The organism is Halobacillus litoralis (assembly GCF_020524085.2).
Taxonomy (GTDB): domain Bacteria; phylum Bacillota; class Bacilli; order Bacillales; family Halobacillaceae; genus Halobacillus; species Halobacillus litoralis_E.
On the sequence record NZ_CP129016.1, the window covers coordinates 1,123,832 to 1,354,517 of the forward strand.

Annotated in this window: 204 protein-coding genes, 13 pseudogenes and 2 riboswitches (2 of these 219 cut by a window edge); of the genes and pseudogenes, 141 read left to right on the top strand and 76 right to left on the bottom strand. The window is 44.1% G+C overall.

Annotated features, from left to right (window positions below; all coding sequences use genetic code 11):
- Window positions 1-717, bottom strand: partial view of a threonine synthase gene (locus LC065_RS05855; RefSeq protein WP_306163805.1) — the 5' portion only. Its footprint begins 504 nt before the window's first position; only the first 717 of its 1,221 coding nucleotides appear in the window; it begins with the start codon at window positions 715-717; its stop codon lies beyond the left edge, outside the window.
- A gap of 188 nt (window positions 718-905) precedes the next feature.
- On the opposite strand from LC065_RS05855, the gene LC065_RS05860 reads away from it, so the two are divergent.
- The 10 genes from LC065_RS05860 (at window position 906) to LC065_RS05905 (ending at window position 11,563) form a co-directional block, all read left to right on the top strand.
- The gene (locus tag LC065_RS05860; RefSeq protein WP_226593154.1) at window positions 906-2,108 is read left to right on the top strand and encodes a M24 family metallopeptidase; all 1,203 of its coding nucleotides are present in this window, start codon (window positions 906-908) and stop codon (window positions 2,106-2,108) included.
- A 14-nt stretch (window positions 2,109-2,122) separates the two neighbouring features.
- Window positions 2,123-3,097, top strand: coding sequence for a cyclodeaminase (locus LC065_RS05865; RefSeq protein WP_371933445.1), 975 nt, complete (start codon window positions 2,123-2,125; stop codon window positions 3,095-3,097).
- Complete coding sequence (locus tag LC065_RS05870; RefSeq protein ID WP_226593151.1) at window positions 3,078-4,271, top strand: cystathionine gamma-synthase family protein; 1,194 nt, start codon at window positions 3,078-3,080, stop codon at window positions 4,269-4,271. Before LC065_RS05865 ends, LC065_RS05870 begins: the two co-directional genes overlap by 20 nt.
- An 11-nt stretch (window positions 4,272-4,282) precedes the next feature.
- Window positions 4,283-5,479 (top strand): M20 metallopeptidase family protein, encoded by a 1,197-nt coding sequence (locus LC065_RS05875; RefSeq protein ID WP_306163806.1) that lies wholly within the window; start codon window positions 4,283-4,285, stop codon window positions 5,477-5,479.
- Window positions 5,476-6,540: a homoserine dehydrogenase gene (locus LC065_RS05880; RefSeq protein ID WP_226593147.1), complete on the top strand. Its 1,065-nt coding sequence runs from the start codon at window positions 5,476-5,478 to the stop codon at window positions 6,538-6,540. The genes LC065_RS05875 and LC065_RS05880 overlap by 4 nt, the downstream gene beginning before the upstream one ends.
- A complete protein-coding gene (locus LC065_RS05885) occupies window positions 6,537-7,976 on the top strand; it encodes an aldehyde dehydrogenase family protein (RefSeq protein WP_226593145.1) in 1,440 nt (479 codons plus the stop codon). Before LC065_RS05880 ends, LC065_RS05885 begins: the two co-directional genes overlap by 4 nt.
- Before the next feature lie 76 nt (window positions 7,977-8,052).
- Window positions 8,053-8,259, top strand: coding sequence for a hypothetical protein (locus LC065_RS05890; protein WP_089654706.1), 207 nt, complete (start codon window positions 8,053-8,055; stop codon window positions 8,257-8,259).
- 713 nt (window positions 8,260-8,972) lie between these two features.
- Window positions 8,973-9,740, top strand: a complete 768-nt coding sequence (locus LC065_RS05895; RefSeq protein WP_226593143.1) for a CAP domain-containing protein — start codon at window positions 8,973-8,975, stop codon at window positions 9,738-9,740.
- A gap of 66 nt (window positions 9,741-9,806) precedes the next feature.
- On the top strand, window positions 9,807-10,502 hold the full coding sequence (locus tag LC065_RS05900) for an SGNH/GDSL hydrolase family protein (protein WP_226593141.1): 696 nt from the start codon (window positions 9,807-9,809) through the stop codon (window positions 10,500-10,502).
- Between the two features lie 74 nt (window positions 10,503-10,576).
- Window positions 10,577-11,563 carry a Gfo/Idh/MocA family protein gene (locus LC065_RS05905; protein WP_226593139.1) on the top strand — a complete coding sequence of 329 codons (987 nt, stop codon included), beginning with the start codon at window positions 10,577-10,579 and terminating at the stop codon, window positions 11,561-11,563.
- Between the two features lie 45 nt (window positions 11,564-11,608).
- Here the strand turns inward: LC065_RS05905 and LC065_RS05910 are convergent, their stop codons facing one another.
- Together LC065_RS05910 and LC065_RS05915 are read right to left on the bottom strand one after the other, a co-directional pair.
- Window positions 11,609-11,974 carry a winged helix-turn-helix transcriptional regulator gene (locus tag LC065_RS05910; RefSeq protein ID WP_226593137.1) on the bottom strand — a complete coding sequence of 122 codons (366 nt, stop codon included), beginning with the start codon at window positions 11,972-11,974 and terminating at the stop codon, window positions 11,609-11,611.
- A 16-nt stretch (window positions 11,975-11,990) separates the two neighbouring features.
- Window positions 11,991-12,188, bottom strand: coding sequence for a hypothetical protein (locus tag LC065_RS05915; RefSeq protein ID WP_146814906.1), 198 nt, complete (start codon window positions 12,186-12,188; stop codon window positions 11,991-11,993).
- 350 nt (window positions 12,189-12,538) lie between these two features.
- Between LC065_RS05915 and LC065_RS20385 the strand changes: the two genes are divergently transcribed.
- The 6 genes from LC065_RS20385 to LC065_RS05940 all read left to right on the top strand — a co-directional run bounded on the left by LC065_RS20385 (window position 12,539) and on the right by LC065_RS05940 (window position 18,570).
- Window positions 12,539-13,552, top strand: a complete 1,014-nt coding sequence (locus tag LC065_RS20385; RefSeq protein ID WP_371933404.1) for an ABC transporter permease — start codon at window positions 12,539-12,541, stop codon at window positions 13,550-13,552.
- 13 nt (window positions 13,553-13,565) lie between these two features.
- Window positions 13,566-14,243 (top strand): ABC transporter ATP-binding protein, encoded by a 678-nt coding sequence (locus tag LC065_RS20390; protein WP_371933405.1) that lies wholly within the window; start codon window positions 13,566-13,568, stop codon window positions 14,241-14,243.
- The gene (locus LC065_RS05925) at window positions 14,240-16,057 is read left to right on the top strand and encodes an ABC transporter ATP-binding protein (protein WP_226593133.1); all 1,818 of its coding nucleotides are present in this window, start codon (window positions 14,240-14,242) and stop codon (window positions 16,055-16,057) included. Before LC065_RS20390 ends, LC065_RS05925 begins: the two co-directional genes overlap by 4 nt.
- Before the next feature lie 55 nt (window positions 16,058-16,112).
- A complete protein-coding gene (locus LC065_RS05930; protein WP_226593131.1) occupies window positions 16,113-17,015 on the top strand; it encodes a vanadium-dependent haloperoxidase in 903 nt (300 codons plus the stop codon).
- Between the two features lie 380 nt (window positions 17,016-17,395).
- Window positions 17,396-17,851, top strand: a complete 456-nt coding sequence (locus LC065_RS05935; protein ID WP_226593129.1) for a cupredoxin domain-containing protein — start codon at window positions 17,396-17,398, stop codon at window positions 17,849-17,851.
- A gap of 65 nt (window positions 17,852-17,916) precedes the next feature.
- Window positions 17,917-18,570, top strand: coding sequence for a LysE family translocator (locus LC065_RS05940; RefSeq protein WP_226593127.1), 654 nt, complete (start codon window positions 17,917-17,919; stop codon window positions 18,568-18,570).
- Between the two features lie 534 nt (window positions 18,571-19,104).
- Here the strand turns inward: LC065_RS05940 and LC065_RS05945 are convergent.
- Together LC065_RS05945 and LC065_RS05950 are read right to left on the bottom strand one after the other, a co-directional pair.
- The gene (locus tag LC065_RS05945; RefSeq protein WP_226593125.1) at window positions 19,105-20,661 is read right to left on the bottom strand and encodes a PTS transporter subunit EIIC; all 1,557 of its coding nucleotides are present in this window, start codon (window positions 20,659-20,661) and stop codon (window positions 19,105-19,107) included.
- A gap of 78 nt (window positions 20,662-20,739) precedes the next feature.
- Window positions 20,740-22,091: pseudogene (locus LC065_RS05950) on the bottom strand (6-phospho-alpha-glucosidase).
- 215 nt (window positions 22,092-22,306) lie between these two features.
- Between LC065_RS05950 and LC065_RS05955 the strand changes: the two are divergent.
- The gene (locus LC065_RS05955) at window positions 22,307-23,017 is read left to right on the top strand and encodes a GntR family transcriptional regulator (protein WP_306163807.1); all 711 of its coding nucleotides are present in this window, start codon (window positions 22,307-22,309) and stop codon (window positions 23,015-23,017) included.
- Window positions 23,018-23,154: 137 nt separating this feature from the next.
- Here LC065_RS05955 and LC065_RS05960 read toward each other — a convergent pair whose 3' ends face one another.
- From LC065_RS05960 to LC065_RS05980, 5 genes are all read right to left on the bottom strand, one after another.
- The gene (locus LC065_RS05960) at window positions 23,155-24,276 is read right to left on the bottom strand and encodes a GerAB/ArcD/ProY family transporter (protein WP_226593119.1); all 1,122 of its coding nucleotides are present in this window, start codon (window positions 24,274-24,276) and stop codon (window positions 23,155-23,157) included.
- Window positions 24,277-24,294: 18 nt separating this feature from the next.
- Window positions 24,295-24,507: a hypothetical protein gene (locus LC065_RS05965; RefSeq protein ID WP_226593118.1), complete on the bottom strand. Its 213-nt coding sequence runs from the start codon at window positions 24,505-24,507 to the stop codon at window positions 24,295-24,297.
- A gap of 11 nt (window positions 24,508-24,518) precedes the next feature.
- Window positions 24,519-25,709, bottom strand: coding sequence for a Ger(x)C family spore germination protein (locus LC065_RS05970; protein WP_226593116.1), 1,191 nt, complete (start codon window positions 25,707-25,709; stop codon window positions 24,519-24,521).
- Window positions 25,710-25,717: 8 nt separating this feature from the next.
- Complete coding sequence (locus LC065_RS05975) at window positions 25,718-27,235, bottom strand: spore germination protein (RefSeq protein ID WP_306163808.1); 1,518 nt, start codon at window positions 27,233-27,235, stop codon at window positions 25,718-25,720.
- 506 nt (window positions 27,236-27,741) lie between these two features.
- The gene (locus LC065_RS05980; RefSeq protein ID WP_226593113.1) at window positions 27,742-28,059 is read right to left on the bottom strand and encodes a GNAT family N-acetyltransferase; all 318 of its coding nucleotides are present in this window, start codon (window positions 28,057-28,059) and stop codon (window positions 27,742-27,744) included.
- Window positions 28,060-28,257: 198 nt separating this feature from the next.
- Here LC065_RS05980 and LC065_RS05985 point away from each other — a divergent pair, with 198 nt between their 5' ends.
- The 9 genes from LC065_RS05985 (at window position 28,258) to LC065_RS06025 (ending at window position 40,162) form a co-directional block, all read left to right on the top strand.
- Entirely contained in the window at window positions 28,258-29,568 is a 1,311-nt protein-coding gene (locus LC065_RS05985; protein WP_371933406.1) for a lysine N(6)-hydroxylase/L-ornithine N(5)-oxygenase family protein, read from the top strand.
- Window positions 29,569-30,151: 583 nt separating this feature from the next.
- The gene (argC, locus tag LC065_RS05990; protein ID WP_226593109.1) at window positions 30,152-31,189 is read left to right on the top strand and encodes an N-acetyl-gamma-glutamyl-phosphate reductase; all 1,038 of its coding nucleotides are present in this window, start codon (window positions 30,152-30,154) and stop codon (window positions 31,187-31,189) included.
- Window positions 31,190-31,209: 20 nt separating this feature from the next.
- A complete protein-coding gene (argJ, locus tag LC065_RS05995; protein ID WP_226593107.1) occupies window positions 31,210-32,436 on the top strand; it encodes a bifunctional ornithine acetyltransferase/N-acetylglutamate synthase in 1,227 nt (408 codons plus the stop codon).
- On the top strand, window positions 32,399-33,208 hold the full coding sequence (gene argB, locus LC065_RS06000; protein ID WP_226593105.1) for an acetylglutamate kinase: 810 nt from the start codon (window positions 32,399-32,401) through the stop codon (window positions 33,206-33,208). The genes argJ and argB overlap by 38 nt, the downstream gene beginning before the upstream one ends.
- The gene (locus LC065_RS06005; protein WP_226593103.1) at window positions 33,205-34,365 is read left to right on the top strand and encodes an acetylornithine transaminase; all 1,161 of its coding nucleotides are present in this window, start codon (window positions 33,205-33,207) and stop codon (window positions 34,363-34,365) included. The genes argB and LC065_RS06005 overlap by 4 nt, the downstream gene beginning before the upstream one ends.
- 111 nt (window positions 34,366-34,476) lie before the next feature.
- Window positions 34,477-35,541, top strand: a complete 1,065-nt coding sequence (locus LC065_RS06010; RefSeq protein WP_226593101.1) for a carbamoyl phosphate synthase small subunit — start codon at window positions 34,477-34,479, stop codon at window positions 35,539-35,541.
- The gene (locus LC065_RS06015) at window positions 35,531-38,533 is read left to right on the top strand and encodes a carbamoyl-phosphate synthase (glutamine-hydrolyzing) large subunit (RefSeq protein ID WP_226593099.1); all 3,003 of its coding nucleotides are present in this window, start codon (window positions 35,531-35,533) and stop codon (window positions 38,531-38,533) included. The genes LC065_RS06010 and LC065_RS06015 overlap by 11 nt, the downstream gene beginning before the upstream one ends.
- On the top strand, window positions 38,533-39,489 hold the full coding sequence (gene argF, locus LC065_RS06020; protein ID WP_226593097.1) for an ornithine carbamoyltransferase: 957 nt from the start codon (window positions 38,533-38,535) through the stop codon (window positions 39,487-39,489). Before LC065_RS06015 ends, argF begins: the two co-directional genes overlap by 1 nt.
- 187 nt (window positions 39,490-39,676) lie before the next feature.
- Window positions 39,677-40,162 carry a GyrI-like domain-containing protein gene (locus tag LC065_RS06025; protein WP_226593094.1) on the top strand — a complete coding sequence of 162 codons (486 nt, stop codon included), beginning with the start codon at window positions 39,677-39,679 and terminating at the stop codon, window positions 40,160-40,162.
- A 148-nt stretch (window positions 40,163-40,310) separates the two neighbouring features.
- On the opposite strand, the gene LC065_RS06030 is transcribed toward LC065_RS06025, so the two are convergent.
- From LC065_RS06030 to LC065_RS06050, 5 genes and pseudogenes are all read right to left on the bottom strand, one after another.
- Entirely contained in the window at window positions 40,311-40,481 is a 171-nt protein-coding gene (locus tag LC065_RS06030; protein ID WP_226593092.1) for a hypothetical protein, read from the bottom strand.
- Between the two features lie 101 nt (window positions 40,482-40,582).
- The gene (locus LC065_RS06035; RefSeq protein WP_306163810.1) at window positions 40,583-41,950 is read right to left on the bottom strand and encodes a PTS ascorbate transporter subunit IIC; all 1,368 of its coding nucleotides are present in this window, start codon (window positions 41,948-41,950) and stop codon (window positions 40,583-40,585) included.
- A gap of 39 nt (window positions 41,951-41,989) precedes the next feature.
- Window positions 41,990-42,259, bottom strand: a complete 270-nt coding sequence (locus LC065_RS06040) for a PTS sugar transporter subunit IIB (RefSeq protein WP_226593088.1) — start codon at window positions 42,257-42,259, stop codon at window positions 41,990-41,992.
- Window positions 42,260-42,281: 22 nt separating this feature from the next.
- Window positions 42,282-44,393, bottom strand: a pseudogene (locus LC065_RS06045) (BglG family transcription antiterminator).
- A gap of 275 nt (window positions 44,394-44,668) precedes the next feature.
- Window positions 44,669-46,078 carry a Na+/H+ antiporter NhaC family protein gene (locus LC065_RS06050; RefSeq protein ID WP_371933407.1) on the bottom strand — a complete coding sequence of 470 codons (1,410 nt, stop codon included), beginning with the start codon at window positions 46,076-46,078 and terminating at the stop codon, window positions 44,669-44,671.
- 137 nt (window positions 46,079-46,215) lie between these two features.
- Here LC065_RS06050 and LC065_RS06055 point away from each other — a divergent pair, with 137 nt between their 5' ends.
- From LC065_RS06055 to LC065_RS06065, 4 genes are all read left to right on the top strand, one after another.
- Complete coding sequence (locus tag LC065_RS06055; protein WP_306163811.1) at window positions 46,216-46,527, top strand: SRPBCC family protein; 312 nt, start codon at window positions 46,216-46,218, stop codon at window positions 46,525-46,527.
- On the top strand, window positions 46,413-46,763 hold the full coding sequence (locus tag LC065_RS20395; RefSeq protein ID WP_371933446.1) for an SRPBCC family protein: 351 nt from the start codon (window positions 46,413-46,415) through the stop codon (window positions 46,761-46,763). Before LC065_RS06055 ends, LC065_RS20395 begins: the two co-directional genes overlap by 115 nt.
- A 621-nt stretch (window positions 46,764-47,384) precedes the next feature.
- Entirely contained in the window at window positions 47,385-48,536 is a 1,152-nt protein-coding gene (locus LC065_RS06060) for a DEAD/DEAH box helicase (protein WP_226593080.1), read from the top strand.
- An 80-nt stretch (window positions 48,537-48,616) separates the two neighbouring features.
- Window positions 48,617-49,285, top strand: coding sequence for a CAP domain-containing protein (locus LC065_RS06065; RefSeq protein ID WP_306163812.1), 669 nt, complete (start codon window positions 48,617-48,619; stop codon window positions 49,283-49,285).
- Window positions 49,286-49,400: 115 nt separating this feature from the next.
- On the opposite strand, the gene LC065_RS06070 is transcribed toward LC065_RS06065, so the two are convergent.
- Complete coding sequence (locus tag LC065_RS06070; RefSeq protein WP_226593076.1) at window positions 49,401-50,042, bottom strand: hypothetical protein; 642 nt, start codon at window positions 50,040-50,042, stop codon at window positions 49,401-49,403.
- Window positions 50,043-50,280: 238 nt separating this feature from the next.
- On the opposite strand from LC065_RS06070, the gene LC065_RS06075 reads away from it, so the two are divergent.
- Window positions 50,281-51,558 (top strand): sensor domain-containing diguanylate cyclase, encoded by a 1,278-nt coding sequence (locus tag LC065_RS06075; RefSeq protein ID WP_226593074.1) that lies wholly within the window; start codon window positions 50,281-50,283, stop codon window positions 51,556-51,558.
- A 14-nt stretch (window positions 51,559-51,572) separates the two neighbouring features.
- The gene (locus LC065_RS06080) at window positions 51,573-52,964 is read left to right on the top strand and encodes an amidase (RefSeq protein ID WP_226593072.1); all 1,392 of its coding nucleotides are present in this window, start codon (window positions 51,573-51,575) and stop codon (window positions 52,962-52,964) included.
- Between the two features lie 615 nt (window positions 52,965-53,579).
- Here the strand turns inward: LC065_RS06080 and LC065_RS06085 are convergent.
- Window positions 53,580-54,332, bottom strand: a complete 753-nt coding sequence (locus LC065_RS06085; protein ID WP_226593070.1) for an alpha/beta hydrolase — start codon at window positions 54,330-54,332, stop codon at window positions 53,580-53,582.
- Between the two features lie 152 nt (window positions 54,333-54,484).
- Between LC065_RS06085 and LC065_RS06090 the strand changes: the two genes are divergently transcribed.
- The 3 genes from LC065_RS06090 (at window position 54,485) to LC065_RS06100 (ending at window position 58,290) form a co-directional block, all read left to right on the top strand.
- Window positions 54,485-55,525: an ATP synthase beta subunit C-terminal domain-containing protein gene (locus LC065_RS06090; protein WP_226593068.1), complete on the top strand. Its 1,041-nt coding sequence runs from the start codon at window positions 54,485-54,487 to the stop codon at window positions 55,523-55,525.
- Window positions 55,526-55,691: 166 nt separating this feature from the next.
- Window positions 55,692-56,864 (top strand): MFS transporter, encoded by a 1,173-nt coding sequence (locus tag LC065_RS06095; RefSeq protein WP_226593066.1) that lies wholly within the window; start codon window positions 55,692-55,694, stop codon window positions 56,862-56,864.
- Between the two features lie 136 nt (window positions 56,865-57,000).
- Complete coding sequence (locus tag LC065_RS06100) at window positions 57,001-58,290, top strand: alpha/beta hydrolase family protein (RefSeq protein WP_226593064.1); 1,290 nt, start codon at window positions 57,001-57,003, stop codon at window positions 58,288-58,290.
- A gap of 99 nt (window positions 58,291-58,389) precedes the next feature.
- On the opposite strand, the gene LC065_RS06105 is transcribed toward LC065_RS06100, so the two are convergent.
- The 3 genes from LC065_RS06105 to LC065_RS06115 form a co-directional block, all read right to left on the bottom strand.
- Window positions 58,390-59,112 (bottom strand): Bax inhibitor-1/YccA family protein, encoded by a 723-nt coding sequence (locus tag LC065_RS06105; RefSeq protein WP_226593062.1) that lies wholly within the window; start codon window positions 59,110-59,112, stop codon window positions 58,390-58,392.
- A 61-nt stretch (window positions 59,113-59,173) separates the two neighbouring features.
- Entirely contained in the window at window positions 59,174-59,794 is a 621-nt protein-coding gene (locus LC065_RS06110; protein ID WP_306163813.1) for a response regulator transcription factor, read from the bottom strand.
- Window positions 59,772-61,127, bottom strand: coding sequence for a sensor histidine kinase (locus tag LC065_RS06115; protein WP_226593058.1), 1,356 nt, complete (start codon window positions 61,125-61,127; stop codon window positions 59,772-59,774). The genes LC065_RS06110 and LC065_RS06115 overlap by 23 nt, the downstream gene beginning before the upstream one ends.
- 181 nt (window positions 61,128-61,308) lie before the next feature.
- On the opposite strand from LC065_RS06115, the gene LC065_RS06120 reads away from it, so the two are divergent.
- Genes LC065_RS06120 through LC065_RS06130 form a run of 4 tightly spaced genes read left to right on the top strand, consistent with a single transcriptional unit; the run spans window position 61,309 to window position 64,050 of the window.
- The gene (locus LC065_RS06120; RefSeq protein ID WP_226593057.1) at window positions 61,309-61,914 is read left to right on the top strand and encodes an anthranilate synthase component II; all 606 of its coding nucleotides are present in this window, start codon (window positions 61,309-61,311) and stop codon (window positions 61,912-61,914) included.
- On the top strand, window positions 61,911-62,573 hold the full coding sequence (locus tag LC065_RS20400; protein WP_371933408.1) for a chorismate-binding protein: 663 nt from the start codon (window positions 61,911-61,913) through the stop codon (window positions 62,571-62,573). Before LC065_RS06120 ends, LC065_RS20400 begins: the two co-directional genes overlap by 4 nt.
- Window positions 62,574-62,592: 19 nt before the next feature.
- Entirely contained in the window at window positions 62,593-63,657 is a 1,065-nt protein-coding gene (locus tag LC065_RS20405) for a chorismate-binding protein (protein WP_371933409.1), read from the top strand.
- A gap of 21 nt (window positions 63,658-63,678) precedes the next feature.
- Complete coding sequence (locus LC065_RS06130; protein WP_226593054.1) at window positions 63,679-64,050, top strand: thiol-disulfide oxidoreductase DCC family protein; 372 nt, start codon at window positions 63,679-63,681, stop codon at window positions 64,048-64,050.
- Window positions 64,051-64,765: 715 nt separating this feature from the next.
- Here the strand turns inward: LC065_RS06130 and LC065_RS06135 are convergent.
- Window positions 64,766-64,927: a hypothetical protein gene (locus LC065_RS06135; RefSeq protein ID WP_167506204.1), complete on the bottom strand. Its 162-nt coding sequence runs from the start codon at window positions 64,925-64,927 to the stop codon at window positions 64,766-64,768.
- 111 nt (window positions 64,928-65,038) lie between these two features.
- Between LC065_RS06135 and LC065_RS06140 the strand changes: the two genes are divergently transcribed.
- Window positions 65,039-65,863 carry an STAS domain-containing protein gene (locus tag LC065_RS06140; protein ID WP_226593052.1) on the top strand — a complete coding sequence of 275 codons (825 nt, stop codon included), beginning with the start codon at window positions 65,039-65,041 and terminating at the stop codon, window positions 65,861-65,863.
- A gap of 68 nt (window positions 65,864-65,931) precedes the next feature.
- Here the strand turns inward: LC065_RS06140 and LC065_RS06145 are convergent, their stop codons facing one another.
- Entirely contained in the window at window positions 65,932-66,939 is a 1,008-nt protein-coding gene (locus LC065_RS06145) for an NADP-dependent oxidoreductase (RefSeq protein ID WP_226593050.1), read from the bottom strand.
- 101 nt (window positions 66,940-67,040) lie between these two features.
- On the opposite strand from LC065_RS06145, the gene LC065_RS06150 reads away from it, so the two are divergent.
- Window positions 67,041-67,388 carry a hypothetical protein gene (locus tag LC065_RS06150; RefSeq protein ID WP_226593048.1) on the top strand — a complete coding sequence of 116 codons (348 nt, stop codon included), beginning with the start codon at window positions 67,041-67,043 and terminating at the stop codon, window positions 67,386-67,388.
- A gap of 51 nt (window positions 67,389-67,439) precedes the next feature.
- On the top strand, window positions 67,440-67,775 hold the full coding sequence (locus LC065_RS06155) for a GNAT family N-acetyltransferase (RefSeq protein WP_226593047.1): 336 nt from the start codon (window positions 67,440-67,442) through the stop codon (window positions 67,773-67,775).
- Between the two features lie 109 nt (window positions 67,776-67,884).
- On the opposite strand, the gene LC065_RS06160 is transcribed toward LC065_RS06155, so the two are convergent.
- Together LC065_RS06160 and adh are read right to left on the bottom strand one after the other, a co-directional pair.
- Entirely contained in the window at window positions 67,885-68,253 is a 369-nt protein-coding gene (locus LC065_RS06160) for a DUF779 domain-containing protein (protein WP_226593045.1), read from the bottom strand.
- Window positions 68,254-68,303: 50 nt separating this feature from the next.
- Complete coding sequence (gene adh, locus LC065_RS06165; protein ID WP_306163814.1) at window positions 68,304-69,824, bottom strand: aldehyde dehydrogenase; 1,521 nt, start codon at window positions 69,822-69,824, stop codon at window positions 68,304-68,306.
- 195 nt (window positions 69,825-70,019) lie between these two features.
- Between adh and LC065_RS06170 the strand changes: the two genes are divergently transcribed.
- Window positions 70,020-70,895 carry a 5'-3' exonuclease gene (locus LC065_RS06170; protein WP_226593041.1) on the top strand — a complete coding sequence of 292 codons (876 nt, stop codon included), beginning with the start codon at window positions 70,020-70,022 and terminating at the stop codon, window positions 70,893-70,895.
- Window positions 70,896-70,926: 31 nt separating this feature from the next.
- Here LC065_RS06170 and LC065_RS06175 read toward each other — a convergent pair whose 3' ends face one another.
- From LC065_RS06175 to LC065_RS06190, 4 genes are all read right to left on the bottom strand, one after another.
- Entirely contained in the window at window positions 70,927-72,201 is a 1,275-nt protein-coding gene (locus tag LC065_RS06175; RefSeq protein WP_226593039.1) for a tetratricopeptide repeat protein, read from the bottom strand.
- A 151-nt stretch (window positions 72,202-72,352) separates the two neighbouring features.
- Window positions 72,353-72,988, bottom strand: coding sequence for an SDR family oxidoreductase (locus LC065_RS06180; RefSeq protein ID WP_226593038.1), 636 nt, complete (start codon window positions 72,986-72,988; stop codon window positions 72,353-72,355).
- Between the two features lie 84 nt (window positions 72,989-73,072).
- The gene (locus LC065_RS06185; protein ID WP_226593036.1) at window positions 73,073-74,011 is read right to left on the bottom strand and encodes a PD-(D/E)XK nuclease family protein; all 939 of its coding nucleotides are present in this window, start codon (window positions 74,009-74,011) and stop codon (window positions 73,073-73,075) included.
- A gap of 43 nt (window positions 74,012-74,054) precedes the next feature.
- Window positions 74,055-74,366 carry an MGMT family protein gene (locus LC065_RS06190; RefSeq protein ID WP_226593034.1) on the bottom strand — a complete coding sequence of 104 codons (312 nt, stop codon included), beginning with the start codon at window positions 74,364-74,366 and terminating at the stop codon, window positions 74,055-74,057.
- Window positions 74,367-74,575: 209 nt separating this feature from the next.
- Here LC065_RS06190 and thiD point away from each other — a divergent pair, with 209 nt between their 5' ends.
- On the top strand, window positions 74,576-75,277 hold the full coding sequence (gene thiD, locus LC065_RS06195; protein WP_371933410.1) for a bifunctional hydroxymethylpyrimidine kinase/phosphomethylpyrimidine kinase: 702 nt from the start codon (window positions 74,576-74,578) through the stop codon (window positions 75,275-75,277).
- Window positions 75,278-75,541: 264 nt separating this feature from the next.
- Here thiD and trhO read toward each other — a convergent pair whose 3' ends face one another.
- From trhO to LC065_RS06225, 6 genes are all read right to left on the bottom strand, one after another.
- Window positions 75,542-76,483 (bottom strand): oxygen-dependent tRNA uridine(34) hydroxylase TrhO, encoded by a 942-nt coding sequence (gene trhO / locus LC065_RS06200; protein WP_226593031.1) that lies wholly within the window; start codon window positions 76,481-76,483, stop codon window positions 75,542-75,544.
- A gap of 85 nt (window positions 76,484-76,568) precedes the next feature.
- Window positions 76,569-77,030: an MFS transporter gene (locus LC065_RS06205; RefSeq protein WP_306163815.1), complete on the bottom strand. Its 462-nt coding sequence runs from the start codon at window positions 77,028-77,030 to the stop codon at window positions 76,569-76,571.
- Complete coding sequence (locus tag LC065_RS06210; protein ID WP_306163816.1) at window positions 76,987-77,220, bottom strand: hypothetical protein; 234 nt, start codon at window positions 77,218-77,220, stop codon at window positions 76,987-76,989. The genes LC065_RS06205 and LC065_RS06210 overlap by 44 nt, the downstream gene beginning before the upstream one ends.
- Entirely contained in the window at window positions 77,186-77,932 is a 747-nt protein-coding gene (locus LC065_RS06215) for an MFS transporter (protein WP_306163817.1), read from the bottom strand. Before LC065_RS06215 ends, LC065_RS06210 begins: the two co-directional genes overlap by 35 nt.
- Before the next feature lie 188 nt (window positions 77,933-78,120).
- Complete coding sequence (locus tag LC065_RS06220; protein ID WP_226593027.1) at window positions 78,121-78,669, bottom strand: cysteine hydrolase family protein; 549 nt, start codon at window positions 78,667-78,669, stop codon at window positions 78,121-78,123.
- A 59-nt stretch (window positions 78,670-78,728) separates the two neighbouring features.
- Window positions 78,729-79,916 carry an MFS transporter gene (locus LC065_RS06225; RefSeq protein WP_226593023.1) on the bottom strand — a complete coding sequence of 396 codons (1,188 nt, stop codon included), beginning with the start codon at window positions 79,914-79,916 and terminating at the stop codon, window positions 78,729-78,731.
- 294 nt (window positions 79,917-80,210) lie between these two features.
- Here LC065_RS06225 and LC065_RS06230 point away from each other — a divergent pair, with 294 nt between their 5' ends.
- The 6 genes from LC065_RS06230 (at window position 80,211) to LC065_RS06255 (ending at window position 86,752) form a co-directional block, all read left to right on the top strand.
- Entirely contained in the window at window positions 80,211-80,699 is a 489-nt protein-coding gene (locus tag LC065_RS06230; RefSeq protein ID WP_226593021.1) for a PTS sugar transporter subunit IIA, read from the top strand.
- A 23-nt stretch (window positions 80,700-80,722) separates the two neighbouring features.
- Complete coding sequence (gene treP, locus LC065_RS06235) at window positions 80,723-82,132, top strand: PTS system trehalose-specific EIIBC component (protein ID WP_306163818.1); 1,410 nt, start codon at window positions 80,723-80,725, stop codon at window positions 82,130-82,132.
- 25 nt (window positions 82,133-82,157) lie between these two features.
- Window positions 82,158-83,843 carry an alpha,alpha-phosphotrehalase gene (treC, locus tag LC065_RS06240; RefSeq protein ID WP_264187882.1) on the top strand — a complete coding sequence of 562 codons (1,686 nt, stop codon included), beginning with the start codon at window positions 82,158-82,160 and terminating at the stop codon, window positions 83,841-83,843.
- A 15-nt stretch (window positions 83,844-83,858) separates the two neighbouring features.
- Window positions 83,859-84,572 carry a trehalose operon repressor gene (gene treR / locus LC065_RS06245; RefSeq protein ID WP_226593017.1) on the top strand — a complete coding sequence of 238 codons (714 nt, stop codon included), beginning with the start codon at window positions 83,859-83,861 and terminating at the stop codon, window positions 84,570-84,572.
- 82 nt (window positions 84,573-84,654) lie between these two features.
- Window positions 84,655-85,173 (top strand): DUF6933 domain-containing protein, encoded by a 519-nt coding sequence (locus tag LC065_RS06250; protein ID WP_306163819.1) that lies wholly within the window; start codon window positions 84,655-84,657, stop codon window positions 85,171-85,173.
- A 172-nt stretch (window positions 85,174-85,345) separates the two neighbouring features.
- Window positions 85,346-86,752, top strand: a complete 1,407-nt coding sequence (locus LC065_RS06255) for an MBL fold metallo-hydrolase (RefSeq protein ID WP_306163820.1) — start codon at window positions 85,346-85,348, stop codon at window positions 86,750-86,752.
- A gap of 166 nt (window positions 86,753-86,918) precedes the next feature.
- On the opposite strand, the gene LC065_RS06260 is transcribed toward LC065_RS06255, so the two are convergent.
- The 3 genes from LC065_RS06260 to LC065_RS06270 form a co-directional block, all read right to left on the bottom strand.
- A complete protein-coding gene (locus LC065_RS06260; RefSeq protein ID WP_264187881.1) occupies window positions 86,919-87,041 on the bottom strand; it encodes a hypothetical protein in 123 nt (40 codons plus the stop codon).
- A gap of 364 nt (window positions 87,042-87,405) precedes the next feature.
- Window positions 87,406-88,089: a tetratricopeptide repeat protein gene (locus tag LC065_RS06265; protein WP_306163821.1), complete on the bottom strand. Its 684-nt coding sequence runs from the start codon at window positions 88,087-88,089 to the stop codon at window positions 87,406-87,408.
- Window positions 88,016-88,318 (bottom strand): helix-turn-helix domain-containing protein, encoded by a 303-nt coding sequence (locus tag LC065_RS06270; protein WP_306163822.1) that lies wholly within the window; start codon window positions 88,316-88,318, stop codon window positions 88,016-88,018. Before LC065_RS06270 ends, LC065_RS06265 begins: the two co-directional genes overlap by 74 nt.
- A 318-nt stretch (window positions 88,319-88,636) precedes the next feature.
- Here LC065_RS06270 and LC065_RS06275 point away from each other — a divergent pair.
- Window positions 88,637-90,589, top strand: a pseudogene (locus LC065_RS06275) (aconitate hydratase).
- Window positions 90,590-90,638: 49 nt separating this feature from the next.
- On the opposite strand, the gene LC065_RS06280 reads toward LC065_RS06275, so the two are convergent.
- The 3 genes from LC065_RS06280 to sda form a co-directional block, all read right to left on the bottom strand.
- Window positions 90,639-91,592 (bottom strand): ring-cleaving dioxygenase, encoded by a 954-nt coding sequence (locus LC065_RS06280; protein ID WP_226593006.1) that lies wholly within the window; start codon window positions 91,590-91,592, stop codon window positions 90,639-90,641.
- Window positions 91,593-91,672: 80 nt separating this feature from the next.
- On the bottom strand, window positions 91,673-92,374 hold the full coding sequence (locus LC065_RS06285; RefSeq protein WP_226593004.1) for a YqjF family protein: 702 nt from the start codon (window positions 92,372-92,374) through the stop codon (window positions 91,673-91,675).
- Between the two features lie 82 nt (window positions 92,375-92,456).
- Window positions 92,457-92,549 carry a sporulation histidine kinase inhibitor Sda gene (sda, locus tag LC065_RS20410; RefSeq protein ID WP_226593559.1) on the bottom strand — a complete coding sequence of 31 codons (93 nt, stop codon included), beginning with the start codon at window positions 92,547-92,549 and terminating at the stop codon, window positions 92,457-92,459.
- A 291-nt stretch (window positions 92,550-92,840) separates the two neighbouring features.
- Between sda and LC065_RS06290 the strand changes: the two genes are divergently transcribed.
- Window positions 92,841-93,452, top strand: a complete 612-nt coding sequence (locus LC065_RS06290; protein WP_226593002.1) for a trimeric intracellular cation channel family protein — start codon at window positions 92,841-92,843, stop codon at window positions 93,450-93,452.
- Between the two features lie 628 nt (window positions 93,453-94,080).
- Here LC065_RS06290 and cysK read toward each other — a convergent pair.
- The 3 genes from cysK to LC065_RS06305 all read right to left on the bottom strand — a co-directional run bounded on the left by cysK (window position 94,081) and on the right by LC065_RS06305 (window position 96,668).
- Window positions 94,081-95,010 carry a cysteine synthase A gene (gene cysK / locus LC065_RS06295; protein WP_306163823.1) on the bottom strand — a complete coding sequence of 310 codons (930 nt, stop codon included), beginning with the start codon at window positions 95,008-95,010 and terminating at the stop codon, window positions 94,081-94,083.
- A gap of 78 nt (window positions 95,011-95,088) precedes the next feature.
- Window positions 95,089-95,724: a YpmS family protein gene (locus tag LC065_RS06300; protein ID WP_226592998.1), complete on the bottom strand. Its 636-nt coding sequence runs from the start codon at window positions 95,722-95,724 to the stop codon at window positions 95,089-95,091.
- Window positions 95,725-95,741: 17 nt separating this feature from the next.
- Complete coding sequence (locus LC065_RS06305) at window positions 95,742-96,668, bottom strand: SGNH/GDSL hydrolase family protein (RefSeq protein WP_226592996.1); 927 nt, start codon at window positions 96,666-96,668, stop codon at window positions 95,742-95,744.
- Between the two features lie 173 nt (window positions 96,669-96,841).
- On the opposite strand from LC065_RS06305, the gene LC065_RS20415 reads away from it, so the two are divergent.
- Together LC065_RS20415 and LC065_RS20420 are read left to right on the top strand one after the other, a co-directional pair.
- Complete coding sequence (locus LC065_RS20415) at window positions 96,842-98,248, top strand: DEAD/DEAH box helicase (protein ID WP_371933411.1); 1,407 nt, start codon at window positions 96,842-96,844, stop codon at window positions 98,246-98,248.
- Between the two features lie 37 nt (window positions 98,249-98,285).
- Window positions 98,286-99,122 (top strand): ATP-dependent DNA helicase, encoded by an 837-nt coding sequence (locus LC065_RS20420; protein ID WP_371933412.1) that lies wholly within the window; start codon window positions 98,286-98,288, stop codon window positions 99,120-99,122.
- A 54-nt stretch (window positions 99,123-99,176) separates the two neighbouring features.
- Here LC065_RS20420 and LC065_RS06315 read toward each other — a convergent pair whose 3' ends face one another.
- Window positions 99,177-100,625: an HsdM family class I SAM-dependent methyltransferase gene (locus LC065_RS06315; RefSeq protein ID WP_226592992.1), complete on the bottom strand. Its 1,449-nt coding sequence runs from the start codon at window positions 100,623-100,625 to the stop codon at window positions 99,177-99,179.
- A gap of 112 nt (window positions 100,626-100,737) precedes the next feature.
- Here LC065_RS06315 and LC065_RS06320 point away from each other — a divergent pair, with 112 nt between their 5' ends.
- Window positions 100,738-101,235 (top strand): carboxymuconolactone decarboxylase family protein, encoded by a 498-nt coding sequence (locus tag LC065_RS06320; protein ID WP_226592990.1) that lies wholly within the window; start codon window positions 100,738-100,740, stop codon window positions 101,233-101,235.
- 130 nt (window positions 101,236-101,365) lie between these two features.
- A complete protein-coding gene (locus LC065_RS06325) occupies window positions 101,366-101,953 on the top strand; it encodes a biotin transporter BioY (protein ID WP_226592988.1) in 588 nt (195 codons plus the stop codon).
- A gap of 36 nt (window positions 101,954-101,989) precedes the next feature.
- On the opposite strand, the gene LC065_RS06330 is transcribed toward LC065_RS06325, so the two are convergent.
- Entirely contained in the window at window positions 101,990-102,391 is a 402-nt protein-coding gene (locus LC065_RS06330) for a hypothetical protein (protein WP_226592986.1), read from the bottom strand.
- A gap of 181 nt (window positions 102,392-102,572) precedes the next feature.
- Between LC065_RS06330 and LC065_RS06335 the strand changes: the two genes are divergently transcribed.
- The 11 genes and pseudogenes from LC065_RS06335 to LC065_RS06385 all read left to right on the top strand — a co-directional run bounded on the left by LC065_RS06335 (window position 102,573) and on the right by LC065_RS06385 (window position 114,237).
- A complete protein-coding gene (locus tag LC065_RS06335) occupies window positions 102,573-103,673 on the top strand; it encodes a M24 family metallopeptidase (protein WP_371933447.1) in 1,101 nt (366 codons plus the stop codon).
- A 174-nt stretch (window positions 103,674-103,847) separates the two neighbouring features.
- Window positions 103,848-104,195 carry a lmo0954 family membrane protein gene (locus tag LC065_RS06340; RefSeq protein WP_226592982.1) on the top strand — a complete coding sequence of 116 codons (348 nt, stop codon included), beginning with the start codon at window positions 103,848-103,850 and terminating at the stop codon, window positions 104,193-104,195.
- Window positions 104,196-104,216: 21 nt separating this feature from the next.
- Window positions 104,217-104,858 (top strand): PspA/IM30 family protein, encoded by a 642-nt coding sequence (locus LC065_RS06345; protein WP_226592980.1) that lies wholly within the window; start codon window positions 104,217-104,219, stop codon window positions 104,856-104,858.
- A 67-nt stretch (window positions 104,859-104,925) separates the two neighbouring features.
- The gene (gene liaF, locus LC065_RS06350; protein ID WP_226592978.1) at window positions 104,926-105,645 is read left to right on the top strand and encodes a cell wall-active antibiotics response protein LiaF; all 720 of its coding nucleotides are present in this window, start codon (window positions 104,926-104,928) and stop codon (window positions 105,643-105,645) included.
- Entirely contained in the window at window positions 105,642-106,682 is a 1,041-nt protein-coding gene (locus tag LC065_RS06355; protein WP_226592976.1) for a sensor histidine kinase, read from the top strand. Before liaF ends, LC065_RS06355 begins: the two co-directional genes overlap by 4 nt.
- A pseudogene (locus LC065_RS06360) lies at window positions 106,679-107,311 on the top strand (response regulator). The gene LC065_RS06355 and the pseudogene LC065_RS06360 overlap by 4 nt, the downstream one beginning before the upstream one ends.
- Window positions 107,312-108,221: 910 nt before the next feature.
- Window positions 108,222-108,920 (top strand): ribose 5-phosphate isomerase A, encoded by a 699-nt coding sequence (rpiA, locus tag LC065_RS06365; protein ID WP_226594986.1) that lies wholly within the window; start codon window positions 108,222-108,224, stop codon window positions 108,918-108,920.
- An 82-nt stretch (window positions 108,921-109,002) separates the two neighbouring features.
- The gene (locus LC065_RS06370) at window positions 109,003-110,529 is read left to right on the top strand and encodes an RQC-minor-2 family DNA-binding protein (protein WP_226594989.1); all 1,527 of its coding nucleotides are present in this window, start codon (window positions 109,003-109,005) and stop codon (window positions 110,527-110,529) included.
- 414 nt (window positions 110,530-110,943) lie between these two features.
- Window positions 110,944-111,588 (top strand): DUF4166 domain-containing protein, encoded by a 645-nt coding sequence (locus tag LC065_RS06375; RefSeq protein ID WP_226594991.1) that lies wholly within the window; start codon window positions 110,944-110,946, stop codon window positions 111,586-111,588.
- A gap of 13 nt (window positions 111,589-111,601) precedes the next feature.
- Window positions 111,602-112,438 carry a tryptophan 2,3-dioxygenase gene (gene kynA / locus LC065_RS06380; protein WP_226594993.1) on the top strand — a complete coding sequence of 279 codons (837 nt, stop codon included), beginning with the start codon at window positions 111,602-111,604 and terminating at the stop codon, window positions 112,436-112,438.
- Between the two features lie 416 nt (window positions 112,439-112,854).
- Complete coding sequence (locus tag LC065_RS06385; protein ID WP_226594995.1) at window positions 112,855-114,237, top strand: polysaccharide deacetylase family protein; 1,383 nt, start codon at window positions 112,855-112,857, stop codon at window positions 114,235-114,237.
- A gap of 54 nt (window positions 114,238-114,291) precedes the next feature.
- Here the strand turns inward: LC065_RS06385 and metX are convergent, their stop codons facing one another.
- Both metX and LC065_RS06395 read right to left on the bottom strand, forming a co-directional pair.
- A complete protein-coding gene (metX, locus tag LC065_RS06390; protein WP_226594997.1) occupies window positions 114,292-115,344 on the bottom strand; it encodes a homoserine O-acetyltransferase MetX in 1,053 nt (350 codons plus the stop codon).
- Between the two features lie 23 nt (window positions 115,345-115,367).
- Complete coding sequence (locus LC065_RS06395) at window positions 115,368-117,062, bottom strand: O-acetylhomoserine aminocarboxypropyltransferase/cysteine synthase family protein (RefSeq protein WP_226594999.1); 1,695 nt, start codon at window positions 117,060-117,062, stop codon at window positions 115,368-115,370.
- 107 nt (window positions 117,063-117,169) lie between these two features.
- Window positions 117,170-117,280, bottom strand: a riboswitch (SAM riboswitch).
- Window positions 117,281-117,415: 135 nt separating this feature from the next.
- Here LC065_RS06395 and LC065_RS06400 point away from each other — a divergent pair.
- From LC065_RS06400 to LC065_RS06410, 3 genes are all read left to right on the top strand, one after another.
- A complete protein-coding gene (locus tag LC065_RS06400) occupies window positions 117,416-117,613 on the top strand; it encodes a DUF2188 domain-containing protein (protein ID WP_089653746.1) in 198 nt (65 codons plus the stop codon).
- Between the two features lie 639 nt (window positions 117,614-118,252).
- Entirely contained in the window at window positions 118,253-119,473 is a 1,221-nt protein-coding gene (locus LC065_RS06405; RefSeq protein ID WP_226595001.1) for an NAD(P)/FAD-dependent oxidoreductase, read from the top strand.
- A 36-nt stretch (window positions 119,474-119,509) separates the two neighbouring features.
- Window positions 119,510-119,965, top strand: coding sequence for a hypothetical protein (locus LC065_RS06410; protein WP_115823467.1), 456 nt, complete (start codon window positions 119,510-119,512; stop codon window positions 119,963-119,965).
- A 60-nt stretch (window positions 119,966-120,025) separates the two neighbouring features.
- Here the strand turns inward: LC065_RS06410 and LC065_RS06415 are convergent, their stop codons facing one another.
- Entirely contained in the window at window positions 120,026-120,871 is an 846-nt protein-coding gene (locus tag LC065_RS06415) for a TetR/AcrR family transcriptional regulator (RefSeq protein ID WP_226595003.1), read from the bottom strand.
- A 115-nt stretch (window positions 120,872-120,986) separates the two neighbouring features.
- Here LC065_RS06415 and LC065_RS06420 point away from each other — a divergent pair.
- Window positions 120,987-124,154 (top strand): annotated as a pseudogene (locus LC065_RS06420) (efflux RND transporter permease subunit).
- 126 nt (window positions 124,155-124,280) lie between these two features.
- Window positions 124,281-125,246 (top strand): NAD(P)/FAD-dependent oxidoreductase, encoded by a 966-nt coding sequence (locus LC065_RS06425; RefSeq protein WP_226595007.1) that lies wholly within the window; start codon window positions 124,281-124,283, stop codon window positions 125,244-125,246.
- Window positions 125,247-125,361: 115 nt separating this feature from the next.
- On the opposite strand, the gene rarD is transcribed toward LC065_RS06425, so the two are convergent.
- Both rarD and LC065_RS06435 read right to left on the bottom strand, forming a co-directional pair.
- Entirely contained in the window at window positions 125,362-126,267 is a 906-nt protein-coding gene (gene rarD, locus LC065_RS06430) for an EamA family transporter RarD (RefSeq protein WP_226595009.1), read from the bottom strand.
- 108 nt (window positions 126,268-126,375) lie between these two features.
- Window positions 126,376-127,966: pseudogene (locus LC065_RS06435) on the bottom strand (FAD-dependent oxidoreductase).
- Between the two features lie 146 nt (window positions 127,967-128,112).
- On the opposite strand from LC065_RS06435, the gene LC065_RS06440 reads away from it, so the two are divergent.
- From LC065_RS06440 to cls (LC065_RS06480), 9 genes are all read left to right on the top strand, one after another.
- Window positions 128,113-129,369 (top strand): EAL and HDOD domain-containing protein, encoded by a 1,257-nt coding sequence (locus LC065_RS06440; protein ID WP_226595013.1) that lies wholly within the window; start codon window positions 128,113-128,115, stop codon window positions 129,367-129,369.
- A 103-nt stretch (window positions 129,370-129,472) separates the two neighbouring features.
- Window positions 129,473-129,895 (top strand): MarR family winged helix-turn-helix transcriptional regulator, encoded by a 423-nt coding sequence (locus LC065_RS06445; RefSeq protein ID WP_226595015.1) that lies wholly within the window; start codon window positions 129,473-129,475, stop codon window positions 129,893-129,895.
- A gap of 5 nt (window positions 129,896-129,900) precedes the next feature.
- Window positions 129,901-130,635, top strand: a complete 735-nt coding sequence (locus LC065_RS06450) for an MFS transporter (RefSeq protein ID WP_306163824.1) — start codon at window positions 129,901-129,903, stop codon at window positions 130,633-130,635.
- On the top strand, window positions 130,550-130,921 hold the full coding sequence (locus LC065_RS06455) for an MFS transporter (protein ID WP_306163825.1): 372 nt from the start codon (window positions 130,550-130,552) through the stop codon (window positions 130,919-130,921). Before LC065_RS06450 ends, LC065_RS06455 begins: the two co-directional genes overlap by 86 nt.
- A gap of 247 nt (window positions 130,922-131,168) precedes the next feature.
- Window positions 131,169-132,353: a methionine gamma-lyase gene (gene megL / locus LC065_RS06460; RefSeq protein WP_226595020.1), complete on the top strand. Its 1,185-nt coding sequence runs from the start codon at window positions 131,169-131,171 to the stop codon at window positions 132,351-132,353.
- A gap of 182 nt (window positions 132,354-132,535) precedes the next feature.
- Complete coding sequence (locus LC065_RS06465; RefSeq protein ID WP_226595022.1) at window positions 132,536-133,033, top strand: PTS sugar transporter subunit IIA; 498 nt, start codon at window positions 132,536-132,538, stop codon at window positions 133,031-133,033.
- A gap of 415 nt (window positions 133,034-133,448) precedes the next feature.
- A complete protein-coding gene (locus tag LC065_RS06470; RefSeq protein WP_226595025.1) occupies window positions 133,449-134,906 on the top strand; it encodes a glycoside hydrolase family 32 protein in 1,458 nt (485 codons plus the stop codon).
- Between the two features lie 81 nt (window positions 134,907-134,987).
- On the top strand, window positions 134,988-135,470 hold the full coding sequence (locus LC065_RS06475; protein WP_306163826.1) for a transcription repressor NadR: 483 nt from the start codon (window positions 134,988-134,990) through the stop codon (window positions 135,468-135,470).
- A gap of 223 nt (window positions 135,471-135,693) precedes the next feature.
- Window positions 135,694-137,136, top strand: coding sequence for a cardiolipin synthase (gene cls, locus LC065_RS06480; protein ID WP_226595029.1), 1,443 nt, complete (start codon window positions 135,694-135,696; stop codon window positions 137,134-137,136).
- Between the two features lie 782 nt (window positions 137,137-137,918).
- Here cls (LC065_RS06480) and LC065_RS20425 read toward each other — a convergent pair.
- Both LC065_RS20425 and LC065_RS20430 read right to left on the bottom strand, forming a co-directional pair.
- The gene (locus LC065_RS20425) at window positions 137,919-138,602 is read right to left on the bottom strand and encodes a S1C family serine protease (protein ID WP_371933413.1); all 684 of its coding nucleotides are present in this window, start codon (window positions 138,600-138,602) and stop codon (window positions 137,919-137,921) included.
- A gap of 11 nt (window positions 138,603-138,613) precedes the next feature.
- Window positions 138,614-139,069 carry a hypothetical protein gene (locus LC065_RS20430; protein WP_371933414.1) on the bottom strand — a complete coding sequence of 152 codons (456 nt, stop codon included), beginning with the start codon at window positions 139,067-139,069 and terminating at the stop codon, window positions 138,614-138,616.
- Between the two features lie 192 nt (window positions 139,070-139,261).
- Between LC065_RS20430 and LC065_RS06490 the strand changes: the two genes are divergently transcribed.
- The 3 genes from LC065_RS06490 (at window position 139,262) to LC065_RS06500 (ending at window position 141,863) form a co-directional block, all read left to right on the top strand.
- Window positions 139,262-139,948 carry a response regulator transcription factor gene (locus LC065_RS06490; RefSeq protein ID WP_306163827.1) on the top strand — a complete coding sequence of 229 codons (687 nt, stop codon included), beginning with the start codon at window positions 139,262-139,264 and terminating at the stop codon, window positions 139,946-139,948.
- Window positions 139,945-141,276: a sensor histidine kinase gene (locus tag LC065_RS06495; protein WP_226592959.1), complete on the top strand. Its 1,332-nt coding sequence runs from the start codon at window positions 139,945-139,947 to the stop codon at window positions 141,274-141,276. Before LC065_RS06490 ends, LC065_RS06495 begins: the two co-directional genes overlap by 4 nt.
- Before the next feature lie 65 nt (window positions 141,277-141,341).
- The gene (locus tag LC065_RS06500; protein ID WP_089653695.1) at window positions 141,342-141,863 is read left to right on the top strand and encodes an acyl-CoA thioesterase; all 522 of its coding nucleotides are present in this window, start codon (window positions 141,342-141,344) and stop codon (window positions 141,861-141,863) included.
- A gap of 38 nt (window positions 141,864-141,901) precedes the next feature.
- Here the strand turns inward: LC065_RS06500 and LC065_RS06505 are convergent, their stop codons facing one another.
- From LC065_RS06505 to LC065_RS06515, 3 genes are all read right to left on the bottom strand, one after another.
- Window positions 141,902-142,624, bottom strand: a complete 723-nt coding sequence (locus LC065_RS06505) for an ABC transporter ATP-binding protein (RefSeq protein ID WP_226592957.1) — start codon at window positions 142,622-142,624, stop codon at window positions 141,902-141,904.
- A gap of 1 nt (window position 142,625) precedes the next feature.
- A complete protein-coding gene (locus LC065_RS06510; protein WP_306163943.1) occupies window positions 142,626-144,236 on the bottom strand; it encodes an ABC transporter permease in 1,611 nt (536 codons plus the stop codon).
- 193 nt (window positions 144,237-144,429) lie between these two features.
- Window positions 144,430-145,545 (bottom strand): Fe(3+) ABC transporter substrate-binding protein, encoded by a 1,116-nt coding sequence (locus tag LC065_RS06515; RefSeq protein ID WP_306163828.1) that lies wholly within the window; start codon window positions 145,543-145,545, stop codon window positions 144,430-144,432.
- A gap of 446 nt (window positions 145,546-145,991) precedes the next feature.
- Between LC065_RS06515 and LC065_RS06520 the strand changes: the two are divergent.
- The 7 genes and pseudogenes from LC065_RS06520 to LC065_RS06550 all read left to right on the top strand — a co-directional run bounded on the left by LC065_RS06520 (window position 145,992) and on the right by LC065_RS06550 (window position 154,718).
- Window positions 145,992-147,414, top strand: a pseudogene (locus LC065_RS06520) (alanine/glycine:cation symporter family protein).
- Between the two features lie 448 nt (window positions 147,415-147,862).
- Window positions 147,863-149,758, top strand: a complete 1,896-nt coding sequence (locus LC065_RS06525) for an ABC-F family ATP-binding cassette domain-containing protein (RefSeq protein ID WP_306163829.1) — start codon at window positions 147,863-147,865, stop codon at window positions 149,756-149,758.
- A 131-nt stretch (window positions 149,759-149,889) separates the two neighbouring features.
- A pseudogene (locus LC065_RS06530) lies at window positions 149,890-151,139 on the top strand (aminopeptidase).
- A gap of 177 nt (window positions 151,140-151,316) precedes the next feature.
- Entirely contained in the window at window positions 151,317-152,393 is a 1,077-nt protein-coding gene (locus LC065_RS06535) for a phytoene desaturase family protein (protein ID WP_306163830.1), read from the top strand.
- A gap of 40 nt (window positions 152,394-152,433) precedes the next feature.
- Window positions 152,434-152,793, top strand: coding sequence for a phytoene desaturase family protein (locus LC065_RS06540; RefSeq protein WP_306163831.1), 360 nt, complete (start codon window positions 152,434-152,436; stop codon window positions 152,791-152,793).
- 62 nt (window positions 152,794-152,855) lie between these two features.
- A complete protein-coding gene (locus tag LC065_RS06545) occupies window positions 152,856-153,029 on the top strand; it encodes a hypothetical protein (protein ID WP_226592945.1) in 174 nt (57 codons plus the stop codon).
- Between the two features lie 159 nt (window positions 153,030-153,188).
- A complete protein-coding gene (locus LC065_RS06550) occupies window positions 153,189-154,718 on the top strand; it encodes a BCCT family transporter (RefSeq protein ID WP_226592943.1) in 1,530 nt (509 codons plus the stop codon).
- A gap of 129 nt (window positions 154,719-154,847) precedes the next feature.
- Here the strand turns inward: LC065_RS06550 and kynB are convergent, their stop codons facing one another.
- The 3 genes and pseudogenes from kynB to recQ all read right to left on the bottom strand — a co-directional run bounded on the left by kynB (window position 154,848) and on the right by recQ (window position 158,931).
- The gene (gene kynB, locus LC065_RS06555) at window positions 154,848-155,480 is read right to left on the bottom strand and encodes an arylformamidase (protein WP_306163832.1); all 633 of its coding nucleotides are present in this window, start codon (window positions 155,478-155,480) and stop codon (window positions 154,848-154,850) included.
- A gap of 11 nt (window positions 155,481-155,491) precedes the next feature.
- Window positions 155,492-156,769, bottom strand: a complete 1,278-nt coding sequence (gene kynU / locus LC065_RS06560) for a kynureninase (protein WP_226592940.1) — start codon at window positions 156,767-156,769, stop codon at window positions 155,492-155,494.
- Window positions 156,770-156,788: 19 nt separating this feature from the next.
- Window positions 156,789-158,931, bottom strand: a pseudogene (recQ, locus tag LC065_RS06565) (DNA helicase RecQ).
- A gap of 112 nt (window positions 158,932-159,043) precedes the next feature.
- Between recQ and LC065_RS06570 the strand changes: the two are divergent.
- From LC065_RS06570 to LC065_RS06585, 4 genes are all read left to right on the top strand, one after another.
- Window positions 159,044-159,979: an NADP-dependent oxidoreductase gene (locus LC065_RS06570; RefSeq protein WP_226592936.1), complete on the top strand. Its 936-nt coding sequence runs from the start codon at window positions 159,044-159,046 to the stop codon at window positions 159,977-159,979.
- Between the two features lie 786 nt (window positions 159,980-160,765).
- The gene (locus LC065_RS06575; RefSeq protein ID WP_306163833.1) at window positions 160,766-162,226 is read left to right on the top strand and encodes a circularly permuted type 2 ATP-grasp protein; all 1,461 of its coding nucleotides are present in this window, start codon (window positions 160,766-160,768) and stop codon (window positions 162,224-162,226) included.
- A complete protein-coding gene (locus LC065_RS06580) occupies window positions 162,219-163,181 on the top strand; it encodes an alpha-E domain-containing protein (RefSeq protein ID WP_226592933.1) in 963 nt (320 codons plus the stop codon). Before LC065_RS06575 ends, LC065_RS06580 begins: the two co-directional genes overlap by 8 nt.
- Before the next feature lie 23 nt (window positions 163,182-163,204).
- Window positions 163,205-164,056, top strand: coding sequence for a transglutaminase family protein (locus LC065_RS06585; RefSeq protein WP_226592931.1), 852 nt, complete (start codon window positions 163,205-163,207; stop codon window positions 164,054-164,056).
- Window positions 164,057-164,094: 38 nt separating this feature from the next.
- Here LC065_RS06585 and brnQ read toward each other — a convergent pair whose 3' ends face one another.
- Complete coding sequence (gene brnQ, locus LC065_RS06590; protein ID WP_226592929.1) at window positions 164,095-165,414, bottom strand: branched-chain amino acid transport system II carrier protein; 1,320 nt, start codon at window positions 165,412-165,414, stop codon at window positions 164,095-164,097.
- A 428-nt stretch (window positions 165,415-165,842) separates the two neighbouring features.
- On the opposite strand from brnQ, the pseudogene LC065_RS06595 reads away from it, so the two are divergent.
- Window positions 165,843-167,701: pseudogene (locus LC065_RS06595) on the top strand (cation:proton antiporter).
- A gap of 40 nt (window positions 167,702-167,741) precedes the next feature.
- Here LC065_RS06595 and LC065_RS06600 read toward each other — a convergent pair.
- Window positions 167,742-167,924, bottom strand: a complete 183-nt coding sequence (locus LC065_RS06600; RefSeq protein WP_226592925.1) for an SE1832 family protein — start codon at window positions 167,922-167,924, stop codon at window positions 167,742-167,744.
- 127 nt (window positions 167,925-168,051) lie between these two features.
- Here LC065_RS06600 and LC065_RS06605 point away from each other — a divergent pair, with 127 nt between their 5' ends.
- The 4 genes from LC065_RS06605 (at window position 168,052) to LC065_RS06620 (ending at window position 172,078) form a co-directional block, all read left to right on the top strand.
- Window positions 168,052-168,897, top strand: coding sequence for a GNAT family N-acetyltransferase (locus LC065_RS06605; RefSeq protein ID WP_306163834.1), 846 nt, complete (start codon window positions 168,052-168,054; stop codon window positions 168,895-168,897).
- A 219-nt stretch (window positions 168,898-169,116) separates the two neighbouring features.
- Window positions 169,117-169,671 carry a TRAP transporter small permease gene (locus LC065_RS06610; RefSeq protein WP_226592920.1) on the top strand — a complete coding sequence of 185 codons (555 nt, stop codon included), beginning with the start codon at window positions 169,117-169,119 and terminating at the stop codon, window positions 169,669-169,671.
- A 29-nt stretch (window positions 169,672-169,700) separates the two neighbouring features.
- Window positions 169,701-170,966, top strand: a complete 1,266-nt coding sequence (locus tag LC065_RS06615) for a TRAP transporter large permease (RefSeq protein WP_226592918.1) — start codon at window positions 169,701-169,703, stop codon at window positions 170,964-170,966.
- Window positions 170,967-171,052: 86 nt separating this feature from the next.
- Window positions 171,053-172,078 (top strand): DctP family TRAP transporter solute-binding subunit, encoded by a 1,026-nt coding sequence (locus LC065_RS06620; RefSeq protein WP_226592916.1) that lies wholly within the window; start codon window positions 171,053-171,055, stop codon window positions 172,076-172,078.
- Between the two features lie 761 nt (window positions 172,079-172,839).
- Here the strand turns inward: LC065_RS06620 and LC065_RS06625 are convergent.
- Complete coding sequence (locus LC065_RS06625) at window positions 172,840-174,024, bottom strand: MFS transporter (protein ID WP_226592914.1); 1,185 nt, start codon at window positions 174,022-174,024, stop codon at window positions 172,840-172,842.
- Between the two features lie 79 nt (window positions 174,025-174,103).
- Window positions 174,104-175,180, bottom strand: coding sequence for an AI-2E family transporter (locus LC065_RS06630; protein WP_226592911.1), 1,077 nt, complete (start codon window positions 175,178-175,180; stop codon window positions 174,104-174,106).
- 137 nt (window positions 175,181-175,317) lie between these two features.
- On the opposite strand from LC065_RS06630, the gene pepT reads away from it, so the two are divergent.
- The 5 genes from pepT (at window position 175,318) to LC065_RS06655 (ending at window position 178,864) form a co-directional block, all read left to right on the top strand.
- A complete protein-coding gene (gene pepT, locus LC065_RS06635; protein WP_226592909.1) occupies window positions 175,318-176,550 on the top strand; it encodes a peptidase T in 1,233 nt (410 codons plus the stop codon).
- 315 nt (window positions 176,551-176,865) lie between these two features.
- A complete protein-coding gene (locus tag LC065_RS06640) occupies window positions 176,866-177,642 on the top strand; it encodes a TerC family protein (protein WP_226592907.1) in 777 nt (258 codons plus the stop codon).
- A gap of 107 nt (window positions 177,643-177,749) precedes the next feature.
- Window positions 177,750-177,944 (top strand): SE1561 family protein, encoded by a 195-nt coding sequence (locus tag LC065_RS06645; RefSeq protein ID WP_226592905.1) that lies wholly within the window; start codon window positions 177,750-177,752, stop codon window positions 177,942-177,944.
- Window positions 177,941-178,396 carry a GNAT family N-acetyltransferase gene (locus LC065_RS06650; protein WP_226592903.1) on the top strand — a complete coding sequence of 152 codons (456 nt, stop codon included), beginning with the start codon at window positions 177,941-177,943 and terminating at the stop codon, window positions 178,394-178,396. The genes LC065_RS06645 and LC065_RS06650 overlap by 4 nt, the downstream gene beginning before the upstream one ends.
- A gap of 18 nt (window positions 178,397-178,414) precedes the next feature.
- Window positions 178,415-178,864 carry an OsmC family protein gene (locus LC065_RS06655; RefSeq protein ID WP_226592901.1) on the top strand — a complete coding sequence of 150 codons (450 nt, stop codon included), beginning with the start codon at window positions 178,415-178,417 and terminating at the stop codon, window positions 178,862-178,864.
- 65 nt (window positions 178,865-178,929) lie between these two features.
- Here the strand turns inward: LC065_RS06655 and LC065_RS06660 are convergent, their stop codons facing one another.
- Window positions 178,930-180,591 (bottom strand): glycoside hydrolase family 13 protein, encoded by a 1,662-nt coding sequence (locus LC065_RS06660; protein ID WP_226592899.1) that lies wholly within the window; start codon window positions 180,589-180,591, stop codon window positions 178,930-178,932.
- Window positions 180,592-180,885: 294 nt separating this feature from the next.
- Window positions 180,886-181,035, top strand: a riboswitch (FMN riboswitch).
- 170 nt (window positions 181,036-181,205) lie between these two features.
- Here LC065_RS06660 and ribD point away from each other — a divergent pair.
- The 10 genes and pseudogenes from ribD to LC065_RS06710 all read left to right on the top strand — a co-directional run bounded on the left by ribD (window position 181,206) and on the right by LC065_RS06710 (window position 190,319).
- Complete coding sequence (ribD, locus tag LC065_RS06665) at window positions 181,206-182,282, top strand: bifunctional diaminohydroxyphosphoribosylaminopyrimidine deaminase/5-amino-6-(5-phosphoribosylamino)uracil reductase RibD (protein ID WP_226592969.1); 1,077 nt, start codon at window positions 181,206-181,208, stop codon at window positions 182,280-182,282.
- Window positions 182,282-182,933, top strand: a pseudogene (ribE, locus tag LC065_RS06670) (riboflavin synthase). Before ribD ends, ribE begins: the two are co-directional and overlap by 1 nt.
- A 12-nt stretch (window positions 182,934-182,945) precedes the next feature.
- The gene (locus LC065_RS06675) at window positions 182,946-184,139 is read left to right on the top strand and encodes a bifunctional 3,4-dihydroxy-2-butanone-4-phosphate synthase/GTP cyclohydrolase II (RefSeq protein ID WP_226592894.1); all 1,194 of its coding nucleotides are present in this window, start codon (window positions 182,946-182,948) and stop codon (window positions 184,137-184,139) included.
- Window positions 184,140-184,155: 16 nt separating this feature from the next.
- Window positions 184,156-184,623, top strand: coding sequence for a 6,7-dimethyl-8-ribityllumazine synthase (ribH, locus tag LC065_RS06680; RefSeq protein WP_226592892.1), 468 nt, complete (start codon window positions 184,156-184,158; stop codon window positions 184,621-184,623).
- Window positions 184,624-184,798: 175 nt separating this feature from the next.
- Window positions 184,799-185,401: a deoxyribodipyrimidine photo-lyase gene (locus LC065_RS06685; protein ID WP_306163835.1), complete on the top strand. Its 603-nt coding sequence runs from the start codon at window positions 184,799-184,801 to the stop codon at window positions 185,399-185,401.
- Window positions 185,402-185,510: 109 nt separating this feature from the next.
- Window positions 185,511-186,224: a cryptochrome/photolyase family protein gene (locus LC065_RS06690; protein ID WP_306163836.1), complete on the top strand. Its 714-nt coding sequence runs from the start codon at window positions 185,511-185,513 to the stop codon at window positions 186,222-186,224.
- Between the two features lie 74 nt (window positions 186,225-186,298).
- On the top strand, window positions 186,299-187,540 hold the full coding sequence (locus LC065_RS06695; RefSeq protein ID WP_226592888.1) for an aminopeptidase: 1,242 nt from the start codon (window positions 186,299-186,301) through the stop codon (window positions 187,538-187,540).
- A 171-nt stretch (window positions 187,541-187,711) separates the two neighbouring features.
- The gene (locus LC065_RS06700) at window positions 187,712-188,728 is read left to right on the top strand and encodes an acyltransferase family protein (protein WP_226592886.1); all 1,017 of its coding nucleotides are present in this window, start codon (window positions 187,712-187,714) and stop codon (window positions 188,726-188,728) included.
- A 55-nt stretch (window positions 188,729-188,783) separates the two neighbouring features.
- Window positions 188,784-189,596: a GNAT family N-acetyltransferase gene (locus LC065_RS06705; protein ID WP_226592884.1), complete on the top strand. Its 813-nt coding sequence runs from the start codon at window positions 188,784-188,786 to the stop codon at window positions 189,594-189,596.
- A gap of 57 nt (window positions 189,597-189,653) precedes the next feature.
- Window positions 189,654-190,319, top strand: coding sequence for a type 1 glutamine amidotransferase domain-containing protein (locus LC065_RS06710; RefSeq protein ID WP_226592882.1), 666 nt, complete (start codon window positions 189,654-189,656; stop codon window positions 190,317-190,319).
- 616 nt (window positions 190,320-190,935) lie between these two features.
- Here LC065_RS06710 and LC065_RS06715 read toward each other — a convergent pair.
- Window positions 190,936-192,288 (bottom strand): YjiH family protein, encoded by a 1,353-nt coding sequence (locus tag LC065_RS06715; protein ID WP_226592880.1) that lies wholly within the window; start codon window positions 192,286-192,288, stop codon window positions 190,936-190,938.
- 196 nt (window positions 192,289-192,484) lie between these two features.
- On the opposite strand from LC065_RS06715, the gene LC065_RS06720 reads away from it, so the two are divergent.
- On the top strand, window positions 192,485-193,453 hold the full coding sequence (locus LC065_RS06720; protein ID WP_226592878.1) for a YbgA family protein: 969 nt from the start codon (window positions 192,485-192,487) through the stop codon (window positions 193,451-193,453).
- A 1-nt stretch (window position 193,454) separates the two neighbouring features.
- On the opposite strand, the gene LC065_RS06725 is transcribed toward LC065_RS06720, so the two are convergent.
- From LC065_RS06725 to LC065_RS06735, 3 genes are all read right to left on the bottom strand, one after another.
- A complete protein-coding gene (locus LC065_RS06725) occupies window positions 193,455-194,321 on the bottom strand; it encodes a fructosamine kinase family protein (RefSeq protein WP_226592876.1) in 867 nt (288 codons plus the stop codon).
- A gap of 14 nt (window positions 194,322-194,335) precedes the next feature.
- Window positions 194,336-195,235, bottom strand: a complete 900-nt coding sequence (locus LC065_RS06730; RefSeq protein ID WP_306163837.1) for a GNAT family N-acetyltransferase — start codon at window positions 195,233-195,235, stop codon at window positions 194,336-194,338.
- 187 nt (window positions 195,236-195,422) lie between these two features.
- Window positions 195,423-197,537, bottom strand: coding sequence for a choice-of-anchor J domain-containing protein (locus tag LC065_RS06735; protein ID WP_226592872.1), 2,115 nt, complete (start codon window positions 197,535-197,537; stop codon window positions 195,423-195,425).
- A 367-nt stretch (window positions 197,538-197,904) separates the two neighbouring features.
- On the opposite strand from LC065_RS06735, the gene LC065_RS06740 reads away from it, so the two are divergent.
- Both LC065_RS06740 and LC065_RS06745 read left to right on the top strand, forming a co-directional pair.
- Window positions 197,905-199,413 carry an ABC1 kinase family protein gene (locus tag LC065_RS06740; RefSeq protein WP_306163838.1) on the top strand — a complete coding sequence of 503 codons (1,509 nt, stop codon included), beginning with the start codon at window positions 197,905-197,907 and terminating at the stop codon, window positions 199,411-199,413.
- Window positions 199,414-199,501: 88 nt separating this feature from the next.
- Window positions 199,502-199,735 (top strand): phasin family protein, encoded by a 234-nt coding sequence (locus tag LC065_RS06745; protein ID WP_306163839.1) that lies wholly within the window; start codon window positions 199,502-199,504, stop codon window positions 199,733-199,735.
- A 104-nt stretch (window positions 199,736-199,839) separates the two neighbouring features.
- Here LC065_RS06745 and LC065_RS06750 read toward each other — a convergent pair whose 3' ends face one another.
- A complete protein-coding gene (locus LC065_RS06750; RefSeq protein WP_226592866.1) occupies window positions 199,840-200,556 on the bottom strand; it encodes a YwaF family protein in 717 nt (238 codons plus the stop codon).
- A gap of 73 nt (window positions 200,557-200,629) precedes the next feature.
- On the opposite strand from LC065_RS06750, the gene LC065_RS06755 reads away from it, so the two are divergent.
- From LC065_RS06755 to LC065_RS06770, 4 genes are all read left to right on the top strand, one after another.
- On the top strand, window positions 200,630-200,848 hold the full coding sequence (locus tag LC065_RS06755) for a uracil-DNA glycosylase (protein WP_226592865.1): 219 nt from the start codon (window positions 200,630-200,632) through the stop codon (window positions 200,846-200,848).
- Window positions 200,849-200,974: 126 nt separating this feature from the next.
- Complete coding sequence (locus LC065_RS06760; protein ID WP_226592863.1) at window positions 200,975-202,318, top strand: sodium-dependent transporter; 1,344 nt, start codon at window positions 200,975-200,977, stop codon at window positions 202,316-202,318.
- 762 nt (window positions 202,319-203,080) lie between these two features.
- Entirely contained in the window at window positions 203,081-203,380 is a 300-nt protein-coding gene (locus tag LC065_RS06765; protein WP_226592861.1) for a YwdI family protein, read from the top strand.
- Between the two features lie 12 nt (window positions 203,381-203,392).
- Window positions 203,393-203,761 carry a DUF423 domain-containing protein gene (locus LC065_RS06770; RefSeq protein ID WP_226592859.1) on the top strand — a complete coding sequence of 123 codons (369 nt, stop codon included), beginning with the start codon at window positions 203,393-203,395 and terminating at the stop codon, window positions 203,759-203,761.
- A 2-nt stretch (window positions 203,762-203,763) separates the two neighbouring features.
- On the opposite strand, the gene LC065_RS06775 is transcribed toward LC065_RS06770, so the two are convergent.
- From LC065_RS06775 to hemQ, 4 genes and pseudogenes are all read right to left on the bottom strand, one after another.
- Entirely contained in the window at window positions 203,764-204,012 is a 249-nt protein-coding gene (locus tag LC065_RS06775; protein ID WP_226592858.1) for a hypothetical protein, read from the bottom strand.
- A 91-nt stretch (window positions 204,013-204,103) separates the two neighbouring features.
- The gene (gene gerQ, locus LC065_RS06780; RefSeq protein ID WP_226592856.1) at window positions 204,104-204,610 is read right to left on the bottom strand and encodes a spore coat protein GerQ; all 507 of its coding nucleotides are present in this window, start codon (window positions 204,608-204,610) and stop codon (window positions 204,104-204,106) included.
- Window positions 204,611-204,631: 21 nt separating this feature from the next.
- Window positions 204,632-205,003, bottom strand: a pseudogene (locus tag LC065_RS06785) (cell wall hydrolase).
- A gap of 452 nt (window positions 205,004-205,455) precedes the next feature.
- Window positions 205,456-206,193: a hydrogen peroxide-dependent heme synthase gene (hemQ, locus tag LC065_RS06790; RefSeq protein ID WP_226592967.1), complete on the bottom strand. Its 738-nt coding sequence runs from the start codon at window positions 206,191-206,193 to the stop codon at window positions 205,456-205,458.
- Window positions 206,194-206,449: 256 nt separating this feature from the next.
- Between hemQ and pta the strand changes: the two genes are divergently transcribed.
- Window positions 206,450-207,421 (top strand): phosphate acetyltransferase, encoded by a 972-nt coding sequence (gene pta, locus LC065_RS06795; RefSeq protein ID WP_226592854.1) that lies wholly within the window; start codon window positions 206,450-206,452, stop codon window positions 207,419-207,421.
- 82 nt (window positions 207,422-207,503) lie between these two features.
- Here pta and LC065_RS06800 read toward each other — a convergent pair whose 3' ends face one another.
- Window positions 207,504-208,346, bottom strand: coding sequence for an octanoyl-[GcvH]:protein N-octanoyltransferase (locus LC065_RS06800; protein ID WP_226592852.1), 843 nt, complete (start codon window positions 208,344-208,346; stop codon window positions 207,504-207,506).
- Between the two features lie 233 nt (window positions 208,347-208,579).
- Between LC065_RS06800 and LC065_RS06805 the strand changes: the two genes are divergently transcribed.
- The 6 genes from LC065_RS06805 (at window position 208,580) to LC065_RS06830 (ending at window position 214,160) form a co-directional block, all read left to right on the top strand.
- Window positions 208,580-209,875: an HD domain-containing protein gene (locus LC065_RS06805; RefSeq protein WP_226592965.1), complete on the top strand. Its 1,296-nt coding sequence runs from the start codon at window positions 208,580-208,582 to the stop codon at window positions 209,873-209,875.
- Between the two features lie 13 nt (window positions 209,876-209,888).
- Window positions 209,889-210,389, top strand: a complete 501-nt coding sequence (locus tag LC065_RS06810; RefSeq protein ID WP_226592850.1) for a YwgA family protein — start codon at window positions 209,889-209,891, stop codon at window positions 210,387-210,389.
- Between the two features lie 101 nt (window positions 210,390-210,490).
- Window positions 210,491-212,515 (top strand): ABC transporter permease, encoded by a 2,025-nt coding sequence (locus tag LC065_RS06815; protein WP_226592848.1) that lies wholly within the window; start codon window positions 210,491-210,493, stop codon window positions 212,513-212,515.
- A 291-nt stretch (window positions 212,516-212,806) separates the two neighbouring features.
- Window positions 212,807-213,349, top strand: coding sequence for a YwhD family protein (locus LC065_RS06820; RefSeq protein WP_226592846.1), 543 nt, complete (start codon window positions 212,807-212,809; stop codon window positions 213,347-213,349).
- A 101-nt stretch (window positions 213,350-213,450) separates the two neighbouring features.
- Complete coding sequence (locus LC065_RS06825; RefSeq protein WP_226592844.1) at window positions 213,451-213,678, top strand: hypothetical protein; 228 nt, start codon at window positions 213,451-213,453, stop codon at window positions 213,676-213,678.
- Between the two features lie 137 nt (window positions 213,679-213,815).
- Window positions 213,816-214,160: a YolD-like family protein gene (locus LC065_RS06830; protein WP_226592842.1), complete on the top strand. Its 345-nt coding sequence runs from the start codon at window positions 213,816-213,818 to the stop codon at window positions 214,158-214,160.
- A 277-nt stretch (window positions 214,161-214,437) separates the two neighbouring features.
- On the opposite strand, the gene LC065_RS06835 is transcribed toward LC065_RS06830, so the two are convergent.
- The gene (locus LC065_RS06835; protein ID WP_306163944.1) at window positions 214,438-215,508 is read right to left on the bottom strand and encodes a transglycosylase domain-containing protein; all 1,071 of its coding nucleotides are present in this window, start codon (window positions 215,506-215,508) and stop codon (window positions 214,438-214,440) included.
- Window positions 215,509-215,538: 30 nt separating this feature from the next.
- Window positions 215,539-216,489 carry a transglycosylase domain-containing protein gene (locus LC065_RS06840; RefSeq protein WP_306163840.1) on the bottom strand — a complete coding sequence of 317 codons (951 nt, stop codon included), beginning with the start codon at window positions 216,487-216,489 and terminating at the stop codon, window positions 215,539-215,541.
- A 139-nt stretch (window positions 216,490-216,628) separates the two neighbouring features.
- Here LC065_RS06840 and speE point away from each other — a divergent pair, with 139 nt between their 5' ends.
- The 6 genes and pseudogenes from speE to LC065_RS06870 all read left to right on the top strand — a co-directional run bounded on the left by speE (window position 216,629) and on the right by LC065_RS06870 (window position 222,098).
- Entirely contained in the window at window positions 216,629-217,459 is an 831-nt protein-coding gene (speE, locus tag LC065_RS06845; protein WP_226592781.1) for a polyamine aminopropyltransferase, read from the top strand.
- A 5-nt stretch (window positions 217,460-217,464) separates the two neighbouring features.
- Window positions 217,465-218,338, top strand: a pseudogene (gene speB / locus LC065_RS06850) (agmatinase).
- Window positions 218,339-218,436: 98 nt separating this feature from the next.
- Window positions 218,437-218,859, top strand: a complete 423-nt coding sequence (locus LC065_RS06855; protein ID WP_306163841.1) for a hypothetical protein — start codon at window positions 218,437-218,439, stop codon at window positions 218,857-218,859.
- A gap of 110 nt (window positions 218,860-218,969) precedes the next feature.
- Window positions 218,970-219,410 carry a YwiB family protein gene (locus LC065_RS06860; RefSeq protein WP_226592776.1) on the top strand — a complete coding sequence of 147 codons (441 nt, stop codon included), beginning with the start codon at window positions 218,970-218,972 and terminating at the stop codon, window positions 219,408-219,410.
- Window positions 219,407-221,074 (top strand): arginine--tRNA ligase, encoded by a 1,668-nt coding sequence (argS, locus tag LC065_RS06865; RefSeq protein WP_306163842.1) that lies wholly within the window; start codon window positions 219,407-219,409, stop codon window positions 221,072-221,074. Before LC065_RS06860 ends, argS begins: the two co-directional genes overlap by 4 nt.
- 844 nt (window positions 221,075-221,918) lie before the next feature.
- The gene (locus LC065_RS06870; protein WP_146817672.1) at window positions 221,919-222,098 is read left to right on the top strand and encodes a XapX domain-containing protein; all 180 of its coding nucleotides are present in this window, start codon (window positions 221,919-221,921) and stop codon (window positions 222,096-222,098) included.
- Between the two features lie 5 nt (window positions 222,099-222,103).
- On the opposite strand, the gene cls (LC065_RS06875) is transcribed toward LC065_RS06870, so the two are convergent.
- Entirely contained in the window at window positions 222,104-223,288 is a 1,185-nt protein-coding gene (cls, locus tag LC065_RS06875; protein ID WP_306163843.1) for a cardiolipin synthase, read from the bottom strand.
- A gap of 212 nt (window positions 223,289-223,500) precedes the next feature.
- Here cls (LC065_RS06875) and LC065_RS06880 point away from each other — a divergent pair, with 212 nt between their 5' ends.
- The 6 genes from LC065_RS06880 to meaB form a co-directional block, all read left to right on the top strand.
- A complete protein-coding gene (locus tag LC065_RS06880; protein WP_306163844.1) occupies window positions 223,501-225,633 on the top strand; it encodes a heterodisulfide reductase-related iron-sulfur binding cluster in 2,133 nt (710 codons plus the stop codon).
- A 171-nt stretch (window positions 225,634-225,804) separates the two neighbouring features.
- On the top strand, window positions 225,805-226,992 hold the full coding sequence (locus LC065_RS06885; protein ID WP_226592769.1) for an acetyl-CoA C-acetyltransferase: 1,188 nt from the start codon (window positions 225,805-225,807) through the stop codon (window positions 226,990-226,992).
- 13 nt (window positions 226,993-227,005) lie between these two features.
- A complete protein-coding gene (locus LC065_RS06890; RefSeq protein ID WP_226592767.1) occupies window positions 227,006-227,857 on the top strand; it encodes a 3-hydroxybutyryl-CoA dehydrogenase in 852 nt (283 codons plus the stop codon).
- A 21-nt stretch (window positions 227,858-227,878) separates the two neighbouring features.
- Window positions 227,879-229,024: an acyl-CoA dehydrogenase gene (locus tag LC065_RS06895; protein WP_226592766.1), complete on the top strand. Its 1,146-nt coding sequence runs from the start codon at window positions 227,879-227,881 to the stop codon at window positions 229,022-229,024.
- A 12-nt stretch (window positions 229,025-229,036) separates the two neighbouring features.
- On the top strand, window positions 229,037-230,176 hold the full coding sequence (locus tag LC065_RS06900) for an acyl-CoA dehydrogenase (RefSeq protein WP_226592763.1): 1,140 nt from the start codon (window positions 229,037-229,039) through the stop codon (window positions 230,174-230,176).
- Between the two features lie 12 nt (window positions 230,177-230,188).
- Window positions 230,189-230,686, top strand: the 5' portion of a protein-coding gene (gene meaB / locus LC065_RS06905) for a methylmalonyl Co-A mutase-associated GTPase MeaB (RefSeq protein WP_226592761.1). 441 nt of this gene lie beyond the right edge of the window; 498 of the gene's 939 nt are visible here — the first part of the coding sequence; the start codon lies at window positions 230,189-230,191; its stop codon lies beyond the right edge, outside the window.

Here is a 230,686-nt window from a genome sequence, read left to right on the forward strand (position 1 = left end):
ACCTGTTGGATAGAGGATGACATCTGGAACGTTCCATCCTAATTGTTCGGCAATTTCCAGCCCCATTGTTTTCTTTCCTTCGATTCTGTATGGCTCTTTTAGTGTGGATACATCGTAGAGCCCGGATTTTTCTACAGCTTCTGCTACGATTTTACCAGCATCGCTGATGAGTCCGTCCACGAGAAAAAGGTTCGCCCCTGATAGCGCACATTCGTTACGAGTGATTTTCGGTGCGTCGACGGGCATGACGATGGTCGAATCCATAGATGCTCTTGAAGCATATAAGGACCAGGCGGCTCCGGCATTCCCATTCGTCGGCATAGCGAGTTCTTTCACTCCCAGTTCTTTCGCTTTCGATACGCCTACCGCAGCACCTCTTGCTTTGAACGATCCAGTAGGGATAATGCCTTCATCTTTCATATGCAGTGTACGGATATTCATGTCTGCTTGAAGAGTGGGGAGAGGGATCAACGGACTCATGCCTTCTCCTAAAGTAGTTTTGTATGTAGGGTCCAGGAGTGGTAAAAGTTCATGGTAACGCCAAAGGTCGGGGCTTCTCTCTTTCAGTTGCGCAGGAGTCCACGCCTCTTTCAGTGTGTCTATATCATAGCTTACGAGTAAAGGAGATCCGCATGTACATAGATGCTGAGGTTCGTTTACTTTAAAGGTTTCCTCACATTTCGGGCAGTACAAATGAGATAAGTAACTGTATGTCATCATTATCCTCCTTCTATCCGGTTATTCGTATCTTAACATAAGAAGTTGATGGAAAGGTTTGTGACGACATTGTACTAAGGACATCCTCAAAACTTCATACACTTTTTACATTACAAGAAAAAATATCTTTGAATACAATGAAAGTACAGTAGTTTAAAAATTCAGAAAAATAGCGCGGAGGGGATGAGATGGTTCTTCCTTTTGACATTTTAGAGTATCACCAGCGTTTGGAAAAGACGAAGAAACGTATGGCTGATCAAGGAATTGACGTGCTTTTGATTACAGACCCGGCAAACATGAATTACCTTTCTGGTTATGATGCCTGGTCTTTTTATGTACACCAAATGCTTGTGATTATCATTGATGAACCACAGCCGCTATGGATTGGCCGTTATCAGGATGCGAACGGTGCACGGGTGACGACGTGGATCTATGATGAAAATGTCATTGCTTATCCGGACTACTATGTTCACTCAGATGTTTATCATCCGATGGATTTCATCTCAGATATTCTGCTTCAGATCGGTCAAGGGAAGAGGAAAATCGGGGTTGAGAAGGATCATTACTACTTTACCGCCAAAGCTATGGAAAGGTTGAAAAGGGGCCTGCCGAACGCCACCTTCCAAGATGCTGACCTGCTTGTGAATGGTGTCCGGATCGTTAAGTCTGATCAGGAAATCGAGTATATGAGACGGGCAGCGCAAATTGCGGACTTAGCGATGACCAAAGGGGTGGAAAGCATTTATCCAGGCGTACGGGAATGTGATACTGCCGCTGAAATTTACTACCACATCGTCAAAGGGACTCCGGAGTTTGGTGGAGAATATCCAGCGATTGTACCACTGCTCCCGACAGGGGATCATACTTCTATACCTCACCTGACCTGGTCAGACAGGCCTTTTGTGAAAGGCAATGCTGTCATTGTCGAACTGGCTGGGTGTTATAAGCGCTACCATGTCCCTCTTGCCCGTACCGTTTCCATCGGGGAACCGAATGAAAAGATGAAACAAGTGGCTCCAGTCGTTTTGGAAGGTATTCAGAATGTACTCAACACGGCAAAGCCTGGGGTAACCTGTGGAGAACTTGAAGAAGTGTGGAGAAAGAGTATTAAAAAGCATGGCTATGAAAAGGAGGCCCGTTTAGGTTATTCCGTAGGTCTCAATTATCCACCAGATTGGGGAGAGCATACAGCGAGTATTCGAAAAGGGGACTCGACTGTCCTGCAGCCCAATATGACGTTTCATCTGATTCCGGCTCTATGGTTCGATACGGACGGAATTGAAATCAGTGAAACCTTCAGAGTTACAGAGTCTGGCAGTGAGCGTTTCACCACTTATCCGCAGGAGTTAATCATCCGTGATCGTATGGATTTAAGCGGACAAATCAGCTGAAGGGGGTAGGGGAAATTAGACTTTTTGAGCGAAAAGATATTGAAAAGGTCATTCGTCTCGACACAGATCTTATTAAAAAAATGGAAACAGCCTTCACCTCATTAGTGGAGAAAGAAACAACGATGCCACCGATCATGCGAGTGGATGTGCCTGATCATAATGGTGAAGTGGATATCAAGTCCGCCTACATCAAAGGTGAAGACAGTTTTGCTGTGAAGCTTTCTTCTGGATTTTTTAATAACCCAGCTCTAGGGCTTCCGAGCGCAAACGGGCTTATGATCCTTATTAATAGTCTTACGGGGGAGCCACTCGCGGTGTTGGCCGATGAAGGACGGCTGACAGATTTGAGAACGGCAGCTGCGGGAGCTGTGGCTGCACAATATGGAAGCAGGGAAAACAGCCGGATTGCAGGCATCCTTGGTACCGGGTCTCAAGCGCGTCTTCAGCTTCAAGCGCTTACGTTGGTTCGTCCTATTGAGCAGGTGTTCGTTTATGGGAGAAAACGTGAGAAAGCTTTGGAGTATAAACAAGAGATGGAGCAGGAATTGGGGCTTCAGCTGACCGTTTGTGATTCCGTACAACAAGTCGTAGGACAAAGCGATCTTATTGTGACCACGACACCATCCAAGGAACCGTTCATCTATGGAGATTGGATGAGACCGGGACTTCACATCACGGCTATGGGGTCAGACGCAGAGCATAAGCAAGAATTGGACGCCTCTGTTATGGAGAAAGCGGATGTCATCGTCTGTGATGTGAAAGCTCAGTCCGTCCGTTTGGGAGAGTTGCGTTCGTCACTAAAGGAGCAGGACCGTGCGATAGAGCTCGGGGAAGTGACGAGTGGAAGGCAGTTGTTCCGACAATCAGATAAAGAGATTACGATCTGTGATTTAACTGGAACAGGTGTGCAGGATACAGCGATTGCAAGACATGTGTACCATCGACTATTAGCTTGGGAGGGCGTTACGGATGAAAGACGCGAAGTTTAGCACAAAATCAATTTGGGCCGGTGAAAAAGAACAGCTTGCTTTCGGAGCGACACAAGTGCCTGTCGTTCACAGTGTTTCTTTTGGTTATGACGACATGGATGAATGGTATGAAGTAGCAGTCGGCAATAAGCCCGGACACATTTATGGAAGGAATACAAACCCGACTGTTCAGGCTTTCGAAGAAAAAATCCGCATTTTAGAAAATGCAGAAGCGGCTACAAGCTTTTCCACAGGGATGGCCGCGATTAGTAATACGCTTGGCACACTACTTTTCCCTGGAGATCGTGTGGTATCCATCAAAGATACGTACGGAGGAACGAATAAAATTTTTACAGAATTTCTCCCAAAACAGCAAGTGGAAGTCGTCCTGTGTGAAACAGGAGATCATGATGCATTGGAAGCTGAAGTGGCGAAAGGGTGCAAGGTGCTCTATTTAGAAAGCCCGACGAATCCGACAGTGAAAATTACCGATATCAAACGGATGGCTGCAGCCGGCAAGGCCGTAGGAGCAACCGTTGTTGTAGACAATACCTTTGCTACACCTGTGAATCAAAACCCTCTTGATCTTGGAGCCGACCTTGTCATCCATAGTGCGACGAAGTTTTTAGGCGGGCATGCCGATGCTTTAGGAGGAGCCGTATGTGGCAGGAAGAGCTTAGTCGAAGCGATTTATCACTACAGGGAAATTAACGGAGCTACCCTTGATCCAATGGCGGCTTATTTGCTTTTGAGAGGCATGAAGACACTGAAACTTCGAGTGGAGCAGCAAAATAAAAATGCCGCAGCAATTGCGGAACATTTAAAAACTTTCGACCTGGTTGAAGACGTTTTTTATCCCGGCCTCGCTTCTCACCCGAATCATCAGATTGCAAAACAACAAATGAAAGGGTATGGCGGGATGCTCAGCTTTGCTGTGAAAGGCGGGGTAGCCACTGTGCGAGATCTGTTACCTAAGCTGCAATTCGCCAACCGTGCTGCAAACCTAGGTTCAGTAGAAACCGTTGTTGGGCCTTCGAGAACGACAAGTCATGTGGAATGCACTCCTGCAGAGCGTGCAGCTATGGGTATTCCAGAAGGTTTGATTCGTTACTCCGCTGGCATTGAAGATATTGAAGACTTGAAAAATGACCTTTCACAGGCTTTCCAATCGTTACACACTTATGTGAAGAAGTGAGGAGGGAAGATGTGAAGACCGAAAATTCGGATCTCACTTTGCGCTCAGACCAGATTTTGGATGACTTAGTGGGGTGGCGGAGGGACTTCCACCGCTTCCCTGAACTAAGCTTTCAGGAAAAGCGAACAAGTGAAAAGTTAGGAGAAATATTAGAAAGCTTCCGGGCATTTGAAATCGAAAAGAATGTCGGAGGCTATGGAATCATTGCCACCGTCAGCCATGGGGAGGGCCCTGTTGTTGGGATTCGTGCGGATATGGACGCCTTACCCATCACGGAAACGGCGGACGTTCCCTGGGCTTCACAATATCCAGGCGTGATGCATGCGTGTGGGCATGATGCGCATATGGCCATTTTGCTCGGCATCGCACAGCTGTTGGCGGAAGATGCAAAGGCCGGACGTTTTCAAGGAACGATCCAACTGATTTTTCAGCCAGCTGAAGAAAGTTGTGATGCAAAAGGGGAAACCGGTGCGATGAAAATGTTGGAATCTGGAAAGCTTCATCACCTGGATGCCATTTTATCCCTACACATGTGCCCTTGGAGAAAATCCGGTGAAATCCAATGGAATGATGGACCGAGCATGGCAAACAATGACGAATTTCATCTGAGTATTCAAGGAATCGGCGGCCATGCAGGATATCCGCAGCATGTGAAAGACCCTATATGGATGGCGACTTATGTGTTGCAGGCGTTATACAGTCTGAATGGTCGAAAGGTAGATCCGCAAGATGTAGGGACAATCAGCGTCGGACAGGTGCACGGGGGTGACGCCAACAACGTCATTCCAGGCATGGTAGAAATTAAAGGCACTCTAAGATCTTATAAAGATGATGTCCGAGAAACGTTAGGCAAGGAAATTCATCAAGCCGCCAATCTCATCTCAGCGCTCGGAGGAGAATATTCTCTTCATATCCATCGCGGGGAACCCTCTTTAATCAACGATTCAAGAATCAACCGGATCATTAAGGAAGCGGCATACGGCCTGGAAATGTATGAAGAACCCTTTGGTATGGGGAGTGAAGACTTCAGTCATTTCACTAGAAAAATACCGGGAGCGATGTTTTTCCTTGGTTGCGGTCTAGAAAATGAACGGAGTCTCCATCAATCAGATTTTGATATTGATGAACATTCATTGCCGATTGGTGTAAGAGTGCTTTTGGAGAGTGCTTATTTAATACTTGAGCGGGGAGGAGTCCATTCGAGATGAAAATAGCCATGATCGGATTTGGAGGCGTAGGCCAGGCATTTGCGGAAATTGTGGAGGAAAAACACCGGGAACTACAGCAAAGTTACGGACTCGATGTGGAAATCGTGGCCATATCAGATGTCATGAAAGGCTCCATTTTCCAACCAGATGGGTTAAATGTTTCGAAGGTATTGGAGTGTGTAAAACGAACGGGATCTGTAGAATCCTATCCGTCATCCAGTCGGACGATTAAAGGATGGAACAGTGTAGAAACGATAGAGAAATCACAGGCGGATATCATCATAGAAGTAACCTACACCGATGTCAAAACCGGTGAGCCTGCGCTCACTCACTGCCATCGTGCTTTTGAGACAGGAAAAAGTGTCATAACAACAAACAAAGGTCCGGTCGCTCTCGCCTATCAAGAATTAACTGAAAAGGCGAATCAACATGACGTGTTTTTCGGTTTCGAAGGAACAGTCATGAGTGGTACGCCGGCGCTAAGGCTTCCGCTAGAAACTTTAGCTGGCAATGAAATTAAAGAAATCAGAGGGATATTGAATGGAACGACCAATTATATTCTTACCGCTATGGAAAGTGGAATGACATTGAATCAAGCATTAGAAAAAGCCCAAGCCCTTGGTTATGCAGAGGCCGATCCGACGAGTGATCTTGAGGCTTACGATGTGAGGTATAAAGCAGCTATCTTATCGAACCATGTGTATGGAGTTCATCTCGACCCGGATGAAATTTTCTGCACTGGGATTACTGGTTTATCAGTAGAAGATATCCAGGAAGCGGAACGGGCCGGAGAAAAATGGAAGCTGCTCGCACGTATTTCTCAAAACAAAGGCACAGTGAAGGCAACTGTACAACCGGAGCGCATAAAAAAGGATGATCTATTAGCTCGTGTTAGTGGTGCAACCAATGCGATCGTCTATGAATGTGATTTGTCTGGTCCGATCATGCTTACAGGCGCAGGGGCAGGGTTAAAGGAAACGGGGTTTTCCTTGTTGATCGACCTGATTCATTGCCATAAACAGAAGCAGGGAATCATAATCGGAGGAGGGAGTCACTCATGACGACGAAGGTGAAGAGTTATAAAATGCTTATCGGGGGAGAGTGGCGGGAAGGGTTACACAGTTTTGATGTAAGCAACCCGCAGAATAATGAAGTGCTGGCCACTGTTCCCTCTGCGACGAAGGAGGATATGGTTGAAGCTATTGAAACCGCCGATCGCACTTTTCGAATGAGAGATCCCATTCCTACACATGAACGGATCCGCATACTAAGTAAAGTTTCTGATTACATGGAGAGGGATCACGAAGCGTTTGCTGCAATCATTGCAAGTGAAGGCAGTAAAACGATTACCGAAGCTCGTTCAGAGGTCTCACGGGCCATTCAAACGATCCGGATCAGCGCAGAGGAAGCGAGAAGGTTGAAAGGAGAGACCATTAACTTCGATCAAAATCCGGGCAGCGAACAAAGAGTCGGGTATTATCAACGTTTTCCTATGGGAGTGGTAGGAGCCATCACTCCATTTAATGACCCGCTCAATTTAGTTGCACATAAAATAGGGCCAGCTTTAGCTTCAGGGAACGCGATTGTCCTCAAACCTGCATCAGCCACACCTCTAAGTGCACTGAAATTAGCAGAGGTATTCGAAGAAGCTGGACTTCCTGAAGGGTACCTTTCTGTTATTACTGGGTCAGGAAAGGAACTCGGCGATGTACTAGTTACACACCCGGCCGTCAAAATGGTTTCCTTTACGGGGGGATCGGATGCCGGAGAAGCCATTACAAGCAAAGCAGGAACGAAAAAAATAAGCATGGAACTAGGATCAAACTCGCCGGTCATTGTCTTAAGTGATGCAGACCTTTCAAAGGCTGTTCATGCTTGTTGCTCGGGTGCTTTTTCAGCGGCAGGGCAAAATTGTATCGGTGTTCAAAGGATCTTTGTGGCTAGAGAACTTTATCCAGCTTTTATCGATGGACTGGTGGAAGCTGCCGAAGCACTGAAGGTCGGCGATAAAATGGATGAAAGAACAGATGTAGGACCGATGATTAATGAAAAAGAAGCAGTCCGTGTGTCCGAATGGGTCGATGAAGCGTTAGGGATGGGAGCACAAATAGAAGCAGGTGGGGTCCGAGACGGAGCGTACTATTCTCCTACCATTCTGAGCCATGTGCCTTCAGATGCGAAAGTCATGGCTGAAGAAATCTTTGGACCTGTGGTTATTGTAAACCCTGTCACTGATTTAGATGAAGCCATTGAAAAATCCAACGCCGTGAATTATGGACTGCACGCTGGAATCTTCACAAACGATATTAACCAAGCTTTTAAAGCCATAAGGAAAATGGACGTAGGTGGACTCATGATTAATGACAGCAGCGATTATCGAATTGATGAAATGCCGTTCGGAGGTACGAAAGGATCCGGCATCGGTCGTGAAGGTGTACGTTTTAGCATAGAATCCATGACGGAACAAAAAGTCGTTTGTTTCCATCTTGATGAGTAGAAAGGCAGCCTAGTCCGTACGTTTGTGTTTGTTATCTCTTTGGTAGGGGAATGCCTCCACAAAAGGAGGTAATGAAATGGCACAATTTTATGTGAACCAGAACCAGCAGACAGGTGGCGAACACGAAGTGCATGTGGAAGGTTGTGATTTTATGCCTTTTGAGCAGAACTTATTGGAATTAGGCGGTCACGATGATTGCGCAAACGCACTTGAAGTTGCCAGAAATACTTACGAAGACGTCAACGGCTGCAAACACTGCTGCCCCGATTGCCACACTAAATAACATTCCCAAAAACCTGAACGTCCATAAAAGGAACCGTTCAGGTTTTTTTATTTGTTTCACTATATGGCAGGTTTGTGGAAGACTCAGTTTCGAGACGTTTCTGGGTTCGTTGCTGTATTGTGCGTTAGGGGTGGCTGGGAAGCTGCTCGCTTTCCTGTGGGGGAGTGCCGAGCTTCCTCGGGCTAACGCCCTGCGGGATCTCGCCGATCTCCTTTCTCCCACGGGAGTCTCGCAGCTTCCCAACCACCCCTTTCGATGTAAGGGATAAACGAACCCTTATACCAAGTTGGATGGTTCTTCCGCTATACAACTGTTAGAGGTGTAAAGCGCTGTGGATCAAGCTTTAACGTACTGTTGAGATGTTCTAGTCATCCACTTCCCATAATCATACGAGCTGACCTTTTAGGAGTGGTTTCGAGAATCTTCCTTGGCAAAGGGGCGGAGGGAAACGGTGAGACTCCTATGGGACGTGTGGGACAGGTGAGACCCCGGAAGGCGGAGCTTGAGGAGGCTCACCGCCCGCCCCATGGAAAGCGAACTGTTTCCCGGAGCCACGAAACTCACACAAACATCTCGAAACTGAGTCTTCAAGAAAAGGGAGTGTATATGGAATAGAAAGGAATTGGTGTGCTGAACTGGTACTTCTTCTCAGGGATATTGTTTGCTCTGATGCAAATAGTAAACGTGAAGATTAATCCTGAGGAGGATGTAAGATGAAGAAAAAATGGTTTATTCTATTCGCAGCACTCATGATGATTGCCATGTTGGCTGCTTGTAATACATCAGAAGAGCGCGCGCGTGAAAGTCAGCGGAACAACTTAAATCAAGTCAGTTTTGGTCCGGAAGATCAAGGAATGCAAAGGGACGGAAATCAACCAAGAGGAATGGATCCAGGGGCATACGGCCAGAACCGCTTTGATGCCAATATTCCTTTTGAAGGGATGAATCCAAATGGTACGAACGGATCCATCCAAGGTCCATACTTTTTTGACCAAGATGGCCGGTACACACAAGATTCTCAAGGTAGAGATCAGGCGCAAAGACAAGCCCCTGATCAAGCTGAACAAAATCGTGATAATACAGCACGAGAGAGCGATGAGGCAACGGGTGATTTTCAACAGCAGGTCATTGATTTAACGAACAAAGCTCGTGAAAAAAATGGCCTGAAACCTCTTAAGAATAGCAATGATGTAGAAGAAGTCGCTCAAACGAAATCTGAAGATATGGCGAAGAATGATTATTTCTCCCATACGTCCCCGACTTACGGAAGTCCTTTTGATATGCTGAGGGAATTCGGAGTCGATTATTCAACAGCAGCTGAGAACATTGCTGCAGGACAGCAGTCTCCGCAATCCGTTGTCGATGGCTGGTTAAACAGTTCAGGTCACCGTAAAAACATTATGAACAAAAATGTCACGCACATTGGTGTCGGATATGCGAAAGACGGCAATTACTGGGTGCAAATGTTTATAGCAAAATAAGTAGATGTGACGCTTGGTTATCATCAGGCGTCATGTTTTACATACAAATCAAGGCAGGGGTAGAGAATGAAGAAGATATGGATCCTGGTCATGGTGTTCGCTGTCATTCTGGCACCTTCTGACCTAGCAGCTTTTAAAGAAAATAGATTGGTCGCCATCGGGGATTCCATTCCATTTGGTTATAATTTGGATAAAGAAAATAAAAAACCTCCAAAAGGATCATTTCCATCTTTGATTGGAATGAAAAAAGATATAGAAGTTACGAATTTAAGTATTCCCGGTCTGACATCTGCCGAATTGTTAACAGCGGTACGGTCCAATGAAATCTTCAGAGAGAGTCTTAAGGATGCCGATTATGTCATTGTGTATATCGGTGGAAACGATTTATTAAATGTTGTCAAAAAGAATGGAGGACTGGATGGTTTGAAAATGGAGGATGCTGCCCCTGTCATTCGAGATCTCATTTATAATGTCTATTCGACCATTCTAGAGATTGACGAATTAACGAACGGGAAGGTACTCGTCTACAACATATACAATCCTTATCCTGCTGCGGGAGACCAATTGAACACGCCGCTCGCTTATATTAACCAGCAGTATGCTTCCTTAATCAAGCTGCTGAAACATTTTGCATCCGTTACACTAGTCGATGCGTATAAAGCCTATCATGGTCACCCTGAATACATCATCAAAGGGGATGTTCATCCAACGGCAAAAGGGCAGAAGGTATTGGCGAAGATTGCATTAAAACACATGGACTAAGTCAAGCTTGGTGGTGGGTGTCTCTTTCATGTTTCATGTATAATGGGGATACGGTTATTTTGGAGGTGTTTGACATGGTGAGATTTGGAATTATAGGAACCAATACCATTACAGAAAAATTTATTGAGGCAGCGAAACAGCATGCTCAATTCACATTGCAGGCGGTGTATTCTCGTACAGAAGAGAAAGCAGCCACCTTTGCATCCAAACATGGTGCACTTGAGACATACACAGATATAGAAGAGATGGCCGCCAGTTCGAATGTGGATGCGGTTTATATTGCAAGTCCTAATGCTTTCCATTCAGAACAGGCGAAAACGATCATGCGGAAAGGGACGCATGTCTTATGTGAAAAACCAATGGCTTCTAATCAACAGGAGATCGCTTCCATGATCGAAGTAGCCAAAGAAGAAGGCGTTTTGTTAATGGAAGCAGTGAAGTCTACACTCATGCCGGGTTTTCTAAGCATGCAGGAACATCTACATAAAATCGGGGAAGTGAGACGCTTTGTCGGGAACTTCAGCAAGTATTCCTCTCGTTATGATGCATATAAAAGAGGAGAAGTCCTGAACGCATTCAAGCCTGAATTATCGAATGGTTCTTTGATGGACCTTGGTATTTATGGGATTTATCCGATGGTCGTATTATTCGGTGCGCCCAATCATGTCCAGGCTAATGCCGTGTTTTTGGATTCTGGTGTTGACGGTCAAGGGAGTGTGGTTGCAGCGTATGATGGGATGGAAGGAGTGGTGATGCACTCCAAAATCGTGGACTCCCATGCTCCTTCTGAAATTCAAGGGGAAGAAGGCACCATGCTTATTCCGAATATTTCTGAACCTAAAGGTATAAAGATCATTTATAGAGATGGATCTGTGGAAGAGCTTTCTTTTGAAGATGAATTTTCACCTATGTATTATGAAGCGGCTGAATTTATCAGTCTGGTGGAGAAAGAAAAAGATCGGTCAGAGAATAATTCGTTGGAGCATACGCTGATCACAGCGAAAGTCATGGAGGAAGCCCGCCGCCAAATCGGCCTGGTTTATCCGAACGACCGCTCTTAGGGTCCTGCAAAAAGAGGCACTCACTTGCGGATGTGCCTCTTTTTTCTATTGTTCTTTCAGTTGATTCGATACGTCCGTGAGGCTTTCTTGCTGGTCCGCCCTTCGCTTATGGTGGATGCCCCAGTCGTTCATTTTCTCCAAGAATGAGGCCGTTGTTCGCCCGTAAGGCGTCACTCGATACTCCACTCTGGGAGGCACGGTTTCATAATCGATTCGTTCAACTAAACCGTCCTGGATGAGTTTTTTCAGTTCTCTGGCAAGGATTCGGGAGGAGATGTTTCCATCAAGGGACCGGCGTAGTGCATTAAACCGCAGATGATTTTCGTGAATGAGTTTCCAAAGAATTAACCCTTTCCACTTTCCGCACACGACTTCAAGAGTGACATCAAGGCCGATCCCTTCTTCCTTCATCTGCTTTCACCTCGCGTTATTTTTTTGTGGTCTGTCCTTGTTTTTGCATGGCTTTTTCATAGCCTTCCAATACTCCCTGGGCATAGACTTTGTTCAAGACAGTCATGGTCTGAGGGATGACTTTTTCTTCTTCCGATTCCGAGACTTGGTTTAATAAGTCTACGAGTTCCAACAATTCTTCAGAAACGGGAAAAATCGGTTTTATGTTGTCCATAAAAAGGATCACCTTCCTGTTTGTTCGGGAAAATACTATTAATATAATTCTATTTGCTTTTTATCCGGGTAACAAGTACTTACATAAATGTGCGTGTTCCTTTGACTATTATGACTTAAACTAGTGTAAATAATCAACAAATAAGTCCGTGGTTTTGGCTCAGTGGCGCGCATTTTCAGAAGGTTCCTTGTTGTACAAAAGTTATACTGAAATACCTGGTCTTGCTGTTTTTGTATAACGGGATGATACCAGAATCTCAAATCATGCAGGAACACTATCTTTTTATCAATGAAGATATTTCCTATCTGTATAACGGGTCTTTAGATTGACACATGTTTGGAGGATTTTGTATGCGTACGATTTTTTCTTATACTTTTCCTTATAAAAAGTCTGCATTGATCGCCCTTTTTCTTATGTTCATAGAATTATTGGTGGAGTTAGCCCAGCCCATACTCATGGCCAAAATCATAGATGATGGAATCATAGCTGAAGACTTTAACGCCGTTTTGTTATGGGGAGGCGTACTTTTAGGCTTATCATTGCTCGCTTTTACCGCAGGTGTGACCAACTCTTTCTTTGCTGCAGACCTGAGTCAGGGGGTCGGTTATGACCTGAGAAAAGATTTATTTTCAAAAGTACAGAAATTTTCAGCGGGTCATTTCCAAAACGTCACGACGCCAAGCTTGGTCACAAGGATTACTAATGATGTGATCCAAATTCAAAACTTACTATTCATGTTTGTAAGAATTGGCCTCAGAGCTCCACTTTTTATTATCTTTGCTTTAGTGATGGTTTTTACGATTGACGTTGAACTGGCCCTTCTTCTCCTGGGTAGTGTACCTGTATTTTTATTGTTTTTATTCTTCCTTCTTACAAGAGGAATCAAGTGGTTTAAGAAGGTTCAGCATAAACTCGATGGACTCAATACCATCATTCGAGAAAATATAGCCGGAATTCGCTTAATTAAAGGCTTTAATAGAAAAGAGCATGAAGAGAAGAGATTTCAACAAGCGAATGAATCGTTGGTTCTTCAGAATAAAAAAGCGTTATGGCTCATGGAAGTAGCTATGCCTGTCGTCATGTTTGGGATGAACATCGTCATCCTCATCCTCCTTTTTGTTGGAGCACAAATATTAAGCAATGCAGGCGTGGAAGCTGGAGAACTGGTTGCCATCATCAACTACGCGACTAGGATTTTATTCACTTTTTCTGTTTTTACATTTCTGATCATGGTCATTTCACGAGGGCAGGCCTCGGCTGAGAGGATTGCCGACGTACTCCATCAAACCATAGATGAGAATCCATCAGGGGGAGGACAAAGAACTGGACGGAGCTGTCCGCTTCCGCAATGTTTCTTTTCATAGGGATGGTCACCATGTGCTGAAAAACCTGAACTTCCATGCTCTGCCAGGAAACACTGTCGGGATTATTGGGGAAACAGGTTCTGGGAAAACATCTTTGCTTCATTTAATACCCCGATTGTATGAAAAGAATGCGGGCCAACTCTTTTTGGATGGGGTGGAAATCGAAAATCTCGATGTGAAAAATATAAGAAAACAAATCAGCCTCGTCCCTCAAGAGGTTCATTTGTTTTCAGGTACAGTAAGTGAAAACATTGCCTGGGGAAAGAAGGAGGCGACACGGGAAGAGATTGTGGAAGCGGCTAAGAAGTCGCAGATTCATGATTTTATTACCGCCTTGCCAAATGGTTATGAGACACAGATCGGTCAGAAAGGGATCGTCTTCTCTGGCGGACAGAAGCAGCGCCTCTCGATAGCGCGAGCCCTTGTGCGCCAACCCCGGATTTTGATTTTAGATGACAGTACGAGTGCGCTGGATGCCCATACCGAAAAGAGACTTTTACGGACGCTCGACGAACAACCATCTACCGTGTTTCTCGTTGCTCAAAAGGTCAGTTCAATCCAAAATGCAGACCTCATTCTGATTCTGCACCAAGGAGAGATCATCGCTCAGGGTACCCATAACGAATTGCTTCAGGAGAGTGAGTATTACGCTGAGATCCATCAATCTCAACAAGAGGGGGTGACGTCATGAGTGGAAATTCTAAACCGAAAATGGGGCACCCTCATGGGATTGGTTCAAAACCTCCGAAAGTTGAGAATATCGGAGGTACGCTCCGGTGGATTTGGCGTTACATGGCAGAGGAAAGGGTAAGGTTTATAACTGTTTTGGCTGCGATCCTGATCAGTTCCGCTTTATCTTTACTGGGTCCTTATCTTCTGGGACTCACGGTCGACATGGTAATAGAGAGTCCTGAATCAGATACCCTCGTTACTATGCTGGGCAGCTTGTGTCTTGTCTATTTGTTCCATTCACTTTTTCTATGGCTGCAAAATTATTGGATGATCGGCATTGCTCAAAATGCGGTCCGATCGATGAGGTCCCATCTATTTTCACACGTCCAGTTACTGCCTGTTCTCTTTTTCCAAAAAATGCAGCAGGGGGAGTTGATGAGCAGGCTTACGAATGATATTGAAAACGTAAGCCGGACATTAAATACAGCAGTCGTACAATTTTTCACAAGTTTATTGACGATCCTAGGCACGTTAATCATTATGTTCTGGTTAAGTCCAATGCTGACCCTGCTGACATTGACCATCATTCCTGTCATGTACTTTGGGATGAAATGGATCACAAACCGCACGGGTCCGTATTTTAAAAAGCAGCAAAAAGACCTTGGTGAAGTGAATGGATATGTAGAGGAAATGTTCTCTGGTCAGCCCATCATCAAAATGTTTTCCAAAGAGGAAGATGTCATTGGTGAGTTTAGAGAAAAAAATAAAGCATTAAGAAAGTCCGGATACTTTGCGCAAGTGTACACAGGTTTTATTCCAAAACTGATGAACATGTTGAACAATGTAAGCTTCGCGATTATTGTCGGAGCAGGTGGGCTGCTTGCTCTTAACGGATCGATTTCAATAGGGATCATCGTCACGTTTACGACATATTCCCGCCAATTCACTCGCCCGTTGAACGACCTAGCCAATCAATTCAATATGATTTTATCAGCCGTGGCCGGCGCAGACAGGGTTTTCCAAGTGATTGACGAAAAAGAAGAGAGGCTGGACGAAAAGAACGCGCAGGACATTTCAGAAACCCAGGGAAATATCCGATTTGAGGATGTCGGTTTCTCTTATGAAAAAGGTCAGCAGACACTCTCTGATATCACCTTTGAAGCAAATGCCGGAGAAACGGTGGCGCTTGTTGGTCCTACAGGTGCCGGGAAAACGACAATCATCTCTTTGTTGTCTCGATTCTATGACCCGGACTCAGGTCGTATCCTGTTAGATGGCGTCGACCTAAAAGGTGTGACAAGAGACAGTTTGAGGAGACAGATGGGAGTCGTCCTCCAGGATGCTACGATGTTCCATACGACCATACGGGAAAACATCCGGTACGGCCGGCTGGATGCCACAGATACTGAGGTTGAACAGGCCGCAAGATCAGCTATGGCCCATGATTTCATTACCCGACTGCCGGAAGGGTACGATACGGTTCTTGATTCAGATGGTAAAGGGGTGAGTCATGGACAAAGACAGCTTTTGTCCATAGCGCGGGCAATGATTGCCGATCCATCATTGCTCATTTTAGATGAAGCGACAAGCAGCATCGATACGGTAACAGAAATGAAAATTAATGCCGGTCTCATCAATTTAATGAAAAGGCGGACAAGTTTTGTCATCGCTCATCGCCTGCATACGATACGCTCAGCCGATGTCATCCTGGTGCTCAAGAATGGGAAGATTGTTGAAAAAGGAAACCACCGGACGCTTATGGAAAAAGGTGGGGACTATGCAGCTCTCATTCAAGCTCAAACATCGGAGAGGACAGAAAGAGGATACGGATAAGTCTCACACCTCCGCCCATCTTCCCGCATAAGATGAGGAAAAGGGAGGGGTGACCATGTCACTAAATCAACCGTATCCTTACTGGACCGATTTGCCTTATGCCGGCGAAAGCCGACCACCATCAACGAACGAAGGGGTGGAGTTTGAAGCAGGGAAATGGAAAACTTATTTTATTGAACACAGCCGGAGGCACGGGTTTATAACGTTGGATGGAAGCCCGATACGATTAGCCATCAAAGATCCAAAAAACATTGATTGGCATAGGGAACTGAAAGTAGTCAAAGAAACCTTAGCGCATTTGACAAAGGATCAAAGGACAATTGCCGCTTACTGGGGAGAGGGGGCAGCGTCAAAGCAATGGGTCCCCATCGTTGATCGTCTAATTGATACTTATGGTGTGGAAGCCCCAAGAGCCGCTCGTATTTTAGGGGCTGTTTTCAGTGGAATGAATGATGCCTTTGTCGTGTGCTGGTCGTTGAAATACCGCTGGCTGGTACCTCGCCCCAACCAATTGGATCCTCAATTACGGACAGTGATTTGTACACCAAAACATCCTTCCTATCCATCCGGACACGCAACGATTTCCGGAGCTGCAGAAGTCATCCTCAGTTATTTCTTCCCTGCTGAACGAAGGAAGCTGAGGGAGTTGGCTGAAGAAGATGCTCGCTCAAGACTGTACGCTGGCGTGCATTTCCCCGTGGATAATGACGAAGGGTTGCGCCTTGGCAGACAAATCGGCCGTATCGTTGTAGAGGAGTTAAAGAAAGATTATGTCGATGGTCGGCCGCTTGATCGACCATTTACTGTTTATCGAAATGCCGATCTCCACCCTTCCGAATATAGGCAGGCCATTCCTTTCCCATTTGACCAAAAGTGCGGTTCCTTACTCCTTGAATCCACGGATAATGAAGAATCTTCTCCTTATACCAATTGGATCGATCCAAAAATATTCTATTAACCAAAAGAACCACGCCCGGTGTGGTTCTTTTTATTCTGTATAATAGCAGGATTGTGTAAGACTCGATTTCGAGATGTTTCCGGGGTTCGTTCCCTGGTTGAGCGTCAGTGGTGGTTGGGAAGCTACTCGCTTCCCCCCCCCCTTTTAATGTAGGAGAAAAACGACCCCTTTCACTATTCTGGTGTTTATAATCTTAAAACGCTCTATAATAAGCTTTTCGAATACAGAATAGATTCATTGGAGTTGATTCCCATCTACTCCCCAAAAGTCTCGAAACTGAGTCTTCAACAAAGGGGATCTTTACTTTCAAAAAAAGTAGACAAGTTTTCGGTGTCTCTATGCATATAAATGAACTAACGAAACAATAGGAGGGGTACGGCATGGATGCGTGGATCTTATCTGCACGGAAAGTCGGTCTACTTTTAGGTGCCATTATTATCGCTTTTGCGGCTTACTTTATCGGGAGCTTTTTCTGGAAAGGAGCCATATCGACCTCAACAGAGCCTGTAAATGGAGAACCCCGGGTTATTAATCTGGTTACAGGTGAATTCAAAGCAGAAACGGCAGATGGAAAAGAAATTGAAGCTTACCGTTGGGATCCGGGAACGATCTTTGTGGAAAAAGGTGAACCCTTTAAACTGAGTATTTACGGAGTTAATGGAAAAGAGCACCCTTTTTACATTGAAGGTACGGATGTCAAAGGCGTGGTAGAGCAAGGGAAAGAGACGGTACTAGATCTTCAATTCAAAAAGGAAGGCATTTATCGTCTGATCTGCACAACCCATGCTGAGATTGCTTCGGATGGTCCGATGATTGCTTACATCATTGTTGATTAATGACACAGAGGGACGGGCTCATCGTTCCTCTTTTTTTCAATCTTTCTATAAAAAGGGGGGAGGATGTGGTTGTCTTAATTGTAAGCTCTATTGTACTCGGTTTATCCATTGCTGCACCTGTTGGACCGATAAATATAGAAATCATGAGAAGAGGTCTTACTTATGGGTTTTGGTCTGCTTTTTGTGTAGGGCTTGGAGGAATGTCTTCCGATTTGTTACTGATGGCGGCTATGTTTTTTGGAGCGGGTGTTTTTTTGACGTGGACATGGGTACAGGTCACATTGATGTTCGTTGGATGTGTCGTCTTGGTCCACGCGGGTTGGACGAGCCTCCGATCCAAAGAGGAATGGAGGGTGGTGGAGGAAGGATATGAACGGCACCGTAAAGGACAAGCTTTACTCTCTTACATAAGAGGTGTGGTTATTGCAGGGACGAACCCAATGAATCTATTGTTTTGGATCAGCATTTATGGATCCGTGTTGAGTGGTGCTCTACAAGAAGAGAATATGTTTCGATCGTTCATCATCAGTTCCATGGTTTTTCTTGGAATTGGTTTGTGGAATGCGAATTTAGCATTTTTCGTTCATTTTGGAAGATACCTCGTAAACTCTTCTCTATTAAAGTGGGTCCAAGGTACAGCAAGTCTAATCCTTATCTATTACGGTTTCAAATTCGGATGGATTGGAATAAGTGTCCTTTTTAAGAGCTTTGCTATGTGATAGACACAGGACTCACCGCTGAGTTATAAAACTAAATGGCAGGATTGTGGAAGACTCAGTTTCGAGGTGTTCTTGGGGTTCGTTGCCTGGTTGAGCGTCAGGGGTGGTTGGGAAGCCACTCGCTTTCCTGTGGGGGAGTGGCAAGCTTCCTCGGGCGTTTTGCCGCACTAAGGGATCTCGCCTATCTCCTTTCGGGGGGTCTCGCAGCATCCCAACGGGGTTTCGAGATACTTATATGGCAAAAGGGCGGAGGGGAATGGCGAGACTCCTGCGGGAAAAAAGTGCAGGGTGAGACCCCACAGGACGCAGTCCGAGGAGGCTCACCGCGCTCCCGCGGAAAGCGAGCTATTCCCCGCATTCCCCATCCACTCAACAAAAGTCTCGAAACTGAGTCTCCAAGTAAAGGGAGCTTATCTGAAAAAGGGGATATGTAAGGTGAAAAAAGGAGTCCCTGCTAGCAGGGACTCCTTTTTTGGTGGATGCAAATCTACTTATATCGTTTGAACCATTCGTTTATCAATGAAAGATCACGATCTAAGATGCATTGGACTCTTTTATAATTTTGTTGATTTCATTTTTGTAAAGGTCCGAACGCCCACCGAAGATGGCTTGAATATTGTGGTCGACTTTAACGACACCTGCGGCGCCAAGTTCTTTTAAGCGATCTTCATTGATTTGACCTACTTCAGAAACTTCGACACGTAATCTTGTAAAGCAAGCGTCGACGTGCTTCAAGTTCGATTCTCCACCGAGAGCTTCCATGATAGCAGCAGCTGTCTCTTTCGTTTGACCACCTTTGCCGCCTTTCTTCTGCTCGTTGAAGTCTTTTCGTGTGTAAAGCTTGTTCTCTTGTCCTCCACGACCTGGGGTGGCAAGGTCCCACTTTTTGATAGCAAAGGAGAAAGAGAAATAATAGATGACGAAGAATACAGCACCTGCGACAAGGTTTACCCACCAGTTTCCTGTTCCAGGCAAAGCGTTGACGAGGATGAAGTCGATCAACCCGGAACCGCCTGCCCAGCCAAGATGAACATCAAGCATGTACATGACGGCAAATGAAAGACCGGCAAGAAATGCGTGGAAGACGAACAGCAGTGGAGCAACAAATAAGAATGTGAATTCGATTGGTTCTGTGATTCCTGTTAAAAAGGCTGTACCTGCAGCCGCAATGAGCATTCCTTTTACGACAGGCTGATTCTTCTTATCTGCGCGGCGGTACATCGCAAGCGCAGCCCCTAATAGTCCGAACATGATGACAGGGAATTTACCTGCCATGAAGCGGCCGGCAGTAACTTCGACACCTTCTGCAATCTGTGCGAGGAAGATGTACTGGTCTCCGGAAACGGCACTGCCAGCTACTTCAGCCGTCCCGCCTAGAGAGGTCCATAGGAATGGAGCATACCAGATGTGGTGAAGACCTGTTGGAATCAACGCACGTTCTAAGAAGCCGTAAAGTCCGATGTACAACGGGTTTGTTGCACCGTTCGCAATGACGTTTGCAACCGCGTTGATGCCCCCTTGAATCGGTGGCCATACGACCATCATAGCAAGAGCAAGAAAAATAGACGAGAAGACCATGGCTATCCCGACAGAACGATCGCCGGCAAAGAAGCCGAGCACTTCTGGAGGATCGAACTCATGGAACTTGTTATAAATCCAAACGGCTAAGAGTCCGACGACAATTCCGCCAAGAACCCCTGTTTCCAGGGTAGGAATGCCGAGGGCCATGCCGTATTCTCCGCTTTCACTAACCATTTCAGGAGTGATCTCTAAGGCGAAGGAGATGGTTTTATTCATAATGATGTAACCGAGCAAGGCTGCTAGGGCGGCAATCCCCGATCCACCTGTTAATCCGATGGCAACACCGATGGCGAAGATGACAGCCAGGTTGTTAAAGATGCTGATTCCGATATCAGACATACCGTTACCGATGAGTTGAATGATGTCATTTTGTAGAAAGGTGAGTGTATCAGCGAGAGGTCCTGTCAACGCAGCTCCAAGCCCGAGCAAAATACCGGCAGCAGGGAGCAATGCGACGGGAACCATCAGTGACTTTCCGAACTTCTGTAAGCTTCCAAAGTATTTCTTCACTTCTGATCCTCCTTTATAGGGAAACGCTTTCTTGTTTGAGATAGAGGAGACCCCGGAATGGGCCGGGGTTCCATTTGTTTATCTTGATGTCACAAGCTGTTTGTTGGCATGTAATTCAGGCCAGTACTGCTGGTTCGCTTCAATCATGTCATCTAAGATTTTGCGGGCACGAGGTGCGTCTACGACCGTACGGTTCAACGTCAAGGCCTGGAGTGCTTTTTCGTAACTGTTTTCATAATACGCATCGACGACAAGCTTCTCATACGCAAGCTGTCCTTCAATCAATCCTTTATAGAATGTAGAAATGTTTCCGACGGCAAATGGCTTCGGTCCGCGGTTTGTAATCATCGCTGGCACTTCAACCATCGCATCATCTGGAAGGTTGGCAATCGTCCCATTGTTTTCAACCATGACGATGAAAATGTCACCATTATTGTAAGCCATGGATGCGGCGACGCGGATCATGTAACGACCGTGGATGTCTACTTCAAGTTCTACATTTTCGGTTGTACCATCTGCAATAATTTGATCTGCCAATGTGTGGACACGTTTTTCACGGCCATTGATGACTTGACGCGCACGTGTATTGGCCACGTCTTCTTTTTCTACCATTTGAGAAGGATAGAGGTAGTATTGCAAGTACGTATTCGGCAGGTATTCAGGGAAGTCTGTCACCATTTGCTCCACCTGTTTGAACGTTTTGATCCAGGAAGGGTCGTTGGCGATCTCTGCATCTTCAGGAATAAATCCGTCTTCTGTGATGGCGCGCTTGATCGTGTCCGTGTGATCGTTTCCATCCTTATCGAGAATTTTCGTGAACCAGCCGAAGTGATTCAGGCCGAAGTATTCAGGGACAAGGTCGAAGACGTCTTTTCCAAGGATCCCTGCGTAACTGACCATGATTGCAGCCGGCATATCGCAAATGTTCAATAGCTTTTTATCTTCTGGGAACTCACGTCGAAGTGCTTCTGCAACAATCGCTGCCGGGTTCGTGTAGTTTAGAATCCAAGCATCAGGAGAATAATGACGGATGTCGTTGACAAGGTCGATCATATCTCCGATGGAACGCAGTCCATAAGCCATTCCACTGGTCCGCACGTTTCCTGGCCAACAGCTCCGTGGTTCAGAGGAATTTGCTCATCCTGCTCACGCATGGCAAGACCGCCTGTCCGAATTTGAACGAAAACAAAATCAGCATTTGTCAGGGCTTCTTCTTTATCTGTCGTGTAATGGAAACTCTCCAGTTCCGGATACTTTTCACGAAGGATGATTTCTGTTGCCTTCGCAATTTTCTCCTGACGTTCTGCGTTCGTGTCATAAAAGGTAATCGTTTTCAAAGGAAACTGCTCTTTTTCTGCTACAAGACTCATAATCATACCGATCGTATACGTGCTGCCCCCACCTACGACGACAAGGTTTTGCTTTTTCATATTTAAGACCTCCAATAAAGGTATTAGATTTGTTTTATTTTTAACTTAATATGAATATAATACATATTGGTGAAATCGTCAACATTTGTATCGTATTTTTTAAAACATTTCGTTATAATGATGGGTAGAGATAGGTTTTGACTTGGTTGGAAATACGGGAATGGGACGCCGCATCCCCGCATCACACAAGTCATTAGTAATGGGAGGAATCAAAAATGGCTGCGCCTTTGTATCGTAGAATTGCTCAACAAATTAAAGAGGAAATCCAATCGGGAATATGGAAAGAAGGGGAAGCGATCCCGACAGAAATGCATCTGTCAGAAAGGTATGGAGCATCCCGGGTGACGGTAAGACAGGCAATCAAAGGTCTTGTCGAAGAGGGGCTTCTTGAGAAAATACAGGGGAGCGGTACGTATGTGAAAGAGCAGAAGATTGAACACAACATTTTCGAACTACTGAGTTTCACTGAAGAAATGAGACGTTTAAACAAAGAACCTGTGAATAAAGTCCTCCACTTTGAATTGAAAGAAGCAGAGGACCATGTGAAACGCATGTTAAAACTTGCCGATGGGGAGAAGGTTTTTTACGTCCGACGACAAAGACTTGTCGATGATATTCCCTATGTTGTCGAGGATACGTATCTGCCGGTTTCCATGTTTCCAAATCTTTCCTATGGGATTATGACCGGTTCGAAATATGATTATATTGAAAAAGAAGTGGGGATGAAAATCAAAGACAGCTTTCAGGAAGTCATCCCGGTGCTGCCTTCAACGGATATTGCAGAAGCACTTACGGTCGAGGAATCCATGCCGATTTTGAAAATTCAATTGTATAGTGTTTTTGTTGATGGGTCGATCTTTGAATATAGTGAAAACTATTTCAAAAGTGATGAATACAAGTTTACCCTCAGGGCTTCCGGGCCCTGAGCGGATGCCATTTCTTGACGAAAAGCACAGGCGAAGGTGCCTGTGCTTTTTCTGATGGTCCACGAAATGAGAGAATTCGGAGCTGCTGAGAGAGTGTTCAGGGGAGCGGCTTTCGGTTCCAGATCCAGACGTTTTGACTATGAGGGTGAGGAAGGAGGTTGTTGGGTTTTATTTTGTTTTTTCGCTTTGAAAAGCAAGCCCGTCCAAACAATTAAAGGAATGATTAGACCGTGCGTAATGGCAAACGGAAACCATGTTTCATTGATGAAAGTCTCAAAATAAGCGACATCCGGGTATGCGATAATGGATAATACGACCATTCCCATTCCCAAGGGGAGCAATAAAGGGCGGTGGTCTTCCATGGTCAGAAATTGGGCGATGCCTACAGAGGTTGAATAATAAAGGATGACCATTTTAAAGAAAATTGTAATCATCCAAATGATAGCGATGATAATCTCCAAACCTTCTAAAAAACCGGCGATATTGATTTTTTGAGCTAATTTGTAGCTTGGATAGGTGTTCAACGCAGTTAAATCGCTGCCTAAAATCAGGACGCATAAAAGAGTAATTAACGTTAAGACAGCGCCACCAATGAAAGTTCCTAACAGCCAGGCTCTTTTTTTTGTTTTCCCATCTTTGACATAAGGAATGATCATAAGAAAAGTGACCATTTCTAATAATGGTGTACCGATCACGAATGTAGAAGTGTCCAGGACAGGAACGATTCCATTGCTAAGAACCGGTTGTAAATTCTCCATTTTTATTTGCGGAGATAATGTGATGGTGAAAAAGACCAACAGGAGGACAACCCAGGGCATAAACATTTCTGAAGATCGTCCGATGGCTTCTAGTCCAAGGTAAGTTCCCCATATGACAACGATCAAAAAAAGGATATGAGTAAACTGCAAGGGTGTTTCTGGAATGATTTGGGTGGTCATGAAGTCACCGATGTTTCTTAAAACAAGGGAAGCAAGAATATAAAGGAAAGAAAGATAGAAAAAAAGCAGCACTCTGCCCAGCCAGTTCCCAAAAACAGAAATCGTAGCCTGGACGAATGTTTGTCCTTTCATCAGTGTAGCAATGTGATTGTATAGAACAACAAGAAGCAATCCAACAGCAATGGAAATGGAAATGGACATCCAGGCATCCTGTTTTGCGTGGGCCGTAAGCGGGGTAGGGACGATCAAAATGGAACTTCCCACAGAAAACAAGATGACTAGAAACATAAACTGCCGGGGGCTGATCGTCTGATTATCCATATCTACACCTCTTATCGTTTAGAATCCAATCATTTTATAGAAACTTTGAATGAGGTCGAGTGGGTTTGTAAGCTCAACCTCCAAGCTTTCCAACACACTAATGATCGTGAAGGAAAGAAGGAAAATCGTGAAAAACCATGCCTCTTTTTTTCTGTTTTTCTTGTGCAGCCTTGGGAATTCAAGTAAGAAAATACCTAGGGCGAGAATGATGATGGAGACCATAGACCACATGTGGATCACACCTATTCTTCTTTTGTAATGGGTTGGGTGGAATTTCCTTTTCTTCGAATTTGAGCTTTGACTTGAATGTCGATCTTTAATTCTTTGAACTTGCTATTCCAATTGTTTTCTATCGTCTTCCAATAGGCAGGATTTTTTCGGTGGATGAGATTACCGAACCCGAAAATATCACTTCCGAAGTCTTCTTGCGCAGCTTTGATTGCAGCTTGCATCTTCTGCTTGACCCTATTTTCAACTTCTCCATTAATGGTTTCAATGGATTCTGCCTTCGTAAGGTCGATGGGACAGTCTAATTCTCCTACATTACCTTCCAATTCTAATTCAATGGATATGGTGGGGTTCCCATCGTCGAACTTCGCCTTTAAACTGTTGTCTGTCCGAAGCACTTCTACACTAATAAGTCCTTTATCTTCGCAAGGGTATGAAACGGTTGTACTTTCCATGTCACCTGTAATATAGTTCAAGCCTTTGCTTTCCTCAGGTTTTAACCAGCCGATCAATCGATCCTCTTCCATAACGGCAAGGTTATCAATTCGTAATTGTGTAGGGGCATCAATTTTTTCTATATTCTCAATCGATGTACCAACTTCAGCATTGCCATCAATGAGCAGGCCTGGGAGCACTGGGTTTTGCCCTTTACTACGGATTTGAGCAATCAGTTCATCAATGACAACCCCTCTTGAACTTCCTAGACTTCTCTGCACGGCTTCCATCGAATGCATGAGTTTGTTGGCAGGAATTTTTTCATACGGAGTGAGGACATTCAAAAGATCTTTAACTCCTGTATCCTTCGCAATGGTCACAAAAAATGCGGTCCGGAATTCATGGTCTCTATAAAAAGCATCAAGAGATGGGAGGATGCCTTCCTCTGCCAATTTTCTTCCGATCACAAGCAGGCGTAGTTGTGACAGATACATTTTCCTCGGAGACTTTTCTGTCATATTCCGAAAAGCTTCGAAGAGGGAATCTCCTGTTGATTCATAAATGGAAACAGGCGGCCTTGTAGTTGGTGCATCTGTCGCTATTTCTGACGGGTTGATGACTTGAGTGATCAATAGGAACTGGTTGTCTTCTGTTTTATCGATTCCGACAGCTACGACAATTCCAAGGTCATCTAACTCTTTACTATTCCAACATCCGGAAAGAAGTAGCAGGCAAATCGCCAGGAAGATCGCTTTATTATATAGGTTCATCTACATCCCTACCTCTCTTTTGAAGTGGAATCGACACGTTTTTGGTCGCTTTTCGTAAAGAAACTAGGCCGGGAAAGAAGGCCCCAATGGGGTAAACGGATCAAGACATCTTTTTGGTCTTTCCCTATCATAGGTGCGAGAGGGGCCATATAAGGCTTTCCGAACGAATTTAAGCTGCTTAAATGAAAAACGATAGCAATCATACCTAAAATGATACCGAATAGCCCAAAAGTGGCCGCCAGAATCATCATTGGAAAACGGAGAATTCTAATGGAGATCGCCATATTGTAAGTAGGAAACACGAAACTGCTGATTGCCGTAATGGCTACTACGATGACCATGGCGGGAGAAACAAGGCCCGCTTGGACAGCTGATTGACCGAGTACGAGCGCCCCAACAATGGAGACAGCTGAACCGACGGGTTTTGGTAGACGGACCCCGGCTTCCCGTAGGACTTCAAAGGTCAACTCCATCATTAAAGCTTCCACAAAGGCTGGGAAAGGAACCCCGTCCCTTTGAGAAGCAAGACTGATCAAAAGTGGAGGGGGAATCATTTCATGGTGGAACGTTGTAAAAGCGATATATAATGATGGCATAAACAAGGCTACCGAAAAACAAAACAATCGAAGTAATCTCACCAGTGTTCCGATGTCTGCTCTTTGGTAATAGTCTTCACTGGACTGCATGAAATTCACAAATAGAGCAGGCACTAAAAGGACATTCGGCGTACCATCAATCAGGATGGCAACCCTGCCTTCCAAGATTCCCCCAGCAATGGCATCCGGCTTTTCTGAATTATAAACCGTAGGGAACGGGGAATACTGAGCATCCTGAATGAATTCCTCAATATATCCACTTTCTAACACGGCATCGATATCGATTTGGTCCAGTCTTTCCATCACTTGATCAAGGACTTCTTTTTCAGCTGTGCCCTCTAAATAAACAACGGCAACGTCCGTACAAGTTTTCCTTCCGATGGTTTTCGCTTCTACTCTGAGGTTAGGATCTTTAATTTTCCGTCTTAATAGAGCGGTGTTTGTTCTGATCGTTTCAGTGAAAGCTTCTTTTGGCCCGCGGATGACGCTTTCTGATGTAGTTTCTTGGACGCCTCTGTCGCGCCAGCCTTTTGTACTTGCTGATAAAGCTTTCGTTTGCTTGTCTAGGAGTAAAATGGTTTCACCAGAAAGTAATTTCTTCAGTAGGTCCTGTTTATCTTTCACTTCCGCCATTTCACCAATGGGGAGATTGGCCTCTTTAATGGATGTATATAGATGGTGAGTCAAATGCCTTTTTTCTGGAACCTCAAGCATTAAAGCTTCCAAAATGAAGTTTTGTACCGTGTTCTTATCTACAAGTCCATCCATGTAAAGGACAGCAGCGGATGTCTTATGAATGGAAAAGGGACGTGTCACAAGGTCCGAGCTATTTCCGAGTGTTGTGCGGATATCGTTCAAATTTTCATCTAATGATGGTGAGAGAGGCTGAGTGTTAGGGGAAGTCTTTTCATTCGTCGTATTATCCTTCACAAACTCCCACCTCCGCTGTTTTTCATTAGCATGTTCATCTATTGGGAATTTATGAAAGGGGTATCCTTCTTTTTAACGGTGTTTGATTACAGGTGCAAAAAAGAGGTTCTTAAACAAAGGTTCAATCATAGGGATTGATGGTTGGGTGATAGTAATCTAACGAAAAAAAGACTGCTCCTCAGAGGAGCAGTCTTTTTGCTATGGGTTATTCTTTTACAGATCCGGATACGATCCTTCGTTGAATAGTAAAACCATGATGACAAGAGGGACTGTAAAAATGATGGTAGGTGCTGAGATTTCCTCCTATGGAATGGTGTACTGGCTTTGGAACATTGCAATCTCGACAGATTACGGGCTTTCATATCAAGGGGTTAGAGGTCTACGGAAATAAATCATGTCCATCCCTCTTATACCATTTTCATAAAAAGGATTCGAGTATTGAAGGAAGAAATCATGATGAATTTTATAAAACCGAAAACCAGCTTTTTGATAAAAGGCTAAGTTTTCTATACTAGAATTAGAAGTTCCGACGAGCATTTCTTTGTACCCGTTTTATGAAAAAGTGAACAGGATGCGTCAATTACTCGTTTTCCAAATCCTTTTCCTCGATAGGCTTCTTGTAAGGCGATGTTCTTGATTTCGACCGTGTTCTCTTCAGGAAACACGAACAAACAGACACCAATATGTCCATCCTTCAGATAAATGGTATAGAACACACCATCATCAATATAGCTTTCAACAATGGTTTCAGATTCATCAGCCAGCAGAAGGTCTGCCATGAAAAGGCGGCGGTCTTTCGTTTCCACTAAATGAATACGGCTCATAAGTTCCTCCTCCTTCATGTTCGGCTATTATCGTAAGGATGTGGTTATGATAACATAAGGGTAGTACATCTTTTTCAGAAATCGGAAATTTTTCTGAAAAGACATCATCTATGGAGTGCAAAAGCTCAGGGTGATTTTTTGCGGGAATAGAGAAGATTTCCCTAAACATTTGAGGAATGTAACATAAAGGAGTCGTCGATGATGGAACAACGAGAAAAGATCTATGATTTGATCGGAGTAGGTGTAGGACCTTTCAATTTAAGTCTGGCTGCTTTGCTGGATGAGATAGACGAAGTCGAACCCCTCTTTTTTGAACAGAATGAAGCTTTTGACTGGCATCCGGGAATGTTAATTGAAGGGACAAAAATGCAAGTCCCTTTTATTGCTGATTTGGTGACAATGGCAGATCCGACGAACAAATACAGCTTTTTGAACTATATCAGCAAAAATGAGCGGATGTATCAGTTTTACTTTTTGCAGCGGCTCGACATCCCGAGAAGAGAATACAATGACTACTGCCAATGGGTTGCTCGACAGCTCGACAGCTGCCGATTTGGGAGAAGAGTTACGAATATAAAGCATTACAAGGATAATGACGAGCTTTTCGAAGTAGAAGTGACGAATGTAGAAAGTGGAGAAACCGAGGTGTACCGCACGAAGAATTTAGTCATGGGTACAGGAAGCGTGCCGGTCATGCCGCGCTCTTTCCAAGATGCTTCTTCAGAAGACGTTTTCCATACAGCAGACTTCCTGCCGAATCAGGACCGCTGTCGTAAGGCGGAGTCCATCACAGTTGTCGGTTCAGGACAAAGTGCGGCTGAGACCTTTCGCGAACTGCTGAAAGAGCAGCGTGATTGTGGCTATCGTCTCGATTGGATTACGCGATCGGCGAGTTTTGAGTCGATGGAAGAATCAAAGCTAAGCCTCGAGCATTTTTCACCGGATTACGTGAATTATTTTTACCAGCTTCCACAAAAGCAGAAAGATGAGATCTTCGCTAATCAAGGACTATATTATAAAGGAATCAGCAATCATACGATCAATGACATCTACAATCTCTTATATGAGTATTCGGTCGGTCGGGAAGAGCTGGATGTCGGATTGCAGGTACTTAGTGAAGTGAAGGATGTTCGTCCAAAAGCAGGTGGTGGCTATGAACTCGAATGCTATCACTATCAGAAAAAGGAGACGTTCACCCATGAAACGGATCTCGTGATTGCAGCAACGGGTTACAAGCCTTTGGTTCCAGACTTTATCCACCACTTGGAGGATTTCCTTGATTGGGATGAAGAAGGAAGATACAAAGTGACCGCGGATTATCGACTTGTAACTACGGAAGAGACAGCGAACGAAATTTATGTCCACAGTGGGATATCGCATACCCATGGTGTAGGTTCGACCAACCTGGGATTATCTATCCACCGGAATAAAGTCATCATCAACCACCTCGTGGGACGCGAAGTTTTCCCTACGAACGAAAAAAATATTTTCCAGTCCTTCACGGTCTAATTATTATCACCCCAGCCATTCATGGCTGGGGTTTTTTGCATGATTTATTAAAGAATATGGCAGGAGGATAGCGTAAGACTTAGGTTCGAGAGTTTGACACGATGTGGGGGGCGTTCGATGTTGGCACAGGACGTGCCGTACTTAATCGAACTTCCTCTATCCTTTTGCCCCTCCTCGGACTTCGTTTTGCGAGGTCTTACCGTTTCCCAACCCCCCCTGACTACTAATGAGGCAAACGAACCCCGGTTATCTCGAAAATGAGTCTTCAACAAACGGGAGCTTTTATAGGCGGTAATAGAGTACGGGGTACTGTTGATAATGTGTATAAAATTGTGCATATGTGAATAAGGGGAGAATTTACGAGAAGAAATCACTACTTATCCACATGTGTATAGAGGGTGATCTTTTTTTACTTTATCCAATCCTATCTCGTTAGGAATTGTTGAGATTATGCAGTGTTTCCATTAAGAATCTGTAAAACTAGCAAATTGTGATGGTAATCTATTGACATCTGGTCCTTAAGGGTTAATAATATTGTAAATATACAGATGAAATAATAAATATACATAGAGGTGGATTCAGAGTGAAAGCAGGGATCGTAGGTGCGACCGGGTACGGCGGAATAGAATTGCTCCGCTTATTAACAAATCATCCACAAGTTAAAACGATAACCTTATATTCATCTTCCCAGGCAGGGGAGAAATTTGAAGACATTTACCCTCAATTCCATGGGGGAGAATCTTATGTGTTACAAGATTTAGTACCGGAGAAGATGAAGGAAGATTTGGACGTCATTTTCCTTGCGACTCCGTCTGGGGTTTCAAGTAAATTGACTCCTCAGCTGCAGGGCGGCCATGCAAAGGTCATTGATCTTTCTGGAGATTTGAGGTTAAAAGAGCCCACATCTTATGAACAGTGGTATAAAAAAGAAGCAGCTCCTGATGATACGCTGGAAAATGCCATCTATGGGCTCCCAGAGTGGAATCAAGAGCGAATACAGGAAGCCGACATTATTGCCAATCCAGGGTGCTATCCAACCGCGACATTACTTGGTTTGGGCCCCGTAGTCAAAGAAGGTTTGGTGAAGCCTGACTCTGTCGTGATTGATGCGAAATCAGGGGTCTCAGGTGCGGGGAAAAATCCAAATCCGATCACCCATTTTGCTCATGCCCAGGAAAATTTTCAAATTTATAAAGTGAATCAACATCAACACATCCCGGAAATTGAACAACAATTGTCCATATGGGACGACCAAATAGAGCCTGTCACCTTTTCGACACACCTCGTTCCGATGACTAGAGGAATCATGGCGACCATCTATCTTCAGTTAAAAGAAGAGGTAAGTGAAGAGGACTTGCGGCAGAAGTTTAAGAGCTACTATGAGTCACAGCCTTTCGTCAGAGTACGTGAATCGGGCGGATTTCCATGCACGAAAGATGTGTACGGATCTAATTTTTGTGACATCGGTCTTACCATTGATGCCCGGACCAAGCGGGTCACCATCGTAAGTGTCATCGATAACTTAATGAAAGGGGCGGCCAGTCAGGCGGTCCAAAATATGAATCTTGTATTTCGATATGACGAGAAAACAGGGCTTGCACCACTGCCTGTTTATCCTTAATGAAGAGAGGGAGAGATGGTTTGATACAAGCGAAGAACACCCAAACAATTGAAAAAGTAGCGGATGGTTCCATTCTTACGCCGAAAGGATACAAGGCAGGTGGGATTCATAGCGGATTAAGATACAGAAAAAAGGACTTCGCTCTTCTTATGAGTGATCGACCGGCTTCTGCAGCGGCTGTGTACACTCAAAGCCATTTCCAGGCCCCACCTCTTAAGGTGACGCAGGAAAGCATTGCGGAACAGGGGAAAATTCAAAGTGTCGTGATCAATAGTGCAGTCGCCAATGCCTGCACAGGAGAAGAAGGTCTGGCCAATGCATACGAGATGCGCCGTATGATTGCAAAGAGGTTTGAGATTCCGGATGAATACGTAGCCGTTGCCTCTACAGGAGTCATTGGACAACAGCTTCCAATGGAAAAGATCGCTCACGGCTGTGAGAATGTAGAGCCTTCAGAAGAAGGATATAAAGATTTTCAGCAAGCAATTCTTACGACAGATACTTGTCAAAAGCATGCGTGCTACCAGGTACAGGTGGAGGGGAAAACTGTCACCATTGGTGGAGCAGCTAAAGGATCAGGGATGATTCATCCAAATATGGCGACAATGCTTGGTTTTATTACGACAGATGCAACCATAGAGCCTGGTGATTTAAAACATGCGTTAAGCCCTTCTGTTGATAATTCTTTCAATCAAATTACCGTTGATGGAGAGACTTCAACCAATGATATGGTCCTGACGCTTGCGAATGGAGAAATAGATCATAAACCGCTGACAGAAAATCACCCGGATTGGGAAGCTTTTCAAACTGCCCTTCAGCTTGTTTGCGAAGATCTTGCTAAACAAATCGCCAAAGATGGAGAAGGGGCCACCAAGCTGATTGAAGTGGAGGTCACCGGTGCCCGCTCAAACGAAGAAGCGCGCGTCATTGGGAAAAAAGTGGTCGGTTCGAGCCTGGTGAAGACAGCTGTTTATGGGTTGGATGCCAACTGGGGAAGGATTGTAGGCGCTATCGGACATAGCGATGCGGTGGTAGACCCAAATCAATGCGATATCTACATTGAAGAACAACTGGTGTTTAGTAACGGAACCCCTTGTCCATTTTCAGAAGAGCAGGCAACGGAAGATTTGGATAATGAGAAAGTGAAAATGACGATTCGTCTTAACGAAGGAGATGGAGAAGGGACGGCGTGGGGGTGTGATTTGACTTATGACTATGTCAAAATCAATGCAAGCTACCGAACATAAGCCTGCTGTCGTAATAAAGCTCGGTGGAAGTATGCTCGATCAATTAACCGATGATTTTTATAATAGCTTCAAGGACCTGCAGAAACATTATCATTGTATTATTGTTCACGGTGGAGGTCCTGCGATTACAAAATTATTAGATCAGTTGAATATAGAAGGTGAGTTTTTTGACGGGCTGCGGAAAACCACCCCGGAGACGCTCGAGGTTGTAGAAATGGTCCTCGGGGGTTCGGTGAATAGCAAGATCACGGGTCACCTGATGAAAAAAGGGATGAAGGCTGTAGGAGTCAAAGGTTCTGAAACCTCGTTGTTGCAAGCGGATTACTTAGATAAAGAAAACTTAGGCCTTGTAGGAAAGATAAGAGATGTGAATCCAATGTTTCTAAAAAAGCTTCTGGATGAAGGGTACCTCCCAGTGGTTGCACCTTTTGGGAGGACTGATGATCATCAAACGGTGAATATTAACGCCGACGTGGCTGCAGGAGCTATTGCTACAGCTGTCAGCGCTGAAAAGCTTCTTTATGTTACGGATGTTCCGGGCATACTCGTCGATGATGAAATATTGGCGAGCACAACCCCTGAAGAAATTGATGGAATGATCGATCAAGGAATCATCTATGGCGGAATGATCCCTAAAGTTCATTCCGCAACGGAAGCTTTATCCGACCATTTAGAAGAAGTTAGGATTGTAAGTGGAGAAAAAGCCTTGATGGAAGGCGATTTGTTGAATGGTACATCCATCAGAACGAAAAGAAAGGAGATGGTGGAGTGAGTTTATTTCCTACGTATAACCGCTTTCCTTTAACTATTGTATCTGGAAAGGGAACGACGGTGACCGATGATGAAGGGAAAGATTATTTAGACTTTGTATCAGGGATTGCTGTATGTAATCTGGGTCATCGACCTCCAGAAGTTCAGGAAGCGCTGGAAAAACAGTTGAATCAGGTATGGCATGTATCAAACCTTTACCAAATTCCCGTGCAGGAAGAGGCGGCCCAATTGTTGTGTGAAGCGTCTGAGCTGGATTATGCTTTTTTCTGCAACAGTGGGGCAGAAGCGAATGAAGCGGCCATCAAGCTTGCCCGTAAACATACAGGGAGAGAGAAGATTATTACATTCAAGCAATCTTTCCACGGACGGACATTTGCTACGATGAGTGCAACCGGGCAGGAAAAGATTCATGATGGATTCGGTTCTCTACTTCCCACTTTTGAATACTACCCTTATAACGATGTACAGAAAATAGAGGAAGTGCATGACGGCCATGTAGCTGCGATCATGGTCGAAGTCATCCAGGGAGAGGGAGGAGTCGTACCGGGGACCAAAGAGTTTTTGAAAACGGTCGAAGATAAATGCCGGGAATTAGGTGCCCTTTTGATCATTGATGAAGTTCAAACCGGAATCGGACGTACAGGAAAAGCTTTCGCCTATCAACACCATGGACTGGACCCTGACATCGTGACAGCTGCCAAAGGATTGGGAAGCGGATTTCCTGTCGGGGCTATGATAGGAAAAGCTGAATTAAAAGATTCCTTCACAGCTGGATCTCACGGTTCAACGTTCGGTGGGAATCCGTTAGCTTCAGCGGCAGTGAAAGCGACGCTTGAAAAAATCTTTGTTCCTGACTTCCTTGCTTCTGTTACGGAGAAAGGGACGGTATTCAAAGATAAGCTTGAAGATTCATTGGCGCGCTTTAAAAGTGTGAAAGAAGTACGTGGTGAAGGTTTGATGTTGGGGATTTCCATATCCAGTGAAGCGATTCAAATTGTTCACTCATTAAGGGGAAAAGGACTTCTAGCTGTGGTAGCTGGTCCGAATGTTTTGAGGCTGCTCCCTCCATTGACTGTGGAATATGAGGAAATGGACCAAGCTGTTGCTTTAATTACCGAAGCGATTCAACAGTACGAAGACAGTCTTCAAAAAGCATAAAAAATGTATAGACGGTGATGTTCACAGTCGTGTTCAGCACCGTCTTTCTCAAAAGTTTAATGTATAAAAATACGCAATATATAATAAATATTCATTTTATGGGGTGATGAAATGAAAGGGTACTTATGTTTACAAGACGGAACATCATTTGAAGGGAAGGTTTCACAGCACTTTGATCGAAGCGTCCAAGGGGAGGTGGTCTTCTTCACCGGCATGACGGGATACCAGGAAGTTCTCACCGATCCTTCTTATAAAGGTCAAATTGTCGTATTTACGTATCCATTGATAGGAAATTACGGGATTAACGAGGAGGATGGAGAAAGCCAAGAGATTCAAGTAAGTGGTGTGGTCATGTTCCAATGTGCGGAAACTCCATCACATTTTCAGACAAAGAAGTCATTAGGAACTTATCTGGACGAACAAAATATTCCATACATGACAGAAGTAGATACGAGAGAAGTGACCAAGGCCATTCGCGTAGAAGGAACCCAGCAAGCCGCCCTTTCTCTCGAGACAGATTATCTATTCAAGCCGACAAAGACCCATCAGATTCAGCAGGTAAGTGGTGAAACAATTGATACTTATGGAGAAGCAGGGATGCATGTGGCGCTCATCGACTTCGGTTGGAAGAAATCGATTTTGAATGCTCTTCTTGGAAGAGGTGTCCGCGTCTCAGTTCTTCCTTTCTCCAAAATCGGAATGCTGGATACGCTTCAACCAGACGCTATTGTACTATCGAATGGACCAGGGGATCCAAAGGATACTGTCGACTTTTTACCGCATTTGAAAAAAGCTTTGGAGAAATTTCCGGCTTTTGGAATTTGTATGGGACATCAGGTCATTGCTCTTGCTTTTGGAGGGGATACGACGAAGCTGACATTCGGTCATCGCGGCGCGAACCATCCAGTCAAAGACGTGGTATCAGGAAAAGTGTTTCTATCCTCACAGAATCATAACTATGTGGTCAAAGAAGACAGCCTGAATGGGACGCCGCTCGTAACAAGGTTTTATAACGTTAATGACGGTTCCATCGAAGGATTGATGCATGATAAGAAGCTAATTATGTCCGCACAATTCCATCCGGAAGCCCACCCCGGGCCGAAAGATGCGGAATGGTTGTTTGATCACTTTCTTACACTTGTAAAGAACAAAGGAGTGAAGACACATGTCTCGTAAAATATTAGTCATTGGTTCAGGTCCCATCATGATCGGGCAGGCGGCCGAGTTTGATTATTCCGGAACACAGGGATGTCTTGCGCTGAAAGAAGAAGGGTGTGAAGTTATCCTCGTGAACAATAATCCAGCCACCATCATGACAGACCATGACGTGGCAGATGTCGTTTATTGTGAACCCTTGACGGTTGAAAGCTTAACGAAAATTATTGATCTAGAAAAACCGGATGCGCTCCTTGCTGGATTGGGGGGGCAGACAGCGCTTAATCTAGCCGTTGAACTGGAAAGGGAAGGCGTTTTGCAGGACTATGACCTCGAGTTGTTAGGAACCAGTGTCCATTCCATTCAAAAAGGGGAGGACAGAGAATTGTTCCGCGGGTTGATGCATGAATTATCCCAACCCGTTCCCGAGAGTGAAGTAATTACGACGATCGAGCAGGCGGAAGCTTTTGCAGAAGAGGTCGGTTACCCAATTATCAGTCGTCCAGCTTATACGCTTGGAGGACGTGGTGGTGGAATCGTTCACAGACCGGAAGACCTGGAAGAGTTGATTGCGACGGGGCTCAAAGCGAGTCCGATCCACCAAGTCATCGTCGAGAAAAGTATCGCAGGTTTCAAGGAAGTTGAGTATGAAATCATGCGGGATCACAATGGGACGTGTATTTCAGTTTGTAATATGGAAAACTTCGACCCAGTGGGCGTTCATACGGGCGACTCCATTGTTGTCGCTCCCTCCCAGACATTGTCGGATAACGATTACCAAATGCTCCGAACCGCGGCGTTCAAGATTGTTTCTGAACTCGATGTGATCGGTGGTTGCAATGTTCAATTCGCGCTTGATACAGAAAGTCGTCAATACTATGTGATTGAGATTAATCCGCGTGTTAGTCGTTCATCAGCCCTGGCTTCGAAAGCCACGGGGTATCCAATTGCAAAAATGGCGACCAAGGTGGCTTTAGGGTACACGCTTGACCAGCTTGAAAATCCACTTACCGGCAATACGTTCGCAAGCTTTGAGCCGGCTCTTGACTATGTCGTCGTTAAATTCCCGCGCTGGCCGTTCGATAAGTTTTCAGAGGCCGATCGTAAGCTGGGGACGAAGATGCGGGCGACAGGGGAAGTCATGGCCATCGACCGGACATTGGAAGGGGCATTTCAAAAGGCCGTTCAATCCCTGGATACGAACATCCCCATCATTCAGAACCCATGGGATCACTTGGAGAAACCAACAGACTTGCGCTACTTCGCTATTCTTCACCTCCTAAGACAAGGAGAAAGTTTGGAGACGATACACGAAAATACGAAGATTGATCGCTTCTTTTTACAGGTGCTGAAAAACCTTGTCGATTTAGAAAAGTGCCTGCAGCAGGAGACATTAGATGAAGGACTTCTGAGAAAAGTGAAAGTTTGTGGTTTTTCAGATAAGGAGATTGCTCACCTTGTTGGGATATCTGAAAAAGAAGTGCAAAAAAAGAGAGAAGCTTTCGGGATTCTTCGTCAATTCAAGCTCGTCGATACATGTGCAGCGGAATTTGAAGCAGCTACGAACTATGTATACAGCACATTTGCAGGTGTAAATGAAATTCCCCCACTTTCTGGGAAGAAAAAAGCATTGATTCTCGGATCCGGACCGATTCGAATCGGGCAGGGAGTTGAATTTGATTATAGTGCTGTGAAAGCCATTCAAAGTCTGCAAACGCAAGGGTGGACGACAATTATGGTGAACAACAATCCGGAAACCGTCAGTACGGATTATGAAACAGCGGATCGCCTTTACTTTGAACCGATTCAAAAAGAAATCATAACATCCATCGTTGATCACGAAGACATTGACCTTGTATTCACATCATTTGGCGGGCAGACAGCCATCAATTTAGCTGCGGAGCTAGAGGCGGAAGGGGTGCCGCTTGCTGGAGTTGAGACAGACGTTTTAGATGCGCTCGAGGATAGAGATAAATTCTATGCGGCTTTAAATGATTTGAACATCCCATATGTGTCAGGAACCACTTGTCATACAAAAAATGAAGCTCTAAAAGCGGCAGAACATTACACTTTTCCGATACTTTGCCGCCCGTCCTATGTCATCGGCGGTCAGGGGATGGTCATAGTCAAAGATATGAGCGAATTGAAACAGTCGCTTCAAGAAGCGGATGATCGCCATTACCCGATTGTTCTAGACACCTTTATGCAAGGAAAGGAAGTAGAGGTGGACCTCGTGGCGGACGGTGAAAACCTCTATCTTCCTGAGGTCATTGAACACCTGGAGCCGGGAGGTGTGCATTCCGGAGACAGTATGGCCCTTTTTCCATCTAAGCTTGGTGATGAAGTCAAGAAGACCATTGAGTCCTACAGCCATAAAATCGTACGCCATTTTAATTACAAAGGAATCATGAACATCCAGTTTTTACTGAGTGGAGAAAACGTGTATGTGCTGGAAGTGAATCCGAGAGCGAGTCGGACGGTCCCGATTGTAAGCAAGGTGGCAGACGTTCCCCTTGTTGATTTAGCTGTACGTGTATTGGCATCCGGTGAAGTCGATTTGATGTCCATTCCAACACCGGTGTTTGAGCAAACAGCCGTGAAATATCCTGTCTTTTCTTCCTATGCCTTGACTGAAGTCGACCATAAGCTTGGTCCGAATATGAAATCAACGGGTGAGGGGATGTGCCTTGGAAAGACCACAGAAGAAGCACTGCGAAAAGTGTTCTCCCATTTACCGAATGCGCTAGAAGTAAGAGATTCCTGCTTTGTCGAAGGGGATTCTACTTTTTCATTCAAGGACTTTGACGAGTGGCTCAAGGTTGAGGAAGCATCCATTTATCTCAATGATGGATCAAGTTCACAGGATAGCGAACGCAGAATACAGGCTGTGAAAAATGGAATGACAGTTTTCAGTGAGAAAGCAACGTTCGATGCCTATCTTCAATCATTGGCTTGTAAAGATTTTGACCCTGCCCCTCTGCCGGGTAATAAACGTGAAGGAGTGCGATCGTAATGAATTTGATGGAACAAATGTACACAACAGATGGTTCAATGCATGGGAAAAACGTTCTGACTTGGCTTGATTATAATCAAGCCGAGGTTTCCCAATTGTTAGCGCAGGCTCAACACTTAAAAGAAAACCCATATTCCCAATCTTTAAAAGGGAAGAACCTGGCGATGATTTTTGAAAAATCTTCGACACGGACACGTGTTTCGTTTGAAGTCGGAATGGTTCAAATGGGCGGTCATGCCCTTTATTTAAACACAAGAGACATTCAGATCGGCCGCGGTGAAACGATTGCTGATACGGCTCGTGTGCTCTCTGGATACATTGACGCCATCATGTTCAGAACGACCTCCCATGGAAGATTGAAAGAGCTTGCTGAACACGCCTCTGTACCTGTCATTAACGGCTTATGTGATATCTATCACCCGTGTCAGGCTTTAGCTGATATCTTCACCATTTTAGAACTGAAAGGTCGTCTGTGCGGAGTGAAGGTTGTTTACATCGGTGACGGAAACAATGTCGCTCATTCACTCATGATTTTAGCGGCTATGATGGGGATGGAAATGGTCGTCTCAGCCCCGGACGGATATCAGCCTGATCCTTTGATTACCGAGAAATCACAAACGCTGGCAAAGAGGTATGGCGGATCCGTTGTACTGGAAAAAAACCCAGAAAAGGCCGTGAAGCAAGCGGACGTCATTTACACAGATGTGTGGACAAGTATGGGACAGGAAGAGGAGAGTGAAAAACGCTTGTTGGATTTCAAAGACTATCAAGTAAATGAAGCATTAATCAACAAAGCTAAATCGGATGTCTCATTCTTGCATTGCCTTCCTGCCCATCGAGGGGAAGAAGTAACAGCAAGCGTCATTGACGGGAGCCAGTCGGCAGTCTTTCAGCAGGCTGAAAATCGGATGCATGTCCAAAAGGCCATATTACAAGCGGTCGTCGGATGGAAGTGAATTTATGAGCATAATTCAGACCGAACCAACAATAGGATATAGGAATAGGACCTCATAAATAAAATCATGGAAAAAGAAGGTCGAAAGGCTACGAATTTCATCGAACACACAAATTTTACAAGGAAATCTAGGATCGATGTGGAAGTAGTTAGGGAGAATATTCAAAACCAAAAGGAGTGGCCATGCAATGAGTAAGCAAATGACAACCGCTGTGGAACCCCAGGTTGTTCGTAGGTCCAATATCAAGGTCGTGGGTGTCTCTTGTCAAACCATGATGGATGAGCGGGAATATAAAATTCCGCGATTGATGGAGCAGTTCCATACGACCAATTTGCCTAAAGTAAGAAACAGAGTCAACGCGCCACGGTCTATCGGAATGTTCGTCGATCCGCCAAATTGGAATGAGATGACCGATGCCTTTTATTGGATTGCTGCTGTAGAGGTCGATAGCTTCGAGAAAATTCCGCCAAACATGATTACAAAGACGATCCCTGCTCATACGTATGCCATGCTTGAATATGATCCTTCCGTTCATGATTTTGATCCTTACGCTTATTTGCATAAGTGGATGAAGGATGAAGGTTATCAACAGGTCGAAGGATTCGGCTTTGAGGAATACAAACCTTATACAGGTGCTGAAACCAGTTACCGCTTATTCCTACCAATTAAATAGTGAAAAGGAAAGCAAGGATGCACTTCAGAGTGTATCCTTGCTTTTTAGTGTCTTCAAATATGAGTTTTTTTCTTTTTGTTGCCAGGCGGCGACGAATCGGCTCGGCTGAATGTACTGGACGTTCTGCTCATAACTTCCCAATCATCCATTACTTTTGATTACGCCTATCTTCCAATCGAATCAGTTGATTGGAAATAAGAATTAAAAGAGCAATCACAGGTATGGCAAAAGCCCCTGTTCCTACTAAAGGAAATAGCCCCCAAACTAACATTGAACTGAGAAACACCGTTGACCAAAGGTAAATCGTATAGTCTTTCATTGTGGAACCCTCCGACAAACGTATCATAATTTTTGGCATGGAAGAAGGTGTGGATGAAATAAAAAGCACTCCCTGACAATTAAGGGAGTGCTTCCTTCTATCTATGCGACATCTGCATTACTGTTTTTTTCGGTTGTTTTTGATTTGCGGCCGAATAAAAAAGGGAGGGCTAGGAGAAGAATGATCACTGCGAAAATGGCAATGTTGGAATCAATGAGATTAATCATATTTCCTAAAATGACTCCGATCACACTAAAGTCAGCATCTCCAAACGTTGTTCCTTGGAATCCTAAAGATCCTAGTACCGGTAGTAATAGAGCCGGCAGGAAGCTGATCATGACACCGTTGGCCATTGAACCGATTACCGCTCCTCTTCGACCGCCAGTAGCATTACCGAAGACTCCGGCAGCGGCACCAGTGAAGAAGTGTGGAACCAATCCTGGAACGATGACTTTCAAACCTAGTAAAGGTAAGAATAACATGCTTACAAGGCCCGCAATGAAGCTGGATAGAAATCCGATGATGACAGCGTTCCCTGCGAAAGGGAAGATGGCTGGAGCATCAAGAGCGGGTTTAGCGTTAGGGACGACTTTATCCGCAATACCTTTGAAAGCAGGAACGATTTCACCAAGGAGCATACGCACACCGGCTAAAATAATATAGACCCCGGCTGCGAATGTAAGTCCTTGCATGAATGCGAAGACTAGAAAGTTCTGTCCTGCGCTCAATTCGCCTTCAACAAAAGCGGGACCCGCTGCACCTGCAACAACGAAGAACAGAATGATCATGGTTAAAGATACAGAAACTGATGTGTCTCTTAGGAAACCTAGTGACTTTGGCACTTTGATTTCTTCCGTTGATTTTGATCCTTTTCCGACGCGCTTTCCTACAAAAGAAGCGACAAGATAGCCGATCGACCCGAAGTGCCCGATGGCAAAATCATCAGAACCCGTAACTTTTCGTGTGAAAGGCTGAAGCATGGCAGGGAAAAGGACCATCAATGCTCCAAGGATAATAGACCCTAGGATAATCAGGGTGATGCCTGAAAAACCACCAGTGGATAAAATGACAGAAATCAGGCAGGCCATGAACATCGTATGGTGGCCGGTCAGAAAGATATATTTAAAAGGGCTGATTCTTGCAAGAATAATATTGACGACCATTCCGAATAACATGATCATCGCCGTTTCTGTCCCGAAGCTTTCATGGGCAAGGGCAACAATCGCTTCATTGTTTGGGATGACTCCGTCTACAGCAAAGGCTTCATTGAACATACTGCTGAATTGTCCCAGGGACTGTACGAGAACATTCGCACCAGCCCCGAGGATGACAAAGCCCATGACCGTCTTAAGCGTTCCGGAGACAACATCCCCTGTATTTTTGCGCTGTACCAGGAGTCCAATCAGGGCAAATAAACCGACAAGGATCGCAGGTGTACCTAAGATGTCTTTCATTATTAAATCAATCATGGGAGACGCTCCTTTGTAGTTTAATAGGGTTATGGGACTTTATAGATTCTGCGCTTCCAATGCTTCACGAAGCTCGTTCTTATCCATAAGGTTTCTTAATTTCACGACATTTTTTTGTCCGTCTTCCAGACTTTCTACGATATCTTCAGAACCTAAAAAGACATCCGCTTGTTCCGTTTTGGCTGTTGTTAAATCGGTGTGAGAAACTTCTGCTTCTTTCCCCATTTCGTTCAACGCTGCTTTAATATTCATCTCCACAATCATACTGCTTCCTAAACCGTTTCCACATACAACTAATACTTTTTTCATGACAAATTCCTCCTCTATGAATTTAAACTTCTACCGTTTGGTTGATTAGATCTATGACCTGATCTGGGTGATCGGCCTCTATTAAACGCTCTACCTGGCTGTCATCAGACAGCAGTTCTGTAAGCTGCGCTAATGCTTTTAAATGGGTTTGATTATCAATGGCTGCCAGTACGATGACAAGCTGTGCCCTGTGCTTATCTTTGTCAGAAAAGTAAACCGGGTCTTTTAGTCTTAATAAACTCATCCCCAATTGTTCAACGCCTGCTTCCGGACGTGCGTGGGGAATAGCGATTCATGGCGCAATGACAATATAAGGACCTAGTTCATTCACGTTATCGATCATCGCCTGGACGTATTCCGGACGGATGTACTGCTGATCAAGCAATGGCTTGGAGGCCACTTGAATCGCTTCTTCCCAATTGGAGATTTGGTCTCTGAACTGTATCGTTTGTGCTGTCAATAATTCATTGAGCATGGGCTTTTTCAGCTCCTTTGTCTGCGGGGTATTTTTTTCTAAAAGGTAAGACAATTCTTTTTTTAGTTCGTCCTTTCGATGAACCGTCGCATGGCGTTCGATGACATCCATCAAGTCGTCCGCCGTATCGTTCTCTGTCGAACTTGAACCGAAAAGTTCATTCATCCGCTGAATGACTCGTTCTTTCTCAACATTGGTTAATATTGCGGGAACATGGACCACAGGGATGTCTTTCGTTTTTATGAACTTTGTTGAAAAAATGACATCCGCCTGATGAGTGTTTCTTTGATACTCTCTCATGGATAAGGTATCGGTAATGTTCAATCCGGCAATTAAATTTTCAAGTTGAGTTCGTAACATATTGGATGTACCGATGCCGTTTTCGCAAACGATGATGGCTGTATGCTTTGTCTCCACCTGCTTCTTTTCTTTTGTCAGCCACCCTCCGAAGTGTAAAGTGATATAGGCAGCTTCCTCATCCGGAATCACCTTCCCGACATACATCTCTAAGTGCTTCATCACCCGTTTTGTCAGATGGAAGATATCAGGGTATGTCTCTTGGATGGTGTCTGCCAAATCATTGGCGATTTTTACGCCGTATTTCAATCGGTAATAGGTGGGCTTGATGTGAGAAATCAGGTTTTCTGCAAGCCCTTCCTTATCATCGAACACCACGCAGGAATACAGTTGGAAATCGTGGATCATCTGGTAAACGACTTCTTTCAACCCGGATAATTCCCGTTCGGAATATCGGCTGAAGTCATCATGTTGAACTTTTGAACCTAATAGATTCATAGTAATGAAACAAACTTCATCCTCAGGAAAATCGATTTCCCACCATCCTTCAAGGGCGTTTGTAATGAGTAAAGCCCCCTGGTGAGCTTTGGTCTGTTTGAGGACTTGCTTTTCTTCTGTTTGTACGGTGATATACTTCTCATCATCAATTCGCTTTTTTATCATCAATAATTGGAAGCAAAGGATTTCTACCATTTCATCTGTAAGTGTCAATCCCAATTCCTTTTCGGCTTCAAAAAGGATCCTTTTCACTTTGCGCCTCTGTTCTGTTTCATGGGACCAAGTGTCGGATTCCGGCTGAATCATCTGATGAACCTTATTTCTGACGTTTTGCCAGTCGGGTTGTGAGAATATGGTAGCGAGAATATTGGAAAGCACCGTTCTCTTTATATCCTCAGGGCCATTCAATCGGTAACCGATGTTTCTTTTGTAATAAAGATCGAGGCCTACATCTGTAAAGTCCTGCCGGATGGTTTTAATCATTTTGGCGATGGTCCCCCGGCTCATGCTGGTCAGGTCCATAAAATGCTGCATCGTTGCTTCGTGTTCTTCCAGTAGGATTTTTGCTTTGATGAGAATCTCGCGTTCCTGCCTGGATAGTTGGTACTGCCAGTCATCAAAGCTCTCCTCCTGATTGTCCTTCAGGTGGGCTTTCGATGAATGAGGTAAAAACAATCCCTTTCCATGCTTGCTTTGAATCGGATCCAGGTTCTGGGCAAGCAGCCAACTATTGATTTGATCAATATCATAGTAGATGGTCCGCTGGGACACTTTCATTTTTTCGACTAGATCCTTTGTGGGAATGGGATTGGTTGTTTGTTGAATCATAGATAGTAAGTGCGCGCGTCTTTTATCCAATACCATGGGGATCCCCCTTGTTCGAACTTATTGGTGCATTTTTGCAAAAATATAAACTTTGGTTTGTTTTGATGATCATCTTGTGAGTTTAGTATAACCGCTTTCACTTGGTTATGTAAGGGGTTTCAGTGTGTGGTTTTTGTATTTGTTATTTTTGCAAAAATGAACAGTGGGGAAATGAGTGTATGGATGGGGGCTTTTTTAGATTGGGCAAGTACCGGAAGGGAAGGGTTCTTAAATTGAAAAAAGTCCTTTTTCGGAAGGACTTTTTTCAATTTCTATTATAAAAAGAAAGACAAACCAAAATAGAGGACAGAAGCGAATCCGGCCGCAATGAGAGCCGGCTTCAGCTTGAATTTTGCATATTTAATCGGATTCAAATTCAAAATTCCAGCTGTCGTATTCGTATCATCACTTAAAGGAGATGCGAAAGCTCCGAATGTTCCACTGGCAAAGACAGCTCCGATGACAATGGGCAGTGAACTTCCGGCTACAGTGGCGATCGATATTCCAACAGGCATAAGAATTCCCCACGTGCCCCAGGAAGACCCGATGAAATAAGATAGCCCGCAGCCGACTACAAATAGGATAACGGCTACAAATCCTGCGGGGATCCAATCAAAGGACTTAGAAATGGTATCTGCAAATTTTAATGCTTCGGATCCGCTGCTTAACCCCCATACCATGGCAAGAAGAACGATGACGCTCATCATTTCGTTTCCTCCATCGACGAGGGTATTCATCATTTTCCTAAGCTTCTCGTTACGAAATTTTAAATAAACGACAAATCCAATTAAGGTAAGGACAACAGCCAGCACCATAGCATCAAGAACGTTGGCATTGATCAGAGCACCAAACCCTGATTTTCCATCTCTGATTCCGACCATATACATAAGAAAGAACGTCAGGACGATGACACTGATCAACGGAACAATTAAATGCCATGGTTGAGCAGGAAGGTTTTTTGTAACCGCTGGGTGGCAGTCTTCCCACTGATCATCATCTTCCTTTTTTTCCTGATCCATGTTTTCTGCATCGGTTGCAGGCTTTTTGTTTTTATGGAAAAAACTCATGTAGAAACCGACAGCCAACATGGAAAAGGCGAAGAAATTGAACGGGATGCTGCTTATATATAAGGAATAAGCGTCTCCTTCCGTGTTCGCTTGCTGCAAGGATAGTTCAATAACTGAAGTCATATATCCAACAAATGCTGTGGCAATTGGAATTAAGACAACGAGGGGAGAGGCTGTCGTTTCAATGACGAAACCAAGCTCTTGTTTTGTCATCGGAATGTTCTTTCTCAATGCCTTCATCACAGGTCCGATCGTAACGATCCGGAAGCTTGGAGCACTGAAGGTTCCTAAAGAAGACAACCAGGTGAGGATAAATGCGCCTTTCTTATGGTCGATTCTCTCTGTTGCTTCTTTGACGAACCCTTTGATCCCGCCTGACATTTTTACAAGTCCGATTAAAGCGGAGAAGGCATATAGAAAAAGGATGATCTTCAAGTTGGCTTCATCTCTCAATCCTTCAATGATGAACCCTAAGGCCGTCATCATTCCGCCCAGCCAGTGCGGGTCGATAATGTAACCAGCCACGACAACAGCGAATAATAGACTGGGAATGACTTGTTTGGTCCATATAGCCGCAATGATGACCACAATAAAAGGAATGACAGAAATCCAACCCATAAACATATCCCTCGCTTTTCTAGAGTGCTTCCTTTAGCTTGTGTGTGTTTTGCCAGGATATTCTTGTGTCGTAAAAAAGGAGTCGGAGCGTGGAAAGCGAATATAGGGGGTAGAGCTTTTTACAGAGGAGGATACCTATGGCTTTTATGAATCAATCTGTGATCATTGGAAAATCTGTAGAAGAAGTTTTTTCGATGGCGACGGATTTCAACAACAGCCCTAAAATTATGGATACAGTCATCGATGTACAACTATTGAGTGAAGGACCTGTCAAAGAAGGATACAGGTTCCCCAGGAAACTCGAGAAATCAGAGGGAGAAAAGCTCGTTCTATCATTGAGGTCACCGACTTTGATCCCAATCGTAAATACTCTGTCCGCAGTCATCAGCATGGATTGGATTTACGGTATCATTATGAGTTCGTACAAACTTCGGAAGGAACAAGGGTAGACTTCCAAGGGGAGCTTTACACGGAAGGCTTACGAAACAAATTGATGAAACCGCTCATCAAGCAGATTATCAAAAAAGAAGATCAAGACCATCTTCAGCATTTGAAGAAGTTTATCGAATCTTCTTCTTATGGTGGTATAATAAGAATAAGCTATGGATCATGTATGAAAGGCCTCTCCATTATCCAATATGGAAAGAGGTCTATTTTTTATATACAAAACTCCCTCTTCAACTAAATGATTGTAGAAGACTCGATCACAAGAAGTTTCGGGGTTCGTTGCTTTGTTGAGCGTCAGGGGTGGCTGGGAAGCAACTCGCTTTCCTGTGGGGGAGAGCCGATCTTCCTCGGGCTACCGCCCTGCGGGATCTCGCCTATCTCCTTTCTCCCACGGGAGTCTCGCAGCTTCCCAGCCACCCCATTCCAAGAAGGTGAGAAACGAACCCCTCTACTGTGGAAGGGTGCCTTCCACTATCCTGGTGTTATAAGCGTAAAGCGCTCTATAGCAAGATTTTCACATTCAAAGTAGCGCCCTTAGGAGTTCATTCTCCTCCAATTACCAAGTGGATAAAAAGCCGATTATTCCGAAAGTGGTTTCGAAATATTGATATGGCAAAGGGGCGGAGGGGAATGGCGAGACTCCTGCGGGAAAAAAGTGTATGGTGAGACCCCACAGGACGCAGTCCGAGGAGGCTCACCGCACTCCCGCGGAAAGCGAGCTATTCCCCGCAGCCCCCACCCACTCAACAAAAGTCTCGAAACTGAGTCTTCCACAATCAGGAGCTTTAGTTGAAGGGCGGGGTGGGTAATAGAAGGGTATAGTAGGAATTTAAAGATATATGGAAAGGAAAGATTATAGATGACAGAGATCAATCAATCGTGGTTTGAGGAATTATCCCCATCTACGAAAGAGGCTTGGCAGGTTTCAGGATATGAGAGCTTAACGAAAGTTCAGGAACAGGCCATTCCTTTCATTTTACAAGGAACAGATGTGGTAGCTGAAGCTCCTACGGGCAGTGGGAAAACTCTGGCTTATTTACTCCCACTCATTGAAAAAGTAGATCCCGGACAGAAGCATACACAAGTGTTGATTATGGCTTCTTCTCATGAATTAGTTATGCAGATTCATCAGGAAGTCCAGACTTGGACGAAAGGAAGCGGCATCACCAGCATGACGATGATTGGTGGAGCGAATATCAAGAGGCAGATGGACAAGCTGAAGAAAAAGCCGCACATCGTAGTCGGTACACCAGGTCGTGTGTATGAATTGATACAGAAGAAAAAACTGAAGGCGCATGAAATCAAAGCCGTCATTATGGACGAAGCAGATCAACTACTTGTTCCAGAACACATCCATACAGTGGAAGATGTGTTGAAAAGTACGATGCGTGATACGCAAACGTTGCTGTTTTCCGCAACATTGCCTGATGAGGTCATTGAAATAGCTCAAACTTTCATGGATGAAGAGGCAGAAGTGATCCGGGTTACAGAAGAACTAAAAAAACCGGATGTGACTCATACCTATATTGTTTGTGAAGACAGAGATAAAATCGAGACACTGAGAAAACTGGCGCGTATGGAAGCATTCAAAGGTCTTGCGTTCATGCAGGATATTGCCAAGTTGAACGTCATGGCAGAGAAGCTTACGTACAAACACCTGGATATTGGTTTGTTGCACAGTGATGCCAAAAAAGAACAACGGGCGAAGGCGATTAAGGAATTCCGAAAAGGGGAATATCCATTACTACTTGCAACAGATGTGGCTGCAAGAGGGCTGGATATTATAGAAATCAACCATATCATTAACCTTGATGTTCCTAAAGATGTGACTTCCTATATTCACCGTGCAGGCCGGACCGGTCGAATTGGTTCTCAAGAAGGAACGGTGGTTTCCCTAGTGAACCCTGTCGAAGAGAAACGTTTGAAGAAGTTTGCGCGTGATTTGGAGCTGCCCCTCCATAAAGCAGAGATTTACAAAGGGAAATTAAGATTAAGATTCTCCCAACGTTAAATATTGCCGTTTGCCTTCGGAGCGATGCCATGGAATACTGGAAGAGAGTACTTCTAGCGTGAAGTGAGGAGAGAATCGATATGATTAAAAAGTTCTTTCTCTTTCTTGTGGCCTTGTTTGTTATCATCGTCATTGCGACACCAGTGTCTGCCCAGGACTTTTGGAAAGAAGGCCCGCGGGCTTCCTATGAGAGAGTATCGCAACATGTGCAGGGCTTAGTAGAGAATACAGATATAAAAAACGAGTTTCAAAATTTTGCAGTAGATGTCCAGTCGTTCTTTAAGTTCCTTGAAGATGTGGAATGGAAATACCCCGATGCACCTCCTGAAGAGCAAGCAGCTTCAGATTCCCCGACTGAACGGGTATCAGAGGACTCGCTCTCTGGATATGAATTGAAAGAATTCGAACAAGAGGTTGTTGCCTTGGTCAATAAAGAGCGGGAAGAGCGGGGACTCGAGCCATTACAAACGCATAATCGTTTGAGCGCATTAGCCAATGTGAAGTCACAGGATATGGCGGACAAACGGTATTTCAGCCATACCTCACCGACCTACGGCTCGCCATTTGATATGATGGACGAGTTTGATTTCCGTTACCAGGCAGCAGGAGAAAACATTGCCGCCGGTCAACGAACCCCCGAAGAAGTCGTTGAAGGTTGGATGAACAGTGACGGGCATAGAGCCAACATCCTACATGAAGACTTCACCCATATAGGTGTAGGATACATGGAGGGGGGCAGGACCTTATAAAAGATACTGGACACAATTATTCATGACCCCTCGTTAATTAATGGAAAAGCCGGATTCCCCATCACAGGAATCCGGCTTTTTTATCTTTTTCCTGCAGGTCAGAAATGGTTGGAGTTTAGTTTTTGGAGACGGATTTGAAGTATCCTTTGACGTTTAAAGGGTCAGTATCTTTCTCGGCATCGGCCCACTCCATGATTAAGGAAAACAACTGGATGAGCATGATCATCACCCCTGTGTATAAAAAGCCCTCAGACTGTTCCCTTCCGCTGAAGTAGAAAGAAGCTTCATGATAAAGCACAAATAATAAAGATGTCAGCAATAAATAAAGAAAGCGTCTCATGTAGTTTTGAAGCTGTATGAAAGAGCATTGCAGCAAGAGGGGTGCCCAGTAAATGATAGATCCGAAACCTAAAAGGAGCAGATGAACAATCCCGCTTAGTGGAAGGTGAAAAGCCAAATCGAAGCTTGCAAGTGCACCCACTACGAAGATGGTTGAACTTAAAACCGGGCGGCGACTTACTTTTATGACCCAGCGGAGACTGGAACGGAACCAAAGTTGCTTAAAATTTGCATAAAGGATTAAAGCAGGGGCTAATCCAAAGCAAATGATACTCCTGACATATTGAAAAGGGGTGGGCGATAAAAGGTAATGGATCGCCAGAGCAGCGAGGATAAATAGGGAATAAAGAAGGAATGTAAGAACGAAATTTTTATAAACCTTCATTTGGGGCTCATCTCCTGAAAGTTTTCGATTCATTTACCCTCCCCATCTTTTAATAAACCTATGTAGAAAAAAATTTCCATCAGAGTACATAAAATTAAAATCTGGAAGTTTGCTTTGTTGATCGATGAGAGTATGGTGAATGATTAAGAAAAATTTAAAAAATCTGTCTACAAATGGAAGAGAGTGATGAACTAGTGTTATAATTTTTAAGTTAAACATTAGTTTCTAGTTCTTTTCACCTTTATTATTAACAGGAAAGAAGTGCTTATATATGAATGCTATCCATTCCTTGATTAACCAACCAGCGATTCTTAAAAACTTATTTCATCATCTTAGTGACGCGGTAGCCATCATTCAAAAGGCAAAAGGGAAGGTGATCTTCACCTACATCAATGCAACGATGAAGCGGGCATATGGAGACCTGGAAGGGTGTGCTCTAGATGACCTTTATTGTGAGGCAAAACGAAACCATATTGAGGAAACGATGGAAAGGGCAGAGAATTGTCGTGATACTTTAGTTGAGAGCTCTAACCTTTATCCTAATCCGTTTCAAATCCCGTATGCTATACAATCTGTAGAACTTCAGGATACTTACTTTTTATACATAAAAATGGGGTCTACCCAAACGATGAAGCTGATTGAAGAAAAAGAACGTCAACGCGTAGAAAGTGAAAGCCGTTATGAATCGGTAGTTGAAACTTCTCCGGACTCAATTTTTCTGCATGATGAAGAAGATCGGATCATTTATGTGAATCAAGCAGGATTGGATTTGCTGGGAGCGGAAAAAGCCGTAGAGTTAATAGGGCGGGATATAAAAAAATTCCTCTACAATGAACCGTATGAAGATGCACGCGAACGTCTGAATACGTTATTGTCGGGCGGATATGTAAAAGGTCCGATTGAACGCCAAATTCAAAAATTGGATGGATCGATCATGGATGTCGAGTTGCATGGAGGTCTTGTGGAATATCATCAAATCAAAGCCGTCCAGACGATTTGCCGCAACATTTCAGAACGAAGAAAACAGCAGCATCAATTAAAAGAGATGGCATATCATGACCAATTGACAAACATTCCGAACAGGCGGTACTTTTTTAAAAAGTTGGAGGATGAGCTGAAGCGGGTAGATCAACAAGCATCGATTTTTGCCTTATTGTTCTTTGACCTGGATAATTTCAAACAAATCAACGATCGCTATGGACATCAAATCGGCGATGAATTACTTGTCATCTTTACTAAGCGTCTCAGTCAGGGGTTAAGGAAAACGGATACGCTCTCTCGTCTGGGTGGCGATGAATTTGTTATTCTTTTATCAGACCTAGCTGACACCAATCATCCTCGTAAAGTGGCGGATCGAATGCTGGAGCGTGTGCTCCAACCGATCCAACTGCAAGGGTGTGAGGTCGAAATCAGTGTGTCGATTGGAGTTTCCATTTATCCTGAACATGGGATGGATCAGGGAGAACTTCTTACCAAAGCAGATCGAGCACTATACAAGGCGAAAGAAAATGGGAGAAGTTGTGTTTCGGTTTATACTTATGGTTCATGAAAGGAGAATCAGCCTTGGAAATTCAAGAGCTTCATCAGTTTGATGCCATTGCATTAAAAGCGAAACTAGAAAGCAGAGAATTGAACATATCGGAAGTCATTCATCACTATAAAGCAGTCATGGAACGTAAGAATCCTGAATTAAATGCTGTTGTCCACTACATAAATGAACCTGTCAATACAGACGGATATTTTCGGGGGCTTCCTTTTCTTATCAAAGATTTGAATGCTGTGGAAGGCCATCCGTTGTCCTACGGTTCTAAGATGATGGAAGGTTTTGAGGCGAGTGGGGATGATGAAATCGTCAAACGCTTCAGAAGGGGAGGGCTTACCTTTATTGGGAAAAGCAATACACCTGAGTTCGGCTTCACGCCTGCTACGGAATCTGTCCATTTAGGGTTTACGAAAAACCCGTGGAACAAGAAGTATTCACCTGGAGGTTCAAGTGGAGGAGCAGCAGCTGCTGTTGCATCCGGTATGGTTCCTTTTGCACATGCCAGCGACGGAGGAGGGTCGATTCGAATCCCTGCTTCCAACTGTGGTTTGTTCGGGTTGAAACCGACGAGGGGAAGGACACCGTTTTCCATGCATTTGAACAGTCTTGCCGTCAGCCATGGGGTAACAAAATCAGTAAGAGACAGCGCTGCACTTCTTGATCTACTGGAAGGACCGCAAACAGGTGATCTGTTTGCAACCCCAGCAAAAGAGGACCCTTATGCCGGAATCTCTCATGAGGATCTCGGCTCATTGAAAATTGCTTATATGGCAGACTTCGGAGAACGGATGCCTATCCAAGAAGGTGTGCAATATGCCATTCGTAATACGGCGGAGCTTTGTGAATCGCTCGGCCATGAAGTAGAAGTTGCTTATCCGGATTTTGACCTCCATCGCTTCATGGATGCGTTCGTTACCGTATGGGTCGTTGGTGGCGCATTGGCTGTCAAAGGGGCAGCAAAAATGAATGGGATCAAGCCTAATGATCAGAATTTGGAGAAATTGCTTTCGACCTTGATCAAAAAAGCGGAAGGCTACACCGCAATGGAATACGAGCAAGCGCGTATGTTCCTAGCTACTGAAAGTGTGAAATTCCACTCGTTCTTTGATCAGTATGATGTGCTCTTACATCCCGTCAATTCCAAGTCCGCTTTACCTCTAGGTTGTTACAATGGAGAAGAAAAAACGATCGATGAGATATTGGCTGTGTCTGCTGACTATGCCCATCTTTCACCTGTAGCAAACGTAACAGGACAGCCGGCGATGAGTGTTCCTCTCTATTGGAATGAAGAAAATGTTCCCATTGGTTCTCATTTCACCGGAAGATTTGGTGATGAACGAACCCTGTTGAAGTTGGCCTCCCAGCTTGAAGAAGCACGCCCCTGGTGGCACAAGTATAACGAAATCATCTAAAAGAACCAGAAGTCCCTGCAAGGGGATTTCTGGTTCTTTACTTTTGTCCCTTATTAAATAATTAGGCAGGATTGTGGAAGACTCAGTTTCGAGACGTTTCTGGGGTCGTTGCTGTGTGTAGCGTTAGGGGTGGATGGGAAGCTACTCGCTTTCCTGTGGGGGGAGTGCCGAGCTTCCTCGGGCTAACGCCCTGCGGGATCTCGCCTATCTCCTTTCTCCCACGGGAGTCTCGCAGCTTCCCATCCACCCCATTCGATGAAGGGATAACGAACCCCTGTACCAAGTTGGAAGGTTTCCCGTTATCCCGGTTGTTGTAAGCATAAAACGCTCTGTATCAAGCTTTCAGGATTAAATATCTCGGTGTGGGAGTATTATACTTATACTCCCATCAAACTGAATAGCTGATTATTCAGTAAGTGGTTTCGAGATACTTATATAGCAAAGGGGCGGAGGGGAATGGCGAGACTCCTGCGGGAAAAAAGTGCAGGGCGAGACCCCACAGGATGAAGTCCGAGGAGGCTCACCGCGCTCCCGCGGAAAGCGAGCTATTCCCCTCCGCCCCCATCCACTCAACAAAAGTCTCGAAACTGAGTCTTCAAGAATAGGGAGTGTTCGTTAGAAATGTTTGTGGAGCCAGTTGATCGCTGCTTTTTCAACCTGGTCCAGGTAACCTTCGAAGCTGTGGGGGGCTCCTTCAATGATCGTCAACTGCGAGGAAGGCGGGAGCCATTTCATTCCTTTTTGGGTCAAAGGCAGCAAAATTTCTTCTTCTCCCTGATCCCCATGCACAATCAGGACAGGGCATTTGATGGAGGACAACAGCACCTCCTGATCTACTTGTTCAAAGTCTGCTAACATCTGTTTTGATATGACAATCTCTTCACGATAAGGGTCTTGCACGGGTTGTTTCAAATAACCAGTTTCTTTTAGTTCCTCTAGTTGAGAGGAAGTGAATTCTTCTGTCCAATCGTATGTAACGGGACCGGTCCCTGCTCCTGTAAGAATCATAGTTTTAATATAAGTAGGTTGATAGCTTTCCAGGCAGACGCGTGCTCCTAAACTGTGACCGTAAAGAGCGATTTCAGTAAATTCCCTGGAAACGGCATCATCAATGGCAGCTGTAAGATCGCTGATCTCAGCTTCAAGGCTTAACGGGCGGTCTTCACTTTCTCCACAACCACCAAAATCGAAGCGCATCACATGGTACCCGAGGTGTTGGAAATGTTCTGCAAAGCGATCAAATCGACCGCGTGATGAGCGATTGGAACGAAATCCGTGGCACATGATGATCAGTTTGTCATTTGTCCCCTTTTGAATAACCCCTCTTAGTTTCAATCCTTGGTTATTCCGAAAAGTAATCTTCTCCATTTCCTTACCTCCAAAGCTTCCTTAACAGTTTACCATAAAATGGTGAATGCAAGTTTTAAATTTGAAAGTAATTAAAATTTCTTTTTAAAGTAAAAGTTATTGCTTTTAAAGGTAATTTTCATTACTGTATAAAGTAACAAAGGAGGTAAATGATGGAATCTATTCACTTGAATGTTGCGCTTTTAAGAAGACGAGTGCCGAACTTAACGAAAGCGGCAAGGTCTGTGGGGTTAAGGCCTGCAACAGTTTCGAATCTTTGTACAGGTAAAATTGCGTTGGGAAGAACCGAAGTACGAACATTGGTTGCTTTGGCAAGCTTAGCGGAATGCAGTGTGGATGAATTGATTATCAGAGGGGAGAAATTCGAAATGATCGAAACGGGAATCAAGACGATCGACTTGTTCGCGCCATTGGCTAAAGGGGGAACCGCTGGTTTAGTAGCCAGACCGGGTATGGGGCAGCTGGTGGTTTTAGCGGAAATCTTTCATCGGTTGAAGAAAGAAGGATACTCTATCGTTATGCTTCAGCCGGAAGGAGATCATCCGGAGGTTTCGGACATTACGGCTGATGTAGATTCCATCCACCTCTCCATAGACGAAGCGGAGAAGGCAGTTGTTCAAGCGTCCAAAACTCATGAAGTTATTTTCGTATCCGATCGTTCTCATGTGCAGAAGGGAAGTATTTATCGACTTCAGGAAAAATGGGCAGGGGAGGCGTCCGTTACTACATTTCTCGTGGATTTGAAAGGAGAAGCTGTGGATGAAGATTTGCCTTATGGGCCTCTTGAGACCTTATGGCAATTTGATATGGATCTATCTGCACGGCATATGTATCCCGCGATCCATCCGATCTACTCCACCTCTTCCGTTTTGGAAGGTGCCAACTTGGATCAGGAACATTTTTCAATCCAACAAAAAGCTCAAAAACTGTTGCGGCGGTACCGTGAATTGAAATCTATCGTCCGTGCGAGCGGCATGGATCCTTTGTCAGATGCAGATACTCAGCTGTTTAAGCGTGGAGAGAAATTGGAGTCTTACCTAACGCAGCCATTTTTTGTAGCTGAGACATTTACAGGTGTGAAAGGGGCTCATGTCCCAATTAAAAAGATGCTTGCAGACGTAAGGAAAATTACGGATGGGGGCTACGATCACAAAGGAGTCGACGAATTCTCTATGATCGGCAGCATTGATTAAAATTGAAATATTTGGAGGATAAGACAGTAGTACACAGGAGAATATAGAGAAGAAAAAAATTTTCATAAAAAAACGTTTACATGAAAAAAGACAGTTTCAGCTATAAATCACCGGGGAATCTCCTGAAAACGTTCGAAATAAAAACAACTTTTCAGGAGGTACCCACATGACAAAGGGAAAAAGTATACATGCACTAATTATTCTTATGTTTACCCAATTTATTTCGGGTGGTGTAACCAATACAAAAGGAATAGTACTGGATCAAGTAGAAAAGGACCTGGGCCTCGATATGAGCCAATTCGGTCTGGTCGTTTTCATTTTCCAACTTGGATTTACGCTTGCGAGTGTCCTCATCGGTTACTATACCGATAAGAAAGGCTTACGGACGATGACCATCATTGGATCCATTATTATGGGCCTTGGCTTTCTTGGTACGGGACTTGCGCCTAATATTATGTTCTTCTTAGGTTTCTATATGATTGTCGGGTTTGGTTTAGGGGCTCTTGGTGTTGCTTCTAACGCAATCGTTCCTGCAGCTTACCCGAAGAAGCAAAATCAGATGTTCAACTTTGCGATGGGTGTTTACGGATTAGGTATGGTGCTATTTCCGCAGTTCCTAAACTATATGTTCCAATTTGCATCGTGGCGCTATTTTTATATAGGAATTGCAGTCAGTTTAGTAGCTGTGATCATCTATATAACCAGCGTAGCTTTTCCATCAGGGAAAGCAGAAAAAATCGACTTGAAAGCATTCATCCCTATGTTGAAAGACGCTCAATTTGTTTTTCTCATGATTTTTCTTGTCTTCCAAGTATCTGCGGAAGTATCGTTCATGAATTTCTTCCCGACGTACTTGAAGTCGCTTGATCTGGGCGGCATGTCAACGGCTGATAAAGAGGACATGGTAGCCACCATCTTGTCTGTCTTCTCCATCTTCTTCATGGCAGGACGTCTTGGTATCGCCTATTTGACCAATTGGATTAATGAGCGCATCATTTTAATTACGTTTTCTGCCGGCGCTTTGTTGATGGTCGGTGCTAGTTTCCTAGTTGCTGAGAATTTCCCTTACTTGTTCGCTGGGGCAGGGCTGTTCTTCTCGACATTGTTCCCGACTGCAACAGCATTTGGTACCCAGCTATCAAAAACAGGTGGATCAGCGCTTGGACTCATATATATCTCTGCAGGAATCGGTGGTGGTCTTGCGGGGTACATTGTCGGACTAGCTTCTGAAGCTTTCGGAATGGCCGGTGGTTTTAGTATCGTCATTGTTTTCCTTGCTCTTATGTTCATAACAACGTTCTTCCTGAATAATAAGAAATCAAGTCAGGCTCAAGCCTAGATGTAAGCATTCCGTCTCTATTGGCGGAGTGTTTTTGTGAAGAGCGATTATCCAAAACAAATAAAATGGTTTGCTTTCATCTTGTTATAAATTTCCTTCATCTCTTGTAAAATGGTAGATATGAGGGAGGATGACGATGAAGAAGCTATTTTTAATAGGCCTTGTACTTTTTATAATGACCGGCTGCAACGAGAAAAATGAGGAAGCTGAAGGACAGACAAATAAACAGTTGGAAGGTCACTGGGAGGGGGAAATTCAAATCCCCAACCAACCCTTGAACATTTTGATCGATTTTAAGTCTGGAGAAGATTGGAAAGGGACAATCACTATTCCTGCACAGAACGTTACAGATTTTTCATTAACTGAAATAGCTGCCAATGAAGGAAGTGTCTCTTTTCAGATGCCGCTTCCTGGTCAGTCCGTTCAGTTTGATGGAAAACTAGATGGAGAGCAACTGAGTGGGACTTTTACACAGAACGGACAAACTTTTCCATTTGCACTGACGAAAGGTGAAAAAGAAGGGGAAGAAGAAGAGGGGGAGTTCTTATCTATTGAAACTTCTACAGGACAATTATATGGCGAGTTATTGTTGCCTGATCATGAAGGTCCTTACCCTGTTGCTTTAATTATCCCAGGTTCAGGACCCACGGATCGGAATGGAAATTCTCAAGGTGCAGGAAGCAATAATAGTCTCAAACTTTTGGCAGAATCCTTAGCAGAGAAAGGGATTGCTTCCTTAAGATATGATAAAAGAGGCGCAGGCAAAAATATGAATGTCGTAACAGGCAACAGTGAAATGAGATTCGAAATTTTCATTGATGATGCTAAACAGTGGCTGGAAACGTTAGAAGATGATAAACGCTTCACAAATATAGCAGTGATTGGGCACAGTCAAGGTTCCCTTGTCGGAATGATGGCGGCAGGTGCTGAAACGACAGAAGCATTCATTTCCTTAGCAGGTGCCGGTCAAACTATTGATCATGTATTAGAAAAACAACTCGATGACAGTTTACCGGAGGACTTGTTCAAAGAAAGTCAAACGATCCTTGGGGAAATGCGGGAAGGGAAGACGGTTGCTGATGTCAGCCAGTCTCTGCAAGGGGTGTTTGCTCCTGATGTCCAACCTTTTCTCCTTTCATGGATGGCATACGATCCTGCTGAGCAATTGGCTGAATTGGATGTTCCGACATTAATTGTGAATGGCACGAACGATATTCAAGTACCGGAATCAGAAGCGCAACTCTTGAAAAAAGCAGAGCCCGAGGCGGAACTCATGCTTGTGGAAGGGATGAATCATGTGCTGAAGGAAGCCCCTGAGAATAGAGATGAGAACTTAGCGACCTACACAAACCCTGACCTGCCTCTTGCGGATGGACTTGTAGAGGGCATCATCGATTTCCTGAACCAACACGGCTTTGGCCAGTAAGGGACTCATCTTAAAGCGGAGTCTTCGAGATACAGGAGTTTGAATTAACAAGAAAAGAGAGGGACCGCCTATTTAGGTAGTCCCTCTCTTTTTGAACGCTCAGCGTCTAAGTTTTTGAAGAAGGCGGAGAATTTCAATGTATAACCAGACAAGGGTTACGATTAAGCCGAACGCTCCGTACCATTCCATGTGCTTGGGCGCACCCCGGTTGACGCCTTTTTCAATAAAATCAAAATCAAGAACGAGATTCAAAGCAGCGATGGCCACAATGAAGAGGCTGATGCCGATCCCAATAGGGCCGCTGGAATGAAGATAGGGGACGGTCATGCCGAAAAAGTTCAGGATGAAATTGACTAGATAAACGAGAAAAATACCTAACGTGGCGGAAACGACCATCAGCCGAAAGTTTCTGGTGACCTTTATGACTCTTGTTGCATAAAGAATCAATAAAGCTCCCATCACGGCTAGTGTTAAGCTGACTGCTTGAATGACAATTCCGGAATAAGCTCCCTCGACAAAGGCGGAAATACCGCCGATAAAAAAGCCTTCAAGGGCTGCGTATATAGGGGCAGTGACGGGCGCAGCTTTAGGGAAGAAGGCAGTAATCAAAGCGAAAATAAGCCCTCCAATGGCACCAATGACCATCATGAGTGTTACATCGACTCCAAGTGAGTACTGGTACCATGTGTACGCCGCTGTACCTACCAAAAATATAAACAGGAGGGCTATTTTTGCTGTCGTACCGCCCAAGGTCATCGTCTTACCTGATGTTGCAGAACGCTGAAATGTATCGTCTTTTAAAACGGGATTTCCCGATCTCATTTTACCACTCCTTCTCTATGCATCTCCTATGTGATGTACCCTTCATGGACATGAGAAACACTTAATGGGCATACCACTTGTAAAGCTTTTTCGGTCGTCCGATTTTCTGATGGCTGACCACTTGCTTGACTTTGCCTTCCTCTAGCAAATGCATGAGGTACCGGTATACGGTCGGGTAGGCAAGGCCGATGTCCTTTGAGATGACGTCCACAGGATAGGCCTCACGATTTTTCTGCAAGTAGTTTGAAATGGAACTTAAAGTTCCTTTGCTGATTCCTTTGGCGGTAAATACATCATCATTATCTTCCTGCTTGTTTTTCATATTAGCAATTTGTGCATGTAGCTTGATTCTCGAAATTAGATCAGGAGCTTTTACTGGTTTTAAGGCAAAGTCGGTGGCGCCTTCTTCCAGTAAACGATCAGCCACTTCTTGTCGTTCATCTACCGTCAGCACGAGAATAGGGACGACGGAATTGTGTTTTCGAATTTCCCTGACGGTTTGAAGGCCATCCATTTCCGGCATATGATAATCGACAAGTATGACGTCATACGTTCCTTTTAAAAACATATCGACACCTTCGCGTCCATTCATTGCTGTGTCTGATTCCCACCCGGCATGTTTACAAAACTCTGTAAGCATGTAACGTAAGGATTCGTCATTATCCATGATCAGTATTTTCATCTCGTACTCTCTCCTTCGGTAAATGGATCCAGAATGTCGTTCCTACCCCTTGTTTGCTTTCAATGGATAGCTCCGCCCCGTGTTCTTGTACGACATTTTTAACGAATGTCAGCCCTACACCAGGATGGGATTTCGTACTGTATCCTGCATTCCAAATTTTATTGATATTGGATTGGCTAATGCCATGTCCATTGTCTTTTACACCAATCAGTATGCCTGATTGTTCTACTTTAGTAGCGATGGTCACTTTGGCATCATTTTTTCCCTCGACGGCATCACTGGCATTATCAATTAAATTGACAAGCGCTCGTGTCATTCTGATTTTATTAATATAGATTTCAATATTTTCATCGGCGGCCAAATCGAACGCATAGATGGTAGCTGAATCTGAAAGTTTGTTCGCGCGTACATATTCGATGAATGTTTTCAATGTGCACCAATTTTTCTTCTCGTGATATAAGATTTCAGAAACCATATCACTGGTCGCTTGAATAGAAGAGGATATTTTGTTGGTGTATTGAAGGATTTCTTCGTCCTTTGTTTTCATTTGAATGAGGCTGTTCAGTCCCTCCATCAGGGATAATGGAGTTTTCAAGTCATGAACGAGATGGAGCGCTTCTCTACCAGAACGTGACTCCACCATGTCGAGCCGGGCGATATCCAAGTCTTGTCTCATTTTTGCTTTTTGTTCTGCAACAGTTAAGTACACGGCAAGGAAGGTTGCATTTACGATGAATACCGCGAAAAAGACGAGACTGTAAAAACTTAACGTACTGCCGAACCCTAACTCCGCAGCCATTCTTTTCACTTCCATGGAAATTTCCCCACCGCCAAAGCCGAAAGCGCTTAGGAAAAGTACCGTATCCAGCCATTGAAAACCGAATAGCAATTGGGCGAGAATGAAAGCTTTGAATACAGGGCGTAATTGACCATTTCCTAAAAAATGAAGGACGGCGATCGATAATAAAAGGAAAATGGCAGGCCCGCCAAAATGATAGTTGATTGAATTGTACCCGTTAATCATGGCGTAAACCAATGGGATGATCACTACAGGGACGGCAACTTTCAACCATGGCCGGTTCAACTTCACTCCGAGCTCATCTCCGAGAAGAAGGGCCCCAATATAGTGGGGGAGCGCTCGTACCGTGTTTAACATGACGAGTCCGAATGCAGCCATCATTAGTGTGGCCCCTGATGGAGCGGCTTGGAGTCTCTCGATGACAGCGGCTAGACCCGACCTCTCAACGCTCAGCCAGAGCGGCATCGTCACCCCGGTCAATATGAGAACGATTTTAATCCATATACTCTTCGACTTTAGCAATTCCGATATCATGGCAGTCACCCTAACGACGAGATCTTTCTATATATTCTAATATATGAGACTGATATTTTCGATTCTTTTTTCCTTTGAAGCACTACAAAGTGATGTTTTTCCATTCTTATCTTCTATGGAAAACCTGGCAGGCGGTAGTATAATAGACATATATATTCAAGGATGAAAGGTGTCCGCAACTATGATCATAATCATTGATAACTATGATTCATTCACATATAACTTAGCCCAATATTTTAAACAGATGGATTCAGAAGTAATCGTAAAAAGAAACGATGAATGGCAGATCGAAGAGATCCGTTCGCTCGAACCGAGTCTTATTGTCCTTTCCCCCGGACCGGGGAGGCCGGAAGAATCAGGGATTTGCAAGGAAGTTTTGCATCATTTTGGTGGAGAAATTCCCTTATTAGGCATTTGCCTAGGCCACCAACTGATGGTTGAACATTTTGGGGGGATCGTCGTCAAAGGAAATCAACCGATGCACGGCAAAGTAACGACAATTACGAATGATGGCCGGACCATGTTTCACAAGCTCCCCGGATCTTTCCGAGTCACCCGTTACCATTCTCTTCAGGCAGATTTACCTTCATTACCGGAAAAGCTCGAAGTTACGGCCCTTTCTGAAGATGGTGTCATTATGGGGGTACGCCACCGGTACAAGATGATGGAAGGCATACAATTCCACCCCGAGTCGATATTGACGGAGTATGGGTATGACCTGCTTCGAAACTTTCATGTCCGGGCTGTTCGCTACAAGGCAAGTAGAAGAGAGGAGGTAGGCGTATGACAACCTCACCTTTTTTGCAGTTTGAATTCTCAAATGCCCAGGGGGACCCGGACCATAAAGTGTTTCAACAACCGGTTGAGGTCCTCACGACCGATGATGTGAGCGAGGTGAAATCAGTCTTCAAGCGGGTGGAAGAAAGGCTCGACGAGGGTTACTATGTAGCTGGCTATGTATCCTATGAAGCTGCCCCTGCTTTTGATCAGGCCTTTCGCGTTCATCCTCATCCGGAATGGCCGCTTGTGTGGTTCGGAGTGTTCGATCGATTTGAAACAGATTGGAAGGATGCAGGTTCCAGGCTGTTTCATGTATCAGACTGGGAGTTGCGTGGGAATTATGCTTCCTATCAAAAAGGAATAGAAGAAGTGAAAGCGGGGATTGAACGGGGGGATACGTATCAGGTGAACTTTACAACCAGAATGGAAGCCTCTTTCTCTGGGGATGATTATACGTTTTATAGAAGACTTGTGAGAAATCAGCAGTCTTCCTATAGTGCCTACCTAAACATGGGGGAAAAGCGGATTCTGTCTGCTTCTCCGGAGTTGTTTTTCCGAGTCGATGGAAACCAATTAAAAACAAAGCCAATGAAAGGAACGGCATCAAGAGGAAGGGATTCCAAAGAGGATGAGTCTAAGCGGGGGGGAACTTCAGACATCACATAAGGAGCGATCCGAGAACCTTATGATTGTTGATTTGTTGAGAAATGATCTAGGTAGAATCGCTGTACCTGGTAGTGTTCATGTCCCTAACCTGTTCGAAGTGGAAACCTATCCGACCGTCCATCAGATGACTTCAACGGTGGTAGGCCGTTTGTCTGAAGATTACACCATGTACGAATTATTTCAGGCTTTGTTTCCGTGTGGCTCGATTACAGGAGCTCCAAAAGTGAGGACCATGGAATACATTCAAAGATTAGAAGACTCGCCACGCGAGGTATATTGCGGCGCCATCGGTTATATGACGCCTGAGAAAGAAGCCGTTTTCAATGTCCCTATTCGTACAGTTATGATTGATCAGAAGCAAGAAAGAGCTGTTTATGGTACAGGTGGAGGTATTACTTGGGAATCAACTTCAGAGGGGGAGTATGAGGAGTTGAAGACGAAGGCGCGTCTCCTCACAGAAGATCGGCCAAGATTTCAACTTTTGGAGACGATGAAGTTGGAAAATGGCGTGATTGATTTACTTGACGATCACCTGGACCGAATCACGGCAACGGCTTCGTATTTCGCTTACCCTATTAAAAGAAGTGATTTAGAGAACAAATGCTCTCAAGTAACCACCGCTTATCCAAATGGTCTCTATAAAACTCGCATGCTTGTTGATGAAGAAGGGAAAGCTGAAATAGAAGTCCATGGTTTAACGCCACCCGCTTCTTGTGTGACCGGCACCTTATCTGAAGAACCTGTAAACGAAGAGGATCCATTTCTGTTTCATAAAACCACTCACCGGTGTGTATATCAACGTCATCGATCTGACGAAGCGGAAGCGACGTTGCTTTGGAATCGCAGAGGTGAATTAACGGAATTTACAATAGCTAATCTTGTCGTAAACATCGACGGTCAATACTATACCCCTCCTGTTAGTTGTGGATTACTGGCAGGAACTTATAGGAAAGACTTATTAAGAAGTGGAAAACTGAAAGAAAAGGTTCTCTATAAAAAGGATATCCACATGTTCGATGAAGTATGGATGATTAACGCTGTTAGAGGCTGGGTGAAGGTTGAACTACAGGAGAAGGCTCAATAATCCAAAGGAGTGCTTCGTTTAATGAAAAAACATATCGTTTTTTATGACGCACAGTGTCCGTTTTGTTTTTATGTGAAGAAAACATTCCGAACGTTCGATTGGTTTCATCAAATTAAATGGGTAGCTGTCCAGGAGACAGAAGAGATGGGGAAGTACCCTTACTTGGAAGGCAGGAATACGCTGGATGAGATTCATATGCTGACAAAAGAAGGAGAAGTGAAACAAGGTTTTGAAACCATTCGTAAACTTCTGCTTTCTCTGCCTTTATTCACTGTGATCGGCATTCTTCTTTCTTTTCCGGGTATCGACCGGGTGGGTTCTCCATTATACCGCTGGTTTTCTGATCACAGACACCAATGGTTCGGCCGCTACGACCTTCCCAGATACGCATAAAAACCCTCATCAACGAGGGTTTTTATTATGGTAAATGGCAGGATTGTGGGAGACTTGATTTCGATATGTTTGTGTGAGTTTAGGGGCTGCGGGAAAAGGTTCGTCTTGCTCCATCGTCCAGACACTCGCGTCATAAGCAGAACAGCAAAGGAATGAAAAACACATTCCTTTGCTGTTCTGTTTATGCCAGTCGTGTCTACCAGGACGATTCCGCATTTGAACACTTTCCATGGGGCGGGCGGTGAGCCTCCTCAGGCTGCTCCGGGGTCTCACCTGTCCCACACGTCCCATAGGAGTCTCACCGTTTCCCTCCGCCCCTTTGCCATATGAGGTTCTCGAAATCATGATAGGTATAATCAGCATCCACACTTAAGGAAAGTGGGTAAATAATTGTCATCATAGCAAGCATTTTACGCCTGAAATCTGGTGTAGTGCGCTTTATACATAAATTTTAGTTATCGTGGAAGACAATCCTGCGCGGTAGAGGGATTCGTTTCTCTCTTACTTCAAATGGGGTGGTTGGGAAGCTGCGAGACTCCCGCGGGAATGGATTGGCTGGAGAGACCCCGCAGAGCTTTAGCTCGAGGAGGCTCTCCGTCATCCCCGCAGGAAAGCGAGTAGTTTCCCAACCACCCCATTACGCTCAATCTGGAAAACGACTCCCGGTGATCTCGAAACTGAGTCTTCCACAATCGGGAGCTGTTGTGGGGAAGGGTTATTTGTGTTTTTTTCTTAGCATGCTGTATGAACCGAGAGCGATGACGATAATGGCGAAGGTTAGGGATGTCCATTGGCCGTTCGAGATGCCTTGATAAAGACCATGCGAAAGAAACAATAAACATAAAATAAGGAACAATACCAACGATACTTTATTCATAATGTCCTCCTATGCGTAAACTTCCTTTATCATACCGGAGGATGTTCGTTTTATCTAGTGTTCTGTGTTACATTATTATTGGATAATAATTTGAGCTGAGGGGTTTCCAAGATGAGAGAAGAAATTACATATATCGGTGAAAAAATTGAGAAATGCTCGGAACAATTGGCTAATCGGGTGCGAGAGTTGAAAACAGAAGAGTTCGGGGCAGCTACCATTCGAACAGCAAATTGGGAAGAACTCTTCTCCTATATCGGTGAAGTGATCATCGGGGATGGTGCTTCTTCCATGCAGCACATTGAAATGTGGGCGGATCGCGAAGGAGAGCAGAAGGTAGAGGCGGAAGTCGAGCTGGATCAATCCCTGCGGACGATGAACTTTGTTCGTCGAGCGATTTGGGGAATATTTTCTGAAGAGTTATCCAATGATGAGTTTTCTTCTTCCACGGTGGTACACGTCTGCAAAACCATTAATGAAGTATTAGATGAAATTACGAAACACTTCAGTCAAACGTACTCCAGAAACATTCGTATGGAGTGGGAAAGAAAAGAAATGCGGATGGCTGAACTGTCTGTGCCCGTTGTACCGATTACAAAGGGAGTAGCTGTGCTGCCATTGATTGGAGAAGTGGATACCAATCGTGCTCAGTCAATCATGGAAACCTCCTTAAATAAGAGTTCTGAATTTGAATTGGATTACCTTTTTATTGATGTATCTGGTGTTCCGGTGATCGACACGGTCATTGCTAATTACATTTATCAGGTCGTTCATGCTCTTGAACTTGTTGGTGTTCATGCGACTCTAACAGGATTAAGGCCGGAAACAGCGAAATCTCTTGTAGATATGGGTGTAAACTTCACTAAAGTCCATACAAAGGCGGGTTTGCATCAGGCTCTAGAAGAGATCGGCATTTACATACATCATGGTGATTCATAATAGGATACAGAAAAGGACTGAGAAATAACATTTCTCAGTCCTTTTTTCGGTTGATTTTTTATCGACCGTCACTTTTGAGTGGGTTCTGCAACTTTGACAAGTTGTTTACCAAGGTTCGCTCCTTCAAATAACCCGAAGAATGCATCTGGGATATTTTCAAACCCTTCTGTAATCGTTTCTTCATATTTCAAACGGCCTTCCTGAAGCCATTGAGCTAAGTGGGAGAACCCTTCTTTAAATCGATCCTGATAATCACCGACTGTGAACCCTTTAATGAGCGCACTGGATTTAATCAAGTGCATCTGCATCCGCGGCCCTTGATCATTCGGAACATTGTAGGATGCGATGGCTCCACACTGGGCGATGCGTGCGAATTTGTTTAATAATGGATAGACAGCATCTGAAATATCGCCACCGACATTATCAAAATAAACATCTACGCCATTTGGACAAGCTTCTTCTAGACGTTCAGGTACACTCTCTGACTTGTAGTTGATGACTTCGTCAACGCCGAGTTCATTTTTCAAGTACGCTAATTTTTCATCTGAACCGGCAATACCGACCACATGGCAGCCTGATATTTTACCGATTTGGACAACAGCAGAGCCAACTGCTCCGGCAGCTCCTGAAACCACTAATGTTTCGCCTTCTTTTGGCTTCCCGATATCCATCAGTCCGAAATATGCAGTTAATCCAGGCATACCAAGGATTCCGAGAGATGTAGTAACGGGTCCAAGACTTGGATCTACTTTTCTGAGCGTGTCTGCCGGAGCTGCTGCATATTCTTTCCACGGAAGCATCCCTGTGACAATATCACCCTCTTGTAGAGCATCCGCTTTCGATTCCACAACTTCCCCGACGACCCCACCTTCCATAGGTTCGTTCAGTTGGAAGGGAGCAATATACGATTTAGCGGCGCTCATACGGCCTCTCATGTAAGGATCTACGGAGACATAAAGCAGTTTGACCAGTACTTCCCCTTGAGAAGGAACAGGGCGCTCAGTTTCTGCCATTTTAATATGTTCATGTGTAGGAGCGGCTTCTGGACGTTTGACTAATTGAATTTCTTTGTTCATTTTTATCACTCTCCTTGCTTGTATCATAACGGGTCTAATCCTTGATTGGGAAATGATATGTTTGAAGATGTAAGGTAGGTTAGACAAAAGGAGGCGGAAGTATGCAGGATAGACTTTATGAAAAGGTGAAATTTGTCGAAGGGGAAAACTTCGTAACCATTGAAGATACACGGGATCTCACAGATGAAGAACTGCAATCATTGGCTTTCAAATTTGTAAAAGATCCAACGTATGATGGAGTTGAAAACCGGACAATCCTTGTTCCCTCCACCTTCAAAGAAGAGACTACAGGTTACATAAAAGGTCTTGGATTCAAGCAACATGATGAGGTTTATTTTTTTCGGTGTGACTTGGGTGAGGTAGGTGAAATGGTCGGAGAAGCACAATGTTTTGAATTCAGATCGCTAAGAAAGGAAGAAGAGGTCTCATTTAAAGAGACGTGGCGCTGATCGATGGAAGGGTCCCTAAACGCTCCCCAGTCCTTGAACATGGAGGAACAAATGAAAAGCGTGAAGAAAGAACTTGGTCCGGGTTATGTGGATACTTGTATGACCGCTTATGAAAATGGCACCCCTATAGGTGTGGTCATGCCGCACATTGAACCGGGTACAAAGGAAGAAGGAAGGATTTTTTACTTCGGCTTGGTTCCGGAAGAACGAGGAAAGAACAAAGCGGCTGCTTTGTATAAAGAGGGATTGAACCTACTTAGAAATCATTTCAAAGCTTCATATAGTACTGGTGCGACAAGTGTTCATAATAGCCCGATGTTGAAAGTTTTCGAGAGGTGCGGGTGTACGATAACAGAGAGGGTTGGCGTATACAAGTACTCCAAGTGAGTGAAAAAACTGGCTTATTTCATTGAGGAATAGATAACGAATACAAAGAGTAGGTAAGGGTTTTGGTTGGGAATAAGAAAACGCCCAGGAATCCCCTGGACGTTTTTCTTTACGACTCTATACTTTCTTTCAGTTCTTTGTACTCCTCATCCGTAAAGGCGCGTGAGCGTGTAAGGAACCTTTTGCCTTCGACTCCTTCCAGAGAAAACATTCCTCCGCGGCCCTCAACAACATCAATGATCAGTTGGGTATGCTTCCAATAATCATACTGCTTTTTGTTGATGTAAAAAGGAGTTTCACCGATCTTTCCAAGTAACACATCTTGACTGCCGATCATAAGGTCGCCTTCTTCGTAACACATCGGGGAGCTGCCGTCACAGCACCCGCCCGATTGGTGGAAAAGAAGAGGGCCGTGTTTATCCTTCAGCATTTTAATCAATTCAAGAGCATCGTCCGTCGCTTTTACGCGTTCCACCATTTTTTCAGCTCCTTTCATATGCCGAAAATCAAGGAGTTTAGATTCCCATTTTAAAAGAATCCAAGCTTCTGTGGGCTGTAGCTGACGAGCATATTCTTCGTTTGTTGATAATGGCTGAGCATCATCTTATGGTTCTCCCGGCCAACCCCGGACATTTTGTATCCGCCGAAAGCTGCATGTGCAGGGTAGGCGTGGTAACAGTTGGTCCAAACGCGTCCGGCTTCAATTCCGCGGCCGAAACGGTAAGCTGTATTCATATCACGTGTCCACACACCGGCACCCAAGCCGTAAAGCGTGTCATTGGCGATCTTCATGGCTTCTTCTTTATCTTTGAACGTCGTCACAGATAGGACTGGACCGAAGATTTCTTCATGGAAGATTCTCATACTGTTATCGCCTTTGAATACTGTCGGCTGTACGTAGTACCCGTCTTTGAAGTCGCCTTCCATTTGATTACGAGCTCCACCAGTCAGGCACTCGGCCCCTTCTTCCTTACCGACCTCAAGGTAAGACAAGATTTTCTCTAGTTGTTCGGAGGAAGCTTGAGCACCCATCATTACTTCAGGGTCAAGTGGGTTTCCTGTCTTAATTTCTTTGACGCGTTTGATGGCACGTTCCATAAATTCGTCATAGATTGACTCCTGGATGAGGGCACGAGAAGGACATGTACATACTTCACCTTGATTCAAAGCAAACATGACCATCCCTTCAATTGTTTTATCCAGTAAATCGTCATCTTCACGCATGACATCCTCAAAAATGATGTTTGGTGATTTTCCACCAAGCTCTAAAGTAACAGGAATGATGTTTTGAGAGGCATATTGCATGATCATTCGTCCGGTTGTCGTTTCTCCTGTAAAAGCGATTTTACTGATGCGAGGGCTTTGGGCTAACGGCTTACCAGCTTCTAACCCGAAACCGTTGACGACATTCAATACCCCTGCAGGCAGCAAGTCTTCTATTAATTCCAGCAGATACATGATAGATGCCGGTGTCTGTTCTGCAGGCTTCAGAACAATCGCATTTCCGGCAGCGAGAGCGGGAGCTATTTTCCACGTCGCCATCAACAGTGGGAAGTTCCATGGAATGATTTGACCAACGACTCCTAGTGGCTCGTTGAAATGGTAAGCAATCGTATCGTTATCGATTTCGCCGATGGATCCTTCTTGGGAACGAATGACTGAAGCAAAATAACGGAAGTGATCAACGGCAAGCGGAAGGTCAGCATTCAGAGTTTCACGGACAGCTTTCCCGTTCTCCCACGTCTCCGCAATGGCCAAATTCTCGAGGTTTTCCTCCATTCGGTCTGCAATGCGGTTTAGGACCAAAGAACGCTCCGCCACGGACGTTTTCCCCCAAGCATCCTTCGCTTTGTGTGCAGCATCAAGGGCAAGCTCAATATCTTCCTCCGTCGAACGTGCGACCTGACAAAAAGTTTGTCCTGTTACAGGGGTGACATTATCAAAATATTGTCCTTTGACAGGAGCTGTCCATTCTCCGCCAATGAAGTTGTCATAGCGTTTCTTGAACTGAACTTTAGATCCTTCTGTATTAGGAAAAGCATATACCATAAAAACATCCTCCTAGTGATTTACTTTGCAACCGCTTACAAAAAATTTTATGTAAGTAGGCGCGCTTACTTTTTAAATTATCACTTGTACAGAATATTGTCAATTTACAGACAAATATGTGAAAATTTCTAGTACGAACAAAGGACAAAGATTGTTATAATGAAACTATTCATAGGAAAAAGGAGTTATTAAAGAATGACAACAACCAATCGAGTGATGCTCGTTGATGGCATGGCGCTGCTTTTTCGTGCGTTTTATGCCACGGCAATGAGCAATTATTATATGATCAACAGTAAAGGTGTGCCGACCAATGGGGTCTACGGCATGATGAAACACATGTTTACAGCAATAGAAACCTACCAGCCTACCCACGTGATTTGCTGTTGGGATATGGGGAGTAAGACGTTCCGTAATGATCTTTTTCCTGACTACAAAGCGAATCGGGGAGCGCCTCCAGAAGAATTGATTCCACAATTTGATCTAGCCAAAGAAGTCGTAGAGGCTCTCGATATACCTAACGTTGGTCAAGTTGGGTATGAAGCGGATGATTGCATGGGAACGCTGAGTCGGGCGTACAGTGAACATTCCCAAGTCTTCCTATTAACAGGGGACCAGGACCTTCTTCAATTGTTGGAGCCGAACGTGCATGTCGTCTTATTAAAGAAGGGATATGGCAATTATGCGGAGTATCAAGAGGACACCTTTACAGAAGAAAAAGGAATTACGCCGCAACAAATGGTTGATTTGAAAGCCCTCATGGGTGATTCCAGTGACAACTATCCTGGTGTGAAAGGAATTGGGGAGAAAACCGCACTTAAGCTTCTCCTTAAATACGGATCCATCGAGGGAATCTTAGAGAATATCGAGGAACTGACAAAGGGTCAGCGGACGAAAATTGAAGACAGTCTGGATATGCTGCATCTATCTAGAAAGCTTGCTGCCATCCATTGTGAAGCGGATGTGGATTGTTCGTTAGAAGAGGCGCTATTCTATATTGATGATAAAAAGATGGGCGCAAAATTTGATGAACTTGAATTTAAAAATTGGGAAAAGAATATCGTGCGAATGTAAAAAGGTCGGAGGCGTGTAACCTCCGACCTTTTTATAATAATAAATCTTTTTTTTGTGTTTTCCGGTAATTGTTAACCTCTTTAAAATACATGGCTGCTTTTTTGTACATTCGCTTCTCATAATAAAGGTTACCTAACATTTCACAATAATTCTTGTAACTTCCATATTCATTATTCTCTCTAAAATACGGAATGATTTCATTTTCCAGCTTGTCCATAAAAAAGTCTTCCATTGTTTTTTCTAAAGCTGTGCTTCTAAGTACAAAAAATTTATACTTAAAGAATGTAATGTCATATTCCTCTGCGCTTTTTTCACCTTTCTCAATAAGCACCCATGCTTTCTCTATATTTCCTGCATAGAAGTGAGTGGAGGCAAGAGAATAAATGGTGTTCACGTAAAAATAATCATCTTTCATTTCAAGCGTCATATTATAAGCTTTTTCTAAATAATCAATTGCATCTTCATATTTTTCCTGATTAGCATATATATACCCAAGATTATGGTAAACTCTTCTTTCATCAATGGACTTCAAATGATATTTGGATATCCTTTTTAACTTTAAGAAATACTCTTCTGCGATGGAGTAGATCTCTAAAGCTCTATAATTTAGGGCAATGATCATGTAGGTGTCAACAATTCGTTCATAATCAAAATCTTTAATATATCCTTCCAAGGCTGTATGAGCGTAAAAATTTGACTCTACTGATGCTCTTATTTGAGAATAAGTCAGAGCTAAATGAAAATAGGTTTCACTGTCTGTAAATGGGAGTTTATTTAAAAGCTCTTCGGTTTTGTGGAAATGATGAAGGGCATTTTTTAGTTGGTGGTTTTTCAAAAGATAATGAATTCCGACCGTTTTATGGTAGAAGAATTTATATTCATCATTCGTATATGGATATAAATCATCAATCTCTTTTAAATCTTCATCGGATAGCGGTCCTTCATTCAACTTCATGGTGTGGCGAGCTTTAACAATGGTATATAAATGATTGAGTTCAGTATTTTGGTTGGACTCTAGTGCTTCTGTACATTTTTGAAAGTACTCTTCCATTAATGGGAGGTCTCGACGTTGAATAATTTCATGCCATTCTAGAAGTTGCTGATGAATGGATTCGTCGAATTCCTGGTTTATATCAGTCAACTTGATATTCAACCGCTCTCCTAACAGACGGTAAATTTCATCACTGGCGTTAATGGTATCGTGTTCAATTTTACTCAAATAGGATACCGAGCAAATTCCTGATGCAAGTTCTTCTAGTGTTAAATTCTTAAATTTGCGGTGTTGTTTAATTAACGAACCTTTCATATTCACTACTCCTTTAAAGCGCCAATTACTTACATTATAGCAAAATACCTTCATGTTCAATGTATATAATTTCCTTTTAAGGGTTTTATAGGAGTGTAAGGGAGGGGGATATGTAAAAAGCTCAACCACTTGATGTGGTTGAGCAGTCTGATCATGATAGTGTCTTCAGTGCTTGTTCGATTTGAGTATCTCCTGAAATCATCTCAAATGTTTTATGGTAAGCGTTTGGTTCCTGTAGGGCTGCAATCATTGTCTTAGCTACGTCTGCGCGAGGAATTGTTCCTCTTTCAACGGTTTCGCCGACTTGTATTTTGCTGGTCCCTTCATCGTTCGTCAAACCGCCTGGTCGTACGATGGTGTAATCAAGTTCTGTGGACTTCAGGTAATCATCCGCTTCTCCTTTCATTTCGAGATAGTGCTTCAATTCTTCGGGGCCTCGTTCTGGATCACCAGCCCCCATGCCGCTCAACATAATGAATTTCTTTATACCTAGGTTTTCTGTTGCTTTAGCAAGGTTAATGGCTCCGTCACGATCTACGGCTTCTGTTTGCTCAGCACCTGTACTGGAGCCTGACCCAGCGGCGAACATGACAGCGTCCATACCTTTGACCGCATAACCGACGTCTTTCGTCAGATCAGCAAGTACTGGAGTACCGCCCAATTTTTCAACCGTCGCTTTTTGTTCTTCTTTACGGATCATGCCGTACGGCTCATGACCATCGGCTTTTAAATTTTGAATAAGTAGTCGTCCTGTATGTCCGTTTGCTCCTGCTACGAGTACCTTCATTTATAATCACGACTCCTTCTGGCAAATAAGATTACAATACTTATTTAGCCCGTTTCCGAATCGGGTAAACATACGGACCTGCCATCAAGAAGGGAAGCAAAGCTCCTGGTAGTTACAACGAGCGCAGACTCTGGGATCATCCTGCATAGGAAATTGATCGATAGGAAGGGGTTCATTATTTCCTGCATCTTCTAAATAGAGTTTCATCTGCTCCATACTAATCTGGTATAGGTGTTGGACATTGATGAGGTCCTGTTCTGTTAATTGATGTTCGACATGTGTACCATCCACTAAATATTCGTTTCGAATGATGATATCATCAAGGGATTCGATTTCGTGCTTGTTTTGTAAATAAAGGGCATAAAGGGCCAGCTGGTTCCGGTCCTCATCGGATGCTTTTCCCGTTTTCCAATCGACAATAATCCACTTGTCATGATCGAGATCTTTGTACACAAGATCCATCACAATAAAAACCTTCGCTTCGTCTGTCTTGAGGAAACGGAAAGTTTCCGATTCCATAAACTTCATTTGTTCTTTGTTACGTACATCAGTGAAAGTTTTACTGGAGTAAAAATTGGTGACCGTTTTCTGGAGGCGGTCCGTTATTTTGCGCACTTTCGCTTCAGGGAGAGTGTCTTTCTGACTGTAATAAATTTCGTGAAGCATCGTATAGTGCTTCGGTCGGTTTATCCACAAATGCTCTTTCTTCGTTGATTCAATGAATCCACGGTTTAAATGGTGGCGGACTTCATCCATGAAATCTTGTTCCGTCATGACCGGCTGGTTCTTTAATACGCGTTGAATGGTTTGATAGATCAAATCGTGGACCACACTTCCAAAGTGCATTTCCAAGTTGGTCATTTTTTTCAAACGGTACGCTTGCTTGGCTAGGGTATCAGCCGAACGGAGCCATCCATTATGGGATACATAATAATCGTACGCATATTTCCTTAGGCAGGATAGCATCGTTTTATGCCTGGACAGAGACCAGGATAGTTCCGGGTAGGGTTTCACTTCAAACATGAGTAACATCCTTCGTTAGTTTCATAGATTTAGTGTTCCAATTCTATTCTTCAAAACAGAGAGGAGTATCGTGTTGGTATTCTCTCATTGATATTTTATCATGAATGACAACAACGCCTTCCATTTCTAAAAGTTGACGTTGTCTGGAGGGGTCCTTCACAGCAATTTCTCCTTTTGCATTGACTACACGATGCCACGGGAGCTCATGTTTCTCACTCATACTGTGAAGCGCACGAGCGACTTGTCTTGCCGCCCGGGGGTTTCCAGCGCATGCCGCAATTTGTCCGTATGACATGACACGACCTTTTGGAATACTATGGATGATTTGAATGATGCGTTGTGTGAATGGTTTCATAGTCGGCCTCCTTACTTAAATTTTACAAGATGGCAGGTTTGTGTGAATAGAAGCCTTCCTCTATTACTGATACAATCTCTATAGAAGACAGAGAGGAGAAGACTAAGATGAGCATACCAAAAGTATTAACAATCGCCGGTTCTGCTGCACAGGGGAGTGCCGGGATTCAAGCAGATCTTAAGACATTCCAGTAATTCAATGTTTACGGCATGAGTGCAGTTACTGCCATTGTAGCGAATAATAAACAAACAGAACGAGGGATTTTCACGCAGCCAATCGATGCCATAGAAGCCCAAATCTATGCTTCATTCGAACATGTGGGAGTCGATGCCCTTAAAACGGGCATGCTGTTCACCGACGACATTATAAAAAATGTGGCTGGTCTTATAAAAGCGTCTGAAGTCACGAATGTAGTGATAGATCCTGTGATGATTGGAAAGATGGGATCTCAGTTATTAAAAGATGAGGCGATTGAAACTCTGACAAAAGAACTTGTCCCTCTGGCAAAAGTCGTCACTCCAAATTTACATGAAGCGGCAAGAATGCTTCAATGTGAAGTTCCTGAGACTCCTGAAGATATGAAGGTTGTGGCAAGGGACCTTTATCATCTTGGAGCGGAGTATGTGCTTGTAAAAGGAGGCGGTTTAAAAGGATACCCAGCGGTAGACATGCTCTATGACGGTTCAAGTATTACCGAGCTTGAAACCAAAAGAGTGGAAACCATTCATACGAGCGGGGCAGGGTGTACGTATTCCGCCGCCATCACAGCAGAACTTGCCAATGGATATTCTGTCGAAGATGCGGTCAGACGGGCGAAGTCCTTCGTAACAAGCGCCATTCGCCACGCTTTATCCTTCGACCGCGGCATAGGCTCCACCTACCACGCCGCTCATAGAATGATCAGTGATTAAAGCATATGGCAGTATGCTTGAAGGGTTAGTTTCGAGATGTTTGTGTGAGTCTCGGGGCTACGGGAAACCGTTCGCTTTCCATGAGGTGGGCGCTGAGCCTCCTCAGGCTACGCCTTCCGGGGTCGTCTCAGCTGTCCCGCACACCCCTGACGCTCAACCAGGCAAACGAAACCCGAAAATATCTCGAATAGTCTTCAAGAATAGGAAGCATATGTATGATATAAGAAATCCCCTCTTCACAAATGGTGAGAGAGGGGATGGGAATTAACCGTTGATGCGGTCGTATTTATCAATTTGTTTCTTGCGGTCAACATCCCAGCGGTTTTCTGGGTGTTCTTTACAATCTGCTGTACATGCGGCATGTTGCTCTTCTTCACATTCTTTACAGCATACATATTGACGGTTACATACCGGGTTACTGCAGTTAATCATACGATCTTCTGCTTTCCCGCAATGTTCGCACTCTGCGATGACCTTTTCTTCTACTTGGTTGATTGGAACAGAGATACGCTCGTCGAATACATACATTTTTCCATCGAAGAGCTCACCTTTGACTTCTGGGTCTTTGCCGTAAGTGGTAATTCCGCCTTCAAGCTGATAGACATCTTCGACTCCGTTTTTCTTAAGAATCCCTGTCAGTTTCTCGCAGCGAATTCCGCCTGTGCAGTAGGTAAGGACTTTCTTATCCTTCCACTGGTCAGCATTTTCGGCAATCCATTCAGGGAACTCTCGGGAATGGTTGACGTCCGGTTGAATCGCGTTGCGGAAGTGACCGATGCGGTATTCATATTCATTACGGCCGTCAATGACGATGGTATCATCATCTTTCAGCATTTCATTGAATTCTTTTGGTTTCAAATGTTTACCACCGAACGTTTTTGGATCGATATCGTCTTCTTCAATACTCCAGTTGACCAGCTCAGGCTTCACGCGGCAATGCATTTTCTTGAAAGCGTGCCCTTCATGCTCATCGATTTTGAAGTGGATATTTGCAAAACGCTCATCAGAACGTACAAAGTTCATATATTCTTCCACTTGTTCAACGGTACCTGAAACCGTTCCGTTAATCCCTTCGTGAGAAACGATGATACGTCCCTTCAAACCAAGGTCTTTACAGAATTCCAGGTGGTTTTGGCAATATTCTTCATAGTCAGGAAGGTCGACATACTTATAATACAGCAGAACTCGATAATCTTTTGAGCTCATAAGTGATTCCTCCTATATTTATATCTATACAGTATTAAATAACAGAAATGTCCATACTCCATCATATTCGATTTATATCCGGATTTCAAATGTCAGTTTTTTGAACAAATTCCATGCGTCTGATCTTGTATGAATAAAGCCACAGAACCAAGGTGGAAGCCGCCATTAATACGATCAGTGAACTGAACGGCAGGATGAAGTTTTCGGCGGTATAAGGTTGTGAACTAACCTCTAATAATATACCGGCAAGAACAGAACCTGTCGCACTTCCGATGAATTGCATCTGTTGTTTGAGACCGATTCCGGCACCGATCTGCTCTTTAGGGAGTATTCGAGAAACTTCATTGGTCGAACTTGAAGATAAACTAGAGAACCCGAAACTCGTAAACATATAAGCGATCATAATCATATACGGACTTTTTCCAGCGAGGAAAAAGAAGATTAGGGCTGATATCATCAGTAAAACTTGAGATAAAAATAGAATTTTGATGTTTCCGTAAGCATCAATCAGGCGTCCGACGTAAATCGCGGCTGCGGCTGATAGCATAGCCCCAGGGGAAAATAATAAATCCGATGGCGGCTGCCCCACGCCCATACACTTGCTCAAGCATGATCGGCATTAAAAACAGCACAGCGAAGTGTAAAGTGAAACCAATGTAGCTTGTAAAGACAATCCGGCGGTAATGGCTGTTTTTTACAAGTTCAGGCTGGATAAAAGGAGCTTTCGTCCGATTCACTCTCCACCAAAGGAGAGAGGCAGCCAGGAGCCCACCCAGCAAGTAGTAGGGGGGTTAATGTCGAAATGTATAGTAAAAACATGGTGGCGGTGATTCCGGACAGCAACGCCCCTATGACATCAAAACGCCCTTTCTCAGCTTTTTCAACAGGCATAAACTTGTAAAGGACCGGGATGACGAGGAAAACCATGATGGTGACGATGAACAAGAAGTTCCAATCAAGGTAGTCTGTGATTAAACCGCCGATGACAGGACCAAGGCCAAAACCCAAGGATGTCGCAGAGGCAATCAATGCATAGGCGCTTCCTCGTCTAGTCATAGGGATGTACCTTCCGGCGAAGACCATGGATAAACCTGGGATCGCTGCCGCTCCTGCCGCCTGGCATAACCGAGCGATCAACAACCAGACATAACTCTCCGCGAAAAATCCGATGATGGAGGAAAGGCTGAAAATACAGATCCCTATCGTTAATAATGTCCGAATCGGCATATAGTCAGACAAGCGTGTAAAGGTAATCGTGAAAATCGCTAACACAATCGAATACCCCGAAACGATCCATGCGCCTTCTGAAGGCATGAGCGAGAAATCTTTTAATATATTCGGTAACGCGATGTTGAACATCGTTGTGTTCATCACAACAATTAAAATCGTAGCTGCTAAAATGAATACTGTACGAAAATGTTCATGGGAAGGACGAGAGGTCAGTGGCATATCGTCTCTTCTTCCTTTCTATTATTTCATTAGACACTCGAAATACTATACCACAAGTTTCCTAGAGAGAAAAATGACAAGCGTAAAAACTCCCGTTGACGGCAGCAACGGGAGTTTATTTATGGTCCAGGGAATAGTTGGAATTTTTTAATTTCTTAAGGTGGGACACCCAGCCAGAGCCTTTGGTTTTATAAGATTTTTGCACCCAGAGTGGACTCGAAATGTGATAAAGCCCAGGTGTGGCCAGCTTCATTAAAGCTTGCAACGCCATCCTTGTGTACATGAATGTTGTAGCTGAGATTATAAGCATCGATAGCTGTATGGAGTACACAGATATCTGTACAGACTCCGACAAGGTGGATATCTGTGATTCCGCGTTCTCTCAGCTTCACGTCCAAGTCTGTCCCTGCGAAAGCACTATAACGGCTTTTATCCATGTAAAGGGTGTTCCGCTTTTGCTTATTTTCTTCATAGATTTTTTTTAGTGATCCGTACAACTCCCGTCCTTTTGTTCCTCGAATGTTATGAGGAGGGAAAAGGTCTGTCTCCGGATGGTAAGGGTCACCTTCTTCGTGAACGTCTATCCCGAACACGACAAGGTCTTCCTCATTCATAAATGTCTCCGTTACATCATGAATGTACTTTTCAAGAGCTTGAGCGGGTGGTCCGCAGGTCAATGCTCCATCACTTTCTACAAAGTCGTTCGTATAATCGATGATGATTAAAGCGCGTTTCATTCTATCCACTCCTAGTGTCTTTACACTTATCTTAACAGACGTGGAATGTAAAAGTGCACTTAATATCCGGGAATATGCTTCGCGGAGGTCACACTTCTATTCATAGCTATGAATAGTAGCGCCCCAGAGATAACAAGCAGGGTACTTGTAACGAAAAATACCATAGAAAAGCCATAAACCCCTGCAATCATTCCGCCCATGGACGGACCGATGATATTCCCAAGGAAACGGATGCTTGTGTTGTAACCTAATACCTCACCCTGCATAGCGACTGGAGCCTCTTGGCGGATGTAAGCGGTCCGGACAGGAATAATGCCGCCAATGGATACACCTAACAAAAAGCGAAGGACAACCAGCTGCCAAATGTTCGTTACGAAAGCTGCAGGGAGGTAAACGATTCCTGCCATGAACAAAAGGAAGACGAGGATTTTTACATATCCGATCCGATCGGCGATTTTTCCCCATTGTTTGGCCATCATTAAGTTCCCAAGCCCTGCAGCTGAAAAAGCGATTCCTGAGAACAAAGCTAAGTTTTCAGGGCCATGTAAATCACCGACGAATAATGAAAGAATCGGTTGAATACTGAAGTGGGCGATTTGCACAAATAAAGAAACAATCATGACCATTAATAGGACAGGGTGCTTGAAAATGTGCGCCAGCACTTCTCTGGATTGATAACTTGTTTTCTCATGGTCTCCTTCTTTTTTTATTCGCTGTTCATGAATGCCAAAGAAAACGATGAGAGCAGATAGGGCAACTGTAATGGATACATATTGAAAAGTGGTCGCATAACCAATCGAATCTGCAATCCAACCTCCGAGCATTGGCCCCATTAAACTTCCGGTAATACTCCCCGTCTGCAAAGAACCTAGAACTTGACCGGCGATATTTTTAGGCGTCTGGGTAGAAATCAAAGCTTGTGACATGGGAATAAATCCCGTGAAGACTCCCATGAACAAACGTAGAAGAAAGAGCTGCCAAACGGATGAAACGAACCCCATAAGAAATACGGAGGCCGCAAGACCTGTAGCGGAGATGATCAAAATATTCTTTCTTCCATATTTATCGCCAATCTTCCCCCAAATTGGCGAACATAGAAAAGCAGACACGAATGTGATACCGAATATCCATCCAGACCAGGTTTGGACATAAGCATCTGTGTAATTTCCGAGTTCTTCTATATATAAAGATAAAAACGGCAGGACCATTGTAATACTGCCGGCTATAAAGAAATTGGCAGTCCACATGATCCACAGGTTTCGTTTCGCCTGAGATTTGTTAGTAAGGATAATATCCCTTCTTCCTATTATTTCGACACCCTAAATATATAACACACTTCTATATAAAGGGGAACCATGAATGACTCGGTTCCAGCAATTTTTAACAATTATAAGTTTTTTATTAGTAAGGAAGGGAATTCCAATTATATCGCCTCGTTGTTAACGGTTGCAAAACTTGTATATACAAATTATAATCATAGTTAATTGATGTATATACAAGTTTTGAGTGCTTTGATGAAAGCGTTTGAGGAGGAGAACGATATGTTTAAGAAGTTGTTTGGAAATAAAGAGACAGAATTGAAAGTGGCTTCACCATTAACTGGAAAGAAAGTGGCTTTGGAGGAAGTTCCGGACCCCGTATTTTCTCAGAAGATGATGGGGGAAGGAATTGCAGTGGAACCAAAGGACGGCGAGGTGCTTAGCCCTGTAGAAGGTAAGATTGTTCAACTATTCCCAACGAAGCATGCGGTAGGTTTGGAAACGAAAAGTGGTGCAGAAATTCTGATCCACATTGGTCTTGAAACCGTAGCAATGGATGGAGAAGGTTTTGAAGCTTTTGTGTCTCAAGGGGACAAGGTGAAGGTAGGAGATCCATTGATTTCCTTCGATTTGGACCTCGTGAAAGAAAAGGCGAAGAGTACAGTAACACCAATCATTGTCACGAACAGTGATGACTTTGATGTGCAAGTGGCTGACGATGTCGAAATGAGCGCTGGATCAACATCATTATTGACTGTAAAGAAAAAATAAACCACGCCGGGAGGTAGAAAAAAATGAATCACAAAAAACAGGCTGAGCAGATTCTGGAAGCCATCGGCGGAAAGGAAAACTTGTCTGCTGCAACCCACTGTGTCACACGTCTGCGTTTGGCGTTACATGATGAAGGTATAGTCGATCAGGAAAAACTGAACAATATTGATGCTGTGAAAGGATCTTTTTCAACGAACGGTCAGTTTCAAATTGTTGTCGGACAAGGAACTGTCGATAAGGTTTATAAAGAATTGGTAGCTCTTGCTGGTGTCGGTGAATCTTCTAAAGAAGAAGTGAAAGAGGCTTCCAAAGGAAATATGAATCCTCTTCAAAGAGCAATTAAAACACTTGCTGACATTTTCATTCCCATTCTACCAGCGATTGTAACCGCTGGTTTGCTGCTGGGTATCAATAATATCTTGACAGCACAGGGGATCTTCTGGGACGACCAGTCCATTATTGATGTCTATCCACAGTGGTCAGGCATAGCGAACATGATCATAATCATAGCCAATACCGCCTTTGTGTTCTTACCCGGACTCATCGGTTGGTCTGCGGTCAAGAAATTTGGCGGTAGTCCAATCTTAGGTATTGTCATAGGACTCGTGCTTGTCCACCCTGATTTATTGAATGCTTGGTCTTATGGTGATGCCGTGGCTGAAGGATCTGTACCAACCTGGGATTTATTTGGATTAACCGTTGAGAAAATTGGTTACCAGGGACAAGTCCTGCCTGTTCTTGTCGCATCTTATTTATTGACCAAGATCGAACTATTTTTACGTAACCGTATCCCTGATAACATACAATTATTGTTCGTCGGACCGATTTCCTTGTTAGTGACTGGTTTCTTGACGTTCATCATCATTGGACCGATTACATTTGCTATCGGTAACTGGATCACAGACGGTCTTGTTGCTACCTTTGATACTTTCGCATGGTTAGGCGGTCTTATTTACGGCGGTTTATACGGCGTGCTCGTGATTACCGGAATGCACCATACATTCATGGCTGTGGACATTCAGTTGGTGGGAAGCACGGGAACTACATTCTTGTGGCCGATGCTTGCTCTATCCAACATTGCGCAAGGTTCTGCCGCATTTGCCATCTGGCTGGTTTCAAAAGACGATAAACTTAAAGGTTTAAGTGTATCTTCAGGTATTTCTGCATGGCTTGGAATTACAGAACCAGCTTTATTCGGAGTGAATTTGCGCTTTAAGTATCCATTTATTATTGCCATTACTTCCTCTGCTATTGCCGGCCTTTATATTTCTGCACAAGGTGTATTGGCAAGCTCTATCGGAGTCGGTGGTGTGCCAGGGATCTTCTCAATCGTTGCGGAGTACTGGCTGGACTTTGCTATCGGAATGGTCATCGTCATTGTCCTTCCGCTGGTAGGAACGTATCTCTATGCGAAGCGTAAAAAAGACGTATAAAAAATTTAAAAACGGTGGTGCTACAATGATTGAACAACCTTGGTGGAAAAAAGCTGTCGTTTATCAAATTTATCCAAAAAGCTTCAATGACACGACAGGAAACGGTGTCGGTGATATTCAGGGGATTATTGAAAAATTAGATTACTTGCATAAACTCGGGGTCGATGTCCTTTGGCTGACCCCGATGTACAAGTCTCCTCAAAATGATAATGGATATGATATCAGTGACTATTACGACATTCACGATGAATACGGGACAATGCAGGACTTTGAAAGACTGCTTGAAGAAACGCACAACCGTGGGATGAAACTCATCATGGACATCGTCGTTAACCACACGTCTACGGAGCACCAATGGTTCCAAGAGGCTAAAAAGTCAAAAGACAATCCTTATCGTGACTATTATATCTGGCGTGACCCTGTGAATGGGGAAGAGCCGACGAATTGGCAGTCTAAATTCGGGGGCAATGCGTGGGAGTATGATGAACAAACAGGTCAGTATTACTTGCACTTGTTCGATGTCACTCAAGCCGATTTAAACTGGGAAAACGAACAGATGCGTGAAGATATCTATGAAATGATGCGTTTTTGGGGTGAAAAGGGAGTGGATGGCTTCCGTTTGGATGTCATCAACTTGATCTCCAAAAATCAGGAGTTCCCAAATGATGATGGTAGTGTCGCGCCAGGAGATGGTCGTAAATACTATACAGATGGCCCGCGTGTCCATGAATTCATGCAGGAAATGAACCGTGAAGTTTTCAAACCCTATGACCTGATGACAGTTGGAGAGATGTCTTCGACGAGCATTGAGCACTGCATTAAATACACGGCTCCTGAACGCGATGAACTGAGTATGACGTTCAACTTCCACCATCTCAAGGTGGATTATCCGAACGGTGAAAAATGGACGGTCGCTGATTTCGATTTCCATGAGTTGAAGCAGATCCTTTCGAAGTGGCAGCGCGAAATGAACAAAGGAAACGGCTGGAACGCTTTATTCTGGTGTAACCACGACCAGCCTCGTGTATTGTCAAGGTTCGGGGATGATGAGACTTATCCTGAAGAATCTGGAAAAATGCTTGCCACCACCATCCATATGATGCAAGGAACGCCTTACATTTACCAAGGAGAAGAATTTGGGATGACCAACCCTAAATTCGAAAGCATTGAACGTTACCGGGATGTTGAATCGCTGAATATGTATGAAGAGTTCAAAGCAAAAGGATTCAGTGAAAAGGAAATCATTGAGATTTTAAAACAGAAGTCTCGTGATAACTCTCGTACTCCTGTACAATGGAATAGAGAAGAAAATGCCGGCTTTACTGAAGGAACCCCATGGATTGATGTAGCAGATAACTATAAAGAAATCAATGCAGAAGTGGTGATGAACAAAGAAGATTCCATCTTCAATCACTATCAAAAATTGATCGAATTACGTAAGTCTCATGATATCATTACACATGGCGATTATCGTTTGTTGAACTCAGACCACAATCACGTATTTGCTTATCTTCGTGAATGGAATGGAGAACAGTTGCTTGTTGTGAATAACTTCTACGGCGAAGAAACGTCATTCACATTACCAGAAGATGTTCAGGTATCTGGTGAGGCGGACATCCTTCTGAGCAACTATGATGATTCTACAAAAGATTACCGTGAAATCAGCCTTCGCCCATACGAGTCGGTCGTATATCATCTTACCGATAAATAGGTGAGGGGGCGCAAAATGAAAAACAAATATGTCGAGATTTATCATAAACTCGTGAAAGATATTCAGAAGGGAGAGTACACAGCAGGTGATACTCTCCCTTCTGAACACGATTTGTGTGCAAGATTCGAGACATCGAGAGAAACGATTCGTAAAGCTTTGAACCTGCTTTCGCAGAATGGGTACATTCAGAAAGTGCGTGGTAAGGGATCCGTTGTTCTTGACCGTGATAAATTCGAGTTTCCGGTTTCAGGTTTGACAAGCTTCAAAGAGCTCTCGGAGCGATTGGGGCAAAGTTTTCAAACGCATGTGCATGAGCTCACCCTTGTTAAAGATGCGGAAGTATGCCGTCAACTCAATTGCAAGGAAGGTTCTCATCTTTGGAAAGTTGTACGTTCAAGGGAAATTGGCGGTGAACGTATCATTTTAGATAGAGATTTTATAAGACATGACCTTGTACATGACCTTACTAAGGAAATCGCTCAAACGTCGCTTTATCATTATATTGAAAATGAACTGGGTCTTGATATCAGCTTTGCGAAGAAGGAGATCGTGGTCGAGCCTGTGACGGCTGAAGATGAAGAGTTTCTGGACTTGAATGGACATGACCAAGTCGTTGTTATTCGCAGTTATGTCTATTTAGGAGATACAACCGCCTTTCAGTTTACAGAATCCAGACACAGACCAGATAAATTTCAATTCGTCGATTTTGCACGAAGAACAAAGGTGTAAGGGAAGAGGGACCAGTTTTTGGTCCCTCTTTGTTTTTTTATGGTTACACGTTAAAATAGGAATATCGAATAGTAAGGACGAGGTGGGCAAATTGTTCGTAATTGGAGCAACAAAAAAGTTACAAAACGAAATCAATCAACCGATTGAAGAGATAGAAGAATATACGGATGTACCAGAAATATACAAGTGGCATGCAAATGTCGTTACAATTAATCGAAGAAAATGTCTTCTTATAATGAATAATGCAACAGGTTTGAACCTGACGTTGTTCGGTTTGAGAAAACAGCAATTTGAACATCTTGACAGTGTCATAAAAGGCTCACTAAAGCAATTGTTTCAACTGTTAGGGATCGAGAAAAGAATTGCCGACCAAATGCTGGGGGCTGCCGATGAAATCGTTTATACGAAAACGAACAATCGGAAAGTTCTTGGTATGCTGAATGAAATTAAATTCTTCTCTGAGGATATGGCAGCAGGAACAGCGTACGAAGATTTAGATGCTGTGGAGGTTAATAAATATAATAATATAAAGCTTGTATTTTCTAATTTGGATCAGATTACTCCTTATGAAGAATTTATTCGTTACTTTGAAAAGCAGTAGTGCCAAGGCACTGCTGCTTTTTATTTTTACCTTTGCCTGCTAACTTGCTTACGTTTTCTTTAAGAAGGATTTTCTAGCACAGGTGGATAATAATAATAAATGGTTATGTTTCTTTGATACACATGAGGGTATATTACATAACAAGGACTTCTTAAAAATGGAGGGTTATTGAATGTTTTTCAAATCTTATTTTGATGAAGAGCTAGCACAAATGTCTTACATGATCGGTTGTCAGAAGACAGGGGAGGCCATAGTCATTGATCCTGCAAGGGATTTATCACCTTATTATGAAACAGCCAAAAAAGAAGGATTCGATCTTTCCGCCGCTGCAGAAACCCATATCCACGCAGACTTTCTTTCAGGTGCGAGGGAACTGGCAAATGAGAAGGATCTGAAACTATACCTATCCGATGAAGGAGATGATGATTGGAAGTATCAGTACCTTGATGAAATCAATCATACACTCGTAAAAGATGGCGATGAAATTCATGTAGGGAATGTCAGACTCGATGTGATCCATACCCCTGACCACACACCTGAAAGTCTTTCTTTCTTATTGACTGATGAAGGGGGAGGTTCCTCGGTACCTATGGGAATCTTTACAGGTGATTTTGTCTTCGTTGGTGATGTGGGGCGACCAGATTTGCTCGAAAAAGCAGCCGGAGCAGAAGGGACGGCAAGCAAAGGAGCGGCAGATATGTATCAATCCGTCCAACGCTTCAAAGAACTTCCTGATTACGTACAAGTTTGGCCCGGGCACGGAGCGGGAAGTGCTTGCGGGAAATCATTAGGAGCCGTCCCTTCTTCAACGGTGGGATATGAAAAAGAAAACAACTGGGCGTTAAAACACACCGATGAAAAAGCATTCACTGAAGAATTACTGGATGGTCAACCTGAACCGCCGAAATATTTTGCCATGATGAAAAAACTAAATAAAGAAGGTCCGTCTCTTGAAAAGGAAAGAGAGGTGGAGGGGGTTTCCGTATCAGATGTGGATCGCTACATGTCTGATGAGTACATGGTGGTGGATACTAGATCATCATCTGAATTCTCGAACGGCCATTTAAAAGGAACAATCAACATCCCTTATAATCGATCATTTACAAATTGGGCAGGTTGGTTGATTGAATATGATCAAAAGATCATAGTTATTTCTTCTAAAGATACCATTCCGGCGATTAAACGTTCTTTAGAGTCCATAGGGCTGGATGACCTTGTTGGTTATGTGGATGAATCAGAAGTCAATGACTATGGTGGATTAGAAACGTATGCAAGCATTACAGCGGAAGAGCTTGAAAACAAATTCAGAGGACATGAAGATTATGTCATCATCGATGTAAGAAATGATAGTGAATGGGACGATGACCATATAGAGGAAGCCCGGCATATAATGCTTGGGAAGCTGAAAGAGAGTATGGAAGATATACCTTCCAATAAAACGCCGATTGTCCATTGTCAGTCAGGTATGAGATCGGCGATTGCCGCAAGTTTATTGCAGGCCTATGGATATAAGGATGTATTGAATTTGAAAGGCGGATTTTCAGCCTGGAAAAAGCATAAAGGAAAAGTGAACTCGTAACCAGTTAAAAGCCTGCCTCATCAAGGGCAGGCTTTTTTATGCAAAAAAAGACCTCTACCATAAAGATAGAGGCAAAAGTTTGTATAGGTATAGGATTAGGGGAGGTGTTAATTATATAAAAATTGAATTAACACACAAAATTAAAACTAAAATCAATGTTACAAAATTAAATTTGATCCACAACTAGTGGTCTTGGGTGGAGTTCGTCAGCTGTTTCAACATTGTTAACTCCAGCTGAAATTGAAACTGCAAGTCCCAATACTGCGATTAGAGCAAATAGCTTTTTCATAAAGCAATACCTCCTAAGTTGGAATATTTATTTAACAAATCAATTGCTAACCTTAGGTATTTAGTAGATTTTTTGTAACTTCTTTCTGCTTCAAGTAGATCTGATACAATCATGCAATAACGAATAACAAATCGGTGTTGTTTTTTCTCAAGAAAGTGGGGGATAGCCTCACTTTCTAAGTATTGAGCTTTTTTTGTCGTTATTAATGAGCATAGTATAAATCTTTAAATGAATTTGAGCAGTTGTAGTATCCTCTTTAGATGACTCTAGGTAGGAAAAGCCCTTGTTTATCCACTCTTTACAATCTTCAAGGTTCCCTACTTTATAATTTTCAAATATTAGGCAATAAATAGTCTCAAAAATCTCATGATCTGAAGCTTTTTCCACCCGATAGAAAAGACTTTTTTTTATAGTTCATTAGTGCTGACTCGTAATTGCCTAGTCTTGATTCAATTACACCAATATTGTGATAAATGACTCCTAATTGGTAGTAATTTTTGGTTTGTGTAGCAACTTTACTAACTAGGTGGTAATTTTCTAAAGCCTTGCCATAATTTTTTAATCTTCCATAATTTATCCCTAGTAAGATATGGCAATCAGCACTTTTGAATAAATTGTACTGCTTCTGGAAGATTGCTAGAGCATGTTCAGCATTAAAGATTGATGCTGAAATGTTGTTTGCTTGGCTGGCACTTAGAGCGAGAAGATAGTATAAATCACTTTCTTCCCAACCTTCTAAATCAATTGAAGCACTGTAATTCTTAGCTTCCATCAATTTAAGATAGGAGTCTTCAAAATCTCCACGATAATAACTGACCAGGCCTGAACTTAAATGGAAATAATACTCCATCTCTTCATCAAATGTATCCTCGTGCTGACGGATATTTTTCCATGCTACATAAGCCTCCTCCACCTCGTTTTCTAACAGCAGATGGCGAATGCGGAACAACTCGAAAAATATATACAAATGATGATTATTCAGCGTATCTTTTTGTTGTTTGAGTTCTTCCTTTAATTCCCCTGGCCTCTTCAATCCGTTTAAAAACAATCATCTCATACCATTCCTTCAATTTTTCCTTGGAAGGGTGGTGATAAGAAGAGTCGTGGAAATCAAGTCCTAGACGTTCGTAGAGGTGTTCAAGTACCTCGAACGCGGGAACGGTTTGGTCGTTCTCAATCTTAGACAAATACGCCGGCGAGATAATCCCATCTGCAAGCTGGTTCTGTGTTAAACCCTGCTTCACGCGATGGAATCGAAGCACTTTACCATATTCCATTTTTCTCACACCTAGTTGATCAACTGTTGATTTTTCAGAGTGTTTGCTCTTTCAAATCTATATTTAGAATACATGTTCGTTCTGGGATTTTCAACAAAATTCACTAGTTTCCCAAGTCGGGAAAATTTTGTGGCTTTAAGGGGACTTTGGAAGGGGGACTTTCATAGATTCCCATTTTATGGTTCTGCACGCCTTGGAAGAGGAACTTTTTGGAACCTATGAGTAATCATACAACATTACGGGTATAAAAGGTATAGGAATTTTATAAAAAGTTTCATCAAGACCGTCATCAACTACAAGTGAGAAGGAGGAATAGATGTGGGATATAACGTCACACAAAAATTGATTAAGGATCACTTGGTAGAGGGGGAGATGAATCCCGGATCGGAGATTGGATTGAAAATTGATCAAACGCTTACACAGGATGCGACCGGGACGATGGTTATGCTTGAACTGGAAGCGATGGGCATTGATCAGGCAAAAACGGAAGCATCCGCGCAATATGTCGATCATAACTTAATCCAGGAAGATAGTAAAAACCCGGATGATCACCTTTTCCTTGAGAGTGCCGCGAAGCGTTTCGGACTCCATTTCAGTAGACCGGGAAATGGTGTGAGCCACCCCGTGCACATGCAGCGGCTTGCGAAACCTGGAAAGACGCTGCTGGGTTCGGACAGTCATACATGTGCGAACGGTTGTATGGGAATGCTTGCGATGGGAGCTGGCGGAATTGACGTAGCCATGGCCATTGCCGGTGAACCTTTTTTACGTGAAAATGCCGAAAATCTGGGGAGTGAAAGTGACTGGAGAACTTCCAGACTGGGTCAGTGCAAAAGATGCCATCTTAGAAATGCTTAAAAGGCATGGCGTCAAAGGCGGAGTCAACCACGTTTTTGAATATTATGGTCCTGGTTTGAAAAACTTAACAGCCATGGATCGTCATGTGATAGCCAACATGGGGGCTGAGCTTGGGGCCACAGGTACGGTCTTTCCATCAGACGAAGAAACGAAGCGCTTCATGAAGCTTCAAGGGAGAGAAGATGAGTGGATGGAACTAGTCGCAGATGATGATGCGACGTATGATGTTCATGATGAGCTGGATCTTTCTTCATTAGGTCCGATGGTAGCCAAACCCTCAAGCCCGGGAAATGTCGTTCCAGTAGAAGAAGTGGAAGGAGAGTCCATCTACCAGTCCTATATAGGTTCATCAGCGAACCCTGGGTATAGAGACTTTGCGATTGCTTCGAAAATCGTAGAAGGTCGTCACATTGCAGATGGCGTATCCTTTGATTTGAATCCTACATCACGTCAAATGTTGATTGACTTGTCTCAAGAAGGTCATATTGCTAACTTCCTTCAAGCGGGGGGAAGATTGCACTCCAGGCCGGCTGTAATGGATGTATTGGAATGGGACAGGCACCAGCGACGGGCAGGAACAGTTTGCGTACCACCCCACGGAACTTCCCGGGACGCTCCGGGACAAAAGAGGATAGTGTTTTCTTATGCAGTCCTGAAACGGCTGCTGTCTCAGCTCTGACAGGAAAGATTACGGATCCGAGAAAATCAGACTTCAATTTTCCAAAAGTGAAGGATTTAGACAAACCAACGGTGGACACACGGTTACTTGATGAACCTTTACCTTTTGAGGAAGCGAAGGATGTAGAGTTAGTCAAAGGTCCAAATGTGGCCTCCATCCCCGAGATGGGTGAACTTCCAGATGAGATGGAACTCCCTATTTTACTCAAAATGGGAAATGATATTTCCACGGATGAAATTCTAGCAGGTGGAGCCCGTGTTCTCCCTTATCGAAGCAACTTACCGGAAATCAGTAAATTCACGTTCGAAATTGTTGACGAAACGTATTACGATCGCGCAATGGAAGCGAGAGAGGACGGTGGTCACGCTGTAGTCGCCGGAGCGAACTATGGGCAAGGATCCAGTCGTGAGCATGCAGCTCTTGCACCGAAATACCTCGGTCTTAAGGTTGCCATTGTGGAGGACTTTGCACGGATTCATTGGCAGAACCTTGCTAACTTTGGAGTGTTGCCATTGACCTTTACCGACCCATCCGATCTCAATGAGTTGGAGCAAGGGGACGTCCTTGTATTCAAAGGTCTGAGAGATAAGATTAAGCAGTCTCCTCAAGTGGAAGTTGAAGTAAAAGGAAAAGATAAAACCCTCAAACTTGAGCATGCCCTTTCTGATCGGCAGATTGAAATCATGCAAATGGGTGGCTTGATCAACTGGGTGAAAAATAGATTGGAATCATAAAGAAACTCCGGCTGGGTTTATCCCGCCGGAGTCTTTAGTTTAGAGCCCTTTATGGTCTTGATGTGTCCAGTGGAGTCAAGCTTCCTTCAATTTCCTTCCGTTTGTGCTCTAAAAACGGGGGAAGAGCAAGACTTTCTCCAAGATGATCCACGTCCTCATCTGTAGCGAACCCAGGTCCATCCGTAGCCAGTTCAAAAAGGATGTGGTTGGCCTCCCGGAAATACAGGGACTTGAAATAGTAGCGATCGACAAGGCCGGAGTTAGGATAACCTGAGGCTTGGATGATTTCCTGCCATTTCTTGAGTTCATCCTCATCATTTACACGGAAGGCCACATGGTGAACGCTTCCGCGGCCTGGTTTTTCGGGCTGTCCTTCGGGGTCTTCTTCCACATGAACTTCTGACCCGGTTCCTCCCTCGCCGGTTTCATAAACGGCCCATTGCTCATAAGCTCCTTTTTTTCGAAATCCTAAGAGCTCAGTAAGAACTTTTTCTGTTTTAGCTGCATCGTTTACGGTGAGGTGAACGGGGCCAAGACCGGTAATTCCATATTGCTCAGGTACAGTAGAATGTTCCCATGCTTTTCCGGCTTCTACACCGCTATTGTTTTCATCAGATACGAGAATGAGTCGTTGTCCTTCGGGATCACGGAAGGAGAGCGTTTTTCGACCGTGTCTTTCTTTAATCTCATCTTGTTCAACAGAATGTTCTTTGAAGCGTTGTTCCCAATACTTCAGTGCTTCATCGCTTTTTACACGAAGTGATGTGGTAGAGATGCTTCTCGTTCCAGGGTACGTATGTCCTGCTCGGTGAATTTCGAAAAAGGTTAAGTCTGTTCCGGGTCGTCCTTTCTCATCCGCATAGAATAGGTGGTACATGGATGGAGCATCCTGATTGACTGTTTTTTTGACTAAGCGCATGCCCATAACTTTTGTATAGAAATCATAATTGCTTCTTGCATTGGCGGTTATTGCTGAAACGTGATGAATGCCCTTGAGTTGCATGGTCATTCCTCCTTGTTTTCAATAATCTTGAATTCGAGATAATTATATTATTTATATATATCACTGTCAAAGCTTCTGTTTCAGCCTTTTCTTTCAAAAGGAAAGATTCTCGTGTGCAGTGACTTGGAGAAATATGTGATAGGCTTTGTTTGAAATATAGAAGGGGGAAGGAAATCCACAAGTTGGTTCATTTGGATATCAGCCTCCGCCTTTTGCAGCCTCCAGTTCTTATGGAGGATAGGGCCTTTGTAAATCTTAGAACGTTTCACCACCCATAAGGCATACCTTTCTGTTAACCAATAAATGAGGGACCCTGGCTGAGCATGTACAGGGTTCGATACCGTATGGAAGTTTGCGTGCAAATGAGAAGCAGGGTAGTTTTTATGAACTCGTCTGCTCGTAAACTGGTAGCCCGTCTCGGTTTGGTCCATTCTCATTTTCGCATGGACATAAGGAAGTCCAAACAGCGTACGGGCTAAAAACACACCAAGGGGATGGTTCGCATCAAGAGTAATGAAATAGACACCTGGTTCACCATTGAACGTAACGTATGTACGAACATTTAATTCAAGCAGGTGATTTCCAAATGGGAGAGAGGGGAGAGCGCGGAAGCGGATATTTTGCATGCGGAAGGGAACGATGGCAATCCAGGCTGAATTGTCATATTCATCAATAGTCAAGGCAGATGGAATGAAAGGTCGTAATGCTTCTGCAGGGACAGGCCAATGCATAAATATTAAGTCATTCCACTCTTGATGCATAATCCAATGATTTCGGTCCATGATTATCACCTCTATCATGGTTTACCCTGAGGATCATTGACTCATACATCTAGATGCTTTCATTGTGAAGATGTATGAAAAGTTATCGTTTTTTTACCAAGTTTTCTTCATTTTCTCTTTTTGATATTTCCTCTTTCAGCAAATAAATGAAATCGTCTTCAAGTTTTAAGTCTATAGCTCTTAGGAGTGTATTTTATAATAACCTTGAAGAGAGTTGTTCAATGATCATTTTATGGCCCCTATATGTGTGGTTTCATCAAATCCATTGAAACACTTGCCGTTCCTACAATATTGCCCTTGGAATCAAGGATGGGGAAGTATCTTCATTTATTCTCTACTTAGCGCTAGCATTCTATTAAAAATATATAAAAACGACTATTTTATCGCTAAGAATTTGTTATAATCAATCAGTCTGAAATAAACGGAAAGCATATTAAAGAAATGGATCATCAGGGAGGGGAAGACGATGACATGGGAAATATTGAACATACTAGCCGTGTCGGCGTTTGCTTTTAGTGGTGCGATTGTAGCATTAAATGAAAGATACGATATATTTGGCACATTTATTCTTGGTATTGCGACACCATTTGCGGGAGGAATCATCAGGAATATTGCCCTTGATGTACCGGTCGTCCATGTTTGGGAACAAGGTTACCTGTTTTATGTAGCCCTCGGTACCATTGCCATTGTCTATTTCTTCCCTAAGACGTGGGTCATGACCTGGGATCGTTGGAATATCTACCCCGATGCGGTCGGTTTATCTGCATTTGCGCTTCAAGGAGCGTCTTTTGCTATAGAAAATGATTTTCCTCTTGGAGGGATTATTTTTGCTGCTATTCTGACAGGTGTCGGAGGAGGGGTAACGAGGGATGTCCTTGCTCAGCGCCGCCCCATGGTCATGCACCAGGAGATATACGCTGTCTGGGCATTGATGGCGGGGCTCCTTATAGGAATAGGTTGGATTGATATCGAAAGCGCCTGGCAGACCTATATGATCTTCCTTCTCGTCATCATCTGCCGTGTCGCTTCCTTCCACCTAGGCTGGCATTTACGTTTCAGAGACCTATACCGCCTGTAAATCACTGAAGGTTATCTTGTAGTATATGGCAGGATTGTGTAAGACTCAGTTTCAAGATGTGTCCAGAGTTCGTTACCTTGTTGGGGGTTAGGGGTGGTCGGGAAGCCACTCGCTTTCCTGCGGGGATGACGGCAAGCCTCCTCGTGCTACGCACTGCGGGGTCTCGCCAGCCAATCCATTCCCGCGGGAGTCTCGCAGCTTCCCGACCACCCCATTCGATGTAGGAGAGAAACGAACCCTTGTACCAAATTGGATGGTTCTTTCACTATCCAACTGTTAGAGGTGTAAAGCACTGTGGATCAAGTTTTAACGTACTGTTGAGGTGTTCTAGTCATCCACCTCCCATAATCATACGAGCTGACCTTTTAGGAGTGGTTTCGAGAATCTTTCATGGCAAAGGGGCGGAGGGAAACGGTGAGACTCCTATGGGATGTGTGGGACAGGTGAGACCCCGGAAGGCGTAGCCTGAGGAGGCTCACCGCCCGCCCCATGGAAAGCGAACCTTTTCCCGGAGCCCCTAGAACCACTTAATTGTCTCGAAACTGAGTCTTCAACAATCGGGAGCTTTAGTGGAAGAAGGGATATAAAAAGCACTCAGAGGTTTAGGTCTCTGAGTGCTTCGTTATTTTTAATAGCGGAATAAGTCTCCTGAGAGGTATCGTTCTCCGGTGTCTGGTGCGATACATACGATCACTTCTCCCGGTTTTTTCTTTTTGGCGACCTGAATGGCTGCCCAGCAGGCGGCACCACAGGAAGTCCCAAGAAGCAAGCCTTCTTCACGAGCAAGTCTGCGGGTGATGTCGTAGGCATCTTCATCTGTCACTTGGAAAATTTCATCATACACTTCATGGTTCAAGATGGAAGGAACGAAACCTGGGCTCGTCCCAACAAGCTTATGCTTTCCGGGCTTTCCACCGGAAAGTACAGGGGAGCCTGCGGGTTCTGCTACATGGATGGTCAAATCTTCGTAACGTTTTTTCAGCTCTTCACCTGTTCCTGTGATGGTACCGCCTGTTCCAGCAGTAGAAACAAAACCGGATAGAGGTTTGCCGAGCTCACCCATAGCTTCAATAATTTCTGCAGCCGTTGTATGGCGGTGGGCATCTGGATTGGCCATGTTTTCAAATTGCATGGGCATAAAGCTTCCTTCAATTTCATCGACCAGTTCTTTGGCTTTTGCGATGGCTCCTGGCATTTTTTCGTCTCCAGGTGTCAGAACAATCTCGGCACCATATGCCTTCAAAAGGTTAATCCGTTCTTGAGTCATTGTATCCGGCATGACAAGAATGGCTTTGTATCCTCTTGCAGCGGCGTTCATAGCAATGCCGATCCCTGTGTTCCCACTGGTCGGTTCGATGATCGTTGCTCCTTTTTTAAGGTGTCCATCCTTCTCCGCCTGTTCCATCATGTTGAAAGCGGCACGGTCTTTGACACTTCCGCTTGGGTTGTATTTTTCCAACTTCATATAAATATCGGCTCCGCCTTCTGGCGCAATACGATTCAGCTTAACTAAAGGTGTATCTCCAATTAAATCAGCAATATTGTTTACCACGCGCATATCTGTCACTTCCTTATCATTGGGAATGGTAGTCCAATTTTATCATAGTTGAATGGAGACGTTCATCTGCTTTGCTTGTCACTCCATATGCTCATTTACAACTCGTTGTGCAAATTGGAAAGTGTTGCTCGGTACAGCAATTTTGAACGCAAGCTGGTTGGAGTTCAAGTTGAACCGGTCGACTTTCACATTGAAATTACTTGCCGTGTCCATTTGTGTGACTGCAACATAGATATTTTCTTCATTTGGATTTACGATGACCCATTCAGGTAAGTTATAGTTGTCTTTCACGAATTCCAATACCTTTTTATTAGGAAGGGGAAGCTTTCCTAAAGAAATTTTCTCTTGTCTTAGAATAAGATCTCCATTTTCCTGCACTTCAGGGTGTAACTCTACGTTAATGGGGATGACCTGATCAAAGGCCTTGATGTTCCCTGATAATGTTACATTTCGGTCTAAGGTGATCGAGTAGTCGAAAACTGTCTGGGTTGAAAGTTCTGAGAGGTATTCATTAGCGAGTTGCTCCATGTTCTCTTTTGTAGAAACGATGGTGAATTCGGCATCAGGGCTTTCTTTCTTTTGATCCACATTAACAATGGTATAAGAACTTGGTAAGAAAACTAAAGCAACAAGCCAAATGATAACTCCCACATTAATCAGAGCTAATAGCCAAAAGGACGTTCTCCATTTATTATTTAACAATAATCGTTTCATCTTATACATTCCACCTGTTATTGTTCGATGTCTTCTCTAATGTATTGTAACACGCGCTCAGCCATCTTTTTATAACCTCTTTCATTGGGATGGAAAAGGTCTTCTTCCCAAAGGAGCTCTTCTTCGTTTCCTTCAAACAAGTCCCGAATCGGGATGAAGGCGGCCTGTTCGTAGTCGTCGGTGACACGACGACTGATGGCATTCCAATCTCCCATAATTTGTCCAAGTTCAGGAATGTTAGTGAAGTATTGGTTAAAAGGATTATAGAGACCCAGCAGATACACAGGGGCATCAGGATTCAACTCCTGAACCCGGTTGAAAATGTTACGCATCCGGTCTTCGTACCCTTTTTGTTCCTCAACAAAATCCTGATAATTCAAGCTTGTAAAATTATTTTTCACTACTTTCATAACATCGTTGGCGCCGATGGTAATCAAAATCAGGTCCGCTTCTTGCAGGGAATCGGCAATTTCTTCATCTTCCATCCGTGCCAGCATTTGGTCTGTCCGGTTTCCCCGTTTTCCATAGTTTGTTATATTCAGGGTCGCTGTATCCGGGTTGGCATTGAAAGTTTCTTCAAGAATTCCAATATAGCCGCCATTTTCTGTAGAATCTCCGACACCTTGTGTCAAAGAGTCACCAATAGCGACGATATTTAGATCTTCTTTAATAAACACATCCCGGGCACTTTCAATCACACTTGTAAAGACCTCACGTAACCCTTCACTCAGCTTACCCTCATTGTCTTCACTTTCTTCTTCATCCTCTTCGGGTTCTTCATTTTCCATCTCATGTTCTTGAGCGGGAGTAGTTTCCGCTGTCTGCTGTGAATCTTTTGGTTCAGTCGACGGTTTTTCTTCCGGGGTATATATAAAAGCTGCTACCATAAAAAAGGCAATCAAGAAGGAGAGTGCGACGGCTGCCATCCATCTCCATTTTTTCAAGGCTGAATCCCTCCTGAAGGGTAATCTCATTTCTATTATATGTTCTTCCCATCCAATGGGAAATGAAAAGTTTTAACCACAATTATATCATGGTCCTATACAATAGACATACGGAAAAGAGTGTAAGAAGATGAGGGTAAGAAAATAAAACCAATAAGAAGGGAGGAAAATCGATGGACACAAAAATGACGATTTCCGTTCGAGACCTTGTTTCCTATGTGTACAGGACGGGAAGCATTGACGAACGTTTTCAAACGAATACATCCCTCGTGGAAGGAACGGCCATTCATCAAGAAGTGCAAAAGAAATACAAAGAAAAGGACGAATCGGAAGTATTCATGGAATATGAATTTCATCAGGAAGGGTTTAGCCTAATGGTCCAAGGCCGGTGCGATGGTTTATTGGACACGGAGGAGGGGCCGGTGATTGACGAAATCAAATCTACTGCAAGAGATCTTGAGGAAATTGATGATACCACTTATCCCCTTTACTGGGCCCAGGCCAAAGGGTATGCCTTTATCTATGCAACCCAAGAAGAGCTGCAGAACATCCGGGTGCAGTTGACGTATGTCCAGAAAAAAACAAAAGAAAAAAAGCGGATCCTACGTACATTTACATACGAGGAATTGCATCAATTCATGAAAGATACAGTCAGCGAATACGCATCTTATGCGCGAATCCTTCTTCATATACGAGAGCAAAAAGAAAAAACAGTCCCTGATTTAAACTTTCCATTTCCGAGTTATCGTGACGGTCAGCGGAAACTGGCAGGAAGTGTTTACCGCACGATTGAAGAAAAGAGGAATCTGTTTGCTCAAGCGCCCACAGGGATTGGAAAGACGATATCCACCCTGTTTCCAGCTATTAAAGCATTGCAATTGGATGATATGGAAAGGATTTATTACTTAACGGCAAAGACGATTACAAGAGCCACGGCTGAAGAAGCTCTACTGAAAATGGGAGAGACGGGACTCAGGCTCCGGTCGGTTACCTTGACGGCCAAAGATAAAATCTGTTTCCAGGAAGAGACGATTTGTCAGCCGGAATACTGTGAATTTGCCGACGGTTACTATGACCGAATTAATGGAGCTATCGTCGATATTCTCCTTCATGAAACACAAATGACACGTTCGATTATTGAATCCTATGCAAGGAAACATAAAGTTTGCCCCTTCGAATTTTCATTAGACCTTACAGATGTGTGTGATGTGATCATTGGTGACTATAATTACATCTTTGACCCTCGGGTTTCTCTGAAACGCCTGATGCCAGATCGGAAGAAAAAAACAGCGCTGCTCGTGGATGAAAGTCATAACCTTGTAGAGCGTGCTCGTGAGATGTATTCAGCTTCCGTTACCAAGCAATCTTATGAAAGTGTTGCAGCTGAATGGGAAGGCGAGGAAGAGAACTTAGTTAAAGTGGCTGACGCAATCGGAAAAGATTTGGATCGTTTTTATTCTCCCAAGGAGGAGTTCATCCAACTGGAACAGGTGCCTGGAGAGTTGGAAGAAAACATAGAACGCTTCCTGGCAGAAGCGGAGGCGCTTTTTACAGGAGAATACGGAAGGGGAAAGGTCTGAACAGCTGCTGGATGTATATTTTCAATCGCAGAGATTTTTGAAAATCCTCGAATATGTAGATGAACACTATCGCTTGTTGGGGGAGAGTACGAGCGAGGGAGACTTTATATTCAAGCTGTTTTGTCTCGATCCTTCACACGTCCTGCGGGAAACGACGAAAACCTTCAGGTCGGGAGTGTTTTTTTCAGCGACTCTTTCACCATTTGCTTATTATAAAGAGATGCTTGGGGGAACCAAAGAGGATTATATCTTACAATTGCCGTCGCCGTATGACTCATCGCAAATTGATGTGATGATCACTCCTTTGTCGACGAGGTATAAGAGCAGGGAGAAGACGGTTGGCGAACTGACCAAACGCCTGAATGATCAGGTGGATCACCACGAGGGGAATCACCTATTCTTCTTCCCTTCCTATCATTACATGGAAATGGTTTATCGTGAATTCAAAGACTACTCTTCTGTGAATGCGGTCATGCAGGAGCGGGGGATGGATGAAGAAAGAAGAGAAGACTTTCTTGCTCAATTTGAGGAAGGAGGTCGACTCGTCGGTTTCGCAGTGTTGGGAGGTATATTTTCTGAAGGTGTAGACCTGCGAGGAGATCGGCTAAATGGCGTAGCCGTAGTAGGTATCGGACTTGCTCCCAGAAGTTTCGAAAAGGAGTTAATCAAAGATTACTTTAATCAAAAAGGAAGAAACGGCTATGATTACGCTTATGTTTATCCAGGTATGAACAAGGTGCTGCAGGCGGGCGGGCGGTTGATCCGTTCAGAAGAAGATCACGGGTCGATTCAGCTTGTCGATGACCGCTTTCTTTCGCGCAAATATTTGCAACTTCTACCTGATGATTGGGGAAATTATCGAATTCTTAAATGATTTGATTTCCCAGGAAATATTGTGACGGAAAAGGAGAGGAGAGGTGGAGAAGAGTCAAATCTTCTCCATAATATCATGGCAGAAATCATGGACTTTGGAACGACTGGAACTCGAAATTCCATAGATTTCATAAACGGTTTGATCCACCAGCGACTGCCATTCATCCGTTTGAAAAGATGGATCCTCTTTTTTCTTATCAACGATACTCCGAGCAGTTTCAATCATTACCTGCTTTTGCAGAGGGGCAGGTTCTATGTACGGAATCTTCTTGATGTAGCCAGACGTGATCATGTTTGTACGGTTGAGGACTTTTCTTACCATATATTTAATCAACTTGCTGTTTAACAGACTGAGAAAGTAGTACAGATCCTCCTCATGTTCTGGGAAGAGGTTGGCGTTCACTCCGAACAAGGATCCTTCTGGGAGTAAGGCAGCGGAGAAATCCACCCCCATGGACGAGCAGGTGATGCCTCTCTGGTAGAAATAGGAGCGGTTCCGTACCGTGAAACTTGTATTTCTCTCGACATAGTCCGGCCAATTTTTGTGGATGTAGTATTTCGGTTCATAATACCAGGCATCCTTCCTTCCGCCATTTTTATAAAAAGGAATCCATTCGGGTGGCACATGTCCATCCTTGAATGACCGTAAGAAAAAACGATCGTCTCCGGTAGATATGCCTGTCCCACCTTTAAGGACACTTCCCAGGGTTCGGTGTGGGGTTTCGAAATGTTTCAAGATATCTTCAGGTACATTGATTGTAAAGTTATTAGCGGGCATCTGCTCAAACGTTCGTTGTGATAGATACTGGATGAGATGCTCAGGAGGATGGTCATAATCTTGCTCCTTCAGACGGTCTACCAGCCTCATTTCTGTGGAGGGAACGGCTTCCATGCCTCTTTTCTTTAGAGTAATGATGGCTGTACGTACATCGGCTTTCCCTTTATGGAAAAGGCGTCTTGGAGCAAGAACGATTTCTTTGATTTCGGTCTCTTTTAGTAGAAATTCACGAAAGCTTTTGTAGTAAATATTTGTAAGGAATGAATCTTGTACAATCATTGTCATCACCCCGCCGGGCTTCAAGCATTGTATGCCTTTGTGAATGAAGAGGGAATATAAGTTATGAATACCAACCTTTCCAAAATCACGTTGAATTCTTTCTCGGTTTTCGGAAAAGTAAGGACTTTGCCGTTTAGATTTGTAGGGAGGATTGCCTATGATTGCGTCATATTTCCCTGGTTGATCAACCTTTAGAAAATCTTCATAGTAAAAATGAATATCAGGATGAGGAGCCGCTGTTTTTCGGTCGATATCAAAAGCATAGAGATTTTCTGTTGAAAGGCCTTCTTCCAACAATGTATGGATGAAAATGCCGTCCCCGGTCGCCGGGTCAAGAATCTTCATGTTGCTCTTTGTAGGAAGTTCTGATAAAAGCTTCCGAGTCATATAATGCACCGTTTCTTTCGGGGTTGTATATTGCCCCATCGTCCTTTGAGGAGAAAACATATACTCCCCCTCCTACTTTTTGAGTCTATATTACTATATAGGGAGGAAGAAGTCACCATTTAATAGGTTATTAATTCCTAGTTAAAAAGAATGATAGAGGAGTGGTGTAGCAATGCCATGGATTAAACCTGTAAAACAAAAAGAAATGAAGGAACTCAACGCACAAAAAAATATTCCCAATCCAGCCCCTTTGTTTGATCGGTTGCTGGCGAATAATGAAGCACTATATGAAGCTTTTCTCCCCTTGCAGAAAGCGATTAAGGAGACAGACTTTCCAGACGACTTGCGAGAAGCGGTCATCACGTTCGTTTCCATGAAGAATGGATGCAAATACTGCACGGATAGTCATTCCAAATTACTTGAAGAGCTGGTAGATCAGGAGGATGTGTTGGACTGGCTTAGCCATTATGAGGAATCTGACATGAGTGAGGAATGGAAAGCTGTACTTACGTATGCGAACCACATAATTGCTAAACCAGTAGAAGTGACGAAAGAAGATGTGGAACGGTTGAAGGAGCATGGTTATGATGCTCGGAAAATATCAGCGTTAAATCAAACGGTTGCTTATACAAGTTATACGAATCAACTTTCAATGGGGTTGGGATTATAAAGACAAAAAGGGTGCCGATTCAAACGGCACCCTTTTTTGTTAACTATAAAAAAACTAAGTTGACATTATGAGGTGATTTCTCGTATCTTAATAATAGTTAAAGAGATTTTATATGTAGGAGGACACCGTAATGAAATCATCTCGTTTATCGGCTTACGACATTACCTTGGGAAGCTTGTTCGTTGCTCTCATGGCGATCGGAGCCAACATCACCGCATTCATGCCATTTTTACAAGTCATGGGCGTACCGCTGACACTTCAAACATTCTTCGCTATTCTCGCAGGGCTCGTCCTGGGGAGCAGGTTAGGCTCATTCTCTGTTCTTGTTTATGCGCTTCTAGGGTTGGTGGGTGCGCCAATTTTTGCTGGATTTAAAGGGGGAATATCCACCCTTATCTCCCCAACATTTGGATTTATTTTATCTTTTATTGTCGTCGCTTATGCTGTTGGGAAAATTGCAGAGTCTAAGCGGAACCTTCCGACCTATATTACCGCAGCCCTTGTCGGCATTGTAGTGAACTATTTTATTGGTGTGAATCTATTCTATCTTGCTATGAACTTCTGGGTTGGAGGAGATGGTATAGGTTTTGTTGTGGCATGGTCAAGTATGGTGCCATTTTTAATTAAAGATATTGGCTTAGCCATTGTGTCCGCGTTCTTTGCTATCCGACTAGAAAAGACACTGTTACAACGGACGCCGTTAAGGCAGGCCGCCTAATAAAAAGAGATCCGCTTCTGGGAGCGGATCTCTTTTTTATGCGTTTTCGGAAATTTGTTTTCCATGAACGAAAGTCATAATCGCAAATAAGACGAAAGCGATAAGAAGGACGGTTCCTCCAACGATGAAGAAAATCGTGTTGAACGTGCTCATACCTGGAAGTGGCTGGGTATAATAAAGCCACATACCAACGGTTAAGCCGAACACACCGAAGAAAGATGTCCATACGTGCGCTGTTGCGAGCTTAGAATCCTTGGGTATGGAGAACACTCTATAATAAACACCGAAAGCAAAAAGAGAAAGCCATCCAACAACGAGGATGTGAGCGTGAATTGCGCTTAGTTGCAATCCCCCTCCGCCGGCCATATGAGAACCCATAAATGCGCCAATTAATGCGTAAATGGCAGCAACCCGCACAAAAAAACGAGTACGGTCCATATCAGTTCACCTCCTAAATTTTAATCACCTTTCGCCATTATATCGAATGCGCCCCCTATTGAGAATGAAAAAGGTGAAAGTGTCGCCAAACGTTCACTCCCGTTTTCGGACTTTTGTGTGATTTGGATTGCTTTAAAGATTGAGCTATGATTAAAAAAGAAGCAAAGAGGAGTGATGAATGTTGGAACATCGATTGGAACAATTTTCTCAATACTTAAAAGACACAAACGTTGATGCAGCGTTTATTAATTCAACAGAAAACTTTTTTTATCTGACTGGATTCCATACAGATCCACACGAAAGGCTGCTCGGATTGCTCGTCTTCCCAGAAGCGGCTCCGATTGCTGTACTGCCCGGTATGGAAAAAGGTCAAATCCGTGATGCTGGATGGACGAAGGAAGTGATTGGTTATGCCGATCACGAAAACCCATGGCAGTTGATGGCCGACAAGATGAAAGAAAACGGCATTGCCAACGTGAAAACGGTAGGGATAGAAAAACAAGTTCTTTCCTACGGGCGCAGTGAATCCTTTTTTGAGCTCTTTGAAGATGTGAAGGTTGAAGATATTGAAGGACAATTGAACGACATGCGTGTCGTCAAAGATGATCATGAAATCAGCATTATGAAAGAAGCGGCGGAGCTTGCAGACTTCGGAGTGAGTGTCGGGGTTGAAGCACTTGAAGAGGGAATCACCGAAATGGAAGTTCTCGCTAAGATTGAATATGAATTGAAGAAAAAAGGCGTTGCGGAAATGTCCTTCTCTACGATGGTCCTGTTCGGTGAAAAATCAGGTCAGCCCCACGGAAATCCTGGTGACCGTCGTCTGAAGCCAGGAGACTTTGTTTTATTCGACCTTGGTGTTGTATGGAAAGGATACACATCCGATATTACCCGTACCTTTGCTTATCGATCGGTGAATGAGGAGCAAAAGGCGATTTACAATAAAGTAAAGGAAGCCCTGGACGCTTCACTTGCCATCAGTAAACCGGGAACACGAATTGGTGATCTTGACCAAGTCGCACGTGACATCATTTCAGATGCCGGTTACGGAGACAAGTTCCCGCACCGCATTGGTCACGGTCTTGGAATCAACGTGCACGAATTCCCTTCCATGAGTCATTTGAATGAAGGCGTCTTAAAAGAAGGTATGACATACACGATTGAGCCTGGTATCTATGATCCGGAAGTCGGCGGGGTGCGTTTGGAAGACGATGTACTCGTTACAGCAGACGGATATGTGACATTGACAAAAACACCGAAAGAACTGCGTATTATTGAATAAAAGAAAGGCCGCTCTTTTTTGGGCGGCCTTTTTGTGTGCTTTGTGTTCTCTCTCCGCAATTCTCTATCCTGCTATACGCCTCTGGTCTTAGATGAAAATATGTCTGTGGCTCATTACGACACGATTCTATTCTCGATATGATAAAGACAAGAAATCAGCAAGGAGGGAAAAACGATGAAGAAATTTTTACTATTCCTGGCTGGATTAGTCGCTCTTACTGTATTGCTCGCCAATTTAGGGCCGATGATCCTCCTAGGTGTAAGTGTCTGGCTGCTGTATGTCGTGTTCAAGCAGTTCATGAAAAGTGATTCTACGGCCGGAAAGATCGGCTGGGTCGTTCTTGGATTGATCATTCTCAGTGTAGCCGTCTCAAATATCTATGCAGTGATCGGTGTAGCAGCTGCTTTTGCACTTTATTGGGTCTATAAAAATTGGACAAGCAAAAGCGAAGAGGTACGTTCAACCAAGTCTGATGATCCTTTTACCAACTTTGAACGTCAATGGGCAGAAATGAACAAATAAACTAAAGGAGAGATACACAGTATGGCTAACTTATTTACGAGATTGAAAGATTCCATTACAGCAGACTTGCACGAGGCGTTGGACCAAAAAGAACAAAAGAATCCAATCGCCATGTTAAATCAGTATTTGCGAGAAAGTGAAAAAGAAACGGAGAAGGTAAGAAAGCTTGTGGAGCGACAGTACCGATTGAAAGATGAATTTTCCCGTGAGTTACAGAAAGCACAGGATATGGCGGACAAGCGCAGACGCCAGGCTGAAGTTGCTGAAAAAGCAGGGGAATCCACAATGTATGAATTCGCCGTCAAAGAGCAGGAAGAATATGAGGCAAGAGCTGACCGTCTTCAAGCATCAAGAAGGGACAGCATCGAACAGCTGGAGGCTCTTGAGCGCAAATATGAAGAAATGAAACACAAACTGAAGGATATGCATTTAAAACGGATGGACTTGATGGGGCGTGAAAACATTGCCCGTGCTCATCATCGCATGAATCGTGTAATGGAGGGCACAGCGGACAAGCCTTACTCCAGATTTTCAGAAATTGACCGCTACATTGAAGACCTCGAGTACAAAGTGAACAGCGCCTATTATCATAGTACGTTTGACAGTAAGATGGCCCAACTGGAAAAAGAAATGGAGAAACGGGAAGAAGTACCCGCTAAATAGAAAACATGGTATGATGAAGGCGCAGATTTCTGCGTCTTTATCGATTTAAGAGAGGAGGATGACCTTTATGCTTAAAAAGCTTTCGACAGATACAATCAACACGATTTTAATCATAGGGGTGATTCTCCTCGTTGTAGAAATTGTCTTTTTCAATGGGGGACTTGTATTTTCTGTCCTTTTCTCCGGGGTTCTTATCTATATCGGATGGAAGAACTACCGGCCTTTGTGGAGAAAAATCCTTTTTTGGATTGGTTTAATCAGTTTAATTTTTACAATCTTAAGTATGATTGCTGTAAGATTCCTCGTCATTGCATTGATTCTCATGTTCCTACGGGATTACTTCAAAACAAGGGAGAAGCCGGAACACATCCAGCCTGAGATCATTGATTATCATCAGGAGATCCCAGATCAGGAACCATTGTTAAAGCAGAAGTTCTTTGGTGATGACGCTACACCGAAAACTTCATATGAATGGATGGATATCAACATACAAGGTGGATTCGGGGATAGGATTGTCGATTTGAGCCAGACGGTTCTCCCTCACGATGAGGCCGTCATTTCTATACGACAATGGATGGGTAACCTGACCGTTTATGTTCCTTATGAAGTAGAGGTAAGCATCCATCATAGTGCGCTCATTGGACGTGCTTCCATCTTTCAATATAAGAAGTCGAAAGTGCTCAACCAGGTCCTCTCCTATCAAACCGAAGGGTATCGCAAAGAAAAGCCACGCGTGAAGATCATTACGTCTATGGTTTCCGGAGAGCTTGAGGTGAAGCGTGTATGAACGTATGGCATAGACAATTGTTGTCCGGCATCCTGACTTTTTTCGGGTTTACCATTCTTTTGATGACCATAACGTTCTATGCCTTTCCCTTTGGATCGTGGGGAGAGCTTATAGAAAGGGAAGTATTTGATCTTCCTTATATTTTCTTTGTTTTGTTTATTTCTTTATCTTTTGGATTTGTAGTCGGCATCATCCAGGGATGGTTTTGGAGAAGACAGCTCTTCACTATCGAGCATCGTGTGTCTGAATTGACCAAGGGAAATGAGCTCTCGGAAGAAGAGGTTGATTTGAAAGAGATGGAGCAGATTGACCTCGCGCTTAAACAACTGGAAGAAAAAATGACAAAACAAACAGAGCTTGCTCAACGCATGGTTACTGAGAGAGCCGAAGAACGGGAGAAGAGTCTGCAGGAAGTGGTGGTTCAGGAAAGGAACCGGCTTGCGAGAGAATTGCATGATTCCGTCAGTCAGCAACTATTTGCAGCTTCCATGATGATGTCTGCCATTAATGAGACCGATTCAGATGATTGGCAGGCAACGAAAAAACAAATGCAGATGGTCGAACGCATGATTCATCAGTCCCAGCTTGAAATGAGAGCGCTGCTGCTTCATTTAAGACCAGTAGCACTCAAAGATAAGTCCCTGGCTGAAGGGGCTGAAGAACTGCTTTATGAACTCACACAAAAAGTACCGATGGAAATTGAATGGTCCGTTGAACCGTTGAATCTTGAAAAAGGCATTGAAGATCAGCTTTTCCGAATTCTTCAAGAATCAGTTTCAAATACATTAAGGCATGCGAAAGCTCATTCACTGAGCGTCATGCTGATTGAACGAGATCATAACGTCATACTGCGTATCGTAGACGACGGGATAGGTTTTGATGTGGAAGAGGCGAAGACGAGTTCATATGGCCTGCAAAACATGCAGGAAAGAGCATTTGAACTTGGAGGGTCATTAAAGATTGTAAGCGTGAAGGAACAGGGCACCCGGTTAGAGGTGAAAGTTCCTCATCGGATAAAAGGAGGCGAGGAAGAATGATTACCGTGTTATTTGCTGATGATCATGAAATGGTCCGCATCGGAGTATCGGCATACTTATCTGCACAACCAGATATCGAAGTTATTGCCGAAGCGGACGATGGAAAGGCAGCCGTGGACCTTGCATTGAAACATCGCCCTGATATCATCCTGATGGACTTGGTCATGGACGAGATGGATGGCATCGAAGCGACGGAGCGTATAACCGGACAATGGCCGGAAGCAAAAGTCATTATCGTCACGAGTTTTCTCGATGATGAAAAAGTGTACCCGGCACTCGAAGCAGGAGCGACAAGTTATATGCTCAAAACATCAAAAGCAGAAGAAATCGCCAAAGCCATTCGTTCTACATACGCAGGCCAGTCCATTTTAGAACCTGAAGTGACAGGTAAAATCATGACAAAAATGCGTACGCCAGATGGAGTAGAACTTCACGATCAACTCACAGCAAGAGAGAAAGAAGTTCTTCTCTTAATGGCTGAAGGGAAAAACAACTAGGAAATTTCACAGCAATTGTTCATCGCCTTGAAAACTGTAAAAGTACACGTGAGCAATATCCTCGGAAAACTCCAAGTCTCTGATCGTACCCAGGCTGTCATTTATGCCTTCAAACACGATTTAATCAAGTAAAACCTCGACCATGAAGCGGTCGAGGTTTTTTTGGATCTATAAATGACTCCACATTAATTAAACGCTTGTTCAACAATATGGCAGGTTTCTTAAAGACTCAATTTCGAGACTTTCCGGGGTTCGTTGCCCGGGTTGAGCGCTAGGGGTGGCTGGTAAGCTACTCGCTTTCCTGTGGGGGAGTGGCGAGCTTCCTCGGGCTACCGCCCTGCGGGATCTCGCCTGTCTCCTTCTCCCACGGGAGTCTCGCAGCTTCCCAACCACCCCATTCCATGAATGTGAGAAACAAACCCCTTTACAGTGGGAATGTGCCTTCCACTATCCTGGTGTTATAAGCATAAAGCGCTCTACAACAAGCTTTTCGCATGCAGAATAGCGTCCTTAGGAGTTCATTACTGTCTAATTACCATGTGCATAAAAACAGTTTTTTTCATAAGTGGTTTCGAGATACTTATTTGGCAAAGGGGCGGAGGGGAATGGCGAGACTCCTGCGGGAAAAAAGTGCATGGTGAGACCCCACAGGACGCAGTCCGAGGAGGCTCACCGCGCTCCCGCGGAAAGCGAGCTATTCCCCGCAGCCCCACCCACTCAACAAAAGTCTCGAAACTGAGTCTTCAACAATCGGGGGCATTTATGGAGGAGTATCTTTGGGGTTATTGATTTAATGTGACGAGTACGATGGCGGCGATGAGAATGAGATAGAAGATGAACAACTTCCAGTACACTCGTTTCAATTCCATCCCCTTCTTTCTATAGAACAATGGATTACCTTATATTTATGTGAAGACAACGTTAAGAATGACAAAGTTTTGTTGTTGAAAAGGGAAGCAGCTCCTATATCTGCTACACTTTCTTTACCACCCATGCTTGTTTTCCAAGTCATTCGGGAATACCAAAGAAAGAGGTGATACCTGTGAAATGGAAGAATAATCTAGCTGATCAGCTGGTCTGGTCAGGGGAGATTTCAAATCGTGATCGAAAAGAAAAAGTCGCCCAGCAAGTGAGCCGGTTTGTTAAGGATGGAGATGTCGTCGGCATCGGCTCAGGATCGACATCATTTCTTGCTCTCGAAAAGATTGCTAAAAGAGTGGCGGAGGAAAAGCTGGATATATTAGCTGTTCCTACTTCTAAGGAGGCAGAAATGAACTGCAGTTATTATGGACTGACGACGACTTCTCTTCTCAATCACCGGCCGGATTGGGGATTTGATGGCGCGGACGAGGTAGATGGAGAACACCGTCTCATCAAAGGAAGAGGGGGCGCCCTTTTTGCAGAGAAGCTTGTAATGGCAAGCGCTGAAAAAACGTATATTTTAGTAGATGAAAGCAAGCATGTTGAAAAGCTTGGGGAGAAGTTTGCGGTTCCATTAGAAGTGGATCCACGAGCGGTTCATCTTGTAGAAACAGCCCTTCAGACTTTTACGTGTGATCACATTCAGCTGCGTATGGCGACAGCGAAGGATGGTCCGGTTATGACCGAAGCCGGCAATGTGATTATCGACGTCAGGTTTGCTGATATACACGATACGCTGGAAAAAGAGTTGAGCGCGATCCCAGGTGTTATAGAAACGGGGCTTTTCATTGGGTATTCCGTGGAAATTTTAACAGTATGACGCCCATTTTACTTATATTTATTGGTACATCGTAATACTTTTTCTATAATAGTAGTAAATCCTTATTCAAAGGGGAATCATTATGGGACTGCCAAACAGGATTGCTTACCAGGATCAACGATACCCGTATGTAGTACTTGCACCGATCGGAAAGAAGAACAAACAAATCCGGTCGATTGGACATAAATTTGAACGGGGGTTACTATCCAGGCTTAACGACGCAATCGTGGATCAAATCAACGACAAAGCTCTTGATGTTGCAAACATTCGCCCCTACCTAGGGTTGTCAGGGAAAGCTGTCCTACCGGTTTCTTTTGAAAAAGAAGAGACGATCCATCCACACTTGTTGCGCCCAGAATTGTTTTTATGGAGGTCCTTGTCGGAAGAACATGGACTACCTTTAAAAGAGGAGTTTTTATACAGTACAGATTTTACCCAGCTCTCCTCGGAACAACTTTATGAACACGTAGGGGAAGTGCTTGAGGACTATCTGTTTTTATCACATATAAGTGAATACGACCGCAAGGATTGGATTGATAAAATATCTGCTGCTTTTCACAATCACCCGATCGTACGATTGTTCCATGAGAAAAGGGATGTCATTGATGCAGTTGAAGTCATGAATCAATCTGCTCTCCTATCGGTTCTTAATTACCCGGAGGATGTGGCCTACTGGCGTCACAGAGTCAACATCGTTATGCGTCCTTTCCGCACTTTACCAGCAGATTGGTTGGAAGGAAGGGAAGGGAGTTGTCCGCATAATAAATCGCTCGCCTTTCTCTCAAAGGAGCGGTGCATCTGTTGCACTTGTGAAAGATGTGATTATACCCTTCTTTATTACATTGATGAAGACAGAGTTGCTCTTGAAGAAGAATTCGATGTGGAACGAGCGACGAAACGAGTCATTACCATTGAGAAACAATTCAATGAAATCGCTGTACAAAACCAGCGCCTCCTTGAACAACTGATTCAATTAAGGGGGTTGAAAAAACAGTTGACTGTCGCCAGAAAAACGCTCGATGAAAGTTTAGATGTTGTCAGACAGATTCAACGTTATCAGCGTAAAACAGAAGGTATGGAATCGCATCCACTCCTCTACATGTATGATAAATTAAACCGGAGTCGAATCCCTGAACGTATAACGGAATCTGAGCTGATATGGCTTTCCGGAATAGAGCTCGACGACGTAAGAATGTTGAAAGAACTCCGGGATTGGCAGAAGATTGTTCCGGAAAATGTATATCCGATGACCAGCCACGTCTTAGAAGAGTTGAAAAATAAATTGAGTGAGGTTCGCTATGAAGAGAATGATGTAATCATTACCGTCAAAGGAAGATCGCTGACCTATGCAGAAACTCAACAAGTGCTGGACTTGATCTACTATTACGGAACCGATTACCCGGCCCATACCTTAGTACAAGTGCTTGCTGGAAAAGCAACCAACAAACTTAGGCAACTCCACCTGCATGAAACACGATGGTTTGGCATCCTTTCCAGTTGGCCTGAAAAACATATTCAAAAACTTTTCAACCAGCTTGAAAAACAAGGATGGCTTATGAAACAACAAAAAGGCTATTCCATCAGCGACTACGCAGAAGAGGTCATGTAATTCTGTTTTGTGAAGGGTAGAGCTTCAGGTCGGCATGCATATTCTTGAGTTTGTTTGTGCACCTTAGCGGTTAATGTCACGAAGGTCTCTGCCCCCAGGTACAACATCAGATGAATACCGTAAACGGTTTTTAGCTTCTTCACTAATCACAAATACAAGCATAAAGACCTGCTGAAAGGCAGGTCTTATTTAATCGCAGGTGTAATGGAAAGCGGTTACTTATGCTATAATGCCATTACATCCATTAAAGAAAATAGGTTTCTAAATAAAACCATATTCTGTTTTGAATCCGTTCATACCTTTTTTATTAACCCTTTTTAAATAGGGACATTACATAAGCGGCACGGGGCAAACATGATAGAACCATCCATAAAAAACATGGATGGAAACTTGTTTTGGGAGGAGTTTTTTTCCATGAAATCGATTTTTCATCGAGCACTGGGTGAGCAATTCCATAATCTTCATCCAGAGCTTCAAAAGAAGTACGGATTAACGAGTAAACAAAATCTAATGATCCTTGGACAAGGGAGAATGACTGAAATCAGAGGGACACATCCATTACTGCGACCTTTCCTTCAGGTGGGAACAAAAGATCATCTTGTGTTTGCAGAACGAGGGAAAGATGTGCCATTCACCCTTGAGAATTATATCTATGTAGATGAAAGAGGACGAGAGACGATCAGTTGGATTCGAAGGTTTTTCTTCCCTTACTCTATTCGAGGTTTTGATGCAGCAATGCGATTCGATGAAGAGAAAGGTTGTATCGTTGATGATCTCGGAAAGACAGGGCTTCTACAAACAGAGCTCGACATCCATGTCACTGCAGAAGGCGGACTTTATATGGAGTCTAAAGCAATGAATCTAGATGGACTCATGTCTATGGCCAATCCGACGACCAGTGTATACGAGCATTATGATGAAGAGGAAGGAGCTTTTCGGGTGCATGTACACACGGAGCACCCGCTCTTAGGAACGCTTCTCATGTATGAAGGGACAGTCCATACGGAATTTTTACCAATGACTTTTAACAATATACCTGAACGCGGCGTCTTAGACTGAAGGAGGGACAGCAGTGACAAATCATAAAAATGATGGAAACGAGAACATTCATACTGATTTTTCAAGCCGGATGACCTATGGTGAATACTTGAATTTGAATGAACTGCTATCTGCCCAAAATCGGCTATCCTCCCATCATGATGAGATGCTCTTTATTATCATTCATCAAGTCAGTGAACTATGGATGAAGTTGACGTTACATGAACTTCAAGCAGCTATAGAAGCCATCAGGGAAGACCAAATGCAGGCGGCTTTTAAGATGCTGGCACGCGTATCCAGCATTCAGAAACAGATTATTCAAGCGTGGGATGTACTTTCGACATTGACCCCGTCAGAATATATGGAGTTCCGTGATCATCTTGGACAGGCTTCCGGATTCCAATCCTATCAGTACAGAATGATTGAATTTGCACTGGGGTATAAAACCCCTCACGTATTAAAGATCTACGCAAAAGATCCTGATCTGCATCATCGACTTGATGGGGCTTATCGTGCACCAAGCCTTTACGATGCTGCCATTGAGAAGTTATCGGATTCTGGTTTTCCGATTTCAGAGAAATTGTTGGACCGCGATTACACACAGCTTTATGAAAAGGACTCGAGCGTAGAAGTTGCCTGGACGAATGTCTATAAAGATGTGGAGCAATATTGGGACTTGTACCAATTAGGGGAGAAGCTTGTTGACATTGAAGACAGTCTCCAGCAATGGCGTTTCCGTCATATGAAAACCGTCGAACGGATCATCGGTCACAAAAAAGGCACGGGCGGATCTTCGGGTGTCGGCTACTTAAAGAAAGTCCTCGACCACCGCTTCTTTCCCGAACTATGGGACGTCCGCACCAACATCTAGAACTTTCCTTTTGGGAGAGTTCTTTTTTTTATGCCGTTTTATGGCAGGATTCTTGAAGGCTCAGTTTCGAGATGTTCTCGGGAATCGCTGCCTGGGTTAAGCGTCAGTGGAGGCTGGGAAGCTACTGAATTCCTGCGGGGATGACGGAGAGCCTCCTATGGGGTGTGCGGGAAAGTTGAGAACCCGGAAGGCTGAGCCTGAGGAGGCTCAGGGCCCGCCCCATGGAAGCGAACCTTTTCCCGAATTGCCTAAAATCACACAGACGCCTCGATACTGAGTATTCCACAATTGGGAGCGTTCAAGAAATAGGGGGGTTGTTGAATTAACTTAATTTACTGAATATATCGAAGTAATTAAGTCATTGTTACATTTGTGTTACAATAGATTGTGTGACTATGAGATAAAGAGGGAAAATCATGAGACAACCGATTATATATACCATTTTGTTTGTTTTGTTGACGGCGTCCGGCTGTTCTTTCATTGCAAATGCTAATGAAGAGTCGGGAGAGAAGACGGGTAATCAGGAAATGTATAAAGTGAGTATAGAAACAGATATCAATGAATACGAAGAGTATCACATGACTGCGCATTATCCACAAACACCGAATAACCAAATTGACCAAACTATTATAGATTATGTGAATCAGCAGAAAGCTTTGTTTAAACAAGAAAGCTATAAAAGTAAGCAAAAAAATGATGGAAGCCAGTCGCATGAACTGCACATTGATTTTGAAGTCATTCATCAAAACCAACGTTTTTTTGTTGTGAGGTTTATAGAAACCATGGACCTTGGTGAAGACGGCGTCATGACCAACCAAACCATCATGAATTTCGATAAGAAAAATGGCAAAGCTTTGTCGCTGGAAGAATTATTCAAAGAAGACATCTATTATGTTGATCGTCTTCACTCCTGGACGAAAGAGAAATTGATAGATGCCGGTGAAGAACACTCGAAGATTCTGGATAAGCTTGAGGCTAAACCTGAATTCTACGAAAATATCGCTATGACGGGTGAAGGAGTCCTTGTATTTTTAGATGATCCAGCTAATGGGGAACCATTTCGTGTGATGATCGAAAAGGATAAAGTATCTAAACTTCTTCGTTCAGAGTACAAAGATGCCATTAAAGAGACGCCTGAAGCAACGTCTGATCCCACTACCGAGGATCAGGGAAGCGATATGAAATACCAGGATTTTTCTTTAGAAAACCATCTGCATGAGGAAGGGAAAGAAGTGGCATTAACCTTCGATGATGGTCCTCATCCGGAAGTGACTAGAAAAATCCTTGATGTACTGGACAAGTATGAAGCGAAAGCCTCTTTCTTCATGATCGGAAAACGTGTGGGTTACTATCCCGAAGTGACTCAGGAAGTGAGTGAACGCGGGCACGAAATTGGCAACCATACGTGGAATCACCCCCGTTTGAGTCGCTTGTCTGATGACCAAATCCATCAGCAGATCTCATCGACTCAAACGATTTTGGAACAAGTGACCGGACAGAAGGTAGATTTACTGCGATTACCTTTTGGAAACATGCCTTCTGCCAGCTATCAAGGAGAAGGTAATGTTGTTCCGTGGACCATCTATTCTGAAAAATGGGAAGACCTAAAACCGGAAGCGGTAGCTGAAGATATTCTTTCTGAAGTAGAAGATGGTTCCATTATTTTGCTTCATGACCTTCAACTTTCTACAGTGGAAACCGTAGATCTTTTATTGGAAAAACTGACAGCTAAAGGATATAAAGTCGTTCCTGTCAGTCATTTTAGTGATAAACAAGAAAACCGTTCCGTTTTGGATTAAAAACGGAACGGTTTTTATTTTGCTTATACGGGTGGAAGTGTCATCGACAGGGAATTATTTTAATTGTTCTTCCACCCATTTGCCCCAACGGTCGAACTCTACGAGAAATCCATCATGACCATAGTCGGTGGATATGTGATGGTGCTTCCCTTTATTGCAGGAGATAGAGAAGGGGTGGATCAAGGCTTCCGGATAAAGAAGGTCGTGTTCAAAGCTGAAGGTATGAACCTCTGCTTTGTATTGCTTAGCTGCTTGTGCCCACCCATTTCTTCCTCGTCCGATGTCATGGTTGTTCATCGCCTCTAGAAGATAAAGATAGCTGTTGGCATCAAAGCGTTCTTTGATCTTATCGCCTTGATAATCCAAATAAGATTGGATTTCATAAGAGGTATCGGCGTGATAGGACCGGTCGAACCTTTTTTCAAATAAGGTACTGCTTCTGTACGTGACCATCCCTGTCATCCGGGCAATTTCGAATCCCTTTAGATCTTCATTGGAATGATAGTCTCCATTTCGGAAGTGGGGGTCACTCTTGATGGCACGAGCACCGATATGATTAAAAGCGATGCCGTAATCACTTAAATAAGGAGTCGCTGCGAGAATGAATAGTTTTTTCATAAAATCAGGGTAAAGCAGACCCCATTCGTACGTCTGCATACCTCCAAGCGATCCGCCTGCTATCGCATGGACATGAGTGATGTCTAAGCGATGTAAAGCTTTATATTGAGCGTGGACCATGTCCCGAATGGTAACTGTCGGAAAGGTTTGACGGTATGGTTCGCCTGTGTCTGGATTCATGCTCGCAGGCCCTGTAGATCCGTGACATCCACCAAGAACATTGAAGGTGATCACTTGATAGCGATTGGTGTCGATGGGACAATCTTCACCGATTAAACCGGCCCACCAGCCACGTTCATCCCTTGAACCGACGGCGAGCTGGTTGCCCGTTAATGCGTGGCATACGAGGATGACGGGAGCATTTGTCGGCCCGTATCTTTCGTAGGCAAGTTCGACATTCGAAAGTTTCTCACCAGACTCGAAGGTGAAAGCGCCGATCGATATCGATTGATTGGTTCTTGGGTGGCTGGTGGGGTTTTGTAATGACATGCTTTTCATGCTCCTTTCTTTCACTAGACTGATACGAGGGAAGTGGAAAAATCTTTCCCTGACCGGATATTCACAACAGCCTCATAAAGGCTTACCCCTGAAATGATGGCTGCATCTTCGTGAGTGATTGGTTTACGTGACCATAGAAGGGTTGGTTTAACTTCCTTCGCTATGTTCAAGACATCCTCATTTGCTTCCTCCACATAGACAATATCCCAGTTGACATTCGTTACTTTTTGAAGATCTTCAATGTGAGAGAAGGTAACAACTTCGAATCCCAGTCTTTCCAGCTTGCTCTGCTCTACAAGAAGAGCACTTGAGCCAACAATTCCGATTACTCTTTTTCTCAATTCCCCGTTCGAACGATCCAGGGAGGAAGATAAAACAGGCTCTGCCACATGCTTGCCTTTCCCGTAGGGTTTCTTATATCCAGTGGCGTGGAAAATGGCGTTGTCCAGGTCCTGAATTAAATCTTCTACAGACTCTAACCCGACAGACAAGCGGACAAGTTCTTCTGTTACACCTGATTTACTCAAGTTTTCATCGCTTAATTGCTGGTGGGTTGTAGAGGCCGGGTGGATGATTAAAGATTTAGCATCTCCGACGTTTGCTACATGCGACCAGATGGTGCTTTGATCAATTAGTTTGCGTCCTGCTTCACGCCCTCCTTTAATTCCGAAAACAACGATCGATCCATGACCGTAGTGGAAATATTTTTTTGCCAGGGAATAAGTGGGGTGATCCTTCAAGCCTGGATAATTCACCCATTCAACCCCTTCGTGATGGTTCAAATATTCGGCAATTTCCAAAGCCTGATCGGCATGTGTTTTCACTCGCAAGTGTAAAGTTTCCAAACCCTGCAAAAGTAAGAAAGCGTTTTGTGGGCTGAGACATGCCCCTATGTCTCGAAGCAGCTGTACGCGTAATTTTATGGCGAAAGCAGCGGGACCTACATCGATCCCGAATCGGATGCCGTTATAGCTTTCATCAGGCTCCGTAAATCCTGGGAATTTTTCATGATTCCAGTTGAAACGTCCACTATCAACGACAACACCTCCAATAGCCGTGCCATGTCCGCCAATCCATTTAGTGGCCGAGTGCACTACGATGTCAGCACCCCAATCAATCGGTCTACAGACATATGGGGTAGCGAATGTATTATCAATGATGAGAGGGATGTGGTGGTCATGAGCGACATCTGCAATCGCTTCAATGTCCAATACATTCAAGCTCGGATTACCGATCGTTTCAGCAAAAATCGCTTTTGTATGAGGAGTAATCGCCTTGGCGAATGATTCCGGATCATCTTCTTCAACAAAATGGACATTGATCCCATAGCGGGGGAGGGTGTGGACAAACAAATTGTAGGTCCCTCCATAGAGGTTTGTTGAAGTCACAATATCATCACCGGCTTTAGCGACATTCAGAATAGCCATCGTGATCGCAGACATACCTGATGCTGTCGCCACCGCCGCGGCCCCGTCCTCAAGAAGAGCGAGTCGTTGTTCAAATACATCGACGGTCGGGTTTCCGATGCGTGAATAAATGTTTCCAGGTTCCGCAAGCGAAAAAAGATTTTGAGCATGTTCCGTATCATTGAAAACATACGATGTCGTCTGATAAATCGGTACAGCGCGGGACCCTGTAGCTGGATCCGGTTCTTGACCGCCGTGAAGCAAATTCGTTTCAGGACCGAACGTATGGAATGGTGTACTCATGAAAAGTTCCTCCTCTGCTTTTTTCTAGGGCATCCACTTTGTAGAAGAGGGAAAACGAAAAGCCCTCTTCTGTAAGTAAGAAGAGGGCTTTATGTATCTCATACCTCCCCTTATCTTTCAGATCATGTGATCTGTAGGATGTAGCACCTTTTCAAGGTAATACCTTGAAGGTTGCCGGGCGTCGTAGGGCCTAGTCCCTCTGCCGCTCTCGATAAGAGTTGTTTTTATTCAATTTTTCTGACTTGTTTGAAATTATAAAGGCGTCTTTTCTCATTGTCAAACAATTTTGATACGTTTGAACCCTCCTAGCTGTGGGAATGGATAATTAAGTCTATGAGATAGGAGTGAAGTTCATGAAACAATATAGTGTTGTACCTAATAAAGATGTAACCGGCTGGTTTGTAAAAATTGAAGATGTCGCTCCGACAGATCTTTATGATGAGCGTGATACTGCGGTTGCTAAAGCAGAAGAAATCGCAAAGGAAAACAAACCGAGCAAACTTCAAATCTTGGATCAAAACCATGAAGTTGAAGAAGAGCGCACCTACTAACTAAAACTCCCCACCGCGGGAGTTTTTTTATGTGCAATTATCTATAATCAGTTATTAAAGTATATGGCAGGATTGTTGAAGGCTCAGTTTCGAGATGTTTGTGTGCGTTTAGGGGCTCCGGGAAACCGTTCGCTTTCCATGGGGCGGGCGGTGAGCCTCCTCGGACTTCGTCCTGCGGGGTCTCACCTGTCCCACACGTCCCATAGGAGTCTCACCGTTTCCCTCCGCCCCTTGGCCGTATGAGTGTCTCGAAACCACTTCTAGAATATGCAGTTATTTAGCTTGATACAGGGCGCTTTATGCTTATAACAGTAGTATAGTGGAAGACAATCCAAATGGGTAAAGGGGTTCGTTTCTCACATTCATCGAATGGGGTGGTTGGGAAGCTGCGAGACTCCCGCGGGAATGGATTGGCTGGCTAGACCCCACAGAGCGGAGCTGGAGGAGGCTTGCCGTCATCCCCGCAGGAAAGCGAGCGGCTTCCCAACCACCCCTAGCGCTTATTATGGCAACGAACCACGGAAACATCTCGAACTGAGTCTCCAACTGAAGGGAGCTTATCTACAACTGACCACTCTAGAGTTTTCGTGGTACTCCAGTTATGATGGAGGTAAACGATACGTGAAGGTGTGTGCAATCATGAATGCTCATTATGATGTCATTATCGTCGGTGCACGTGTAGCCGGCGCAAGTTTAGCTATATTGTTAGGAGAAATGGGGAAGAAGGTCCTCCTTGTTGATAAAGCCAGTTTTCCAAGTAATACATTATCCACTCATTTTATGTCCCACACAGGATTCTTAGAAAAATTAGGCGTGCTTAAGCAACTCGAAGAGTCGGGTTTGAGAAAAGTAACGAGAATGAGGACCTATATTGGGAGCAGTTTCGTAGAAGGACCAAGGACGTCCTATACCATCATTCCAAGAAGAGACAAGCTCGACTCCATGCTGATTGATCGAGCGGTCACTTTCCCATCCGTCCATTTCAAACCCGATACCGCGGCACGAGAATTGATCTGGGAAGAGGAGAAGGTCGTTGGCGTCAGTCTAATAGAAAAAGGGAGCCCACAAGATTTCTATGCTGATTTGATCGTTGGGGCTGATGGGAAAAACTCGAACATTGCTCATTGGACAGGTGCAGAGAAGTATGAAGAAACCAAGCCTTTGCGCCCGGTCGTCTACGGGTATTTTGAGGGGGTAGAGCCTTTACCGGAACCTGCTACAGAGATCTTTCTTCATGAAGGTCGAATTGGCTTTGTTTTTCCAATGGAGCCCAACCGAGACTGCCTGGGCATAGAAATCCATCCAGAAGAATTCAAATCGATGATGAAAAACCCGGAAGAATCGTTTAAACAAACGTTTGATCAAATGTACGGAATGAAGGAAAGAATGAAAGGTGCCAAGCTTCAAGGGAAGATCATTGGAACACCAGGCATGCCGAACTTTTTCCGAACGGCGTATGGTGATGGCTGGGCATTGATCGGAGATGCTGGCCACAGCAAAGACCCGAGTACAGGGTTAGGGATCAATGATGCATTTATGCAGTCATTCTTATTGGCCGATGCCTGCTTGAAGATCGATGAAGGAGTAACGGTGGATGAAGCAATGGAGGAGTTCGCAAGGAAGAGGGACGAGCAGCTTTTCCCTGGTTTCCAAATGACCCTTCATTACATCCAGTCCTTAAGAAAATGGACAGATAATGAATTGGCTTTGTTTCAATCGATGGCAGCAAATCCAATGGTATGGAACAAACTGGTCCCCAATTTATCCCGTCATTTAGAAAATGATGCTGCAGATTTTCCTCTTCTTCATACAGCGATGCAAATGGAAGCAGAACAGTTCGGATTTAAAAAGGAATCCTAGCGATAAAAGTAGAATGTAGGTAATGAGGTGATCAAGATGGAATGGACGAAAGAAACCGCATTTACAAAATTGCAGGAAATCTATAATGATAAAGTCATGCAGGATGAAAAACGGAGAGTTTTCCAACAGGTGCACAACCATTTGCAACAACATCTCGATGATTTGGCTGTCCAATCGGGTTTGAAGGAAAAAGCGCAGGAACAGCTGAAGTTCTTTAAGGAATATACGTTCATGCCAGGAGACAACTTGTTTCAGTCGATGCGCTACGTGTTCTTAATTGCCCGTGGTGAAAAAGAAAGAGATCCTGAAGAGACACGTCAGCATTTGAACCGCATCTACCGTTCACTTTACCAGCCGGCAGGGCTTAAAAACCCTTATATTCCTGATTCCTTTTGGGAAACCCCGCTTGGTGTAGCTTGTTTAGTCGCAGAAGAAGGCGTAGAAGCTGTCTATCCAATTCTCGATGAAGTACTAGAAGCAGAACGTGTATAACAAAAAGCTCAGGCCAGATGCCTGAGCTTTTTATATAACCATAGAATTGGGAGACTCTTTTTATAATTGATAGTATTTTTTGATGCTGGCGATCGTTTCGGTGTAAAGTGAGGAACCTTCGAGGTTTGCCATCATTCCCTTTAAAATGGCAGATCGAGGCTGTTCCTTCTTCATCTCTTCAGTCAGGACATGCACCGTATCTTTAATCTCCTGGTCTCCTTCGTTGGCTAGTTCCTCTAAACTAGATAGCAATCGCTCTTTTTCTTTTCCATAGAAGGTAGCAGGTAAGAGCTGGCGCATGGTTCCTTCCGTTATGACTGGTTGGTCACCACTCTTTTCAAAACCTTCGACAATGTAGTCTGTTCTGCGTAACATCGCTTCCGTTAGGGCCTCGAGGTCTAAATCAGCCCCTTCAATAATGATTAGATCCATATACCCTTTGAACATTCCCTGCAGGATCAGGCTGACCTCCCATCCGGTTTCACTCACCCGCTCCTGATAGATGTTTTGCAAGTGGGTTTTGTAGAAAAGATAGGAGTTCACACGCATCTGAGTGAGGAATTGTTCAATGTTTTCATTAAAGGGAATGGCTTGTTCACGGATTTGCATAATGATGAATTCACGGTGATCGGCTAGTTCTTCGAATGTGACCTGCAATTGTTTCTTAAACTTAGTACGATCATCAGCATCGAGCTTTTGAATTTCGTCAATGCGCGTCTGAATCCGTTGATAATAATAATTGAAAATGTCGAGCAGCAAAGCATCTTTCGATTTGAAATGGAGATAGAATGCTCCTTTGGATATTCCGCATGCACTTGCGATTTCCTGAACGGAAGTAGAGCTGAATCCTTTTTTGGCAAACAGTTTGATGGACTGTTCGATAATATATATTGATTTTTGTTCCATGGTTGTCGCTCCTTCAAACTTGGAGAAGTTGATGTTTTCTCTTGACCTCTGACCAGTTGGTCATTTATATTTTATAGTGTTATGACTAACTGGTCAATAAAGGGGAGAGTTGAGTATGAAACGAATCATCGATTTTTCGATGAACAACAAATTTGCAATTTGGCTGATGACAATCCTCATTACCGCTGCAGGTTTATATGCTGGATTGAATATGAAGCTTGAAACGATACCAGATATCGAGCCACCGATCATTACGGTGACAACGACGTATCCAGGGGCTACACCAGAAGAGGTGGCTGATCAAATATCAGAACCACTTGAACAGCAAGTGAGCAATTTAAGTGGAGTGAAGACAGTCAGTTCTTCATCTTTTCAAAATGCTTCTTCGCTTCAGTTGGAATATAGCTTTGATAAAAGTTTAGATGAAGCAGAGGATGAATTGCAAGAAGCCGTCAATCAAGTGACTTTGCCGGAAGGAGCAGAAGAGCCTTCCGTATCTCGTCTGAACTTCAACGCTTTTCCTGTCGTGAGCTTGAGTGCCATCAATGGAGATGGGTCTCTTGAACAATTGACGACAACAGTAGAAGAAGAGATTGTGCCTTCTCTTGAGGGGCTTGAAGGTGTTGCGGATGTGCAGGTTTCCGGGCAGCAGCTTGAAGAAGTCCGGATTGATTTGAATGAAGAAGTATTGAATGAACGGGGTCTCGACCAAGAAACCATTACAAGTTTCATTCAAGGGTCGGATGTTTCCTTCCCGCTAGGTTTGTACACGTTTGATGATACTCAGAAATCTGTCGTCATTGATGGAAACCTTACAAGTGTAGAAGAATTGAAAGAATTGAAGATCCCTGCTATTCCTTCTGCAGGAGGGGCTCAGCAAGGTCAACAAATGCCTTCGCAAGGAGCAGAGCAAATTCCTCCAGAAGCACAGCAAGGAGGTCAGGGACAGGGAGCGACGACCGGTGACATGCCAGCAATGGATGGCATTCCGACGGTCACCCTGGGCGAAATTGCTGATGTAGAGGTCGTTGGAGAGGCTGAATCCATTTCCCGTACGAATGGAGAAGATTCCATTTCCTTGCAGATTGTCAAATCACAAGAAGCGAATACGGTTGATGTCGTAAACCTTGTAAAAGAAGAAACAGAATCTTTCCAGTAAGAGCTGGATGGGGTAGAGTTTGTGTACTCCTTTGACCAGGGCGAGCCGATTGAAGAGTCTGTCAGTACCATGCTTAATAAGGCATTGTTTGGTGGAATATTTGCTGTCCTCGTCATCTTATTGTTCTTACGCAACATCAAGACGACACTGATCTCTGTCATTTCCATTCCGCTATCCTTATTGATTGCCATTCTATTCTTGAACTGGATGGACATCACTTTGAATATCATGACCCTCGGAGCCATGACGGTTGCGATCGGACGTGTGGTGGATGACTCGATTGTTGTTGTTGAGAACATATACAGACGGATGTCGTTATCGGAAGAGAAGTTAAAAGGAAAAGCACTGATTCGTGAATCGACGAAAGAGATGTTCATGCCGATCCTTTCATCGACGCTTGTAACGATCGCTGTGTTCCTGCCGCTGGGCCTTGTGGAAGGTACAGTCGGTCAAATATTCTTACCGTTTGCACTAACCGTAGTTTTTGCCTTGTTAGCCTCTTTGCTTGTGGCTGTTACCATTGTCCCGATGCTGTCTCATTCTCTATTAAAAGAATCGAAGATAAAGGGACGTACACATGAAGAAGGGGCAGGAAAACTCGCTCTTTTCTATAAAAAGGTCCTGAATAGTACGCTGAACCATAAAATCATTTCCAGCATCATCGCTGTCTTGGTTCTTGTCGGAAGTATCGCTCTTCTTCCACTTGTGGGAACAAGTTTTCTTCCTGAACAAGAACAGAAAATGGTCGTTGCAACCTTCAGTCCTGAACCGGGGCAGACATCAGACGATGTGGAACGTATCGCTGAAGATGCACAGCAATTCTTTATGGACCGTGATGGAGCGGAAACGGTTCAATACTCTGTCGGTGGCGAAAACCCGATGAACCCTGGCGCTTCCAATCAAGCCATGTTTTACGTGGAATATGCCGATGATACCGAAGAATTTTTGGAAGAAACGCAAGCCGTCATAGACAGCTTGAATGAACAAACCGAAAACGGCGAATGGATGAGTCAGGATTTCTCTGGAGCAGGATCAAGCAGTGGACTTGAACTGCGTGTGTACGGAGATAATACAGAAGAAATCAAACCAGTCGTAACTGAAGTTGAAGAACTTCTTGCAGAAGAAGAGAATTTGAGAAACGTCGATTCCAGCCTTTCAGAGTCCTACGAGGAATATACGCTTGTAGCCGACCATGAACGTCTTAGTGAATTAGGTCTTACAGCTGCCCAAATCGGCATGGAGCTCGGGCAAAATCGTCAGGAGCCCGTAATCACGACGATTGAACGGGATGGAGAGGAACTGAATGTCTATCTCGAAGTTGAAAAAGAAGACATTACTGGAATTGAAGACTTAACTGAGAAAGAAATCACATCTCCAACGGGTCAGACAGTCGCCATCAGTGAACTTGTCGAAATCGAAGAGGGGACAACAGCTGATACAATTACACGGAGAAATGGACGTGTGTATGCAAGTGTCAGTGCGGAAATTACAGTAGATGACGTGGGTGCCGTTTCTCAAGATGTCAATGAAAAAGTACAGGACATTGACACGCCATCCGGTGTTGAAATTACTCAAGGCGGGGTAGCGGAAGATATTAATGAATCGTTCTCCCAATTAGGTATAGCCATGCTTGCGGCTATCGCAATCGTGTACTTGATCCTTGTTGTTTTCTTTGGCGGAGGACTTGCGCCACTAGCAATTCTATTCTCTTTACCGTTTACCATTATCGGAGCGGTTCTTGGATTATTGATCAGTGGAGAAACGCTTAGTATTTCTGCCATGATCGGTGCATTGATGCTGATCGGAATTGTTGTGACCAATGCGATCGTTCTCGTCGACCGTGTCATTTATAAAGAAAAAGAAGGCTTCTCTACACGCGAAGCGCTGCTCGATGCTGGAATGACTAGACTCCGCCCGATCTTGATGACAGCTCTTGCCACAATCGGAGCCCTGCTTCCGCTGGCGCTTGGATTTGAAGGTGGTTCAATCATCAGTAAAGGTCTTGGAGTTACGGTTATCGGAGGGTTAGCGAGTTCCACACTCCTAACACTACTCATCGTACCGCTGGCGTACGAAACATTAATGAAGTTCCGTAGACAGAAAAAGACAGAAACTGCGAAATAGATTTTGGTAGAATAAGAACATCCTCACATGATGAGGGTGTTCTTTTTTTCTAAACATGTAAGAAGATATCGTTTTATTTATATGGCAGTGGGAATGGACTATAAATCGTTGAATGGAGGGGTTCGGATGGATCATTATGAAATTACGATCATAGGTGCGGGACTGGCCGGCATTACAGCAGCACGGAGATTAAAGAAACAAGGCAGAAGTAATCTCTTGTTAACAGATAAAAGTAAAAGTGTCGGTGGACGACTCGCCACAAGAAGAGTAGCAGATGGAAGGGCCGATCACGGAGCACAATTTTTCACCGTACGAACAGATGAATTAGAAGAAGAGGTGCAGGGTTGGCTCGATCAAGGATGGATTAAACAATGGTTTGGAGAGAAATACCCTCGCTACACCGCTGTACAGGGCATGAACGGCCTTGCGAAGCAGTTAGCTTCAGGTCTTCCCACTTCCCTACATACGAAAGTAGTCAAACTGCTTGAAGTAGAGGGAGGATATCGCCTTTATAGTGAAGACGGAAAAGAGTGGCAATCAGATAAAGTACTTCTGACAATGCCATCACCTCAGATCACTGAATTATTGAAGAATAGTGAAGTGGAGGTTGAAGAAGAAGAACTGAAGCAACTTAGGGGCATTTATTTCGAACCAACGTATGTTGGCATTTTCCATTTCAAAGAAGAGACGGAACTACCGGAAGATGGCCATGTAGATGTGGGCCTGCCTGAAGGGATGGAACGGATGGTCGATCATCGAAAAAAAGGGATATCAGATGATACGATTGTGAGCGTCTATATGGAAGCGGACTGGTCACGGAAACATTATGGTGAAGATTACGTGATGTCATTAATTAAAGAAAAGGCAGCGGGTTATCTGAACTGGAAACAGCTGGAGTCCGAACAGTTGAAACGTTGGAGGTACGCCCAGGCCAAAAAAGTGATGCGGCAGCCTTATGTCGATCTCTCAGGAGATGGACGTCTCGTAGTCGCCGGTGATGCATTTTTGAGACTAAATGATGAAGCCGGACGCACGAGGTTTGAAAGTGCTTATCTCTCAGGGAAAGATGCGGCAGCTTATTTGAGTTGGTGAGCTTATGTTAGGCGGTCTGCCTAACAAAGCGAAAGGTCATCCGTTTTGAGGATGACCTTTCGCGCCAAAGGAGCCAGTAAAAAGGTTGGGGGCCATGCATGGCCCCCAACCTTTTTTAACTTGCTTTCGCTTCATATTTTTTCAATCGTTTCATTCTTGTGACGGTATAAACCGCGAGTCCTGCCCATATGAGGGTGAAGGATACAGCGTGAACATCCGTGAAAGGCTCATCATATAGGAAGATACCTATAATCAGCATGATGGTGGGAGCGAAATACTGAAGGAACCCCACCATTGATAAGGGAATTCTTTTTGCCCCTGCCGAGAACAAGAGGAGGGGGATCGCTGTGACGATTCCGGCGCCGAAAACGATGGCCGTCGTCCACGACCAAAAATCTATCGTGGACCATTGGCCGGTCTGTTGTTGGAGAAGAAAGACCAGAGCGATTGGAGTGACAATCAACGTTTCAATCGTCAAACCGAACATGGCATTCAAAGGGACAAGTTTTTTCAAAAGTCCGTATGATCCAAAGCTGAAGGCGAGCAGCAAAGCAAGCCACGGGACGGAACCGAAGTTGACTGTCATATACATAACCCCTAACCCTGCTAGTAAGAAGGCGAGCCATTGGGCTTTTGAGAATTTTTCTTTTAACACAATCATGCCGAGCAGAATACTGACGAGCGGGTTGATGTAATAACCGAGACTTGCTTCAACGACGTGACCCGTGTTGACCGCAAGTATATATGTAACCCAGTTGATGCTGATTGTGATGGAGGCAAGGGTGATGCCAATCAACTGTTTCTTATTTTTTACGATTTGCCGGCATTCCCGCATAAACTCTTTCTGTTTCCTTGCCATTAAGATTACGAGTCCCATGAAGAGGAAGGACCAGACGATGCGGTGAGCCAGGATTTCAAAAGCGGGAATCTCTTGAATCATCTTCCAGTAAATGGGGAGCACACCCCACAGGATGTAAGCACCGGCCGTATAGATAACACCTAGTTTGTGTTCATTGATCATGGTGAGGACCCTTTCGTATGTCGGGATATTTGTTCATCCGATTCATTATATCACCGTTCGAAAGGCGAAGCTTGAAAAATGCATGGCCCATAAGACGGGCCATGCACATTAAGGTTGTTCACCGTGTTCTTCTGCGTTACTTTCTCCTAGTGGAGCGTGGTGATCCGGTTGCCCTTCTAATGCAATTTTCATCAGAGGCTTGTCAGCAGGGCCTTCGACAACCGCCCCATCATAGGAAAAACGGGACCCGTGACATGGACAATCCCACGTATGTTCACCACTATTCCATTCGACTTCACACCCCATATGTGTGCAGGTCGTGTCGAGGACATGCAGTTTGCCTTCGTCATCTCTGTACGCACCGGCTCTTTCTCCGCGCCACTGGACGACCATCCCTTCCCCCTTTTTTGAGAGAGTTCGGGCGTTCGGCTACAAGTTCCAGTTTCCCTTCGACCAGGTGTACAGCGACATCAAAATTCTGGGATAAAAATTGCTTCATGCTAGGGTCTGACTTGAAGCGTGTAGGTTTGAATAGTTCGTGAAAAAGAGATTCCTCACCAAGGACATAATCACTAATCAGTTTAGCTGCGAGCGTCCCGTTCGTCATGCCCCATTTACGGAAACCTGTAGCGATGAATACGCGATCGTTGTTTCGTGTGATTGGGCCGATATACGGTACTTTATCAAGTGTGGTGAGATCTTGTGCTGACCATTGGAACAGTTTCTCTTTTATGCCGAACGTCTGGGCAGCGAATTCTTCCAGCGCATTGTAATGGAACGATGTATCCAACCCTTGACCTGTCTTGTGACTTTCCCCACCGATCAACAACACAGGTTTTCCATTGTATTCAGCCGTGCGGATGGAACGTTTCGGCTCATCGATCGACAAATACATCCCTTCAGGTACTTCTTTTTCAGGTTCAATGGCAAGGAGGTAGGAACGCTCGGCATACATGCGGCTGAAATAAAATCCTTTTCCATCATAAAAAGGGAAATGGCTGCATGAAACCAACTTCTCGCAGGCAAGCATATGCCCATCTCCTGTTTGGATTTCAATGCGGTCCTTTTCTTTTACATCTGTGGCTTTCGTGTGTTCAAAAATCTCTCCACCCAGAGTCACGAATTCTTCAATGAGTGCAGCTAAGTATTTGAGGGGGTGGAAGCGCGCTTGATTCTTCATGCTGAGTGCTTTCGTTGCTTCCATGTCAAAAGGGAGGGCATCAACCGTGCCACCTGGAATGCCGAGCTTTTGATAGGCCTCATATTCATTTTTCAGTTTATGCGCACCCTTTTTCGTAGTAGCGAAGAGGTAAGCATCCTCTTTCACCCAGTCGCAATCGATTTGATACTTGTCAATCCATTCCTCCATGGACTGCAGGGCACTCATTTGGGCCTGATAGTATAGTGAAGCTTCCTCTTCACCAAAGTGTTTTAATAATTCATGGTAGATCAATCCGTGTTGAGCCGTTACTTTTGCCGTCGTATGACCTGTCGTACCATTCAACAGTTCATCCGCTTCCATAAGGGTAACTTTTTTTCCTGCTTTTGCTAAAAGGTAAGCGGTCGTAATCCCGGTGATTCCGCCACCGACAACAGCCACCTCTGTCGTTGTATCCTCTTTCATAGCTTCAAAAGTCGGCAATGACATATTTTCTCGCCATAAAGGTTCTGGTTGAGTCCAATTCTCGTGTTGTTCCATGAGTTTCCCTCCTGAAATGACTCGTTTCTTTCAGTCTTTCCCTCTACAAAGGTTTCATGTATTTTTCCATGGAAAAATTAACAACATTTAGGCTTTGTAGTATACTTGAACAAGATGGTAAGAAACGCATGAAGGTGGTAAGCAGGATGGAAGTATTCGTGGCGCGGCAGCCGATTTTGACAGTCGAGAATGATGTATATGCCTATGAACTACTGTATCGGAACAGTGAAGAAAATCGGTTCGTACCGATGGATGGGAGCCAGGCAACCTCAGAAGTTTTGATGAACAGTTTTGTTACGATCGGCTTAGAGCGCTTGTCACACAACAAGCCATGTTTTATCAATTTCACGGAAGATCTTCTGCTCGAACAAGTCCCTGAATACTTCAATTCTGAACAGCTGGTCGTTGAGATCCTTGAACACGTGTCGTTCAGCCTCGACCTCATTAGAGTTTGCAGAACCTTGAAGGAAAAAGGATATCTGATTGCTCTTGATGATGTTATTGATATCGATCGCCCGTCCGTATATGAACTTCTTCATTATGTGGATATTTTAAAAGTGGATATTCGGGAAGTGACGGATGAGAATCGGACGAAAATCATTCAGTTAGGGGAAGAGTATGGGGTGACGTTGTTAGCTGAAAAAGTGGAAACCCACGAAGAGCATCAACGTTGCATAGAGGAAGGATTTTCGCTCTTTCAGGGGTTTTATTTCAGTAAGCCGGTAATCGTGAAAGGAATGGATATCCCATTTCTTTCCTCGACCTATTTTCAAATGATTAAAGAGCTTACAGCTACGGATGAAGAGATTAATATTGAAAAAGTAACGGAAATCATGGAACAGGATTTAGCCCTTACTTACAAATTGCTGCGTTTGATCAACTCCTCTCAGCAACGGACAAAAGTACCGATTCAATCGATCAGACAAGCCGTCATGCTGTTAGGTACTGAGGGCCTGAAAAAGTGGTTATACGTATTATCGGTTGAACAAACGACTTCGGTCACCTCGACACAATCGCAACTTGTCATAAAAACAAGTCTTGTTCGTGCCAAATTGTGTGAACAGATGGCCGTCAGAATCAGAGCAGAAAAAAAGGCGGACGGATATTTCCTGACCGGATTCATGTCGTTAATCGATGTAATCACTCAACGACCTGCCCATGAAGTCATTGATTCATTGCCTCTCGACGAAGAGATAAAGAAAGCTTTAGAAGGGCAGCAGAATACGTATCGACTCGTTTTGGATATGGCTGTTGCGATGGAAAAAGCGGATTTTGAGTGGTTGGAAACTCACTTGGCTGAGTGGGGCTTGTCCTATTCGGAAGTGTTTGAAGTATACGGCCAAGCCATCGCGTGGTCCGAACAGCTCTATCATGAACACTTTACCAATAAGGTGACAAAATAGTATAAATGGAACCATGTATGTTATGATCTTTTAAGATGCTCTCGTAAAGAGAGCCCTTTTTTTGTTAAGAATGTTACCTAGGTAACGAAAGGAAGTGTCCATCATGAGTTTGCTTTTTCACCATATTCAACAATTATCGAGAAATGTAAACCAATTTTTGAATGAAGGATTGCAGGACGAAGATATTTATATGTCTCACTGGGCGGTATTATTTCAATTGCACAGCCATGGAGGATCGATGACACAGGCAGAGCTTAAAGACCGCTTGAATATTGAAGCACCCCCATTATCAAGGGTCATTGCTAAACTGGAGGCTCTTGGGTATATCGAAAAAAACAAGAGCACTGATCAGCGCACGAATGATATCACGTTGTCGAAAGCAGGAAGAGAACGTTATCCGATTTGGCAGCAGGCCATACAAAATGCAGAAGCGCGTTTACTGGAACGTTTAGGCGAGCGAAGGGAAACCGTATTGGAAGAGCATGTACTTACGCTCTCCAACCTGATTGAAGAAGAAAGGGGGTGAAGCTGATGGAGAGACAACCACGTTTATGGACGGGTAGTTTTCTTAATGTATGTGCGAGCAACTTCCTCGTATTTTTAGTCTTTTATCTTCTGTTCGTCACTATGCCGATCTATACGATGGAATCCATCGGAGTGGCCGAAGGGGAAGCAGGACTGATTATTACGGTCTTCTTGCTTGCAGCCATTCTTATACGCCCACTCTCAGGGCAGTGGGTGGAATCCTTTGGACGGAAGCCTGTGGTTGTGATTGCTTTAAGCATATTTTTAGGGAGTTCTTTTTTGTATCTATGGTTTGACTCCTTTTCTACGCTTCTCATCATTCGCTTTATACAAGGAATCGGTTTCGGGATGGGCACGACAGCTCTAGGGGCTATTGCTGCAGACGTTATTCCGGATCAAAGAAAAGGGGAGGGACTCGGTTATTTTGCGATGTCGATGAACTTCGCGATGGTCATTGGTCCTTTTCTGGGTCTTACTTTGATACAGAATGCAGGCTTCACCGTAATGTTCTACGTATGTGTCGCTCTTGCTGTTTTGGCTTTGCTTACAGGACTTGTCATTCGCGTAGATGCCCTTGCCGCACCCGCAAAGAAAAGCTTAGTCCCAAGCATGCACAACCTTTTAGAAAAACCTGTAATCCCTATAGCTTTAACCGGTGCCGTCATGGCGCTTGCCTACGCGGGGGGTTTTATCTTTTGTTTCCGTCTATGCAAACCAGCTCGGCCTTGCCCAGGCGGCTAGTTACTTCTTCGTTGTTTATGCTCTTGTGCTACTTGTCTCCCGGCCATTTACAGGAAGGTGGTTTGATCAATATGGAGAAAATGTGATTGTCATTCCATCTATCCTTACCTTTGGTGCAGGGATGCTGATCCTCAGCTTTGCCAACACGGCTTTTGTTCTATTGTTGGCTGGTGGGTTGATTGGGCTTGGGTGGGGCACCCTCGTTCCAAGTATGCAGACCATCGCTTTGAAAAAAAGTACCAGATCGAGCAGGCTCAGCTACAGCCACTTTCTTTACAATTTTTGATATAGGAATTGGAGTAGGATCCTATGTTGTGGGAGCGATTGCTACAGGCATCGGATTTTCCTCTTTATATTTTAACAGTTCTTTTGTCGTATTCGGTGCGGTCTTCCTTTATATTCTCTTGCATGGAAGAAAGGTCCGCTCGAACGCCAAGCAGAGGATTGAATATAGTAGTTAAGAAGGAGGTCTTTTTCTCCTTCTTTTGTTACAATTAATTGAAAACGCTTACAAAGTGAGGGGGAAGGCCGTTTTGAAAAACAAAGAGAAACGGATTGAAACAGCAATGATCCATAATCATGAAAAAGCAGAGAAATATGATGGAAGCTTGACGACACCAATCTTTCAAACTTCTACTTTTTCTTTTTCTTCTGCCGCTGAGGGCGAACGGAGATTTGCGGGGGAAGAGGAAGGATACATTTATACGAGACTTGGTAACCCGACGGTACGAACATTAGAAGAGCGTATTGCCACTCTGGAGGGTGGAGAACGGGGGCTTGCTTTCGCCTCAGGTATGGCTGCTGTATCGGCGGTTTTAATAGCACTCACAAAAGCTGGTGATCATGTTTTGTGCTCAAATGGTCTTTACGGCTGTACTTATGGTTTACTGCAGATGTTTGAAGAAAAATATGCAATCACCCATGATTTCAGCTATATGGAAACAGAGGAGGATGTGAGGGAGAAGATCACTCCTGAAACCCGCTGTATCTTTATTGAAACCCCCATTAATCCGACAATGAAAATCATTGACCTGGCTATGGTGGCACGGGTGGCGAAAGAACATGACATCCCCGTCGTTGTCGATAACACTTTTTGCACCCCTTATCTTCAGCGCCCGTTGGATCTTGGGTGTGATATTGTTCTGCATAGTGCCACCAAATACATCGGTGGACACGGCGATGTCATTGCTGGACTTGTCGTAGGGAACAAAGAATTCATGGATGAGTTAGCCATGTCTCAACAGAAAGATATCGGTGGTGTCCTATCACCATTTGATGCCTGGCTTTTACTGAGAGGTTTAAAGACCCTCCATGTACGTATGGACCGCCACAGCATAAACGCTTATGATCTGGCGAAAAGGCTGGATCACCATCCCAAAGTCAAACAAGTGTATTACCCAGGGATGGAAGGAAACGAGCAATATCATATTGTTCAAAAGCAAATGAGAACAGGTGGAGGCGTGCTTGCCTTTGAAATAGAAGGGGATAAAAAAGAGGCGCAGCAATTCATGGACCGGCTGAAGCTGATTCAAATTGCCGTCAGCCTCGGAGATGCAGAAACACTGATCCAGCATCCGGCTACCATGACTCACGCAGTCGTCCCCGAAGAAAAGAGGCAGGAAATGGGGATTACGGATACACTCATCCGGCTATCCGCCGGGCTGGAATCCGTTGAAGATCTTTGGGAAGATCTCCATCAGTCTTTGAAAAAAGTATGATACACAATCAAGAGCTCTATGCAAAAGCATAGAGCTCTTTTCATATTCACAAGAGAGTCTTCAATAATCGTTAACTTATATGTGTTTATCCATCATCACATGGGGAAAAGTATTACCAGTGTGAAGAGAAATAAAAGTTCAAGCTTGTCGCATAAAAAAAACATAGAAGGGACGATGGAGTTATGTTGAAAAAACTGTTTGGTAACAATAAGAGTGTGGAGGAACAGATTGTCGCTCCGGTAAATGGAAAAGTGGTTCCTCTGGATGATGTGGACGACCCTGTATTTAGTCAGCGGATGATGGGGGACGGCGTAGCTATTGAACCGACTGATGGAAAAGTAGTGAGCCCTGTATCCGGAGAAATCGTCCAACTTTTCCCTACTAACCACGCCGTAGGAATTAAAACGAAGTCAGGTGTGGAAGTTCTTGTACACATTGGCCTTGAAACGGTTTCTATGGAAGGGGAAGGTTTTGAAGGGCATGTCACCACTGGAGATAAAGTAAATGCCGGCGATCATTTGATTACGTTTGACATGGACCTCGTTAAAGAAAAAGCGAAAAGCACGATCACGCCTGTAGTCATTACAAACTATGATGATATAGTCGAAAACTTCGATCCATCCTATAGCGACGGCGCCAACGCCGGCGAATCTACCATCGCTACACTGAAAACGAAATAATTAAACCCAGAAAGCCTGAGGTACCCTAGTACTTCAGGCTTTTTCTTAACGTATGATCCAAAAAGAGAATATTTATAAGACGTTAATAAGATTTATCAGTGGGTTTTAAGCATATATCGGTGGGTGGCTGGTACTTATCAGTGACTTCCGGCCTTTTATCGGTGCCTTTCACACATTTATCAGTGACTTCAATGATTTAACCAGTATCAGCAACCAGTCCCTAAATGGTCACCATGCGCCCGTGGAAAGCGAGTGATTGCTCCGATCTTTAAAAGCTAGCAAATATAATGGAAACTCTCTGGATATCTCGAGACTTAGTCTTCAAGAAGAGATCTTTCATGGCGGAGGACGGTGGGATGTTTTATAATGGGGCAAGAAAGAAGACGGATAAGGAAGAAAAAGGAGGAGAAGCGTTATGTCTAAGCGTGATTCAGAGCTGCGTAAGAAAGTGGAAACAGAAATACAAGAACATAAGCAAACTGTAGAAGCGGACACGTATCGTCAGCATTACCATCACATGCCGCCTGTCGGTTTGATGAACGACCCGAATGGATTCATACAATGGAATGGGACGTACCATCTTTTTTATCAATGGATGCCATTCTCTACAGCTCATGGGGCAAAATACTGGGGACACTACACATCTGAAGATCTTGTGAATTGGAAGCATGAGTCTGTCGCTTTGACTCCATCTGATTGGTATGACAAGGACGGTGTTTATTCGGGCAGCGCTGTTGTTCATAATGATCAATTGCACCTTTTCTACACGGGGAACATTGAAGGTGAAGATGGACCAGAGGCAGAATATCAATGTCTTGCTGTATCTCGGGATGGGTTACAGTTTGAGAAAAAAGGCGTCATCATTGAAACACCCAAAGGTTATACGGGTCATTTTAGAGACCCGAAAGTATGGAAAAAGGGTGACCAATGGTACATGGTGGTTGGAGCACAAACAGAAGACAAGCAAGGGAAGGCTGTATTGTTCCGTTCGACGGACCTTCACACATGGGAGCACGTTGGTCCCATCGCTGGGAGTAAAGAAGGGAAGCTGGGCGAGTTCGGTTACATGTGGGAATGTCCGGATTTATTCGAGTTAAATAATGCAGACGTGCTCATGGTCTGTCCACAGGGGCTTGAGGCTGATGGAATGGACTATGCGAATACATATCAGAGTGGGTATTTTATCGGGCAATGGAACGAGACCGGTGAAACGTTCCAACATGGAGAATTTCGCGAGTTGGATCGAGGCTTTGAGTTTTATGCTCCTCAAACCACCCAGGATGAAAAAGGAAGAAGGATACTCGTCGGCTGGATGGGTGTTCCGGAGCAATATGAACAAGCACACCCGACTGTTGAACATGGGTGGGTTCATTGCTTGACGATTCCGCGTGAATTGAAGTGGGATGGTGAAAGAATCATTCAAGCTCCCCTTCCTGAGCTAGCCGACATGCGTGGACCCGTTTTAATGCATTCATCGATTACGATTGAAAATGATCAAAAAGCGGTGAGAGGGGTGCAGGGGAGATCGATTGAGTTGAACCTCGATTTTGAATCACTGGAAGACATGTTCGCCATCGAGCTTTTTCAGTATGCCTCATTAAGTTACAAAGACCATGTCGTCACATTATCCAGACCGCACTTAGAAGACCGTTCCAAAACGGAGTTCCGTCGAGTGAAATTGGACGAGGAGTTGAAGGACCTTCGTTTGTTTATCGATCAGTCATCAGTTGAAATTTTCATTAATGGTGGGAAAGAAGTATTTACTTCTAGGATTTATCCTCAAGCGGAAGAAGAACATATCCTCTTTACGTCTTTAGGATCCACAACTTTCTCCATTGAAAAATGGGACTTGAAAGGTTATGAGTACTCTTAATGGGGAGTGGGGCTCGCTTTCTGAAAACCTTATTGTTGTGGTAAGATAATTTTATGTAAATTGCACGGAGGGGTCATGTCTATGAGTCAATCTTCAAAGAAAATGAAAGCGAATGAACGAAGAGAGTTTATCCTTGCTTTATTAAAACAAAAAGGTGCTCCTGTGACAGGTAGTTCTCTTGCGGAGGAAATGAACGTGACCCGGCAAGTCATTGTCGGTGATGTCTCCCTGCTGAAAGCAAAGAATGAACCGATCGTCGCCACAAGCCAAGGGTATATGTACATGATGGATGGAAAAGAAGAATTGCCCTATCAACGTACGATTGTATGCAAGCACCAGGGGGACGAAACAGAACAGGAACTCAATATTCTGGTTGATCATGGTGTTCATGTCCAGGATGTCGTTGTCGAACACCCTATTTATGGTGATTTAACGGCCAGACTTACCATTTCGAATCGCCGTGATGTAAAGAAATTCATCGAGAAAGTGAACAGCACCAAAGCCTCTTACTTACTCGAATTGACAGGCGGCATCCATACGCATACCATTGCGGCGGACAGCTAGGAAGCCCTCGACGAGGCGGAGACGGCATTGGAAGAAGCAGGTATATTGATGACGAAATAACCATGATATCTTGAAAAGAGATAGGCATTCTTTAAAGGAGGGCTTATCTCTTTTTACTTTTTTCATAGAAAGACGACAGGCCAGGCATGTCGTAATCAACGAATGGAAGGAATATGATATATTTATATCATGATTTCTTGTTAGAAAAAGGAAGGTGGCCACGTTGAACATCCTGCCGATTTTTGTGAGTATCATTCTGACCTTGAACGTGTTGCTTGCTTTAGCCATCATCTTCCTTGAGCGAAGAGATGCCAGTGCAACATGGGCGTGGTTGATGGTTTTACTATTTATCCCTGTCGCAGGTTTCTTTCTTTATCTGATCTTCGGACGCCGACTCAGCAATAAAGAAATATTCACCTGGGACAAAAAGAGTCGTCTTGGACTTCTTGCTGCGGTCCAAGAACAATTGACAGCCATCAAGAATAACGAATTGAAAGTCCAACATGAAGATATCATTCCATATGAAGATTTAATTTATATGCATCTGAAAAACAATGATGCGCTATTATCGCAAAATAACCAAGTTGAAATATTTACGGATGGGCAAAAGAAGTTTCATGCACTTATTGAAGATCTTGAAAAAGCAGAAAATCATATTCACTTGCTTTATTATATTTTAAGAGACGATAACCTGGGGCACCGTCTTGCTGATGTACTGAAAAGGAAAGCGATGGAAGGTGTGGAAGTCAAACTCTTGTATGATGACATGGGTTCAAGATTATTGAAGCGTTCCTATAAGCGGAGCCTGAAAGAAGCTGGCGTGCAAGTCGAGTCGTTTTTCCCTTCCTTTATCCCTAAAGTAAATATGAAGATTAACTACCGGAACCATAGAAAGCTTGCGATTATTGACGGTGAAATCGGGTACATCGGAGGTTTCAACATCGGTGACGAATATTTGGGCTTTAATAAAAGGTTTGGATATTGGCGGGATACCCATTTACGCGTGGAAGGAGAAGCGGTGAGCAACATGCAAACACGCTTCATCCTTGATTGGAACCATGCTTCACGCAGAGATATTGTCTATGAGCAGAGGTATTACCAGGCTAAACCGAAAGGCGATGTCGGCATGCAGATCGTCTCCAGTGGTCCTGATTCGGAATGGGAACAAATCAAGCATGGCTATTTGAAAATGATCCTGTCCGCTAAAGAGTATGTGTACATTCAAACTCCATACTTCATTCCTGATGACAGCTTGCTTGATGCGCTTCGCGTAGCGGTCCTGTCAGGAGTGGACGTGCGTATCATGATTCCTAATAAACCGGACCATCCATTTGTGTACTGGGCAACATTTTCAAACATTGGAGATATGTTAAAAGCAGGTGCCAGCATTTATGTGTATCAAAAAGGTTTCTTACACGCCAAAACCATTGTCGTTGATGGCAAAATCGCTTCCGTAGGTACAGCCAATATTGATGTCCGAAGCTTCCGGCTGAACTTTGAAGTGAACGCCTTTTTGTATCATCCACAAGTCGCGCAGTCATTAGCCGATCGTTTCCATGAGGACATTGTAGAGTCGACAGAGCTGACATTCAAACTCTATCAATCCAGAACAAAATGGATCCGTTTCAAAGAAGCCATCTCAAGGCTATTATCACCAATCCTATAATTATTTTACTCTTCAAGATTGTAGAAGACCCAGTTTCGAGACTTTTGTTGAGTGGATGGGGGCTGCGGGGAATAGCTCGCTTTCCGCGGGAGCGCGGTGAGCCTCCTCGGACTGCGTCCTGTGGGGTCTCACCATGCACTTTTTTCCCGCAGGAGTCTCGCCATTCCCCTCCGCCCCTTTGCCAAATAAGTATCTCGAAACCACTTATGAAAAAAACTGTTTTTATGCACATGGTAATTAGACAGTAATGAACTCCTAAGGACGCTATTCTGCATGCGAAAAGCTTGTTGTAGAGCGCTTTATGCTTATAACACCAGGATAGTGGAAGGCACATTCCCACTGTAAAGGGGTTTGTTTCTCACATTCATGGAATGGGGTGGTTGGGAAGCTGCGAGACTCCCGTGGGAGAAGGAGACAGGCGAGATCCCGCAGGGCGGTAGCCCGAGGAAGCTCGGCGCTCCCCCACAGGAAAGCGAGTTGCTTCCCGACCAACCCTGATACTTAACTCAGCAACGAACCCCAAAGCACCTTGAATTCGATTCTTCCAAAATCTTGCCAAATAGTTGAATAGATTAAAAAGCCCTGCGCATCTTGCGCAGGGCTTTTTGAGAGAGGTTGTTTTGGTATTGGTTTTCCTTTGTAACACGAGAAAGGCTGAAGGGAATTGTTTAATCTAATAGCTATTTGGAGGGGGGATCGATCGTATCTATTGGATGTCGAATCCCCATCAGCGTTTCCACTTTACAATCTTTCTTCATCACGTATTCTTCATATCTGTTCAATTATCGAGAGGTTAGCGTAATTTGGACGGTGGTTGGTTTGCCGTCACGGTAAACTTCAAGCTCGGCTGTATCTCCGTCTTGTGCTTGGTTGTAGAGATACTGTCGCAAGCTGATGAGTGACTCGATTTCATTTCCGTCGATGGCGGTGATGACATCGTACTTTTCAAGTCCTGCTTCATCAGCAGGGGAGCCTTTTTCGACGCCTTGGACGAGGACGCCTTCAGTCACTTTTTCTGGCAACCCTAGTTCACGTTGTAACACAGGGTTAGGGATTTGGTTCAAGTCTTGCAGGGAAACTCCCATGTAAGGACGCTCAACTTCGCCGTTCGTCTCTAAATCTTCAATGACAGGTTTAGCAACGTCCATTGGGATAGAGAATCCTATTCCTTCAACTTCGGCTTTTGCGATTTTCATAGAGTTGATTCCGATGACTTCGCCTTGCAGATTGATGAGCGCACCGCCACTGTTACCTGGGTTGATGGCTGCATCGGTTTGAAGGACTTCGGTTTGCCAATCTGGCTGTTGATCACCGTTAATATCGACTGGAATATTACGGTTCAAACCACTGACAATTCCTTTCGTTACGGATCCTGCGAATTCCATGCCCAGCGGGTTACCGATGGCAATGGCTGTTTGCCCGACCTCTACGTCACTGGCTTTACCTAATTCAGCAACCTTTTGCACATGTTCGCTATCTATTTGTAAAACGGCTCCAGGTCTGTTAAAGGGTCACTGCCTTTTAGTTCGGCTTTCACTTTTGTTCCATCACTCAGAATAACTTCAAGTTCAGAAGCATTCTCGATGACGTGATGGTTGGTGGCAACAAAAGCTTTTCCGCCTTCTTCCTTATAAATGACCCCGGAACCTGTACCGGCTTTTTTAGCACCTTGTCCTGTATTTTGGACATTACTAATTCCTACAACCGCTTCGGAAGCTTCGTTGACTGCTTGAGTCACTTCCTCCTGGTTTTTCCCGAGATTCAGTTCGTTGGCTTGTGCTGTCGGCTTTTCAGTATTGATATCTATTGAAATGCCCTGCCACTGAAAAACGGTGGTAACTAGAAAAACAGCTGCAATGGCTCCTAAAACACTAAAAGCTATACCGGAACGTTTGTATTGTTTCTTATCATTTCGCTTCTGCTCATCAAACATTAGAGAAACGACGCCCCTTTCATTATAATTCGCTGTTGATCTGTGGTGTTTCCCTCTGACAATTCTTATTCTACGACAGAGATATGGAATGACTTTGGTGTAATTGTGGAAAAAGTGTGGAATGTAGGAGTAATCCATAAAAATATGAGAGAATAAAACAAAAGCAGATGTGGATAGAGGAGGAGACCATCTATGAATCAGATGATTGGACTTGTAGAAGATGATCCGAATATTCGAGATATTGTAGAAGGTTATTTAAATAAAGAAGGGTACCAGGTTATAGCTGTCGATACGGCAGAAAAGGCCTGGGATATTTTTCAGGAACAGACCCCTGACCTTTGGGTGCTGGACATCATGCTTCATGGAATGGATGGGTATGAGTTTTGTAAAAAAATACGCCAGACTTCAGAAGTTCCGATTATTATTATATCAGCCAAAGATGAAGAGGTAGATAAAATACTGGGTTTGGAACTCGGTGGGGACGATTACTTAACCAAACCTTTCAGCCCAAGAGAGTTGGTGGCCAGGGCAAAGCGTCACTTGAAGCGTTGGCAGGCCATGAAGCCGACTGCTGACGAGGAGCAGGACACCATCGTAGCTGGTGAATTGGAACTGAATGATGCGGAGAGACAAGCTTACTTCCAGGGGGAAGAGATTGAAGTGACAACGAAAGAATTTGAAATGCTGAAGATCTTAGCTTCTCAAGAGAACCGTGCCTTTGCGCGTGAAGAACTGCTGATCAAGGTAGGGGGAGAAGATTATTACGGGAGTGATCGTGCGGTCGACGACCTGATCAAGCGACTACGCAAAAAGATGAAAGATCTTCCGATAGAAACGGTTTGGGGACACGGATATCGATTGAAGGAGAAGCGTACATGAAGCTTTTGTATCAATTGAATGCCGCGTTTGCAACATTAATTATCGTCATCATGTCCATCACTGCATTTTTTATCTACTCGCTCCTCATGGACATGCTGATACAGGATGAACAGCGCCAGCTAGAGGGGAGAGCAGATCTTCTTGTGGATATTATCAGTGACCAAGACCCAGAGCGCAGCCCTGAACTTTCCCAGCTATTGCAGGACCGTAATTACCCGATCGTATTATTTGATCGGGAAAGCAACGAAATTTTATTCCGTACCATGCCTGCGGTCGTTGCGTATTCATGGGTGGAGCGTTATGAAGAGGAACTCATCGATCAGGAAGTTTGGGAAACGATGGGGGAAAAATACGTTGCTTACGATTTTCCTGTGAGTAGAGACGAGAATCAAGTCCTTGTCATGGCGACCCCTCTTAATGACTTGCAGGCCGTCCAATCCGTTTTTGCTTCACGGATGATTGTCGTATTTCTCATTGGTCTATTGCTTGCCATCGTCCTCAGTTATGTATTGACGTGGCGTCTCGTAACCCCTCTTACCAAACTGAAAGAAGAAGTGAAGAAAATAGAGAAGCGTCAGTTTTCTGATGTGAAAAAAGTGCAGGCTGCCGGTGAGATTGGAGAAGTTGAACAAAGCCTCAGGCATATGGCTGCAGAGCTATCGAGGTACATACACTCCCAAAAGCAGTTCTTTCAAAATGCTTCCCATGAACTTAAAACCCCGTTGATGTCCATTCAGGGATACGCGGAGGGAATCAGGGATGGAATCTTTGAAGGAGAAGCGGCAGAAAAGGGTTTGAATGTGATGGTAAGCGAGACCGAGCGTTTGAAAAAGATTGTCAATGAAATGATTCTGTTAGCCAAGCTCGACAGCAGTGAAGACGTGTATAACCCCGAGGGAACGGAGATATCCGAAGTGATAAGTCAGGCGAGGGATCGGTTGTATCCACTTGCAAAGGAAAAGAGAATTGAATTGAGAACGGAAGATATACATCCGTATCATGCATTCGTTGACAGGGAAAGAGTGCTCCAGGCGATGATCAATATTTTAAGCAATGCGGTCAGACATGCGGAGAGTACAGTAACCGTGACAACGGAAAGAGAGAGGGATCTATATAGAGTGAAAGTAATCGATGATGGTCCTGGCATTCCAGAAGAGCTTCTTCCTCAACTTTTCGAACGTTTCATTAAAGGAAAAGAAGGGGAAACAGGGCTTGGGCTTGCTATATCCAGGGCAATCATTGAACGGAGTGGCGGGGAAATCCATGCCTATAATCGGAAAGACACGTCGGGTGCAGTTTTTGAAATTGTGTTAAGTGAAAAAGAGTGAGATATACCAAACATGGTATAATAGAAGGCAGAGAACGATTCCATAAAGAAGTGAGGGAATACAGCATGGAAGCAAAACCTTGTATCGATTCATTAACGGTAAAAAGTTCACACGTTTTACCACCGGATACCAATAGTCATGGTACGTTATTTGGTGGGAAACTAATGGCTCACATTGATGATGTAGCAGCGATTGCAGCTGTCAGACATGCCAGAAAGCCGGTTGTGACGGCATCTACTGATTCTGTCGATTTCTTACAGCCTGTTTTTGAGGGAGACACCATTTGCCTGGAGGCATTCGTAACATGGACACATAACACGTCCATGGAAGTGTTCGTCAAAGCAACGACTGAAAACCTTTTGACTGGAGAAAGAAAGGTTTGTACAACAGCTTTTCTATCTATGGTAGCTGTGGACGAAAAGAATGAACCTTCACCTGTGCCAGGGGTGTATCCTGAATCAGACGAAGAAAAGTGGCTGCATGAGAACGCGCAGAAGCGTCATGAACATCGGAAGAATAGAAGGAAAGAATCCAAGGAACTTGCGGAGAAGTTTGGTACCAGCCTTCCTTGGAAACGCGATTGCTAAAAAAGCTTGGCTGCCATTATAGGTAGCCAAGCTTTTTTCTATTTGAGCCGGACGAGCTCAGGTTGACGCACCTCTTCTTCAGCACGGGTTGTTGTACAAAGGGAGTCCCAATCGTGGGCAGCTCCGTCTCTCATTGTAATAATACGATCAGCAATGGCTCTCGAGTCTTCACGGTCGTGAGTGACGAAAATAGAGGTCGTACCTGTTTGTTTTATGATTTCTTTCAATTCACTTCTAATTTTGATTTGAAGGTCTGCATCTAAATTACTGAACGGTTCATCCAAAAGAAGAAGGGAAGGCTCAGGTGCAAGGGAACGAGCCAGAGCGATTCTCTGCTGCTGTCCGCCACTTAATTCGTGAGGGTATCTCTTTGCATAGCTACTCATGTTTACCAATTCAAGCACTTCGTGTACGCGATTCTTTCTATCTTTTCGTTTCCAATGCTTTAAACCGAATTGAACATTTTCGTAAACCGTCATGTGGGGGAACAGGGCATAGTCTTGAAAGACCATGCCAATCCCTCTTTTTTCGGGAAGGACAAAGGTCCGTTCATCAGTCATTGTCTCACTGCCGATTTTTATGGTTCCTTTGGATGGCGTCTCAAGACCACACAATAGTCGGAGCACGGTACTTTTCCCACTGCCACTTTCACCAAGAATGGAGATGATTTCTCCTTGTTGAATATCGAGGTTGAAATGGTGAATCGTTAAATTTTTTGCGTTTTTATAACCGAAACAGAGATCTTTGATTTGAACGTACATATCAATTCGACTCCTTTTCTAAAACTTGATGAAAAACAAAAACGGCAATGGCACTGATGACAACGATAATGATGGAGGCGAGAGCAGCCTCATGGATTTGCTCATCACTAGCGTATTTAAAGGCATTCGTGGAAAGTGTTCCAAAGTTAAAGGGCCTTAATATTAAGGTGAGCGGCAATTCTTTAATGATTTCGATAAAAGCGAGCAGGAACCCACTGATGAGCGGAGCTTTTATCATTTTCAGATCGACTTTGAAAAAGGTGCGTGTCATATTCATGCCGAGCATCCTTGAAGCTTCCGTGTATTTATTGCCGATTTTATCAAAACCAGATTCGATGGAATTGTATCCGATGGCAAGGAAGCGAATGATGTAGGCAGAGATTAAGATGACCAAACTCGTACTCAAAAATAGGCGGCTTTCCAAACCAGTAGATTCATAAAAGCTTGAAAGACCACTATCCAAACCAATAAAGACGGTACTGATTCCGACCGCGATGACGGCTCCCGGAATGGAATATCCTAAGATGGTCACTTTTGCTGCCGACTTTGATAAAGCGCTCTGATGCATTCTGGAAAAGTTAGCGATAATTACAGCAAACAAGACAATTAGTAAGGCACCCACGAAAGAGACAAGAAGTGAATTCCATATGAGTGTCGTAAATTCGGGAGATGCAATTTTTTCAAAAGTTAATAACATCCAGTCGACGAGTTGCACGAATGGAATGAGAAATCCTAATAAGAAAATAAACAGACAGTATCCAAAAGCCCCCCATGCTTTCCATCCTTTTAACTGGGTAGGGTGGAGGGGACGAGCTTTAGCTGTTGTCGATGCATATTTTTTACGGCCTCGGAGCACTTTTTCTAAAGTAAGGATGGCAAACACAATAAACATGAGCGTCGCCGATAGTTTGATGGCTGAATTGAGATCATTCATCCCAAACCATGTTTGAAAAATCGCTGTACTGAAAGTTGGTACACCGAAATATTGAACCACCCCATAATCATTTAATACTTCCAAAAGCACAAGACTCACGCCACCGACAATCGCTCCACGGGAGATAGGGAGTACCACTCTGAAAAAGATATCTACTGGAGAGCGGCCGAGGAGTCTGGCATTTTCTATGAGTGATGCGGACTGGTTAGCTAGAAAAGCTCTTGTGATCGTGTATACATAGGGAAAGAGAAAGAGCGTGAATATAAAGACGGCCCCCGGCAGGTTGAGAATATTGAAGTAGACTTGATCCACCTCAATGTCCCAGTTGTTCCTTAATGTCGTTTGAAGGACGCCTGTATAATTCAAGATCCCATTGTATGTGTAACCCGCAATATAAGGGGGGATGGCCAGTGGCAGAATCAGCCCCCATTTAAAGAACTTTTTCATAGGAAACTCATAGGCTGACACGATCCATGCTAAACTCGTACCGATGATGATGGTTAAAAATCCTGTGAAAACAATAAGCAAGCCTGTATTTTTTAATAAATCCGGCAAGATGTATTCATGGATGTGATTCCAGTTTTCAGCCTTTTGTGTAAAAAAGTTGAAGAGGATCGTTATGTTGGGAATGAGAATCAGAATGACAATCACCAGGCTGAGGATCGACCAAATATTCATGTACCCAGGAAGCTTACGTAACAAATTCAAGCGTGACACGTCCTTTATCCTACCAATCGCTCAGCCTTGAATGAAAAAAGCCGGAAAACTTTCTTCATTCAAGGTTGAGTCCGCTTTAATGATAACAGTTCTCAACTGTTTTGTATAGAAAAAAACCGCATCATGGAAGGCCATGATGCGGTTACTAAACGTATTATTTCCAACCGACTTCATTCATGATTTGAATCGCACGGTCGTTATTCTCACCAAGTTCATTCAGACGAATGTCTTGTTCTTTGAACTCTCCCCAGCTTTGTAGAAGCTCAGAAGGCTCTACATTAGGGTTGACCGGGTATTCATAGTTTGCTTCAGCAAATTGTTTTTGTGCTTCCTCTTTAGAAAGGAACTCAATGAACTTCTTCGCGTTTTCCGTGTTTTGGCTGCTGGCTGTTACACCAACACCACTGATGTTTACGTGAGTACCTGTTGTATCCTGGTTGGGGAACATGATTTCTAACTGTTCAGCAACTTTAACTTCTTCTTCATCTTCAGAATTCAACATTTTACCCATGTAGTAGGTATTCATAACGGCTACATCACCTTCACCGGCAGCTACCGCTTTCGCCTGGTCACGATCTCCGCCTTGAGGATCACGGGCCATGTTGTCCACGATGCCTTGTGCCCATTCTTTCGCAGCTTCTTCACCTTCAGTAGCGATCATAGAAGCGACAAGGGACTGGTTGTAGATGTTAGAAGATGAACGGATCAAGACTTTGTCCTGCAACTCATCTTTTGTTAGATCCATATAAGTTTGAACGTCTTCTTCATTTACACGTTCTTTGTGATAAGCAATAATACGAGCGCGTTTCGTCAATCCGAACCAGTTGTTGTCTTCATCACGGAATTTCTCCGGAATGTTTTCACTTAATACATCACTTTCAATCGGCTGCAGAAGCTCTTGGGACTTCGCACGGTGCAGACGACCAGCATCCGCTGTAATCAGAAGGTCAGCTTCAGAAGCTTCGCCCTCACGGTCAAGACGTGCAATCAACTCATCGTCTTTACCTTCAATGACGTTGACTTTAATACCTGTTTCTTCTTCGAACTTGTCATAAAGTTCTTGGTCAGTGTCATAGTGACGGCCTGTGTAAAGGTTAACCTCTCCACCCGTTTCTTCTGACGCGTTTTCTTCGCTGTTTTCTTCTGTGTTCGTTGTTTCTTCTTCATTCGATTCCGATGTTTCTTCCTGATCGTCTCCGCCGCAAGCTGCGAGAACGAACATAGAAAGGATAAGGATGAAGCTCATTAAAAACCATTTGTTGTTTCTCATGTTCTTTCCACCTCTTATGTATAATTTTATCAACCATTGATAATGATTTTCATTCCAGATTCAATTTTAATAGAATCAGCATAGAAGTCAAGTGAATATTGAGAATTTTTTTCATTTAGACATAATTGGCTTTCATACATGATTACACCATGGGGTAGGAGGGGGGGACTTGATTCCGAGATGTGTTAGGGTCATACCTGCGTTGGCCGTTAAGGTTGTTTAGGAAGCGATTCATCCCCCGTGCCGCGATCTGTTCATCAAAAGTCCGGAAACTAAGTCTTACATAATATGGAACGATAGCATAGTAGAGGTTTCATTAAATGGAAGTAGAGGGTAGAGTTGCAGATGTGGTAAAATAGTTGAGTTCTTGTAGTTGTGTGTTTGTTAGCAAGCGATTATGGGAAAAGACTTAAAATGGAAAATATTACTTAAAAGAGGTGAAGGTTATGGTGGAAGATATACTTACTTTTCTGAACGATTGGATGTGGGGGGACCATTCTCGTTGCCGCCTTGCTTGGCTTAGGGTTATGGTTTTCGATTAAACTGAATTTTGCCCAGTTCACATACATACCAGAAATGTTCCGCGTTCTTTTTGATAAGCGATCGATTTCTGCAGAGGGCAAAAAGGGAACCTCTCCCTTCCAGGCATTTGCCATCAGTACCGCATCCCGTGTCGGTACAGGAAACCTGGCAGGTGTAGCCGCCGCAATTACGGTTGGTGGTCCCGGCGCTGTTTTCTGGATGTGGATTGTAGCTGTTCTAGGCGGAGCTTCAAGCTTTATCGAAAGTACGCTGGCACAAATCTACAAAGTTCCTGAAAAGAATCAGTATCGAGGCGGTCCGGCCTATTATATTGAAAAAGGGTTGAAGAACAGAGGACTGGGAATTGTTTTTGCAATAACCATTACATTTACGTATGGGTTGGTTTTCAGCTCCGTGCAATCCAATACCATCCGTCTAGCTTTTGAAAATTCCTTTAATATGGATAAATGGTTGCTTGGTGGAATTCTTACTTTTATTGTAGCTCTTATTATTTTTGGTGGGTTAAAACGAATTGCTCAAGTAACTCAGTTCATCATTCCGATTATGGCTATTTTCTATATCATCCTTGCAGCCTACGTATTGGTTGTGAATCTCGGACAGGTGCCAACGATGTTTGGACAGATCTTCGCTGGTGCTTTCGGTTTTCGTGAAGTTGCTGGAGGTACTTTCGGAGGTATGATTCTAATTGGAATTAAACGTGGGTTATTCTCCAATGAAGCAGGTATGGGTAGTGCGCCAAACGCTGCTGCTACATCTGAAGTTACGCACCCGGTCAAACAAGGTTTGATTCAAACATTGGGTGTATTCACAGATACGTTGCTTATTTGTAGTGCTACTGCCGTCATTATTCTCTTTGCTGGCGATTATGTAGGCACAGACCTTGACGGGATCCAACTGACCCAGGAAGCGTTTGAGTCCGAACTTGGCTCATGGGCGGCCATTTTCATTGCGATAGCGATCTTTCTTTTCGCATTCAGTTCGATCATCGGAAACTATTACTATGGAGAGACGAACATCGAATTCATCAAAACAAGCAAACCAGCGATCTTTATTTACCGCTTAGCTGTGTTGTTTATGGTTATGTTCGGTGCGATTGCTGAGTTTGGTCTTGTATGGTCACTGGCTGATTTGACGATGGGGATCATGGCATTAATTAACTTGTACGCGATTTTCCGATTGTCATCTGTGGCCTATGCTGCTTTGCAAGACTACCGTAAGCAAAAGAAAGCAGGAAAAGATCCGGTCTTTTATCAAGATCATCTCCCTGGCGTCGAAGGGATGGAATACTGGAGAAGAGATCAATCCTCAGAGAAAGAACAAGGGTAACAAACATAAACAGCCTCAGGATTTCTTTCCAGAGGCTGTTTTTATTATTGCGCGAACGGGCATCCATTTATAGGATGCCCGTTCGCGCCAAACGAGGCCTGAATCGCGCCAAACGAGGCCTGAATCGCGCCAAACGAGGCCTGAATCGCGCCAAACGAGGCCTGAATCGCGCCAAACGAGGCCTGAATCGCGCCAAACGAGGCCTGAATCGCGCCAAACGAGGCCTGAATCGCGCCAAACGAGGCCTGAATCGCGCCAAACGAGGCCTGAATCGCGCCAAACGAGGCCTGAATCGCGCCAAACGAGGCCTGAATCGCGCCAAACGAGGCCTGAATCGCGCCAAACGAGGCCTGAATCGCGCCAAACGAGAGCCGAGACGCTACATCGCTCTACACCTTCTCAGATGTGATATGATGGACAGAGATATTCAGTAAAAGGAATGAGCGGAATGAGTTTACTATCAGTCAATCAATTGAGTAAAAGTTATGGAGATAAAGATCTTTTTGATGACCTTACTTTCACAATATCCAATCAACAGCGAATCGGCCTTATTGGAGTGAATGGTACGGGGAAATCCACACTTATGAAGATTCTCGCAGGCTTAGAGAGTGGAGATTCAGGAGAGATGGATCATGCGAAGGACTTTACCGTGGAATATTTGCCTCAGGAACCGGTATTAGATGAGAACAATACCGTTCTTGAACAAATCTATCATGGAGATGCGGAGATCATGGTCGTCATGAGAGCCTATGAAAAAGTTCTACTGGAGTTAGCAGCTCACCCCGAGGATCCGCTTGTCCAAGAACGTATGTTGGACCTTCAGCAGAAGATGGATGAGAAGGGGGCCTGGGAAGCCAACACGGTGGCCAAAACGGTTCTGTCCAAGTTGGGAATCGAGTTTTTTGACAAGAAAGTCAGCGAACTTTCCGGGGGACAGAAAAAAAGGGTCGCTATTGCGAAAGCTCTGATTCAGCCGGCTGACTTGCTTTTGCTCGATGAGCCTACAAACCATCTTGATAATGAAACCATCGAGTGGCTGGAAGAGTATCTAGCTTCCTATAAAGGATCACTCGTCGTCGTCACCCACGACAGGTACTTCTTGAATCGTGTGACGAATTTGATCTATGAGCTGGATAAAAGCCGCTTGTATATCTATGAAGGAAACTATGAAACATTCCTCGAGAAAAAAGCGGAAAGAGAAGAGTGGGAGCGTCAGGCAGAACAAAAACACCAAAATACACTCCGTAGAGAGCTTGCCTGGTTGAAAGCTGGTGTGAAAGCGAGAACCACAAAGCAAAAGGCTCGTAAACAACGTGTGGAGGCCATGAAGGAAGAAACCTTTGATACGAAGAAGGAAAACGTGGATATGGCGATCGGTTCCACGAGATTAGGAAATCAGGTCATAGAGTTAGAGGGAATCACCCACAGCTTTGGGAGTAAACCGCTCATCGATGATTTGGATTACCTTGTCGTGCCGGGAGAAAGACTCGGCATCATCGGTCCGAATGGGTCCGGAAAAACGACATTGCTTAATATCATGGCTGAGCGCATCCAACCGGATACCGGGAGTGTCCATATTGGTTCGACCGTGAAAATAGGCTATTATACGCAGGATCACGGAGAGCTTGATGAAAGTCTGAAAGTCATTGAATATATCAAAGAAGTAGCGGAAGTCATCACGACAGCCGATGGAGATGAAATTACAGCGGAACAGATGCTTGAGCGTTTCTTATTCCCACGCCCGCAGCAGTGGACGTATATTAAGCGTCTTTCTGGAGGAGAGCGCCGTCGTTTGTATTTGCTTAGAGTTCTAATGAGCGAACCGAATGTTCTGTTCTTAGACGAACCGACCAACGACCTCGACACGGAGACGCTGAGTGTGTTGGAAGACTATTTGGAACAGTTCCCAGGTGTCGTCATCACGGTTTCACACGACCGTTATTTCATGGATCGTGTCGTTGACCGCCTTTTAGCTTTTGAAGGAGATGGCGGCGTCCGGAAGTTTTACGGCAATTACACGGAATATCTTGAAAAGAGAAAAGATGAGAAGAAAGTGGCACAGGTAAGCAAAAAGCCTTCTACTCAGGAAGATACACGACGAGCAAATCGAAAGCGTAAGTTATCCTATCGAGAAAAGCAGGAGTGGGAAACGATTGAAGACGAAATCGCCGCTTTGGAGGAGAAGGTTGAGCTTCTTGATGAAAAACTCGCAGCAGAAGCGACGAACTATGATCGTGTCCAGGAACTTTCGAAGGAAAAAGATGAAACTGAATCTGAATTGGAAGCGAAAATGGAACGGTGGGAAGAGCTTTCCTTGATTGTTGAAGGGGTAGAAGATGAATGACTGAACGGAGAGTGGAGACCCTTAGTGCTCCGCTCTCTTTTTTTATCATGATGTTGGGCTTATTTTTGTAGTTCTGTGCGTTTTATGGAATAATGAATACGGATACAAGCATTGACAGGAGGAATGTAATCATGAAAATGCCAAGCAAAGAAAACTTGGAAAAATATGCGGAATTAGCCTTGCGCACAGGTGTCAATTTGCAAAAGGATCAATTGCTAATGATTAATTCTACGATTGCAGGAGCGGACTTCACACGCATCGTCGCACGCAAAGCTTTCGAAATGGGAGCGAAAGATGTACATATTAACTGGGGTGACGATGAACTGACGCGTATGAAATATGAACATGCTGACCAGGAGACGTTATCAGACGTTCCAGAATGGCAGAAGCAGCAATACACGTACTTTGCGGAGCAGGGGAGCGGCCATACTATCCATTCGCTCTACAGACCCTGATCTCCTTAAAGGGATTGACGCGAGCAAAGTGGCAGCTGCTACAAAAGCGCGGTCAGAAGCGATGTCCAAGTTCCGTGATTATACAATGAATGACCGGATCCAATGGTCGATCGTCAGTATTCCGATTCCTAAGTGGGCACAAAAGATCTTCCCCTGGAGAAGACGAAGATACAGCGGTGGAAAAGCTTTGGGAGCAGATCTTCAACATTGTCCGTGTCGACCGTGAAGATCCAGTAGCCGCATGGGAAGAGCATAACCAAACATTGATTAAAGCTCGGGAATACTTGAATAAGAAACAGTACCAGAAGTTGATTTATAAAGCTCCAGGTACGGACCTAGAAGTAGCTCTGCCTGAAGGACACATTTGGAAGGGCGGACCTTCAAAGACCGTGGAAGGCAATGTCCAATTTAACCCGAATATGCCGACAGAAGAAGTATTTACAGCTCCTCATAAATATGGAGTAGATGGGAAAGTTTCCAGCACGAAACCATTGAACTATGGTGGGAATGTCATCGACAATTTCACTTTGACGTTCAAAGAGGGGAAAGTTGTTGACTTCACAGCGGAAGAAGGCGAAGAAACACTCAAGCACCTTTTGGAAACCGATGAAGGTTCACGTAGACTTGGTGAACTGGCGCTTGTGCCGCATGAATCACCGATTTCTCAATCTGGTCTGATTTTCTATAACACACTTTATGATGAGAATGCTTCTTGTCACCTTGCCCTCGGAAAAGCTTATCCGAACAACATGACAGGCGGGTCAGATATGAGCGCAGAAGAACTTGATCAGAATGGTGTGAATGATAGTTTATCTCACGTTGATTTCATGATGGGATCCGGTGAGCTTGATATTGATGGTGTACGAGTAGACGGAACGACAGAACCCGTCATGCGTAAAGGAAGCTGGGCCATTTCATTTGAATAATACAACGGAAACCGGCAGCGTATAAGACGCTGCCGGTTTTGTTATGCATAAGTAAAGTGAGTTTTTTCTTCGTGGTATGCCCTCTTTTCCTCCAAGTTTTTCTCTGCTTACGTGAAGAACATTAGATACGCCTAAAACTTTGGAGATGGGGGAAAAGAAGGGGAGGGAGGTGTGCGGATGATTTATGATGTTGGAGTTGTTGGTGCGGGTTTTGGTGGGCTGGCAGCTGCCGCTTCTCTCACCAAAAGAGGAATGAAGGTTGCCGTCTTTGAAGCCTCCAACGAACTTGGAGGTAGTGCGGGAAAATTTGAACGAAATGGATACCGTTTTCAGTCAGGGGCTACCCTCGGAATGGGGTTTGAAGATGGAGGGGTTCTCCGTCGACTCTTTGATCAGTTAGAAATCGATCCTCCTCCCATGACCTTGCTGGATACCATCATGGATATCCACATGCCGGATCGAACCATCCATTATTTCCGTAAGCGAAGCCGCTGGTATGAAGAAATTCAACGAGTGTTTCCAACACAATCCGCTGCTATACAATCGTTCTATGATGAAGTGTATAGAGTGGGGGCGATCGTAGATCGTTTAACGGAAGAACTTCCTGTATTTCCTCCACGAACCTTAAAAGATTTCATGCATGTCGCCCCTTTAGTAAACAAAGATGCTTTGAAGCTTCTCCCTTTCATGAACAAGACGGTAGAAGATCGGCTGAAAAAGTATGGCCTTCATAACAATCGTCTTTTCCTCGTGTTTTTGAATGGCGAGTTAATGGATAGTGTACAGACAAGCGTTGATTATTGCCCTGCGTTTCTGGGGTATGCCGCGTTACAAACATTCCATAAAGGCGCTTACGCTGTACATGGGGGGCTTGCGGCAGTTGCCGAACGTTTGGCATCTTTCATTAAGGATTCAGGGAGTGACCTTTATTTGCGGCATCCTATTCATAAAGTAGAGAAAAACGGCCAGCATTTCGAGTTTCATACGAAACGTGATCGAGTATTTCGAGCACATAAGGTTCTGCTGAACAATTCTGTTCACAACTTCCATGATACGGTATCAAAAGATATGGGTAAACAATCCTATATTAAAGCGTTAAAAGAAGAAAAAAGGGATTCATGGGGAGCGTTTATCATTCATGGAGGCGTGGACGGGGCAGTTTTTGAGGGAGAAGACGCCGTGTATCATCAGTTTGACCCGCAAAAACCGGACGACCTCCATGATGGGGGGGCAGTTTTTACTGTCATTATCTGACCCTCATGACCCGACGATGGCGCCTGCGGGAAAGCGTTCAATGACGATTTCTACTCACACATCCATTTCAAAGTGGTGGAATGCGGAAGAATATGAAGCGGATAAGGAACATATGAAGAACCGACTTCTGAATACGGTGGACTTCTACTTCCCAAGTTTTAAAGAAAAGTTAGACATCGTTCTTCCCGGAACGCCGATTACTTTTCAAAAGTGGTTGAGAAGGCAAAAGGGAAAAGTGGGTGGCTATACTCCAACTGGAAAATACAGCTGGCTCAACAGTTATTCCATTCGGACCGGGATTCCGGACGTTTATCAGTGTGGGGATACGGTCTTTCCTGGAGCGGGAACACTTGGGGTAACATTGTCAGGAATGACAGCCGCAAAGGAAATCATGCGATGATTAACGAAAAGCGATTAGGGAATAAGAAAAGAAAAGGTGAAAGACAAAGGAGCTGAACTTGTATGTATAACGATGGAAGTAATGAAATGCCGGGATTTCAAACAAATCCGAACAACTATGATGAGTGCCAGCGTTGTGGCAAACCGCTTCAGATAAAAGAAGAGAGGGAAATCAATCTTTGTAAGGAATGTCAAAACAAGCAGGAAGATCATAAGGTGGAGTCCACAGAAGATTAATGAGAAGCGATCTCTTGCAAGGGATCGCCTTTTTCATGCCATTCTATATAAAAATCAATTCTCAATGGGATAAAGGATATAGCTTTACACCATAATAATAAGAGTGATAAAGTTGTACATTGTGCATTCCAACACATTATGAAATTAAAGGAGACAACTATGGAAAATAAGAACACAGGCCGTATTGACTGGCCGGTATTTGTAATAAGTGGAGGATTATTAGTCCTTTTCGTTATTCTTGCACTCATTAATATTGATTTGGTTGAAATGATCGTTAGCGATAGTTTCGCATGGTCAGCTAAGTACTTCGGTGCTTTTTGGCAAGTGCTTATGCTTGCTACATTCTTTGTTGGGTTATATTTAGCTTTTTCGCGATATGGAAAAATCAGAATGGGAGATATGGAGAAGCCTGAAATAGGATTATACAAATGGTTATCCATTATAATGGCCACTCTATTGGCCGGCGGAGGTGTTTTCTGGGCTGCCGCTGAACCAATGTGGCATTTCTTGACTGTGCCCCCATCACAGTCAGGTGGAATTGAAGCTGGAACAGAAGCAGCGGTTAACCCGGCATTGGCACAAAGCTTTATGCACTGGGGATTCCTTGCATGGGCCATTCTTGGTACGATCAGTGCGGTCGTTATGATGTATGGTCACTATCATAAAGGGATGCCAATGAAACCTAGAACGTTGCTTTATCCGATTTTTGGTGAAAAATTACGCCACAGCTGGTTAGGTACGATTATTGATGCCTTCTCCGTCATTGCTGTAGCGGCAGGAACAATCGGCCCAATCGGTTTCCTAGGTCTGCAAGCGAGTTACGGCCTTCAGGAAATCTTCGGTATTCCTAATCAGTTCAGCACACAGTTTTCCATTATTTTTGCCGTTGTTATCATCTCGACGATTTCAGCAGTTACTGGTTTGTATAAAGGTATCCAATTTTTAAGTAGCTTCAACGTCCGTATGGCCATTGCTTTAATGGCGTTCATCGTTATATTTGGACCTGGTGGTTTCATCATTGATCACTTCTTAGCAGGCTTCGGGTATTATGTGGATCAATTCATTCCGATGAGTACGTATCGAGGAGATGAAGGTTGGCTATCTCTATGGACTGTATTCTTCTGGGGATGGTTCATCGGGTATGGACCAATGATGGCGATCCTCGTCAGCCGTATCTCAAGAGGCCGGACAATCAGGGAGATCATCATTGCCGTATCTGTCTTTGCTCCTGTTATTTCTACGTTCTGGTTTACGGTGCTTGGCGGATCAGGAATCTTCTTTGAATTGAACAATCCTGGATCTGTATCCAACGCACTGAATGAAGCAGGGAACCCGGCAGCCATGTTTGCTATAACTGAACAGTTCCCGTTAGCAAGCATAGTTTCTCCATTGTTCTTGTTATTAACGATTCTTTTCGTCGTAACAACAAGTGACTCCATGTCCTACACGATTGCCATGGCGGTTACAGGAGAAGGAAACCCACAAAGCTGGCTTAGAGTGTTCTGGGCCGTATTGATGGGCGCGATCGCTGTGATTCTGTTAATCACAGGAGACAGTGGGATTACTCAGTTGCAAAACTTTATTGTTGTCACAGCCGTTCCAGTATCCATCCTTCTGCTGCCAATGATTTGGCTGGCACCGAAAGTAGCGAAGAAGATGGCTATTGACCAACGAATCACAAAAAAATAAAACACTCATAAAAAATGCCCAGGAAAGCCTCCTGGGCATTTTTTTATATCATCCTTTCCCTTTCCTGATAACGACGTCGTTATCAGGAATTTCAACCATACATTAGGGAAATGATTTGGCTGAAGCTGACTAGCATGCATCAGTGCTGCGTAAGACGGCACGGACGGGGCTGCCGTCGGCTTGTTCCATTTTTAGTGGGAATGCAAAAAGCTCATAAATTCCTTGGGGTACTTGAGAAAGATCAATTCCTTCAAGAATCAAGATGTCATTCTGATACAGGGTGTGGTGTCCTTTTAACTCTTTACTCGTTTCTGGATCCACAGAAGGAGTATCGATGCCGATGAGGTCGATGCCCTGCTGTTTTAAAAATGGGCCTACGTCATCACCGATGACTGTGTATTGATCAGGGAAGCGGGTACGGTCTTTCCAACTCTCCGTATGGAACAAAATTTTACTTACCTTACTCAAATCTACGTCTTCCAAAAGCTTTTTAGTGATAACCGGTTCATCTTTTACGGACACAATTAGAGCCTGGCCGGAAAATCGATCGACGGGAAGGTCTGCAATTTTTAAGCCGGCCGAATCATAGTGGTAAGGGGCATCTACGTGGGTCCCGATGTGATTGCTCCCTTTGAATTGGCCGACATTGACCGATCCCGTATCCTCCATGGACCAGGTCAGTTTGTATTCAAATGGCTCGTCTCCTGGACAGGGAGGCGTATCATTGTTCAGTTTCATCGTAATATCAATGAATTTCATCATCATAGACCTCCTTAAGCGATGGTGTCTCTTTCATTTTTGAACTGCTTTTGTTTGTCATTCTCCATGATGTCTTTCAAGCGTAATACGACGTCATACACATCTTCGTAAGACGTATAAAAAGCGATCGGGGCAAGGCGGATGACGTTTGGTGAGCGGAAGTCAGGAATGATGGCTTCTTGTTTTAGAGCTTTACAGATGCTTGCGGCCTCGTCATGGATTAGACACACATGACTTCCTCGGCGTTCATCATTCAAAGGGTTGCCGATTTTGAACCCGTACCCCGATAGTTCCTGATGAATGAGATCCATTAGTAAACGAGTGAGCTTCAATGATTTGTTTCTAATCTGTTGAATGCCTGCTTCTTCAAAAAGTTCCAGTGATCCTAGGAGAGGCGCTGAACTGAGCACATGAGGGGTTCCGATTTGAAAAGCTCCTGCGGATTCTGCAGGAGTTAGTTCGTGACTCATGTCGAACTGCTTGTCTTTATCTGAACTGAACCAACCTGCAAGTCCCGGGCTTTTTCCAAGATGCTTTTCATTCACATACAGCCCGCCAACCCCGCCAGGCCCACTATTCAAATACTTATACGTACACCAGACAGCAAAGTCGACGCCCCATTCGTTCAAGCGGTGAGGAAGGGCTCCGATCGAGTGGGCAAGATCAAAGCCGACAATGATCCCATATTCATGAGCCGCCTTTGTTATTTTTTCAATATCGAGCAGTTGACCACTACGATATAAAACGGAAGGCAGGAGAAGAACAGCAATGTCTTCGTCCATTTCTTTCATAATGGTATCTTCAGATAACGTGTAGCCATCCTCGCTTTGCACACGGATCAAGTGCTCTTCCGGAGCTAACCCGTGCCATTTGATTTGGCTCTTCATGGCGTGAATGTCAGACGGAAAGTTCAGTTCATCAGCCAGGATTTTCGTCCGTTTTCCTTCCGGCTTATAAAAGGTCGCCAGCAACTGATGAATATTCGATGTAATGGAACCGGTATTGATGACTTCTTTCGGTTTTGCACCGATAAGAGGCGCGGTCAGAGCCCCGATCTTCTCTGACATGTAAAACCACGGTTCTTCTCCTTCCGTCCATCCCCCGATGGCATGTTTCTTCCAATCATTTAGTGAGGTGGAGAGGGTTTCTTCAGAACGTTTCGAAAGTAAACCAAGGGAATTCCCATCCATATAATAAAAACCTTCCTGGTAAAATTCACGTTTGAATGGTTTTAGCGGGTCTTGTTGGTCCAATGCTTTTATATCTTCTCTTGAGATTAAAGGTTTAGTCATAAATCTTCCTCCTCAACGATCATTCATTAATCAAGTTATGCTTTACAAGGACAGCCTTGATCATAGAGTAGGAATACCCTTCAGGCAGAGACTCTTTCAAGGGCTTCAATTTTTGATCCTCCATTTGATCATAGGCTTGCAAAATGTGACGTTCTTGTTCCTCATCAAACCATCGGTCCCAATCAATTTCATGCCCTTCTTCTCCTGCTCGGAAAATATGGTTCTCAATCGTTTGTTTGCCTATACCTCTTTCTTTTGCTATCTCTTTCACATCATTTCCCTGTTCCCAAAGCTCGTAAGAAATGATGTGACTGGGACGATCATCAAATGGATCTTTCTTTTGAACAGAAGGTTCGGTCGAGCGAGCCGGGGTGGATTTTGTCTCTGTCGCTTCGCCCCACGGGCGAGTTTTCTCTAGGAACTGTTCTCCATACTTCTCGAACTTTTGCTCCCCGATCCCTTTGATGTTCATCATCTCTTCTTTGCTTTCCGGGAGATAGATGCTCAAGTCCTTAAGGGTGGCATCAGAGAAGATGACGTAAGGGGGGAGGTTGCTTTCATCTGCAATCGACTTACGTAACTGTCGCAACTCTTCGAAGTATTCTTCATTGTATTCTGTTTTCTGTTTCTTCGTTGTGGATTCAACAAGCATAAGGACAGGTTGATTTCCTTTGATGACAGAAACAGCTTCATTTGTCAGTTTTAGTGAAGGGTAACGTCCTTCGCCTGTTGATAGATAGCCTTCCGCCGTTAAAAACTGAATGAATCGAGTCAGTTCTTTTTCTGTATAATTCGGCATGATGCCATAGGTCGATAACTGTTGGAAGCGGAACTGCTTCACTTTTTGGTCGGAAGAACCTTTGAGAACCTTTGCTGTCAGGCCTGCTCCGAACCTTTCGCCCATGCGTTTCACACAGGATAATACCATTTGCGCTTCTTTTGTCATATCCTGCTCTTCACCATCATGGGTGCAATTCGTACATTTACCACAAGGTTCGGAGTCTGTCGGATCATCAAAATAGTCGAGAATGTATTGCTGCAAACAGGAGTGGGTATGGCAATAGTTCACCATCGCCTGAAGTTTCGTGTACTCATCCTTTTTCTTTTCTTCATTGGGGGACTGATCGATCAAAAAACGCTGCAGGTTGATATCCTGGCTGGAGAAAAGCAATACACAATCCCCAGGCTCACCATCACGGCCGGCACGTCCTGCTTCCTGATAATAAGATTCAATATTCATCGGCATGGAATAGTGAATGACATACCGGACGTTTGATTTATCGATGCCCATCCCGAAAGCATTGGTTGCAATCATTGTGGTCACCTCATCTTGAACGAAATCCATCTGTGCTTGCTTTCTTTGATGTTCTGTCATTCCTGCGTGATATTTTCCAGCGGCAAATCCTTTTTTTCGTTAAAAGGTAATGAAGCTGGTCAGCATCTTTTCGTGTGGCCGTATAGATGATACCGGATTCATTAGGAATTTGAGTCAAGTATTCGCTGATGAATTCACGTTTGTCACGGCCTTTGATAATACGGAAGGATAAGTTGTCCCTGGCGAATCCCGTATTGATTACATTCGTATCCTCGACATCGATTAATTCTTTGATGTCTTTGATTACTTCCTGTGTTGCTGTAGCTGTGAGCGCCATAAGGACAGGAAGGTTTGCGACCTTTTTCAAAGTAGGGACAATGGATCGGTAGCTTGGGCGGAAGTCGTGTCCCCATTGGGAAATACAGTGCGCTTCATCAAAGGCAATCAATGAAAGGGAAATGCTGTTGATAGCAGCCAAAAAGTTAGGGGAGTCAAACCGCTCAGGAGCGACGTATACAAAGGAATAGCGGCCTTTTTCCATATCCCTAAGCCTTTGTTGCTGCTCTGTATGAGAAAGGGAACTGTTTATATATGTAGCAGCTACCCCATAAGAGTGGAGAGCATCCACTTGGTCTTTCATCAAAGAAATCAATGGAGATATGATGATTGCAGTTCCTTGCAAAGTGAGTCCGGGGATTTGATAGCAGAGGGATTTCCCGCCTCCTGTCGGCATGACAGCCAAAGTGTTTTTTTGATCTAAAACATGAGTAATGGCCTCTTTTTGACCGGGGCGGAACGAGGAATAACCGTAGTATTGTTGGAGAATTTTCTCGGCCTGTTGAATCATCGTGATCATCCTTTTATACATAATCTTCTTTCTTCCACATCTTATCATGTTTCACGTGAAAACTGTGGGGAAAACTATAGAGGTCATACCTCTAAAAAGGAGCTATTTTTATATGAAGGCAATTGTTATTGAGCAATATGGAGATCGAGAGCAATTAAAAGAAAAAGACGTGGAGCGCCCGGTTCCAAATGAAAACCAGGTCATCGTGGAATTGCACGCTACATCCATCAACCCTATCGACTGGAAGCTTCGTGAAGGTTACTTGAAAGAGATGCTGGACTTTAAATTTCCTATCATTTTAGGGTGGGATGCTGCAGGAATCGTTGCGGAGGTTGGTTCCGCAGTAGATAACTTTAAGGTAGGCGATCGTGTTTTCGCTCGTCCGGATACAACGCGAAACGGAACGTATGCAGAGTACACAGCAGTGGATGAACATCTTTTAGCCCATCTTCCGGAGAATGTCTCTTTTGAAGAAGCGGCAGCGGTGCCACTGGCCGGTCTTACCGCTTGGCAATGCTTAGTGGATTTTGGTGACATTCAAGAGGGAGACCATGTACTCATCCACGCAGGATCAGGAGGCGTTGGCCACTATGCCATTCAAATTGCGAAGCAAAAAGGGGCATATGTAGCAGCGACAGCAAGCGGAAAGAATCAGGAGTGGGTAGAAAAACTGGGTGTCGATCGTTTTATTAATTATAAAGAAGAGGACTTCTCAGAAGTATTGAGTGATTACGATATTGTCCTCGATACCCTCGGTGGAGAAATTCAGGAAAAAAGCTTTTCTGTCCTGAAAGAAGGAGGCCGTCTTCCATCCATTGTCCAGCCGCCTGATGAAGACCTCGCTGCCAAACATGGAGTGAAAGCAGGATTTGTCTGGCTTGAGCCGAGCGGAGAGAAATTGTCCAAACTTGCTTCCATGATGGAAGAAGGAGATTTAGTATCCGTCATCGGACACCGCTTTGACCTTAGTGAGGAAGGTTTAAAAGAAGCCCATAGCGTAAGCGAAACCCACCATGCCAAAGGAAAAATCGTTATCAACATTAAGTAGGACCTCTCCCTTCGCACCGGACCAGGTCATCCCCCAAACGGATGACCTGGTCCGGTTTTTTTATCCAAATATGAACTTCGCATAAGCTCCCTAATGTGGCAGATTCAGTTTGGAGACTCTTGTTGAGTGGATGGGGGCTGCAGGGAATAGCTCGCTTTCCGCGGGGCCCCACACGAAGTGGGGTCGTTCGATGTTGGCACAGGACGTGCCGAACTTAATCGAACTTCCTCTATTCTTTTGAGCCTCCTCGGACTGCGTCCTGTGGGGTCTCACCAAGCACTTTTTTCCCGCAGGAGTCTCGCCATTCCCCTCCGCCCCTTTACCATATAATATTCTCCAAACCACTTCTGGAATAAGCTGCTTTCATTCACATGGTAATAAAAAAGGGAATCAACTCCCAATGAAGCTATTATGTATGGGGAAGGATTATTATAGAGCGTTTTATGCTTACAAACACCAGGATAGTGAAAGGCACCATCTCCCACGGTGAAGGGGTTCGTTTCTCTCCTTCTGAAAGGGGTGGTTGGGAAGCTGCGAGACTCCCGTGGGAGAAAGGAGCTCGGCACTCCCCCACAGGAAAGCGAGTAGCTTCCCAGCCACCCCTGGCGCTCATCACGATAACGAACCCCGAAACATCTCGAAACTGAGTCTTCCATAATCCTTCCAGTTACTTTAAGAACTCTCATAAGAAACGACAATTGTTGTGTAAATTTTCTTACAATTTGTGAGTGAGTAGAGTAAACTAAGGGTAAAGGATATGTAGTATGTAGAAATGGAGGAGATGTCGTGCTCACAAATTATCAAACGGGAGTTTATTTTGATGAAATGATGAAACAGGATGGTGCGCCAAAAAGGCATTACCAATGGTTTTATCAACTGGTCAATCAATTTACAGAACGAGATTTGATGAAAAAGCATGAAACAGCTCAGCTTAACTTTCTTAGACAAGGCATTACATTTACCGTGTATAACCACACGGGAGGCACAGAAAGAACGATGCCGTTCGACTTTGTTCCGATTATCATTCCGAGACAAGATTGGGAAGAGATTGAAAAAGGGATGAAGCAGCGGATGACCGCGCTCAATCATTTTTTGGAAGATATTTATCATGATCAGGAAATTATAGAAGCGGGAGTCATCCCGAGAGAGTTGATTGAGAACAATCCATATTACTACAACAAGCAAGTCAGTGGCATAGATATCCCTTTAAGGAACCATATATTCCTTGCCGGAGTAGATTTAATTAGAGATGAGAAGGGGCAGTACCGGGTATTGGAAGATAATTTGCGGAACCCTTCAGGGATGTCTTATGTGTTCCAAAATCGTTATGTCATGAGACAAGTCTATCCTGAATTGTTCTTCCAACATTCCATTGAAACATTGGAGCATCAGTTGTCAGAACTTCACCAGGCGGTAACAAGCCATTTACCGGCCAATGCGAATCCTACTAAAGCGGCGACCGCCGTTTTATTAACGCCGGGGATATACAATTCTGCCTATTATGATCATGTCTTTCTTGCTCAACAGATGGGAATTGAACTGGTAGAAGGAAGAGATTTGATTGTCAAAGATGATGTTGTCTACATGAAGACCATTAAAGGTTTGAAACGTGTCGATATCATTTATAGAAGAATCGACGATGATTTCCTTGATCCAGAAGCCTTCCGTCCTGACTCTGCTCTCGGAGTTTCAGGATTGCTCAGAGCTTATCAAAAAGGGAATGTATCGATACTTAACGGGATAGGTAATGGCGTTGCGGATGATAAAGCGATGTATGTTTATGTTCCTGATATGATTCGCTTCTACCTCGGGGAAGATCCAATTATCCCGAACGTGGAAACTTATTTCCTCAGTGATCCTGAACGTCTGGATTATGTTCTGGACCACATCCATGAACTGGTTGTGAAAAATGTAGGGGCTTCAGGCGGGTATGACATGTTGATTGGTCCGCAGTCGGAAGAAAGTGAACGTGAAGAATTTAAGAAGAAAATTATTGAAAATCCTCATCAGTATATCGCCCAACCGACCATTAAATTATCAAGGGCTCCTGCGTATCAGGAAGGTAGATTTTATCCATGTCATGTAGATTTGCGCGTGTTTGTCATGAATGGAGAAAAGACGAATGTACTTCATGGAGGGTTATCACGAGTAGCTCTCAAAGAAGGCTCTCTTGTTGTGAACTCCTCACAAGGTGGGGGAGGAAAAGATACTTGGATCTTGACAGAAAGTGGTGATCAACATGCTTAGTCGTGTAGCAGATTCTCTATACTGGATGTCGCGCAACATAGAACGATCCGAAAACAATGCAAGGGTACTCAGTGTACAGCTCATTCATATGTTGGAGGCACAAAATCAAGAGGCCTCAGATCGCGACTGGGAAGAGATTGTGGAAGTCTGTGCTTCCGCGAAAGATTATTACAGTCTGTATGATCGTTTAGACAGGGAAACATTGATCCAGTACTTGACCATCAGTCCATTTAACGTCAACTCTCTTATGAATTGTATGAATTATGCCCGAGAGAATGCTCGTTCAACAAGGGATATCCTTCCTGAAGAACTTTGGGAAGTTTTAAACGCATTTCATTTGGACCAAAAAGAGTGGCAGGAGCTGCCGAATACGAGGCAGCATACCCAGGATTACCTGGATCGTGTAATTAAAACTTCCATGACATCACAAGGTGTTATTGAGTCCAGTATGAGCCGTGGCACTCCTTATACTTTTATTAAAGTAGGGAAATGGCTGGAGCGCGCTGAGAAAACGGCAAGAATATTGAATGTGACCTGTGAAAAAAACAGAAAAGAAGCCGATGTTCCGACGGACCACTACTATTACTGGCTGACAGCTCTGCAGTTTTTGAATGGTTATGATGCGTATATTAAAGAACATCCACCTACAATGGAGTCGAAGCACGTCCTTAGTTTTTTAATTAAAGAAGGGACGTTCCCTCGGTCGATTCGTTATTGCATGGACCATGTCTTTGAAGCCGTCAACAAGCTTGAAGATGGGAAAATCTCTCATTATTCCGAGGACCTTTTTCAAATGCTCGAGCTCATTCAAGATGAAATTACCAGGACAAACATAGAGGAAATGGATATGAATGAGCTGATGTCATTTCTTGATCATTTCCAGGATCGGTGCATGACGCTCAGTCGAATGTTCTCACAAACCTATTATTTAATTGAACCCGTTCACGTCAAGTAAAGGCTATCCAGGAGGAATACACAGTGAAGTTCCAAATTGAGCATACGAACACCTTTTATTATGATAATTTTGTCGATCAGAGCATGAATCATATCCGCTTGAAACCAAGGACGGATGAATGTCAGAGGCTATTGGCTTACCGGACTGAAATCACTCCAGGTTCGATGACGAAGGAACATATTGACCTCTGGGGAAACCATGTGGAAACATTCTTTATTCCCGAGAAGCATGAACACTTAACGTTGAAGACGACGTCAACGGTCAGTATCCAAAAAAGCCCATTCATCCGAATGATTGAATGTTCGGATGAGATGCAGACTATTTTTCATTCAGAGCTTTTTCGTCACCACTATCTGGCTTACTTGAACGAAACACCTTATACTTTCCTGTATAAAGAACAACACGAAGAGATTATCAATGAAGTCGGAGACGCAAAGGACCCTATACGCTTTTCTTTAAGGTTAATGGAGTATATCCACCAATTGATCAGATATGATACAACGACGACTCAGGTCAATACCAAGGCCTACGAATCATGGCCATTAAGGTCTGGGGTGTGCCAGGATTTTGCCCACATTATGATTGGTGTCTTAAGGGCCCAGGGTGTACCTGCCCGCTATGTGAGTGGTTACCTTTATGTTGGAGAAGATTCAGCGCTTGTGGGGGATGCAGCCACACATGCGTGGGTGGAAGTGATGGTGCCTGGAATCGGATGGATCGGTTTGGATCCTACCAACAATGTCGAAGCATTAGAACAGCACATTAGAATTGGTACAGGAAGAGATTATGCTGATGTCAGCCCACTTCAAGGAGTATATCGAGGCGGCGGCCAGAACCTTGATGTGAAAGTCAGCGTGACACTTCTAGACCATTAAAAAAATCCCTCTCCATAATGGAGAGGGATTTTCATACGTCATCCGTTCTGGAAGCTTTCTTTATGACGTGGTTGTCCTTTGAAGTAATCGATCATTAATCCGATGATTCCACCAACAATCGCCGGGAAGACCCAACTTAGGTTCAGTTCAAACAATGGCAGTTGACTGATTAATGGTTCGATGGCTGATACATCTGCGCCAAAAGCTACGAGCCCATCGTAAACCCCAATGAACGCAGTCAATAGAATGGCTCCTCTGTACACATAAGGTGAGTGATTGAAGAGGGGGCTCATGAATGTTAGGGCGACCAGAACGATGGTGATCGGATAGACGAACACAAGAACTGGAACAGAATAAGCGATGATTTGGTTTAATCCGATATTAGATATCGCCAAACTAATCAAAGTTACTATGATAATGACATGGTGATAAGTCAGCCCAGGAACACGCTTTGAAAAGAATTGGCCACAAGCAACCGTTAGACCTATGCATGTTGTTAAACAGGCTAGTCCTACAATGACACCAAGCAATAGTGTCCCTACATCCCCATACATGATTTGTGCAGCACCAGCAAGGATGGCACTTCCATTATCAAAGGAGCCTTCTGTAGCCATTCTAGCTCCGATCCACCCAATGGCCACATAGACAGTGGTTAGTCCAATGGCTGTTACTAAACCTGCTTTCAATGTCCGGCGGGTTAATACTTTCGGATCGGTGACTCCGCGATCACGGAAGGAAGAAACAACGATAATACCGAAAGCTAGAGAAGCGATAGCATCCATGGTCAAATAACCTTCAATAAATCCAGTGAAGAAAGGTTGGGACTGATATTTCTCACCCGCTGGTTGGATCTGTCCATCCAGCATGAAAAAGCTTCCAATGACGAGGCCTAGAATAGCTAAAAACAATGTAGGGGTTAAGATTTGTCCCACACGATCCACTAGTTTAGATGGATTACGGCTGAGCCAATAAACAAGTACAAAGAATAAGACCGTAAAAATGAATAACGTCAAAGACTTACCGTTTGTAAAGGGAACGATGCCTGTTTCAAAGGCGACGTTTGCAGCCCTTGGAATGGCAAAGAAAGGTCCAATCACAAGATAAACCATCGCCGTAAATAATAATCCGAACATCGGGTGTACACGTCCAGCTAATTGTACAGCGCCGTTACGTACAAGCGATATAGCCGCTACCGTTATAATAGGTAATCCTACACCAGTAATTACAAAACCGAAAATAGCCGGAAAATAGGATGTTCCTGATTCAATACCGAGGGAAACAGGATAGATCAAATTTCCAGCACCGAAAAACAAAGCGAACAACGTGAATCCGATAAAAATTGTGTCTCTTGCTTTCATACTGGCTCCTCCTCATAGATGTCTGTATATTTTGCGTAAAAAAAGCGCTCTTATCCAAAAGATGAGCGGCAATAATCAAGACTTCTGCATGATTTTCCTTATTAAAACGTGAATGAGATTAACGCACCGCCGTAATACTATCAATGTCACACCTTTCTGTCAATTATTTTTTTAGAAAATTTAAAAGGTTATGATTACCATACCATTTTTTGTGTGATTCCCTTACAAAATAAGGGTTTATTCAACACACCCACTCAACAAAAGTTTCGAAACTGAGTCTTTCACAATCGGAAACTATATTGGAAGAAGGTTTGATGTGAAAGGGAAGTTTTTACAGACAATTTAGTTTACAGATGAGGGAGAGGCATATAGAATATGTCTATATTACTTGAGGTTCGTACATACACCTTACAGAAGGAGACTGTTTAATGATAGATTCGTTACTATTGCAACTGATGTTAGTGGGGTTTCTCGGCGTAGGTTCGCAATGGGTGGCCTGGCGCTTTCGGTTGCCTGCTATTGTAGTCATGTCCATCGCCGGTCTCTTAGCCGGTCCTGTACTAGGCCTCATGAACCCTGAGCAGGACTTCGGAGAACTTTATAAACCAATCATATCCTTGGCCGTCGCCGTCATCCTTTTCGAAGGAAGTTTGAACCTTGATATGAAGGAAGTGAAAGGTTTAGGTCGCCCTGTGTTCAGGATCGTAACTTTCGGTGCGTTTCTAAGCTGGATATTAGGTTCATTAGCGGCTCATTATGTGGCTGGTTTGTCCTGGGCGGTCGCCTTTACGATCGGGGGCTTGTTCATTGTTACTGGACCGACTGTAATCCTTCCTTTATTACGTCAGGCCAAGTTAAAACCTCGGCCAGCTAAAATTCTGAAATGGGAAGGTATCATTGTCGACCCGATTGGCGCTTTACTAGCGGTATTTGCGTTCGAAATTATCCTTTTTCTGACCAACAATGATCCTTCTGCATTATTGATGTTCTTTGCAGCTTCCGCCTTTGCTGTCTTTCTTGGCTGGGTTTGCGGAAAAGGTGTTGGCTGGATGTTCGAAACAGGATATATCCCTGAGTTCCTTAAATCCCCAGCCGTCTTTGCAGTTGTTATTGCTTGTTTTACGATTGCTGATGAAATCATGCATGAAACGGGTCTATTATCTGTAACAGCTATGGGGATGACCCTTGCAAATATGCACATCTCCTCAATCGCAGATATGCGACACTTTAAAGAGAATATATCCTTATTATTAATCTCTACCATCTTCGTCATGCTGACCGCTTCCCTGACGGTCGACACTTTGGTGGAAATCTTCAACATACAAATTATCGGGTTCGTAGCATTAATGTTGTTTATCGTCCGCCCACTTTCGATTTTTATATCCACTATGGGGACGGATTTATCTAAATCAGAGAAGCTTCTGGTCGGTTGGATTGCACCAAGAGGGATTGTCGCACTAACTGTTGCCAGTTATTTTGCGAGTGTCCTTTTGGAGGAAGGATTTGAGGATGCGTCGATTCTCATATCATTGACCTTTGCCTTAGTATTTACAACCGTTGTCGCCCATGGATTTTCTATTGGCTGGCTTGCGAAAAAGTTAGGTTTATCAATGGAGGGGCCGCCAGTGGAGTGCTCATCGCAGGAGGAAGTGCATTTACAACAGGTCTTGCCAAGACACTGGAGGATCTTAAAATCCCCGTTCTTCTTACGGACTCTTCATGGCAGAGGCTTTCCCGTGCACGTTCTCGAGGGATTGAATCCTATCATGGAGAAATTTTATCTGAGCAGACCGAGTATTATTTAGATATGACACCATATGAGTATCTCGTTGCCGCTACGGAACTGGATTCTTACAATGCCCTCGTCTGTACGACCTTCGTACCTGAGTTCGGTCGTAACAACTCTTTCCAACTTAGTTTAAGTAATAAAGAGGGGGACGATTTGGAAGACCTTGTGCATACAATTGGAGGGAGAGTCCTATTTGAAGAAGGGGCTTCATGGGAAGAATTGAATGCTCGAGTGGAAAACGGCTACGTATTCCGCAAAACGACAATCACAGAACAATATACTTTCAAAGACTATATGAAGAATATGGATCAACACGCCATGCTTCTATTTGCGAAAAGAGCCTCAGGAAAAGTTGAGTTCTTTACCCCGGATATGGAGTATAGGGCAGAGAATGGTGATGTCATCGTTTCCTTAATGCCTCCGAGTAAAGAGTTTGAGAAAATCCAGGAAAAACTTGAGGGGCAGCGAAAAGATAAAGAAAATCAAAAGAAATCTTAAACATAAAAAGACGGAGGAAATCAGTTTCCTCCGTCTTTTATTATTGCTCTGTCTGAGCTAACTGCTTATTTAGTTCTTTTAACTCTTCTTCCATCCGAGCCAGTTGTTTTTCGGCATTTTGAATATTGCCACCGGCGGCTTCAAGCTTATCTAAATCTCCTTGAATACGAATATAATCAGCTTTTAAGAAAGTAATTTGGTCTTGGATTTCTTTTTTTGTCATGGTTTATTCTTCCTTTCTTTATGTTGTTCTCCATGTCATTGAGACGTATAATGGAAAGAAAAATTCATCTTATTCAGAATTTTATCAAAAAAATGGTTTAAAGCAAAAAGAAAAGGGGTACTCCTAGATGACTATAATTTATGAGCGTGATCCAATCAAGTTCTATGAACGAGTAGAACCATTGCTGCTGAATAAGGAAGCGGAAAATAATCTGCCTTTGGGGATTTTAGAACGTCTGAAAAATTCTCAAGGTAAAGAGGCTTGTCACTTAATCAGATTCCAGGAAAATGGAAGAACTACGTTCATGACAATGAGAACACCCCCACATTTATGGATCATTCCTTCGTTTGATCATTGGGATGCCGCACATATTCGTGCATTTATCCAATATTTAATTAAGGAAGATTTTGATGTCCCTGGGATACTTGGGGAACGGAAAGCGGTGGAATGTTTCTTGGATGAATGGATAAACCATACAGGACAGAAAGCAGAGGTGCATATGGAGCAAGGAATATTCAGACTGAATCAATTGAAAACGATCCGAAACCAAAAGGGTCAGTTAATTGAAGCGGATGCTTCCCATCAATTCATGGTCGAGAATTGGTTGGAACAGTATGGAAAAGAAACAGGAGAGGACCATGTTGCTGGACGCGCAAAGGAATTGGCTGAAAGTCTGATCAAGGATCAGCGCCTTCACTTATGGATCGTCGAAGGAACAGCCGTTTCCATGGCGAGTCGGGCACGAACAACGAAAAATGGAGCGACAATCAATGCTGTGTACACACCTGATCAATATAAAAGAAAAGGATATGCCTCTCAAGCGGTGTGGCATCTAACAGATAAACTGCTCAAGAGTGGTTACTCTTTTTGCTCTCTATACACAGACCTTGGCAATCCTACATCGAACTCAATCTATAAAAAAATTGGATATGAAAGAATCGGGGATTCAATCGTATATCATTTTACAAAATAAGGAATGCGTAATGGTAAAATTGGAGCATTCAGCACCTATGATGAGCTATGTGGAATATATAAGCATCCAACTATTACAAGTTTCTTACAAGGTAAAATTTACATAAAATAGACGAAAAATTCTGTTTAAACTGATTTGAGTGAAAGACAACTATTTCGGTATTATGTTTAGTAATTGACCCAAAAACTACTACACCAATCATTTAGGGGGATTACATAGTTGAATGTATTAAAGGTAGTAGACAAAATCATTCTGAAGATCGAAGAGTTCATATTAAGTTACGCTGTCATCATTATTGCTTTGATGGTTGTAGGTAAGGCGCTGAGCAGGGCGCTATTCAGCTATTCGCCACCCTTTGCAGACGAAGTGAGTCAAATAGCGATTGTGGTAGCCACATTCATGGGGATTAGTTACGCTGCAAGGAAAGGACGCCATATAAGCATGTCTGCTTTTTATGACCTGGCTCCTTTCAAAGTGAGAAAGGTATTATCTGTATTCATTCCTTTAGTGACCGCTACTGTATTATTTGTCCTTGCCTATTATTCAGGGTTTTACGTCCTCGATGTCTATGAATCTGGAAGAGTGACATCCGCATTGGAGATGCCTGCGTACTATTTGTATCTTTTCATCCCCATCGGATTTTTACTTGGTGGCATTCAGTTTCTGAGAAATGCATGGATCAATATTAAACACCGGGACGAAGTGTACTTAGGAACGGATGCAAAGGATTATAACGATGAAAAAACAAATGAACTAGAAGGAACGCACTTGTAAAAAAATTATGATGAAGAAAGGGTAACGATATGATAGCGACAATGCTCATAATTATGGTGATCCTTCTTTTATTGAACTTCCCAATGATGATTCCACTGATGGTGGCACCATTGGTCATAATGTTCATATACTTTCCGAATTTGGATCCTATGATTTTAATGCAACAGTTTTCTACAGGTATAGAACCTTATGTACTTCTTGCTGTACCGTTGTTCATTTTTGCAGCGGATATTATGACGACAGGAAAAACATCAAATCGATTGTTAGATTTTATTGGATCTTTTATTGGCCATATACGAGGAGGTTATGCCGTTACAACTGCAGCTGCATGTACCCTGTTCGGTGCGATATCCGGGTCTACGCAGGCGACTGTCGTAGCCATAGGTAAACCGATGAGAGAGCGCTTGTTGAAGATCGGCTACAAAGACCCGACAGCGATGGCCTTGATCATCAATTCCAGTGATGTAGCTTTACTAGTCCCGCCAAGTATAGGGATGATCATATACGGGTTGGTATCTGGAACATCCGTAGGTGATTTGTTTATCGCAGGAATTATTCCAGGCGTTATTGTCTTCCTGTGCTTTTCCATCTACAGCGTCATCTACGCAAAAATGGCGGACATTCCATTAGCGAATAAAGCGTCATGGAAAGAAAGACTGCAGATGACTAAAAAAGCCCTGCTTCCATTGGGATTCCCGGTTTTAATTATTGGGGGAATTTACACTGGGCTGTTTAGTCCGACTGAGGCAGCAGGTATGTCTGTGCTTTATGCATTTGTTCTGGAAGTGCTGGTTTACCGGTCTGTACATATTAAAGAACTACCGAAAATTGCACGGTCTACCGGTTTAGTGACATCTGCCGTCTTCGTTCTTGTGGCTGGTGGACAAGCTTTCACATGGGTCATATCATTCGCTCGTATACCACAGATGATTACAGAAACCGTTCTTGGCTCAGATCCTAGTGCTGTTTATGTGCTCTTGATGGTGACGATCTTTTTCTTCATTGGATGTATGTTTGTGGATCCAATCGTGGTTATCTTGATATTAACTCCGATTTTCTACCCTGCAGCGATGAGCGCAGGAGTAGACCCTATCCATTTAGGTGTTGTGATCACATTCCAAGCGGCCTTAGGCTCAGCTACGCCTCCATTCGGAGTGGATATATTTACAGCCAGTGCGGTATTCAACAAGCCGTATTTAGAGGTCATCAAAGGAACACCACCATATATTCTGATGATGTTTGCCATTTCAGTTTTACTAATATTCTTTGAGGAACTTTCACTCTTCCTTCTTTGATTGAGAGTGTGAGCTGATATACAAAATATAGGGAGGTCATTGTTATCTTTAAAAAAAATAGTTTATTAACATTCATGTCGTTGGTCATGCTCAGCATGGTTCTTGCTGCCTGTGGGGGAAGTGACGATGGGGACGGCAATGCCAGTGGCGATGGTGGAGAAACCTACAATTGGAAGTTCGTAACGGAAGAAGTGGATGGACAGGTCCAATATGAATACGCAGAAGAATTCGCTAAACGGATGAACGAAAAATCTGATGGTGCCGTAAACATTGATGTTTATGAATTTGGCGGACTCGGAAGTGAAACAGACCAAGTAGAGCAGCTTCAAAACGGAACCGTACAGATGGCGATCATGTCTCCTGGTTTTACGGGGAATATGGTAAAAGAGGGACAAATCTTTGCTCTGCATTTCCTTTTTCCTGATAGTGTTGAAAAAACACAACAAATCTTGAATGATAGCGAAGCATTGAACACAGATCTACGTGAACTGTATGAAGAACACAGCATTTCTCCATTAGCTTACTGGACAGAAGGTGCGATGCAGTGGACGTCCAGTAAGACAATTGAAAAACCTGCCGACTTTGAAAACTTTAAGATGCGTACACAAACGTCTCCATTGATTCTAAAATCATATGAGGCGTACGGAGCAGACCCTACTCCAATGAGTTGGTCAGAGCTTTATACAGCATTGGATAGAGGTACAGTGGAAGGGCAGGAGAATCCTATCTTCTTCATTGGAGACGCTTCTTTCAATGAAGTACAGGATTACATGACATTATCCAACCACAACAACTATGTAGCCATGACGACAGTCAACACAGACTGGTATGCAGGTCTTGATGAAGAAATGAAGACAATGGTTGATGAAACCGTTAAAGAAATGCAGGACTGGGTATACGAAGAGCAGAAGAAGCAGAATGAAGAGTATCTAGAAACGATTAAAAACGATACAGAAAATCCAACAGAAATTATCGAATTGACAGAGGAACAACGCAAAGCTTTCAAAGAAAAAGCGCTTCCTGTCCGTGACTTCTACCGTAGTGATGTTTCTACTGTAGACGGAAAAGTCCTCGATAAGCTTCTTGAAGAAATTGAAGCATCAGGCGAATAAAGCATAAAAAATGTCCAGAGCTCACCAGCTCTGGACATTTTTTATGCTAACTTTACTTCCACTAAAGCTCCTTTTACTTGGAGACTAAGTTTCGAGATGTTTTCGGGCTTCGTTGCCCTGGTTGAGCGTTAGGGGTGGTTGGGAAGCTACTCGTCTAGCTCCATCGCCCAGACACTCGCGTCATAAGCAGAACAGCAAAGGAATAAAAAAGCACATCCCGTTGTTGTTCTGCTTATGCCAGTCGTGTCTACCAGGGCGATTCCGCATTTGAAGACTTTCCTGTGGGGAGTGGCGAGCTTCCTCGGGCAAACGCCCTGCGGGATCTCGCCTATCTCCTTCTCCCGCGGGAGTCTCGCAGCTTCCCAACCACCCTGTTCAATGTATGTGAGAAACGCCCCCCTTCACCAAGTGAGGTTGTCTTCCGCTATCCCGATTGTTAAAAGTAAAAAACGCTCTGTATCAAGCTTGCAGGATTCTAATACCTGAGCATCGGAGTTTTATCCTTATACCATCAAACTAATAGCTGATTTTTTAGGAAGTGGTTTCGAGACACTGATATAGAAAAGGGGCGGAGGGGAATGGTGAGACTCCTGCGGGAAAAAAGTGCAGGGTGAGACCCCACAGGACGAAGTCCGAGGAGGCTCACCGCGCTCCCGCGGAAAGCGAGCTATTCCCCGCAGCCCCTATCCACTCAACAACAGTCTCGAAACTGAGTCTCCAAGAAACCTGCCATATTGTTCAATAATTGGGTATGAAAAATTCTATTCTGGAGCTACCCATGGTTCGGTTTGTTTTCTGTAGTCCAAAATCGTGAGCAGTAAGACGAGAAGGAAAAGGAAGCTGGACAGTTTGAATAGCGTAGCGGTTTCAACGAACTGATAAATAAACCCTAGAATGAATGCACTTGAGCCGATTCCGAGATCAATCGATGAATAGTACATCCCGTTAGCAATCCCGCTTCGCTCTGTCGTCGTTTTGGAAATGACCCATGCTTGAAGAGCAGGCATCATGGACCCGAACCCAATCCCGAATATAGCTCCTGCAATGACTAAGTGGATGTTTGAACTAGCTAGAGCGAGCACCCACATGGCGCTAAACGAAAGAATAGAGCAAATCATGATTAATTTCCACGGGCCGTTTTTATCAAAGTAGCGACCTGTGATTGGTCTCGTTATGGTCGCAAATACAGCATTAAAGAAATAGAAGAGAAAAGTCCCGGAAAGTCCTTGTTCGTTGCCGAAAATCACGATATAGGTAACAACAGAGCCATAGCCGAAGGTATTCAAGATTGTAACGAGTGCCGGATACCAGCTTCTTTTTTCAATGAGGGAGCCAGTAAAAGAAAAGCGTGGAGGATTTTCTTGATTCTTATATACCTGCTCAGGTGTTACAAATCTGGTAACAGAGAAAAGAACAATGGCAATAATACCTAAGGCAACAGCAATACCAACGAGTAGGTCGAAGGAATAATTCTGGTAAAGGTAGATACCCAGGCTCGGAGCCATAATCATCCCTACCGTTACGGAAAGCCCGAAATACCCCATGCCCTCTCCTACACGTCTTCTTGGAACAAGATCGACAGCGGCGGTCCCGTTTACTGTTGTAGACCACCCCCAGGCAATTCCGTGAATGAAACGAATGATTAAAAGAATCACAACCACTTGGGTAATCGGGTAAAGTGCGGTCATGATTAGTAGGGAAGTGGCTCCAATCAAAACAAGGATTTTACGTGGCCGCGTCATCAGCAGGTGGCCGATGAAAGGACGAATGATGATTGCGGCAAAAGCGAACGTCGTTGTGATCAGTCCTACTTGTAAACTCGAGCCTCCAATGGATTCAATATAGGGAGGCAGATTTGGAAGAAGCATTTGAAAGCTCATAAATGTGAATAGGTTGGCTAAGATTAAAAATATGAACGGCCATGTCCAAAGTTTAGGTTGTGGCATTTCTTTTCCTCGCTTTCCGTGTAGTTCGCCTTGTTTGCAAAAAATGAAACCCACTATAAATAGCGGGCTTCAGCAGATATTATTCTGGATTCGTTGTTTCTCTTCTTTCCAGCCATACTTCGTAAAAATGACTGATGATGGCTTTCAGTACCGCGTAGGTCGGGATCGCGAACAACAATCCCAGGAATCCGGCGAGACTTCCTGCTGCCAGAATCAATGTGATGATGGTCAGTGGGTGGATACTGAGCGCTTTTCCCATGACGTTTGGAGATACAAAGTTTCCTTCCAGCTGTTGGGCAATAATTGTAATAACGGCCACCCAGACAGCAAGGATCGGATCCTGGAACAGTCCAACAAGTAAGGCTGGAATCACTGCTAAAAATGGTCCAACGAAAGGAATGACATTCATAACCATGGCAAACAAAGCTAGGGTGAGGGCATACTTCAAGTCTATGATCATGTATCCGATCAAAAGCAGCAGGCCAACGACGATACTTACCGTCATTTGTCCCAGGATGAAAGCGTTCAGCGTGTAATCGACGGAACCGGCCAGCTTTTCAAAGCTTTTTGCAGCACGGTCACTTAAAAACTTCTTAATGAAGGGCACAAGCTTATCTCCATCTTTCAACATGAAGAATAGGAAGAAAGGGATAAGCACGAGGGCGAAGACAAATCCGATCAGCTGGCTGACGACGTTGATAATGACCGTCGGTGCTCCCTGTAGATATGTTTCTAAGTTATTGACTACATTATCAATGGTACTGTTGAATTCACTTGGAATAATATCCTGATTTTGCTGCCAGTACGTAACGGTTTCACTTAGCATATCAGCCATATCAGGAATATTGTCCACAAGTTTTGTGAATTGCTCCTGGGCGATTGGAGCAATGAAACGAGTGATCAAGAATCCGATGAATATGTAGAAAAGAAAGATGATCAGAATCCCTAGTATACGTGGGACCCGGTATTTTTCTAATAGCTGCAGCATCGGACGAGAAATATAAAAAAGAATCCCTCCGCCAATGAGAGGAACAGCGATGGCTGCAATATAGGTCAGAATGGGTTCAAAGAAAAAATGAATTTGGTTTAATAATAAAACCAACAAGGAGAGAAGGATAGCGGTAACAATGACTTGGAACCAACGTTTATGAATCAAAAGCGGACACACCTTTTTATAAGAGTTTAATCACTATGTTAAGAATACCAAAGTTTGCCGGTGAAGCAATACATTTACTTTTAATCTTAGTAAGAATAAACTGAAAAAAGAAGCATGAATTTGGAGGAGGAACTTGAATGAAGAATGAATTACTAGAACGCTTTACTTCTTACGTGAAAATCGACACACAATCGAATGAAAACAGCCCGGCCACTCCTTCGACCGAAAAACAATGGGAGCTCGCCAATAAACTGGTGAATGAATTGAAGGAGATGGGAATGGAGGAGGTCACAGTCGATGACCACGCCTATGTGATGGCGACCCTTCCAGCCAATACGGAGAAAGAAGTTCCTGTGATCGGTTTTCTTGCACACATCGATACAGCGACAGACTTTACTGGGGCAGGAGTGAACCCGCAGGTGATAGAGGACTATGACGGCGGTGCTATTCAATTGAACAAGGAGGTTGTGCTGTCACCAGAAGAATTTCCGGAACTTCCTACATATAAAGGGCAGACATTGATTACGACAGATGGTACGACACTTCTCGGAGCGGACAACAAAGCGGGAATTACGGAAATTATGACAGCCCTCCATCATTTGATTAAGAACCCTGATATCAAACATGGAAAGATTCGGGTAGCTTTCACTCCGGATGAGGAGATTGGAAGAGGTCCGCACAAATTTGACGTGGAACGGTTTGGTGCGTCTTATGCTTATACGGTCGACGGTGGTCCGCTTGGAGAACTCCAATATGAGAGCTTTAATGCGGCAACAGCTAAAGTGGTCTTCCATGGCCATAGCGTGCACCCCGGCACAGCCAAGAATAAAATGGTGAACGCGGCGAAGTTGGCGGTGATGTTTCAAGAATTGTTACCTGAACAAGAAGCTCCTGAGCATACAGAAGAGTATGAAGGCTTTTTCCATCTTCACTCGATTCAGGGAGACGTAGAGAAAGCTGAATTGACTTATTTGATTCGGGACCACGACAAAGAAGCGTTTCATCAGAAGAAAGAGAAGATGAAGCATATGGCAGAAACCATCCGTGAAAAATATGGTATGAAACGAGTGGAACTGACAGTTGAAGATCAGTATTACAACATGGGGGACAAGATCAAACCTGTGAAACATATTGTAGATATCGCTCATGCTGCTATGGTGAATAAAGAAGTAACTCCGCTTGTGAAGCCGATCAGGGGAGGGACCGATGGGTCTCAGCTTTCCTATATGGGGCTCCCTACTCCAAACTTATTCACAGGTGGAGAGAATTTTCACGGAAAGTATGAGTATGTTTCGCTTGAAAGTATGGAAAAAGCGACCCAGGTCATTGTTGAGATTGCCCGGTTATTCGAAGAAAAAGCAGAAAAATAACAGAAGACGCGAATAGCTCAAACGTTCGTTCAATGTTGCATAAGGAAACCTTCCTGTCCTCATACTAGAATTATTCTATAATGTGGGCAGGAAGGCGTTGACAAAACACCGTTGCGTGCTATGATGAAGGATAGAAGTAGCATTCCTAAAGGGGAGTAGCTGGGACAATAAAGTCGTCATTTCGGGAAACATTCCCCGGCTTTATTGGCAACGGAAGTTGTTAGCGAGACCTTTACCCGCTGTGGTAAAGGTCTATTGTTTTGGTCCTTACCATAGTGGTGGGGACCATTTTTTATGGAAAAGGAGAGAATAGAATTGGATGCTCAATTATTGATTGAATACGGTTGGGTTTTGATCGTGCTTGTCGGTCTGGAAGGAATTCTTGCCGCGGACAACGCTCTTGTACTAGCGATCATGGTCAAACACCTGCCGGAGGAAAAAAGGAAAAAGGCGTTATTTTACGGTTTAGCGGGTGCATTTATACTTAGATTTGGATCTCTGTTTATCATTTCCTTCCTTGTAGACGTATGGCAGGTTCAAGCATTGGGTGCCGCTTACTTGCTATTCATTTCAGGAAAACACCTCTTTGATCGGTGGCGGACCAAAGGGGATGATTATGAAGAAGAAATGGAAGAAGATGCAGGGGATCAGCGTGGTAAAGGCTTTTGGGCGACTGTCCTTAAAGTAGAGCTTGCCGACCTGGCTTTCGCCGTGGACTCTATATTGGCTGCCGTTGCTCTTGCTGTCGCTTTGCCTGAAACAGACTTACCGGAAGTCGGAAGCTTGGATGGTGCCCAGTTCGCCGTCATTCTCGCCGGTGGTATGATCGGAATCATCATCATGCGATTTGCAGCCAATGTTTTTGTGAAACTGTTAAAGTCCCGTCCTGGATTGGAAGTGGCAGCTTTTGTCATTGTCGGCTGGGTAGGAATTAAGCTTGTCGTTTCAACGCTGGCTCATCCGAATATACAAATGATCGATGAACACTTTGCTCATTCAGCTTTATGGAAAATCATCTTCTATTCTGTCCTTGTCCTTATTGCAGTACTTGGATGGTTCTTATCAGAAAAAAGAGAAGTGGAAGAAGAATAACAAAAAAGCTGTGGCCTTTGCCACAGCTTTTCTTATGGGCAAAATCTTTTACTTTCCTTATGAGCAAGTTAAGATAAAAGGAGAGGAAAACAAAGGAGGGCTTACTAATGGGTAAGGCAGCTCAACATCCTTCACAACAGTTTCATTATATAAAGAATAGAATTCAAATGCTCAACCAAGTCGTGTCCAGCATGGATGCAGAAGATGTGGATATCAAAGATTTCAATCGTGTTTTGGAAATGATTGAACAGCTGCAGGTGAAAATGTCCCGCTTTAAAAAAGATTGGGAGCAGGAATCTTGAAGGTTCAATGGACACCAGCTACTCAACAAGAAGCAGAAAAAATTGCAGCCTGGAAGTATCCTGCCCCCTATGATTTTTATGATATGACGGCTGACGAAGAAGATTTGGAGTTATTCATAAATCCAGAGAAGCGGAGTCCCCATACGTACATTGCACATCAAGGTGGGGAGTTGATCGGCTTTCTGACCGTAGATGTGAAAGATCATCCTACCGTTGATCTTGGATTAGGTATGCACCCTGATGAAGCAGGAAAAGGGCAGGGGGAAAGTTTCGTACACTCGTGTCTCTGTTTTGTGAGAGAAAGGTATCAAGCAGATTCTTTTACACTTTCCGTTGCTACTTTCAATGAGCGTGCAATTGCTGTTTACGAGCGTGTAGGTTTCAAAAGGACGCACACGTTTACGCAGGCAACAAATGGGGGACATTATGAGTTCCTATCTATGGAAAAATAAAAGAAGGAGAGTGACATCATGGCTTTGCATCATTTTCATTTAAAAGCCGACTGGCCAGGCGGAAGGAATGAAGTCGGCTACATTGAATCAGAAAAACTGAAAACAAAAATATCGATTCCGAAAGAGATGGATGGCCCAGACGTAGGGACCAATCCAGACGAGATGCTTCTCGGAGCGGCGGCCACCTGTTATATCATCAGCCTCGCAGCTATGATTGAAAGGGCGGAATTGCCGTTGAAAGAAATGGACATGCAGTCAGAAGGAATCGTTGATGTGACCGATGGAGTCTTCACCTATCAAAAAATCATTCACAAACCGAGAGTCGTCCTACGCGCAGAAGCGGACGAAAAAGATTTATCCAAACTGAACCGTCTCATTGAAAAGGCGGAAAAGAGCTGCATGATCTCAAAAGCCATTCAGGGTAATGTTGAACTTGAAATGGAAGCAGACACAAGCATTGCTGAATGACAAAAAAGGACGGCCACCTTAGGAGGCCGTCCTTTTTTAGTTTTCATCGAATAGGTGGTAAAAGGTTATTGGTTTAGTAAATAAACACGTGCTTCAAAAGGTTTAAGTGTAAAACTCGTTTCATCCACATGTTTATCTACAATTAGGTTTGATAGAATTAAATCCTTCGAGTTCAGAGTATAAGAGGACTTAAATGCTGCTGTATTTTTCGTCAAGTTTGCAATCACTAAAGCGGTTTTACCATCAAGTGTTCTTGTATAAGCATAAATCTGTTTGTCGTCCGGAAGAATTAACTCATACGTCCCATATGTGAACAGATCATGTTGCTTCTTCAGCTGAATCATTTCTTTATAATGATTCAGAATCGAATGAGGATCATCCTGCTGGTCTGCGACATTGATGGCCTTGTAGTTCGGGTTGATTTTCATCCATGGCGTACCGCTTGTGAATCCGGCGTTTTCTTCGTGGCTCCATTGCATAGGTGTACGGCTGTTATCCCTGGAGGTATTCCAAAGAATCTCCATGATATCCTCATGGGACATGCCTTGTTCTTTTTTCGTTTTATATAAATTCTTTGCCGCGACATCATCATAATCTTCAATAGAAGGGAAGGCCACATTTGTCATGCCGATTTCCTGTCCCTGATAGATGTATGGAGTTCCTTGCATGAAGAAATACATCGTGGCAATGGATGTTGCACTTTCGCGCCAGTAGACTTCATCGTCGCCCCACGTAGAAACAACACGGGCTTTATCGTGGTTTTCTACGAATAGAGCATTCCATCCGTCACCCTCCAGAGCTTTCTGCCAGCGTGTAAGGACTTTTTTCAATCCTGGGATATCCAGTTGCTGCTCTGCACCTTGATCCCAAAGATCCAGGTGTTCAAATTGGAAGATCATGTCCATTTTTCCGTTATCGCCGACCCAGAGGTCTGCCTCATCGGCACTGACACCATTGGCTTCGCCGACGGTCATGACGTCATAATTGCTGTACGTTTCGTCTTTGAATTCTTGTAAGAATTTATGGATGCCTTCCTGATTCATATGCATATCGAAGGAAGAAACGTATTTCTCTTTCCTTGGATTTGGCATATCAGGGAAGTTCGGGCGTTTTTTAATGTGACTGATGGCATCAATGCGGAAGCCATCAATACCTTTTTCCAGCCACCAGTTGACTGTATCATATAATGCTTCACGAACTTCAGGGTTTTCCCAGTTCAGATCCGGCTGTTTAGTGGAGAACACGTGCAAATAATATTGATCTGTTTTTTCATCGTACTGCCAGGCGGAACCATCAAAGATACTTTCCCAATTGTTTGGCTCAGCACCATTTTTTCCGTCCCGCCAAATGTACCAGTCACGCTTCGGGTTGTCTTTAGAGCTTCTTGATTCAATGAACCATGGGTGTTCATCACTCGTATGGTTGAGAACAAGGTCAATGATCAGTTTCATACCACGATTGTGTACCTCTTGTAACAATCGATTGAAATCTTCCATCGTACCGAATTCTTCTAAGATGTCCTGGTAATCGGAAATATCATACCCATTGTCGTCTTTAGGAGACTTGTACATTGGGCAGATCCAAATAAAATCGATGCCCATTTCTTTTAAATAATCAAGCCTGTCGATCATTCCTTGCAAATCCCCGATTCCGTCACCGTTCGAATCTTGAAAACTGCGAGGATAGACTTGATACCCAACCGCTTCCTTCCACCATACACGTTCCATAGTATTCCCCTCATTTCATTACAGTTATAGTTGCCTATCCCAGTTACATGCAACCGATTGCGCATATTGTGAAAAATAAAAACCTGATTACTTTCCAAGCTTTTACTAAATAGATGTTTTTATAAATACTTCTCAGTTCTGTGCAAACGTTTTCCTGATGTAATCTATCTTAGCGGATTTTATCTGGTTTTACAATAGGGGCTGGGGTGAAAAATGAAAATAGAGGAGTTCATTTGAATTGCACTTCCTAAACAAATCCGATATGATTTATAGTGTAACGAATAATTGAATAACGTAAACCTTCGGGGTCGGGTGAAAATCCCAGCCGGCGGTAATGAGCATGTGCTCCGAGCCCGCGACGGAGAATCAGTGTTAGACACGGTTCTCCCTGATTTGGTGAAACTCCAAAGCCGACAGTTAAAGTCTGGATGGGAGAAGGTTGTAGAAACGTAAAGGTACAAAAACTAAAGCATTACGTGTACCCTTTTTTAAGTGTATGCGATTTACGTTCAATGACCCTAGGGAAGTCTGTCTTCTTCAGGGTTTTTTATTTTTTCGGCCATGCATGCTGATTGGAAAAGGTGGTGAAGGTCTTGGATCGGGATGAAAGATACATGAGAATTGCTATTGACATGGCGCGGGAAACGGTAGGCCAAACAAGCCCGAACCCTTCAGTCGCTGCCATTGTCGTTAACCATAATCAGATCGTGGGAGTAGGGGTTCACGTCAAGGCGGGCGAACCTCATGCCGAAGTCCATGCGCTCCGTATGGCAGGGGAGAAGGCAAAAGGGGCAGAAATTTATGTCACGCTCGAACCGTGCAGTCACCATGGGCAGACCCCCCCATGTGCAGAAGCCGTCATTGAAGCTGGCATTCAAAGAGTAGTGATTGCATCCAATGACCCTAATCCTAAAGTGTCCGGCAGAGGGATTCGAATGATGAGAGAACGCGGTCTTGATGTGAAGACAGAGGTGTTGAAAAAAGAAGCAGACGACATCAATACTTCCTTTTTTCACTTCATCCAAAAGAAAGAACCCTATGTCCGGTTGAAGTCAGCTATGAGCCTGGATGGGAAGATTGCCACTTCTACAGGTGAAAGTCAGTGGATTACAGGTGAGGAAGCGCGCCTGGATGGTCATCATTATAGACATCTTTCCGATGCGATCCTAGTCGGAATCAATACAGTGCTGATGGATAACCCTAAGCTGACAACGCGAATAGAGGGGGATGGACGGCACCCGATTAGGGTGGTCCTCGATACTCACCTCAGAATACCGCCTTCCTCTCAGTTAATCCAGGATGATTCGGCACCAACATGGATTTTCGTAGGGAATCATGTGAAGAAAGAAGAGGTGGCCCCTTATGAAACTCATGAGCATGTCACCATCATCCCTCTTCATGGGGAACAGGTTTCCATAGAAGAAGTTCTCCGGTATTTGGGAGAACAAAAAGTCACTTCTTTGCTTGTTGAAGGAGGAGCGACGATTGCCGATGCGTTCGTACGCGCCGGAAAAGTGGATGAAACGATAACGTATATGGCTCCGAAGTTAATCGGAGGAAAAGAAGCTTTGACGCCTGTGGGCGGTAAAGGAATAGAGCAATTAAAGAATGTAAGCTCCTATGAAATCGTCTCGACTGAAAAAATAGGGGACGACATTAAAATTGTTTCCGTTAGAAAAGGAGAATCTTAATGTTTACTGGGATTGTTGAAGAAATAGGAACATTAAAATCAGTAAAAAATAAAACAGAAGCACTCGAAGTGAACATTTCAGCCAAAGAAATAGTAACAGACGTTAAATTAGGAGACAGTATTTCCGTCAATGGCGTTTGTTTGACTGTAACAAACTTTACGGAGCAGACCGTCTCTTTTGACGTTATGCCTGAAACTTACAGAGCTACGAACATTCATGAACTGCAGCAAGGAGACCCGGTTAATTTAGAACGTGCGATGGCTGCAGGCGGGCGTTTCGGGGGGGCATTTAGTTTCCGGCCATATTGATGGAACGGGAAAAATCGTTTCAAAAAAACCTGAATCCAATGCCGTTTATTATGAAATTGAACTATCTGAAGAACTTATCCAATATTTCGTTTTTAAAGGATCCATCGCTGTGGACGGCACTTCATTGACGGTGTTTGGTGTCGATGACTCCAGAGTGACGATTTCTCTTATTCCTCATACGATGGAGCACACGGTGCTCGGTGGAAAAGGACCAGGAGACAGTGTCAATATTGAGTGCGACATGATCGGGAAATACGTAGCTCATTTTTTGAGCGGACAAAATAAAGAAGAGCCGAAGGCAAGACTGTCTAAACAGTTTCTTTCCGACAACGGCTTTGCATAAGAGGGTGAAATGATGTTTGATTCAGTAGAAAAAGCGATTGAAGATTTAAAGCAGGGGAAACTTGTCATTGTTTGTGATGACGAGGATCGTGAAAACGAAGGAGATTTAATAGGAATTGCGGAGTATGCTTCTTCTGAAATGATCAATTTCATGATCAAACATGGTCGCGGACTTGTCTGCGCACCAATTACCAATGACCTGGCTCAGGACTTAGAATTAGTACCTATGGTCGATAACAATTCAGACCCCAACCAAACGGCCTTTACTGTAAGTATTGATCATAAAGATACAACGACGGGAATTTCTGCAGATGAACGCGCATTGACAATCAAGGAAATGTTGAATCCAGAAACGACGGCAGCGGACTTCCAGAAGCCTGGACATATCTTTCCTTTAATTGCGAAAGAAGGCGGAGTCCTGCGTCGAGCGGGGCATACGGAAGCTTCCGTTGACCTTGCCAAGCTTGCTGGAGCACGTCCGGCCGGGGTCATTTGTGAGATCATTAAAGACGATGGAACAATGGCACGTGTGCCTGATCTTAGAAAAATGGCGGATGAGTTTGATCTTCCAATGATCACGATTGCAGACCTTATCCAATACCGTCATAAAAAAGAGAACCATGTCAAGCGTGAAGTGGAAGTGAAAATGCCGACAGAATATGGGGATTTCCGTGCCATCGGTTTTTCTAACGATATTGATTTCAAAGATCATATCGCGCTGGTTAAAGGCGAAATCAATCCGGAAGAGCCAACGCTTGTCCGCGTCCACTCTGAATGTTTGACAGGAGATGTGTTTGGTTCCTACCGCTGTGACTGTGGTCCGCAGCTGCACAATGCACTTAGGCAGATCTCAGAAAACGGAAGCGGCGTCCTTTTATATATGAGACAGGAAGGCCGCGGCATTGGACTAATGAATAAACTCCAAGCTTATAAACTTCAAGAAGAAGGTTTGGATACGGTAGAAGCGAATGAGAAGCTGGGGTTCGGCCCGGATTTAAGAGATTATGGTGTCGGTGCACAAATTCTCAAAGATCTCGGAATTACAAAGCTTCGACTTCTTACGAACAATCCGAAAAAGATTTCAGGCCTGGGAGGTTTCGGATTGGAAGTTGTGGACCGCGTTCCAATCCAAATGGAATCCAGAGAAGAAAATGAAAGATATCTAAAAACGAAGCAATCCAAGATGGGACACTTATTTCACTACTAGAAGGGATGAAGGAAACATGGTAAAAACAATAGAAGGTAACCTCGTAGGCACAGGATTAAAAGTCGGGATCGTTGTCGGTCGTTTCAACGATTTCATTACAGGAAAGTTATATGAAGGCGCGGTTGATGCGTTCAAGCGGCATGGGATTGAATTAAATGACGTTGAAGTGGCTTATGTACCAGGAGCTTTCGAAATCCCACTGGTAGCAAGTAAAATGGCGAACTCAGGAAAATACGATGCTGTCGTTACACTTGGAGCGGTGATTCGCGGCTCTACCCCACACTTCGATTATGTATGTAATGAAGCAGCTAAAGGCGTATCTCAGGCCTCAAAGCAAAGTGGCATTCCGGTCATCTTCGGAGTCATCACGACAGACACGATCGAGCAAGCGATTGAACGCGCGGGTACGAAGGCAGGAAATAAGGGATGGGAAGCAGCTACTGCAGCTATTGAAATGGCAACCCTACTCAAAAACTTCGAATAAATGATGAGGAGCTGACTAGTGAGCTGGTCAGCTCTTTTTTTGTGAAGGGGGATCCGGTTTGAGGATGCCCTTTTTCTGATAAAAGAGTAAAAGGCTGTCCACATGTGGATAAGTGGTTATCTGTAGTTTATATCCACAAGTAAAAAGGAAGGGTAAAGAAGGAAGGAGGGGAAGGATGACAAGAAGAGCTGTATGGTTTAGACGAGATTTAAGGTTAAACGACCACACCGCTTTAGCCAAAGCGTTGGAACATACAAAAGGCGACGATCAAATCGTTCTGTTTTTTCATATCCATCCATCATTAAATCAATCATTTACTCCGAGGCATGATTACTTTTTCCAAACATTGAAGAGTGTCGTAGACAGGGCCGATGAACGAAAGGCTCCTTTTCATTTCATTTACGGGGAAACGGAAAAAGCGTTCCGACACCTCATCAAGGATTTGAAAGTGGAGATGGTTTATTTCAATAAAGATGAAGTCGGATTTGGGAAAGACCGTGATGAATCGATTACCCAATATTTAAGTGAGCGTGATGTGGAAGTGTATGCTTACAATGATCATCATCTTCACGGAGCCGATGAAGTGAAGAAAAACGATGGAGGTTTTTACAAAGTTTTCTCTCCTTATCTTAAAAAGTGGAAGCAGCTTCAGAAGCCTGCCATCCAAAAAGTTGATTTTGATCAGTTATCTTCTTCCGCTCTTGATGAGAGGGAGGCATTTTCTGAAGGCCGGCGTGCATATGATGATTTGATCAAAAAAAACACGAGGCGCTTATGAGAGCGTCGGTGAAGAAGATGCGCTCGAACGACTGGAACATTTTCTGGATGAGGACATTTACGACTATGATGAGCGGCGGGATTTCCCTGCTCTCGATGGGACGAGTCTGATGTCTCGTTTTCTTCGTACCGGGGCGATATCCATCAGAACCATCTACCATAAAATCGAAGAGGATGTAGATTTCAGAAAAAACACATCCGGAGTCGATACGTACATTTCTGAACTTGCCTGGCGGGATTTTTATAACATGATCTACCATTACTATCCTGATGCTAATTCTAAAGAAATGGTGGAAAAATACAGAGGGATACCGTGGAATAATGATGATGAACTGCTTGAAAAATGGAAACAAGGTCAGACAGGATTTCCGCTTATTGATGCAGCGATGCGTCAATTAAATGAAATAGGTTGGATGCATAACCGTTTGCGAATGGCTGTCGCTTCATTTTTGACGAAAGACCTTCTTATGGATTGGCGTGAAGGGGAGCAATACTTTTCAGAGAGGCTGGTGGATTACGATCCTGCTTCGAATATAGGGGGGTGGCAATGGGCTGCCTCTACAGGCACGGATCCTGTACCGTACTTTCGTGTTTTCAATCCGACACGGCAATCCGAGCGATTCGATCCCCATGGCCGATTCATAAAAGAGTGGCTGCCTGAACTTGAAAACGTGAAAAAGAAACATATCCATCAACCAGCTAACATGACAAAAGAAGAGCAGAAGGAAGCGGGATGTATCATAGGGGAAGACTATCCAGCACCGATCGTCGACCATAAAACGAGGAGAGAACGAGCGATAGAATTGTTCAAAGATAAAACATAGAGGCGTTCGTTCTAGGAAACAAGGCAGGGATATGAAATAATAGACAGAGAATGAAGAAGTTGGAGGGTTAGATATTGAGTAAACATCAGAAACAATTAGAAAAGTATGCAGATCTTGCTTTGAAAAAAGGTGTGAACCTACAAAGAGGACAAGGATTGATCATCAATGCTCCAATCGAAGCTGCTGAGCTCGTCCGCACGATCTCAGCGAAAGCTTATGGCAGAGGTGCAAAGAATGTTCATTTGGAATGGAATGATGAAGTTCTCAGTTTTATGAAAATGAAGAATGCTCCTATGGAAGTGCTTGAGAATTTCCCTAAATGGAAAGCGGAAGGCTTGGAAGAGATGGTCAAGGACGGCTATGCGCTTTTATCCATTTACGGACCGAATCCTGATTTATTCAAGGGCATCGATTCGGAGCGGATTGCTAAGGCAAATAAAGCTAGTGGAGAAGCTCTCACGAAGTATAGAGACTATATTATGAACGATAAAACCACATGGTCGATCATTGCCTATCCCCAGGAAGCCTGGGCTCAAAAGGTATTCCCGGATGATTCGCCTGAAAAAGCGCAGGACAAGTTGTGGGAACAAATCTTCCACATTACACGGATTGATCAGGAAGATCCGATTCAAGCATGGGAAGAGCATAACGAGAAGCTTCGTCAGGCTCGCGAATACTTGAATCAGAAGCAATACAAGAAGCTTCACTATAAGGGACCAGGCACGGAGTTGTCGATTGAGCTCGTTCAGAACCACATTTGGCATGGCGGTTCGACAACTTCAGAAAAAGGCACGGAATTCAACCCGAACATCCCGACAGAAGAAGTGTTCACCATGCCTCATAAAACAGGCGTTCAAGGAAAGGTCACAAGTACGAAGCCTCTCAATTATGGAGGGAATCTGATTGAGAACTTTACGCTGACGTTCGAGAATGGAAAAGTTGTCGACTATCAAGCGGAATCTGGAGAAGAGACATTAAAACATCTCCTTGAAAGTGATGATGGAGCGAAACGTCTTGGAGAGGTTGCCCTTGTTCCTAATGAATCTCCAATTTCTAAATCAGGTCACATTTTCTACAACACCCTTTATGATGAAAATGCTTCCTGTCATCTGGCTTTAGGAAAAGCTTACCCGACCAATATCCGCGGAGGATCATCCTTCAATAAAGAACAAATGGATTCTCATGGGGTCAATGACAGCTTGATCCATGAAGATTTTATGATGGGTTCTAAGGAGTTGGACATTGACGGTGAAACCAAAGAAGGTGAATTCGAAGCGATTTTCCGTAAAGGATCATGGGCCATCGAATTCGAATGATTTCAGAGAGACATCCGTAGGGGATGTCTCTTTTTTAGACATAACAATTCATAACAGAAGATAACAATTGGTTTACATATGGTTTAAAAATGAATAAAAGTGCCTTAAAAAGCACAGGAATGTGGTAAACAATAGGTAGAGGATTAATCGATAAATGAAGGGTGAGACAACATGAAACGTGATGCCTTTTTTGATAATGCCAAACTCGTTTTAATTTTTCTCGTCGTCTTTGGTCACATCATTCAACCGTTTACAGACGGATCGAGACCAATGTACACATTATATACATGGATTTATACGTTCCACATGCCTGCATTCATTTTTCTTGCTGGGTTCTTTGCCAAAGGATCCGGGGAAAAAGACTACATTTTACAATTAGCAAAAAAATTAATCTTGCCTTATCTCATTTTTCAACTTGTTTATACAGGGTACTATTTCTTTATTGGAAAAGGAGCCACGTTAAGTGGGATTTTCTATCCTCACTGGTCTCTATGGTTCCTGTTCAGTTTGTTCTGCTGGCACATCCTGCTTTATTGGTTCAAAAAGATTCCTCCATTTCTAGGAGTGGCGATTGCTGTGCAAATCGGAGTGCTCGTTGGGTACTTCAGTGACATTGGGCATCATTTCAGCCTGTCCCGGACATTCGTTTTCTTCCCTTTCTTCCTTGTAGGGTATTGGATGACGAAAGAACATGTCCACAAATGGAGAACTCGCCGCGTAAAAGAAGCAAGCCTTGTCGTGATGGCCATTGTTGCTTCCGTCATCGCACTATTTCCGGAATTCAGCTCAGGCTGGCTGCTCGGCTCTAAATCGTATGAAGTGCTGGGAAGCCCCGAAATGGGAGGCGTGTTCCGCTTAGGTGTCTATGTTCTTGCTGCCGTTATGACCATCAGTGTCTTTGCGTGGGTTCCGAATACGCAATATCGGCTGACTTACCTGGGTGGAAGGACGTTATACGTTTACCTGCTGCACGGGTTCTTCATTCAATTTTTCCGTCAAGCCGATTGGTTCAAAGTTGATCATGTATTTGACGTCTTAGGTCTTGCTATCGTAGCTGCAGCGATTGTGTATATTTTATCGAGCAGAATTATCCGCACCCTGACTCAGCCATTTATAGAAGGACGCATACAACTCTTGAAAAAATGGTGGCACAAGGTCAATCATAAAGATTCTTCCTTTCAGTCCTAAGAAGGGATTTCCTCCTTTGTAAAGAATGTTATGAAAGATAAGGGAGGGAATTGTAATGAAAATTGTGCCCATGGAGAACTGTTCGTTCAAGGATGCCTTAACATGCTTAAACGAAGGTTTTCAAGATTATCAAGTCAACATGCAGTTTGATTTGGATGGTTTGATTCAAATGATGAGTTCAAAACGGTTATCTCCTGCTTTTTCATTTCTCGCTTATGATGGGGAGAAGCCTGTGGGAATCGTTTTAAATGGTGTTCAAGAAGTAGACGGTATAAAAACAGCCTATAACGGAGGGACGGCTGTACACCCTTCGTATCGTAAAAGAGGAGTGGGACGCTTACTGGTTCACTCCTCTTTATCTATGTATAAAAAGGAAAACGCATCTGTAGCTACATTAGAAGCGATATCAGATAACCAATCTGCCATCGCATTATACGAAGGGTATGGATATCAGGTTGTTGATCATTTACATATCATGAGATCCACACTTGGAGGGAAGACTGGAGAATCCCTGAGCCGTTTAGAATCCGTGGATGAACGCAAATGGAAAGAGCAAATATCCAAAGAGAAATATCCATGGCAGAACCAACCCTTCTCCTTACAAAAGGGGGAGTTTTTCAATGTCACGGATGGTGAAGCGACCTTGGGAGGATTGCTTTTGACTCGGAATGATAAAGGACACATCACATTATTTCAGCTACAGTCTAAGAACAAGGGGAAAGAATGTCTGAAAACCCTTCGTTCAAGTTATCCAAATGCCATCATTACTGCTTTCAATATACCTGAAGGAAGCTCTGCCTATAAAGCATTGAAGGAAGAAGGGTTCGAAACACAATTGCAGCAGGTTTGGATGAAAAAAGTATTGTGATTGAAATGGTTCCATTTGTAAATAATAGGAGGGAGATGTACAAGGAGGTTGCTGATCATGGATCAAAAGATATTAATGATTGTGACGAATGCGGACCAATTGGACGGAAAACATGAAACAGGATTGTGGCTTCAGGAATTTGTCGAGCCTGCAACAGAATTTCAGGAAGCGGGTTATGAAGTCACAGCAGCTAGCCCTAAAGGGGGGCGTCCTCCCATCGATCCGAACAGCTACAGCAATAAACTGCCAAAGGTTTGGGATGGCGTCATGGAACCAATCAATAAAACAGTTCCTCTAGCAGAAGTAGACCCAACTGAATTTGCAGGAATTTTTCTTTGCGGAGGACACGGGACGATGATCGACTTCCCGGAAAATGATGAGCTTGAAGAATTGCTTCGACACTTTTTAACAGAGAATAAAGTCATTGGTGCTGTATGTCACGGACCTGCTGGCTTTGTAGGCGTTGAAGACCATAATGGCCAGCCACTTGTTGAAGGGAAAAAGATCACCGGCTTTACGAATGAGGAAGAAAAAGATACCGGGCTCGATTCTGTTGTTTCCTTTATGCTGGAAGATCGTTTGAAGGAAGCTGGGGCGGAGTTTGATTCTGGTGAAGCCTACTCTGATCACGTCGTCAGTGACGATCCCTTCGTCACCGGACAGAACCCACAGTCCAGTCTCTCAACCGCACAAAAAATGCTCGAACTCCTAAAAAACCGCTAAGCCCCCAAATAGCTTAGCGGTTTTTTCCATATAAGTTCCCTATACTAGAAGACTCAGTTTCGAGATGTTTGCGTGAGTTTCGGGGCTACGGGAAACAGTTCGCTTTCCATGGGGCGGGCGGTGAGCCTCCTCAGGCTACGCCTTCCGGGGTCTCACCTGTCCCACACGTCCCATAGGAGTCTCACCGTTTCCCTCCGCCCCTTGACCATATAAGCGTCTCGAAACCACTTCTGGAATAAGCAGCATTTCCTGATTGATGGAAGTATGAGAATTAATCTCCCAAGCCATGTTTTTGAATCCTATCAGCTTGACACAGAGCGCTTTATGCTTTAATAGTGGAAGGCGGTCTCCCTGAGCAACGAGGTTCGTTTCACTCATACATCGAATGGGGTGGTTGGGAAGCTGCGAGACTCCCGCGGGAATGGATGGGCTGGAGAGACCCCACAGAGCTTTAGCTCGAGGAGGCTCTCCGTCATCCCCGCAGGAAAGCGAGTAGCTTCCCAACCAACCCTGTCGCTCAACACCGCAAACGAACCCAGGGAATTCTCGAAATTGAGCCTTCCACAACCCTGCTATTTAAAAAAAGCACTTCCTCGTTGGAGGAAGTGCTTTTGCTTTAGAACAATAGATGTGCGATTAGAGTGATAATCGGCAGTGTAATGATTGTTCTTAGAAGGAAGATGATGAATAGGTCCTTAATATTGACCGGAACTTTAGAGCCCAGCAATAGCCCACCAACTTCAGACATATAAATTAACTGCGTCACAGATAGAGATGCAATGATGAAACGGGTCATTTCACTTTCGATAGAAGAGCCGATGATCGCAGGAAGGAACATGTCGGCGAAACCAACAAGGATGGTTTCGGATGCTTCCTGTGCATAAGGAACCTGCATCAGTTCAAGAAGTGGAATGAACGGCATTCCGATCCATGTGAAAAATGGAGTGAATTCAGCAATGACGAGCGCGATGGTACCCAGCGCCATAACAATCGGTGCTACACCCATCCACATATCCAGGATATTCTGGGTTCCTTGTTTCAGGAAGTTCCCGATTCCACTTGCCTTGCTGCCACGTTCTACAGCTTTAGTATAGCCATAGGTGATCAAGTTGTGATTTTCTGGCACTTCTTCTTTTTGATCGCTTGGTTCTTCGGTTACATACGTATCTGCTTTTCTAGAAAGAGGTGGAATTCTCGGCATGATCAAAGCGGCGATGAAACCTGCGATCGCTACAGTTAAGTAAAACTGACCGAACATATCGCCAAGACCGACCTCTTGAATGACGACAAGGCTGAAGGTGATGGATACGACGGAGAAGGTTGTCCCGATGACAGCCGCTTCCCGCTTCGTATAATAACCTTCTTCGTACTGTTTACTTGTAAGAAGGACACCGATGGTTCCATCTCCTAACCAGGAGGCTAAGGAATCGATGGAAGAACGTCCCGGTAATCGGAAAAGGGGACGCATGATTTTTGTTAAGACGACCCCGAACATTTCAAGCAGTCCGTAGTTCAGAAGCAGCGGTAAAAACAGTCCTGCAAATAGAAAAACGGCAAAGAGAACGTGCAGTAGGGAATCAAGAAGCAAGCCGCCTGTATTTGGACTTGTGATCGCTTCAGGTCCGATTTGGAAGTAAACCATGATGGCAAAAATCATACCTAAAAGGCGAGTAACCATCCATACTGGTGGCACATTAAATAGAGATTGGAAAAATGGTGATCCACTCAGAGCTTCTTTGCCAGCTGCCTTTGCTATAACCGTTCCAATGGCTGTAATGGTAATAATGATCGTCATGATCAAGGATAAATAATCGGCAAGCCATGTTTCCACCCAACCTGCAAGAATAGCGATTGGAATGGTTACGGCCCCGTCATCCCCGAAGATCGGAAACATAAATAGGAAAATTCCGATCAAGGATGGAATTATGAACTTTAAGTGTGATGATGCATTGAAGTCTTTCGCTCTCATCCAAAATCTCTCCTGACGTTGTCTGATTTTTTTATTTATAAATGCTTGAGAATAATTATGCAACACTATTTATTCTATTACGTTTTCGATCAAAAACCAATAGGAAATTTGTAGATGATCAGTGATTGGTGTTTATGAAAGTAGAAATTGAGGAACGTTTGCTAGTACTTGCATTTGTCAGAAAGGGGAGAAGGAAATGCGGCAATTCCCTACACCGAAAGTCGTTGTCAGTCGTTGTCTTGAATTTGCAGAAGTCCGTTATAATGGAGCCGTGATTCCAGACAAGGCCGTACAGCGTATGCAGTCCCATGTGGAATTTATACCCGTTTGTCCAGAGGTTGAAATCGGGCTGGGTGTACCACGTGAAGTCATTCGTATTGTGGATGGCGAAGAAGAACAACTCGTGCAGCCAAAAACAGGGGAGAACCTTACGGATGCAATGAGAGAGTTCTCTGAAGGGTTTCTGGACCATTTGGACGATGTGGATGGTTTTTTATTGAAAAACCGCTCACCCACGTGCGGCATGCATGATGTGAAAGTTTATCATAGTGAAGGGAACTCTCAAGTGGTCGGGAAGACATCGGGTTTTTTTGCTAAAGAAATCCTTGATCGCCATGGAGGACTTGCCATCGAAGAAGAAGGAAGACTGAAAAACTTTACGTTGAGGCACCATTTTTTAACGAAGCTGTTTACTTTAGCTGACTTCCGCGAGGTGAAGAAGGAACAGGGAATGAAGGGCTTGCAGCAATTTCATGCCCGTAACAAATATCTATTCATGGCTTATCATCCTGGTACGCTAAAGAAAATGGGGCAAACAGTCGCGAATCATGATCATCTTGATTTCGAACAAGTCATAGAAAGCTATGAACCCTTGCTTCATGAACTTATGGAAAGCCCAGCAAAACCGAGTGCTCATGTGAACGTATGTCAGCATATTGCAGGATACTTCAAAAAGGATTTGTCTAAAGAGGAAAAAGAAAGCTTTCAAACCCTCTTGGAACAATACAAAGAAGAGAAAGTTCCTTTGAGTGCTGTGCTGAGTGTGTTGAATTGTTGGATCGCTCGTTTCCAAAGTGATTACCTCAAGCAGCAGACCTATTTTGAACCCTATCCGCTGGAGCTTGTAGAAATATCGGATTCAGGAAAGGGGAGGGCCTATTCCTGAATCATCCGACATAGTTCTTCAAAATCCGGTCCACCTGTGAACCATACATTTCACCAAACATATTAAGGTGCGCGAGCAAATAGAAAAGCTGGTAGATGGGTTTGGTATCTTGATAGTCATCGGGAAGCTGAAAATATGTGTTGTACTGATCGAAGAAGTTTGATGGGAACCCTCCAAACAGTTCGGTCAAGGCAAGTTCAAACGCATGGTCTCCGTAAAGGACGGACGGGTCGATTAAAACTGGTTCACCGTCACGGGTGCTCATCCAATTCCCGCCCCATAAATCACCGTGCAGGAGAGAGGCTTTTGGTTTTCGTGGAATAAATTCTTCGATCCGGTCCATCAGTCTTTTCAACCGTTCTTCGCGGAGACCTGAAATCGTACCTTCTGCCATTCCAATTTCCAACTGTCCTCCTAAACGGTAACGGCGGTAATACTCTGTCCAAGCTGTGCACCACTCATTTGTTTGATCCAGTTCACCCACAAATGTCGGCTTTCCATAACCGTATTTCTCCGATGTATGATGATGCATATGAGCTAAACTCTTTCCGAGAGAGTGGGAAGCATTTAATGAACCTTTTTCGATCCATTCCATGACAAGCGAGGCTTTTTCATCACCATCAGGGCAATCGTAATGATAGACGTCAGGCACTCGGATAGCTCCCGTTTCCTTGATTAGGCGTAAGCCCTCTGCTTCTGCCTGGAAAAAGTGGCTCGCGACATTTTCGTTGAATTTTATGAAATAAGGACGCCGGTCTGTTTCTACATAAAACGATTGATTGATGTCTCCTCCGCTTATGGGTTTGATGGAACGTACAGTCGAGGTGTCATTGACTTTTTCTAATGTCTCACGTATGAAAAGTTCCATGGAATCCCTCCTACTTAATGGATAGTTGTGGTAAGTGGCGGTTCTGGTTTCATTTCTTTTTGATACGCATAGATGGTATGAATTTCTTGAAATCCGAATTGTTTATATAAGGCTTCTGCCTGCTGGTTCTCTGTTCTGACCGAAATTGTGACAACATCCAATTCGAGGGCAAAGAACGCATACTGTAACGCATGATGAATGAGTTCTGAACCGACACCGCTGCTTCGGTAGTCAGCGGCTACATTCACAAAGCAAATTTCCCCTTCATGACCGGAAATGATGGTTTCGAAGTAAATGTATCCGATCAGATTTCCGTTTTGCTGGCAGCCCCAGAGGTAATTGCCCTCATCCCCGGACAGATGCAGCATTTCCTTGGTCGTGTAGTAAGCAGCTGAAGGGTGGATATGATCTAAAGCCTCATAGTCTTCATGGCTAAGCCCGACGATTGAGGTATTCTTGGTTTCATTGGCTTCATATGACGATTTATGGACAGCTAACGTCCGTTCTACATTGTACATCTGAAACTGATGTCTCTCTGTAAAGGAAACGAGTGCTTGATTTGCAGAGAAACAGGCAACCTTCACAACATCAAAGTGCAGCTGTGCCGTTAAAGAAGCTTTGTCCCATAAACGCTCGATGACCTCTTCTTTGTCCTTGGTAGCGAACGGTCCTAACAGGCGGCATAATTTCTGTTCAAAGAAAGGCAGGATACCAAGAAAACCGACGATCTCTTCTCCTTCCCAGGCCACATAGGCAAGGGGTTCTTTGAACTGGGTCAACGTCCAGATCTGTTCGAATATTTCGTTTTGTTCTGAAGCCATCCAGGCAACGTAATGGTGATCTTGTTCGTTCACTTTGAACAACCATTCGGCAACGGTATGTAACTCTTTTACTTCCAATTCACGAATATGCATCAGCAACACTCCTTTGTATAATAAATTTTCACACAGTTGGTATAGAAGGCGCAACTGTTAGGGGGAAGGGGCGAGGGGAATCTCTCAAATGGCATAAGTTATCCTCAAAAGCTGAAAAGAATCAATCAAACTTCAAAAAATCCTACGATTAAAGAAACCCCCAATCATCCGATTGGGGGGAGAGGACTTACTTATTCTTTTCCGGACCGTTTTCTTTGTAGTCCACTTCATATTCAAATTCAACAGGGTTCAAGCTATCCTGTGGAGCCGCATAATAAGTCGTCATGTACGTCTTACCAGGGCGGAACACTTGTTGAAGCTCTAACGCATCTTCTTCCGTAACATTGAATGGGTCGACTTCAACCACTTGATACTTTCCGTTGTTCTTCTCTTTAATGAACGTAACCCCATAGTCAACATAATTTCCTAGAAGTTCCGCTTTAGACATGAACGGTTCTTTTGTACTGCCATCATAGCTAATCCCGACTTCCGGAACTTCGATGTTATCGATGAACCATCCGGTGTCATTGTAACCCCAGTCCGTCAAGTAACGGAATGAGATGTGGACTTCCTGTCCTGCATACTCAGAAAGATCGAATGTCTCTGACTGGTAATCTTCAAAGTGTCCTGTGAAACCAGGAACATTTTCTTTAATCTTCGGATACCCTTCGTCCACGACATCTGAACGAGTGTTTTCGTTTTCAAGGGATGTCCATGTCTGTCCATTGTCTGTGGAGACTTGAACGACACCATAGTCCCAGCTCTCTTCGATGTCCACAAAGTGGTCGAAGTTCAATGTTGCATTTTCAACATCTGTTAAGTCCGCTTTGAAAATCAAATTGTTGTCCAACTCGTCTCCGGTGCCGGCAGAAAGCACTTCGTTATCGCTTCCTAAAGGATCCGATACGCTTTCCCACGTGTTACCTTCAAAATCTACACCATTAAACTTGAAGGACTCTACGTTTTGTCCAGGTGCGAAGTTGAACTCTTTAAAGTCTGTACCCCAGGCAGGGACACCCTCTTTTTCATAGTCTTTCGCTTTTTCAAAATTGACGGTTTTCCCGCGTGTTTCGCCATCTTCGACAGGAAGGTCGCGCAGATCGATGTTTTCAAAACCGTACTTTCCGCCTTTGAATTTTGGATCATCCACAACTAAAGCTGTGGAGAAGTCTTGGTAAACTTCATTGAATGTAACGTTCAAGCCGAACTCGTCATACGCTTGTTGATAGCTTTCAATACTGTTCAATTCATTAGTCGCCACATAGCGGATGAACTCTTGGCCGAACCTTTCATAGTTATAAAGAGTGAATAATTGTACTAAACCATAGTCAGCAATCGTCTCCGGTCCCGTTTCAGCAGATACATGCTCGTCCCAGCTTGTCAACGAGTTTTCAGGGTGATCAAGAAGGAAGTTGATAGATCCGGAATCCAGTCCGTATCCACCTAAGTATTCAGAGAAAGTGGACATTCCTTCATTAACCCAGGATGTTTCATCTCCGTCGTTATCTGAGTGAATCAAGTGCTGCAATTCATGGATCGTCGTTCCAAAGAATGTGCTTTCCAGACGTTTATCCCAATCTCTTGAATCAATAGTCACGATATTACGATCCATATAGTTTTCTAATGTTTGCCAGAAGAAGCCTGCGACAAAGAATGGATAAGAAGGATCAGCGTAGTTATCATCCTTTACGTTATCGATAAGGAGAATTACGTTATCTCCATCCCCTTCATAGTAACCTTCAGGCACTATTCCGAGTTCCTCCAGTTGAGCATTCGTTCCGTCCAGTGAGTCAGGCTTACCGAAGAAATCCGTGGCTACGGGGTACATGTTGGCATCAAATTCTGCAGCTAATTGATCGACTTGTTCCTGATTCACTATATGCGGATCACGAGGATCGCCTTCAGGGAAAGATAAATCATTAGCTACCCAAACCTCCACGTTTTCCCCAACAGCTCTTTGAGTGAAGGACTTAAATTTCAAATCACGATTAAGGAATTGTTTCGTTCCACCATCGTAAGTGAAATTGGCATCGGCTTGTCCATTAGAAGCAGCGGCCTCTTCACCGTCAAAATTCACTTTCGAAGCATTTTCTTTAATCGTTTGCTTCGCTTCTCGCTGGAAGCTTTCGCTTTGGTCCAAGCGCTGCAATTGACCATCAATATCTATTTTTTCACTATACCGTTCGACATTCCAATTTTCCTGTACTTTGCTTGCGCTTACTTCTGTCACTGCAGCTGGAGAGAGCAATGACAGGGTCAAAGCACCCGCTGACAGTAAAGCTGTTAGTTTCTTATTCTTCAAAATAAGATCCCCCTAATGAAAAATTTGTAAAAACATCTATTTTTAATTATGAAGAATATTCTAAAAAATTAGAATAGTTATTTTGTATTGAATTTCGTAACACGAAACAAATCTGATGAGATTAAAGTTTTAGGTCTATATTCTCCTTCAGGTGTGAGAATTTTTATGATTGATGAGAATAAGAGAAGGGAAGAATGAAATACAGAAGTACAGAGGGGGAGGCAAATGGGAAAACGTTTGAAATACATATCCATATACAGAATTACCATCATCGTCTGGATGGCGTTGAAATTTCTTATCCAAATCTTCTGGTTTGAAAAAAAGACACCGGATCTGGGACCAGGATACAAAACGAAAATGGGAGGAAATGCTGGCAAAGCAAGCGGAAGAATACCGTCGCAAGGCTGTGTTGTTAGGTGGCCTGCTCATTAAATTCGGTCAGTTCTTAAGTTCCAGGGGAGATCTATTACCCCAGTCATTCATTAAAGAATTAGAGGGGCTCGTCGACAGAGTCGAACCGATTCCATTTAAGTATTCGAAGCAGACCATTGAAGAAGATTGGAATGCACCTCTGGATGAATACCTTTCAAACATCAAGGAAGATTCCATTGCATCTGCTTCAATCGGTGAGGTCTATAAAGCTAATTTGAAAGACGGTACGCCTGTTGCGGTTAAGGTCCAACGATACCGGGTCAGGGACACGTTCAGGATGGACTTTAAAGCATTGAAAATCGTTTTCTGGATGCTCAATAAATTTACCGTTTACGGGAAGAAAGCGGATCTGCCGGCTTTGTATCGAGAAGTCGTCCGGGTGATCAGCAACGAATTGGATTTCACCATGGAACTTCAGAACGGTAATCATTTCAAAAAGAGATTTGCAGATTTTGAAGATGTTTATATCCCTGATTATTATTCAGATCTATCGACGAAGCGTGTACTTGTTATGGAATGGATTGAAGGAACAAAAATTACGGACTTATCTTATATTAAGAAAAATAACATCGACAGGGAAAAAATTGCCCGTACGCTGTTCGATTTGTGTGTGGAACAGTTTCTGTATGCGGGGATGTTCCACTCCGACCCTCACCCCGGCAACTTGATGTTAAGAGAAGATGGTACAGTGGTGGTCATCGACTTCGGGATGGTCGGGGAGATCAGAAACGAAGATGCGAATTCCATTCGTAAAATGATTCAAGGTTTCATATTAGACGACTACGACAGAGTCATTGAATCATTGCAGGAAATGGATTTCCTACTTCCTGATGCGGATACAGAAAAAGTAAAGAAACTCTTGAAGCAGACGACAGACATGTACTTGGATGGGAACTTTGACAAGTTGGATGCGCATATGATGAATGATATGCTGGGCGATTTACAAGAGTTTGTGAAAGAGCAGCCGATTCAGCTTCCTGCCGATTATGCCTTTTTGGGACGTGCGACTTCCATTATCGTAGGGGTTCTCACAAGCGTTTACCCTCAAATTGATTTAATCAAGTGGGGCAGACCAGTGATTAAGGAATGGATGTCGGGAGAAGCTTCCAGTTTTTCTCTCTATAAAGAAATCGCGAAAGAGACAGCCAGACCGCTTCTTTCCCTGCCGCGGGCTCTGGTGGAGTATCTCGAAGACGGGGATAAAGAAAGGGAATGGAAAAGTTATCATCAAAAAAACCATTTATTCCATCAATACTATTTATTCTATACATTCTTTTCGCTCGTCATCGCAGGAATCGGTGCTGCCGCTTTATATTACACATTCATTGTTCCTGTGCTCCCGACTGTTTGGATCGGGGGGAATCCTATCAGGAGTAGGTGTACTTGGATTTCTCGTAAGTTCGTTCAATCATTTGAGGATGTTGAAACGCATCCATCACAATAGGAGGAATGAAGGATGAGTGATTTGTTGAAAAAAAGGATTCCATCTTGGATTAGGCGCTGCCATCAGTGGCAAGGAACGTTTTGAAAAAATGGTCAATGAAATGGTGAAGCGTGGAGAAATCAGCCCATCACAAGCAAAGACAATGGTAAACAATTGGATGACCCATTGGATTTCAAAAGGACAAAGCAAAGATAAAGAATGGAATGAACAAGCGAAAGCCAGATTCCAGGATCAAATGAAGGAACTAGGCTTCGTTTCAAGAGAAGAGTATGAAAAATTAGAGGCCCGCATCGAAAGGCTTGAAAATCTACATGGAAGATAACAAAAAAGCCCCCGTATCTGACTCCCATCAGAAACGGGGGCTTTTCTTTACTATATTATTGAAGAAAACGTATATAGACAGGGTTTATATTGAATGGTGGGGGACTATCTAGTTTTTTTGATGAGCTTGTAAAGGAAATACATAAGGGAAAAAACAAAGAATGCAGTTAAAACTAAACTGATATAATACATGACCCCTTTTCCCATCCAATCAAGAGGGGTTCCGGCAATGGGAGGCCCATTCAAATATAAATAATTGGTTTGAAAGAAAGCATTGAAAATGAAGATGAACACACTGTAAATGATTAAATAGAAGAAGGTTTCCAACAAGTCTTTTCCTCTAATCGTGACTTTCGTCGATACAATCAAAAAAAGGCTGGTCCAGGAGATGGCCATGTGATGCACAAAAAACTTCCAAAAGCGGAAGTGCTCATATCCATGAGGGATGTCAGGGGTGATCAAGGCAATGGCTGCTGGCAGAATACCTATGAAAAAAGTGATCTTAATCAGCTTTGGATTGTAGGTAAGGAGTGCGACCACACCTAATAAAGAAGCAACCCCGCATAAATGGAGGGGGAGATGGCTCCCTTCCATCCAGAGACCGTGCATGATTGTCCATGTTTGATAACTGATTTCAGATATAATTAATAAAAATAAAAGACTGAAGCGCACCATGTTATGCAGGACGCTGGAACTTTTCAAGGTTTGATGCATCAATAGAATCGCTAAAGAAACAACCAAGTAAATGGAGAGCATCCATGTATGGCTGGTCCCAAATGTAGTAAAGGTTTGGTCAATTTGTTCACTGAACCATGCTTCCATAATAGCCTCCTAGAGAACGGGCTTTAGCTGTGCTATGATTCTACCATATCATTTGGCAGAAGAGAGGGTCGATATGAAAAAGATCAACTGCTTCCGTTGCAAGCATTTTCGTACCACATGGAACCCAGCTTTTCCGAGAGCGTGTGAGGCTTACGGGTTCAAAACGAAAGAAATGCCTTCTGCATACGTTTTGAAATCGACAGGCACAGAATGCTTGCAATTTGCTGAAAAGAATCAAAAAAAGAAGAATGATCAAGGTGGAAACCCTTCCATGATCGATTATCGACTGTAAATTAAATGAAATTTCAGAATATGTATGTACACTCGCTCATTCTATGGTATGCTGATGAATATTTCACTTAGCCGAAAAATAGAGAGCGGCTGAAAATGGTGAATGAGTGAGAGGAGTGTAGTGAGTATGGCGAGAGAACAGTGGGGGACGAAGCTGGGCTTTATGCTTGCCGCAATGGGTTCAGCTGTCGGACTCGGAAATATATGGAGATTCTCCTTCGTAGCAGGTAATAATGGTGGAGGCGCCTTTTTAATCTTGTATTTATTATTCGTACTTTTAATCGGTGTGCCATTATTATTGACTGAAGTAAGTATAGGGAGGAAAGCGGAAAGCGACGTTGTCGGTGCATTCCAGAAGCTTGCTCCTAAGACCCCTTGGTATTTGACAGGTTTCTTTGGTATTGCCAGTGCTTTCTTGATTTTAGGGTTTTATGCAGTAGTAGCCGGATGGGCGATCTTTTATTTCTGGAATTATATCAATGGTTCATTCTTTACTTCGCCTGAAGTCGGCTATGATGGTGCATTTGGACAATTTATCAGCCACTCCTGGCATCCGATTGCCTGGACGGCATTATTCATGATTCTTACTATTGTCATTGTATTGAGCGGTGTTAAGAAAGGGATCGAAGCGGCAAACAAAATTTTCATGCCATTGCTGGCCATCATTTTAATTGGTCTTGCGGTCTTTAGCCTTTCTTTAGATGGTGCTTCAGAAGGTTTGAAATTCTTGTTCCAACCAGACTGGACGGCGTTTAGTAATCCTTCCATTTATATAGCAGCTTTGGGGCAGGCCTTTTTCTCCTTGAGCCTTGGAATGGGAGCCATGCTGACGTACGGCAGTTATTTGAAAAAAGAAAACAAGTTACCGAGTGCAACACTTGGTATCGGGATTATGGATACATTTTTCGCTGTCATCTCAGGTGTTGTCATCTTCCCAGCTGTATTTGCATTTGGAATTGATCCAAGTTCAGGCCCGCCTCTTGTATTTATTACACTTCCAAGTATTTTTGAACAGATGCCATTTGGCGGAATCATTGGATTGGTGTTCTTCTTCGCCTTAATTTTGGCATCCTTATCATCATCTGTATCTATACTGGAAGTACCGACCGCGTACTTTATGAGAGCTTTCGGTTGGACGCGTTTTGCTACGAGTGTGTTGGTAGGGTCCATTATGTTCGTACTCGGAATTGGCGTTTCCCTTGGCTTTGGCTTATGGTCCGGCGTCACCCCGATAGGAGATTTGAATATCCTTGATTCGATGGACTATATCGCCTCTAACATCTTGCTTCCTCTTGGAGGTCTATCCATGGCGCTTCTTGTAGGCTGGTACTTCAAGAAGTCCGAAGCATTGGAAGCTACCGATATGAAAAACGGGCTGCTTGGCAACGTATGGTTTATAATCGTCAAGTTCATTGCTCCAATCATGATCATTGTAATCTTCTTAAACCAAATCGGAGTCATTTCCCTATAAAAATTCAGAATCCAAGAACCTCGACTATTCGTCGGGGTTCTTTTTTGCATGTTGGAAACTTGGGAGCTACTTATTAAAGAATATTGAAGGATTGTTGAAGACTTGATTTCGAAATGTTTTTCGGGGTTCGTTGCTTTGTTGAGCGTGAGGGGTGGTCGGGAAGCTACTCGCTTTCCTGTGGGGATGACGGCAAGCCTCCTCGGACTTCGTCCTGTGGGGTCTCGCCAGCCAATCCATTCCCACGGGAGTCTCGCAGCTTCCCGACCACCCCTTTCGATGTATGCGTAAACGAACCCCTTTGCTCAAAGGGACTGCCTTCCACTTTCCCGCTTTAATAAGCATAAAGCCTTCTCTTTCAGAATCCAAATACACATAGGGTAGAAGTTTACCGCCCACAATGCTATCAAGCTTGAAAGCTTCTTATTACAGCAGTGGTTTCGAGACGCTTATAAAATCAAGGGGCGGAGGGAAACGGTGAGACTCCTATGGGACGTGTGGGACAGGTGAGACCCCGGAAGGCGTAGCCTGAGGAGGCTCACCGCCCGCCCCATGGAAAGCGAACTGTTTCCCGCAGCCCCACTCAACAAAAGTCTCGAAACTGAGTCTTCCAGAATAGGGAGCTTAACTGGAATATCGAATACTATAGCAGGGTAACTTTTTAAACATTTGATGAAACTGCTGGAGAGAAAAGGACAGGGGGGGAGGGGAACATGTTAAACTACGACAGAGAACCATCTTTTATGGAAAAGGAGAAAATGATTTATGGCAATCACCAACAAAACGGTCTTAAAAAAGATGTCCAGTGAGATACAGGAAGCTATGCTGCAGCATGGGGATGAGCAAAAAGTGAGGGAGCATGTGCGTTCAGTTAAATTGCTTGCTGACTTACTGTTGGAAGAGGGGACAAGTACGCAAAGTTCACCGGCTGCGGTCCAAGAACCAACAGTAGAAGAAATCCGCAAGATGATGGGAGCACGCACCTCAGAGCCCGTCCAGAAAGAGAATAAAGAAACAAAAATCGACCATGAGGAGGCCAATGGGTCTTCCATTTTTGACTTTTAAGGGGGAGAAGTAATGAAGCTCTTTTTGATTTTAGCCGTAATAAATGGATTCTTATCCGTCGCTTTAGGTGCCTTCGGGGCTCATGGACTGGAAGGGAAAGTCTCAGATAAAGGATTGGATCAATGGGGGAAAGCCGTTGATTATCAAATGTTCCATACGATGGCTTTGTTCGTCACAGCTCTATTGATGAGCAAAATCCAGGCCGGTACCATGACAGGTGCAGGTTGGTTTTTCTTAATCGGAATCCTGCTCTTTTCCGGAAGTCTTTATATCTATGCGACGTCTGGAATTAAAGTATTTGCTATGATAACTCCGTTTGGTGGTTTGTCATTTTTGATCGGCTGGATTTTGCTGGGTTACGCAATCATTAAGAATCTTTAATATTAGAAGTAGAGGATTGTTGTAAAAAACAGAAGAATGACCGCTCTCAAAAGTTGAATGATGGCATTTACTTTTTGCTGTCTTTTCATTTCGAGCATCCCTTCCAGGGCAAAGCTCGCCGCTAACACATAGAACATGAGTAAGATGATCCATTGGTGTTCAAGCTGAAATAAACCGACCACGGCGAGAATTACAGCTAACAAAAGGGCACCCAACTGGGCTCTTTGGTAACTTTCATATGGAGGTCGCATCTCTGTACACCCTTTTCTTTTGGCGTTTAGCCAGTAGTTTTGAATATGGAAATGAAAAACTCGCTACCGAAATAGCGAGTTTTTTGCTTCATTAACGAGGTTGCATTCCCTGGCCGGTGCCATACGGGTAGTTGTAGTTGATTTCTTCGTCGAATGTAATGTAATCAAGATAAACCATCAAGAGTAAATAACGTTTCCCTGTTTGGGGGTCGCTGAGTATAATGTGGTCTCTTCCTGCGGCTTCAATGATGCCTTTGAAAACCTTGGCGTTCCACTGATCGTTGTTTTCAAAAGTCATATACACGGTGGCCGGCTTCCCGGAATTCAGTCGTAAAATATTTTCGATGTATGATTCTTCGGAAGGGAGCATATTCGGAGGATTGACGCCTCCTTTATTTTGTCCTTGTTGCATTTGCGGAACTTGAAAGCCGCCTTGTTGCCCCGGAGGCTGGGTTCCCTGGCCTTGCATGGGTGAAACTGGATAGTAATTCATATACGGGTTTTGGCCGTAATATGGGGAGGATTGGCCGCCGTACATCGGCTGTCCCTGACCTTGCCCCTGACCCTGTCCGCCCATTTGCGGTTTCTTTTGTGCCAATTCAATCACTCCTTATTGGAATTAATAAACACTAGGACGGTCAGACCGAGTCGGAGAATAGAAGCAGCGGGATTTGAATCTGCCTGTATTCCATTGGCCGAACCACTGAGCTGGACAGTTCTCCAGAAGATTTGAAAAACCAAAGTAAGTTCGTGGGAGGGTGGAGCTGCTCACCGTTATTCGACGTCCTTGCAGTCCGTCTGTCTTTTCCCGTGCCCTTTGGTAGAACTATCCCTTTTGAGTAGCCTCAAAGCTTGCGTGACTATGGAACACCATCTTACGAACGATGTCCGAACAATTGATGCCATCCCCTCGCACATGGTTGACTCCTCTATTTCCGACCATAAGCATGCCTCGTATACCTTCGCATTCAGCCTCTGCTCTTGTAAGTATTGTTGATTATTAATGTGACATTGGCCTGTTCGAAGGGGACAACAGCCATGCGGTCACCTCACTTTAATAAAGGCATGATTGCATGTTCTTTAACACTATATGTTGGACGCCCATGGAGATATGATTAAAAATATTTTCTGATGGACAACAAAAAGGACCTCCCAAGAAGGGATGGTCCTTTTGCTGTTCTTCAACAATATGGCAGGTTTCTTGAAGACTAGATTTCGAGATGTTTTTCGGGGTTCGTTGCTTTGTTGAGCGTCAGGGGTGGTCGGGAAGCTACTCGCTTTCCTGCGGGGATGACGGCAAGCCTCCTCGTGCTTCGCACTGTGGGGTCTCGCCAGCCCATCCTATCAACAAGAGTCTCGAAACTGAGTCTTCCAGAATAGGGAGCGTTAGTGGAGGATATTGGGTATAAAAAAAGCTGCCAGATGAGCTGGCAGCTTTCTTCTTTATACTTGTAAAAATTGTTCGACAGCGTCTGGCTTGAGGATGTTTCCGATATAGAAAGATCCGAAATCACCATAACGTGAAGTTACTTCATCAAAGCGCATTTCATAAACGAGCTTTTTGAATTGAAGCACATCATGAGCAAATAGCGTAACGCCCCATTCCCAGTCATCAAAACCGATGGATCCGGTAATGATCTGACGGATTTTGCCGGCATACTGACGGCCTGTCATTCCATGGGCATACATAAGTTTGGCACGTTCATCTTTTTCAAGGACATACCAGTTATCATTGCCTTGTCGACGCTTGTCCATCGGGTAGAAGCAAATATGGTTCCACTTTGGAAGGGTAGGGCGCAAACGTGCCTGAATTTCAGGATCATCCTCATTCGCACTCCCCATATAATTGGAAAGCTCTACGACAGATACATACGAATAAGAAGGCTTTGTGAATTCTGCCAGTTTGGATTTATTGAAGGTCGTTTCGATTTCGTTCAGCTCTTCCATTGTCGGACGTAGAATCATCATCATGAAATCTGCTTTTTGACCGACAATTGTATATAAAGCATGACTACCTTCTTTGTTGCGTTCTGTTTCTTCCCATTGACCGATCAATTCTTTGAATTCATTGATCGCTTCTTCACGGTCTTCGTTTGATGCATACTTCCATGCTGTCCAGTCGACAGAACGAAAATCATGCAAACAATACCAACCGTCCATGGTAACTACTGCTTCTGGCATGGGATCGATCGCTCCTTTTACATTGAAGTATTGTACTAATAAAACATCCTCCATAAATATAACACATTTATATTTGGATAGATAACGATGCGGGCATGACAAAAGAGTGAACAGTTCGAGAAGTATCATCTTTAAGGAAATAGGGTAAAGTTATAAAATGAAATCGCTTCAAACGGAAAACTTGATTCGAACCACTTTCATTTGAACACAAAAGGTCTTATCATGTATAACAGAATGAAAAAATGGAGGGTTAATCATGAGTAACCTATTTGATACTTTGAAGTCTAAAATTGATGGAAAAGGCAAGAAAGTCGTATTTCCTGAAGCATTAGATGAGAGAATCCTAACAGCAGTGAGTCAATTGGGTGCTGACGGAATGTTGACACCTGTATTAGTCGGTAATAAAGAAAAAGTAGAACAGAAAGCATCTGAATTGAATGTGGATATTTCTGCTGCGGAAATTCTTGATCCTGCCAACTACGATGAATTTGATGAAATGGTCGCAAGCTTTGTGGAGCGCCGTAAAGGAAAAGCGACAGAAGAAAAAGCACGTGAAATCCTTCAAGGTGGAAACTACTTTGGTACCATGCTTGTCTACATGGGCAAAGCAGACGGACTTGTGAGTGGTGCCGCTCACTCTACAGCTGATACTGTACGTCCAGCTCTTCAAATCATTAAAACGAAGCCTGGCATTAAGAAAACTTCCGGTGTATTCATCATGGTCCGTGAGGAAGAGAAGTATGTCTTCGCTGATTGTGCCATCAACATCAACCCTGACAGTCAGGATTTAGCAGAAATCGCTTTGGCAAGTGCAGAAACAGCTCAGCTATTCGACATCCATCCAAAAGTTGCTATGTTAAGTTTCTCAACGAAAGGATCTGCTCAGTCCCCTGAAACGGAGAAAGTGACACAAGCGCTTGAGATCGCCAAAGAACAAAACAATGACCTATTAATTGATGGTGAATTCCAATTTGATGCGGCGTTCGTTCCATCGGTAGCAGAGAAAAAAGCGCCGGATTCTCCACTAATGGGTGAAGCGAACACGTTTGTATTCCCAAGCCTTGAAGCAGGAAATATCGGTTACAAAATTGCCCAGCGCCTGGGTAACTTTGATGCCGTTGGTCCGATTCTACAAGGCTTGAACCAGCCGGTAAACGATCTATCCCGTGGCTGTAATTCTGATGATGTGTATAAGCTCGCCATCATTACTGCTGCTCAAGCTCTATAAGGAAGAGTAAAAGCTCGCGGACAACGTCCAGCGAGCTTTTTTGCTCAACCCGGGAGAAGAAATAGAAAAGCGCTCGACATCCTTATTCCAGGTTGTCGAGCGCTTTTTCGTTTCGTTTGATCATTTGCTCAAACCGCTTATGAAACCAGTCGATTTCGTCTCCTTCTAAAGCATGGGTGACAAGGTGACCTGAGAGTTCATGTAATTTCATCAAGATACGGTCACGTACGTCGGCAACGGTGAGATTAGCGCCTAATAACTCATTTAAAGACGCCATCACATGTGGATCGATATCAGGATAGCTGAAGCGGGTTTCTTCATTGCGTTTGCCCAGTTCATAGAACCGCTTCAAAAGAGCTGCCCGTTCTGCACCGCTGCCACTTACGTCAAGATAAATCTGGACAGCGGAACCGTTTTTTACCCTGCGCTGGGAAATACCTGCGAATTTTTTACCATCAATACTCAAATCATAGGTTCCTGGACAATAGGATTGCGTGATTTCATAAGCTTCAATCCCGTCCGTCAAATCGGAAAAGAGTTGGCGGATAAACGAAACCATCGCTTCATAGCCGTCATGGATATTTACCTGTTTAGAATCAGGGAAGATGAGGGAAAGGTTCAAAACGCCTTCATCCAACACAACGGCGAGCCCCCCGGAATTACGGACGATCACATCATAGCCGTTCGACTTCAAATGTTGGATGGCTTCTTTTATATAAGGAAGGCGGGCATCGGGAATTCCGAGTACGATTGTATCGTGGTGGACCCAGAGCCTTGCCGTTGTCGGGCTTATGCGTTCACCGACACTGATCGATAACGCATCGTCCATAGCAAAAGACTGTAAAGCCGAAAAACCGGGGCCTAAATTGCTTTGATCGATGAAGCGATACGTATCTGGTTTTAATAATGGATGTAGTTCACTCATAGCATTCGTTCTCCTTTTTATTAGCAACGTCCATTATACCAAAAGTCGCCTCTTGCATGAATGGAAGATCGATTGTAAAATTCTTTGTTGGATAAAAAATTCATATCAAATGTTAGAGCGCTTATAGACAGGGTTCAAGGTGAATACCTGTCAATTTCTGTCTGTCAAGATGTTTTTTTGTCGGAATTTAAGGTATATAATAGATAAAAATGTCGTGTAGAAAGGACAAAATGATGGCCTATCGTGATGAAAAGTTAAGTGAAGAAAAGGTTTTTAAAGACCCCGTACATCGTTATGTCCACGTTCGTGAACGGGTGATTTGGGATTTGATCGGGACGTCTGAATTTCAGCGGCTCCGTAGAATCAAACAGCTCGGCACCTCTTATTTGACGTTCCATGGAGCTGAACACAGCCGTTTCAACCACTCCTTAGGTGTTTATGAAATCGTAAGAAGAATCATCGAGAACTTCAAAGACCGTCCGAACTGGAATCAGGAGGAGCGGTTGCTTTGTCTTTGTGCTGCTCTTTTGCATGATCTTGGTCATGGACCTTTTTCGCATTCCTTTGAAAAAGTATACAAGCTTGATCATGAAGATTTCACTCAGGCGATTTTACTTGGAGATACCGATGTGAATAAGGTCCTCAGTAATGTGGAAAAAGGCTTTCCTAAAAAAGTAGCCGACGTCATCAATAAGACGTACGAAAACAAGCTCGTCGTAAGCTTAATATCTAGTCAAATTGATGCGGATCGAATGGATTATTTGCAGCGGGATGCTTATTTTACAGGAGTCAGCTATGGTCATTTCGACATGGAGCGGATTCTTCGAGTCATGCGGCCGATGGAAGATCAGGTTGTCGTTAAAGAGAGCGGCATGCATGCAGTAGAAGATTATATTATGAGTCGCTATCAAATGTACTGGCAGGTGTATTTCCACCCTGTAACGCGAAGTGCGGAAGTCATTTTAACTAAAATTCTTCACCGTGCGAAGGAACTGTACGAAGAAGGATACAATTTCAAGTTAGAACCGGTGCATTTCCTTTCCTTCTTTTCTGGTGAGCCTTCACTAGAAGAATATTTGGCGCTGGATGAGGCGGTCGTCCTTTATTATTTCCAGACGTGGATGAAAGAAGAAGATGCGGTATTGAGTGATCTTTGCCATCGTTTCGTGAACCGTAAACTTTTTAAGTATATAGAGTTCAATCCGAATTCCCAGATGAACGAATGGATGGAACTATATAAACTGTTCGCAAAAGCCGGACTGAATCCTGACTATTATTTAGTCGTCGACTCAAGTTCAGACCTTCCGTATGACTTTTACCGCCCGGGTGAAGAAGGGGAGAGGCTGCCCATTCACCTTCTGCAGCCAAATGACGAGTTGAAGGAACTGTCCAGGCTTTCTGATATTGTCGAATCGATTTCGGGTAAAAAACGGACGGACCATAAATTATATATTCCTCTCGATCGTCTTGAGGAAATGTCGAATCGAAGTAAAACGAAGAAGCGGATTATGGAAATATTGTTTGGATAAGGAGTGAACCTCCATGTTGGAGAATCATGCGAAGTTGATGCAGTTTTTCTCAAGCACTCATGAAATTGTAGGTCGAAAAAAGTTACAAAAGATGATTTACATACTGAAAAAGTGTGAAATCCCTTTTGAAGAGCGCTATCAGTTCCATTTCTACGGCCCTTATTCGGAGGAACTGACACTAAGAGTTGAAGAAATGTGCAATCTTGGTTTTATTAGTGAAACGAAAGAAGAAAAGAAGAATTATTATCAATACCGTTATCAACTGACCGATAGCGGGAGAAATTTTCTGACCCATTATGAGATGGACCTACCGCCATTGAATGAACATATTGAAGAAATGAATGGACGCAGTTCGCGTTTCCTTGAGCTTGTTTCCACCATGCTGTTCTTCGAGCACCTACCGAAAGCTGAAATTGCCGAAAAAGTGTTTACAGTGAAGAGTGCTCAAAATTACACACAAGAAGATATTGATGAAGGATGGAAATTTATTGAACATTTGCGTTCCATTCATTAAGATAAAATGTAGGTGTACGATGATGTACACCTTTTTTATTGGGGTGTAATGTCAGATAATTGAAAAAATATAATCCGAAAGTAGAGTGGAGGTCTACGGACATGAGGGTCATTAAATTTGCTGCGTATTATATATTCGGTATAGTCGGAATTCTATTGATCAGCACTTCTCCCGCGTTGTTCAGGGGAGGAGCGTTTTTAGATGTAGGAAATTACATAATAGAATTGAATCAACTGCTTGGCTCTGTCCTGAACCCGGGAGATTGGAACTATTTATTCAAAGGACGTCCTGTGCCGATTTTTGAACATTTGTGGGACCCTTATCAATACTCCATGACAGTTTTCTTCGGTGGCATTCTATTAGGTTTTGTTCTCGCATTCGCAGGTGCTTTCTTTACCGTATTTTTACCGAAATGGCTGCGTTCCGTCGTCGATCGCATCCTTGGTTTGCTTGAGAGTGTACCTGATTTATTGTTGGCTTTCTCCATTCAGTTGTTCATTGTTTGGTTCTATAAACAAACGGAAATTCTGCTGATTTCTTTTGCTTCCCTTGGACAGGGAGGGCAAGTCTACCTGCTTCCGATGATTGCGATTGCCGTCCTGCCTATGGTGACCATGTATAAAATCACCCTCGCATTGATCGAAGAAGAATGGACGAAATCTTATGTGCAGATGGCCAGGGGAAAAGGGTTGGAGAAAGCCGGCATTTTGTGTGTACATATCTTTCGGAACATCGGAAAAAGCACGTTCTACCACTCGAAAATCATTGTATGGGGGGCGTTGTCGAGTCTGTTGATTATTGAATATATTTTCAATATGAACGGGATTACGACCGCATTTCTGAATGATTTTCGGCCGATTGTTTCAAGCTTTATCCTTCTCATGCTGTTTACACCTTTTTATATCATCTATCAAGGCACAGAACTGTTCCTTTTTAAAGATGAGAAGAAGTCGGAAGAAACCGCTACACGCATGAACAGTTTTATCGGATCTACCTCCTTTAAAGGGGGTGGAGGGTGGCTTGCTCATGCATTATCAGAAGTCGGAGCTCATTTTAAAAATATCAAGTTCCTCTTAGGCTTTACGGTCATTGCGGGAGCCCTCACCGTAAGTATCGTTTATACCATCACCGCAGAGCCGCTGATAGATCAGTTCCGACTGATCTATGATGATGAAGGGACACTAGTCAGTTCGATGCCACATACACCGGAATATGTATTTTTGGGTACTGATGCTCTCGGTTTTAGCGTGCTCGACCAAATCTTGGTCGGAGCGAAATACACAATCATTTTCGGTCTTGTGATAGCTTTCTTACGAATGGCCATTGGGTTCCTTTTAGCTATTCCTTATGCTTTCTTTCTACCTAAAAAGGTGCAGCTTGTTTTTGAAAAACTAGTGGACAGCATGCACTTTTTACCGATGACGATCATCGCCTTTTTGCTGTTGAGGCCTGTGTTATGGATGCCTCCTGGCGGGTTTACGACGACAGAAACAGAGAGGATCATTTATCAGGGGATCATTTTGACACTTTTAGCTGTTCCGCTTGTCATAACGTTGTTCGGCAATGAAATGAAGTTGATTATGAAAGAAGAGTTCGTAACGAGTACAAAGGTGCTTGGCGGCAGTTCCGTTCATCTGTTGTGGAAGCACTTAATGCCGCACTTGAGTGCCCGTATGGGGATCATCTTCGGTCAGCAGTTCATCCAAACGTTGCTTATTTTCATCCACCTGGGCGTATTTGATATTTATTTTGGCGGGACGAAAGTAAGCTATGATTTTGTGGCGGACCCGCCAACAAGTACCACCTATGAATGGTCCGGGATGATCGGAGCAGCCAAAGATTCGTTGATGACAGGGCGCTGGTGGCTCATCATCCCTACGCTCCTATGTTTCATGGCAATGATTGTAGCCATGCAGTTGATTGTACAGGGAATCAAGGAAGTGCAGCAGCGTCGTGTCGGCGTACCTGTAGAGCAGAATACATGGTTCAAGAAAATTTTCCGTAGAAAAGAAACACGTGGTGGAAAAGCTGATTATCTCAAGGAAGCGGATTTTGAGTTTGTGTCTGAACAGAAGAGAGCTGATGAATCTCGGGATGACCATGGATATAGGAGAAAGTCGATATGAATCATATTCCTGTCTTTGAAATGGAAAAGATAAGGTTGCGAGGGCTGAAAATGACGGATCACGAAAGCTCTTGAATAAATTTAGCTTCCGCGAAGAGGGGGTATTAAGGGAAACAGATTTTGATGGAGAGAGATTTCAGGATACGGTGGTGTTTTCCATGCTGAAAAAGGAATACGAGCGCATTAAACAAACGTTTGACCAATAATTCATGAAGCGTCTGTTCTAACAAGAACTGTTTTGTATGTTAAAATGGGACAAAATAAGAGGACGATTGAAGAGGAGGATCGCTTTATGAAAGAGTTTGATCAATTTAAAAACAATGGTGAAAACAGCGATAAAAAAAAGAACCAATTCACAATTATTAAAGATGATTCAACGGATGGACATGGAGGATATGGTGTCGGTTCCATCAGTTTGGAGAATATGACCCCGGTTATTGTGGACCCTAATGAAGACGAAGCCTATGTTGATATGGGAGCTCTTCATGCGCGTAGTAAAGTAGAAAAACGCATCAAATTCATTACCGATCGTGAAGTCGTTAAAAACGGACTGAAATATTGGATCGCTTGGGTGACGGTCGATCATCAGGAAGGAAAACCGTGTTACCACGGTGTAGCGGCCAGTGAGATTGTCGTAGACAGGTCTATCAAGCGCGGATACAAATTGATGCCTGAACACGTGAATCATATGGATAAATCCTTGAAAGGGCGCTTTGTGGTCGATCATCTTGATGAGAAGTCGAAGAAGCTGCTCGGCGGTTATTTGCGTGACTTTAAACCAGAATTATGGGAGAACACGGCGCAGGAACTCAAAGATTCTCTAGGTGTACAATAAATCATAACTGTAAGGTCATAGCATCGATACGTAGAGAGGGGAATCTGTAGGATTTCCCTCTTTCTCATTAGATCTTATGGTGAAAGAAAGGAGTGGATTTTTTGAAAAGGATTTTAGAAGATGATGTTGTGTTTCACTTTGTGATTGCTCTTGTGGGATTGATCTCGGGAATCCTTCACTTCCTGTTTAAATGGTCTTTTTATGCAGATCATGAGTATTTAACATCAGGGTTATGGTTTATTTCAGGTGCTTTCGTGATCTATGTGAGTTGCATATTCGTGTTCGGGTATCAGAAAAAGGCGAACGCAGGAAACAAAGAGATGGATTAGGACGAGTAATTTCCTTTTCCAATTTTAAAAAAGAGACACATGGGACATAGGACTGTGTGGCTAAGTATGAAAATTCCAGTTTACGATTCCTTCTTTTATGGTAGAATAAGAACAAACGTTCGTGTTGGAGGGAGCCAATGATGGATAACCGGAATCGTGATCGCGGGACGATCAAGTGGACATCGCTCATGCTGCCGGAGCATGTAGAGATGGTAAAAAAACTTTGGAAAGAAGATCAGCGTGTAGAAAAAGGCATCATGGATGAACAGAAAGCTGTCGAAATTGACTTTCTTTTGCAGCGGGCACTAACGGACAATCTTACTGTCCAGGTTAGAGTGCACAATGGTTTCGAGTATGAAGATATAAGGATGAAGGTGACCAATGTAAACCGTAACAACCACGCAGTAGTAGGGGTTGATGGCCAGACGAAAGAGAAGGTCCGCATCTCTCTAGATGATATCGCTGACCTCGCTATTTTGTAAGGTGTTCACGATTTGTTCACAAAATGTTCATGAAAAAAGTGTAAGAATTCAGACGCCCAATCTTGACGAATCAGCGATAAGGGTAATATATTAAGTAACACATGGGTTATACATGTTTACTAGGACAGAGAAAGCGACCGGTTCCCCGGTCGTTTTCTCTGTCTTTTTTTATTTTGTGATGAACGTGGAGTCATTGTTTTTTAAAGAAAAAAAGCGAAAGGTCATCCGTTGGGAGGATGACCTTTCGCGCCAAAGGAGTCAAAGCGAACCAGAACGCTTAAAAGAACCAGTCCACCACATCTTTAAACCATGGATCATCTTTGAATTCATCATCCACATCTTTACTTTCGTCTCCGCCACATACTTCCTTAGGAATATCGGACTCTTCCATGTACACTAACCGTTCCTGCGGACAGTTGGGGCCAGCGACATAGCCGGTTTCAGGATCGATGTAGACTCCTTTCACCCCTGGTGGTGGAATGAAGGCTGCTGTAGGCTCATTCTCATGTATTTTCTCCATCGTATCCGCCCAGATGGCTTTGGCATATCGATGGTCGTTGAAGTCTTCGAGCGGCTTACTGCCTTCATCATAACCGACCCATACACCGGAGACGTATTGAGGGCTGAAGCCGATCATCCAGCTGTCGTTGTCGGTGGTTCCAGATTTCCCTCCATACATGCGTGTCAGCTTCCCTTTGATTGGAGTGCCTGTGACAGATGCATAATCGGCATCTAAGACAGGATCGAACATTCCTGTCATCATGTGGGTGACAGTGAACGCCCGTACTCGATCGACAGCATCGTCTTTATTGTAAGTTGGTTTGTATTCATAAAGAACATTCCCGTGCCGGTCCGTAATTTTAGCGATCGTATGACCTTCAATGGATTCCGTTCCTTTCACCATTTTTCCATAGGCACTGACCATATCAAAAAGGGAGATGGAGGAGTATCCTAAGGCAAGCGCAGGGTGTGGCTTGAATGTTCCCTCAACACCGAATGTCTTCATCGTTTTTCCTAGTTTTTCTGGTCCGATATCCATGTGGGTTTTCACGGCATAAATATTATCGGAAACGGCAAGCGCTTGAGCCATGGAAATTGGTTCTTCTGCATATTGGTCGTTGAAGTTGGATGGAATATAAGGGTCGGTTTTACCTTCTACTTCAATCTCAACAGGCTGCGTCTCTTTCATCGTGACAGGGGAGTACCCTTCCGCGAGCGCTGCATAATAGAGAAAAGGTTTGATAGTCGAACCGACGGACCGTTTCGCCTGAGTGGCTCTGTTGAACGGACTCTCTCCATAATCTTTACCACCGACAAGGGCCGTGATCGATCCAGAATGGCCATCCATCACAGCAGATGCGACTTGGATTTCTTCACTTCATGGGATGTTTCTTTTCACCTGTTCTTCCAAAATCCGTTGATGTTCTTCAATTAAAGTGGTGTATATATGATAGCCGCCTGTCTGCACACTTTCTCTGTCTACATCAAGTAGATGAGCCGCTTCTGTAACGACTTGATCCTGGAAATAGGGGGCAATCTCCTGGATCTCTTCTTCTTCATCGTCTGCATAGGAGATGCTCGCTTCTACAGCTGCTCTTTTTTCAGAGGAAGTGATATAGCCGTTCTGTTCCATTTCAGCTAAGATTTGCTGCTGTCTTGCTTCTGCTCGTTCCGCGTTTGCGAGTGGCGAGTAATAGGTCGGACCTTTAGGGATTCCAGCTAACATGGAGGCTTCTGTCAAAGTAAGGTCCTCTGCATGTTTATTGAAATACTGCCGGCTCGCCGCTTCAATTCCATAAGCCCCATGGCCGTAATAGATCGTGTTCAGGTAACCTTCTAGTATTTCATCCTTGTTATAAAAAATTTCTAATCGTAGGGCATAGAGAGCCTCGTTTAGTTTCCGCTTCCATGTTTTATCATGGGACAGGTATAGGTTTCTTGCGTATTGCTGGGTGATGGTGCTGGCCCCCTCGGCCATTCTCATTTGCTTAAGGTCCGTAAGAGCAGCTGCCGCAATACGCTTCAAGTCGAAACCGAAGTGGTTATAGAAACGCCGGTCTTCAATGGCAAGTGTCGCGTCTTTGATAGATTCGGGCATTTCCTCTATATTAATCCAGTAACGTTCTTCGGCGCCCTGCTCTTCTCCTATGATTTCCCCGTCCGTCCCATAGAAGACGGTATTCTGTTCAGTCATCAATGATGGAGGTCCCTGGGTGATGGCGTAGATCAGTACGCCGATGATTCCAACAATCCCTATGATTGTGCCAAATACGGTGAGTTTCACTCCTCGAATCGCCCATCTATAAGTTGTTCTGAAAAATGATCGCATTCTTTTATACTCCTAACTGTTACGAATGTATAAAGACTGCTATTATTATGTGAGAATACGTAGTAAAATAAACTTCTTGAGTGAAACAAACGCATAGGCGATGAAAGATATTTCATAGATGAAAAAGGAGAAATGCAACATGGGTACATGGTTTACTGAGAAACAGACCGATCATTTCGGGATTACAGCGAAGGTCAATCGCTCCCTGCACAGTGAGAAGACAGACTTTCAAGATTTAGAGATGTTGGAAACAGCGGAGTGGGGGAATATGCTCGTTCTTGATGACATGGTCATGACGACAGAGAAGGATGAATTCGTCTATCACGAAATGGTTGCCCATGTTCCATTGTTTACCCACCCGGACCCCAAAAACGTTCTTGTTGTGGGTGGCGGAGATGGTGGCGTCATCCGTGAAGTTTTGAAACATGAGAGTGTAGAAAAAGCAACTCTTGTTGAAATTGATGGGAAAGTCATCGAGTATTCGAAAAAGTATCTGCCTTCCATTGCAGGAGCGCTAGAGGATGAGCGAGTGGAAGTGAAGGTGGATGACGGCTTCATGCACATCGCCAAAAGTGAAAATGAGTATGATGTCATTATGGTCGATTCCACCGAACCTGTAGGACCGGCCGTTAATCTTTTTTCCAAAGGGTTCTATGAGGGGATTGCCAAAGCATTGAAAGAAGATGGCATTTTCGTCGCACAAACGGATAACCCATGGTTTAAAGCGGATCTGATCCGCCAGGTGTATAGCGACGTGAAAGAAACATTCCCGATCACAAAAGTGTACACAGCGAACATCCCTACCTATCCAAGTGGACTGTGGACATTTACGATGGGAAGTAAAGTGCATGATCCCCAGCAAGTCACAGAGGAGCGCTTTGCAGATATCGATACGAAATATTACACCGACGAAATTCATCGCGCATGTTTTGCACTGCCGAAGTTCGTCAAAGATCTTACGAAGGAGTGACTCCCATGCGTTTTGATGAATCCTACTCTGGAAAAGTATTTATCATGAGCCGGGCGACGGAGGAAGAAGCGGACGCTGTCATTTACGGCATGCCGATGGACTGGACCGTCAGTTTCCGTCCTGGATCACGCTTCGGTCCGAACCGTATTCGTGAGGCTTCCATTGGGCTGGAAGAATACAGCCCGTACCTTGATCGTCACCTGGAAGAAGTGGATTATCATGATGCCGGCGATTTGATGCTGCCATTCGGAAATGCAGCGCGGAGCCTGGATATTATTGAAGGGTATATCGATGAATTACTTGAAAAAGGTAAATTCCCCCTCGGTCTTGGGGGGAGAGCACCTCGTTACATGGCCTGTCATTCAAGCGATGTATAAAAAACATCCGGACCTCGCCATCATTCATATCGATGCCCATGCGGACCTTCGTGAAGAGTATGAAGGGGAAGTGTTGTCCCACTCGACGCCGATTCGCAAGTCGTGTGAGCTGATGGGAGCAGAGAATGTCTATTCATTCGGCATCCGCTCCGGCATGCGTGAAGAGTTCCAATATGCCGAAGAATCTGGTATGCATATGGCTAGGTTTGAAGTGTTGGAACCTTTGAAAAAAGTGCTGCCTGAACTTGCCGGCCGTCCGGTATATGTCACGATTGATATCGATGTGCTCGATCCTGCCTTTGCCCCTGGAACAGGGACGGCAGAAGCGGGCGGGATCTCGTCGAAAGAACTGCTTGCAAGCATCCATGCCATAGCGGGCAGCGATTTGAACATCGTAGGAGCGGACCTCGTTGAAGTCGCTCCCGCTTATGACCCGACAGAGAAGACGCAGATTGCTGCGAGCAAGTTCATCCGCGAAATGCTTTTAGGGTTCGTCAAATAAATGATAGAATGGAACAAGCCACTGTGAGAGGTCTTCATAGTGGCTTTTCTATATGATTCGACCTATGTAAAAAGACAAGATACAAAGGAGCTTTTGTTTTGGATAAAAAGACGATAGGAGTAGCGGGGATTTATGTATTGATTATGCTACCCTTGTTGCTTCTCACTTACGGAGCAAACTGGAACCCATCCAATATCTCGTATGAGTTGAATGGAGATACACTTGTAATCCTTGAAGGAATAGGGAAAGAAGAGGTGGCTGAAGTGAACGTAGAAGATCGTATGAACGACCTTTTGCAGTTCACATTGGCTGTTTCTGTGGAAAATAAACAGTGGAGTACAGATGTATGGGTGATCGGTCTCTTGCTTCCATTTTTACTTTTCGCGATTGTTCCGGACCGCCGACCGTTTAAAAAAAAATCTATCATTCAAGTGGTACTTGACGATTGTTTTGGCTATCCTAGTTCTATATGCGGCTTATTCCATTCCGAATCATGTCGCTCAGTTGAAGGAAGTGCATGAGTACGTCAACCTTCTACTACAATGATGCTTGCGTTTTTCTGTTCGAATTCTTATAATATATTAGTTATATCTTGTACGTAAAAAATGGCGATAGAAAAGGTGGAGGGAAGATGCCAAGTAACGCAAAAGATGTCCAGGTGCAGCTTGTAACGGAAATACAGGATGGGGATCGTAAAGAGACGATGAAGATCCAGGAACCGGGACAGTTTTTCAAACGAGGCGATACGCAAGTGCTCACCTTTATCGAGCACCCGGAAGATGGAGAACCGGTCAGTACGATGGTGACGGTCAAACCAGAACATGTCAGCATCAAACGGAGCGGTGGCGTGGAGATGCGCCAGGTTTTCCAGACATCCACGGAGACGGAAAATTTGTATCATCATACCTATGGTGATTTTCATATGAAGACCTATACAGATAAAGTGGAATTCCGATCATTGGAAGAATCCACACAAGGCCGACTGTATTTAAGCTATACCATGACTTTAAACCATGAAGTGACTCAAGCCCACCGCTTGACGTTGACGTTTGAGGAGGAGAGCGATTCATGAATATCGTTGAACAAATGGAACAAAAACTGAAGGATGAAATCGTACGCTCAGTCCTTGCTGCTGAATTGGCTTCAGAGGAAGAGATACCTGAAGTGATTCTGGAGCAGCCGAAAGACAAAGCGCACGGAGATTATGCTACAAACATGGCAATGCAGCTCGCACGCGTTGCTAAAAAAAATCCGCGTGCCATCGCGACTGATCTCGTGGAGCAGTTCGACAAGTCTAAAGCATCGATTGAAAAAATTGAAATTGCTGGACTAGGGTTCATCAACTTTTACATGAACAATCAATATTTGACGGAATTAGTATCTACAATTTTAAATGCTGATGAGGAATATGGCCGCAGCAATAGTGGCGAAGGGCATAAAATCCAGGTGGAGTTTGTTTCTGCCAACCCAACAGGAACGCTTCACTTAGGTCATGCACGTGGAGCGGCCGTGGGTGATTCCCTATGCAACGTATTGGATGCTGCAGGATACGATGTCTCCCGTGAGTACTACATTAATGATGCAGGAAACCAAATGGCTAACCTGGCAAAATCTTTGGAAGCTCGCTATATGCAGAATCTTGGAAAAGAGTGGAGCATGCCAGAAGATGGCTACCATGGTCAGGATATCGTTGGTTTAGCTGAAAAGCTCGTGAGTGAAGATGGCGAGAAATGGGTTGATGTTGCGGAAGAAGAGCGCCTTCAGTTCTTCCGTGAGTATGGATTGAAGTTCCTTTTGGATAAAATCAAAACAGACCTGGAAGAATTCCGCGTTCCATTTGATGAATGGTTCTCTGAAACTTCTCTGTACAACGACGATCAGATCACAGATGCCCTTGCCGTATTAAAAGGCCAAGGCTATGTGTTCGAAAAAGATGATGCGACATGGTTTGAAACGACGAAGTTCGGAGATGACAAGGATCGTGTCCTAATTAAGAATGATGGAACATACACGTACTTGACTCCGGATATTGCCTATCATAAAAACAAATTGGATCGTGGATTTGATACACTGATCAACATTTGGGGAGCCGATCACCATGGCTACATTCCACGAATGAAAGCGGCCATCCAGGCGCTTGGTTACGAGAAAGATACGCTGGAAGTAGAAATCATCCAAATGGTGAATCTTTTCCAAGACGGCGAAAAGGTAAAAATGAGTAAGCGTACAGGAAAAGCGGTCACCCTTCGTGAACTGATGGAAGAGGTAGGGATAGACGCCATGCGTTACTTCTTCTCCATGCGTTCCAGTGATTCTCACCTCGACTTTGACATGGACCTTGCCCGTTCAGAGTCGAATGAAAACCCTGTGTATTACGTACAATATGCCCATGCCCGCATTTGTACGATGCTTAAACAGGCAGAAGAAAAGGGTCTAGCCAAAGATTCTTATGACGAAAGCTACCTTACAGCTGAGAAAGAAGAAGACCTTCTCAAACGTCTGGGAGAATTCCCGCAAGTGGTAGCGGATGCAGCAGAAAAACGCACGCCACACCGCGTGACTCAATATGCGTTCGATCTCGCATCGAACCTACACAGCTTTTACAATGCCGTCAAAGTGCTCGACGATGAAAATCCAGAGCTGACAGCAGCAAGAATCGCGTTAATGAAAGCTGTACGGACAACGCTGAACAATGCACTTCGATTAATCGGAGTTTCTGCACCAAACCAAATGTAATTCCATATACTAGGAAAAGGGCGTCTTTGCTAATAGAGCAGGGGTGCTCTTTTTCTATATTCACACAAAAGGATATTATATTATTGAAGTAAATGGCAGGTTTGTGGAAGACTCAGTTTCGAGACTTTTGTTGAGTGGAAGGGGGCTGCGGGGAATAGCTCGCTTTCCGCGGGGCCCCACACGAGGTGGGGGCGTTCGATGTTGGCACAGGACGTGCCGAACTTAATCGAACTTCCTCTATTCTTTTGAGCCTCTTCGGACTGCGTCCTGTGGGGTCTCACCCTGCACTTTTTCCCGCAGGAGTCTTGCCATTCCCCTCCGCCCCTTTTCTATATCAGTGTCTCGAAACCACTTTCCGAATAATCAGCTATTCAGTTTGATGGGAGTATAAGGATAAAACTCCAATGCTCAGGTATTAAAATCCTGAAAGCTTGATACTATGCGTTTTATGCCACTAACAATCAGGATAAAGGAAGACAATCTGATTTGGTAAAGGGGTTCGTTTCTCACATACCTCGAATGGGGTGGTTGGGAAGCTGCGAGACTCCCGTGTGAGAAAGGAGATAGGCGAGATCCCACAGGGCTTTAGCCCGAGGAAGCTCGCCACTCCCCCACAGGAAAGCGAGTAGCTTCGCAGCCACCCCTGACGCTCAACCCCAGCAACGAACCCTGAAACATCTCGAAACTGAGTCTTCCACTATAGGGAGCTTATATAAGAATCCGTTGGCTTTTTTGGTGAATCAATAGAGGAGGGGTTTCGTAACATAAAAAGAAGCTTGCATGACAAGACGCATGCAAGCAAAAACTATTTCTGTATCTTACATATCGAAAGGTTGTGGAAAAGGTGAAAGAAGTCATCATCGCATTGATTACAGGATTTATCGTAGGACTCGTTTTTGCAGGATTCAAATTACCAATCCCAGCACCGCCTGCATTTGCTGGAGTTGCAGGAATCATTGGGATCTATCTCGGCTTTAAAGTTATGGCATGGGCAGGACCAATGTTTGCTGAATTTTTCAAGTAAAAGAATTACAAGAAAGGTCTCAACAATACAGCGATTCTCTGGTTCAGTCGTGTGGTGAATGAACGGCGCTTGAGCCAGTGTTCATCAAAAGGTATGGCATCAGCGGCATCCTCAAAGTAAGCAGCTCTCAAGTCACTGATGAAGTCTTCATCATACACATAGGTGTTGACTTCCTTGTTTAAAAAGAAGCTCCGTCGGTCGAAGTTGGCCGTTCCAATATCGGCGAATGTTCCATCTACCATGACGACTTTCGAATGGTAAAAACCCGCATCAAACAAGCGGATCGAAGCTCCCAGGTCGTATAACTCTTTTAAATATGGGATTGCTGCCGGTTTTACAAATGGGTGGTCGGCCTTCATTGGTATCATAATGTGAAGCTCGACCCCTCTGGATATCGCCTGTTTTAAGCCTGTTTGTAATTTTTCTGTCGGGATGAAATAAGGTGTTCCGATCAGGATTTCTTTTTGTGCAGAATCGATCATCTTCGCAAATTCTTTTTCAAGCTCAACCCCGTCAGTCGCCATAATATTCATTTTGTGATGTCCGTCATCAGAAGGCTCACAGGGGGACACTTTTTCTCCTGAAGCCAGGTACCAATCATCCAGCATGACCTTGTGGATTTCGGAAACGACGGGGCCAGTTAAGCGTAGGTGATAGTCTCTCCAGTCTCCGAATTTCGCAGATTCTCCAATATAATTCTTTCCAATATTGAACCCACCCAAATATCCTACTTTTCCGTCAATAACCGTTATTTTTCTATGATTTCTCCTATTTAATCGATAAAAAAAGAAGGGGAACCCAGGGGTTTCGGCGAAGTAGAAGACAACCCCTGCGTCTTTTAGTTTTTTTCTAGCTGACTTATTGATTTTGTATCCTCCGAGCCTGTCGACAAGTAGACGGACAGGAACACCGTTTCGAGCCTTGTTTTTCAGAACATCTAAGAAATTCTCACTAATATAATCGTTATCGATCAAGTAGAAGTAGACGTCGACTTGTTTTTTTGCTTCGGAAATTTCATGGAACATCTGCTCATAAAGGACCGAACCGTTTTTATACAGTTTATAGTTCCCGCGGGTTTCAGGAAGCGGGAGGGGCCGTGGTTTTTTTCTATGTTCTGCCCGTCCCATTTTGAAGTCAATGAATAGTAATAAAACAAATAAAATGATGAATAGAATGATTGTGACGAGCATCTTTCGTCCCTCCTTAAAAAATACCTTCCTGATAGTTTCCCCGATTTTAAAGGTTTCAAAAGGAAAAACGAGAAAATATGTTGACTGAATGCTCATTCATAATTTATAGTAAAGCTATAAGATTCAGAAAATTATAAGATTACTTGTCGATTTTCTGATCGGAGAAAAGGGAAGTCGCCATCGCGCGACAACAACAAAGAGGGGGAGAACCAATGAATCCGTTGTTGGTGGCAAACTGGGTTTTATTCCTTGGCGTCCTTGTCTACGGCCTGTACTTGTTCGTCCGTGTCGTTCAGACCCGCGTCGCTTACATTAAACTGGGGAAAAAATTCGAGTATGACAGACAGCTGAAGAGGCGTTTGCAGAAGATTTGGATTTACGTATTCGGACAAAAGAAGTTATTGAAAGATAAAAAGTCGGGCATCATCCACGTCATGATGTTTTATGGATTCATCCTCGTTCAATTCGGGGCGATCGACTTTATTTGGAAGGGACTAGCTCCAGATTCTCATCTGCCTTTAGGACCTTTCTATCCAGGATTTACATTCTTCCGGGAAATCGTGACACTGACGATCCTAGTCGCTGTTATTTGGGCGTTCTACCGCCGTTATATTGAAAAATTAGTTCGCTTGAAGCGCGGCTTTAAAGCGGGGCTTGTCCTTATTTTTATCGGAACATTGATGGTCACCGTTCTTGTAGGAAATGGCATGGGGCTTATCTGGCATGGCCATGAAGGGGCATGGACAGAACCTGTTGCGTCTGGAATTGCAAGCGCTTTCGGATGGCTGCCTCCGGTTGCAGCTGCGACTGTGTTCTTCATTATGTGGTGGATTCACCTGCTCATCCTTCTGACATTCATGATTTACGTGCCTCAATCGAAACACGCACACTTAATTGCAGCACCCGTGAACGTGTTTTTGAGCCGTGAAGAACCACCAGGAAAACTGAAATCCATTGATTTTGAGATCGACGAAGATGCGGATGAAGAGGACGTGTCCTTCGGGGTTGGGAAAATCGAAGACTTCAATCAGCTGCAAATGATCGATTTTTATGCCTGTGTGGAATGTGGACGCTGTACCAATGTTTGTCCAGCTTCTGGGTCCGGGAAAATGCTTTCCCCGATGGATCTGATCGTGAAATTGAGAGATCATCTGACAGAAAAAGGAGCGGCTGTTACCGGCCAATCTCCATGGGTGCCTGCGTATGCGTTTTCCGGAACAGAAGGAAATACGCTCGCACAAATGTCCCGCTCTCAAGGATCAGATGAAGCAGCAGCTACGCTTGACGCAGTGAATAATAAGAGTTTGATCGGAGATGTCATCACAGAAGAAGAGCTATGGGCTTGTACGACTTGCCGAAACTGTGAAGATGCCTGCCCGGTCATGAACGAACACGTCGATAAAATCATTGATCTTCGCCGTTACTTAGTTTTGACAGAAGGAAAAATGGATGCCGATGGACAGCGTGCGATGATGAATATCGAACGTCAAGGAAATCCATGGGGACTTTCTAAGAAAGAACGTGAAGACTGGAGACAGTTGGATGAGGACGTTCAAATCCCTACTGTGAAAGAATTGAAGAAATCAGGAGAAGAATTCGAATACTTATTCTGGGTCAGCTCGATGGGCTCTTACGATAACCGCAGCCAAAAAATCGCGATGGCTTTTGCCAAACTGATGAATGCAGCGGATATCAAGTTCGCAATTCTTGGTAATAAAGAGCAAAACTCCGGAGATACAGCCCGCCGTATGGGGAACGAATTCCTTTTCCAGGAGCTTGCTGAAAAGAATATGAAAGAATTTGAAAAACATAATGTGAAGAAAATTATTACGATCGATCCACACGCCTATAACATTTTCAAAAACGAGTACCCGGACTTCGGACTTGAAGCTGAAGTTTATCACCATACGGAAATGCTTGCCGAATGGTTGAAAGAGGGACGCTTGAAACCGGAAGGAGTCGTGAAAGAGAAGATCACTTATCACGACAGCTGTTACCTTGGCCGCTACAACGAAGTGTATCAGCCGCCGCGTGAAGTGCTTGAAATGATACCTGGAGTCGAAGTGGTGGAAATGAAGCGTAACCGTTCCAACGGCATGTGCTGTGGAGCTGGAGGCGGGATGATGTGGATGGAAGAGAAATCCGGAAACCGTGTCAACGTCGCCCGTACCGAGCAGGCGCTTGAAGTCGAACCGACGATGATCTCGAGTGGCTGTCCATTCTGTCTGACGATGCTATCCGATGGAACGAAAGCGAAAGAAGTGGAAGAGGAAGTCAGCACGATGGATATTGCCGAGATCCTAGCGAAATCCATGTTTGAAAAAACAGAAGAAAAGACCGCTTAATCAAACGTTTGACCAATATTTTTTCCGTCGAACAATCCCGTTAAAAGAAAAAATAGTATGAAAATTGTGGAAAGTGTACAGTGTTTTATGTACACTTTCCTTATGGGGCGATTTTGAGCGAGCGTTCAATCGTCATTTTTGAAAGCGTTATCAATAAGAGGAGGAATAAACATGCGTAAAACTGTAATTGTTGCTGGAGCCCGTACCCCTTTTGGAAAATTCGGAGGATCACTTGCACCTTTGACAGCTGCACAGCTTGGAGGTATCGCCATTAAAGCAGCTTTGGAACGTGCGAACGTGAAAGCAGAAGATGTGGATGAAGTCATTATGGGGACTGTCCTTCAGGGCGGTCAGGGACAGCTGCCTTCCCGCCAGGCTTCAAGAGAAGCTGGCATTCCTTGGGATGTAAAAACAGAAACCGTAAACAAAGTTTGTGCCTCTGGTATGCGAAGTGTGACGATGGGAGATCAGTTCATCCGTTTAGGGGAAGAGGACATCATTGTTGCTGGTGGTATGGAGAGCATGAGCAATGCGCCTTACTTTATGCCGAAAGCCCGCTGGGGGTTCCGTATGGGCGACGGTGCCGTCAAAGATATGATGGTGCATGATGGATTGACATGTTCCTTTGAGAATGTCCATATGGGCAACTACGGAAACCGGACAGCTGAAGAATTTGAATTAACAAGAGAAGCGCAGGATGAATGGGCGTATAGAAGTCATCAAAGAGCTGTGAAAGCCATAGAAGAAGGAACGTTAAGCGAAGAAATCACAGCAGTTGAAGTCCCTCAAAGAAAAGGTGATCCGAAAGTCGTCGATACAGATGAGGCACCAAGAAAAGATACGACAGTCGAAGCTCTGGCTAAACTTCGTCCTGTATTTGATAAAACGGGAACGATCACGGCAGGAAATGCCCCTGGGGTCAACGACGGAGCTTGTGCCATGCTGCTCATGTCTGATGAAAAAGCGGAAGAATTGGGTGCGGAGACATTGGCTACGATTCTCGCTCATGATGAAATTGCTGTTGAAGCTCAGGACTTCCCACAGACGCCAGGGCTTGTCATTAATAAATTGTTGAAAAAAGCTGGAAAATCCATTGAAGATATCGATCTGTTTGAAGTGAACGAAGCCTTTGCTGCCGTTTCTCTAGCGAGTGGCAAGATCGCAGGACTGGATCACGAGAAAGTGAACGTTAACGGCGGGGCTGTTGCGCTTGGACACCCGATTGGAGCGAGTGGTGCGCGTATTCTTCTCACCCTTGCTCACGAATTGAAACGCCGCGGCGGTGGACTTGGAATCGCAGCTATTTGTTCAGGTGGAGGTCAAGGAGACGCCGTATTGATCGAAGTACCGAAACAATAAGGAGGAATACGGGATGACAATCAATCAAGTCATGGTCATAGGAGCAGGCCAGATGGGTGCGGGGATTGCCCAGGTTTTTGCTCAGGCCGGATTAAACGTAAAAATGAACGACATGAGCCAGGGTGCACTGGATCAAGGACTGGCGGGTATTGAGAAGCGCCTGAAGCGGGCGGTTGAAAAAGGAAGAATGAGCGAAGAAGATCAAAAGTCGGCTTATGGCCGCTTGCAGACAACGACTGACTTGAAGGACGCCTCCGACTGTGACCTTGTCGTGGAGGCCGTCGTTGAGAACATGGATGTGAAGGTAAGCGTCTTCCAACAGCTGGATGAGATTACTCCTGCACATGCCATTCTGGCAACGAATACATCATCTTTACCAATTACGGAAATTGCTGCTGCGACTAAACGTCCAGAGCAAGTGATCGGCATGCACTTCATGAACCCTGTACCGGTGATGAAGCTGGTGGAAATCATTCGTGCCATCCAGACAAGTGATGAAACGTATCAGGCGATTGAAGATATGACGAAGAAACTGGAAAAAACCCCTGTTGAAGTCGAGGACTTTCCAGGGTTCGTCTCCAATCGCATTTTGATGCCGATGATCAACGAAGCGATTTATACGGTTCACGAAGGGGTAGCATCTCCTGAAGATGTGGATGCCGTCATGAAGCTCGGGATGAATCACCCAATGGGACCACTTACGCTTGCTGACTTTATCGGTCTTGATACGTGTCTATATATTATGGAAGTCCTTCATGAAGGATTTGGAGACAGCAAATACCGTCCATGTCCGCTACTGCGTAAATACGTGAAAGCAGGCTGGCTCGGGAAGAAGTCTGGACGCGGTTTTTACACCTACGAATAACGTGTGAAGGGGAGAGCGAGAATGAATTTGCAGTTCACGGATGAACAGGAAATGATGAGAAAAATGGTCCGCGATTTTGCGGAAAAAGAGGTGGCACCAGCCGTGGAGCGGATGGAACAGGAGGATCGGTTCCCTTCCGAGCTGCTTCCGAAAATGGGGGAACTCGGATTGATGGGTGTGCCGATTCCAGAGAAATACGGCGGTGCAGAGATGGATTATATCTCCTATATCATCGCGATTCACGAAATTTCAAAGGTGAGTGCGACGCTCGGAGTCATTCTATCTGTCCACACCTCGGTTGGAACAAATCCAATTCTGTATTTCGGTACAGAAGAACAGAAGAACAAATACATTCCGAAACTGGCGTCAGGTGAATATTTAGGAGCATTCGCCCTGACAGAGCCGAGTGCGGGTTCTGATGCGAGCAATCTGAAAACACGAGCAGTAAAGCAAGGGGATCATTACATTCTCAACGGTTCTAAAGTGTTCATCACCAACGGAGGAAATGCAGATACATTCATCGTTTTCGCCCGTACGAATCCGGATGTGGAAACAAAGAGAGGATTGAGTGCGTTTATTGTAGAGCGGGACACCCCTGGCTTTTCCATCGGAAAGGCAGAGAAAAAGATGGGGCTGCACGGTTCCAGTACCGTTTCGTTGAACTTTGACCAATGCGAGGTTCCTGTTTCCCAACGACTCGGAGATGAAGGGGAAGGGTATAAAATTGCGCTTGCCAATTTGAACATCGGACGAATCGGCATTGCCGCCCAGTCCCTTGGAATTGCGGAAGCGGCACTTGAGCATGCCGTCTCTTATGCCAAAGAACGGGAGCAGTTCGGGCGTCCAATCGCACATTTGCAGGGCGTATCGTTCAAACTCGCCGATATGGCGACAGAAGTAGAAGCGTCGAAGCTTCTCGTCTATAACGCTGCTTCTCTGCAGGCGGCCGGTAAAAAGTGTGGAAAAGAAGTGTCAATGGCCAAACTGATGGCTTCCAAAACAGCGGTGAAAGCGTCGATTGAAGCTGTGCAGGTCCATGGGGGATACGGGTACACGGAAGATTATGCGGTCGAACGCTTCTTCAGGGACGCCAAAGTTTGTGAAATATATGAAGGTACAAGCGAAATCCAAAAAATCGTCATAGGCAATCATCTGATCAGAGACTAGGAGGATGACAGAATGAATTTTACTTTAACAGAAGAACAAGAAATGCTTAGAAAAATGGTTCGCGATTTTGCAAAGAATGAAGTGGAACCAACAGCTGCTGCAAGGGACGAGGAGGAACGCTTCGATCGTGAAATCTTCAATAAAATGGCAGAGCTTGGTTTAACGGGGATTCCATGGCCGGAGGAATATGGCGGCATCGGATCTGATTTCGTCAGCTATGTGATCGCAGTTGAAGAACTTTCCCGCGTCTGTGCTTCGACAGGGGTCACCCTTTCAGCGCATATTTCTTTAGCAAGCTGGCCGATCTATAAATTCGGTACAGAAGAACAGAAGCAAAAATATTTGACTCAGCTCGCTTCAGGTGAAGCGCTGGGAGCTTACGCTTTGTCTGAACCAGGAGCAGGTAGTGACGTGTCTTCCATGCGTACGCAGGCGAAACTTGATGGAGACCATTATGTGCTGAATGGAAGCAAGGTATGGATCACGAATGGCGGCGTCGCGGACATCTATGTCGTCTTTGCGAAAACAGACCCGAATGAGGGGAATCGTGGCATCAGCGCGTTTATTGTGGAAAAAGATACACCAGGATTCACGACCGGCAAGAAAGAGAAAAAGCTCGGCATTCGTTCGTCTCCAACGACAGAACTGATCTTTGAAGATTGCAAGATACCTAAAGAAAACCTGCTCGGCGAAAAAGGCAAAGGATTCAAAGTTGCGATGATGACCCTTGATGGTGGTCGTAACGGAATTGCCGCCCAGGCTGTTGGAATTGCGCAGGGGGCACTCGATGAATCCGTCAACTATGCCAAAGAGCGTGAACAGTTCGGCAAGCCGATCGCTCATCTGCAGGGAATTTCTTTCAAGCTCGCTGATATGGCGACAGAAATTGAAGCTTCTCGTCTGCTTACTTACCAGGCCGCTTATTTAGAGTCGGAGGGACTGCCATATTCCAAGGCTTCTGCTATGGCTAAATTGTTTGCAGGAGACACGGCGATGAAAGTGACGACAGAAGCGGTCCAGGTCCACGGGGGTTATGGTTACACGAAAGATTATCCTGTCGAGCGTTACATGCGTGATGCGAAAATCACTCAAATCTATGAAGGCACACAAGAAATCCAAAGACTCGTTGTCGGCCGTATGGTCACCCAATAGAAGGTCTGCGTGATGCATCCACTGGCTGAACGAATCCAAAAGCAGGATATGAGGGCGTTGGCCCGAGCGATTACGTTGATCGAAAATGACGATGAAGAAAAGCTCACGCTGATGAGCGATGTTTTTTCTATACAAAAACAGGCGCATTACATTGGCATTACAGGTTCACCGGGAGCGGGGAAAAGCTCGCTCATCAATCAATTGCTCACTTATTTAAGACAGCAGGACCTTACAGTCGCTGTCATAGCGGTCGATCCTACCAGTCCATTCAGTGGTGGAGCACTGCTTGGCGATCGTACGAGGATGAACCAGCATTTTCTCGACCCCGGGATCTTTATCAGAAGCATGGCGACAAGAGGAAGCCTCGGTGGTTTAGCACGGGCGACAAAAGACAGTATCCGTGTATGTGATGCTTACGGATTTGATGTTGTTCTCGTCGAAACGGTCGGTGTCGGCCAGTCCGAACTCGATATTATGAAAGTTGTGGATACGACAGGACTTGTACTGACA

Excerpts from the sequence above, each read along its gene's own strand:
- LC065_RS05860 (WP_226593154.1), top strand. The coding sequence starts at position 906 with ATGGTTCTTCCTTTTGACATTTTAGAGTATCACCAGCGTTTGGAAAAG.
- LC065_RS05870 (WP_226593151.1), top strand. The coding sequence starts at position 3,078 with ATGAAAGACGCGAAGTTTAGCACAAAATCAATTTGGGCCGGTGAAAAA.
- LC065_RS05880 (WP_226593147.1), top strand. The coding sequence starts at position 5,476 with ATGAAAATAGCCATGATCGGATTTGGAGGCGTAGGCCAGGCATTTGCG.
- LC065_RS05885 (WP_226593145.1), top strand. The coding sequence starts at position 6,537 with ATGACGACGAAGGTGAAGAGTTATAAAATGCTTATCGGGGGAGAGTGG.
- LC065_RS05890 (WP_089654706.1), top strand. The coding sequence starts at position 8,053 with ATGGCACAATTTTATGTGAACCAGAACCAGCAGACAGGTGGCGAACAC.
- LC065_RS05895 (WP_226593143.1), top strand. The coding sequence starts at position 8,973 with ATGAAGAAAAAATGGTTTATTCTATTCGCAGCACTCATGATGATTGCC.
- LC065_RS05900 (WP_226593141.1), top strand. The coding sequence starts at position 9,807 with ATGAAGAAGATATGGATCCTGGTCATGGTGTTCGCTGTCATTCTGGCA.
- LC065_RS05905 (WP_226593139.1), top strand. The coding sequence starts at position 10,577 with ATGGTGAGATTTGGAATTATAGGAACCAATACCATTACAGAAAAATTT.
- LC065_RS05910 (WP_226593137.1), bottom strand. The coding sequence starts at position 11,974 with ATGAAGGAAGAAGGGATCGGCCTTGATGTCACTCTTGAAGTCGTGTGC.
- LC065_RS05915 (WP_146814906.1), bottom strand. The coding sequence starts at position 12,188 with ATGGACAACATAAAACCGATTTTTCCCGTTTCTGAAGAATTGTTGGAA.
- LC065_RS20385 (WP_371933404.1), top strand. The coding sequence starts at position 12,539 with ATGCGTACGATTTTTTCTTATACTTTTCCTTATAAAAAGTCTGCATTG.
- LC065_RS05925 (WP_226593133.1), top strand. The coding sequence starts at position 14,240 with ATGAGTGGAAATTCTAAACCGAAAATGGGGCACCCTCATGGGATTGGT.
- LC065_RS05930 (WP_226593131.1), top strand. The coding sequence starts at position 16,113 with ATGTCACTAAATCAACCGTATCCTTACTGGACCGATTTGCCTTATGCC.
- LC065_RS05935 (WP_226593129.1), top strand. The coding sequence starts at position 17,396 with ATGGATGCGTGGATCTTATCTGCACGGAAAGTCGGTCTACTTTTAGGT.
- LC065_RS05955 (WP_306163807.1), top strand. The coding sequence starts at position 22,307 with ATGGCTGCGCCTTTGTATCGTAGAATTGCTCAACAAATTAAAGAGGAA.
- LC065_RS05960 (WP_226593119.1), bottom strand. The coding sequence starts at position 24,276 with ATGGATAATCAGACGATCAGCCCCCGGCAGTTTATGTTTCTAGTCATC.
- LC065_RS05965 (WP_226593118.1), bottom strand. The coding sequence starts at position 24,507 with ATGTGGTCTATGGTCTCCATCATCATTCTCGCCCTAGGTATTTTCTTA.
- LC065_RS05970 (WP_226593116.1), bottom strand. The coding sequence starts at position 25,709 with ATGAACCTATATAATAAAGCGATCTTCCTGGCGATTTGCCTGCTACTT.
- LC065_RS05980 (WP_226593113.1), bottom strand. The coding sequence starts at position 28,059 with ATGAGCCGTATTCATTTAGTGGAAACGAAAGACCGCCGCCTTTTCATG.
- LC065_RS05985 (WP_371933406.1), top strand. The coding sequence starts at position 28,258 with ATGATGGAACAACGAGAAAAGATCTATGATTTGATCGGAGTAGGTGTA.
- argB (WP_226593105.1), top strand. The coding sequence starts at position 32,399 with ATGACTATGTCAAAATCAATGCAAGCTACCGAACATAAGCCTGCTGTC.
- LC065_RS06010 (WP_226593101.1), top strand. The coding sequence starts at position 34,477 with ATGAAAGGGTACTTATGTTTACAAGACGGAACATCATTTGAAGGGAAG.
- LC065_RS06015 (WP_226593099.1), top strand. The coding sequence starts at position 35,531 with ATGTCTCGTAAAATATTAGTCATTGGTTCAGGTCCCATCATGATCGGG.
- argF (WP_226593097.1), top strand. The coding sequence starts at position 38,533 with ATGAATTTGATGGAACAAATGTACACAACAGATGGTTCAATGCATGGG.
- LC065_RS06025 (WP_226593094.1), top strand. The coding sequence starts at position 39,677 with ATGAGTAAGCAAATGACAACCGCTGTGGAACCCCAGGTTGTTCGTAGG.
- LC065_RS06030 (WP_226593092.1), bottom strand. The coding sequence starts at position 40,481 with ATGAAAGACTATACGATTTACCTTTGGTCAACGGTGTTTCTCAGTTCA.
- LC065_RS06035 (WP_306163810.1), bottom strand. The coding sequence starts at position 41,950 with ATGATTGATTTAATAATGAAAGACATCTTAGGTACACCTGCGATCCTT.
- LC065_RS06040 (WP_226593088.1), bottom strand. The coding sequence starts at position 42,259 with ATGAAAAAAGTATTAGTTGTATGTGGAAACGGTTTAGGAAGCAGTATG.
- LC065_RS06050 (WP_371933407.1), bottom strand. The coding sequence starts at position 46,078 with ATGGGTTGGATTTCTGTCATTCCTTTTATTGTGGTCATCATTGCGGCT.
- LC065_RS06055 (WP_306163811.1), top strand. The coding sequence starts at position 46,216 with ATGGCTTTTATGAATCAATCTGTGATCATTGGAAAATCTGTAGAAGAA.
- LC065_RS06060 (WP_226593080.1), top strand. The coding sequence starts at position 47,385 with ATGACAGAGATCAATCAATCGTGGTTTGAGGAATTATCCCCATCTACG.
- LC065_RS06065 (WP_306163812.1), top strand. The coding sequence starts at position 48,617 with ATGATTAAAAAGTTCTTTCTCTTTCTTGTGGCCTTGTTTGTTATCATC.
- LC065_RS06070 (WP_226593076.1), bottom strand. The coding sequence starts at position 50,042 with ATGAATCGAAAACTTTCAGGAGATGAGCCCCAAATGAAGGTTTATAAA.
- LC065_RS06075 (WP_226593074.1), top strand. The coding sequence starts at position 50,281 with ATGAATGCTATCCATTCCTTGATTAACCAACCAGCGATTCTTAAAAAC.
- LC065_RS06085 (WP_226593070.1), bottom strand. The coding sequence starts at position 54,332 with ATGGAGAAGATTACTTTTCGGAATAACCAAGGATTGAAACTAAGAGGG.
- LC065_RS06090 (WP_226593068.1), top strand. The coding sequence starts at position 54,485 with ATGGAATCTATTCACTTGAATGTTGCGCTTTTAAGAAGACGAGTGCCG.
- LC065_RS06095 (WP_226593066.1), top strand. The coding sequence starts at position 55,692 with ATGACAAAGGGAAAAAGTATACATGCACTAATTATTCTTATGTTTACC.
- LC065_RS06100 (WP_226593064.1), top strand. The coding sequence starts at position 57,001 with ATGAAGAAGCTATTTTTAATAGGCCTTGTACTTTTTATAATGACCGGC.
- LC065_RS06105 (WP_226593062.1), bottom strand. The coding sequence starts at position 59,112 with ATGAGATCGGGAAATCCCGTTTTAAAAGACGATACATTTCAGCGTTCT.
- LC065_RS06110 (WP_306163813.1), bottom strand. The coding sequence starts at position 59,794 with ATGAAAATACTGATCATGGATAATGACGAATCCTTACGTTACATGCTT.
- LC065_RS06115 (WP_226593058.1), bottom strand. The coding sequence starts at position 61,127 with ATGATATCGGAATTGCTAAAGTCGAAGAGTATATGGATTAAAATCGTT.
- LC065_RS06120 (WP_226593057.1), top strand. The coding sequence starts at position 61,309 with ATGATCATAATCATTGATAACTATGATTCATTCACATATAACTTAGCC.
- LC065_RS20400 (WP_371933408.1), top strand. The coding sequence starts at position 61,911 with ATGACAACCTCACCTTTTTTGCAGTTTGAATTCTCAAATGCCCAGGGG.
- LC065_RS20405 (WP_371933409.1), top strand. The coding sequence starts at position 62,593 with ATGATTGTTGATTTGTTGAGAAATGATCTAGGTAGAATCGCTGTACCT.
- LC065_RS06130 (WP_226593054.1), top strand. The coding sequence starts at position 63,679 with ATGAAAAAACATATCGTTTTTTATGACGCACAGTGTCCGTTTTGTTTT.
- LC065_RS06135 (WP_167506204.1), bottom strand. The coding sequence starts at position 64,927 with ATGAATAAAGTATCGTTGGTATTGTTCCTTATTTTATGTTTATTGTTT.
- LC065_RS06140 (WP_226593052.1), top strand. The coding sequence starts at position 65,039 with ATGAGAGAAGAAATTACATATATCGGTGAAAAAATTGAGAAATGCTCG.
- LC065_RS06145 (WP_226593050.1), bottom strand. The coding sequence starts at position 66,939 with ATGAACAAAGAAATTCAATTAGTCAAACGTCCAGAAGCCGCTCCTACA.
- LC065_RS06150 (WP_226593048.1), top strand. The coding sequence starts at position 67,041 with ATGCAGGATAGACTTTATGAAAAGGTGAAATTTGTCGAAGGGGAAAAC.
- LC065_RS06155 (WP_226593047.1), top strand. The coding sequence starts at position 67,440 with ATGAAAAGCGTGAAGAAAGAACTTGGTCCGGGTTATGTGGATACTTGT.
- LC065_RS06160 (WP_226593045.1), bottom strand. The coding sequence starts at position 68,253 with ATGGTGGAACGCGTAAAAGCGACGGACGATGCTCTTGAATTGATTAAA.
- adh (WP_306163814.1), bottom strand. The coding sequence starts at position 69,824 with ATGGTATATGCTTTTCCTAATACAGAAGGATCTAAAGTTCAGTTCAAG.
- LC065_RS06170 (WP_226593041.1), top strand. The coding sequence starts at position 70,020 with ATGACAACAACCAATCGAGTGATGCTCGTTGATGGCATGGCGCTGCTT.
- LC065_RS06175 (WP_226593039.1), bottom strand. The coding sequence starts at position 72,201 with ATGAAAGGTTCGTTAATTAAACAACACCGCAAATTTAAGAATTTAACA.
- LC065_RS06180 (WP_226593038.1), bottom strand. The coding sequence starts at position 72,988 with ATGAAGGTACTCGTAGCAGGAGCAAACGGACATACAGGACGACTACTT.
- LC065_RS06185 (WP_226593036.1), bottom strand. The coding sequence starts at position 74,011 with ATGTTTGAAGTGAAACCCTACCCGGAACTATCCTGGTCTCTGTCCAGG.
- LC065_RS06190 (WP_226593034.1), bottom strand. The coding sequence starts at position 74,366 with ATGAAACCATTCACACAACGCATCATTCAAATCATCCATAGTATTCCA.
- thiD (WP_371933410.1), top strand. The coding sequence starts at position 74,576 with ATGAGTGCAGTTACTGCCATTGTAGCGAATAATAAACAAACAGAACGA.
- trhO (WP_226593031.1), bottom strand. The coding sequence starts at position 76,483 with ATGAGCTCAAAAGATTATCGAGTTCTGCTGTATTATAAGTATGTCGAC.
- LC065_RS06205 (WP_306163815.1), bottom strand. The coding sequence starts at position 77,030 with ATGCTATCAGCCGCAGCCGCGATTTACGTCGGACGCCTGATTGATGCT.
- LC065_RS06215 (WP_306163817.1), bottom strand. The coding sequence starts at position 77,932 with ATGCCACTGACCTCTCGTCCTTCCCATGAACATTTTCGTACAGTATTC.
- LC065_RS06220 (WP_226593027.1), bottom strand. The coding sequence starts at position 78,669 with ATGAAACGCGCTTTAATCATCATCGATTATACGAACGACTTTGTAGAA.
- LC065_RS06225 (WP_226593023.1), bottom strand. The coding sequence starts at position 79,916 with ATGTGGACTGCCAATTTCTTTATAGCCGGCAGTATTACAATGGTCCTG.
- LC065_RS06230 (WP_226593021.1), top strand. The coding sequence starts at position 80,211 with ATGTTTAAGAAGTTGTTTGGAAATAAAGAGACAGAATTGAAAGTGGCT.
- treP (WP_306163818.1), top strand. The coding sequence starts at position 80,723 with ATGAATCACAAAAAACAGGCTGAGCAGATTCTGGAAGCCATCGGCGGA.
- treC (WP_264187882.1), top strand. The coding sequence starts at position 82,158 with ATGATTGAACAACCTTGGTGGAAAAAAGCTGTCGTTTATCAAATTTAT.
- treR (WP_226593017.1), top strand. The coding sequence starts at position 83,859 with ATGAAAAACAAATATGTCGAGATTTATCATAAACTCGTGAAAGATATT.
- LC065_RS06255 (WP_306163820.1), top strand. The coding sequence starts at position 85,346 with ATGTTTTTCAAATCTTATTTTGATGAAGAGCTAGCACAAATGTCTTAC.
- LC065_RS06260 (WP_264187881.1), bottom strand. The coding sequence starts at position 87,041 with ATGAAAAAGCTATTTGCTCTAATCGCAGTATTGGGACTTGCAGTTTCA.
- LC065_RS06270 (WP_306163822.1), bottom strand. The coding sequence starts at position 88,318 with ATGGAATATGGTAAAGTGCTTCGATTCCATCGCGTGAAGCAGGGTTTA.
- LC065_RS06280 (WP_226593006.1), bottom strand. The coding sequence starts at position 91,592 with ATGCAACTCAAGGGCATTCATCACGTTTCAGCAATAACCGCCAATGCA.
- LC065_RS06285 (WP_226593004.1), bottom strand. The coding sequence starts at position 92,374 with ATGGACCGAAATCATTGGATTATGCATCAAGAGTGGAATGACTTAATA.
- LC065_RS06290 (WP_226593002.1), top strand. The coding sequence starts at position 92,841 with ATGACATGGGAAATATTGAACATACTAGCCGTGTCGGCGTTTGCTTTT.
- cysK (WP_306163823.1), bottom strand. The coding sequence starts at position 95,010 with ATGCGCGTGGTAAACAATATTGCTGATTTAATTGGAGATACACCTTTA.
- LC065_RS06300 (WP_226592998.1), bottom strand. The coding sequence starts at position 95,724 with ATGAAACGATTATTGTTAAATAATAAATGGAGAACGTCCTTTTGGCTA.
- LC065_RS20415 (WP_371933411.1), top strand. The coding sequence starts at position 96,842 with ATGGACACAAAAATGACGATTTCCGTTCGAGACCTTGTTTCCTATGTG.
- LC065_RS06315 (WP_226592992.1), bottom strand. The coding sequence starts at position 100,625 with ATGTTTTCTCCTCAAAGGACGATGGGGCAATATACAACCCCGAAAGAA.
- LC065_RS06320 (WP_226592990.1), top strand. The coding sequence starts at position 100,738 with ATGCCATGGATTAAACCTGTAAAACAAAAAGAAATGAAGGAACTCAAC.
- LC065_RS06325 (WP_226592988.1), top strand. The coding sequence starts at position 101,366 with ATGAAATCATCTCGTTTATCGGCTTACGACATTACCTTGGGAAGCTTG.
- LC065_RS06330 (WP_226592986.1), bottom strand. The coding sequence starts at position 102,391 with ATGGACCGTACTCGTTTTTTTGTGCGGGTTGCTGCCATTTACGCATTA.
- LC065_RS06340 (WP_226592982.1), top strand. The coding sequence starts at position 103,848 with ATGAAGAAATTTTTACTATTCCTGGCTGGATTAGTCGCTCTTACTGTA.
- LC065_RS06345 (WP_226592980.1), top strand. The coding sequence starts at position 104,217 with ATGGCTAACTTATTTACGAGATTGAAAGATTCCATTACAGCAGACTTG.
- liaF (WP_226592978.1), top strand. The coding sequence starts at position 104,926 with ATGCTTAAAAAGCTTTCGACAGATACAATCAACACGATTTTAATCATA.
- LC065_RS06355 (WP_226592976.1), top strand. The coding sequence starts at position 105,642 with ATGAACGTATGGCATAGACAATTGTTGTCCGGCATCCTGACTTTTTTC.
- LC065_RS06370 (WP_226594989.1), top strand. The coding sequence starts at position 109,003 with ATGGGACTGCCAAACAGGATTGCTTACCAGGATCAACGATACCCGTAT.
- LC065_RS06375 (WP_226594991.1), top strand. The coding sequence starts at position 110,944 with ATGAAATCGATTTTTCATCGAGCACTGGGTGAGCAATTCCATAATCTT.
- LC065_RS06385 (WP_226594995.1), top strand. The coding sequence starts at position 112,855 with ATGAGACAACCGATTATATATACCATTTTGTTTGTTTTGTTGACGGCG.
- metX (WP_226594997.1), bottom strand. The coding sequence starts at position 115,344 with ATGTCATTACAAAACCCCACCAGCCACCCAAGAACCAATCAATCGATA.
- LC065_RS06395 (WP_226594999.1), bottom strand. The coding sequence starts at position 117,062 with ATGAGTACACCATTCCATACGTTCGGTCCTGAAACGAATTTGCTTCAC.
- LC065_RS06400 (WP_089653746.1), top strand. The coding sequence starts at position 117,416 with ATGAAACAATATAGTGTTGTACCTAATAAAGATGTAACCGGCTGGTTT.
- LC065_RS06405 (WP_226595001.1), top strand. The coding sequence starts at position 118,253 with ATGAATGCTCATTATGATGTCATTATCGTCGGTGCACGTGTAGCCGGC.
- LC065_RS06410 (WP_115823467.1), top strand. The coding sequence starts at position 119,510 with ATGGAATGGACGAAAGAAACCGCATTTACAAAATTGCAGGAAATCTAT.
- LC065_RS06415 (WP_226595003.1), bottom strand. The coding sequence starts at position 120,871 with ATGGAACAAAAATCAATATATATTATCGAACAGTCCATCAAACTGTTT.
- LC065_RS06425 (WP_226595007.1), top strand. The coding sequence starts at position 124,281 with ATGGATCATTATGAAATTACGATCATAGGTGCGGGACTGGCCGGCATT.
- rarD (WP_226595009.1), bottom strand. The coding sequence starts at position 126,267 with ATGATCAATGAACACAAACTAGGTGTTATCTATACGGCCGGTGCTTAC.
- LC065_RS06440 (WP_226595013.1), top strand. The coding sequence starts at position 128,113 with ATGGAAGTATTCGTGGCGCGGCAGCCGATTTTGACAGTCGAGAATGAT.
- LC065_RS06445 (WP_226595015.1), top strand. The coding sequence starts at position 129,473 with ATGAGTTTGCTTTTTCACCATATTCAACAATTATCGAGAAATGTAAAC.
- LC065_RS06450 (WP_306163824.1), top strand. The coding sequence starts at position 129,901 with ATGGAGAGACAACCACGTTTATGGACGGGTAGTTTTCTTAATGTATGT.
- LC065_RS06465 (WP_226595022.1), top strand. The coding sequence starts at position 132,536 with ATGTTGAAAAAACTGTTTGGTAACAATAAGAGTGTGGAGGAACAGATT.
- LC065_RS06470 (WP_226595025.1), top strand. The coding sequence starts at position 133,449 with ATGTCTAAGCGTGATTCAGAGCTGCGTAAGAAAGTGGAAACAGAAATA.
- LC065_RS06475 (WP_306163826.1), top strand. The coding sequence starts at position 134,988 with ATGAGTCAATCTTCAAAGAAAATGAAAGCGAATGAACGAAGAGAGTTT.
- LC065_RS20430 (WP_371933414.1), bottom strand. The coding sequence starts at position 139,069 with ATGTTTGATGAGCAGAAGCGAAATGATAAGAAACAATACAAACGTTCC.
- LC065_RS06490 (WP_306163827.1), top strand. The coding sequence starts at position 139,262 with ATGAATCAGATGATTGGACTTGTAGAAGATGATCCGAATATTCGAGAT.
- LC065_RS06495 (WP_226592959.1), top strand. The coding sequence starts at position 139,945 with ATGAAGCTTTTGTATCAATTGAATGCCGCGTTTGCAACATTAATTATC.
- LC065_RS06500 (WP_089653695.1), top strand. The coding sequence starts at position 141,342 with ATGGAAGCAAAACCTTGTATCGATTCATTAACGGTAAAAAGTTCACAC.
- LC065_RS06505 (WP_226592957.1), bottom strand. The coding sequence starts at position 142,624 with ATGTACGTTCAAATCAAAGATCTCTGTTTCGGTTATAAAAACGCAAAA.
- LC065_RS06510 (WP_306163943.1), bottom strand. The coding sequence starts at position 144,236 with ATGAATATTTGGTCGATCCTCAGCCTGGTGATTGTCATTCTGATTCTC.
- LC065_RS06515 (WP_306163828.1), bottom strand. The coding sequence starts at position 145,545 with ATGAGAAACAACAAATGGTTTTTAATGAGCTTCATCCTTATCCTTTCT.
- LC065_RS06525 (WP_306163829.1), top strand. The coding sequence starts at position 147,863 with ATGAGTTTACTATCAGTCAATCAATTGAGTAAAAGTTATGGAGATAAA.
- LC065_RS06535 (WP_306163830.1), top strand. The coding sequence starts at position 151,317 with ATGATTTATGATGTTGGAGTTGTTGGTGCGGGTTTTGGTGGGCTGGCA.
- LC065_RS06540 (WP_306163831.1), top strand. The coding sequence starts at position 152,434 with ATGACGATTTCTACTCACACATCCATTTCAAAGTGGTGGAATGCGGAA.
- LC065_RS06545 (WP_226592945.1), top strand. The coding sequence starts at position 152,856 with ATGTATAACGATGGAAGTAATGAAATGCCGGGATTTCAAACAAATCCG.
- LC065_RS06550 (WP_226592943.1), top strand. The coding sequence starts at position 153,189 with ATGGAAAATAAGAACACAGGCCGTATTGACTGGCCGGTATTTGTAATA.
- kynB (WP_306163832.1), bottom strand. The coding sequence starts at position 155,480 with ATGATGAAATTCATTGATATTACGATGAAACTGAACAATGATACGCCT.
- kynU (WP_226592940.1), bottom strand. The coding sequence starts at position 156,769 with ATGACTAAACCTTTAATCTCAAGAGAAGATATAAAAGCATTGGACCAA.
- LC065_RS06570 (WP_226592936.1), top strand. The coding sequence starts at position 159,044 with ATGAAGGCAATTGTTATTGAGCAATATGGAGATCGAGAGCAATTAAAA.
- LC065_RS06580 (WP_226592933.1), top strand. The coding sequence starts at position 162,219 with ATGCTTAGTCGTGTAGCAGATTCTCTATACTGGATGTCGCGCAACATA.
- brnQ (WP_226592929.1), bottom strand. The coding sequence starts at position 165,414 with ATGAAAGCAAGAGACACAATTTTTATCGGATTCACGTTGTTCGCTTTG.
- LC065_RS06600 (WP_226592925.1), bottom strand. The coding sequence starts at position 167,924 with ATGACAAAAAAAGAAATCCAAGACCAAATTACTTTCTTAAAAGCTGAT.
- LC065_RS06605 (WP_306163834.1), top strand. The coding sequence starts at position 168,052 with ATGACTATAATTTATGAGCGTGATCCAATCAAGTTCTATGAACGAGTA.
- LC065_RS06615 (WP_226592918.1), top strand. The coding sequence starts at position 169,701 with ATGATAGCGACAATGCTCATAATTATGGTGATCCTTCTTTTATTGAAC.
- LC065_RS06620 (WP_226592916.1), top strand. The coding sequence starts at position 171,053 with ATGCTCAGCATGGTTCTTGCTGCCTGTGGGGGAAGTGACGATGGGGAC.
- LC065_RS06625 (WP_226592914.1), bottom strand. The coding sequence starts at position 174,024 with ATGCCACAACCTAAACTTTGGACATGGCCGTTCATATTTTTAATCTTA.
- pepT (WP_226592909.1), top strand. The coding sequence starts at position 175,318 with ATGAAGAATGAATTACTAGAACGCTTTACTTCTTACGTGAAAATCGAC.
- LC065_RS06645 (WP_226592905.1), top strand. The coding sequence starts at position 177,750 with ATGGGTAAGGCAGCTCAACATCCTTCACAACAGTTTCATTATATAAAG.
- LC065_RS06655 (WP_226592901.1), top strand. The coding sequence starts at position 178,415 with ATGGCTTTGCATCATTTTCATTTAAAAGCCGACTGGCCAGGCGGAAGG.
- LC065_RS06660 (WP_226592899.1), bottom strand. The coding sequence starts at position 180,591 with ATGGAACGTGTATGGTGGAAGGAAGCGGTTGGGTATCAAGTCTATCCT.
- ribD (WP_226592969.1), top strand. The coding sequence starts at position 181,206 with ATGAGAATTGCTATTGACATGGCGCGGGAAACGGTAGGCCAAACAAGC.
- LC065_RS06675 (WP_226592894.1), top strand. The coding sequence starts at position 182,946 with ATGTTTGATTCAGTAGAAAAAGCGATTGAAGATTTAAAGCAGGGGAAA.
- ribH (WP_226592892.1), top strand. The coding sequence starts at position 184,156 with ATGGTAAAAACAATAGAAGGTAACCTCGTAGGCACAGGATTAAAAGTC.
- LC065_RS06685 (WP_306163835.1), top strand. The coding sequence starts at position 184,799 with ATGACAAGAAGAGCTGTATGGTTTAGACGAGATTTAAGGTTAAACGAC.
- LC065_RS06690 (WP_306163836.1), top strand. The coding sequence starts at position 185,511 with ATGTCTCGTTTTCTTCGTACCGGGGCGATATCCATCAGAACCATCTAC.
- LC065_RS06700 (WP_226592886.1), top strand. The coding sequence starts at position 187,712 with ATGAAACGTGATGCCTTTTTTGATAATGCCAAACTCGTTTTAATTTTT.
- LC065_RS06705 (WP_226592884.1), top strand. The coding sequence starts at position 188,784 with ATGAAAATTGTGCCCATGGAGAACTGTTCGTTCAAGGATGCCTTAACA.
- LC065_RS06710 (WP_226592882.1), top strand. The coding sequence starts at position 189,654 with ATGGATCAAAAGATATTAATGATTGTGACGAATGCGGACCAATTGGAC.
- LC065_RS06715 (WP_226592880.1), bottom strand. The coding sequence starts at position 192,288 with ATGAGAGCGAAAGACTTCAATGCATCATCACACTTAAAGTTCATAATT.
- LC065_RS06720 (WP_226592878.1), top strand. The coding sequence starts at position 192,485 with ATGCGGCAATTCCCTACACCGAAAGTCGTTGTCAGTCGTTGTCTTGAA.
- LC065_RS06725 (WP_226592876.1), bottom strand. The coding sequence starts at position 194,321 with ATGGAACTTTTCATACGTGAGACATTAGAAAAAGTCAATGACACCTCG.
- LC065_RS06730 (WP_306163837.1), bottom strand. The coding sequence starts at position 195,235 with ATGCATATTCGTGAATTGGAAGTAAAAGAGTTACATACCGTTGCCGAA.
- LC065_RS06740 (WP_306163838.1), top strand. The coding sequence starts at position 197,905 with ATGCTGGCAAAGCAAGCGGAAGAATACCGTCGCAAGGCTGTGTTGTTA.
- LC065_RS06745 (WP_306163839.1), top strand. The coding sequence starts at position 199,502 with ATGGTCAATGAAATGGTGAAGCGTGGAGAAATCAGCCCATCACAAGCA.
- LC065_RS06750 (WP_226592866.1), bottom strand. The coding sequence starts at position 200,556 with ATGGAAGCATGGTTCAGTGAACAAATTGACCAAACCTTTACTACATTT.
- LC065_RS06755 (WP_226592865.1), top strand. The coding sequence starts at position 200,630 with ATGAAAAAGATCAACTGCTTCCGTTGCAAGCATTTTCGTACCACATGG.
- LC065_RS06760 (WP_226592863.1), top strand. The coding sequence starts at position 200,975 with ATGGCGAGAGAACAGTGGGGGACGAAGCTGGGCTTTATGCTTGCCGCA.
- LC065_RS06765 (WP_226592861.1), top strand. The coding sequence starts at position 203,081 with ATGGCAATCACCAACAAAACGGTCTTAAAAAAGATGTCCAGTGAGATA.
- LC065_RS06770 (WP_226592859.1), top strand. The coding sequence starts at position 203,393 with ATGAAGCTCTTTTTGATTTTAGCCGTAATAAATGGATTCTTATCCGTC.
- LC065_RS06775 (WP_226592858.1), bottom strand. The coding sequence starts at position 204,012 with ATGCGACCTCCATATGAAAGTTACCAAAGAGCCCAGTTGGGTGCCCTT.
- hemQ (WP_226592967.1), bottom strand. The coding sequence starts at position 206,193 with ATGCCAGAAGCAGTAGTTACCATGGACGGTTGGTATTGTTTGCATGAT.
- pta (WP_226592854.1), top strand. The coding sequence starts at position 206,450 with ATGAGTAACCTATTTGATACTTTGAAGTCTAAAATTGATGGAAAAGGC.
- LC065_RS06800 (WP_226592852.1), bottom strand. The coding sequence starts at position 208,346 with ATGAGTGAACTACATCCATTATTAAAACCAGATACGTATCGCTTCATC.
- LC065_RS06805 (WP_226592965.1), top strand. The coding sequence starts at position 208,580 with ATGGCCTATCGTGATGAAAAGTTAAGTGAAGAAAAGGTTTTTAAAGAC.
- LC065_RS06810 (WP_226592850.1), top strand. The coding sequence starts at position 209,889 with ATGTTGGAGAATCATGCGAAGTTGATGCAGTTTTTCTCAAGCACTCAT.
- LC065_RS06815 (WP_226592848.1), top strand. The coding sequence starts at position 210,491 with ATGAGGGTCATTAAATTTGCTGCGTATTATATATTCGGTATAGTCGGA.
- LC065_RS06820 (WP_226592846.1), top strand. The coding sequence starts at position 212,807 with ATGAAAGAGTTTGATCAATTTAAAAACAATGGTGAAAACAGCGATAAA.
- LC065_RS06830 (WP_226592842.1), top strand. The coding sequence starts at position 213,816 with ATGATGGATAACCGGAATCGTGATCGCGGGACGATCAAGTGGACATCG.
- LC065_RS06835 (WP_306163944.1), bottom strand. The coding sequence starts at position 215,508 with ATGGATGGCCATTCTGGATCGATCACGGCCCTTGTCGGTGGTAAAGAT.
- LC065_RS06840 (WP_306163840.1), bottom strand. The coding sequence starts at position 216,489 with ATGCGATCATTTTTCAGAACAACTTATAGATGGGCGATTCGAGGAGTG.
- speE (WP_226592781.1), top strand. The coding sequence starts at position 216,629 with ATGGGTACATGGTTTACTGAGAAACAGACCGATCATTTCGGGATTACA.
- LC065_RS06860 (WP_226592776.1), top strand. The coding sequence starts at position 218,970 with ATGCCAAGTAACGCAAAAGATGTCCAGGTGCAGCTTGTAACGGAAATA.
- argS (WP_306163842.1), top strand. The coding sequence starts at position 219,407 with ATGAATATCGTTGAACAAATGGAACAAAAACTGAAGGATGAAATCGTA.
- cls (WP_306163843.1), bottom strand. The coding sequence starts at position 223,288 with ATGCTCGTCACAATCATTCTATTCATCATTTTATTTGTTTTATTACTA.
- LC065_RS06880 (WP_306163844.1), top strand. The coding sequence starts at position 223,501 with ATGAATCCGTTGTTGGTGGCAAACTGGGTTTTATTCCTTGGCGTCCTT.
- LC065_RS06885 (WP_226592769.1), top strand. The coding sequence starts at position 225,805 with ATGCGTAAAACTGTAATTGTTGCTGGAGCCCGTACCCCTTTTGGAAAA.
- LC065_RS06890 (WP_226592767.1), top strand. The coding sequence starts at position 227,006 with ATGACAATCAATCAAGTCATGGTCATAGGAGCAGGCCAGATGGGTGCG.
- LC065_RS06895 (WP_226592766.1), top strand. The coding sequence starts at position 227,879 with ATGAATTTGCAGTTCACGGATGAACAGGAAATGATGAGAAAAATGGTC.
- LC065_RS06900 (WP_226592763.1), top strand. The coding sequence starts at position 229,037 with ATGAATTTTACTTTAACAGAAGAACAAGAAATGCTTAGAAAAATGGTT.